The organism is Amycolatopsis endophytica (genome assembly GCF_013410405.1).
GTDB lineage: Bacteria > Actinomycetota > Actinomycetes > Mycobacteriales > Pseudonocardiaceae > Amycolatopsis_E > Amycolatopsis_E endophytica.
On record NZ_JACCFK010000001.1, the window covers coordinates 1,527,286 to 1,754,769 of the forward strand.

A 227,484-nucleotide genomic window follows, 5' to 3' on the forward strand; every position below is an offset into this window, starting at 1 on the left:
CGCGTCGGCCAGGTTCTTCTCCACGCTGTCCGCCGGGGACACCGTCCAGGTGGTCCGCTAGGCCGACACCTGCACGATCTCCCGCAGCTCGGCCAGCAGCTCACCACGACTGCCCGACCCGAGCCGCTGCCGCATCCGCGCCATGTGGTGTTCGACCGTCTTCGCGGAGATGAACAACCGGTCGCCGATCTGCTTGTACGTCAACCCGGCGACCACCAGCTCCGCGACCTGCCGCTCCCGCTCGCTCAACCGCACGCCACCCGCGTGCTCCACCGCTTCCCGGCCCGGCCTGCCCTGGAGCACCCGCGCGCAGTCCAGCAACACGACCATCGCCTTGCGGTCCGACGTCCGGATCGCCGCCTGGCCGGCCAACCGCGCACCGTCCCAGCACAGGCCGACCCCGTGCAGCTCACGCGCCGCCGACTCGACCGCCGCCGCGTCGACCTCCCCGCCCAGCACCTCCAGCCAGCACTCGGCCGCGCGCGCGATCGTCGCGAAGTACGGTCCCGACGAGGATGCCTCAGTCAGCGCCGCGGCGTGTGCGGCGGCCTCCTCGGGCTGCTCGGCGATCACTGCCGCGTGCAAACCGCTCCAGTGCAGCGCGCTCGCCCACAACGGCGGATCCCCCAGGCCGGCCAGCAACTCCCGCGCCTGCCGCAGGTGCGGTGCCAGCCGGTCACGTTCCCCGAGCCGCGCCGCGGCCACCTCGAACTCGCCGAACGGCAGGAACGTGAACAGGTCTACCGGATGCCGGATCACCGCCTCACGCGCCTGGATCCAGATCCGCCGCAACCCCGCCAGATCGCTCGCGCGGCGCGCCAGCCCGACCCGCAACCCGACCGCGAACAGCCAGTCCCGCGGCGACAACTGGTCACCCGCCGACCGCAGCTGCGCTGTCGCGCCCTCCTCGTCGCCTCGCAGCATCGCGATCCACGCCAGCAGCAGCCGGTGCCGCGGCACCAGCACCCCCGACGAAATCGCGCGCTCCAGCAACGGTTCCGCGATCGCGGCTTCACCGGAGTGCAGCGCCACCAGCGCGCCGAGCGCCGCCGGACTGTCCGGCAGCAGGACACGGTCTGACACCGGCTCCAGCATCTCGGCCGAACGGATCAAAGTGGACAGCGCGACCGCTGGCTGACCGGTCACCGACTCCAGAACACCCTGCGCCGCGGAGGAAACAGCGCCGGACAGCAGTGTCGGCGGACCGTCCACGGCGGACTTCGCAAGCAGCTTCTCGGCCTCGGCGAGCCGCCCGGATCCGGCCAGCCCGACCACCGCGAAGCAGCGTGCCGCGGACGTGTCGGACCACTGGAACAGTTCCGCGCTGCGTGCCAGCTGACCACGGTGCGCCAGCGCCGCGCCCGCGACCTGCGCCCCTTCCGCCCGGTCCGCGGCCTCGTCGGAGGCGATCACCTCATCCGCCAGCTGGAGCGCGGTGTCGAAGTCGCCGGTGCGCGCGACCGCCTCCGCCCAGCGGGAACCGACCGCCGCCGTCGGGCGCCCGGCCCGCACCGCGGCCTCGTACAACCGCGCGGCCAGCGCGGGCTCCCCGGTGGCCTCCGTCGCGGCGACCTCGAACGCGGCCGCGGCGTCGGCGCCGGTCACGCCGGTCCCGACCAGCGGGCGGACCAGGCCCAGCACCGGTCCGCCGCGGTCCAGCTGACGCCGGATGAGCCGCAGCCGCAACGCGATCCGCCGGTCCGCGGGCACCAGTTCACGCAACGCCCGCGCCGCGACCGGCAGCAACCGGCCGTCCGGGCCGAGGAAGCCGGTGGCGCGCACGGCCTCCGTGGTCGCCGGGGACAGGCCCAGCGCCGTGAGCAGGTCCGGATCGGCACCGGCTTCGGCCGCCAGCAGGTGACACAACGAGTCCTCGCCCGCCTGGTCCAGCTCGTGCCGGAACGCCGCGAGCAGCTCGCCGTCACCCGCGGCCAGCAACCGCACGAATCCCGGCACCCCCGCGGTCTGCGCCTGCACGGCCTCGGCCTGCATCGCGCGACCGGCCCTGGCCAGGAAGGTCTCCGTACGGAGCCGGTCGAACGGCCGCAGCACCAGCTGCCCGTGCAGCCTGCCGAGCACCTGGTTCAGCCCGGACGGCCGCGGGTGCGGTCGCGCGGCGACGACCAGCCCGGCCGCGTCGTCGTCGAGGTGCCGGGCCACCTCGGACAGTTCGGCCTCGGACAGCAGATGGGCGTCGTCGACCAGCCGGACACCGGGCGAACCGGCCAGGTGGCCGAGCACGGCGGTCTTGCCGTAGCCGCCGGGGGCCACGATCGCCAGGCGGACCGGCGCGAGCCTGCCGGACTTGATCGCCGCGCAGACCCGCTCGGTGGGTTCGTCCAGCAGGATCACTCGTCGTCCTCGCTTCGGGAGCCGCCGCGGCGGGAGGGCACGAACCGGCGGCGGGGCGGTTCGAGCGGGGTCAGCACGACCGGCGGCCGCGGCGGAACGGGTGGTTCGTCGTCCGGTTCGTCGGGTTCGAGGTCGGCGAAGCCGGTCACCTTGGGCACGAGCGCGGTCGACTCGACCGCGGCGCCTTCGTGGAGCCGCGCGACCAGCGCCGCCCCGCGGGCTACCGCGCTCGCCGGTTCCGGCTCGGTCACCACGCGACAGCCGGTCAGTTCGGCCACCACCTCGGCCAGCACAGGGATCGCGGCCGTGCCACCGACGAGCAGGACGGCGTTCAGCCGCTCGTAGCGGCGCAGCGGTTCGAGCGTCGCGAGCAGGGCAGGCCGCACGAGGCGCTCGAACTCGGCTCGTGTCACCCGCGCCGGTCCGGCCTCGATCTCCGGCGCCGTGGACAGCCGCGCCTTCGCCTCGGTGCACAGCGCGCGCGGCACGTCCCCCCATTGCTCCCGGAGGTGCTCGAAGAGCAGGTCGTCGAGCATCCTCCCGGCCGAGGGCTCGCTCGGCTCGGCGCTGGTGACCAGGTCGAACGTCGTGGCACCGCGCCGCAACACGGCCAGGTCCACGTGCTCGCCGCCGATCCGGCACACGCCGACCAGGGTCCCCGGGTCGATTCGCTCGCGCGCGAGGTGGCCCTCGGCCGCGGCGACCGGTGACGGCAGCAGGATCGCGGGCGGCAGCCCGGCCGCGCGCAGCGCGTCCAGGAGCAGCTTCCGGCGGAACACCCCCCACGACGGCGGGTGGCTGACCGCGATGCGCTCGGCGGGCTCGCCCTCGTCGGCGGCGGCCTGGTCGACGACCCACCCGATGACGGCGGCGGTGAGCGCTTCCGCCGTGTACAACTCGTCACCGAGAAGGAACGGAACCTCATCGCCGACGCGGCGCGCGAATCCCCGCGCCACCCGATCGGGTTCCGCCGCGGACTGCCGCTGCGCCTCCGAGCCGACCGAAACCGTCGCATCCGCGGCGACGTGCACGACCGACTCGACCGGGGCGCGCACGACCGGCTCCGACCAGCGTTCGCCCACGTCACGGCACACGGCAGCGGCGATGCCGGTACTGCCGATGTCGATGCCGAGGACGTGACGCATAGGGGTTGAATCCTCACTCACGGGGTCGCCCCTTCGTACCAAAGTCGCCCATTGGGGTCACATCCCCTAATCCCCTAACCGTCACCCCCGGCGGGGTGGCGGAAGGTTGCGGCCCGATCCCCGATGCCGGAATAACGGAACGGTCACTAGCTTCTGCCGAGGCGTCCTGCGGTGAACCCTGGACGCCTTGTCCGTTCCGCCCCCCCGAGACCCGCGGAGATCTTCTTGTCTCTCCCCGCCCAGAACCTGCACGAGTTCGTGCTGAACCTGCTGAACGACGAGGCTGCCCGGTCCGCGTTCGCCGCCGACCCGACCAGCGCGCTCGCCGTCGCCGGCTTGAGCGACGTGACGCCGCAGGACGTTCAGGAGGTGGCCCCGCTGGTCGCCGACTACGCGCCCGCTCCCGTGGCCGACGCCCTGTCCGCGCTGCCGCTGGACACCGACGTGACCGACCTGCAGGGCGCCATCGCCCAGCTGCAGGCCGTGGCCGGCGTCGCCGACAGCCTGCCCGTCGCCACCGACGCGCTGCCGCTGGACGCACTGCCCCTGGATGCACTGCCCACGGACGTCCCGGCCCGCGCCGACCTGCCGATCGGCGACCTGCCGGTCGACACCTCGGCCCTGCCGCTCGCCTCCGAGCTGCTGGGCGGCCCGACCGCGCACGTCCTGCCCGACCTGGGCGAGCTGCCCGTCGCGCTGCCCGAGCTGGGCGACCTGCCGCTGGAGGTCCCCGCCACCGACGCGCTGCCGCTGGACGCGCTCCCCACCGACGTCCCGGCCCGCGCCGACCTGCCGATCGGCGACCTGCCGGTCGACGCGCTGCCGGTCGACGTCCCGGTGGACGAGCTGCCGGTCGAGCTGCCCCTCGACGCGCCCGAGCCCGGTGAGGTCCCCGAGCTGCCGCTCTCCATGCCCGAGGTGGACGGCCTCGACGGCGCGCTGCCCGGTCTCCCGGTGCAGCTGCCCGCCCTCGGCGAGCTGCCGTCGCTGCCGACCGTCGGCACCGAGCGCGCCGACGTGCCGAGCGAGCTGACCGCCCTGCCCGTCGACACGAGCGCCCTGCCGCTGGACACCAGCGCGCTGCCGCTCGACACCAGCGCTCTGCCCGGCACCGACGGCCTGACCGGTGTCGTCGGCTCCCTCGGCCTGAACGACGTGCCGGACACCGGAATCCTGCCCGTGGACTTCGACGGTCTGGGCGAGCTGCCGGTCGAGGCGCCGAACCTCGGCGACGAGCCGTTCACCGCGCCCGACCTGGACGTTCCGGCCGTGGGCCGCATCGACACCGAGAGCGAAGGCTCCGCGGACGGCTACGCCGGCACCCTCACCTACGAGGGCGAGATGGCCGAGGGTGCCGCCGCGGTCGCCGCCGCGCGGGACGGCGCGGCTGCTGCCGGCACCGCCGCCACCCCGGCCGGTTCCGTCCTGGGCAGCGCCGCCGGCAGCACCGAGGGCGTCACCGGTGGTCTCGCGGCCGCCAACGACCACGTCGCGTTCCAGTCGGGCATCACCGCCGAGGACGACGCCGTTCTCGCGGGCGCCCGCACCGACTCGGCGCTGGGCACCTACACCGTCGGCTTCGACGGGCTGCCCGCCGACGTCCCGAGCTTCGACGAGGCCGGTGACCTGGCCGGTTCGCTCGACTCGGACGTCCTCGGCCGCTCCGAGCCCGCCGCCGCCGGCCCGATCGCGGACTACGTCTCGATCGGCGGTGACCTGGTGGGCAGCAAGATCGCCCAGACCTCGGCCACCCTCGGCGAGTACCTGACCCAGGGCAACACCGAGCTGGGCTCGGCCGTGTCCGACGCCGGCGTGCAGACGGGCACCACGGTGTCCGACGGCGGTCACCTGGCCGCGGAGCTGGGTGCGGACCTGCCCGCCGCTCCCGGTGTGCCCTCGGTCCTGCCCGCCGACGTCCCGGCCGAGATCCCGGCCGAGGTGCCCGCGGACCTGCCGGTGCACGGCCACGCGGACCTGCCGCAGTCGCTGCCGCACCTGCCGGTCGCGAACCCGCTGCCCGAGGTCACCGAGCACGTCGAGCACGCGCTGGGCACCGACCCGGTCAAGGAGGTCGTGTCCGTGACCGACAGCCCGCTGACCGACGCGATCGGCCCGCTCAACCACGCGCCGCTGCCCGAGGCCGCCGACCTCGGCAACCTTCCCGGGGACCTTCCCCTCGGTCACTGACCGGTAGCCGCAACGGCGCGGCTACCACTCACCGATGAAGCGGCGGGGTTCGTCTCAGAACGGACCCCGCCGCTTCACGTTTTGGTCACGACACGGCACACTCCACCGCGTGATGGCACCGCCCTGGCTCGACGTACTGGACGAAACCGCCCAGGTTTGCGCCACCCAACGGCGTCCGGACCTCGTGGACCGGATCCGCAGGCGCAGAGCGCAGCTGCTCGACGAGAAGCTGCGGGTCGTCGTCATCGGCGAGAGCGGGCAGGGCAAGAGCCAGCTGGTGAACGCGCTGGTCAACGCGCCGGTGTGCGCGGTGGGCGAGGACGCGACGACCACTGTTCCCGCCGTCGTGGCGCACGCCGAGAGTCCCACCGCCACCGTCGTGACGGCCGGTGCGCGGGCGATCGAAGGTCCGGCGCCCCGGCAGGTCGCGGTCGAGTCGGTCACCAGTGCGGCCAACCGGGCCGCGGTCGCGGTGAGCGGTCAGCCGGTCGTGCGCGCGGAGGTCGGCCTGCCGCGCGCCCTGCTGTCGGACGGGCTCGCGCTGGTCGACACACCCGCCACGGCGGCGATCGAGACCGTCGACTCGGCCGACGCCGTGCTGATGACCACCGACGCGACCAGTGAGATGTCGACGTCGGAGATCCAGCTGCTCGAACAGGTCGTCCGGCTGTGCCCGACGGTGCTGGTGGTGCTCACCAAGATCGACCTGGTGCCGGGCTGGCGTGCGGTGGCTCGGCGCAACCGCATGCGGCTCGACCAGCGCGGTCTGATGGCGTCGCTCATCCCCGTGTCCGCGGCGCTGAGGCTGGCCGCGGCCCGCAGCGGCGACCAGGCGCTGAACGCCGAGTCCGGGTTCGGCGAGCTGGTCCGGTGCCTGCACCGCGATCTGCCCGGCCAGGCGGATCTGCTCGCCCGCCGGTCGGTCGCGGCGCTGAGCACGACCATGGTCGAGGCGCTGCAGCACTCGCTGCACGAGGAGTTCGCGGCGACGCAACAGGCGGACAACGGCGACACCGTCGCGCGCTGGCACGCCGCCGGGCGCCGCCTGGAGAAGCTGCAGCGTGACGCGAACCGCTGGCAGACCCTGCTGTCCGACGAGGTGTCCGACCTGATCTCGGACGTCGAGTTCGACCTGCGCGATCGCACCCGCAAGATTCTCACCGAGGTCGACGAGTACTTCGAGGCAGCCGATCCGGCGAAGACGTGGGGCGAGTTCGAGGAGTGGTTGCGGGAGAACCTGACCACGGTCGCCGAGACGAACTCCGAATGGCTGCTCGACCGGTTCGAGTGGATCGCCCGCAAGATCGCGCGGCAGGTCGCCCCGCATCGCGAGGACGCGTTCCCGGATGCACTGGCGCGCGAGGTGCCCGGTGACGCGGTCGGCGACCTGCGGATGCCGCGCGTGGAACGGTTCGGCGTCGGACAGAAGCTGTTCGTCGGCATGCGCGGGTCCTACAGCGGTCTGCTGATGTTCGGTCTCGCGACGACGATCGCCGGCCTGCCGCTGATCAACCCGATCTCGCTCGGCGCCGGTGCCGCCTTCGGCGCGAAGAGCGTGTTCGAGGAGCGCGGCAACCGTCTCAAGCGGCGCCAGCACACCGCCAAGACCGCGGCACATCGCTACGTCGACGACTTCTTCCTGCGCTACGGCAAGCACAGCAAGGACACCGCGCGGCAGATCCACCGCGCGCTGCGCGACCGTCTCAACGGGATCGCCGACGAACTACGCGGTGAGATCACCGCGACGGCGAAGACGTACAAGCAGGCCATCGACGACGACACGACGCGGCGGACGGTGCGGGCCAACGAGATCCGGCGGATGATGGACGAACTGAACGTCCTGCGGCGCCGCGCGCAGGCACTGGCCGCGCAGCTGCCCGCCCAGCGGGGGATCACCGCGTGAGCCTGGCCCCGAGGACGCGGGCGCTGCTGGCGGAGGCCGTCGACGTCTACCAGGACAGCCCGCGCGCGACGAGCTGGCTGCAGCGCCAGCTGACCCGGTTCGACGATCCGCTGCGGCTCGCGGTGGTGGGCCCGCGCGGATCGGGGCGGTCGACGCTGGTCACCGCGCTCGCCGGAGAGCCGGGGCAGGGCGAGATGACGTGGTTGCGGACCTCGCCCGGGCGGTCACAGGACGAGCTGATGGTGATGGACACGCCCGCGATCGACGGCGGCGCGGCGCCCAGCACCATCGAGGGGATCTGCATGGACGCCGACGCCGTGCTGCACCTCGTGCGACGTCCGTCCGAGGCGAACCTCGAATTCCTGCACACGCTGCAGGACCATCCCGTTGCCCGCGCGACGGCCGTGAACGCGCTCGTCGTGCTGTCGCGGGCGGACGAACTGGGCGGCGGCCGGGTCGACGCGGTCATCTCGGCCCGCCAGGTCGCGCGCCGGTACCGGGTGGCGCCGGACGTGCGTGGCCTGTGCCAGGACGTCGTCCCGGTGGCCGGGCTGCTCGCCGCGGCGGGACGCACCCTGACGGAACCGGAGTTCGAGACGTTGCGGACGCTGGCCGCGGTGTCGCGAACCGAACTGGAGCCCCGGATGCTCTCCACGGACCGGTTCGTGGCCGAGGAGTTTCCCGCCCCGGTCACCGCCGCCGACCGCGCGGCTCTGCTCGGCCGCTTCGGCCTGTTCGGCGTGCGGCTGGCACTGACACTCATCCGACGCGACGCGGACACGCTGCCCGCGCTGGCCGGGCAGCTGGTGCCCCGCAGCGGATTGGCGGACCTCCGCGACGCGATCGACGGCTGCTTCGTGGCGCGACGGGACGTGTTGAAGGCCCGCTCCGCGTTGATCGGGCTGGAAGTGGTGCTGCGCATGGAACCGCGCCCGGCCGCGGCACCTCTGGCGGCGGAGCTGGAACGGTTGCTGGCCGGCGCCCACGATTTCCGGGAGCTGCGGCTGGTGGCCGCGCTGCGAACCGGGCGGACGCATTTTCCGGCGGAACTGAAGACTGACGCGCTGCGGTTGGTCGGCGCTTCGGGAACCTCACGGGCCGAGCGGCTGGGCACCGAACCGGTCCTGCTCGCCGTGCGGCGATGGCGCGACCAGGCGGAGAACCCGGAGTTGAGCGCTGGGGAGCGTCAAGCCGCGGCAGTCGTGGTGCGCAGCTGCGAAGCGATGGCGAACGGCACGATCTGACGAGGCTGTGGGCTCGCCTGGATTGACGAGCCCGGCCGTTTCAGGCGTCGGTGGAGTCGGCGGGCTTGAGGTAGGCGGTGCCACCGGTCGGCATGCGGCGGAAGAAATCCACCCGGGTGATCGGCTGACCATGAGGTTGACGGGCGAGGCCCGGATTCGGGGAGAGATTCCCGTTCTCCGGGCGGGGCACCATCGTTTCACCGGGCCGGCTGTCCTGGCTCCGGCGAGGGTCCCACTGGACTGACATCAGTTTCCTTCCGAGGTGAATGATCCGTCCGAAGAGGACAGTACTCCGCCTGCCGGTGCGGCACGAACCAAGGTCGCGTCCACCAGCCCACCGAGCACTGCCGACAGTTCGGCTCCGATCTCCGACAGGGATAACCCGAAAGGGGCCTCCCTAAGCCGGATCGTGAGTTCGGCGGCCTTCCCGTCCAGCCAGTGCAGTTCCGGGGTGTCGCCGGGACGGCCGACGAGCACCCGGCCGGTGGCCTCCATCCGGGTCATCCGCACCAGCGGATCCAGCACGTAGCGGCCCGCCTGCACCGGACGGGTGACGGGAGTGGGTTCTTCGGGTCCATTCCCATCACACAACAAGGTGTGCAGAAGCCACTGGGCGTCGATTTCCAGCGTGTCTTCTTCACCGGCGAGCCAGGTGCCGATTTCGGTGGCGCGCTCGCGTGCGTGGGAAAGCAGCGAATCCGGGCCCAGTTCCGCGGTTTCGCCGCGTCGCGCGACGTCTCCGGCGAACTGGGCCAGGCAGGAATAGGCGTGGAACGCGGCCAGGACCTGCTCCACCGGCCAGACCCCGGACGACCAGGACGGGCGGAAGACCCGGCCCTCCGCGATGTCGGCGCCGAGGAACGGCCGCGTGATCGCGAAGTCGAACAGTTTCTGGTGGGCGCCCTCGTGGATGATCGCCTCGGCGACGTCGTAGGGCGAGGCCGGACGGTCGATCAGGACGAGGCCGGGGAACAGCCGCGACGAGGCCGAAACCAGCCCGCCGGAGGTCGCCGGATCGAGGACCACGAGCAGGCTGACGTGGGCGAGCAGGTCGTCGGCCAGCGCGGGGCTGACCTCGCGCACCTTGTCCACCCCCGCCGCGACCGTGGCCAGTGCTTCGTCGTCACCGGTCAGCAACCGCGGCGGCGCACCGGCGGACCGGCTCTGCGCGTGGATGATCCGCAGAGCTTCGGCCAGCAGATCGTGCGCACCGGCGCCGGTGGCGACCGCGAGCGTCGACGATCCGGCTGGCACCGCGGTCGTGACACCACCGAGGTCGTCGTCAGCCGCGACGAAGGGAAGACGGCCGGCCAGCGCCTCGCCGATCCGGAACCGGAACAGGGGGTTGTCGAGCTGTTCCGCCGGAATCCGCTCGTGGCCGGGCTGGAGCAGGTCGAGAGCCATCCGGTACAGCGCGCGACGTTCTTCCACGACCGCATGGGCAGGGGCCAATGCGGCATGCACGGCGGTGGCATCCGGCCAGGCAGGTCTGGAATGCATCCGAACGCGGCTTCTTCCGCTGAGGAGGGAACAGCCTTGGACCGCGCGAGAGTACAACTCGGCCGCAAGCCCCCCACATCGGGGGCGGCTGTCAGACAACAGACGCTCGCCGCCCCCGCGATCTCGCTCTTAAGCGCCGGTGCCGAGGAACGAGACGATCTGAACGAAACCCAGAACCGCCAGAACGAAGCCGGCCGTCACCGTCATGACGATGACGGTCCGCCACCCGATGATGGTCACTCCGAGCGCGACCAAGAAAATCACAGCGAACACAGTCTCCGAGGTCATTGCGACACCTCCTCACTGGCCGAGGCGGCCGTCGGGCCAGGTGGGCCCGCCCGCTCACCCGAATTCGGCGACTTCAGGATCTCCTGGCTGTCGGTTGTCTGTCAAGGAACTCCATATGACAGACAACTTGCGTCTGGCATCAGCTTGCCTTACTCTTCTCGGAAGCTCGGGGATCCCAAGAGCTTGAGAGGTCGACGATGGATGACGAGAGCTGGGCTCTCTCACCGAACACCCGCAAACCGCTGCCCGAACTGATCGAGGACAAGATCAGGTCGCTCATCAGGGGCGGCAGGTTCAAGGCCGGCGACCGGCTGCCGACGGAACCGGAACTGGCCCAGCGCATGGCGGTGGCACGCAGTTCGCTGCGCACCGCGCTGCAGCGGCTTCAGCTGCAGGGTGTCGTCGAGGTGATGCGGGGCCGCGGCTGGTACGTCCGGTCGACGGACCTGTCCGAACAGGACGAGCCGCTGGTGTTCGACCGGCGCGTAGGTGACGCCGACCTGATGGAGGTCCGGATCGCCCTGGAAACGACCGCGGCCAGCCTGGCCGCGACGCGTGCGACCCAGGGCGAACTCGACGACATCGCGAAACTGGCGAAGCTGCACCAGTCCGCGTCGATCGCCGACAAGGACGAGCTGCTGCAGTCCGACGAGGACTTCCACGCCGCGGTCGTGCGCGCGAGCCACAACGAACTGCTGGACCAGCTCTACCGGTCGCTCGTACCCCAGCTGCGCGGGCACCGGCGCAACAGCTACGGCAGCTCGGAGGTGCACGTCCGGTCCGCGAACGACCACAACCAGGTCACATGGTTCCTCAAGCGCCGCGACGAGGGCGGCGCCCGCGCGGCCATGGCCACCCACCTGCTCGGCCTGTACAACGACCTCGCCGCGCAGACCGGGACGCCTCCCGGCGAACGCGCGACGCTCACCACCTACGCGCTGGAGGACGAGCCGCACTGGCACCGGGAGTGAATTAAGCCTATCGGCCGCTTTCGCCGCCGCAGCCCCTCCGACGATCATGGGTTCTCGCGAACCGGGCGGAGAGGCTGTGACAGCTGCGGAAAAACAGCGGCCTGGGGCCGGTGCGCGTCCCAAGCCCCGTCCGGGCGTCGTCCGCGTCGCCGTCGCGTTCGTGGTCGCCGGAGTGGCCGCCCTGCTCACGGTCGTGTCGTGGCAGGCCGCGCCCGGATGGCCCACCGCGGTCCACGACGTGCTGGAGGCGGCGTTCCCCCTGGTCATCGTGGTGGGTTGCGGGATCGGCGGCTACGAGTTGTTCGTGCACCCGTGGCTGGTGACCGAGCTGGCGCGGATCTCCGGGCCGCGGATCGTCGAGGCGCTGCTCCCCCAGCAGGTCATGGAAACCTTCCTGCACTCGATCTACGGCGACAACGACGCGAACCGCGAGGTGGTGACCGGTGTCCTGGGCGGGGAGGGACTGCGCCCGCTCGGCGGTGACCTGACGATCAGCACGCACACCGGGGTGACGTTCGAGCTGAGCGCGGTGGACCACGACATCTACCACCTGACGACCGCGGCCACGTACAGCTTCAAGAAGAACGTGCCGGTCGACCGGTTCATCATCTTCGCCACCTGCAACGCGCTGTTGCGGGACTCGATCAGCGCGGGCTGTCAGCTGCCGCTGTTCGAGACGTGGTTCGTGCCGGACAGCTCGCTGTTCGAAAGTTCGGTCGAAGACATGCTCCCGTCCGTGCGCATCAGCATCGACTACCTCGACCACCTGGGACGGCACCAGGTCGCGGCGTCCGGGAAGGTGGAGCTGCGGGAGGTCAAGTACCAGCAGTGGGCCGACTACCTGACCTTCTTCCGCACCAACCTGGGCCACCTGCCCCGCCAGAACACCCTCGACTACCTGTCCGACCTGCGCATCTTCGAATGCGACCTGTCCGACATCGCGGGCGACGACCATTCCGTCAGCGCGATCGAACGCCTCTCCCTGCGAGCGACGGCGCTGCAACGCATCGACGACGGATACTGCTACTGGCAGGCGTCCTACCCCTGCTACGTGGAACGCATTTCGATGTCCACGAAGGGCCTGGACATCGACGGCGGCGGCGCCTACGAATTCCGGGTGGTGCCGTTCACGTTCCGCTCGAACACGGCTTCCGCGCGGTGGCTGAGACCGGAGGAGTTGAGCGAACTGGACGTGCGGTCCTGGCTGCTGCCGGGCCACGGGGTGGCGCTGCTCTGGCGACCGGCGAAATGAATCCGTGCCGCGTGGAGCACCGGGTGGTTGAACCACGATCAATTTCGTGCCGTTCACCCCAATCCCCAGGAGCGACACCCATGCGCCCTCACCCTCGACCAGGTGATAGAAGGACTTCCCGCATCGGACGCCCGTGAGCTCGCGCGCGCTTACCGCCACGGAGAGCGCGGTGGCGGACCCGCTGCGCAACACTCGGAACGGAGGAAACGACGGCTCTCCGGTTCGTCGCGGCTTGTTGCGCGGCGGGATTGCTCGAACCCCTCGACGCGACTGAACACATGCGGGGATGGGTGACAACAGTTGCGGGGAACGCGTTGGCCAACGCATCCCTCACCAAACCGATCACGAGGAGCACCGCCGAGCGTCTACTGCGCGGCGTGATCGACCGCGCCGCGAGCTACAACGCCGATCCAGACAGAATTCTCGCGGTTACTCGACTCGACGTCTTCGGCAGCTACCTGGATCCCGAGAAGGACCGGCTCGGCGATCTCGATCTGGGCATCGAGATCGTGCGCCGCTTCGACAGCGATTCTTGGACAGAGATGTCACTGGCATACACAGCAAAATCGGGCAGAACCTTCAACCGGTACACAGATAGACTCTTCTGGCCACTGCACGAGTTGCTCCGATACCTGAAGAACCGCAGCTCAGCAATCGGCTTCACCGACGAAGACCTGGCACTCCTCACCACGTGTCACGAGCGCATCTACGACATCCGAAAAGACCCCACGACGATCCAACCTCCGCCGGAGGCGACAGTCCAGCGGTTGTGACGCGCGACTACGCCCCAGAGCCCCGGCGCGTAGTCGCCCGTCATGTTCTGCACCTTGATGTCGAAATGTCACCAAGCGAGCGCGCTGGAAGCGCTGTGCTCGCCCGGTGACGTACTCGGGCGAGTACGTGAGGGGCCGGATCCGCGCTGGCCAGGCCCCTTCGGCGGAAGCGGAGGGATTTGAACCCCCGGTCGGTTGCCCGACGCTCGCTTTCAAGGCGAGTGCATTCGGCCGCTCTGCCACGCTTCCCTGGGGCTCAGGGTAGCGGCTCAGCCCGGCAGGCCGTCGAGGTGTTCGAGCACCCGGGAGAACGCCTTCGCGAGCACCGCCTGCTCGTCGGGGGTCATCAGGTCGATCAGGTGGGTTCGCACACCGTCGACGTGCGTGGGGGCGGCTTCCTTCAGCAGGGCTTCGCCGCCGGGGGTCAGCTCGGCCACCACACCGCGCTTGTCGTCCGGGTCGGGGGCGCGCCGGGCCAGGCCCGCCGCCTCCATGCGCCCGATCTGGTGCGACAGGCGACTCTTCGTGGAACCCATGGTGGTCGCCAGTTCCGACATCCGCATCCGGTTCTCCGGCGCCATTTCGAGGCACACCAGCACCTCGTAGTCGGTGAGCGAAATGTCGTGCGCGGCGGCCAGTTCGCGGTGCAGCCGCTGGCGGAGCCGCAGCGTGGCGACGACGTAGGACCGCCAAGCCGACATCTCCGTGTCCGTCAGCCAGCGCACTTCACTCATGTACCGAACAGTAGCCCCGGGACACGATTACCAACCAATGAGGGACGGCGCCTCGGTTGAGGATTCGCGGCGTCGGGCGCACACTGAGGGCAACGGCGGATCGGTCACCGGTCCGGGGACGCGCTACCCGGGCGTGGCCCGTCGAGCCGTCCGCCGGGAGAGGGCCAGGTGGTTCAATGACGAGAAGTTCCTCGCGGTTGACTACCGGATACAGCTGTGGACCCACAGCCGGGATGCGGTGAACCCAGTCCGGCTGTGACTGTGAGCAGCACGGGTTTCCATCTCGATGCGCCTCGACCATCGCTTGCGCACGACGGCGACTTCGAGCCTGCTTCGATGCGGTCCTCCGTGTCCGCACGGCAGAGCCACTCGCCGGCCCGCGAGGTGGCCAACCGCTGACTACAATTGACAACCTCGGTAACCCTGGGTGCGGACTTCCGGTCCGCACCCAGGCTTGTGTGAGGGAGTTCGGGTTGAGGTTTGACGAAGGCGCCGGCCTGGACACGTCCGAGGTCGACGACCTCCGCGGCAGCGGTGGCGGCGTCGGCGGGCGGGTCGCCCTCGGCGGTGGCGGGCTGGGGGTCGTCGGCGTGATCATCTACTTCGTGCTCTCCCAGATCGGCGGGGTCGACCCGAGCAACGCGGGCGGCCTGGGACAACTCGGCTCCGGCGAGCAGGTCAGCAACGGCTCGCTCGCGCAGGAGTGCCGCACCGGCGCGGACGCCAACTCCAACCACGACTGCGCGATCGTCGCGATCGTGAACTCGATCCAGGACTACTGGAGCGACCAGTTCGCCCGCTCCGGCCGCACCTACCGGACCGCGCAGACGAACTTCTTCAGCGGCGGGGTGCGCACCGGCTGCGGCGGCGCGACCTCCGACGTCGGCCCGTTCTACTGCCCGGCCGACTCCGAGGTCTACATCGATTTGTCGTTCTACGACGAGTTGCGGACGCGGTTCGGCGCGGAGGGCGGAACTTTCGCCGAGGCGTACGTGCTCGCGCACGAGTACGGGCACCACGTGCAGAACCAGCTGGGGACCTCGCGCCGCGTGGGCAACGAGACGGGGCCTGCTTCCGGCTCCGTCAGGCTCGAACTGCAGGCCGACTGCTATGCCGGTGTGTGGGCCAACCACGCGACGACCACGCCGTCCTCGACCGGACGGCCGCTCATCACCGAAGTGACACAGGACGACATCGACCGGGCTCTGGATACCGCGTCCCGCATCGGAGACGACTACATCCAGTCCAACCTCGGCGGCGGTCAGGTCGACGAATCCCAGTTCACGCACGGGACTTCGGCTCAGCGGGAGCGGTGGTTCACGACCGGCTTCTCGACCGGGGATCCCGCTCGATGCGACACGTTCGGTACCAACAACTTGGGTTGATCCCGAGTGCGGTGGCCACCGCACGAGCGGGTTCTTCGCGCGGTGGTCGGTGGTGCCCGCGCGAGTGGGAACTTGGTGTGGGTGCCGGTGGCGGCTGCGCGAGTGGGAACCTCGTGTGGGAGCCCGTTGCGCCTGCACGAGCGGGAACCTCGTGTGGATGCCAGTCACAGGGCTCCATGGATGGGAATCTCATGCGGGAGCCAGTGGTACCCGCACGAGCGGCAACCTGCCGTGGGCGCCAGCCGCGGCTGCACGACTGGGAATCTCGCGCGGCAGCCAGCCACACCCGCACGAGCGGGAACCTCGCGCGGCAGCCAGCCACACCCGCACGAGCGGGAACCTCACGCGGCAGCCAGCCACACCCGCACGAGCGGCAACCTGCCGTGGGCGCCAGTGGTAACTGTGCGAGTGGGAATCTTGTGGGGCAGACAGCGGTGCTGATACGCACCGAAATCTACGGGGCAGTCAATGGCACCCATGCGAAAGGGAACCTCGTCGAACTGACGCCAACCGGCAGCCGCTGGGTGGCAGCCTTCTGCCCGAATGAACAGGAACCGCGCCGCACCACCGCGATCTTGCCCGCCACATCGGCGAAGTCCGACGCCACACCACCCAGCGCCGGCACCACCGCCAGCGGGGCCGTGGCCCCGCCCTTCGATGTCGAATACACCATGACGGTGATCGGCACCCCGGCCGCGCCGACCGTCAGCTTCTCCTCGATCGTCTCCGTGAACACGAGCGGGAACTCCCGCCGCGTCACGGCATAACCCGCGGCGTTCAGCTTCCCGGCGATGTCGTCCGCCGGGGCGGCCTGGCCCTCGGTGCCCGCGGCGCGGCCGGAGTGGCATGAGCAGTCAGCTGTCCCGGATCGCCCCCGAGGTCAAGCGTGCGTTCGCATCACCCCGGCAATAGGGTCGGGACCATGCATGCGATCAAGCTCCGTGAACCCGGCGGCCCGGACAACCTGGAATGGGCGGAGGTCCCCGACCCGCGGCCCGGCCCCGGGGAAGTCCTCCTCGACGTCGCCGCGAGCGCGGTCAACCGGGCGGATCTGCTGCAGCGCCAGGGCAACTACCCGCCACCACCCGGAGCGAGCGACATCCTCGGCCTCGAATGCTCGGGCACGGTCGCCGAACTCGGCGAGGGCGTCGAGGGCTGGCAGGTCGGCGACGAAGTCTGCGCGCTCCTGGCCGGCGGTGGCTACGCCGAGCGCGTCGTCGTGCCCGCGGGCCAGCTGCTTCCCGTCCCCGGCGAGATCGACCTGATCACCTCCGCCGGACTGCCCGAGGTCGCCTGCACCGTCTGGTCGAACATCGTCATGCACGCGAACCTGGCCGAAGGTGAAGTGCTGCTCGTGCACGGCGGCGCCGGCGGCATCGGCACCCACGCGATCCAGGTCGGCAAGGCTCTGGGCGCGACGGTCGCGGTGACCGCCGGATCCGCCGAACGGCTCGACCGCTGCCGCCAGCTCGGCGCGGACATCACGATCAACTACAAGGAGCAGGACTTCGTCGAGGTCCTTCGGGACGAAACCGGCGGCGCCGACGTCATCCTCGACAACATGGGCGCGAAATACCTGGACCGCAACGTCACCGCGTTGAAGACCGGCGGCCGGGTGACGATCATCGGCATGCAGGGCGGCGTCAAGGGTGAGCTGAACATCGGCAAGCTGATGGGCAAGCGCGCCAGCGTCGCGGGCACCACCCTGCGCGCCCGCCCGGTGGACGACAAGGCCCGCATCGTCGCCGATGTACGCGCGCGTCTGTGGCCGCTCGTCGCGGAGGGCACCGTCCGGCCGATCATCGGGCAGGTCGTGCCGATGGCGGAGGCCGCCGACGCGCACCGCGCGCTCGAAGAGGGCGGCGTGTTCGGCAAGGTGCTGCTCGCCGCCCGCGGCTAACGCAGCTCTTCCAGCACCCGCACCAGCTGGTTGACCTCGAAGACGTTGGAGTAGTGGGCGAGCGCGATCCGCACCGCGCCGCCCACCTCTCCGACGCCGAGCGCGGCGAACACGCCGAACGTGCCCAGATCGGCGAACGCACACAGCCCCTGCGAGGCCAGGTACTCCGCGATCTCGGGTGCCTTCTTGCCCATGACGGTGAACGCGAGCGCCGGGACGCGGCGCATCGCGTCGCCGATGACCATGACGTGCGGCAGCGCACGCAACTCCGTGCTGAGCTGCGCCAGCAGGCCCGCGTGGTAGGACTTCGCCGACCCCAGCGACGTCACCAGCCGCTCGCGGCGGGACCCGGTGGCGGCGTCATCGAGCCCCGCGAGGAAGTCGATCGACGCGACGAGCCCGGCGAGCAGCGGGTACGCGTGCGGCCCCAGCTCCAGGCGCGCCGGGCCACGCGCGTTCGGGTCGAGCGAGGTGGACGGCAGCCGTTCCAGCAGGTCGGGGTCGCGGAACACCAGCGCGCCCACCGCCGGGCCGCCCCACGCCTGCGCGGACACCACGAGCACGTCGGCGCCGAGCGCGTTCAGGTCGAGCGAGAGGAACGGGGCCGCGGCGGTGGCGTCGACCACGACGAGCGCCCCGACACGCTTGGCGAACTCGGCGACCGTCGGCACGTCCGGGCGGGTCCCGACGGACCCGGACGCCGCGGTCACGGCGACCGCCTTCGTGCGGGCGTTGACGAGGTTCTCGTACTGCCAGGCGGGCAGCTCGCAGGTCTCGATATCGATCTCGGCCCAGCGCGTGACCGCGCCGACACGCTTCGCGGCGTGCTGCCACGGCGCGATGTTGGGTTGTTCGTCGAGGCGCGAAACCACCACTTCGTCGCCCAGCGTCCAGCGCTCCGACATCGAGTCGACAAGTCGACGCAGCAGGACGGCCGCGCTCGGGCCGAGCACGACACCGGCCGGATCGGCACCGACCAGATCGGCCACCGCACGCCGGGCCGCGGTGACGATGCTCTCCGCGCGCTGGGACGCCGGGAACGCGCCACCCGGGCCGGAAACCGGGGCACGCATCGCCGTCGACACGGCCGAGGCCACCTGTTCGGGTACCAGCATGCCGGTCGGGCCGTCGAAGTGGATCCAGCCGTCACCCAGCGCGGGGAACAACCCACGAATTCGAGCGACGTCGAACGCCATGGACAACACCGTACGGAGGGGTAGTTTCGCGGTGCGTCCGGGGTTGGGCTGTCGCCGACCACGAGCGTCCCCGACCGCTAGGCTGGGACCGGTCACCGAGCCAGCCAGGATGGAGCAATGACGGAGCCGAAGTTTTCCGAGTCGCCCTCGCCCGACGAGCAGCCGCACCGCGTGGTCGTGGTGGGCCCCGACGGCTCCCCCGTGGGCACGGCCCGGATCCCGAGTGAGGACGACGAACACCAGGAGTCGGTCGGTGACCTCGTCGAAGAGCCGGCGAAGGTCATGCGGATCGGCACGATGATCAAGCAGCTGCTGGAGGAGGTGCGGGCCGCACCGCTCGACGACGCCAGCCGCGACCGGGTCCGTGAGATCCACCAGACCTCGATCAAGGAGCTGGAGCAGGCGCTGGCGCCGGAGCTGCAGGACGAGCTCGAACGCCTGGTGCGGCCCTTCACCGACGGCACCACCCCGTCCGACGCCGAGCTGCGGATCGCGCAGGCCCAGCTGGTCGGCTGGCTGGAGGGGCTGTTCCACGGCATCCAGACGGCGCTGTTCGCGCAGCAGATGGCGGCGCGGGTGCAGCTGGAGCAGATGCGCCGCGGGCTGCCCGCCGGGCGTGGTGGCCAGGAAGGCCCGCAGCCGGGAATCAGCGGGACCGGCCAGTACCTGTAGGCGGCTGAGCGGCGCCGGTGCGCGCCGGAACGTAGGACTCGCGCGCCGGAAGGTGGGACTCGCGCTGGTCAGGGGCGGGTGGGGCAGGCCAGGATGTCGTCCGTGGTGATCGCCCGGGTGCAGTCGAAGCGAGCGGTGACCGTCGGGGGCAGGGCGGCGTCGAACCAGGATGGTTGCAGCACCAGGTACCGCACGGACGGATCGGACAGACAGGCCAGGTTCTCCCGGTAACCGGCCGTGTCGCGCAGGTCGCTCCGCAGGTACGCCGGTGACGGGTAGGCGCACGGCGTCGGGTTGCCGAGGAAGTACGCGATGTCGCCGAAGGCCAGGTAGACGACCGGGGTGTCCGCGCCGATCCGGTCCCGCACCATGGCCAGTTCGTCGGTGAACTTGTGCTCGATCGCGACGCGGCCGGCGTTCGTGTACTCGGCGTCGACCCCGTCGAACGAGTACGGCGAGGTCGGCAGGATCGGCACCGCCAGCGCGAGCAGCCCGACCAGCACCGGCACCGACAGCAGCTGCCGCCCGTCGCGGCCCGGCTCGACGGCGCAGGCGAGGCCCGCCAACACGATCAGACCGCCCAGCGTCCCGTACGCGAGCGTGCCGTGCTGTGACCGCCAGTCGAACGACGCCCCGAGGAACACCCGCGCGGCGAAGAGGATCACGACGGTCGCGGTGACCAGCGCCCACGGCGGACGCCCGTGGGTCAGCGTCCAGCGCGCCACCGCCAGCGCCCACAGGCCCGCGGCCAGCGGGACCAGCGCGGCCGCGTGGTACTGGAACCACTCGCCCTGGACGAACGCCGCGCCCAGCACCACCGCGACGGCCAGCACCACCAGCACGAGCCACGCCACCCGCCGTCGCGACACCCGCAGCAGCACGACCAGACTCGCCGGCAGCAGCGCGACCATCGGCACGAGCATCGCCTCGTTCGCCGCGAACTCGACCAGCTGACCGAGGTCCCGCGTGACACCGTCGTTCAGCGCGGACCCGTCGAGCAGCCACCGCCACTCGCGCGGCGCGAGCAGGCTCAGCCCGAACAGCGCTCCCCCGGACACCACCGCCGTGGCGGCCGCGACCAGCGCGCGGCGCCGGTCGAGCACCGCGACGACGCCCACCGCGATCAACGCCGTCGGCAGCGTCGTGTACCCGACCAGCACGGACACCGCCAGCAGGAGCCCGCCGAGCAGCACCGTGGACGGCGTCAGCGCGGCTCCGATCGCCGCCACCGCGAGGACCGCCGCGACCCACTCGGGCTGCAGGAAGTCCCCGTTCGGCGCCAGCGCGAACGCCAGCCCCACGGCCGCGGCGACCGCCGAAGCCTCACCGGACGGCAACGAGCGCCGCAACCCGGCCCGCAGCCACCAGGCCGCGCCCGCCACGAACGCCAGCGCGACCAGCCGGACCAGGCCCTCCCCGACGCCGACCGAACCGACGTCGACCACGCCGAGACCGTCCAGCAGCCAGCGGTAGGCCAGCGGCCGGTGCACGAACACGTCGGTCGAACCGCCGGCCGCCCACATCCCGCCGAGGACGTACCGGATGTCGTGGCCGAGCCCGATCCACGCCGCGGTCAGGGCCACCGGGAGTGCCGCGACCCCGGCCCACACCCAGCCACGGATGGGCCTGCGGCGAAGCTCGGTGGCAGCGGGTGCGACGGTCGTCATCTACTCCCCCGTTCGGCCGGCGCGGACGGACAGCGCCTCTTCCAGCCGCGCGAGACGTTCCTCGTACCGGGCCACCGCGGACAACCGCGCCCGGACGCGCGCGTGCTCGGCGCGGACCTCCTCGACGGCCGACTTCGGCTCACCGTCGTCGACGTCCGGGCGCTCCAGCCCGGCCAGGCGGCTGTCCAGCCCGGCCACGTGCGCGGCCAGGCGGCGCAGTTCGTCGTCGTGCCACTGGTGGTGTCCGTGCAGCTCGTCGCACCGGCCTGCCAGCGCGCGCAGTTCGCCGCGCACGCCCTCCAGCTCGGCGTGCAGGTGGTCGAACCGCGGTCCGAACCGCTCGTCGGTGACCTGCTCGACCCGCCACCGCAGCCGCTTCCACACCGGGAACCCGGCGGCCTTGGCCAGTTTCTTCGCGGCGTTCACGCCACCACCTCGATTCGGCCGGCGTCCCGCCAGGAACGCAGCAACGCGGACTCGGCGCGCAACCGGTGGTCACCGGTCACCTGCACGTCTTCACCCCAGGCGTGCCGGAACGAGGTCTGCTCCGGCTCGTCGACGATGGAAAACCCGGTCACCCGCACCGCGGCCTCCGGGAAGAGCGTCCGGCACAGGTGGACGGTCAGCGTCCCGGTGGTCGCCCAGGTCGCCGACCCTTCGTCGAGGCCGAGCGCCCGGCTCAGCGGCACGACGAACGGCCGGTTCGGGATCGGCACGAACCCCAGGTCGGCGGGCCACCAGTCGGGGATGTTCGCCGGTTCCCAGTGCATCCGCCCCGGCTCGGCGAGCAGGTACAGGCGCGAGGTGTGGTCGGCGAAGGTGTGCGGGCTGGCGACCACGCCCCGGTGCAGCACCACGACGTCGGTCTTGCGGCCGTAGGCCGGTTCGGTCCCGTCGAGCGCGAAGGTCGTCATCCGCACGACCAGATCGCTGTCGTCGATGAGGGCGGCCCGCTCGGCCGAGGACGGCATCGGCGCGTTCCCGACCACGGTCAGGGTCTCCACGCGCCCGCCACGGCCGTAGGCGGCGAGCAGATCACGCAACGTGTCCTGCTCCTCCAGCGCCCCGGCCGCCTCGGGGACGGTCTCGGCGAGGTACACCGCAATCACCCTTCGTCGTCGAGGCGACGACTGTAGCTAGGTCCGCCGCAGGCGGCGACGGGGGGCCTGCTCACCTGGAAAAACGCGCTTCACACCGTCACCGAGCGCGGTCTCCACGGTGCGGATGTCGCGCACCAGCCTGCGCAGCCCATCCGGCTCCAGCGAGGCGGCCTGGTCCGAGCCCCACATGGTGCGGTCCAGCGTCACGTGCCGCTCCACCATGCACGCGCCCAGCGCGACGGCGGCGACGGAGACCTGCAGACCACGCTCGTGCCCGGAGTAGCCGACCGGCACGCCGAACCGCTCGGCCAGCGTGTGGATCGTGCGCAGGTTCGCCTCCTCCGGCGGGCACGGGTACGTCGAGGTGGCGTGCAGCAGCACCAGCCGCTCGGTGCCCAGGACCTCGACCGCGGCGTCGATCTCGTCCATCGTCGACATGCCGGTGGACAGGATCACCGGGCGCCCGGTGTCGCGCAGCGCGGCCAGCAGCTCGCGGTCGGTGACCGAGGCGGAGGCGACCTTGTGGCACACGACGTCGAACTTCTCCAGGAAGTCCACGCTCGGCACGTCCCACGGCGAGGCGAACCAGGCGAGGCCCAGCTCCGTGCAGTACCGGTCGATCTCCTGGTACTCGTCGAGGCCGAACTCGACGCGGTACCGGTAGTCCAGGTAGGTCATCTCGCCCCACGGCGTCTCGCGCCGCGTGTCGCGCATCTCCGGTGGCGTCGCGATCTCCGGGGTCCGCTTCTGGAACTTCACCGCGTCCGCACCGACCTGTGCCGCGATGTCGATCAGCCGCTTGGCGATGCCGACGTCGCCGTTGTGGTTGATCCCGATCTCGGCGACGGTGTAGACGGGCAGGCCGGGGCCGACCTCGCGGGTACCGATCCGCACGGCACTCACCGGGTGTTCCTCCGTTCGACGGCGTCCAGGACGAGGTCGGTCAGCTCGCGGACCGCCCCCGCGCCACCCTGCCGGTCCAGCACGAGGCGCGCAGCGCGGCGGACCTCCGGCAGCGCGTCGGCCACCGCGACCGGCCAGCCCACCAGTGCCATGCACTCCAGGTCGCGCAGGTCGTTGCCGACGTAGGCGACCCGCGCCGCGTCGAGGCCCTGCTCGGCCAGCCAGTTCTTGAGCACGGCCGCCTTGTCGCCGACGCCGTGCAGCACCTCGGCACCGAGTTTGCGGGCACGCGCGGCGACCACCGGGTTCTGCTCGACGGACAGGATCATCAGCGGGATCCCGGCCGCCTTGAGCCGGGCCGCGCCGGCCCCGTCGGACCGGCTGACCACGACGCCCTCGGTGCCGTCCTGCAGGACGATCGCGGTGTCGTCGGTGTGCACGCCGTCGAAGTCGGTGACGACCGCGTCCACGTCGATACCGGTGTGCGGCGGCGGGTCGATGACCGCGGCCAGCGCGCGGGCGATCGCCAGGTCCTCGGGGGTGTCGATCTCCACGGCGTGCTCGGCGGGGGTCTCCACCAGGCCGATCCGGCCGAAGAACCGGTGGTTCGCCCTGCGGAAACCGGGCACGCGCATGCCGTAGACGGCGCCGGTCTCGCGGAACTCCGGCTCCCGCTCCTGCCGCAGCGGCCGGAACGACGCGTCGTGGTTGACGGCCAGCGCGCCGCCCGCGGTGTCCCGGCGCCACAGGAACTCGTGCACCCGGACCGCGGTGAACGCGCAGTCCCAGCCGCCGTCCACGATCAGCGAGACCACGTTGTCCACGGTCTCGGGGGCGATGAACGGCGAGGTGCACTGCACCATCAGCACCACGTCGGGCTCACCCTCCGGGGTGCCGCGCATCTCGTCGAGGATGTGGCGGAGGACGGCCTCCGAACTCACCGAGTCACCCGACAGCTCGCCCGGGCGGGGCAGCACCGCGGCGCCGCTCGCCTTCGCGACCGCACCGATGTCGTCACTGTCCGTGCTGACGACCACCTGGTCGACGCGCGCCGCGGCCAGTAGCGAACGGATCGCACGGGCGATCAGCGGAGCGTCGCCGACCTTGGCGAGGTTCTTGCCCGGTACGCCCTTGGAGCCGCCCCGTGCCGGGACAACCGCCAGTACGCGGGTCTTCGGGTTCTCGGACATCCCCGTGAGGGTACGGGACCGGGAACCACACCCCCCCGTTCCCCGGCGGGGATGACTCACCGTGCCACACCGTGATTTCACAGTGTCATCAGGGAAATCGGACGTCCCCGCCCTGCCAGGAGTGCGTGTGTCCCGCTCGCTACGCTAGGTCCCGTGCAAGCCACCAGCACGGTCGACCAGACCAGCGACGATCTCGCCCGCGCGGCGGAGCTGCCGCCGTTGTCGGACAGCCGCACCTTCGGGCGCGCCGTCGGCGACATCAGGGAAGCCCTCGGGCAGCGCGAACTGTGGAGCCACCTCGGCTGGCAGGACATCAAACAGCGCTACCGCCGGTCGGTGATCGGGCCGTTCTGGATCACCATCAGCCAGGGCGTCATCGCGCTCGGCCTCGGCCTGCTCTACTCCCAGTTGTTCAACATGAACATCGGGACCTTCCTGCCCTACATCAGCGCCGGTTTCATCGTCTGGGCCTTCATCCAGGGCTGCCTTGCCGAGGGCATGGAGACGTTCATCTCCAACGAGGGCCTGATCAAGCAGATCCAGGCACCCCTGACCGTCTACGCGCTGCGCACGGTGTGGCGGCAGACGCTGATGTTCGCGCACAACCTGATCGTCATCGTGGTCGTGGTCGGAATCTTCTTCGGCAACCTGGACCACACCTACTCGCTGACCGCCGAGGGCGGCGTCTGCCCGCCGCCGCCGACGGACATGATCTGCCACCCCGGTCTCGGCTGGTACACGCTCAGCGCGATCCCCGCGTTCGTCCTGCTGGCGATCAACGGTGTCTGGGTGACGCTGCTGCTGGGCATCATCTCGACCCGCTACCGCGACATCCCGCAGGTGATCAACTCGCTGATCCAGCTGCTGTTCTACCTGACGCCGATCGTGTGGCCGATCGACCAGCTCAAGGGCGGCGGAGCACGGGACGGCGTCAGCTGGGCGGAACCGATCATCCACCTCAACCCCATCTACCACTTCGTCCAGATCCTGCGTGCGCCGCTGATCGGGCAGGCCGTCAGCATCTGGAGCTGGGTCGCCGTGGGTGGCATCACGATCGTGGGCTGGCTGCTCGCGCTCGTGGCCATGCGCAACTACCGGTCCCGAGTCTCCTACTGGGTGTGAGAACAGACCATGGTCAGCATTGACGTCAAGAACGCCTACGTCGACTTCCCGATCTTCGACGCCAAGACGCGTTCGCTGAAGAAGAAGGTCCTCGGCAAGGTCGGGGGCAAGATCGGCACCGAATCGAAGGTGCCGATCATCGAAGCGCTGCAGGACATCAGCCTGTCGCTGCGCGAGGGTGACCGCGTCGGGCTGGTCGGCCACAACGGCGCGGGCAAGTCGACGCTGCTGCGCCTGTTGTCCGGCATCTACGAGCCGACGCGCGGCCTCGCCAGGGTCGAGGGCAAGGTCGCGCCGGTGTTCGACCTCGGCGTCGGCATGGACCCGGAGATCTCCGGCTTCGAGAACATCATGATCCGCGGCCTGTTCCTCGGCATGACGCGCAAGCAGATGGAGAAGCGGGTCGACGACATCGCGGAGTTCACCGAGCTCGGCGACTACCTGGCGATGCCGCTGCGCACGTACTCGACCGGTATGCGCGTGCGGCTCGCGCTGGGTGTCGTGACGACGATCGACCCGGAGATCCTGATCCTGGACGAGGGCATCGGCGCGGTCGACGCGGCGTTCCTCAACAAGGCCCGTGACCGGCTGGTGGATCTGGTGAACCGCTCCGGCATGTTGGTCTTCGCCTCGCACGCCGACGACCTACTCTTGGAGCTCTGCACCACGGCCATCTGGATGGACGAGGGGCGGATGAAGATGCGGGGCGGCCTGCGCGAGGTGCTCACCGCCTACAAGGGCAGGGACCCGTTCGAGAACATCAGCACGGAGATCGCGGAGCGGCTGGAAACCGCGCCGGCGGTACAGGGCGGGGAGTGACATGAGCGGTCCGGAGCAGCCTCCGATGCGACCGGGCGGCGTGGCGGCGGTGGTCGTCACGCGGCACCGCCGTGAGCTGCTCGCGGACTCGGTGAAGATCATCGCTGCGCAGACCAGGCCGGTCGACCACCTGGTGGTCGTCGACAACGGCCCGGACCAGTCCGCGCGGGACGTCGTGGAGTCCTTCCCCGGCCAGTACACCTACCTGCCCTCGCACCACAACCTCGGCGGTGCGGGCGGGTTCGCGCTGGGGATCCTGCACGCGCTGGCGCTGGGCGCCGACTGGGTGTGGCTGGCCGACGACGACGGCCGTCCCGCGGACGAGTCGGTGCTGTCGGTGCTCCTGGAGGAGGCCGAAAAGCGCGGTCTGGCCGAGGTCTCCCCGATGGTCACGAACATCAACGCGCCCGAGAAGCTGGCGTTCCCGCTGCGCCGCGGGCTCACCTGGAAGCGGTCGTCGGCCGAACTCGGTGCCGACTTCCTGCCGGGAATCGCGTCACTGTTCAACGGTGCGCTGTTCCGCGCGTCCACTTTGGATGTCGTCGGCGTGCCCGATCTGCGCCTGTTCGTGCGCGGCGACGAGGTCGAGGTGCACCGGCGGCTGGTCCGGTCCGGGCTGCCGTTCGGCACCTCGCTGCGGGTGTCCTACCTGCACCCCGACGGGTCCGACGAGTTCAAGCCCATGCTCGGCGGGCGGTTCCACGCGCAGGACCCGGAGAACGAGGTCAAGCGCTACTACACCTACCGCAACCGCGGCTACCTGCTCTCCCAGCCGGGCATGCGGAAGATCGGCGCGCTGGAGATCCTGCGGTTCGGGCTGTACTTCGTGGGCGTCAAACGCGACCCGGCGGCGTTCGCGCAGTGGCTCAAGCTGGTGCGGCAGGGGCGGCGGGAGCGCTTCTTCCGGTACTGATGGGGTTGTGCTGAGCGCGAACTCGGTTGCCGCGCAAGATCGGCGGCTGGTGTGCTGGGTCCATGGCTGATGAGAAACCCGCGCTCGTGCTCCACCTCGCCACCGGCGGCGAACCGCTGCTGTTCGCACTGCCACCCGAGGACGTCGACGAGCTGACGAAGGACCTGCACCTGCACCTCGAACGCGGCTCCGTGCGGACCGTGCAGACCAAGGACGGCGCGCGGGTCACCGTGAACTTCGCGCACGTGGCCGTCGCCTACGTCGACGACCTGCAACGCAAGAACAAGGTCTTCGGCCTGCACTGAGCCGTCATGGAAAAAAAATCGGCCCTGCCGCGCAGGGCGGCAGGGCCGGTCGACGAGAGCCGGTCAGAGCCGGTAGAGGCGCTTCCAGTTCTCGCGGCTGGTGAGCTGCGGCATGGCGCGCTTGTACTGCGCCTGGACGGCGTGGCCCTCCTTGCGGAGGCGGTTCAGGGTCTTCACCGCGCGCTTGCCCAGCTCGAACATGCGCTCGCGGTCGTACTTGCGCACCCGCACGCCCTCCTGGGACGCGTCGGTGACCACGGCGGTGTCGAACAACGCCACGTGCCACCAGTGGGCCTCGTCGTTGGGCACGGCGCCCAGCGCGAAGCGGGAGCGGCCACGGAGCCGGTCGACGACACGCTTGACCAGGATCAGCCGCTGCAGGGCGGGGCGCGGCGCGGAGTTGATGATGCCGATGTCGTTCGACGCGATGCCGGGGACCTCGGTGGCGTCGTGCCGCTTCGTCTCCGGGTACTGGGCCCGGATCGCGCGGATCTCCTGCATCGCGGCGACCCCGCCGTCGGTGAGGATCTCCGGACCCTCCAGGAAGTCCTCGACCGCCTTGATCAGCGTGTGCGTCAGCCCGTACTGCATGCCGAGCAGGTAACGCACGACCTGCGCCATCAGCGTCCGGCACACCACGGTCAGGTTGAAGTCACTGTGCAGCGCCGCGGTGATGATCGAGTTGCGCAGGTTGAAGTAGCGGTGCCACTCGTCCCAGTCCTTCCAGTGGAAGTCCGCGTGCCACACGCCCGCGCCGGGCAGCGTGACCGTCGGGAAGCCGTGCGCCCGCGCCCGGTAGCTGTACTCGGCGTCATCCCACTGGAAGAAGTACGGCATCGGGTAGCCGACCGCCTTGACCACCTCGTACGGGATCAGGCACGACCACCAGCCGTTGTACCCGGCGTCGAGCCGCTTCTCCTGCCGGTTCGGCTTGCCGGTCTCCTCGTCGACGCCGAGCAGGTCCGCCGTGTTCAGGCTGTGCTCGACCGGCACACCCGGCTCCAGGGTGTTGAGCCGCGCGTACTCGGCGCCCACGTGCAGCTGGTGCGGGTGCAGCAGGTTGAGCATCTGGCCGCCGACGATCACCGGGTTGGCGGCGAGGTTCGAGAACGCCGTCATGCGGACCACGAGGTCCGGTTCGAGCAGCACGTCGTCGTCCATGAACAGGACGTTCGCGTGCTCGGTCTCGGTGTGCCCGGCCACCTCGTACAGGCCGCGGGTGAAACCGCCCGCACCGCCGAGGTTGGGCTGGGTGATGTAGTGCAGCTTGTCGCCGAGGTCGGCCGAGACCCGCGCGAACCCGTCCCGCGAGTCGACCCGGTCGGTGCCCTGGTCGGCGACGTAGATGGCGTCCAGGGTGTCCAGCGACGGGAGGTCACCGGCCAGCGCCTGCAGGTTCTTCAGGCAGTCGTCGGCGCGGTTCATCGTGCAGATGGTGACCGCGGTCGGACGGATCTTCGCCGGGGGCTCGACGGTCCAGCGCACCCGCTCGACGGTCAGCCGCTGCCCGGCCTGGGTCTCCAGGTCCAGCCACAGCGCGCCGCCGTCGTAGAACTTGTCGATCTTCACGTCGAACGCCACGGCCACGCCGTCAGTGCCTTCGACCTCGCGCGCCTCGATCGTGCGCGGCTCGCCCTCGATGTCGGACGCGCGGACCGCGAGCTGACCGGCGCCGCTCACGACCGCCTCGACGCGGACCTGGCGCACCTTGGTCCAGCGCTGCCAGTAGCTGGCCGGGAACCGTCCGAAGTAGGTGTTGCCGGAGACGCGGGCCGAGGGCTCCAGCGTGACGCCGTCCCGGCCGCGGTTGACCACGCCTTCGAGCACCTCGGAGTAGAGGTCCTTGGAGACGACCGGCGACGGGCCGGCGTAGAGCCCGCGCTGGGCGGTCAGGCGGCCCTCGGGAACGTGTTCGGCGAACGTGGTCTGGTCCTGCATCGCCTGGGCTCCGTTGGTCTTCGCCTTCGCGGGTGCAGGCCGTCCCGCGGCAGTCTTGCCGGCCATCAGTTCTCAGTCCTCCAGGGGAATCCGACTCGCGTCCGCCAAGTTACACGGGTCACCCGTGAAGGAATCACGAGGCGGACTCGGGCGAAACACCGGTCACATCGTCTTCCTTGAAGACGACCCACTTGAGCATCACGAAGTTGATGGCCGTGGCGGTGCCCTGCGAGATCACCCACGCGACGGTCGGCTTGAACCGGAACTCGCCGAGTACGTGCAGCATCAGGGCATTCACGCCGATGGCGACGAGGAACGTGACGCCGTAAAGCAGCACGAAGCCGCCGATCTGCCCGGCGCCCTGCTTGCGGCCACCGGAGAACGTGAACTTCCGGTTAAGGAAAAAGGCGGTGGTGGTGCCGACGATGAAACTGATCGCACGGGCGACCGTGTCCCACGGAGCGTAATCGAGACCGATCGCCCGTAACACCGTGTAGGTACCGAGATCGAGTAGTGCGCAAAACCCTCCGATGACCGCGAATCGCACCAACTGGCCCAGCAGGCCAGGGCTTTTCGCGGTCACTGCCTGCTCATGCGGTTCCGTGGACACCACTGCACTACCTCACCAGCGTGCGATTTTCCCAGGACCGGAAAAGTGTAGAAGCGCCTCCGCGAAAGCCACTCCCCGGGGATGGCTACCCTGGTCCGGGTGAACACGACACCGCAAACCGAGCGGCGGACACTCACCGGGTGGGCCCGCACCGCCCCGACCGTCGCTGACGTGCTGACCACGCCCGACGTCGAGACGATCGCGCGTGCGGTGACGCGGGCCGGAGAGCGCGGCGTGATCGCCCGCGGGCTCGGCCGCTCCTACGGTGACCCGGCGCAGAACGCGGGTGGCCTCGTCATCGACATGACCGCCCTGAACACGATCCACTCGATCAACCCGGACACCGGCGAGATCGACCTGGACGCCGGGGTGAGCCTCGACCAGCTGATGAGGGCGGCGCTGCCGCACGGCCTGTGGGTTCCGGTGCTGCCCGGAACGCGCCAGGTGACCATCGGTGGCGCGATCGCCAACGACATCCACGGCAAGAACCACCACAGCGCGGGCAGCTTCGGCAACCACGTGCTGTCGATGGACCTGGTCACCGCCGACGGCAAGGTCCGCACGCTGACCCCGGACGGTCCCGAATCAGAGCTGTTCTGGGCCACGGTCGCGGGCGTCGGTCTCACCGGCATCATCGTGCGCGCCACGATCCGGATGAAGAAGACCGAAAGCGCCTACTTCTACGTGGACGCGGACCGGACGTCGAACCTGGACGAGACGCTGGAGCTGTTCACCAACGGCTCCGACCTCAACTACGACTACTCGATGTCGGTTCCGGACCTGATCAACTCCGACAGCCGCCTCGGCCGCGCCACGTTCTCCCGCGGCTCGCTGGCCAAGCTGGACCAGCTGCCGCCGAAGCTGCGGGCGGATCCGTTGAAGTTCGACGCGCCGCAGCTGCTGACGCTGCCCGACGTCTTCCCCAACGGGCTGGGCAACAAGCTGACGTTCGGGATGGTGAACAACCTCTGGCAGCGCACGGTGCCGAAGAAGGGCGCGCGCGGCAAGATCCAGAACCTGACGCAGTTCTACCACCCGCTGGACATGCTCAGCGAGTGGAACCGCGCCTACGGCTCCAAGGGTTTCCTGCAGTACCAGTTCTCCATCCCCTTCGGACGGGAGGACGCGCTCAAGGACCTGTGCCGCAAGATCGCGAACTCGGGGCACTACTCGTTCCTGAACGTGTTCAAGCGGATGGGTGAGAGCAACCCGGCCCCGCTGTCCTGGCCGACGCCGGGCTGGATGCTGAGCGTGGACTTCCCCATCAAGGACGGCCTGGGCCGCTTCTGCACCGAGATGGACGACGACGTGCTGGCCGCCGGCGGGCGGCTCTACACGGCGAAGGACTCGCGCACCACGCCGGAAACGTTCGCCAAGATGTACCCGCGGCTGGAGGAGTGGCGCAAGATCCGCCAGTCGGTCGACCCCGAGGGCGTGTTCGCGTCCGACATGAGCCGGAGGCTTGAACTGTGATCGACGCTGTTGGCAACCCCCAGTCGCTGCTGCTGCTCGGCGGCACGTCGGACATCGCGCTGGCGATCGCCCGGAAGTACCTGACCGACGCGCCCGAACTGCGCGTCGTGCTGGCCGCGCGGGCCTCGGAGCGCCGCAAGCTGGCCGCGGAGCAGCTGCGCTCCGCGGGCGCGATGGTGTCCGAAGTGGACTTCGACGCGAAGGACATGGAATCGCACCCCGCGATGCTGGACCAGGCGTTCGCCGGTGGCGACATCGACGTGGCCGTGGTGGCGTTCGGCCTGCTCGGCGATGCCGAGGAGGCGTGGCAGAACCACGGGATCGCGGTCGAGCTGGCGACGGTGAACTACACCGCGGCGGTGTCGGTCGGCGTGGCGCTGGCGGACAAGTTGAAGGTGCAGGGCCACGGTTCCGTGATCGCACTGTCCTCTGTGGCTGGTGAGCGGGTGCGCCGGTCGAACTTCATGTACGGCTCGACGAAGGCCGGCTTCGACGGGTTCTACCTCGGTCTTGGCGAGGCGCTGGCGCCGTCCGGCATCAAGGTGACGGTCGTGCGACCGGGCCAGGTCAAGACGAAGATGACCGAGGGCATGGGCAAGGCCCCGCTGGAGCAGACGGCCGAGCAGGTCGCCGAGATCGCCGTGGACGCGGCCCGCAAGGGCAAGGAACTGGTGTGGGCGCCCGCGCCGTTCCGCGCGGTGATGTCGGTGCTGCGCCACGTGCCGCGGCCGATCTTCCGCAAGCTGCCGATCTGATCCCCGGATCGACGCAACGCCCCCGGACTTCGCGTCCGGGGGCGTTTTCGCGTCACTGGCTCAGCCAGTAGCCGTACGAGGTGTAGTCCGGGTAGGGGTTCAACAGCGGGCGCGGCTGCTGGATCTCCAGCTGCACCGAGGAGTCCGTGATCAGCTCGCCGGGGATCGTGTAGCTGTAGGTCGACCACACGCCGTCGCGTTCGTCGCGGGTCCAGGAGCCAGCGTCGACGCCGTTGACCAGCACCCGCATGTCGAACACGGTGCCGTGCATCGCCGTGCGGGAGGTGATCGTCAGGGGTTTGCCGGGCTCCAGGTTGTGCGCCGTGAAACGCTCGCCACCCACGATCGGGCGTGAGCTGTCCACCACGTCACCCACCCGGGCCAGCGAGGTCCATGGCTGCGTGCCCACCTGTGACAGCACCGGCACGTACCCGTGCTCGCCCTCGCTGGCCAGGTCACCGACGTTCACGTAGTCCCGCAGCACCCCCGGCACCGCCTGCTCGTCGCCGCTCCCGGCCAGTGACCAGTCGGCCTCGTAGACGTTCAGCTCACGGAACGGCACGATCAACCGCCCTCCGAGATCGGGCTGGGCGTGCACGTCGAAGGTCAGCTCCGACGGCGTCCGGAGCACCCCGGCGTCCTTGAGCGGCTCCATCGACGGCCCCGGCCACGGGTCGTACACGGCGAAGTAGTCCGGCCGCTGCTCCGCGGGCAGGTGCTTGAGCGCCTCGTACAGCGAGCCCGTCCCGTTGTTCGCCGGCGCGGCGAACCCGTTCGTGGCCAGTCCGATCAGGTCCAGCACCCGGTGCTCGCCGAAGTAGGCGACCGCGCCGACGTCCTTCACCGCCACCGTCGCGTCCGGCGGCAGGTTGCCGCGCACCCACTGCGCCACCGACACGTCCGTGTCCCGGATCGCCGCCGTCGCCCGTCCGTACCGGACCGACCAGCCCGGCAGCTCCGCCAGCGTCACCACCAGCACCACCGCGAGCGCGCCGTGCAGTGAGACGCGCCGGGCCCGCGACTGGCGGGCGATCCGGCTCAGCCCGTACACGCCGATCACCACGAACAGTACGAACACCGGCATGAACGGCTGCACGTACCGCAGCTCGTGCACCAGCGCGGTGTTCAAAGTGGACACCGACAGCAGGATCAGCAGCAGCCCGGCGGCCAGTGCGAACAGCATCGGCCGCCAGGTGCGCCGCGTCAGGAACACGTAGGCCATCCCGGCCGCGAACACCAGCAGCGCACCGGGGAACGCGTAGTCCTGGATGCCGAAGCCGAAGAAGATGCCCAGGAACGACCGCGCGTTGGCCATCGTCCGGTCGACGAACTCGCTGAACCAGAACACCGGCCGGTCGTGCAGGAACGACTTCGACTGGATGCCGTTCGCCGACGCGGTCCCGGTGGCGATCTTGTAGAACACCAGCTGCGCGGCGCCGACCGCGACCGGCAGGAGCGTCCACAGTGCCCGCAGCACCGTGCTCCGCGCACCGGCTTCGCGCCGGTTCGCCCCCAACGTCCACAGTGCCGCGACCGCCAGCATCACGGCCAGGATCAGGCCCTCGGTCCGCACCAGCGCCAGCAGCGCGCCCAGGACGGGCATCCAGGTGAACCGCGGCTGCTCGTGCACGAACGCCAGCAGCGTCGCGACCACCAGCAGCATGACCAGGCCGACTTCCATGCCGCTGGCCGAACCCCACGCCAGCGGGCCGCTCACCGCGACCAGCACACCGGCCCACACCCCGACCGCCCTGGACACCAGTTTCGTGCCCAGCACCGTCACCAGCGCGGCCGTGACCGCGAAGCACAGGACGCCGAACCCCACGGCGAACGCCAGGAAGAACGTGCCGTGGAACCCGACCGCGTAGGCGGCACCGAGCACCAGCGCGTACAGCAGACTGCTCGCGCCCGCGCTGATGTCGTCGCCCGTGTTGAACTGGAAGAAGTGCCCCAGCCCGAGCTGGCGGCCGTACTGCAGGTGGATGTAGACGTCGTCGAGCGGCGCGATCAGCTTGCCGTCGTTCCAGCCCAGACCACTCAGGACGAACACCGCGCCGACGGCCGCCGCGAGGAGACCGGTGAGCCAGAACGCGGGATCACGGGGCAGGGCGGGACGGGACCGCCGCGGGGCGCGGTCGACCTCGTCCGGAGCGTGCAGAACCTCGGTCACTTCACGCACACGCCCCGGCCCGGTCTCCTCGTTGCCTCATCTGGCCAGGCTATCGCGCGACTCGCGCCATTGGTCGAACAGCAGGTCCCGGTGCATCTCGTGGTAGCGCGCCAGGTCGAAGACGTGCACGGTTTTCGCCCAGCGCAGTGCGTCGTCCACGCGGAACCCGTCGGCCTCCGCGCGCTCGAAATCCGTGCCCAGGTAGTAGATCCCGACCGAACCGTCGAGGGTGATCCCGGCCACCTCACAGGACGATCCGAGGTATTCGGCACGCGTGCTCACCTCGGCGACCCGTCCGCCCTCGGTTTCCAGCACACCGGACCGCGGCCGCCCGGTGACCACCGCCGCCTGCCCGTTCGGCCAGCCGCCGTGCAGCGGGAAACCCTCCACCGGGCGCGCGAACCGCGCCGCGCGCCACCGCGTGAAGAGCAGGTCGTTCTGCCGCTCGGCATACTCGCGGAGGTCACGCAGATCGACGTTCTTGTAGTACTCGTACGAGTTCTCCTGCACGAAACCGTTGACCGTGGCCCATTCGTGGTCCCACTCGGCTTCCAGGACACGGGCGGTGCCGTTGTCGAAAGCGGTGTCGACCATCACGCGGTGGTCCCGGTAGGACGCGTAGACCTGCACGGAGAAAACGCGTTCACACATCTCCACCGGAACCGCACCGGCGAGTTCGCCGCGGGGGTGCGGTGTCGGTCGCTGCCCGTCGGCCTGCGGGAAGTGCACGTAATTGTCGCCAGCCGCATAGGAAACCGCGTGCGAAACACCGTCGACGACGGCGATCGTGCCGGTGCGGTACAGGGGGTAGGTCACGCCGGTTCCCCCTCTGCGTTTACCCGGTTACGGACTGGTGTGTGCGCAGCAGTTTACGAGAAACTCACACATTCAGCTAATCGGTGCGGCGGTGGTGTCCACGATCACGACGAACGGTCCCACTTGGCGCTGGACGAACTCGGGCGCGGAGAACAGTTCCGGCGCGAAGGACACGTCGTCCACACGCAACGGAACGCCCCGCGGGAACGTGTCGGTCGCGATCGGCATCACCAGCGTGCCGTCGTCGGCGCGGCGCAGCACGAACACGTTGGGCGCCTGGTGCGGGTTCGACCGCAACCGCGCGAGCAGGTCGGCCGAATCCGTCGCGCTCGCCCAAGCCTTGATCTCGTCGTTGCGCTGCGCGTACCCGGCCAGCGGGTTGGCGTAGTGCGGCGTGGTCTGCTGGAAACCCCAGTACGGCTCGAACGACAACAGCCTGTCGTGCGCCGAGAGCACGATGTTGCCGGTCGCCGGTCGCCCGGTCAGCTCGCCGATCGCCGAGATCAGCTCGCCCGTCCAGTACCCGTCCTGCTCGGGGTCGTGCCCGTAGTTCGCGTTCCAGCCGTCCGGGTAGTAGTCGGATTCGGCGGTGTCCACCGTGTCCTTCATCGTGGTGCCGACGATCGTCTGGGACACCGACACCGCGCCCAGCACGGCGAGCACGAACGCGACCGTCCGCATCGGCCGGACGTGCTTGCCCAGCCAGCGCACGAGCTCGACCAGCGCGAACACGCCCGCCACGGCCAGTGCCACGTCGATGGTCACGATGAACCGGAACGACAGCAGCGTGGTGCGGACCAGGATCGCCAGACTGGACAACGCGAACCACAGGTAGACCAGCGCGGTCAGCACGAGCAGCACGAACGCGACCGGGTCGCGGCGTGCCCGCACCACCAGCCAGACCAGACCGGCCAGGCACAGCACGCCGAAGAAGCTCGCCGTCTGGAACGGCATCGGGAAGTAGGTGCTGATCTCGGGCAGGAAGTGCGCGGCGACGTTGGGCTTGCCCAGGCCGCCGGCCAGGATGAACGGTCCCCAGGTGATCAGCGAGATCAGCCCGGTGACCACGCCGATGCCGATCAGCCGCAGCAGTAGCCGCTTGATCACCGGGCCCGCGGGCTCACCGTCGCGGACGTCCAGCGCCAGCGCGACCAGTGCCAGCACCACGACAGCGAACACGCCGAACACCAGGTGCAGCGTGTAGGTGACGCCGGAGAACCCGAGGTAGACGCCGATCAGCACGAGCGGCCACGCCGGCACGCGGCCGCGACGGCGCAGCACGGACCAGGTCAGCACGAGGACCGGCGGCAGCCAGGCGGTGGTCGGCCACGCGTAGGGCTCCTCGGGCGCGAGCGCGACGAAACCGGCCAGCACGGTGGCCACCGACGCCAGCAGCGCCATCCGGCGCCGCACGACGAGGCTCCACAACACGAACGCGACCACACCGGACACCGCGGCCCAGGTGATCGAGTACGGCTTGTACGCCTCCCAGCCCTCCATGCCCAGCAGGTTCGCGAACCGGCCGCCGAGCCAGAACCAGCCGCCGGGGTAGTAGGCGGCCAGGCCGTGGTAGTTCACGTCGGCCAGGCCCGCGGTCCCGGTCAGCCGCTCCAGGTACTGCAGGCGGAACGTGTTGTCCACGCTGGAGCCGCCGAGGAAGAACCGGGTGCCCTGCAGCGGGATCGCCAGCAGCAGGGTGGACAGCGCGGTGAGCGCGGCCCAGCTGCCGCCCAGGCGCACCCACAGCGGCCAGCGGGCGGCGCCGCTGTACAGCAGCGAACCGAACAGCACGATCACGATCACCGCGACGGCCAGGTTGACCAGCGCGTCCGGCACGTACGTGCCCGTGTCGACGCCCAGCTTGTTCGCGCCGAACTGCAGCACGAGGCTGAACACCACCGCCGCGACGATGCCCAGCACCAGCTCGGCCACGGTGCGGCCGGGTCCGAGCCGGGTCAGCGGGTGGTGCGGTGCGGGTTCGGTGTCCGTGTCGCCGCCGGGCCGGGCCAAGGTGGTCGTCACAGGTAGAAGGTGACCCCGAGGGTGACCACCCACAGCACGCCCAGGACCTGCAGGATGCGGTCCTTGAGCACGATCTCGTCCGGCGCGCCCGCGGTGCCGCCGTCGACGTCGACCGCGTACCGCAGCACCGCGACGACGAACGGGACCATCGAGATGACCGGCCAGATCGACTGGTCGGAGCCCTCACGCAGCTCGAACGCCCACAGCGAGTACGACATGATCAGGATCGCCGCCGCCGTCGCCCACACGAAGCGCAGGTAGCTGGCCGAGTACTTCTTCAGCGACGACCGGATCTTCGCTCCGGTGCGCTCGAAGAGCATGATCTCGGCGTAGCGCTTGCCCGCGACCATGAACAGCGAACCGAACGCGGTGACCAGCAGGAACCACTGCGACAGGGCGATACCGGCGGCGACACCACCGGCGATCGAGCGCATCAGGAAGCCCGATCCGACGATCGCCAGGTCGATCACCGGCTGGTGCTTGAGGCCGAAGCAGTAGCCCAGCTGCACCGCCTCGTAGACGCCCAGCACGATCGCCAGTTGCGGGCTCGCCATGAACGACAGGGCCAGGCCGACGCCGAAGAACAGCACCGCGGCCGCGTAGGCGGCGGGCACCGGCACGATCCCGGCCGCGATCGGCCGGTTCCGCTTCGTCGGGTGCGCCTTGTCCGCCTCGACGTCGACGGCGTCGTTGATCAGGTACACCGACGACGCGACCAGGCTGAACGCCACGAACGCGATGACCGCGTCCAGGAGCACCGAACCGTTGGTGATCTGGGCCGCGGTGAACGGCGCCACGAAGACCAGGACGTTCTTCGCCCACTGCTTCGGGCGCGCCGTCTTCGCGACGCCGAGGACCATGCCCACCGGGCCGCGCTTGGCGGCGGGGGCCGGTTCGGCCGCCGGGGACTCGGTGGCCTCCGGCGCCGTCGTCTTCGCTTCGGCCGCCTCGCTGGTTTCGTCCACGATCTCGGCTTCCGCGGCGTTGTCAACTGATTTGGTCACGGGTGGTTCCCTACCCCTTTTTGCGGATTTTCCTGCGCAGCAGACCTCCGACCACACCGCCGAGCGCGGCGCCGGCGAGCACATCGGTCGGGTAATGGACCCCCAACACGAGCCGGGACGCCAACATCGGCGGGACGAGCGCGGGAACCAGGTTACGCCCGGTCAATCCCGAGTAGAGCACCGCCGCCGCCGTGGTGGACGTGGCGTGCGAGGACGGGAAGCTCAGCCTGCTCGGCGTGCCGACCAGAACCTCGACGCTCGGGTCCTCCGGCCGGGGCCGCCTGACCACGCGTTTCACCGCGATCGACGCGCCGTGCGCGCCCACCACACCGGCGGCCGCGACCAGCCAGTCCTTCCGGCGCTTGCGGTCCACCGCGGCGCCGACGAGACCGGCGGCGAACCACCCGATCGCGTGCTCGCCGAAGTGGGACATCCCGCGCGCGGCCTTCACGGTCGCCGGGCGCTTGAGGACGCCCTGGACCTTGGAGAGCACCTGGATCTCGGCGGCGCGCTCCGGCTTCTTCTCAAGCATCGATGCTCCCGTCGAGGGGGGCGCCATCGGTGAGGTGCGGGGCGATCTTGTTGTCGAAGACCGACAGCGCCGAACCGATGGCCATGTGCATGTCAAGGTACTTGTACGTGCCCAGGCGGCCGCCGAAGAGCACGTTGCGCTCGCGTGCCTCGGCCTTGGCCAGCTCGCGGTAGCGCTCCAGCTTCTCGCGGTCGTCCGGGGTGTTGATCGGGTAGTACGGCTCGTCGTCCTCGTTCGCGGCGCGGGAGAATTCGCGGACGATGACCGTCTTGTCCTTCGGGTAGTCCCGCTCCGGGTGGAAGTGTCGGAACTCGTGGATCCGGGTGTACGGGACGTCCTCGTCGTTGTAGTTCATGACGGACGTGCCTTGGAAATCACCGGTGCCGACGACTTCCTGTTCGAAGTCGAGCGTGCGCCAGCCCAGGCGGCCCTCGGAGTAGCCGAAGTACAGGTCGAGCGGGCCGGTGTAGACGGTCGGCGTGCCCGCCGGGATGTGCTCACGGACGTCGAAGTAGTCGACGTTCAGGCGGACCTCGATGTTCTCGTGGTCGGCCATCTTCTCCAGCCACGCGGTGTAGCCGTCGACCGGCAGGCCCTCGTAGGTGTCGTTGAAGTACCGGTGTTCGAAGGTGTAGCGCACCGGCAGCCGCGTGATGTTGCCCGCGGGCAGTTCCTTCGGGTCGGTCTGCCACTGCTTCGCGGTGTAGCCGCGGAAGAACGCCTCGTACAGGGGGCGGCCGATGAGCGAAATGGCCTTCTCTTCGAAGTTCTGCGCGTCGGCGGTCTCGATCTCGCTGGCCTGCTTGGCGATCAGCTCGCGGGCCTCGTCCGGGGTGTGCGACCGGCCGAAGAACTGGTTGATCAGGCCCAGGTTCAGCGGCAGCGGGTAGACCTGGCCCCGGTACTTGCCGAACACCCGGTGCTGGTAGTTCGTGAACGCGGTGAACTGGTTGACGTACTCCCAGACCCGCTTGTTCGAGGTGTGGAACAGGTGCGCGCCGTAGCGGTGCACCTCGATCCCGGTCTCCGGCTCGGCCTCGGAGTAGGCGTTGCCCCCCAGGTGGGAACGCCGCTCCAGCACGAGCACCCGCTTGCCGAGCTGGCTGGCCGCACGCTCGGCGACCGTGAGCCCGAAGAAGCCGGAGCCGACGACGACGAGGTCGTAGCCGTCGAGATCGGCGGCGGTGAAGTCAGTGTTGCTCGTGTGCTCGCTCACGGGAAGCGAGGGTACCGACGCTACAGAGGGCAATCGCACCCACATTCACTATTGCGCGTCACGCAGGCCGGGCAGCACGTCGGAGACCACTTCTTCGAGCACCGACTCGCGCCCCGCGTACGGGCCCGACGAGCGCGGCCAGTGCACCACGACGTCGGTGAAGCCGAGTTCGCCCGCGCGGCCCGCCGCGTCGACGAACGCCTCCTTGCTGACCAGGGAGAACACCGGTGCGGCGTCCAGGCTGAGGTACCGGTGGACCTCGTCGCGTTCGCGGCCGTTCTCGGCCAGCACCTGGTCGAACCGCTGGGACAACGCGGCGATGTCCGTCCACCACTCGTCGAGCGTTTCGGCCCCGCGGCCCGTGGTCACCCAGCCGCCACCATAAGTTGCGGCAACCTTCATCGCGCGCGGCCCATTCGCCGCGACGAGAAACGGAATTCGCGGCCGCTGGACACATCCGGGCAGATTCCGCGCGCCGCGCGCGGTGTAATACGTGCCCTCGTAGTCGAAACCGTCGGTGATGAGCAGGCCGTCGAGCGCCTCGACGAACTCGGCGAACCGGTCGGAGCGCTGCCGCGGGGTCAGCTCCGGCTCGCCGAGGACCTGCGTGTCGTAGCCGAGACCGCCCGCGCCGATCCCGAGGATGACGCGGCCGTCGGCCACGTCGTCGAGGGTGATCAGCTCACGCGTGAACGGGACCGGGTGCCGGAAGTTCGGCGAGGCCACGAACGTGCCGAGCCGGATGGTCGAGGTGACCGTGGCGGCGGCGGTCAGCGTCGGCACCGCGCCGAACCACGGACCGTCGACCAGCGTCCGCCAGCCCAGGTGGTCGTAGGTCCAGGCGTGGTCGAAGCCGTACTCCTCGGCGGCCCGCCACTTCGGCTCGGCCGCCCACCACCGGTCCTCGGGAAGAATCACGATGCCTGCGCGCACCGGCCCACGCTATCGGTCGGCACCGGCGACCGGCCCACCGCGCACCCCGGGGACAATGGGGGTGTGGAGAAACCCCTGCTGATCGCGTCGGATGTGGACGGCACCCTGCTCGACCCGCTGGAACGGATGTCGCCCCGCACCGCCGCCGTGCTGAGCCGCGCCATGGAGGCGGGGGTCCCGGTCGTACTCGCCACCGGGCGCCCGCCGCGCTGGATCCCGGCCGTCGCCGACGCCGGCGGCCTGACCGGTTACGCGGTGTGCGCGAACGGTGCCGTGCTGTACGACATCGGCCACGACGAGGTCGTCAGCGTGCACGGCGCGCTGGAGCCGATGCTGCTGGGCGACGCCGTCGACGAGCTGACCAAGGCGCTGCCGGGTTGCGGCTTCGCCGCCGAGCGCGTCGGCAGGCGCGCGGTGGACCCGGACGTGCGGCACCTGGTGATCGAGCACGGCTACCGCAACCCGTGGGGCGACGGCGAGGGCGTGCCGGTGTCGCGCGCGGAGATCGTGGGGCGGCCCGCGGTGAAACTGCTGGTCAGCCACCCGGACATGACGTCGGACGAGATGGCGCGGGCGGCCAGGGCGGTGCTCGACGAATCGTTCGACATCACGTTCTCGGCCGGTGGCGGCCTGATCGAACTGGCCGCGCACGGCATCACGAAGGCCACCGGACTGGCCGAGGTGGCCGAGCGGTTCGGCGTGCCGGTGGAGCGGATCATCGCGTTCGGCGACATGCCCAACGACCTGGACATGCTGCGCTGGGCCGGTCACGGCGTGGCGATGGCGAACGCGCACCCGGCCGTGCTGGAGATCGCCGACGAGGTGACCGGCCCGAACGGCGAAGACGGCGTCGCCCAGGTTCTGGAGCGCTGGTTCTAGCCGCAGGGCACGTATGTCAGGCGGGCGTCGCCAGTGAGCTGGGCAAGGAGGCGGGCCTCGGCGTCGGCGCGGAGGTAGAGCGTGAGCCAGCTCGCCCCGCCACGACGGAACGTCGCCACGTCGTAACGCTCCGCGTATTCGGTGGCGATCTCGCACCGCTGGGCGGAGTCGTACCAGGCCAGCGGGGCGGCGAGCACGGGCAGGCCGAAGTTGGCGACGGGCGCGTACTCGTCCTCCAGGTCGGGGCCGGTGATGCCGGTGATCGTCATGCGTGCCCCGGCGCGGTAGGCCAGCGCGGCGTTGCCGAACGTGTCGATGCTCGATCCCGCCGGGAGCCGGTCCCGCAGCCAGTGCCCGATCTCCGTGGCCTGGGACAGCCGGTCCCGGTCGGTGCGCACGACCTGCTGGGCCGCGACCGCGACGGGCACGCTGACCGCGCACACCACGAGCGCGACGGCACCTGCCGCGCGCCGCTCCAGCAGGCCGCGCCGCGGACGCGGTGACGGGCGAGCGCGGCGGGCGCCCAGCTTGCCGCACAGCGCGGCCACGCCGACCGCGAGCAGCGCGCACACCAGGAAGCCGTACGGCAGGTGCGCCGACGCGGACCACCCGGCACGGCCGTAGTAGGTGGTCTCCCACGCCCACCACGGCACCAGGAACACCAGCGCGCCCAGCAGGTACCCCACGGGCGCCCACCAGCTGGAGCGGCGCCGCACCGCGGTCGACACCAGCCACACCTCGCCGAGCAGGGCGAACACGAGCCCGTCCGACCGGGTCATCACGGCCAGCGCGGCGAGCACCCCGCCGACCAGCGGGTGCCCGGTGACCAGTGCCAGGCACCCGGCCAGCACGAGCAGGACGAACAGCGGCGTCCCGGTGCCCGCGAGGCCCTGGGCGGCCAGGATGCTCGCCCCCGCCGTCAGCACCGCCGCGACGGGACCGGCCCCCGGGGCGAACCGGTCGGCCAGCAGGCAGGCCAGTACGACGCAGCCGAGCGCGCACGCCACCCCCAGCACGACCGCGCCGGTGACGATGTCCGCGCCGAAGGCCGCCCGCGGGAGCGTGACCAGCACCAGCCACAGGAAGTCCGGCACGCCCTCGACCCGCTCGCCGATCGTGTAGACCGCGCCGTAGCCCTCGGCCATGTTGCGGGCGTAGCGGAACGTGACGAACGCGTCGTCCGGCACTGTCGCCACCGCGAGCTGCAGGACCAGGGCGAACACGAGCGCGAGGAGCAGGATCCAGGCCCGGCGGGCACGGTCGGTCCCGGCGCGCGGCCACACCGCGATCGCGACCACCGCCAGCGCCACCCATACGGCGGCCAGGGCCCCAGTCACATTCCCCTCCGTGACGCCGCTCCACCCTTGGAGTGGATATCGGTCCGGCGCCGGAATCGTTTCGATCCGGCTCAGATCTGGTCGGTGAGCGCCTGGTAGTCGATCTTCCCGCTGGCCAGCAGCGGGATCGTGTCGATCGAGCGCACGTCGAACCCGGAGGCGTGCAGGTGCAGCCGGTCGGAGAGCGCCCGCGACGCGGCGCGGCAGGTCTCCGCGGGCACCCCCTCGGCGAACAACACGACCTTGTCGTCGCCCGCGACCGCCGCCACGATGTCGATACCGAGACCGGTCGCGCGGGTGGCGTGCTCCAGGTCGTCGAGGCTGATCCGGTTGCCGAACACCTTGCCGATGCGCTTGAACCGGCCGGTGACGAACAGGAACCCCTCCTCGTCGAGGTAACCGAGGTCGCCGGTGGGCAGCACGCCGCCGCATTCGTCGCCGAGCGCGAGCTGGGCGGCGTTCTCGGCGTAGCCCATCATCACGTTCGGCCCGCGGTAGACGATCTCACCGCTGATCTTGGGGTGGGTGGTGTCCGTACCGTCCGGGCGCCGCACCGCGAACCGGCCGCCGGGCAGCGCGGGCCCGACCGAGCCGAGCTTCTCGGCGAGCCGCTCCGCGGGCATCACCGCCATCCGCGGCGCGGCCTCGGTCTGGCCGTACATCACGAACAGCCGCCCGCCCGCCGTGCGCATCTTGGTGTCGAACTCGGCGATCAGCTCCGGCCGCATCCGGCCGCCCGCCTGGGTCAGCGTGTGCACCCCGGGGTTGGCGGACGGGTCGAAGTCGAGCTTCGACAGCATTTCGTAGTGGTAGGGCACGCCGGCGACCGTCGTGCACTCGTGCGCGGCGACGGCGTCCCAGAAGCCGCGGCCCAGGATGCCCTCCCGCTCGACCACCACGGTCGCGCCGCTGACCAGGTGCGAGTTGAGCACGGACAGGCCGTAGGCGTAGTGCAGCGGCAACGTCGTGGGCGCGACCTCGCGCTCGTCGATGCCGAGCACGTCGGAGATCGCGTGCGCGTTGGTCAGTATCGCCTTGCGCGACAACCGCACCAGCTTCGGATTTCCGGTGGAACCGCTGGTCGGCAGCACCACGGCGAGGTCGGGGTGCGGGCGGATGCCGTCCTCGTCGAGCCGCAGCCAGTGCCCGTCCTCGGCTCGGTACCCGGCGGGCGGCCCGGTCACGGGCGCGTCGAGCACCGCGGCCGGGCGGTAGCGCTCGATCAGCATCTCCAGCACCGGCACGTCGAGCCCCGGATCGATGAGCGCGACCGCGCGGAACGCGTGCACCGCCGCGAGGTAGCGCAGCACACTCGTCACGTCGACACCGGTGCGGGCGAACAGGACACCGTCCGGGAGCACCGCGAGCCGGTCGGCCCGGCGCTCGACCTCGGTGATCAGCGCGGAACCGTCGAGGACGGTACCCGTCTCCGCGTCGACGAGCCGGGCTCCGGGAGCCAGCAGGGTCACAGGACCTTCCCTCCGTCGCGCGAGACCGTCCGTACAGTTTCCCGGACACCCGAACGACCCACAGTAAAGGAACCCCGCACCCATGATTCCCCTCACCGCGGTCGACGTCCGCGACGCCGAATCCCTCGTGGTGGAGGTGCTGCGGTCCGGGTCGCTCGCGCGGGGGCCGATGGTCGCCCGGTTCGAGGAGGGCTTCGCCCGCGCGGCGGGGGCCGTGCACGCCGTCGCGGTGAACAGCGGTACCGCGGCTCTGGTCACGGCGCTGCGCGCGCACGGCCTCGCGGCGGGCGATGAGGTGATCACGTCACCGCTGGCCGACGCCGCGACACTCGCCGCGGTGCGGGAAGCGGGTGCCGACGTCCGGTTCGCCGACATCACCCCGGACTACGCGCTCGATCCGGAGGCCGTCGCGGCGGCGATCACGGCGGGTACCAGGGCGGTCCTGCCGGTGCGCCCGTTCGGCCGCCCCACGGACCTGGGCCAGCTGGCGGCGCTGGCCGCGGAACACGGGCTGCCCGTGGTGGAGGACGCGGGCCCGGCCTTCGGCGCGGCCGGTGACGGGACGAACTGCTTCTCGTTGTCCCCCGGTGCGATCGTGACGACCGGACAGGGCGGCGTGCTCACCACGAACGACGGCGAGCTTGCCGCGCGACTGCGGGCCGCGCGTGACCGGGGCGTGGCGATGTCGGAGCTGCACGCCGCCGTCGGCATCCCGCAACTGTCCCGTGTGGACGAGGCGATCGCGGCCCGCCGCACCAACGCGCGAGCGCTGGCCCTCGGCCTGACCGGGACGCCCGGTCTCGCCGTGCCTGACGGGCACGAGTGGCACACCTTCCCGGTGCTGGTCGGACCGCACGCGATGCTCGCCAGGGAGGAGCTGGTCGCGGAACTGGCCGGGCGCGGCGTGGAAACCGGCGTGCCCGACCGCGCGCCGGAAGAGTTCCGGGTCGCTGCCCTGGTTTCCGGGCAGGCCCTGTCCCTGCCGTCGCACCAGGCACTGTCCGAGTCCGATGTGGACAGGGTCGTACGTGAGGTCAGAGACGCGCTGGGGGCGTGAGCACCGGCTCCTCCACAGTGGACAGGAGGGCCAAGCCGATCGCGGGCAGCGCGATCAACGGCATCAGCGCGGTCCGCAGGGAGGTGGCGTCGGCGAGCGCGCCCAGCAGCGGGCTCGCGAGACCGCCGATGCTCACCGTGAGGCCGAGCGTGACCCCGCTCGCGGTGCCCATGCGCCGCGGCAGGTAGTCCTGGCCGAGCGTGATGTGCAGCGAGAACGGGACGTACAGCCCGGCCGAGGTGCACGCGACGAACAGATACAGCAGCGGCCCCGGCACGAACACGGTGCCCGCCACGGACAGGACCGTCAGCGCGTAGGACCACCGCACGACCGGCAGGCGGCCGAACCGCGCGGCGAGCACGCCACCGGCCAGCGTGCCGACCGCGCCGCCGAGGTAGAGCACGAACAACGCGGCCGTGCCGGCGACCGCTCCCCCGCCCGCCCGCTGGGTCGCGTACAGGGAGATGAACGTGCTCAGCCCGACGAAGACGATCGAGCGGCACACGATGGCTCCGGACAGCTTCGCGAACGAGGACCAGTCGTCCCGGCCCGCCGTCTCGCGCGCGTCCGGCGCCGTGGTCGACGGCCGCGGGATCTTCCGCAACGCGGCCCCGCACAGCGCGGCCCCGGCGAGCGCGGGGACGATCAGGAACGGCGACGCGCCGAGGCCGCCGGTCGCGATCACCGACGCGACCATCAGCGGCGCCACGGCGAACCCGATGTTGCCGCCGAGGGAGAACCAGCTCATCGCGGTGTGACTGCCCCGTGCGGCGAGCCGGGCCACGCGCGCGGCCTCCGGGTGGTAGGCCGCGACCCCGATCCCGGACACCGCGACGACGACCAGCGTCAGCGCGTAGGAGCCGCTGACCCCGGCCAGCGCCACCCCGAGCCCGCTCGTCAGCGCGCTGACCGGCAGCAGCCACGGCATCGACCACCGGTCGGCGAGCGCGCCGAACACCGGCTGCACGACCGAGGACAGCAGGGACGCGGCCAGGACGATGCCGGACGCGGCGGCGTAGGTGTAGGCCCGCTCGGCGACGAAGAACGGCACCAACGACGCGACCGCGCCCTGGTAGATGTCGACGCACGCGTGCCCGAGCGAGAGCCGGGTGATCAGCGAAGTGAACACCGGTCCAGTTTTCGCCGGTCCAGAGTGGCGCACTTCCGCTAATCTGCCAAGTGATGTCTGGAATCCGCCACACCCCGCGGGCGCCCACCACGATGCGCGCGCTCGCGCCCGGGGAGCGCATCGACGCGCACCACCACGACGAGCACCAGATCATCTACGCGGGCTCCGGCGTCGTGACCGTCACGACCGACGCGGGCACCTGGTTCGCCCCCGGCACGCGTGCGATCTGGGTGCCGGCCGGATGCGTGCACGCGCACTTCGCCCACGGCAGGCTCGACCTGCACATGCTCGGCGTGCCCCCGGACACCAACCCGCTCGGCCTGGACGTGCCGACGGTGCTGTCCGTCAGCCCCCTGCTGCGCGAACTGATCCTGGCCTGCACCCGCGACCCCGACGACGGTTCCGCCGAGCGACGGCGGCTGCGCGCGGTCCTGCTCGACCAGCTGCGCGCGTCACCGCAGCAGCCCGTCCAGCTGCCCACCCCTGCCGACCGGCGGCTCGCCGACGTCTGCGACCTGCTGCACCACGACTGCGCCGACCCGCGCACGCTCGCGCAGCTCGGGGCGGTCGTCGGGGCGAGCGAGCGCACCCTGAGCCGCCTCTTCCACCGCGACCTGGGCATGTCGTTCCCGCAGTGGCGCACGCAGCTGCGGCTCTACCACGCGCTGCGCCTGCTGGCCGAGGACGTGCCGGTGACCGCGGTCGCGCACCGGTGCGGCTGGTCGTCGGCCAGCGCGTTCATCGACGTGTTCCGGCGCGCCTTCGGGTACACCCCGGGCACGCACAACCGTCGTCCGTGAACGGCCGGCGCGGCTACGCTGGTCCCGTGGTGAACCGGGTGGTGGTCGTCGGCGGCGGGATCATCGGGCTCGCGGTCGCGTGGGAGCTGACCCGGCGCGGTTCCGCGGTGACCGTGCTGGAGAAGGAGGACCGCTGGGCCGCGCACCAGACCGGTCACAACTCCAACGTGGTGCACGCCGGGTTGTACTACAAACCGGGCTCGGCCAAGGCACGCCTGTCCGTGGCGGGCAACCGGTCTATTGTGGACTTCGCGCGCGAGCACGGGGTGCCGGTCGAGGTGTGCGGCAAGCTCGTCGTGGCGACCAGCGAGGCCGAGCTGCCCGCGCTCGGCGTGCTCGCCGAACGGGCCGAGGCCAACGGCGTGCCCGCGAAGCTGATCAGCGCGGCCGAGGCCCGCGAGTACGAGCCGGAGGTCGCCTGCGTGCGGGCCCTGCGGGTCGAGTCCACCGGGATCATCGACTTCCCGCGCGTCTGCACCGCGCTCGTCCGGCTGCTCACCGAACACGGCGCCGACCTGCGGCTGGACACCACGGTCCGCGGCATCCGGACCGGGTCGACCGCGCGCGTCGAGGTCGCCACCGGCGACGAGGTGCTCCGCGCCGACGCGCTGGTCAACTGCGCGGGCCTGCAGTCCGACCGGGTCGCCGAGCTGGCCGGGCTGCGGCCGGGAGCCCGGATCGTCCCGTTCCGCGGTGAGTACTACGAGCTGCGGCCGGAGCGGCGGCACCTGGTGCGCGGCCTGATCTACCCGGTGCCCGACCCGGCGCTGCCGTTCCTGGGCGTGCACCTGACGCGGATGCTCGACGGCAGCGTCCACGCCGGACCGAACGCGGTACTGGCCTTGCGCCGCGAGGGATACCGCTGGCGCGACGTCTCACCAGCCGACCTGGCCGACGTCGCCCGCTTCCCCGGCGCGTGGCGGCTCGCGCGGAAGTGGGCCTACCCGACGGGACTGGAGGAGGTGCTGCGGTCGCTGTCGAAGCGCCGGTTCGCGGCGAGCCTCGCGCGGCTGGTCCCGGCGGTCGGCCCGGACGACATCGTGCGGCACGGCTCCGGCGTGCGGGCACAGGCGCTGCGCCCGGACGGCTCACTGGTCGACGACTTCCTCATCGAGACCGCGCCACACCAGGTGCACGTGCTCAACGCGCCCTCACCCGCCGCGACGAGCGCACTGGAGATCGCGAAGCACGTCGCCGACCAGGTGTCCTGAACCGGCCAACACGCTGACCGGAACGGCCAACACGCTGACCGGAGCGGCCAACACGGCGACCGGAGGGGCAAACACGGCCGTGGGTCAGTGGGGCGGGAGGTGCGTGGCCACTGTCGGGGCGACGCGCTCGGCGACCACGCAGGACTTCTCCGGCTCCATCAGGTTCTGGCCGCTGATCACCACGAACTCGGTCTCGCCGAGTTCGGTGCCCAGGTTGCACAGCCAGTCGCCCATGATGGACGAGTAGACCTGCCACGTGACGCCGCCGAGCTCCTTCTCCCCGACCGGCTGTGCGGCGAAGTACTCCGCCATGGTCTGGTCGGTGCCGTAGAAGAGCTGCACGGAGTCGTCGAGATCCGCCTCCGGATCGGTCGGGCGGAAGTCGCAGCCCGGCGGCACCCGCTGTTTCGGCTGGGCGGGCATCGGGGTGCCGGGGCCGAGGCCGAGGTCGGCGGCCTCGTCGGTGGTGAGCAGCGTGCACGGGTCGGTCGAACTCACCGGCGCCACGGTCACCCGTCCCGGCGCCGGTTGCGGTGTCCCGGTGACCGTGGCCGTACAGGCGCTGACCAGTCCTGCCGCGGCCACCACCGCGGCGATCCGCCACCTCACTGAAGCCTCCCGGGCCAGGTTTAACCGCTCGGTAACTCGCGGCGTCATCGGTTGTCCCCGGCCGAACCTAGCCTGGCGAGCGCCCCGACGAGAGGGAGACGCCGCGATGAGTACCGATCCGTTCGAGATCACGTTGCCCGTCCAGACCGGCATCGGTGTGATCGCGCCGTTCGACTTCGCCCTCGACCGCGAGCTGTGGCGCTGGGTCCCCGAACACGCCTGCCTGCACACCACGCGCCTGCCCTACCTCCCGGAACCGGTCACCGTGCAGCTGGCCGAGGCGCTGGCCAACCCGCACGGCGTGCGCCGCGCCACCAGGGACCTGCTCGTGCCGGAACCCGAGGTCGTCACGTTCGCGTGCACCTCGGGCAGCTTCGTCGACGGCGCCGCCGGTGAGGCCGCGCTGGTCGCCGCGATGCTCGACGCCGGCGCCCCGCGTGCGCTGACCACGTCAGGCGCCGTGGTCAGCACGCTGGCGGAGCTGGGTGCGCGGCGGGTCGCGGTCGTCACGCCCTACGTCGACGAGGTGACCGGCCGACTGCTGTCGTTCCTCGCCGAGTACGGGATCACCACGACCGCCAGTGTCGGGCTGAACCTGCTCGGCGACATCTGGAAGATGAACTACGCGCACGTGCTCGCCGCGGTCGCCGAACTGGACACGACCGGCGCCGACGCGTTGTTCGTGAGCTGCACCAACGTGCCCACCTACGACGTGATCGAACCGCTCCAGCAGCGGCTGGGGATCCCGGTGCTGACCGCGAACCAGGTCACCGTCCGGTCGGCCCTGCGCGCCGCGGGCGTCGCCGTCGACCGGGGCCTCGGGCTGCCCGCGCGCCCGGAGATCCGGCTGGCGACCGGGTAGCGGGAAACTCGCTGGTCGGCCTCGTTACGCTGGAGCGCATCCGTACCGGCTCGTACCTGGAGTACCGATGCACGACGCCCGCCTGCTGCTCGACCCCGACGCGAACGCGGCCGCCAAGCTGCGCCGTCGTGGGTACGTGCTCGACACCGACCACCTGGGCAAGCTGGTGAGCAGGCGATCCTCCGTGATCAGCGAGGGCGACCAGGCACGTGCCGAATCGAAGAAAGCCGCGGCCGAGGTCGGCGCCGCGGCCAAGCGCGGTGAGGACGTCACCGAGCTGCGCGAGCGGGCCCGTGAGCTGAAGAACCGGATCGGCAGGCTCGAAGAGGAGCAGCGCGAGGTCGAGGCGGAGCTCACCGAGTTCCTGCTCGGCGTCCCGAACATCCCGCTGGACGAAATCCCGGACGGCGCCACCGAGGAGTTCGCCGAAGAGGTGCGCCGCGTCGGCGAACCGCCGGAGTTCGGGTTCGAGCCGCAGGACCACGTCGACCTCGGCGAGCGTGCCGGCTTCCTCGACCTGACGCGCGCGACCAAGCTGTCCGGGCCACGGTTCGCGGTGTTCAAGAACGCCGGTTCGCGCCTGCAGCGCGCGCTGGCGCAGTTCTTCCTCGACATCCACACCGGCGAACACGGGTACACCGAGTTCAGCCTGCCCTCGCTCGTCACCCGCCCGACCATGACCGGCACCGGTCAGCTGCCGAAGTTCGAAGAGGACCTGTTCCGCACCGGCGTGGCCGACCGGGAGCTGTTCCTCATCCCGACCGCCGAGGTGCCGCTGGTCAACCTGCATGCGGGCGAGATCCTGCCGCTGGAGGACCTGCCGCTGCGCTACACCGCGCACACGCCGTGCTTCCGCTCGGAGGCGGGTTCGTACGGCAAGGACACCCGCGGCCTCATCCGGCAGCACGAGTTCTCCAAGGTCGAGCTCGTGCAGTTCGTCGAGGAGGAGCGCTCGCGCGAAGCGCTGGAGGAGATCCTGGCGCACGCCGAGACCCCGTTGCGGCGGCTGGGCCTGCCCTACCGCGTCATCAAGCTCGCGGCGGGCGACACCGGCTTCACGGCGCAGATCACCTTCGACATCGAAGTGTGGCTGCCCAGCCAGGGCACCTACCGGGAGATTTCGAGCGCCTCGGACACGGGCGCCTTCCAGGCGCGCCGCGCGAACATTCGCGGCAAGGGCAAGGACGGCAAGCGCGCCCAGATCGCGACGCTGAACGCCTCCGGCCTGCCGATCGGGCGCACCCTGGTGGCGCTGCTGGAGAACAACCAGCAGGCCGACGGGTCGATCCGGATCCCCGAGGCGCTGGTGCCCTACACCCGGTTCGAGGTCATCAACCCGGACGGCTCCACGTCCTGACGCGTTTTCCGGGGGACGCTCACGTGAGTGATCCCTGATGGTGTCAGTTTCACACCCCCGCTGAGCTGTGAACACCTGTCGTGGCTCAACAACGGGGAAGGAGCAAGCCATGACTGGCACCATGCGTCCGGAAGAGCTCATGGAGAACGCCGTGGTGGACAACCACGGGAACAAGATCGGCAAGGTCGGCACGGTCTACGTCGCCGACGACACGCAGCAGCCGGAGTGGGTCACCGTCCGAACCGGACTGTTCGGCCACAAGGAGAGCTTCGTGCCGCTGCAGGGCGCCACGATGGACCGCGACGGGGTGCACGTGCGGGTGTCCAAGGAAAAGGTCTCCGAGGCGCCCCAGACCGACGGCGACCGGCATCTGTCCGAACAGGAAAGTGCCGAGCTGTACCGGTTCTACGACATGCCCGCCCCGCGCGCCAGCCGCGAGAACCGCGGCACGATGGGCGACCGCACCACCGAGCGCGCCACCACGCCGAAACCGCAGCCGGGTGCGCGCGGCAGGGCCGGTGAGTCGATGACCCGCTCCGAGGAGCGGCTCAACGTCGGCACCGAGCGCGTCGAAACCGGCAAGGTGCGGCTGCGCAAGTACACCGTCACCGAGGAGCAGCAGGTCAAGGTGCCGGTGACGCACGAAGAGGTGCGGCTGGAACGCGAGCCGATCACCGACGGCGACCGCACCGGCGCCCGGATCGCCGACGAGGAGCAGGAGGTCACCCTCCACGAGGAGCGGCCGAAGGTCGACAAGGAGACCGTGCCGGTGGAGAAGGTGCGCCTGGACAAGGAGACCGTCCGCGACGAGGAGACGGTGTCCGGGCAGGTCCGCAAGGAGCGCGTCGAGATCGACGAGGACACCAAGGGCCGCCACAAGAACCGCTGACGACGACCTTCCCCCACTGTGGCATCGGTGGCGTTCCACGCTACGAATGCCGCAGTGGGGAAGCGCGCTCAGCCCATCACGAAGCGGGCGATGAGGAGGGCCAGCTCCTCGCCCTTGTCCTCCTGCAGGAAGTGGCCCGCGTCGGCCAGCGTCTGATGGTCCTGTCCCGCGGCGCCCTTCATGGCGCGCCGCAGGACGGGCGCGGCGGGGCCGGTGATGGGGTCGCTGTCGCCGAAGGCGCACAGGAACGGGATGTCCAGTTCGGACAGTGTGGACCACGCGCGGCGATTGGCCGCGCTCGCCGGGTCGTCCGGAGTGGTCGGCACCAGTCCGGGCATCGCGCGCGGGCCCGCCTTGTACATCTCGTTCGGGAACGGCGCGTCGTAGGCGGCGCGCACCTCGTCGCTCAGCTTCGTGCGGCATCCGGACTGCACGAAGCGGGCGATGTCGAGCACCGGCGCCTTCTGGACGGCGTCCCGGAACGCGAGCCACTCGCGCGGCATCTCCTGGTCTCCGGTGGGCAGGACGGTGTTCGCGGCGACCACGCGGGAGAAGCGGTCCGGGTTCTCCGCGACCAGGCGCAACCCGATCAGCCCGCCCCAGTCCTGGCCGACCAGCGTGACGTCACGCAGGTCGAGCGCGTCGAACGCGAACGAGCGGATCCACTCCACGTGCCGGGCGTAGGTGTGGTCGGTGATGTCGACCGGCTTGTCCGAGCGGCCGAACCCGATCAGGTCGGGCGCGATCGCCCGGATACCCGCTCCGGCCAGCACCGGCAGCATCGAGCGGTACAGGAACGACCAGCTCGGCTCACCGTGCAGGAGCAGCACGACGGGACCGTCGAACGGGCCGGCCTCGACATAGGAGATCCGGACGATGCCGTCGTGCTCGCTCTCCAGATCGGCGTAGAGCGGCGGGTGGTCGAAGTCGGGGAGGTCGGTGAACCGGTCTTCGGGAGTCCTCAGCAGGCGCACACACCCACCCTAGGGGCTCGGCCTCAGCTGATCGAGACCGCGACGACGAGACCCAGCGCCAGGTGCGCGGCCGCGACCACGACGCTCGCCGGGGCGAACTGGTCGCTTTGCATGGTCGCCTTCACGTCGATCCGGGTCGACCACTCCAGCAGCCGCACCGCCAGCACCTGCACGATGATGCCGAGCAGGCCGTAGACCAGCGAGGTGATCAGGCCCTCGGTGAGGTCACTGGCCGAGTTGAAGATCGCGATGACCACGATGAACGCCATCGACAGCATCCCGGACGCGGTCACGATCACCGCGTTCGGCAGACCACGGCGCACCAGGTCGGACAGCTTGCCCGGGGTGGTCCAGTCGATCGCGTAGAACCCGACCAGCATCAGCAGCAGCCCGATGACGCCGTACAGCAGGATCGCGCCGATCCCGCGCACGAGATCGGAACCGAACGTCTCGGACAGCGCGAGGGTGTGGGTCACGGGGTCTCCCAGTTCGATGGTGTGAGTGAACGCGGGTGGTTTATCACGATTGCGGGATCCGGTGGGGGACGAACGCGGCCCCGTCGTCGGTGACCAGTCCCGCGGTCTCGCGGATGCCCAGTCCGGCCGAGGTGTCGCCGACGATCCACGCGCCCAGCGCCGGGCGGAACCCGTCGAACTCGGGCAGCGGGTCGAACGCCTGGTAGACGTAGCCCTCGGCGCCGTAGACGCCGCCCGTCTCGGTCTCGTACCCGGGCGCCACGATCTGCACGTTCGCGCCCTCGCGCCCCAGTTTGGGCTTGCGCACGTACTCGGTGAGGATGCCGGGCTGGTCGACGAACGCGGGCAGCAGGTTCGGGTGGCCGGGGTAGTTCTCCCACAGGATCGCCAGCAGTGTCTTGTTGGACAGCAGCATCTTCCACAGCGGCTCGACCCACAGGGTCTGCGGCAGCGACTGGGCGGCGAAGCGGCCGAACTCCTCCTCGACCACCCACTCCCACGGGTAGAGCTTGACCACGGTGTTCATCGGGGCCTCTTCGAGGTCGACGAACCGCTTGAGCACCGGATCCCAGCCGATCTCCTCGATGGCGAGCCCGACGGTGTCCAGCCCCGCCTCGGCCGCGGTCTCCTGCAGGTAGGAGGTGGTGATGTGGTCCTCGCCCGTGGGGTCGGCGCTGGACCAGGTGAAGTACAGCTCGTTGGTGGGCAGCTGCCCGCGGATCTCCTGCCAGCGCTCGACGAGGCGCTCGTGCACGGAGTTCCACTGGTCGTCGTCCGGGAAGACCTCGGTCTTCCAGTGCCACTGCAGCACCGCGGCCTCCAGCAGGGAGGTCGGGGTGTCGGCGTTGTACTCCAGCAGCTTCGCCGGGCCGCGGCCGTCGTAGCGCAGGTCGAAGCGGCCGTAGACGTGCGGATCGCGACGCTTCCAGGATTCGGCGATGTGCGGCCACACCCATTCCGGGATGCCGAACTCGCGGTAGCGCTCGGTCAGGACGACGTTGTCGACGGCCTCCAGGCACATCGAGTGCAGCAGTTCGACGTCGGCTTCGAGGCTGAGCACCTCGTCCATCTCCAGGACGTAGTGCACCGACTCGTCCCAGTACGGACGGTCCTGTCCGGAGCCGTAGCGGGCGGGCGTGCCGAACACGAGGCCCTGCTCTTCGACGATGCGCTGCCAGTCCCGCCGCGGCTGGGCGGTCCCCCTTCGCACCCTAGGATCCCCCGCTCTTCCCGCCGGTGTCGCTGCTGCTCCCGCCGCTGCTCTTGCCGCTGATGCCGAAGCCTCCGCGCTGCACGGTCTTGCCGGAGTTGGTCTTGACCGTCGTGTTGCCGGAGGGCTTGGTGTAGCTGCCGCCGGACACGGGCTGGCCGACCGTGCCGGTGCCGCCGTAGTTGTAGCGGTACTGCGTCATCCCGCCACCGGGCAGCGGGATGAACCAGAACCCGCCGACGGCGTTGTACTGGCCGCCGTGGGTCCGGATGTAGTCGTCGTCGCAGTACTCGTCGGGCTGCACGACGTTGTTGCCGTCGGTGCAGACGGCGCTCACCTCGTTGCCGGTGCCCGCGATGTACCAGGTCGCGACCACGGCCACCAGGCCGACCGTCACGCCGCCGCCGATCAGCACCTTGCGCCGCGTGGCGGACTTGCGCTCCGCCTCGGCGCGGGCCTCCTGCTCGGCGATCTCCTGCCGCTCCTGCTCCGCCAGCGCCTGACGCCGGGCCCGTTGCTCGGCCAGCGTCGGTTCCCGCGGCTGGGACGTGGACGGGTCCTGGAACCGCATCGACCCGCGCGGGGGCTCTTCTTCCGGGGGTCGCTGGCCGCCCGGCGCACCGTCGTCTGTCATCGCGCTCACCCTAACCACCCGAGGGGTGTCCCGTCCTCCGGACGCAGGCATTATGGGGGCGATGCTCGGAGATGGAGTGGAAAAAGGCACGCTGCGCACCCGGCTGGTGATGGCGGGTGTCTTTTTGGGCGCCATCCTGGCGTTGTCGCTGAGTGTCGCGTTCTCGTGGGGCGGGGCGGTCAGCGGCGGGGGCGAGGTCGAGGAGTCGCCCGAGGCGAAGGCCGCGTTCGCCGCGCCGCCGGGCAGTTGCGTCACCTGGACGATGCCGGACGTGTCGGACATCCACATCGTGCCGTGCGCGCAGCCGCACCTGTACGAGGTGACCGGTGTGGTCGACATCGGCGACAAGTACCCACCGGAGGCGCCGGCGCCGACGGTCGACCAGTGGCGGGACATCGCGCTGGAGCGGTGCAGTGAGGGCGTTTCGGCCTACCTGGGCGCGGCGCTGGACCCGTTCGGCAAGTTCACGGTCAGCGCCCTGCGCCCCGGCAACGACGAGTGGGCCGACGGTGAACGCGAGATGCGGTGCGTGCTGCAGTGGGCCGCGCCCGGCGGGCAGCTGGAGCCGATCACCGGCAACGCGGCGGGCCAGTCGCAGGCGGCCGTATGGGAGCCGGGGACCTGTCTGGCGCTGGCGGGCAAGACGGTCGGCAACCCGATCGACTGCGCGCGGCCGCACTCCTACGAGATCGTCGCCACACTGGACCTCAAGACGAAGTTCGACGACGGCTACCCGTCGCAGAACGACCAGAAGGCGTGGCTGGACACCGAGTGCAACAAAGCCGTGCAGGACTACGCGGGCGAGATCGATCTGGCGGCGCAGAAGCTGATCCTCGGGTGGGACGTGCGTGAGCAGGAGAGCTGGGACGTCGGTTCGACGCTGGTGAACTGCAAGGTCGGCGCGAAGCTGGAGGACAACAGCGGTCTGGCGCCGGTGACGGGCAGCATCCGCAAGGGCGGCACACCGCCGCCGTCCCCGAGCCCGGGCGGGTAGACGGTGCCGGTGGAGATGACGGCGGCCCGGTTCGAGGAACTGGTGGCCGACGCGCTGGACGAGGTCCCCGGGGAACTCGCCGGCGCCATGGACAACGTGGTCGTGCTGGTGGAGGACCACAACGAGGAAGCGCCCGACATCCTTGGCCTCTACCACGGCGTCGCACTGACCGAGCGGACCAGCGACTACGGCGGCGTGCTGCCCGACCGGATCTCCATCTACCGGACGCCGATCCTGCGGATGTGCGAGTCCGAGGACCAGGTGGTGGAGGAAGTGCTGATCACGGTCGTGCACGAAATCGCGCACCACTTCGGCATCGACGACAGCCGCCTGCACGAACTCGGCTGGGGCTAGCAGCAGCGAGGCGAGCCCGCCGGCCGGGCACCCCGCTTGCCTCGGAACTCCCCCACCCCTGCACGAAAGTCCTGATCAACTCGCTTCCCGCACCGCCCCCGTGGCAGCATACGAACACAGGGACACGGGGGATACACTGAGGGTGATCATGAAGGACCGATGCCGGTTCGGCGGCTGACCTGGCTGCTGTCGGCCAACGCGGTGGGCAACCTGGCCGACGGGATCGGCAAGGTGGCCTTCCCGCTGCTGGCCGCGACCCTGACCCGCGACCCGCTCCAGATCGGGGCCCTCTCGGCCACCCAGTTCCTGCCCTGGCTGCTGTTCGGCGTGCTCGCCGGGACGCTCGCGGACCGCGTCGACCGCAGGCGGGCCGTCATCCTCGCCAACGTCGGGCGCGCGGTGGTCGTCGGCGCCACGGCGCTGCTCGTGTACACCGGGGCGCTCACGATCTGGCTCGTTTACGTCGCCGCGCTGCTGCTGGGCGCGGCGGAGACCGTCGCGGAGAGCGCGGGCAACGCGATGATCCCGGCCCTGGCCCGCCCGGACCAGCTGGAGAGCGCGAACAGCAAGTTCCAGGCCGCGGAGATCCTGGGCCAGACGTTCCTGGGCGGGCCGGTCGGCAGCCTCACGTTCGCGGTGTTCGCCGCGTTCCCGTTCCTGCTGAACTCGGCGGGCTTCGCGATCGCCGCCGCGCTGCTGCTCGGCCTCGCGGGCGGTTTCCGCCCGAAGGCACCCGCCGAACCGACCCGGTTGCGCACCGACCTCGTCGACGGCCTCCGCTGGCTGCTGCACCACCCGCTGCTGCTCCGCCTGGTGATCGTCGCCGGGCTGATCAGTTTCACCAGTGAGCTGGCCCAGGCCCAGCTGGTGCTGTACGCGCTCGAAGACCTCGGCTTGAGCGAGGCCGCGTTCGGGCTGTTCACGTTCGTCGGCGGTATCGGCGGGCTGATCGGCGCCGCCGTGGCGCCCCGTCTGGTGCGGCGCGCCGGACGGCGGCCGGTGCTGGTCAGCGGCATCGTCGCGGGTGGTCTCGGCTTCGGCGCGATGGGCCTGGTGCATCAGCCGGTCGCGTCGGCGGCGCTGTTCGGCCTGTTCGCGGCCGCCGTCGTGGCGGTGAACGTCGTGCTGGCGACCGCCCGCCACACGCTGGTGCCGGGCGAACTGCTCGGCCGTGTGCTGGGGGTGTGGCGGACGGTCGTGTGGGGTGCGATCCCGCTCGGCGCCCTGCTCGGGGGCGCGTTGACGCAGGTGCTGGGCAGTGCGAGCGCGACGTTCGCGGTGTCCGGCGCGGCGCAGATCGCGCTGGCCGCGCTCGCCGCGCTCCTGCTGTGGCGCTTTTCCCTCGAACGCGAGGCGGTCAGCTCTTCCTGAGCAGGAACCGCTGCACCTTGCCGCTCGGCGTCTTCGGCAGCTCCGGCACGAAGTGCACCTGACGCGGATAGGCGTGCGCGGCGAAGCGCGTCTTCACCAGCTGCTGCAGCTCCGCGACCAGCTCCTCGCCGGGCTCGGCACCCGCGCGGAGCACGACGAACGCGGCCAGCACCTCGCCCCGCAGCTCGTCCGGCAGCCCGACGACGGCCGCCTCGGCGACGGACTCGTGCTGCAGCAGCACGCTCTCCACCTCGAACGGCCCGATCCGGTACCCGGCCATCAGGATCACGTCGTCGTCCCGCGACGCGAACGTGAAGTAGCCGTCCGGGGACTTCGTCGCCACGTCGCCGGTCAGGTACCAGCGGCCGTCCGCGGAGAACCGTTCCGCGGTGCGGTCGGGCGCGTCGCGGTAGCCGGTGAACCACATCAGCGGGCTCTCGTGCAGGTCGACGGCCACGCGGCCCTGTTCCCCGTCCGGCGCGACCTCGTCGGAGTCCGGCCGCAGCACCTGGGCCGCCCAGCCCGGCAGCACGCGCCCCATCGAGCCCGGCCGCAGCTCGCCCCGCACGTCCGGGTGCCAGCCGTTGCCGATCACCATGCCCAGCTCGGTCTGGCCGTAGTGGTCCAGGATCGGCACGCCGAAGCTCTTCCGCGCCCACTCGATGACGTCGGGGTTCAGCGGCTCGCCCGCGGACGAGCAGTGCCGCAGCGCGAGCCCGTCCGGCACCGGCACGTCGGCGTTGCGCAGCGCCCGGTACACCGTCGGCCCGGCGGTGAAGTTGGTGACGCCGAAACGTTCCAGCACCGCGTAGGTCAGCTCCGGCGAGAACCCGGCGTGCAGCAGGAGGCTGCGCTGCCCGAGGGCCAATGGGCCGATCAGGGCGTAGTACAGCCCGTACGCCCAGCCCGGGTCGGCGGCGTTCCAGAACACGTCGCCGGGCCGCTGGTCCAGGCCGGTCTCCTGGTACATCCGGAACGTGGCGAGCGCACGGGCCGGGATCGGCACACCCTTCGGCGTTCCCGTCGTGCCGGAGGTGTACAGCTCGATGATCGTGCCGTCGCCGCCCACCGTCTCCGGTTCCGGCTGCGGTTCGGCGCGCAACAGGTCGGCGAACGCGAGGTCGTCGCCGCTCGCCTCCCCGGTGACGATCACCCGCCGCTCACCAGGGACTTCGTCGAGCTTCGCGCGCTGCGACGCGTCCGCGACGACCACCCGCACGCCACCGGTCCTGGTCTCGATCGCGGGCGGCGCGAACGCGGTGAACAGCGGCACCTGCACCGCGCCCAGCCGCCAGATCCCCAGCACCGCGACGACGAGGTCCGCGGACTTCGCCATCAGCGTCGCGACGCGGTCACCACGGCCGACGCCCAGACCGGCGAGCGACGTCGCGAAGCGCGCGGACGCGTCCCGCAACTCGCCGAACGTGACGTCCCGGCTGGTCAGGTCCGGTTCGACCACCGTGAGCGCCACGGCGTCGGCCGGGTGGTCGTCGCACAGCAGCCGCGCCACGCAGGCGCCGGGCCGGTCGTAGCGGGACAGCAGGTCGGCGATGCTCGTCATGAGCGCATGCTGCTCGGCCGCGCCGCCGTCCGCCACCCCCGGATGGGGGCCGATCAGCGTCTGGTGCCGCCCGCCCGGCTGGTGCTGGAATGTCCTATGCGGATCAGCGATCCCGGTGAGCCGGTCGCGGCGCGGCGACGGCTCGTCCTCGCCAGCGTCGCCGGCTTCGCGCTGGGCGCCGGGCTGATCGGCGTGCTGTGGGCGTCCAGCACCGCGGTGAGCGGCCCGACCGCGGACGCCAGAGCCGCCTGCGACGCGCTGTCCAGGGCCGGGCCGCTGCCCGAGGGCCGGATCGGCCGGGGCACGCTCGAACCCGGCGTGCTGCAGCACATCATGGCGGCCGACCAGCTCGCCTCGGCGGCCGCCGAGGTCAGCTCGGCCTACGACGACCTCGCCGACCGCATCGACGGTGTCCGCCGGATGGCGCTGAGCCTCAACTTCGCCGACCCCAACGGTCGCCGCGACCTCGCCGACGCCCGCGAACTGTGCGACACCATATGACGTTGGGGAGCCGGGGGCGGTGGCGTTACCGGCCGCCGCCGTTGCCCTTTTCGATGGTCTTGACCGTGAGCTGCTCGCCAGGGATCTTGTCGCTCGCGCAGCCAGTGGTGGGCAGCTCGACGAACATCGAGGCCGTCTCCTGCGGCGGGTAGATCCGCAGGCCGCGCACCTGCTGCGGCTGGCAGGTCACCGTGTCGTAGTTCTGCACGTTGACGAACCCGATCTCGGCGTAGGCGGTGTCGCCGTTGTTCAGCGTGAAGGCCCCGCCCTTCTCGCCCTTCCGGACCGCTGGGGCGCCCACCTGGTGCCCGTCCTCGCCCGCGACGTAGGAGACGCCGGGGAAGCCCTGGATGACACACGGGTGGTCACTCACGTTCGTGAAGATCAGCGGCCGGTACACGGTGCCGGCACCGGCGTCGCCCTGGCCCATCGTGAGCTTGAGGTCGCCGGACTTGCACAGCGTGTCGGCGGTCTTCGTGCCGGTGGCCTCGTCCGGTGCGCTGGTCGTGGCGCTTTCGGTCGTCGGCGCCGCGGCCGAGGTGCTCTGCGGGGTGGTGGCCGGAGCGCTCGACTCCGCGGCGTTCTCGGTTCCTGCCGTCCCGCACCCGGTCACCACGGCCGCCAGGGCGGCGGCCGACACACCCAGTCCGATGCGCACTGCGTTCACTCGAAGCACGATCTTTCCCCTCCCTGTGCTGATCGAAGCACTACCCGGAGGACGTGCGGTCCACACGCAGGGTTGCGCGGGCTACGCGATTCTCCGACCATCCGCGGCGACATGCGGTGAAAGTACAACAGGGCGGGATCCGGTACCGGCCGGAATGTCGCCTACATGGGCATTCCGACCCAGTTCAGGCATCGCCAGCCGCCGTCGGTCCGCCGCTCCAGCTCGATGACGCCGGTGTTCGGGACGAGACCCTGATCCGCCAGCTCGGGCCGCACGTTCGGGGCCAGCCATTCGGCGCCGAGCCGCATCAGGCCACCGTGGCTCACCAGCACCACGACATCCTCCGATCGGGTGGCAGCGTGACGCTGGGCAAGACCCTCGACCGCGGTGGTGAACCGCTTCCTGGCCTGCTCACCGGTCTCGCCGCCGGGCATCGCCACGTCCAGTTCACCGCGGGTCCACTGCGCGACGACGGACACGTACGTCTCGACCGCGGCCTGATCGTTGCGGCCTTCCAGGTCGCCGACGACGATCTCGTGCACACCCTCGACCCGCTCGACCGGCAGGCCCAGCGCCTGCGCCAGCGGAGCGGCGGTCTGTTGCGCGCGAGTCGCGTAGGAGGCGTGGACGGCCCGCACCGGCTCGGCCGCGAGCTTCCCGGCGAGCTGCCGCGCCTGCTCCCGGCCCAGCTCGGTCAGTTCGGGACCGGGCAGGGCGGTGTCGAGGATCTTCGCCACGTTGGCCGGGGTCTGCCCGTGCCTGACCAGGTACAGCTTCACGCCTGCTCCCCTCTCTGCACGGCCGCGACCCAGCCGTCGGCATCGGCGAAATCCTCGTTGCGGGCCGCGGGTTCGATGGTGGCGCGGACCCCGTCGGCGCGGGCGAACGAGCCGAGGAACCGGACATCGCGGCAGCGACGGCGCAGCGCGGACACCGCGTCGGCGATGCGTGGTTCCGCCACGTGCCCCTCGAAGTCGATGAAGAACCGGTACTCGCCGAAGTTCTGCTTGTTCGGACGGGCATCGAGGCGCGTCAGGTTGATGCCGCGGGTCGCGAGTTCGGTGAGCAGCGCGGCGAGTGTGCCGGTGCGGTTGGCGGCCGCCGCGACGAGCGACGTGCGGTCGGCACCCGTCGGATCGGGCAGCGTCACCGGGGGTTTGCGCATCAGCAGGAACCGCGTGCGGGCGTCGCGGACATCGGCGACCTCGGTGGCCAGCACCTTCAGCGGGTAGTGCTCGACCGCCACCGGCGCCGTCACCGCCGCGTCGAACTCCCCGGCCTGCACCGCGACCGCGGCGGCGGCGGTCGATCCCGCGGCCACCGCGCGCGCGCCGGGCAGGTTCTCCTCCAGCCACTGGCGAACCTGGGCCAGCGCGTGCGGATGGCTCGCCACCGTACGGATTTCGCCGGCGTCCTCGCGTGTGAGGACGCTGAAATGCACCGGCAGCAAGGCTTCCGCGACACCGATCAGCGGCTCGCGCTCGGCGAGGCTGTCCAGCGTCGCGGGAACGGCGCCCTCGACGGAGTTCTCGACCGGCACGCACGCCGCGTCGGCCTCGCCCTTGCGGACGGCGTCGAGCGCCTGCGGGATCGTTTCGGCGGCGACGAGTTCGTCTCCCGGCGTGGTGAAAGTGCGGGCCGCCTGCTCGGTGAACGTCCCGATCGGCCCGAAATATGCGATCCGTGACACGCCGACAGGCTACGCACCGCGGCCGGTGCTGCTCTGTTCAGGCGTTCGAGTGGGTCTCGTGGTTACGTGCAGTCGCGTTTTTTGGCATGGTGTAGGGGTGACTGCCGAATCGGGCACCCAACCCACCGGCAAGCGAACGGAGGACCAGGTCGCACCCGCAACTCCCGCCCTGGTGCTGTGTGCCGTCGACGAACCACTCGCCAGCGCGTGGCGATCCGTTGTGGACACCATGACCGGATCGGTGCGCGTGCACCGGGGTTCGGTGCTGGACGTGGTCGCCGACGCCGTGGTGAGCCCGGCGAACTCGTCCGGCTGGATGCGCGGCGGGATCGACGCCGTCTACGCGCGGGCGTTCCCGTCGGTCGAACAGAACGTGCGCAGCGCGGTCCTCGCCTACCACGGCGGCGAACTCCCCGTCGGCGACGCGGTCGTGGTGCCCACCGGTGAGCCCGCGCCGGCGTGGCTGATCAGCGCGCCGACGATGCGTGAGCCCGGCGAACGCCTGCCCGCCGACACGGTGCACCCGTACCTGGCGGCGCGAGCGGTGTTCCTGCGCTGGCGCGACGGCACGCTCGAACAGGGCGTCCCGGTGCGCGCGGTCGTCGAAACGATCGCGATGCCCGGTCTGGGCACCGGGGTCGGCGGGGTCGGTCCGGAGACCTGCGCCCGTCAGGTCGCGGCGGCCTGGGACGAGGTCTTCCGGCGGAAATAACGCTCCCGCGCTGGTCACCAGGCGGATCCGGGCCGCGTGTAGAAGGTCACAGCGCATTCACGCGCGGTAAGCCCTACCGTTGAAGCTGCGTTACCGGAGATGTCGACGCCAGCCCAGCCCACCGACGGGCAAGGAGTGTGGGAATGCCACGGGTACGTGAGCTCAGCCCGTACGTCGAGCTCCACCGGGAGCAGTGGCGGGAACTGCGCCGCAGCACCCCGCTGCCGCTGACGGCCGAGGAGCTGCGCCGCCTGCGGGGCCTCGGGGAGCAGATCGACCTGACCGAGGTCGCCGAGATCTACCTGCCGCTGTCGCGGATGATCAACCTGCAGGTCGCGGCCCGTCAGCGTCTGTACGAGGCGACCACGAGCTTCCTCGGCGAGGACTGCCGCGGCACGAAGGTGCCGTTCGTGATCGGCATCGCGGGCAGCGTCGCGGTCGGCAAGTCGACCACCGCGCGCATCCTGCGCACCCTGCTCGCCCGCTGGCCCGACCACCCGCGCGTCGACCTGGTCACCACCGACGGGTTCCTGTACCCGAAGGCCGAGCTGGTGCGGCGCGGCATCATGCACCGCAAGGGCTTCCCGGAGAGCTACGACCGCCGCGCGCTGCTGCGGTTCGTGTCCGACGTCAAGTCCGGCGCCGAATCGGTCAGCGCGCCGGTGTACTCCCACCTGGCCTACGACATCCTGCCCGGCGAGGAGCAGGTCGTGAACCGGCCGGACATCCTCATCATCGAGGGCCTCAACGTGCTGCAGCCGGGCCCGAGCCTGACCGTGTCGGACCTGTTCGACTTCTCCATCTACGTCGACGCGCACATCGAGGACATCGAACACTGGTACGTGGAGCGGTTCCTCAAACTGCGCGGCACGGCCTTCGCCGACCCCGCCTCGCACTTCCACCACTTCGCGACGCTGGACGACGTCGAGGCCCGCGCCGAGGCGCGGCACCTGTGGCGCACCATCAACGAACCGAACCTGGTGGACAACATCCTGCCGACCCGCCCGCGCGCGACGCTGGTGCTCCGAAAGGACGCCGACCACAGCATCAACCGCGTCCGCCTGCGCAAACTGTAGGCGCCTCCTCGGCCGAACGGCTGATTCCGCCGTCGGAGTGGTAACCGGTTGGCCGATACCGCCGGTAGGCCGCGAACCGCACCCTGTAGTACAGGAAACACGCTCTGACCAGGGAGGAGGCCCGCCGATGTTCGCGATCATCGCCACCTGGGTCGGCGCCGTGCTCGGGATCACGGTGCTGCTGGTGATGGCCTTCGGTGCGTTCGTCCTCGACTTCGAAGACGCGCTCGCCGACCGCCGCCGTACCTAAGCCGGTCCGTCGTCGGTGGTGACCTGCAGGTCGTCGAGGGCGGTCAGGTAGTCGTCGAGGTCGAACTCCAGTTCGTCGTCCTCGTCGTAGGTGAGCCGCTCCTCGAGGACCGCGGTCAGCTCCGCCAGGACCTCGTCGCGTTCCAGGCCGGACTCGGTCAGGCGCTGCGCGGCCGCCCACGTCTCGGCGGGCTCGCCGTCCCACAGCTGGTCGACGACCGTGGTCAGCGCGACCGCACGCAGCTCCGACTCGTCGTCTTCGAACTCCGCCGCGAACTCGGCCAGCACGAGCATGCGCCGCTGCTCCGGATCGGACGGGTCGAGCTCGACCTCGTCGTCCTCGGTCTCGACGGTCAGCGACGGGAGGGCGAACTGGCGGCGTTCGAGCAGCTCCTGCACGGCGTCCGGGGTGAGGTCGTCGGAACCGGCCAGGTAGGCGTCCAAAGAGGACTCACCTTCGGGCTCGCGGTCGTCCAGCCTGTCCTCGACGGCCTCGACCAGCGCGGTGAGGGCGTCCTCGGCCAGGCCGTCGCGCTCGCCGAACACGCGCGCCCACACCGGCAGCAGCGCGGCCATCGCCGCGTCCTGCTCGTCGGTCAGCTCGATCTGCCCGTCGTCCACGAAATCCACAAAGGACGTCAGCTTGGCCGGGCCGACCCGCAGCGGGCGCCGCGAGTCGTGCTCCAGCCCGAACTCGATGACGCGCAGCGCGACCACGCGGGCGTCCTCGCTGTCGCCGACCTCGTCGCCGGCCGCGGCGAAGAAGGAGTCGATGATCTCGGCCTGCTCCTCGACGGTGAGCGGCTCCGGCTCCTCGACCTCGTCCGGCTCCGGCAGGGTGCGCAGCCGGGCCAGCGCGAGCGCGCGGAACCGGACGAAGTCCTCGCCCACCTCGGGCTCGGCCTGCCATTCGGTGCCCGCGAAGGCGTCCGCGACCACCTCGTGCGCGACCTCGGGGCCGATCCGCTCGCTGGTCGACTCGCCGACGGCCCGCAGCTCGGCCAGCACGTCCTGGGGCGACTCGACGATCGCGGCGTCGGTGACCCATCCGCCGAAGCTGCCGTAGTTGATCGAGACGACCAGCCCGTGGGTGCCGAACGAGACCAGCACGGAACTCTCGTCGCCGTAGACGTCCGTGGTGCGCCAGCACTCGCCCGCGGTGACCTGGTTCAGCCGCGGCGCCCACGCCGGTTCGGGCAGGCCGAACTTCTCCAGCGCCAGTCCCGCGGCCTCGCGGTGGTCCTCGTCGGTGGCCAGCACCCGCAGCGCGGCCAGCGCCGGGACCAGGCGCTCCGGCTCGGCGGTCCGCGCGGCGAGGTCGATCAGCCCGGCCGCGAGATCGTCGTCGGCCTCCCACCACTCGCCGAGGATCTCCGAGGTGACCAGCTCGACGCGGGTCGGATCGGCGTCGTTCCCCAGCTCGGCGAAGGCGTTCAGAACCTCGTCGAAGGGAGTCTCCAGCTGCGGCACCTCGGTCATGGAGCCATGTTCGCACCAGCGGCGCCCGCCCCCACGAGCGGGACCGCCGTTTCACTCCTTGGGCAGAGCGATCCGGGCGTTCCGGATTTCGGCGATCAACCGGGCCTTGCGGCGGTGGGTCGCGACCAGCTCCGCGAGGTAGGGCGCGAACTCCGCCTGCCTGCCGACGGTGCGGTACAGCGTGCGCAGCCGGCGCAGCGCCCGCGCGGCCTCGCGGTAGTGCTCGACGCTCTTGCGGCCGATCAGCTCGTCGACGTGGCGCCGGTGCACGTCCAGCAGCTCGGCGGCCTCGTCGCACCGGCCCGCGGCGACCAGACCGCCGATCAGCTCGTCGGCGTGCTCCGGGGTCGGCTCCCGCTCGAACTGGGCGCGCTGCAGGCTGAGCACGTCGTCGGCCAGCTCGGTCGCGGCCGGGTCCTGCTTGAGGGCGCGGGCGGCGTAGGTGATCGCCTCACCGGTGCGCCCGGCGGCCCGCAGCACGCGGACGATGCGCAGGCTCGCCTCCAGCCGCGGGAGCTGCCGGGACAGGATCGCGACCAGGCCGTCGACGTCGCCGGAGATCTCCACGAGCTGCTCGTGCAGCCGCTCGGCCACCGCCTCCCGCACCGGGTCGCGGCGGGCCCTGTCGACGTGCGAGCGCAGCTGGGCCAGCCCGGTTTCGCCGAGCGCGGCGGCGAACTCGGCCAGGTCCACCTCCGGCCGGGGGCCGTCGAACGCGATCCCCGCCAGCCAGTCCGCCAGCTCGACGGGGTCCGGCGGCCGCGCCACGCACGCCCGCGCGTAGAGGCCGAGCGCCCGGCGCAGCTCGGCGCCGTCGCCCTCGTCACGGCTGATGCGCTCGACGGTGCGGCGCGCGAGCGGGGCCACGTCGGCGCGGGTGCCGGAGTCGAGCAGGCGCTGCACGGTGTCCAGCACCGGGCCGATCGTGCTGGGCTCGGGTTCGCGCTCGGATGTCCCGGCCCGGTCTTCGAGCGACCGCCGCAGCTCCGGATCGCGCCCGGCCTGCTCCAGCAGCAACCCGGCCAGCGTCTCGGCGTCGAGGGATTTCAGGTAGGCGCGGAGATCGCTCACCCCGCACATCCTGGCCTACGGGCGGCGCAGGGCGATCGGGACGGCACTCTCCGTTTCGTGATCGAAATCGTCCCGGTACTCGGCGAGCCGCGCGCGGAACTCCTCGACGATCTCCTCCAGCTCCTCCAGCAGCCGGTCGATCGCCGACGGCGCCAGGCCCGAGCGCGCTCCGGCCCACCTGGCCCACGACGGCAGGACGATGAGCAGACCCTCCAGCACGTCGTCCGAGGTTTCGCCGGCCCAGAGGACATGGTCGAGCAGCACCTCGAACTTGCCGGGGCCGACGCGCAGCGGCTGCCCGAGGTCGTCGTCGCAGCCGAAGTCGACGATGATCCGGACGCTGCGCGCGAGGTCGCCGGTGACCTCGCCGGATTCGGCCAGGAACGCGCCGACCAGCTCGTCTCGCTCGTCGTCGCCGAACGTCTCGGGCTCGACCACCGGGTCGGCGGGCGGCATGGCCCGCAGCCGCGCCGCGACCAGGGCACGCATCGGGGCGAACGGGTCCTCTTCCGCCACCGCCGGGGGCAACAGGGCGATGACGCTCTCGTTGACCGCGATGGCGTCTTCGAGGATCCGGCGCGCGCGGGCGGGCGGAACCGGCTCGGTCACCATGACCTCGCTGGCCTCCTGGCCCGCGCGCATCTCGTCGACGACCTCGTCGACGTTGTCGATGAGGTAGAGGTCGCCCAGCCCGCCACCGCTGAAATCGACCTCGGCGACCAACCCGTGCGGTTTCCCGCCCAGCCTGCAGCGCAGCACCAGCGCGGCGCCGTCGCCGAACACGTCGGCCTGCTGCCAGCACTCGTCGACGACGACCGCACCCAGGGCCTCGCCCCACGGCGGCTCCGGCATGGCGGTGAACGCGTCGGCCGCCGCGGCGGCGCGGGTGCGCTGCGCCTCGGTGAGGCCGAGGTGCTCGATCATGCGCAGCAGCGCGCGGGCGGCCGGGCTCGGCCTGCGGGCGGCGTCGTCGATCAGCGGCAGCAGCACGTCGTGCTCGGCGCCCGCGGGCTGCCACAGGTCACCGAGGATGGTCGAGGCGATCAGCTCGACCTCGACCGGATCACGCTCGGCGAGCGCGTCGTCGGCGTCGGCGAGAACGGTTTTGAGCAGCTGGCGGCGTTCCGTCGCGAGACTGGACTTCGTGGTCTTCTTGGTGGGCTTGCGGCCCCGGCTGACCGGGCTCATCCGCTCATAGTGGCACGCCCCGGCACCGCCTTGGGCACGGCGATGCGGGCGTTGCGGACCTCGACCAGCAGGCGTGTCTTGCGCTTGTGCGTCTCGACCAGTCCGGCCAGGTACTCGCCGAACTCGGGCACGAGATCCGCGCGCCGGTGCAGGGTGCGCAGGTCACGCAGCCGCCGGGCCGCCTCGCGGTAGCCGCCGGGGGCCCTGAGCTGGATCAGTTCCTCGACGTGCACGCGGTAGACGGGGATCGCCCCGGCCGGATCGCGATCGGCGAGACGGCCGAGGGCGTCGTCCCGCTCGGCGGGCCAGCGGTCGAGCTCCTCGGCGGCGGCACGCAACGCGCGGTAGGTGCCGGGCGAGGGGTGACGGCGGAACTCGGCGCGGCGCAGGGCGAGCACGCCTTCGTGTGGGTGCACGACGGTGCGCGCGGCGTGGGCGATGGCTTCGCCGTGGCGGCCCGCCGAACGCAGCAGGCGGACGATGCGCAGTGTGGTGGCCGGGGTGGGTGGCTGGGCGGAGAGGATTTCCAGCAGCGTGTCGACGTCGCCGGTGACCTCGGCGAGCTGCTCGGTGAGACGGGGGTCGGGCGGACCTTGCGCGAGCGCCGCCCGGATGTGCGCCAGTCCCTCGTCGCCGAGAGCGGGCGCGAAATCGGCGAGGGTGATTTCCGGCTGTCCGGGACGGTCCTTCGCCGCCAGCAGCCAGTCGGCCAGTTCGCGCGGATCGGGCGGGTGGACGGCGCAGGCGCGGGCGTACAAGCCGATCGCGCGGCGCAGCTCGGCTCCGGTGGCGTCGCTGTCGGCCATGCGGCGGGCCAGCGGGGTCAGATCGGCCTGGGTCCCGGCGTCGAGAAGTCGTTGCAGAGTGTCGAGAACCGGGCCGGCCTTCCCTTGCGCGACGGCGCGCAGTTCCAGCTCATGCCGTAACCGAGGGTCACGGACGGCCTGATCGAGCAGGAGTTCGGCCAGCGTCTCCGCATCGAGGGTGCGCAGGTACGCACGCAGATCCGGAGCCGGGGTCACGCGAACAATCCTGCCGCACCCGAAGGTGGGAGACTGTCACCCGGCAGCGTGGACTTGCTTGACGGAGAGTGAGCATCAACAGGGGCTGAGCCACTGGAAGAAGTACCCGGTGGACGCGCCACGATCGAGGTCGTCCAACAGGGGGACGGGCGAGATCTCCGGAACGCTGCGCGGATACGGGCGCCACCGGCCCGCGTCGGCGAGGTAGTAGAGCGACCACATCTCGTCGGCGCCGTAGCGGAGCTGGGCGAAGGGGCGTTCGGCCGCTCCCCCGCTCGACCGGTCGGCGCGCCGCTCGACGAGGGTCACGATGCGCCCGCGCCAGCGGGACCCGATCGTGTACTCACCGCGCTGACCAGCCGGAACCCGCCGCTCACACCAGCGATCGATCTGGCGTTGCTGGAGCTCGGGAATCGGCGACATACCCACAGTGATACCGCAACCCGATCGGGTAGTGCGGAACCGGCTGCTGCCGCCTGTGACACTCGACGATCCGCGACCGGCGTTCCGGAGACTCAGGCGCTGCCCGAAGAGACGGCCGGGTAGCGGTTCTTCGGTTCGCTCACCGACCAGCCGCCGAGGAGCAGGCCGACCCCGATCGCGCCGAGGACGATCCCCGCGACCACACCGGCACCGGCGAAGAGCGCGATCACCGTCAGGAGCATCAGGACGAGACCGACGCCCATCATCGCCCACGCGCCCCACAGACGCTCACGCGCAACGGGCGGCGGAGCGGCGGCGGCGCGCGGCACCGGTGCCGCCATGACGGGAACGGCCCGCGGCACCGGCGGCGGCGGGATGGGTTGCGGGGCAACGGGTTGTGGCGCCAAGTCCAGGGTTCGCCACGCGGTCGGCAGGTCGAGCACGCCGGCCCCGAGCTCGCGGGCGCGCGCGAGCCGGGGTTCGGTGGCGGGGACGTCTTCGGCGACGGCGAGGTGCGTGACCGACGCCGTGAGGTTCTTCGCCAGCGGGATCCGCGCCGCGAGCACGGCCGCCCGTAACGCGTCGGCGGCGGCGGTGCCGCCCAGGACGAGAACCCGCGTCCTGGCCGGGGTCGTGGTCCGGCGCAGGTCCGCCAGCGCCTCCGGAACGCCGAGCGCTTCGGCGACGTGCCTCAGGTCCCGCTCCTCCCGGGCCGTCACGATGCCGTCGGATTCGGCCACGGACCGCATCGCGGCGACGAAGTCCAGGTGCGCGCCGCGCACGTCCGCCGGGGACATACCGGCGTCGGCCGCCAGCGCGGCCAGCTCCGCCGCTTCCGCCGCGGACAGGTAGTGGTCGGCGAGGACGTCCGCGAGCAGATCCTGATAGGGGGTGGCCACCGTTTCGATGCGGTCGACCAGACCCGAGACCCAGGTGCCCGCGGCGGCCGGGGCGGGCACCGGACGGCTCACCGGGCGCCCGGTGACGGCCAGGCGCGGCAGCTGCGGGAGTTCGAAGGAACGCTCGAAGGCCAGCCGGTGCGTGCCGACCAGCGCCGTGACGATCCGCGCGCAGGCGAGAGCGTCGGGAGCGGCCATGTGCGCCGCGAACCCGCCGAGGCCGAGTGCCTCCGCCACGGTGGCCAGGCGGTAGTTCGGCAGCCGCAGGGCCGACCGCGCCGCGTCCAGCGTGCAGACGCCGGGCAGTGTCGGCAGCCGCAGTCCGATCCGGTCCAGTTCCGCCGCCAGGAATCCCTGCTCGAAGCTCAGGTTGTGCCCGACGAGCACGCTGCCCCGGCACAGGTCGAGCAGGTGCCCGATCACCTGCCCGAGCGACGGCGCCGAATCCAGCTCCGCGCGCGTGATGCCGTGCACCCTGGCCGGGCCGGGGTGCACGCCCGGCCCGGGATCGACCAGTGTCGAGAACTCGCCGAGCACCGTCCCGTCGGCGCGCACGCGGACCGCGGCGAGTTCGACGATCCGGCCGGGCCGCAACCCGGTCGTCTCGAAGTCGATCGCGGTGAACTCGGTCCCGGTGGCGGCAAAACGCCCCGAACCGGACATGGGAACGATATCGATGAGCATCCGGTCTTCCCTGGTCGAGGATTGACGAGTACTTCATCGCGCCGGATCCGAAAACGTTCCGTCCGCGACCTGATCGTGATCTCCGGAAATTCTGTAACGGATTCCGGCCCGCTCGCGAGGAAAGAGCTGTGCCTGATGCTTCCGCCGCGCCGCAACGACGCGTGCCCACCTGGATCAAGGTCGCCCTCGCGGTGTTCGCGGTGCTTTTCGTCCTCGGCGCGCTGTTCGGGCGGTCCAGTGAAAAACCGGTCGCGCAGCCGCAACCCGCGCCCCCGGCGACCACTGCTGCCGCCACCACTACGCCCGCGGATCCGGTCTACCGCGTCGCGCGGGTGGACGGGGATGTCGTCGTCTTGAGCGATACCGCGGGAATCTCGAAAACCGTTTACGTCCCCGGCATTCAGCTCGCCACGGATTGTTACGGAACGGAAACCGCGACCTGGGCCGCGAATTTCCTCACCGGCCACGAAGTCACGCTGCAGTCGGTCGCCGAACAAACGGGCAGGACGCTGGCGCACGTCGTTCTCACTGACGGCACGGACTACGCGGTCGCCGCGCTACAGGGCGGTTACGCGCGGTTCGCGGCGGGCACGGTCACCGACGCCTACGCCGCCTCACTGCGGACCGCCGAAGGCGCGGCCAGTGCCGCGAAGGCCGGCCTGTGGGGTCCGCCCTGCAACGGCAGCCCCACCACACCGCCGGTCGCGCCGCCGCCGGTCACCGTCGCGCCGCCGCCCGCGAGCACGCCGAAGCCGGTGACGACGAAACCGGCCACCACACAACCCACCGAGGACGAGGACACCGGCACGACGAGCGCCTACTACCCCAACTGCGCGGCGGCGAAGGCCGCGGGCGCCGCACCACTGCACCGCGGCGATCCGGGCTACCGGTCGGGCCTGGACCGGGACAACGACGGCGTCGCTTGCGAATGACCCGCTCAGCCTTCCTGTGATATCCACGAACCGTGGATCCCATCGTGCAAACCGGTTCCGGGGCCGTCCGGGGGCTGGGTGGCGACGTCAGTTCCTTCAAGGGCATCCCGTTCGCCGGACCGCTGACCGGGGCCGCCCGCTTCCAGGCGCCCGCCGCGCCGGAGCGGTGGGACGGCACGCGGGACGCGCTGCGCTTCTCGGCCGCGCCGCCGCAGGGGAGCCTGTTCCCCGGGTTGCCCGCGGCGTGGCAGCCCGGTGACGAGGACGCCAGCCTGAGCGTCAACGTGTGGACCCCGGACCCGGGTGGCGCCGGGCTTCCGGTCATGGTCTGGATCTACGGCGGCGCCTACCTGATGGGCACGTCGAGCCAGGCCGAATACGACGGCACGAACCTGGCCCGTGACGGGGTGGTCGTCGTGTCGTTCAACTACCGCGTCGGGATCGAGGGGTTCGGCTGGCTGCCGGGGGCGCCGGCCAACCGGGCGTTTCTCGACCAGCTCGCGGCACTGCGATGGGTGCAGGAGAACATCGCGAACTTCGGCGGCGACCCGGGCAACGTGACCCTGTTCGGTGAGTCCGCGGGCGGCACGTCGGTCGCGGCGCTGACCGCGTCCGACGCCGGGCGCGGGTTGTTCCGCAGGGCGATCGGGCAGAGCATCGCGCACGGGTTCCTGTCGGAGAACCGCGTGCGGCGCACCACCGAGCGCATCGCGGGCGCGCTCGGCGTCCCGGCCACGCTGGAGGGTTTCAGCCAGGTCCCGTCCGAGGCGATCCACGCCGTCCAGATGGTGCCCGGTGAGATCACGCCGTTCGGCCCGGTCGTCGACGGTGACCTGCTCACCGACCTGCCGTGGCACAGCCCGCGCGGCGACGTGGACCTCGTCGCCGGCTTCAACCACGACGAGTTCACCCTGTTCGTCGCGGGCCAGGACCTCTCCGGCGCCGATCCGGCCGCGACCGCGGGCGCGGTGGGCCTGCCACCCGGCGCCGTCACCGAGTACCGCGCCGCGCACCCCGGCATCTCCGACACCGACCTGCACGTCCTGATCATGTCCGACCGCACGTTCCGCATGCCGTCGCTGTGGTCGGCGCGCAACCACCCCGGCCGCAGCTGGTGTTACGAGCTGACCTGGCCGACGCCGGCGCTCGGCGGCGTGCTGCGCGCGTGCCACGGCCTCGACCTACCGCTCACGTTCGGCAACTTCTCCGGCCCGTTCGCCCGGATGCTGCTGGGCAGCCCGGTCCCGCCCGAGGCGGAGACACTGTCGCGGGAGATCCGCAGGTCATGGGTGTCGTTCGCGACCACCGGCGACCCCGGCTGGCCCGAGTACGAAAAGGACACCGCGCTCACCCGCATCTGGGACGTGCCGGTCTCGGTGGCCGGCGACCCGATCGCGAGCTCGCGCCGCATCTGGGAGGCGGCGTGAAGACCGTCGTGGACCTGCCGGGCTGACTAGGCTCGGGGTATGGCCATCGAGGTGCTGCTCGTCGACGACCACGAGGTCGTGCGGCGCGGCCTGCGGGAGATGTTGAGCGACGAACCGGACATCGAGGTCGTCGCCGAGGCGGGCAGTGCCGACGAGGCGCTCGCGGTGGCCATGCACGTCGAGCCGGATGTCGCGGTCGTCGACGTGCGGCTCGGGGACACCGACGGCGTCGCGCTGTGCCGGGAGCTGCGGGCCCGGCCGAACCCGCCGTACTGCCTGGTGCTGACCGCGTTCGACGACGAGGAGGCGATGGTCGGCGCGATCATGGCCGGCGCGTCCGGCTACCTGCTCAAACAGGTGCGGGGGCAGGACGTGGTCAACGCCGTGCGCGAGGTCGCCGCGGGCCGGTCCCTGCTCGACCCGGTCACCACCGCCCGCGTGCTGGACAAGCTGCGGCACCCGGCCGAGGACGAGCTGGCGCGGCTCACCGACCGGGAACGCACCGTTCTGGAGCTGATCGGCGAGGGCCTGTCGAACCGGGAGATCGCCGAGCGCCTGTTCCTCGCCGAGAAGACGGTGAAGAACCACGTCACGTCGGTGCTGTCGAAGCTGGGCATGCAGCGCCGCACGCAGGCGGTCGCCTGGGTCGCCCGCCGGGGGAAGTAGGAGGTGACTCCCGCCGCCACGTCGTTCTTCACGAAAGTCCCGGTGGACGAGCGCTACGACGACTGGCTGACCTATCCGGTGCGGCGGCGCGTCCTGGTGGTGGTGCGCACGGTGACGACCCTGACCAGGCTGCTCGACGTGCTGTCGCTGCTGCGGACCGATCACCGGGTCCAGGTGGTGTTCACCCACGATCCGCACCGCACGGCGATCTTCGGCGCCGGTGTGCCGGAGGCGCTCCACCGCCTCGGCGCCCCGGTCGTCCCGTGGGATCAGGCGGTCGCCACGCCGTTCGACCTCGCACTGGCGGCCAGCGAGAACGACGAGCTGCACCGGCTGGACGCGCCGGTCCTGCTGTTCGCGCACGGCATCGGCTTCCAGAAGTACTACCCGGGCGGGACCGTGGTCGCCGGCATGAACCCCCGCCGCCTGGTGCGGAACGGCCGCGTGGTGCCTGCCGCGGTCGTGCTCTCCCACGCCGACCAGCTCGAACAGCTGCGCCGGGCCTGCCCGCCCGCGGCCGAGCGCGGCGTCGTCGTCGGCGATCCGACCCACGACCGCCTCCTGGCCAGCACCCATCGCGCCCCGCGCTACCGGCGTGAGCTGGGCAGCGGCGACCGGATGCCGGTCCTGCTCGCGTCCACCTGGGGCCCCGGCTCGCTGATCGGCGCCGATCCGGATCTGCCCGCCCGGCTGACCTCGGAACTGGACGTGGACCTGTTCCAGGTGACCGTCGTGCTCCACCCCGGGATCTGGGCACACGGGACGTGGCAGGTCAGGGCGTGGCTCGACCGGCCGGGGCTCACCGTCCTCCCGCCCGAGCGGGGCTGGCAGGCCGCGCTCGTCGGTGCCCGCTGCGTGATCACGGACGAGGGGTCGCTGGCGCTGTACGCCGCGTCGGTTCGCGCTCCGCTGCTGCTCGGGGGCACGCGGGCGGCCACCACCGTTCCCGGTTCTCCCTTGGCCGAACTCGCCGCGGCCGCGCCGCGACTCCCCGCCGGCTCGCCCCGGCACGCGATCGAAACGGTCGCCAACGATTTCAGCGGTATCGCCCAGCGTGCCGTCGACCTGCCGGGGAAGTGCGCGGAAACCCTGCGCCGCCTGCTGTACGACCACCTACGGCTGCCGGAACCGGACACGGCCGCCGCGTTCCCCGCGGCCGACACCCCGGAACCGAGCACGAGACCGGTGACCGCCTTCGTCGCGGGAGGCCGTCCGGGCGAGGTGATGCGCTTTCCCGCGTCCGTGCCGCGCCACCCCCTGCCGGGGCAGCACGTCGTCGCACACGAGACGGACGCGGAACTGGCCGAACTGGACGGGGCGGCGATCGTCTACAACGACCTCGCCGGGACCGGCGAGTTCGGCCACTGGGCCGGGACCGTGCTCCGGCGGTGGCCCGCGGCGCGTCTCGCCGCGGCCCGAGACGGCGACCGGTGCCTCGTCCGCACCCACGATGGTGACGACTTCACCTTGCGCGCCACCGGATGCGGCGATCCGGTGCTCCTCGCTTCGGTGGCCTACCTCCGGCTGCTGCACGGGCTCCCCGTCGCCGGGCACTACCGGGTCAGGCAGGGCGATCGCGAGATCACGGTCGTGGCAGGGTCCTGAGCTTCGCCAGCAGATCGGCCTGCCGTGGATGTCCGTCGTGCGCCAGGCGCTCCCAGACCCCGCCCCAGTGCCGACGGGCGGTCTCCACGTCCTTGCGTGCTGCCGCCGCGTCGCCGAGTGCTTCGGTGATTTCGAGGTCGTACTGCCTGGCACCGGCACCGGTCGCCAGCTGCCATGCCTCGAACAGCACCCGCTCCGCCTCCTCCGGCGCACGACGGGTAAGCGCTTTCCCCGACACAGTGAGAAGCCGGGAAAGGTTGCGCGGCTCGGTCGTGTACCGCAGCGCCTCGTCCACCCACCGCAAAGCCTCGTCGGTCCGGCCGAGTTTGACGAGGACGTTGGCCGCCATGCGGGCGTGGATGCCGCAGGCCCGGTAGCCCCGCTCGCCCAGCTCGCGGTCGATCTCGTACGCGGCCTGGAAACACCGGGCCGCCTGTTCGAGGTTGCCGGACTCCTCGTGGAACCGTCCCAGGCTCTCGTAGACGGAGGACTCCAGCTCGCGGTCCGCGCCGCCGACCAGCTCGCGAGCCCGTTCCAGCACGGGCCAGGCGTGCGCGAACTGGTGCAGGATCGTGTAGGTGCGGCCCTGCTGGGCGAGGTTGCGGACCAGCGACGCCGTGTCGCCGGACCGCTCGCCCGCGACCACACCACAGCCGTAGAGGCGGGCGAAGAGCCAGTGGTGCCCCCGGTTCAGCTGGACCACTTCGAGCGCCCCGCACATCCGGATGACGTCGGCGAACCGCCCGCGTTCGAGCGCCAGTGGAACCAGCCGGTCGTAGACCTGAAGCTCCGCCTCCAGCCAGTCGAGCGGCGCACGACCGTCGAAGTCCGCGTCTCCGTCGACCGCCTGGTAGCGGCGCAGGCGATCCGGGCTGGTCAGCTCGTCACCACGCACGGCCTGGCGGGTGTGGAACTCGATCAGCGCGTCGGTGGCCGAATCGTCCGGGCGGACGACGAGCCTGGCCGAGTTGTACAGCCGCCAGCGGGACCCGCCCGCGGGCGCGAGGAAGTTCGACGTGCGCAGCTCCGCGATGGACTCCAGGGAGGCGCCGAGGACCGTCGCGGTCTGCGCGGTGACCGTCGGCCCTGGATGCGACGCGAGCGCCGACAGCAACGACCGCGCCTGCGGCGAGAGGGTCGCGAGTGCCGCCGTGAAACCCGCGGTGATGCGGTCGTGGCCACCGCCGCGGATCTGCGCGAGGACCCCGCGCACGGTGCCGGTGTGGCGCACGAGCACCCCGGCCGACCTGATGGCCCCGGGATTGTGGTCGCAGACCTCGACCAGTTCCCGCGCGGCCACCGGATCCGCGTGCACCAGCTGCGGATTCGCCAGCCGCGCAAGGAGTTCGAGCCCGGCTCCGTCGTCGAGCCCCGTCAGCGGCACTTCGTCCGGGTAGTCCACGAGGAGTTCGGCACCGGCCTCGCGGCTCAGCAGCAGCACCAGGCTCATCGGGGCGGGCGGCACGACGGTCCGGATGTCCTCGGCGCTGTCGATCCCGTCCAGGACGAGGAGGAAACGCCGGGCCGCGGTGATCGCGCGGTACTGGTCGAGCGTGCCTGCGACGTCGAGTTCGTCGAGCACGAACCCGAGCTTCGCCGCGATGTCGCGGATGACCGCGGTTCGCGGCACCGAGCCACCGGTGCGGTGGTCCGACAGGTCGACGTAGACCTGCCCGTCGGGGAACCGGTCGTGGCGGTCCTGCGCGATCTGCCAGGCCAGCGCGGTCTTGCCCACGCTCCGCGGTCCGGTCAGCACGAACACGCCCTGATCCGGCAGGGCGTGCCGGATGCGCTCGTAGTTGACGAACGGCCCGTGGTTGACCGGTACCGCGCCGGGTCGCGGAGTCCCGCTGTCGTGGAGCAACCTCGCCAGTTGTCCGAGCGCGGCGGGATCCCGGTCGATCAGGTCGCCGAGGGCGGCGCGCACCGCTGTCTCGTCGGTGAGCAGGGTCGCGAGTTCACGGCCGGCGTGACGCTCCGCGAGGCGGCCGCGGACGTAGTCGTAGAGCTGCCCGCCACCGGTGAAGGCAGCGCCGACGACGCGGTTGATCACCGTCTCCAGGACCGTTTCCCACATGCAGGCTCCCCTCGCCGCCGACGCCAAGCTAGCAGGGTGGAACGATCACGTCACCCAACGTCAGGCCAGCTGGTAGCCGCGTCCGGGCCGGATCAGCGCGACCGCGACGCCGATGACCGCGCCGAGCACCGTGGCCACGAGCCGGTCGGCGGTGACGGCGACCGTGTCGACGGGCGCGGACAGCGAGCCGAGCAGCAGCACCAGCGGCGTCACGAACACCATGGCGATCGCGTAGTTGCGGATGACCGTCAGCTCCGCGCCGAGCAGCGCGACGACGATCAGCGCCAGTTTCGCGGGTTGCGGCAGGTCGAGCGCCAGCAGCACCGCCGCGACGAGAACGCCGACGACGGTGCCCGAGACGCGCTGGATGAAGCGGTGCATCGTGTGCTGCAGGTGCGTGGCCTGCAGGACCGCGGCGGCCGCGACCGTCGCCCAGTACGGGTGCCCGAGGCCGACCGCGTGCGCGATCAGTCCGGCCGCCAGTACCGCCGCGAACACCTTCACCGCACGCGGCCACTCGTGTGCGGTCCGGTGCACGGCGGCCCGCAGCCCGGCCCGCCACGAGGTCGTGCGGGTCCGGTCGTGGTCGAAGAACGGCCAGCCGGACAGCGCCACGGTCCAGGCCACGACCGCGCTAGCCGCGGCGACGGCGACCTGGGCGCCGACGCCCGGCCAGCTGACCGGGAAGGCGGACGTGGTGCCGACGGCGAAGACGAACATGAGCCCGCCGGGCGGCCCGGACCGGATACCGTCCGTGAGCAGTTTCGCGACGGCCGCGACCACGGCGACCAGGATGGCGACCGGCAGCGGCCCCCACCCGGCCGCCGAAACCGCGCCACCGAGTCCGACGGCGAGCGTCAGACCTGCACCGATCACGGCGAGCACACGGGCCCTCACCGGGTACGGCTCGAAGCGCGCATGCACCGCCGTCATGCCGCCGAACGCCGCCGCGGGCGCCAGTTCGGTGTGCCCCGCGATCACAACCGCGATCAGGACTATGTTCGCCCCGGTCATGGCCCGAAACGCGGACGCCAGCGCCCGGTCCACCGGCCGCAGCTGCCACCAGCCGCGCGGCGAGAGCGCGCGGAGCAGGTCGTGGCGAGCGAAATTATTCACGAGTAAAATACTACCGAAAGATTCGTGTACGAAGGGGCTCAGCGGTGAGTGATCTCGTCGACAGGGTGCGGCGCCAGTGGCTGGACGTGCATCCCGATCTCGACACGACGGGGATGGCCGTGGTCGGCCGGGTGCTGCGGCTCGCCTCCCTGATCCGCCGCGCGACCGACGATCTTCTGGTGGCCCACGACCTCAACCGCGCGGAGTTCGACGTACTGTGTGCGTTGCGGCGCAACGAGGTGCTCAACCCGGGCCAGATCAGCCGGGAGATGCTGTCCTCCGGCGCGGCCATCACCAAGCGCCTCGACCGCCTCGAACGGCTCGGCCTGGTGTCCCGGACGGCGAGCGAACGCGACCGGCGCGTGGTGCAGGTACGGCTGACCGAGCGGGGCACGCTGCTGATCGACCAGCTCCTGCCGGAACACCTCGAAGGCGAGAAGGCCGCACTGGCCAAACTGGACCCCGGCCAGCGCGACGAGCTGGCCGGCCTGCTCAAGGTGATGCTGGAAACGGTCGAGGGCATCACGTAGGCCCGTACCCGCACCGTAGCGTGCCGGTCCGGGCGGGTTCGGCGTGACAGCCGCCGGTCGTGTGGTTTCGTTACGTTCGCGACATGAAGTTCCGCAAGACGACGATCGTCCTCATCGGACTCGCCGCGCTCGGGGCGGTGTTCCCCGGCACCGCCTCCGCCGCGACGCCGAAGCTGAGCTGCGTCAAGGTGAAGGTCGACAACGGCTGGACGAGCGACGAAGCCACCGCGACCAACAAGTGCGCGGCCAATGTGCAGGTCAAGTTCCAGATCGACAACGACTTCGACTCCGGCTGGCGAACCCTGAAACCGGGCCAGGACACGACCTACGGCTACGCCGCCTGGGGCGGCTTCGACGGTCTGCAGATCAAGTACAAGGGCAAGACCTACTTCAACCCCGGCTGAGCGGCAACCCCCACAACAAAACCGCCACCCGGCAACGAAAGCCCCACCGCCCGAACCAGCCCCCTCCCGCAACCCGATCCCCGGAAACGCCGGGCGCGCCAGCGCCCAGGCGCCCGGGGCGTGGCGAAGCGAAGCCGGCGCCTGCAGCCGCGCGCAGCGCAAACCCCGCGTAGCGCCCGCGACCGCAGAACTCGCGCACCGGAACGTGGAACTCGACCGCGGAAACGTGGGACTCGCGCGGCTAAGCGAGGATCGCGTTGTATTCCGGCGCCTTCTTCACCAATCCGCTGTCCAGGTGGAACTTCCGCGCCACGTCGTAGGACGCCTGCTGAACCTCGGGCCCCGGCGGCACCTCGTCGCGCAAAATCGGCAGCAGCGCGTCCAGCGCGGCGGCATCCGTCGATTTCAAGTACTGCCCCAGCAGTTCCCGTGCCCCGGCCGGATCGCCGTGGATGTCGGTCATCGCCCGGCCCACCGCCCGCTGGAAGGCCGCGAACTCGGTCTTCTTGCGGTCCAGCAGCTTCCGCGTGCTGAACACGACCCCGTGCAGCGCGCCTTTCAGGCTCGGCACGTCGCCGCGTGCCGGGGACAGGTAGATCCGGCCGGCACCGGCCGCCTCGGCCTGCTGCCCGATCGGCTGGAAGAAGGCCAGCGCGTCCACCCGCTCCGATTTCAGCGCGCCGATCGCGGAGGTGGCGGCGCTGCCGAGGTTCACCAGTGTCGCGTCCACGGCGGCGTCGCGCCCGATGGTCTGGAACAGGTAGTTGACCAGCGCCTCGGTGCCGCTGCCCGGTCCGGTGATGCCGATGTTGCGGCCCACCAGCGCCTGGACCTTCTCCTCCGGCGTGGCCGCTTCCGGGAACGACGGTGGCACGACGACGTCCACGTAGTACTCGGTGACCAGGCTCGTCACGATCCGGGTGCCGTCGTCGATCTTGGCGAGGTTGAACGCGTCCGTGATCACCCCGGCGCCGAGGTCGATGCTGCCGGACTTGAGCGCCGCCGCGACCTTCGCGCCGGTGCCCAGCCGGGGGCGTTCGCCCAGCGTCACGCCTTCGGCGGCGAAATAGCCCCGCTTCTCCGCGATGAACAACGGGAAGAACGCCGCGGAGTCGCTGATCTGGCCGACGTTGAGCACACCGGCAGGTGTCGTCGATTCGCGTGTCGCACACGCTCCAGCCAGCAGCAACGGTGTCGCGGTAAGCGCTTTCAGGATCGTCCGGCGGTCAGTCATCGAGCGGCTTCCACCGGTTGACGCGACGCCCGATCAGTCCGACCAGGACGTTCAGCAGCCCCGCCACGACGCTCAGCACGACCAGCGTCGCGAACACGCCCGCGGTGTCGAACTGGGCGGCCGCGTCGTTGATCAGGTACCCGAGGCCGCGGTTGGACGCGACCAGCTCGCCGATCACCGCACCGATGAGGGCGTACGGGATCGCCACCTTCAGCCCGGTCAGCAGCCCGGTCATCGACGCCGGCAGCACCACCTTGCGAGCGATGTCGCGGCGGTTGCCGCCCATCAGGCGCACGGCGTCGACCAGCCCGCGGTCGACCTCCCGGACACCGGCCGCGGTGTTGAGGAACACCAGGAAGAACACCGTCGCGGCGGCGAGCAGCACCTTCATGTGCATGCCGATGCCGAACCACACGATGAACAGCGGCGCGAGCGCGACCTTCGGAATCGAGTACAGGGCCATCATGAACGGGTCGAGAACGCGGTAGAGCAGGTTCAGCGACGCCAGCACGAAACCGGCGATCGCGCCCGTGACCGCGCCGAGCAGGAAGCCGTAGACGATCTCCTGCACGGTGATCCAGGTGTTCGTCCACAGTGTCCCGTCGCCTGCCCATTCGCCGAGGCGCCGGACGATGTCGGTGGGTTTGCTGGTGAACGTGCTGTCGATCCATCGGTCGGCGGCGATCTGCCACAGCACCAGGAACACCACGAGCAGCGCGATCCGCAGCGCCCAGACGGTGGTCGTGGTGCCGTGCCGCTGCCACCAGGTGCGGTCGACGCTGACGCGGACGGGACCGGTCGCCGCGATGGTCATGAGACGGCCTCCTTGAGTGCCCCGGCCAGTTCCCGGTGCAGGGACACGAATTCCGGGTCGACGCGCAGGTCGTCGGCGGAGCGGGGACGGGTGAGGGTGATCTCGCGGTCGAGCAGGATCGCGCCGAGCGAGCCGAGCACGACGACGCGGTCGCCGAGCATCAGTGCCTCCTCGATGTCGTGGGTCACGAACACGACGGTCTGGCCGCTGCCCTGCCACAGCCGCAACAGCTCCTCCTGCAGTTCGGTGCGCAGTTGCGCGTCGAGCGCGCCGAACGGTTCGTCCATGAGCAGGGTTTCCGGTGCGCCGGCGAGCATCCGCGCGAGGCTGGCGCGGCGCCGCATGCCGCCGGACAGCTCACGCGGGTAGTGCTTCTCGAATCCGCTCAGTCCCACGCGTTTGATCAGTTCCAGCGCGATCTCGCGGCGCTGGCGGGCGTCGGTCCCGCGGATCTCCAGCGGCATTTCGACGTTGCGCAGCACGTCCCGCCACGGCATCAGCGTGTCGTGCTGAGTGAGGTATCCGATGCTGGTTTCCGGGCCGTCGAGCCTGCGCGCGTGGTACCGGATCTCGCCACTGCTCGGTTCGGTGAGCCCGGCGAGCATGTTGAGCAGCGTCGATTTGCCGCACCCGCTGCGGCCGAGCAGGGTCACGAAGCTGCCCTGCTCGATGTCCAGGCTGAACTCGCGGAGCGCGACGACGGCCGAGTCGTCCTTGACGAACTGCTTGGTGATCGCGTCCGCGGTGAGGCTCATGCGCCGGCCCCCACGAGTGCGCGGCTGTTGGTGACGATCATGGTGTGCACCTCGTCCTCGGTGAAGCCGTACTCCAGCAGCCGGTCGGCCGCCAGCGCGAGGCCGTCCTCGACCGGCGGGTTGAACGGCTGGCCCAGGTCGCTGGAGATCACGGAATGCTCCGGGCCGACCGCGCGGATGTTGCCGAGCCAGACATCCCAGGCGACCTTGCCGGTGTAGGGCGTGCTGAAACACCGTTCCAGGAGCGCCCCCTGCTCGGCGAGCGCACGCTGGCGCTCGATGCCGATGCGCTGGGACGTGAATTCGGGGTGCGTGACGACGATCCGCCGCACACCCTCCGCGACGGCCGCTTCGATGACCGCGGCGGACTCGTCCTGGTGCAGGTGGCCGGTCGCCAGTGTCATGTCGTGCTGGGCGATCAGGCTCAGCACCTGCCGGGTCACGTCGAGTACCTTGCCGTCGTCGTCCAGCACGGCGACCGGGTCCGCGGCCATCCCGGCGGCGGCGAGGTCGGCCTGGAGCCGCGCCCACATCGGCGGTTGCGCGCCCTCGGGTGCCTCGGCCTGGCACTGACGCTGGTTCGCGCTGTCCACGGTGGGCAGCCAGGCGAACGTGGCCCCGCCGCGTCCGGCGATCTCGACGGCGATCGGGTTCATGCCGCCGACGGAGGCGTTGAGCGTGATGGCCCCTCGCACATCGACCCCGGTGACCCGCCGTACGACCGCGGCCCGTTCGGCGGTGGCCAGGTAGTGGGATTTGAGGACGAACCCGGCGAGCCCACCTTCGGCGAAGCGCTCCGCGAGGGTGACATCGTCGATGCGCCGCTCCATCACGTCCGGCGCGACGTGGATGTGCACGTCATAGGCGCCGCGGACCAGTGCTCGGGCACGTGAGGTGGGTACCGGGTGATCTGCCATGCCGCTCCTTTGCGCCACTATGCTCGCCACGATTGTTAACAATCTTGGCGACAGGCGTCAAGGGGATGGCGGTTTTCTCAGGTGGACCGGCAGCGCGGAGCGGCGCCTCAGGCCTGGTCGGCCTCGCGCAGCGCCGAGATCACGCTGCTCAGGTGCTTCCGCACCGCCGCGGCAGCAGCCTCACCATCATGGGCGCAGATGGCGTCGATGATGGCCAGGTGCTCGGGCAGCGAGACCGACGGGCGGCCCGGACGCATCGCCAGGCGGAACTGGTGACGCACGCTCTGCGCGCGCAGCCGCTCCAGGACGTGGCCCGCCGTGTGCTGGCCGCTGATTTCCCGCACCCGGCGGTGCAGCTGCTGGTTCAGCCCCGAGTACCCCATGACGTCCCCGGACGCGACCGCCTTGCGCATCGCCTTGCCGAGGGCCGCCAACTCGCGGATCTCGTCCTCGCCGATGCGCTCGGCGGCCTTCTCCGCGCACAGGCCCTCGACGACCATGCGCACCTCGGAGATTTCGATGGCCTCTTCGAGCGACACCGCGCGCACCCGTGCACCGCGGTTCTGCACCCGCTCCACCAGGCCCTCGTTGGCGAGTTCGAGCAGCGCGATGCGGATGTTCGCCCGGCTCGCGGCGAACTGCGCCGACAGATCGGCCTCGACCAGGCGCTGGTTCGGCACGAACTCACCGTGGATGATCGCCTCCCGGATGGCGTCCACCACCGGCTTCTCGACTTCGGCCTGCTCGCCCACACCCGCTCCCGCTCGCATTGTTGACAATTTTGTCGTGAACATCGTCTACTCGGATCGTAGTCGGTCGTCGAGGAGGAACCCCTTATGTCCGGAAAATCGCCCGTCGTCGCCGTTCTCGGCCTCGGGGAAGCGGGCACCGAGTTCGCCCGCGACCTGCGTGCGGCCGGGGCCGTCGTGCGCGGGTACGACCCGGCGTTCACCACGGACTTCACCAGTGAGGCCGAGGCCGCCGAAGGGGCTGACCTCGTGCTCAGCGTCAACAGCTCGGCCGCCGCGGTCGGCGCGCTGCGGGCCGGGCTGCCGAAGGTCAGCGGCGTCTGGGCCGACCTCAACACCGCCTCCCCCGGCAAGAAACGCGAACTGGCCGCCATCGCGCGCGAGGCCGCCGTCGACTTCGCCGATGTCGCGATCATGGCGCCGGTCCCCGGCAAAGGTCTGACCGTGCCGATGCTCGCCACCGGACCCGCCGCCGACGGGGTCGCCAAGATCCTGGGCCCGCTCGGCGCGAAAGTCGAGGTGATGGACGGCGAGGCCGGTCTCGCGGCGGAACGGAAACTGCTGCGCAGCGTCTTCTTCAAGGGCATGTCCGCGGCGGTCGTCGAAGCGCTGGAAGCGGCTCGCGCGGCGGGCTGCGAGGACTGGCTACGTGGCGTCATCGTCACCGAACTCACCGGCGCGAGCGAATCCACTGTGGACCGTCTGGTGACCGGCAGCCACAAGCACGCCAAGCGCCGCACCGCGGAGATGGCCGCCGCCGCGGAGATGCTGGGCGACCTTGGCGTGGCCGCGGACGTCGCGGCGGCGTCGCGGGATCAGCTGGCCCGCCTCTCCAACGGCAGCTCGAACGCCACGAGCGTGCCCAGGCTGGGCGAGGAGTTGAGGTAGAACTTCCCGCCCGCGCGCGTCGCGCGTTCCTCCAGGTGCCGCAGGCCGCGGGTCTGCACGTCCTGCGGCACCCCGGCGCCGTTGTCGCGGACCCGCAGCCGCACCCCATCGGCGTCACGGACCAGCGTCACCCTCGTCTCGCTCGCCCCCGAGTGCCGGACCACATTGGACAGTGCCTCGCGCAGCGCGGCGCGGATGTGGTCCGCGCGCTCGGCCGGGATGTCGGCCAGCTCACCGGACAGCTCCAGCGTGGGCGGGAACCCGAGCAGCTCGCCCGCGATCCGCACCTCGGCACGCGCGGACTCGGCCAGATCCGTGGCCGACGGCTGCTCCGACGCCTCCGGCTCCGGCGACCGCAGCTCGCGTACGGTGTGCCGGATCTCCTCGATGGTCTCGTCGAGCTGGTCGATCGCCTCGCCGAGCCGGGTCGCGTCGGTCGAGGCGAACCGCTTGCGCATCCGCCGCCGCACCCGGTCCAGCTGCATGCCCGCCGCGTACAACCGCTGCACGATCACGTCGTGCAGCTCGCGGGCGATGCGCTCGCGCTCCTGGTAGAGCGTGATGCGGTGGCGGTCGTTGGCGGCCTCGGCCAGCGCCAGCACGACACCGACCTGCGCGGCGAACGCCGTCAGCACCTCGACCATAGCGGGCTCGAACGGGCTACCGGTCCGCTCCCGGTACACCGCGAGCGCGCCCAGCACCCGGCCACCGGATCCGAACGGCGCCGCCGCGAACGGCCCGAACCGGCGCAGCTCGGACGGCACGTACGGGGCCGTGCGCGGATCGGTCGTCATGTCCTCGGCCACGACCGTCACCCCGCCGTGCGCCACCTGACCCGCCGCTGACTCGGCGGGCAGCACCAGTCCGCGTGGATCCTCGTTGTGCGTGCCGTACGCGGCTTCGACCGACACCTTGCCGTCGCCCGCGCGGACCATCACCAGGCACAGGTCGGCGCCCGCGATCTCGGCGGCCTTGTGCACCACCGAGTCCAGGACCGCGTCGGGGTCACCGCCGGACAGGGCGGCGGTGGTGATCTCCGTGGCCGCGGACAGCGCGCGGGCGGCGAGGGTCGGTTCCATGAGCAGGGTCAAGCGTAGCCGCCTTCCAGGACCGGCATCCGCGCCCTGACCTGCCCGTCACCCACGTCGAGCACGAGGTCGGCCGCCACCGGGTGGTGCGTGACGTGCACGACCGTCTTGCCCGACAGCGCCGTGCGCAGGTTCGCGAGCAGCTCGCGGGCGGTCGGTTCGTCGAGGTGCGCGGTGGGCTCGTCGAGCAGGACGAGGTCCGCGCCCGGGGCGGCGACCAGGGCGCGGGCGACCGCGAGCCGCTGCGCCTGACCACCGGAAAGTCCGCTGCCCGCACCACCGAGGACGGTGTCGAGCGGGATGTCGAGGCAGGCCAGCCGCAGGGCCTCCCGGAGACGGTCGTCGTCGGCGTGCGGATCGGCCAGGCGCAGGTTCTCCGCGACCGTCGTCGAGACGAGCTGCGGCTCCTGCGGCGCCCACGCGACCGAAGCGGCCGTCGTGACCCGACCGCTCCGCGCGGGCAGGAACCCCAGCAACGCGGCGAGCAGCGTCGACTTGCCCGCGCCCGACGGACCGACCACCGCGACGTGCGCGCCCTCCGGAATCCGCAGGTCGACGTCGCGCAGGACCGGGGTGGTCCAGCCGAGGTCGGCGTGCTCGAAGGCGATCGGGCCGTGGCTCGCGACCGGCAGCGGTTCGGACTTTTCGACGTCCGCGATTCGCGCCATCGACGTCCGCAGCGGGTCCCAGTGCTGCGCGACCGGCGGCAGTGTCGCGAGCACCTCGGCCAGCGCCAGCGGCACCAGCGCGAGGACGGGCGCGAGCACCGGCTCGATCCCCGACCGGGCGGCCAGCCCGATCCCGGCCACCGCCGCGAAGCCGGTGACCAGCGTGATCAGCGCGTCGGCCGCGCCCGCGCCGTAGGCCTGGCGGCGGGCCTGGTGCGCCAGCCGCTCGTCGGCACGGGCCAGCTCCGCGCGACGACGCCGGGGGCCGAAGACGATCAGCTCGGCGGCGGATTCGACCAGGCCGAGCACCTGGGCGCTCACCGTCCGGCGCCCCTCCGCCAGCGCGGTCGTGGCGTGGCGTTCCAAGCGCAACGCGAGCGCGGGCGCGGCGAACGCCCCGATCAACACGGCGACCGCGAGCACGAGCCCGGCGGCGGGCAGCAGCACCGTCTGCACCGCGACCGCCCCGGCCAGCACGAGCACCGCGATCAGCGGCGGGGTGACCACCCGCGGCAGCAGGTCGCGAACGGTGTCGACGTCGGCGACCAGCCGCCGCTGGCCCTCGCCGAACCGCAGCCCGAGCGTGCGGGCGGGACCGAGCCGCACCAGCCCGCGCCACAGCCGGACCCGCAACTGCCCGGCGATCCGGAACGCGGCGTCGTGCGTGAGCAGGCGTTCGAGGTAGCGCAGCGCCGCGCGGCCGAGCCCGAAGGCCCGCACCCCGACGACCGCGACGGTCAGCGTCAGGATCGGCGGCTGCTGCGACGCCTTCGCGATGAGCCAGCCCGAGGTCGCGGTCAGCGCCACCCCGGCCAGCAGCGCCAGCGCGCCCACGCCCGCACCGCCGAACAGCCGTCCGCTCACCACGCCCCGGAGCGACTGCCGCCGCGAATCCGTCGTGGCCGGGGTGTGCGGCTGGGCAGGTTCAGCGGGCACGCCCGGCAGGTGGGCCTCCCGGTCGTGCGCCGCCAGCAGGACGGCCGTGCCCAGCGGCAGCGTCGAGTGGATCGCCGCCTCGACCAGTGCGGCGTTCGTGGCGTCCTGGTGCGCGCTGGGCTCGTCGAGCAGCAGGAGCCAGGCGCCGTGCCGCACCCGCAGCAGCGCTCGGGCCACGGCGACCCGCTGACGCTGCCCCGTGGACAGCTCGTGCACCGGCACGTCGGCGAGCCCGGCGAGGTTCAGTTCGTGCAGCAGCGCGTCGACCTCGACCGGATCGGGCTCGCCGTCGAGGGACAGCTCGCCGCGGACCGTGCCGCCGGTGAAAACCGGGTTCTGCGGCACCCACGCGATGTCCCGCCGGAACGCCGTCACGTCGACTTCGCTCAGCGGCAGGCCGTCGACCAGCACTTCGCCCTGCGACGGCCGCACGAAACCCAGCAGCACGGCCAGCGTCGTCGACTTGCCGGCACCGCTGCGCGAGCGCAGCCGGGTCACCGCACCGGGCCGCAGCGTGAACGTCTCGCCGTCCGGCGCGAACCCGCCGCGCCGCGCGACACGCAGGCCCTCGACCCGCACCTCGCCGCGACTCGGGATCGCGGTCCCGTCCGGCGTCACCGGCTCGGCCAGGACGTCGGCGACCCGGCGGACCGCCTCGACCCCGTCCTCGCTGGCGTGGAAGGCGGCGCCGACCGCCCGCAGCGGCTGGTAGCACTCCGGGGCCAGGATCAGCACGCCGAGCCCGATCGCCAGCGGCAGGTCACCGCCGACCAGCCGCATCCCGATGGCCACCGCGACCAGCGCGACCGACAGCGTCGCGGCCAGCTCCAGCACGAACGCCGAGGAGAACGCGACCCGTAGCGTCCTGAGCGTGGTGCGCCGGTGCTGCTCCGACACCCGTCGCACCGCCTCGGCCTGCGTATCCGCCCGCCGGAACGCGGCCAGCACCGGCAGCGCGCGCACGAGTTCGAGCAGGTGACCGGACATCCGGTGCAGCGCGTCGGCCGCGGCGGCGGACCGGTCGGCCGTGTACTTGCCGACGAGGATCGCGAACAGCGGCAGCAGCGGCACGGTGAGCGCGATGATCACCGCGGACGGCCAGTCCGCGAACAGGACGGCGGCGCCCGCACCGAGCGGCACCACCGCGGCGGTGACGAGCGCGGGCAGGTAGTCGGTGAAGTACGCGTCGAGCGCGTCCAAACCCCTGGTGGTCAAGGCGGTCAGCTCGCCCGGCCCGCGCCGCGCGATCCACTCCGGCCCGAGCCGCATCGCGTGGTCGACGACCTTCGCGCGCAGCTCCTCCTTCGCCCCGGCCGCCGCCCGCGCCGCGACCACGCGCAGCGCCCACGCGATCAGCGCACGGGCGACCACCACCCCGGCCAGCGCGATCAGCGCACCCGTCGGGACAGCGCTTTCAGAGACCACCGCGGCACACACCGAGGCCAGCAGGAACGCCTGCGCCACCAGCGCCGCGGCGTTGCCGAGCGCGAGCAGGCCGGACAGGGCGAGCGCCCGGCGCGCCGCCGCGGACAACAGTGGCAGCGCGCCGAGCGGGCCCTTCCCCGGACGCATGGTGTCCATTGCGGACACCGATGCGGGAAGGACGGAGCGTCCGGGGAAGCTCATGGGGTGTGCACCGGCGGGATGTGGGCGGCGCTGATCCGCTTGCGGAACACCCAGTACGTCCAGCCCTGGTAGACCAGCACGGCGGGCGCGCCGAACGCGGCTACCCAGGTGATGACCTGCAGCGTGTACGGGCTGGACGCGGTGCCCGCCACGGTCAGCGAGTTGGCCGGGTCGAGGGTCGAGGGCAGCACGTCCGGGTAGAGCGCGCCGAACAGCGTGACCATCGACGCCGCGATCGTCACGCCGAGCGCGGCGAACGCCTGCCCGTCCCGGTCGGCCACCAGCCGGGTCCACGCGATCGCCGCGGCGAACACCGCGACGACGAACGCGACCAGTGTCCACAGTGCACCTTCCCGCCACTGCACGACCACCAGCAGCACGGCGAGCGGCAGCAGCGCCACCGGCAGCGCCCGGATCGCGAACGTCCGCGCCCGCTCCCGCAGCTCGCCCGCCGTCTTGAGCGCCAGGAACGCCGCGCCGTGCACCAGCGCGAACCCGGCCACGGCCAGCGCGCCGAGCAGCGTGTCCCACCGCACCGCCTCGAACGCGCCGCCGATCCGGTTGCCCTGCGCGTCGAGCGGCAGGCCGAGCACGGTGGTGGTCAGGATCAGGCCGACACCCAGCGGTGCGACCCACGAGCCGATCATGATCACGCGGTCCCAGTTGCGGCGCCAGCGCTCCGAGTCGACCTTGCCGCGGTACTCGAACGCGACGCCGCGGCCGATCAGCGCCAGCAGCACGACCAGCAACGGCAGGTAGGTGGCCGAGAACAGCGACGCGTACCAGCCGGGGAAGGCGGCGAACATCGCGCCCGCGGCGACGATCACCCAGACCTCGTTGCCGTCCCACACCGGCCCGATCGTGTTGATCATGACGCGGCGCTCGGTGTTGTCGCGGCCCAGGATCGGCAGCAGCATGCCGACGCCGAAGTCGAAGCCCTCCAGGAACAGGTACCCCAGCCAGAAGGCGACGATGATGCCGAACCAGATCGTTTCCAGGCTCATGATCGTTCCCTAGTAGGCGAAGGCAAGTTCGTCCTTGCCTTCCGAGTCGTCGGTCTGCTTCGGTGGGATGACTCCCTCGATCCCGCCGCGCACGTACTTGCGCATCAGGAACACCTCCACCACCCCGAGCACGGCGTACAGGCTGGTCAGCGCGATCAGCGACGTCCACACCTCACCGGCGGTGAGGCGCGAGACGGCCCGCGCGGTGAACATCCACACACCGTCCACACCGGAGGGATTCGGCACCACGACGAACGGCTGGCGGCCCATCTCGGTGAAGATCCAGCCCGCGCTGTTGCCGATGAACGGGGTCGCGATGCTCAGCAATGCCAGGCGCGGGAACCACTTCGTGTCCGGGATCCGGTTCTTCCGGGTCAGCCACAGCGCCAGCAGTCCGGTTCCGGCCGAGATCGCACCGAAACCGATCATGATGCGGAAACCCCAGTAGGTCACCGGCAGGTTCGGCACGTAGTCGACCGGCTGCCCGGCCAGTTCGCCGAGCTGCGGGTCGTCCGGGTAGTTCGTGCCGTAGCGCGCCTGGTACTCGGTCACCAGGTCCTCGACGCCCTTGACCTCGGTGGTGAAGTCACTGTGCGCGAGGAACGACAGCAGCGCGGGCACGTTGAACGTCTTGACGTCCTCACAGTTGGACGACGCGACGTCGCCGACCGCGATGATCGAGAAGCTGGCCGGCTGCTCGGTGTGGCACAGCGCCTCGGCCGAGGCCATCTTCATCGGCTGCTGCTCGAACATCAGCTTGCCCTGGAAATCGCCCGTGATCGCGAGCACCGCGAACGCGACGATGCCGGTCCAGCCGCCCAGCCGGATCGACGACCGCCACACCGCGCGGTGCTCGTCGTCCGACTTCCGCTTGCGCCACAGGTGCCACGCGCCGATGCCGACGAGGAACGCGGCGGCGACCGAGAAGGCACCGGCGATGGTGTGCGGGATCGCGGCCAGCGCGGTGTTGTTGGTCAGCACGGCCCAGATCGAGTTCAGCGTCGGCTTGCCGTCGGTGAACGTGACGCCGACCGGGTGCTGCATCCACGAGTTCGCCGCCAGGATGAAGTAGGCGGAGGCGATCGTCGCGAGCGAGAACGCCCACGCGCAGGCCAGGTGCACCTTCTTCGGCAGCCGGTCCCAGCCGAAGATCCACAGTCCGAGGAACGTCGACTCGACGAAGAAGGCGACCAGGCCCTCCATCGCCAGTGGCGCCCCGAACACGTCACCGACGAAGCGGGAGTAGGCGTTCCAGTTCATCCCGAACTGGAACTCCTGGACGATGCCGGTCACCACGCCCATCGCGAAGTTGACCAGCAGGAGCTTTCCCCAGAACTTGGTCATCTTGTAGTAGCGCTGCTCACCGGTGCGGACCCAGGCGGTCTGCATCCCGGCGACGAGGACCGACAGTCCGATCGTGAGCGGGACCATGAGGAAGTGGTAGACGGTGGTGATCCCGAACTGCCACCGAGCCAACTCAAGCACGTCCACGTCATTCAGCCTGCTCGCGCGCGGGCCCCGGCATCAGGTCCCGGAGTCCTGATCTTGCCGGGACCTAGGTCCCGGTGCCTCGCAGTCCGTTGACAAGCGGGGCGAGCGTTCCGTATCTTCCCGACGAACCGGGGTGCTGGCCCCGCTTCTGGGAAGATGAGCATGGACGAACTCGTACTGGTCACCGGCGCCGGAAAGCTCGTGGTCGACGCGGCTTCGGCGGCGGGCGTGCGGCAGCAGCTGATCGCGTTGGTGGCCACGGCGATCAGCGCGGCCACCGGCGTCGCAGTGCCCTGCGAACAACTCGGCATCGAGGAGTTGCGCCGTATCGATCCGCGTTTCGCCGAGGGTTGCGAATATCTCAACAACAACCCCGAGCCACCGGTCGACATCGCGGCGCTACGGGAACTGCACCCGCACCTGACGACCTTCCCACAGTGGCTCCAACACGGTGGTTCCGAGCAGCTCAAGGCTGTTTTCGGCGCGACGAAAAACAATGTGAGCCGCACGTCGGGGTAATTCTTCCGCAGCGAAAACCATCGATTCGCACAACCGATCTGCTGGCCTTTTGCCGCACACCCCTTTTATCGTGTCAGTGAAAGGGGTGGAAATCTTCGTGAGTACCGCACTGCTGGCGCTGCTGAGCGCGTACGTGCTCGTCCTGGCCGTGGAACTGCCGGACAAGACGATGATCGCCACTCTCGTGCTGACCACCCGGTTCCGCGCCTGGCCGGTGCTGGCCGGGGTGTCCGCCGCGTTCGCCGTCCAGGCGACCATCGCGGTGCTGTTCGGACGCGCGCTGACGTTGCTGCCGGACAGCCTGGTCGCGGCGGTCGTCGCGGCGCTGTTCGGGCTCGGGGCGTTCCTGTTGCTGCGCGAGGGGTTCTCGCGGGCCGACGAAAGCGGTGAGGACGCCGCGCGCAACGGCCTGAAGCCGGTGTCGTTCCTCCGCGCCGCGGCGACGTCGTTCGGTGTCCTGTTCGCCGCCGAATGGGGCGACGCGTCCCAGCTGGCCACCGCCGGGCTGAGCGCCCGCTACGGCCACCCGCTGATGGTCGGCGCCGGCTCACTGCTCGCGCTGGTCACGGTCGCGGCGGTCGCGGTGTTCATCGGGCACAAGGTGCGCGGCCGCCTCAAGCCGAAGCTGCTGCAGCGCATCGCCGGGTTCGCCTTCGCCGGGTTCGCGCTCCTCGCGGTCTGGCAGGCGTTCGCCTGAGCCTCACGCGCGCAATCCGACTTCGGGATACCGCGCCGATGGCCGCTGTGGGGGCGGCGCGGTTCCGGGGCGCGGGTCAGGCCGTCAACGCGAGCGTGGCGCGGCGAGCCGCGGCCAGGATGTCCTCCAGGCTCGCGTCCGTGCGCTGCGCGGACAGCAGGGCGGCGCCGACGGTGTCGAAGGCCATCCGGACGTAGAGCCGGTCAGCGGGCGTCGCGTCGGCGGCGACCAGGGCGTCGACGATCCGCTCGAAGTGCGATCGCACGTCGTTGCCGTCGTCGAGCAGGTTCCGCAGCACCGGGCCGTTGGCGTGCATCAGGCGCATGCCGTCCAGCCGCTCGGACGTCGCGCCGTCGATCCACCGCAGCGCCGCCCGTTGCACCAGATCGGGTGATGCGGGCTGCGTGCGAATCCACTCGACGAGGTCGTCCAGCTCGCGCCTGCGCTCGGTGAGGAGGCTCGTGACGATCGACTCCTTGCTCGGGAAGTGGTAGTACAGCGCCGACTTCGTGATGCCGAGCGCGGTGCTGATGTCCCTGGTCGACGTGCCCTCGTAGCCCCGCTCGGTGAACAACCGCAGCGCGACGCGCAGGATCTCGGCACGCGTTTCGGCGCCCGTGCGCCGGTCCTCCCTCGTGGCCATGCCGCCAGTGTACTTGCTGACCGACCGCCCGTTCAGCTACCGTGAAACTGAACGACCGCCCGTTCAGTAGGCAGGGAAACCAACCATGACGATCACGATCATCGGAGCCGGGCCCGGCGGCCTGCTGTGCGCCCGCGTCCTGCAGCACCACGGCATCGAAGTCACGGTGCACGACGCCGACGCCGCGCTGGAGGCCCGCGACGCCGGCGGCTCACTCGACCTGCACGCCGACATGGGCCAGATCGCCATGGCGGACGCGGGCCTGCTGGAGGAGTTCCTGGCGCTGTCACGGCCCGAATCGCAGACCAAGACCAGGCGCGACCACCACGGCACCGTCCGGAAGTCGTTCGTCCCCACCGGTGACGACACGGCCGCGCCGGAAATCGACCGCGGTCAGCTGCGAGCACTGCTGGCCGCGCACGTCGAACCCGGCACCGTCCACTGGGGACACAAGCTGACCCGGGCCGAACCGCTCGGCGGGGGCGGGCACCGGTTGGAGTTCGCCGACGGCTCGTCCACCGAGACCGACCTCGTCATCGGCGCCGACGGGACCTGGTCCCGTGTCCGGCCGCTGCTCACCGGCGCCACCGCCCAGTACAGCGGCGTCAGCTTCATCGACGTCCGCTTCGACGACGCCGACACGCGCCATCCCGCGGTCGCCGAGCTGACCGGGCCGGGACACATGTTCGCGAACGATGGCGCCCGACACGGCATCGTGCTGCAGCGCAACAGCAACGGCCACATCCGCGGCTACCTCATCGTCCGCACCCACCACATCGAGGCGCGGGACGCGGACGCGGTGAAGCGCTTTCTGCTGAAGGAGTTCGCGGGCTGGGCCGACGTTTTCCGCCCCGCGCTCACGGACTGGGACGGCGCCGTCGAGCGGCCGATCCACGTCCTGCCCGCACCCCTGACCTGGCCGCACACCCCGGGCGCGACGCTGCTCGGCGACGCGGCGCACGTGATGGCGCCCTTCGGCGGGTTCGGCGCGAACCTCGCCCTGCTCGAAGGAGCCGAGCTGGCGCACGCCATCGCCGGTGAGCCGACACTCGACGCCGCGATCACCCGCTACGAACAGGTGATGCTGCCGCGGGCGGGCGAGCTGGCGGAGGGCGCCAACCAGGCGCTCCAGGAGTTCGTGACCTCCAACGATCCGGACGACGCCCCGGACCACGAGGCCGAGCACCGCCGCTACGAAGCCGCGGCGGCCGAATACCGGGTCGCCCGTCAGGACCCGCGCAGCGCCTCGGCGACCGCCGCGGCGGCCTCGACCACCCGAGGGCCGACGGTCTCGGAGTCCAGCGACCCCAGCGCGATCACCCCGACGCTCGCCCGCAGGCCGGGCACGCCGCGCACCGGGGCGGCGATCCCGGACGTGCCGCGTTGCGGTTCGCCGGTGACCGTTGCCCAGCCACGGCTTCCGCGACGCAGCGTCAGGGCCTTGCCCGCCGCACCGACACCGATCGGGTGGCGGGCGCCCACCCGGTAGGAGACGTGGAAGTCGGTCCACGACGGCTCGACCGTCACGACCGGCTCCACCAGATCACCCTCGGCGATCGACAGGTGCGCGGTCGCGCCGCACTTTTCCGCCAGCTCCCGCAGCACCGGCCGGGCCGCTTCACGCAGCTGCGGCACGACCTGACCGGCGAGCCGCAGCACGCCGATTCCCAGCCGGACCTTGCTGCCGTCGCGCCACACCAGTCCCCGCGCGGCCAGCGGTACGAGCAGCCGGTAGACGGCGGCGCGGCTCGCGCCGATCGCCGCGGCCAGCTCGGAAATCGTGGCCGTGTCACCGTCGGCGTCCGCCACCGCCTGCAGCAGCGCCAGGCCGCGGTCGAGGGTCAGCGAGCCTTCGGCGCTCACTACAGCAGCTCGAGCGCCTCGAGGTCGGCGACCGGCTCGTCGAAGCTGGCCGAGGCGTAGGACGCGAACAGGGCGCGCACCGCCTTCGCCGCCGGCTCGGACAGGGACCGGGCTTCCGCGGCGAGCGCGTCGGCGTCGGTCGCGGCCAGCGCGCCGCGGACATCCCCGCCGGACAGGCTCCGGCCCACGGCGACCAGCAGGTTGAGGAAACCGTGGTGCGCGATGCCGTTCTCCGGGTCCTCGTGCCGGACCGCGCGGTGCAGGCTGTTGGTCGCCTTGAACGAGGCGCCGGGCGCGCCGCTGACGACCGCGAGGAAATCGGCGACCTCATCGACGCTGGGGAAGTTCTCACTGGACTGGCCGCCGCAGCGGATCTTGGGCCAGCTGCCGTGCTCGATCACGCGCCGCACGCCGTCCAGCCACCCGACCCCGCGCCGCGGCTCGACCACGCGGATCACGTCCTCGGGCACGAACTCGGAAACGCGCTCCAGCCACACCTCGTCGACGTCCGAGGGCGCCGGCATCTCCACCATGCGCAGCGACAGCAGCTCGCTGCGGGACTCGACGATCGAGATCGCCTTCGGCACCCCGCCCAGGCCGGTGTCGATGATCAGCGACAGCGGCAGCGGCTGCTTCGGCTTGATCTTGATCAGCTCGGTGATCAGCTCCGGCAGGCGCGACGCCTGGCACAGGAACACCCCGAGCAGGCCCGCGTGGTCTCCCTCGCGGCCGGCCAGGTAGTTCCGCAGCGCGTCGGGCATCGTGGCCGTCCCGGGCGGGAAGAGCGCCGAGTCGTCGACGAGCCGTGCGAAGAGGGGCGGAATTCCGCGCGGGCCGGGGGGCGTGAGTTCCACAGCGCTTGACACAGGGGACACGCTAGTAGCGTACGGGGGCCGGACAAACACGTTCGCCCCCCGGACAGTTCACCCGAGCTTCACCATCGCGAAGATCGGGTGGCCGGGCAGTCCGACGACCACCTTCTTCCCCCGCCGCGGCTCGCCGAGCACCCACAGGCGCCCGGTCGCGCGCACGTTGACCAGCAGGTCGATCGGCTGGCGGCGGAACCGCACCACGGCTTCCCCGTCGCTCAGCATTGCGCGGCCCTCCGCCCCGCCCAGGGCCCCGAACCCGACGGCCTCGATCGCGGTGTCGAGCGTCGCGGGCAGTTCGTGCCATGCCTGGGAACGGACGGCGGAGGCCAGGGTCGCCGCGCGGGACAGCACCAGCAGCCCGAAGAGCACGTAGAATACGGCGATGACGGTCGCCAGGCCGCCGGTGACCGGCGCGTCGAGGTAAGCGTTTCCCGCCAGGAACAGGGCGGCGACCAGGATCAGCACGATTGCTGTGCCCGCGGTGCGCCACCAGACCTCGCGCACGAAGGCGACCAGGACCGGGTCCTGCGCCGCCGGGACCGGCTGGTGCGGCTGCGAGCCGGGTTCCACCGAGCCGGACACCGCGGCCGTCCGCAGCCGCCCGAACCGCGCGGTGATCCCGCCGGGCAGCGCGACCAGTACGCGACCACGCGCGTCCGGCCCCACGAGGAACAGACGCCGGACGCCCGCGAGCTGGATCCGCTTCGAGCGCGGCAGCCGCACCACGACCCACTGCGCCCCGGGCAGCGCGACGCTCACCGTCGAGCTCGACACCAGCAGCTGACCGGGGCCGGGCGTGACCAGGACCGTCGGCAGGTTCATCAGCCGGCGGCCGGGCAGCACCCGGAGGAACAGCACCCAGAGGGAGACGGCGGCGATCGCGGCGAGGATTCCCACGAGGACGAGCGTGGCCGGGTCGCGGCTCAGCACCAGGAGCAGCGCGGCCAGCAAGCCGTAGAGGACCAGCGCGTTGATCAGGCGGTTGCGCTGTTTGCCCGCGATCTCGACCTCGAGCGGGTCGGACGCGGGCGGCTCGCCGACGTGGGGTTCGTACGCGGTGACGCGCGATCGGATGAAGTCCACTTCCGCGAGTCGGCGTGGCAACCGGGAACGTTACCGATCCGCTTCCCTTCGTCGATCACTCAGGTTAGGCTCACCTAAGTAGGAGGTGGCCAGTGACAGAGATCCGACGCCCGCCCGCACCGAGCCCGGCCGAGCGCGCGAAGACCATCGCTGTGCGCAACGGCCCGGGAGCGCTGCTGCCGACCACGGGCGACCCCGCGGGCAGCGACCGCGTCGTGCCCGAACTGCACCACGTGCACCCCAGCGGCAGCGTCAGCGTTCTGCTCCCGGACGACCACCCGGTGCTACGGCGCACCCGCGAGGCGGACAGGGGCGAGCTGGCCGTCGTGTTCGAACTGGCCGACCACGCCCCCGTCGACCTGCGCGAACCGATCCGCGGCCTGCTGTGGATCACCGGCTGGCTGCGGCACCTCAGCCCGGAGTCGGCGCGCGCACGGGCCCTGTCGATCGCCGAGAACCGGCCCGATCCGCGGCTGCTGGACCTGGGGCACGGGCTCAGCCTGCTGCGCCTGACCCCGGCGTCACTGGTGCTCGCCGACGCCGAAGGCACCCACTCGCTGCGACCGCACCTGTTCAACGCCGCCGCGCCGGACCCGTTCCACGGGTACGAGTCCGGCTGGCTGCGGCACCTGGAAAGCGAGCATTCGGACGTCGTCGACCAGCTCGCCCGGCACATCCCCGACGAACTGCGCGGCGGCCGGATCCGCCCACTGGGACTGGACCGGTTCGGGCTGCGCCTGCGCATCGAGTCCACCGACGGCGACCACGACGTGCGGCTGGCCTTCGGGCAACCGGTCCACGATCCGGCACAGCTGGGCATGGAGTTGCGGCGGCTGGTCGGCTGCCCCTTCCTGGCGAAGAACCAGATGCGCGTGCAGCCCTGAACGCGGAACTCGCGCGCGGGAACGTGGGACTCGCGGAAGGTCAGGCGAGCTCGGGTGGGAAGCCGCCGGTGGCGATCGGGCCCCAGCGTTCGATCGTGACGCGGATGAGCGACTTGTTCTGCTTCACCATCGCCTCGCGGTACTCGTCCCAGTCCGGGTGCTCGCCGGAGATGCAGCGGAAGTAGTCGACCAGCGGTTCGACGGCGTCGGGCACGTCGAGCACCTCGGCGCGGCCGTCGAACTGCACCCACGGTCCGTTCCACTCGTCGGAGATCACGCACGCCGACACGAGCGGATTGCGGCGGGCGTTGCGGGTCTTGGCGCGCTGCGGGTAGGTCGCCACGACGAACCGGCCCTCGGGATCGATACCGGCGGTGACCGGGGACATCTGGGGCGTCCCGTCCTCGCGGAAGGTCGTCAGGATCGCGCGGTGCCGTGGGCGGAGGAATTCGAGCAGTTCGTCCCGGTACACGCGGTCAGCGGTCGCAATCTTGGCCATGTCATCAGACGGTAGCGTGCGGACGTGCTCCGCTCCTGGCTCCGCCCCGAACGTCCCCACCTGCCCGAACCGGTGGACGCCGGCGCAGCGCGCCGCATCAGGATCGAGCTGCTCGTCGTCTTCTCGATCACCCTGGGCCTGTCCGGCGCGCGCAGCCTGCTGTCCCTGATCGATTCGCTGTTGCAGCCGGAGCCACTGTCCGACCAGCAGGTCGCGCTCAACGTCCCGCAGCGCGCCGCCGACCTGCTGGACCTGCTGGCGCAGCTGCTGTCCACCGTGCAGCTCATCGGATGGGGCGCGCTCGGCGCGTACCTGCTGGTGCGCGGTGGCCGGAAACTCGCCGACATCGGGCTGGACCGCACGCGCCCCCACCGCGACACCTGGTGGGGCGTCGGGCTGGCCGCGTTGATCGGCATCCCCGGGCTGGCGCTGTACTTCCTCGGGTGGAAGCTCGGCTTCAACCTGGCCGTCGTGCCGTCGAAGCTGGACGACACGTGGTGGCGCCCGATCGCGCTCGTCCTGTCCGCGTTCGGCAACGCCTTCGCCGAAGAAGTACTGGTCATCGGTTTCCTGCTGACGCGCCTGCGCCAGCTGGCCTGGCGCGAGAACACCGCGCTGGTCGCCGCCGCCGTGCTGCGCGGGTCCTACCACCTCTACCAGGGCTTCGGTGGGTTCGTCGGCAACTTCGTCATGGGACTGGTGTTCGGGCGCGTCTGGCAGAAGACCAACCGCCTGGTGCCGCTGGTCATCGCGCACACCCTGCTCGATGTGGTCTCGTTCGTGGGATACGCACTGCTCCGCGGACACCTCTCCTGGCTTCCCTGAGCATTACGCTCAGCCGGTGACCAACGAAACCCCCAGGGTGGACAGCGAGGTCGGGCCCCTGCGCGCCGTCCTGCTGCACCGGCCGGGCAACGAGCTCACGAGGCTCACCCCGCGCAACAACGACAAGCTGCTCTTCGACTCGATCCCGTGGGTCGGCAAGGCCCAGGAGGAACACGACGCGTTCGCCGGCGTGCTGCGCTCCCGCGGCGTCGAGGTGCTCCTGCTGGCCGACGTGCTGCGGGAGGCACTGGCCGATCCGCGCGCGCACGCCGCCGGGGTGCGCGCCGCTGTCGACGACCTGCGGCTGGGCGAGGACCTCGGGGACGCCCTGCGCTCGCACCTGTCCGGCGTCGGCGCGACCACGCTGGCCGAGGTCCTGATGGCCGGCCTGACGTTCGAGGAGCTGCCCGCCGCCGAGGGTGCGTCGCTGGTCCGCAAGATCCACCACCGGCACGACTTCGCCGTCGACCCGCTGCCGAACCTGCTGTTCACACGCGATTCGTCGGTGTGGGTCGGTGACCGGGTGGCGATCTCGTCGCTGGCGATGCCCGCCCGCCGCCGCGAGACCGCGCTGCTCGACCTCGTCTACGCCTACCACCCGCGCTTCTCCCACGCCGCCCGCGCGTACGGCGCGCACTCGGCGCCGGTCGAGGGCGGGGACGTCCTGCTGCTGGCGCCCGGCGTGCTGGCCGTCGGCATCGGTGAGCGCACCACGGCGGCCGGTGCCGAATCGCTGGCCCGTTCGCTGTTCGCCGACGACATCGCCCACACCGTGCTGGCCGTCCCGATCGCCCAGGCCCGCGCGACCATGCACCTGGACACCGTCTGCACGATGGTCGCCCCGGACGCCGTGGTGATGTACCCGCTGGCGCGCGACGAGCTGGTGGCCTTCACGCTCCGCCCGGACGGTGACGGTTCGCTGCGCGTGGACGGGCCCCAGCCATTCCTGCACGCGGCCGCCGAGGCGATGGACATCGAAAAACTGCGCGTGATCGACACCGGCCTCGATCCGGTGACCGCGGAGCGTGAGCAGTGGGACGACGGCAACAACACATTGGCCCTCGCGCCCGGTGTGGTGGTGGGTTACGAGCGCAACGTGGAGACCAACGCGCGGCTGGCGGAGGCCGGGATCGAGGTGCTGGCCATCGCCGGATCCGAGCTGGGCTCCGGCCGCGGCGGGCCGCGCTGCATGTCCTGTCCCGTGGTGCGCGATCCGATCGGCAATAAGGAAAGCCTTACTTAAATAAGCGCTCGAATAAGCACTGCCTCATCTCGGTAAGGCTATCCAAACGAAACGCGAATCACCAGGCCCGAATGGTTATCGATCAGTGAATTGGCCTATTCTGGTGTCATGGCGATGCTGAAGAAGGAACCGCGCTCCAAGTTCTACGAGCTGCTGCAGCAGCAGATCCACAACGAGTTCAACGCGTCACAGCAGTACGTGGCGCTGGCGGTCTGGTTCGACAACGAGGACCTGCCCCAGCTGGCGAAGCACTTCTACCGCCAGGCGGTGGAGGAGCGCAACCACGCGCTCGCGCTCGTGCAGTACATGATGGACACCGACCACCACGTCGAGGTCCCCTCGACCGGCGACGTGCGCAACGACTTCGCCGAGCCGGTCGAACTGGTCGAGCTCGCGCTGGAGCAGGAGAAGGAGGTCGCCGCCGACTTCAAGACCCTGCTCAAGGCGGCGCGCGCCGAGGAGGACTATCAGGCCGAGCAGTTCCTGCACTGGTTCCTCAAGGAGCAGGTCGAGGAGGTGTCGCAGATGAGCACGCTGCTGAACGTGGTCAAGCGCGCCAACGGCAACCTCTTCGACGTGGAGACCTGGCTGGCCCGCGAGTCCGTCGGCGACGGTGGCGACCCGGACATGCCGCCGGTCGCCGGGGGCGCCCTGTAGGACGGACGCGGCAGGACCGCCATACCGCGGAGCGCAGGAGGCCCGGGCCGGTGCGGCCCGGGCCCTTCTCTGTCAGCAGCACGGCCCGTCAGCACCCCGGCGCGGCGACCAGTTCCCAGTGCACGACGGTCTCGGCGGAATTGACGTAGAACGTGTAATGCGCACCCGATCCGGTGGCCGCGCTGTAATTACCCGCACCGGCCGTCAAATCAGGATAGGCATTCCTCAGTTCGGTCACCGTGGATCCGGTCCCCACGTTTTCCGGGCTGCGCGCGCCGGTCGCGGTGAAGACCACCACTCCCCCGGTCGGGGAAATCGTCACGCTCGCCACGGATCCGGTGCCCTCGGTGAGGCGGTAGACGGTGCACTCGGCCGGGGCCGCTCCGGCGCCCGCGAGCATGCCGGTGGCTTTGGCGTCGTCGAAGCTCATCCCCAGCCGCAACGCCGCGTAACCGGTCGGGCCCAGGACGGCCGCCACGGCCGCGGGCGCCGGACGGGCCGAGGAGCGGCCGCTGGTCGACTTCGGCGGCTGTGTGGCGGGCGCGCTGGTGGGCGGCACCGGGACCCCGCTCGGCGGCAGCCCGGTACTGGTCGGCGGCGGGACCGGTTCCGACGGGAACGTCGGGGGCACCACGACCGGGCCCGGCGCGGAGGTCGTCGGTGCCCGCGGGGCGGTCGTGGACGGGGCCGCCTCGTGCACGGCCGGGTCCGGGCTGGCGACCAGAAGCCCGGCGGAGACCAGCACGGCAGCGGTGAGGACGCCACCGGAGACGGCCAGTGCGTTGCGCCGCCGACGCCGTCGGCGGATACCGGACAGGATCGCGTCCCCGGCGTCCGGCGCGGCGTGGACGGCGAGCCGTTCGTCGTCGAACAGCCGCCGCAGCTCGGCACCGAGCTCGTCGTCGGGGTTCACCGCTGGTCCCTCCCTCCGGACACCGAGCCGATCTTGGTGCGCAGCGACGCGATGGCCTTGCTGGCCTGGCTCTTCACCGTGCCCGCGCTGATCCCGAGCGAGCTGGCGATCTCCGCCTCGGACAGGCCCTCGTAGTAGCGGAGCACGATCACCGCGCGCTGACGCGGCGGCAGTTCGCGGAGCGCCTGCCACAACGGCTCGTGCTCGAACGGGTCGACCGGTTCGTCCGTGCGCTGCTCGGGCAGTTCGGCGACCAGGTTCTCCCGGCGCAGGCGTCGCCAGCGGCTGATGTGCGCGTTGGCCATGGCGCGGCGGATGTAGGCGAGCGGGTCGGCGGCCTTGCGCTGCACGTGGGTCCAGCGGGAACCGATCTTCTCCAGCACCGTCTGCACCAGGTCGGCGGCGTCGTGCGGGTTGCCGGTGAGCGCGTGGCCGTAGCGGAGCAGGCCGGGCAGGTTCGCCTGCACGAACTCTCCGAAGTCCGCGAGCTCGTCGCTCACCGATGACCCCCTCCCCGCCGCGCGGCCGCCTCCCCAGGCGAGGGCCGGCGCGGTCGAGGTCACCGTATCCCCTCCTCCGACCGTGCGTCTTGTTCCTTCACCGAGACCACGCATGGACGCCCCCTCAGGTTGTCCGACCTCAGGTGGACGCCTCAGCGGGGGTCCCGTTGCGCCAAACTCGCGGGTAGCCGGAAGGTGCCGTCGGGGCCTGGCGGGAACGGGTGCACGGCCACCACGGCTTCGACCGGAATGCGGCCGTAGACATGCGGAAACACGACTCCTTCTGGGTGAGGAGGTTCGCCGGTCTCCCAGCGCAGCGGCACGTCCAGGCGGGCCGGGTCGATTTCCAGCAGCACCAGGTCCGTGCGGCCGCGATAGAGCGCGTTCGCCGGGATCGCCACCGTGCCCGGGTCGGAGCAGTGGATGAACCCGACGGTGTCGAGGGACGGGGCGCGGTAGTCCTCGCCCCTCCACTCGTCCGCGCCGCAGAGGTGCAGGATCACTAGCGCAGTGTCAGCTGGCGGCCGACGAGACCGTCGCGGGCACGTCGTTCCGTGGCGGTCAGCGGTTCGGCGTCCACGGATTTCAGCGCCTCCTCCAGCCGGGCGCCGAGCTGCTCGGCCGGCTCGGCCCACTCGCGGGCGTGCGCCTCCGGGTCGAGGTCCCACACCGGCACCAGCAGGCCGTGCGCGCGGAACGACCCGGCGTAGCGGGAGCCCTCACCGAGCGACAGCTCGCCCGCCGCGGACAGTCGCGCAAGCGCTTGCATCAGGCGGCCTTCGGGCTCGCGCCGCACCCACCGCAGGTGCGCCTTCTCCCCGGCCAGCACCCAGTACGAGCCGGTGCCGAGGCGCTCCGTCGGCATGATCGCCTCGTTGGCCCGCTCCAGCGACACCTTGACCTCGCCGCTGGGGTCGGTGTCCTCGGGCAGCCACCAGTCGAAGTTCGGGTGCAGGGTGACGTCCGGTTCGGCGTCGGCCACCAGCAGGTCCTGCAGGCGCTCACCCTCGGCGGGGGCGCTCGTGGTGTCCGGCACCGGCAGCACGTCGCCCGGCTCGGCGTCCAGCGCCCAGCGGATCGCGCGGCCGAGGTCGCGGCTCACGTCGCTGGACCGGGTCTGCACCTGCAGCCCGACGAAGACCTCACCGTCGGAGCGCACGAACGCGGCGGCGGCCATCGGCAGCACGGTCGCGAGGGTGACCGGACGCTCCGGCTCGTCCACGAGGGACAGCGGCGCGGTGGCCGACGGCACGAACTCACGCAGCGCGATCAGCTCCGGCTCCGCGGCCAGCCCCTCGAACGGCTGCCCCACGAACACGTCGCGGATCTTCGGTGCCTTGTCCTTCTTCGGACCGCGCTTGCGTGCGCCCTTGCCCATTTCGCCTCCTCGTAACGCCTGGCCGCAGACGCTACCGAACAGCGCACGGCGCGACGGACCGGGGATTAGGCTCGTGGTCGTGTTCGATCCCCGTGACCCGGCCTTCCTCGCCGACCCGTATCCCGAATTCGCCCGCCTGCGCGCGCAAGCGCCGGTGCACCGGCACGACGGGCTCGGCCTGGCGATCGCGGTGTCGCACAGTGCCGCTTCGGCCGTGCTGCGGCACCGCGGGCTCGGCCGGATCTGGACCGACGCGAGCCCAGCCGAGCAGTTCGTCTCGTTCAACCTGCTGCACCGGAACTCGTTGCTGGAGAACGAACCCCCGGTGCACACGCGGCTGCGCCGGTCGATTTCGTCGGCTTTCGGGCGCGGGCACGTGGAGCGGTTGCGGCCCACGGTCATGAAGCTGGCGGACGGGCTGGTGGAGAAGCTGGCCGTGGCGGGGTCGGGTGACCTGCTGGAGGTGCTCGCGCAGCCACTGCCGGTCGCGGTGATCTCCGAGCTGCTGGACGTGCCGGAGGCCGACCGGCCGCGGCTGGTCCCCTGGTCGAACGCGATCGTGAAGATGTACGAGTACGGGTTGTCCGCGGAGGGCAGGGCGGCCGCCGAGCGCGCGGCGACCGAGTTCGTGCAGTTCCTGCGTGAGCTGGCCGCGCGGCGCCGCCGCGAGCCGGGCGAGGACCTGATCACGGATCTGCTGGCTGCCGAGCTCAGCGAGGACGAGGTGGTCGCCACCGCCGTCCTGCTGCTGATGGCGGGGCACGAGGCCACGGTCAACGTGATCGGCAACGGCGTGCGGGCCCTGCTCCGGAACCCGGACCAGTGGCAGCGCCTCGTCGAAGACCCGGACCTGGTGGACACCGCCGTCGAGGAGCTGATCCGCTTCGACGCGCCGCTGCAGTTGTTCGAGCGGACCGCGACCGAGGACGTCGAAATCGCCGGTTTCCGCGTGGCGCAGGGCGAAAAGATCGCGGCGCTGCTCGGCGCCGCCGCCCGCGATCCGCAAGCGTTCACCGATCCGGATGCACTCGACGTGGGCCGGACCGAGGGCACGCATCTCGGTTTCGGCGCCGGGATCCACTACTGCATCGGCGCGCCGCTGGCGCGGATCGAGATCGCGGCTGCGCTGTCCGCCCTGATCCGGCGGCTGCCCGGGCTGCGGCTCACGGCCGAACCGGAGCGGCGGCCGGAGTTCGTCATCCGCGGCTTGCGGAACCTGCCGGTGACGGCGTGACCGTCATGCGCTCGTCGTAGCCGGTCTCGGGATCGACCATCCGGCCTGCCGCCCACCAGTTCTCACTGTTCGTCTCCACCACGCACAGCAGGACGTCCTCGGCCGGGACGTCGGCGTAGAGCCGCAGGTTGGCGACGATCGCGGCGAACAGCCGCGCCTTCTCGTCCGGTGTGCGGTTGTTGAAGAACAGCTGGATGGCCAGGACGCGCTCGCCCCGCCGCAGACCGAACGCGACCGGCTGCATCTGCACGTTGTCGTGGTCGAACTCGTGGAAGAAGTGGAACTGGTCGTCGTGCGGGATCTTCAGGATGTCGACCATCGACCGGTGGATGCCGAGCGAGACGTTCCGCCGGAACTCCGGGGTGGTTCCCTTGCGCAGATGGATGTTGACCCAAGGCATGCCAGTCACGCTAGGAGCGGAATCGGCATTCCTCCAGCGAATGATCCGCATGACCAATATGCTTGCGATTCATGTTCCGCGACGTGACGCTGACCGGTCTCCGCGTGCTGCGCGAGGTGGCGGAGCGCGGCACCTTCACCGCGGCCGCCGAAGCCCTGGGCTACACGCAGTCGGCGGTGTCGCGTCAGGTGGCGGCACTGGAGCAGGCGGCCGGTGCCCGGTTGTTCGATCGGCATCGCGAACGGACGCGGCTGACCACGGCGGGCCGGATGCTGCTGCGTCACGCCGTTGTCGCTCTCGACGCGCTCGACGCCGCGGACCGGGAGTTGCGCGGCGTCGAGGGCGGCCGGGTGCGGCTGGGTTTCTTCGCGACCGCCGGTGCCGTACTCGCGCCGCGCGCGCTGGCGGCGGTCGGCGGCCTGCGGATCGTGACGCGTGAGGGACCCACGCCGTCGCTGGTGCGGGCGCTGCGCGGCGGCACTCTGGACGTCGTCCTGCTGTCCTCGCGCCCGCCGCACCGCTCACCCGACACCGACGCGCCGCCGCTGCACGTCGAACCGTTGCTGGAGACGCGGCTCGCCGTCGCCGTACCCGCCGACGCCCGCTTCGGTGAGCACGTAACGGCCGGAGAAATCGCGGCCGAGCCGTGGATCGCGAGCCCGGCGGCGGCGGACGAGCCGCTGCTCGGGGTGTGGCCGGGGCTGCCCGGACGCCCGCCGGTGGCGCACACGGTCCGCGACTGGCTGACGAAACTGCAGTTGGTGGCGTCGGGCGCGGGTGTCACCACGGTCCCGCCCGACCTGCTGCCGGTTCTTCCCGCCGGGGTGCGGCTGGTGACGATCGACGACGTGGCCGAGGAGGTGCGGCGCGTCAACCTGGTCCGCCTGCCGGGCGCGCCCACGCCCGCGGTCGACGCGCTGACACACGCCCTGCGAGACGCCGCGGCCGAGCTGATGGCCTAGCGGGCCGCGCCGGCCGGGCGCGCCGTGTGCGGCTCGGGCTCGGGCGCGCCCTTCACCGAGCGCACCTGCAGCGGCCGCAACCGATCGGTGCGGACCGGGGCCAGCAGCGTCGTCAGGCGGTACACCAGCACCGCCGTCAACCCGGCCAGCACGGCGGCCGAGGTGTTCAGCAGACCGGTGAGCAGGACCGCGTCGGCCATCGCCTGGACGCCGTCCTTGAAGCGCCAGCCGATGACCAGCAGCATCAGCACCTGGTTGACGGCCCACGCCGCCCACCACGCGAGCACCAGCCGCGACGGGCGGGGACGCCGGGCCGGGGCGCGGCCCAGCACGAGGTGTTCCAGCTCGGCCAGGATCGAACCGGCCATCACCAGGTTGACGCCCGGCACCAGTACCCCGGCGACGATCTCACCGGTCGAGCGCGCCGGTTCCTGACCGGCGGCGTCGGCGGCCGCGCCACGGGCGACCACCAGCCACCACAGCGCCGACCCGATGCCGATCAGTCCGAACACGACGGTCAGCAGCGACGCGATGATCTCCAGCGCATCCGAGAAACCCACGGTCGCCGCGTTCAGGGCCGTGGTGCGGCTCATCGCCAGCAACGCGTAGCGCCAGAACTCCGCCCCGGCGGCGACAGCGGCGAGACCGGCCAGGAACCACAGGACCGTGACCGCGTTGCGGTGCAGCACCCGCACCCGCTCCACCGGACTCGGGTAACCCGACGGCGTACCGGGCACAGCGGTCGGCACGCGCCAGGTCAGGTGCGGGAAACCCCACCGCGGCGGCACCGGGTAGGACGGCGGGCCGCCGTAGTGCTCGACCGGCCTCGACGGCCGTGGACGGAACGCACCCGGCGGCGGAGACGCCACCCAGCGGACCCGCGGCCGCGCGCGGTAGGGCCTCGGAGTCGGGTGCATGGGACCTACAGGACCTCGGGTGGGCCGTCGTGCTCGCCGACGACCGTGCGGCCCTCGGTCTCCCAGGACTTCATGCCGCCCGCCACGTTGACCGCGTCCCAGCCGCTCGCGTTGAGCCACGCCGCCGCCCGCGCCGAACGGCCACCGGTGCGGCACACCACGTAGAGCGGCTTGTCATCGGGCAGCTGGGCCAGTTCCGCGGTGCGGGCCGGCAGCTCGCCGAGCGGGATGTGGACCGCGCCCGGCGCGTGCCCGGCGTCCCACTCGTCCTGCTCACGAACGTCCAGCAACACCAGCCCGTCCGCGGGCAGCTCGGAGACGGACGCGGTCGGGATGTCACCTGGTTGCACGTTCACATACTGACACGCACCCCCATCAACTGCACGTGAACCCCGGAACGAGGAGAAGGCCACCCCCGGCGTCCGGAGGTGGCCTTCCCTGGCACGTGGATCAGTGCGTCGTCGCCTTCTCGGCGTGGGCGCCGGTCAGCGAACGGACCTCCATCTCCGCGTACTTCTGCGCGTTGTGCTCCTTCGACAGGATGGTGCCGAGCCAGCCCAGCAGGAACGACGCCGGGATGGACACCAGGCCGGGGTTCTCCAGCGGGAACCAGTGGAAGTCGACGCCCTTGATCATCGGCTTCGACCCGCCGGACACCGCGGGCGAGAACACGATCAGCACGATGGTGATGACCAGGCCGCCGTACATGCTCCACAGCGCGCCCTGGGTGTTGAACCGCTTCCAGAACAGCGAGTACAGCAGGGTCGGCAGGTTCGCCGAGGCCGCCACCGCGAAGGCCAGCGCGACCAGGAAGGCCACGTTCTGGTTCTTCGCCAGGATGCCGCCGACGATCGCCAGCGCACCGATCACCAGCGCGGTGATGCGGGCGACGCGGACCTCGGCCTGCTTGCTGTCCACCTGGCCCTTCTTGATCACGTTGGCGTAGACGTCGTGCGCGAAGGACGCGGACGCGGTGATCGTCAGACCGGCCACCACCGCGAGGATCGTCGCGAAGGCGACCGCGGAGATGAACCCGAGCAGGACCGGTCCGCCCAGTTCGAGCGCCAGCAGCGGCGCCGCCGAGTTCGTCCCGCCCGGCGCCGAGTTGATCGTCTGCGGCCCCACCAGCGCACCGGCGCCGTAGCCCAGCACCAGGGTGAACAAGTAGAACACGCCGATCAGCACGATCGCCCAGACGACCGATCGCCGCGCTTCCTTGGCCGTGGGCACGGTGTAGAAGCGCATCAGGACGTGCGGCAGACCGGCGGTGCCCAGGACGAGCGCGATGCCCAGCGACAGGAAGTCGAGCTTGCTGGTCCCGGACTTGCCGTACTGCTTGCCCGGATCGAGCAGGGCCGCGCCGGTCTGGCCACCGCGGTCGACCGCGCCCTGCAGCAGGCCGGAGAAGTTGAACCCGAACTTCACCAGCACCCAGATCGTCATCGCCAGCGCGCCCAGGATGAGCAGCACGGCCTTGATGATCTGCACCCAGGTGGTGCCCTTCATGCCGCCGATGAGGACGTAGAGGATCATCAGCACGCCGACGACCGCGATGACCGCGTTCTGTCCCCACTCGCCGGTGATCCCGAGCAGCAGGTTGACCAGGCCGCCGGCCCCGGCCATCTGTGCGAGCAGGTAGAAGAACGACACCGCGAGGGTCGACACCGCCGCCGCGGCCCGGATCGGGCGCTGCCGCATCCGGAACGCGACCACGTCGCCGAGGGTGAACTTGCCGGTGTTGCGCAGGAGTTCGGCGACCAGCAGCAACGCGACCAGCCACGCGACGAGGAACCCGATGGAGTAGAGGAACCCGTCGTAACCGTTGAGCGCGATGGCGCCGGCGATACCGAGGAACGACGCCGCGGACAGGTAGTCGCCCGAGATCGCGATGCCGTTCTGCGGGCCGGTGAACGAGCGGCCCGCCGCGTAGTAGTCGGACGCGGTCTTCGAGTTGCGGCTGGCCCGGAACACGATCACGAGCGTGATCGCCACGAAGACGGCGAAGATGATGATGTTCAGCGTCGGGTTGCTGCCCTCGACGCCCTGGGCCAGGTTCATCACTGGGCGTCTCCTTCGATCTCGCCGCGGATCTTGTCGGCGACCGGGTCCAGCTTCCGGTTGGCGTACCGCACGTACAGGCCCGTGATGAGGAACGTCGACACGAACTGCAGCAGGCCGATGAGCAGGCCGACGTTGAAGTTACCGGCGATCTTGGTCGACATGAAGCCGTGCGCGTAGTCGGCGAGCAGCACGTAGACGAGGTACCAGACGAGGAAGAGGACGGTCATCGGGAAGACGAAGGTCCGCAACCTCTTGCGGAGCTCGGCGAACTCGGGGCTCGCCTGCACCTTCTGCCAGTTGTCGCCCGGACCCGTCTCGTCGACGAGGTCCTGGTCGCTGGTGCTCACGGGACAACCTCCCTGTCCATGGTCTCTACCTCTTCCGGTCGTGTGATGCGGGTAGATCTTGCCGTGAAACGTGAGACTTGTTGTTAATCCTTTTGAGTGAATGATCTTACGGAGAGTTGACGATCTTACGCCGGTTTGACGTCGATATGTCCAGATCGAGAAACACCAATCGAGAAAAATTCGCCGATAGGTCAACCGAAGGTAAAGAGAACCGCCAATCGAGTGAAAACCGGATGGGTCAGAAACCCCCGGCCCCGCCGCTCGATCGTGGCGTAGGCCTGAACGTCCTGCCGCCGGAGATCGCGGAGCCGACGCCTACTTGCGGTGCCTGCCCCGGCCCATGCGCGCCCGCTCCTCGGCCTGCCCGAAGCGCGCCACGGCCCGGTCACGCATGAAACCGAGCCGGTCGGGGGCGTGCAGTCGCAGCATGACCGCGTTGACGTCGGCCGGTCTGCCGTTCGGGGTCGCGAGGCTGACCAGCACCGTCACCGCGAACGCGACCGGCACCGTCACCAGCGCGGGCTGGTCGGTGAACCACGGCGCCCAGTCGCCGGTGAAGCGGCTCAGCAGCCCGGCCACCAGTGCGGCCAGCACCAGCACGCCACCGATGATCATCCCCGCCATCGCGCCCGGCCAGGTCAGCCCGCGCCACCACACTCCGAGCAGCAGCAGCGGCGAGAACGTCGAGGCGGCCAGCGCGAACGACATCCCGACGCTCAGCGACAGATCGCCGGGCCGCAGCAAGAGCGCCAGCGCCAGCGGTACGAGCCCCACCACCAGCGCGGCGATCCGGAAGTCGAGGACGCGCCCCTTGGACAGGTCCGTCGACACCACACCGGCGAGGCTGACCAGCAGTCCCGACGACGTCGACAGGAACGCCGCGAACGCGCCCGCCAGCACGATCGCGCCGAGGACCTGCCCGCCCACGCCCGGCAGCATCGCCGACGGCAACCGCAGCACCGCCGCGTCCGTCTGGCCGGTCAGCAGCAGCTCCGGCACGTACATCCGGGACAACGCGCCGAGGATCGTCGGGAACAGGTAGAACAACCCGAGCAGCAGCAGCACGTGCACCGTGGTCCGGCGCGCCGCCCGGCCGTCCGGGTTGGTGTAGAAGCGGACCAGCACGTGCGGCAGCCCCATGGTGCCCAGGAACGTCGCGAAGATCAGCGAATACGTTTGCAGCAGATCCTCGAGCCCGTCCGAACCGGGTCGCAGCCACTCGGAGTTGGTGACCTTCGCGTCGCTCACCGTCGGCACCGGGGTCCCGGCCGGGAACGCCACCTGCGTGCCCTCGGCCAGTTCCTGTGTCGAGCCCTGCACCCACACCTGCTCGTGCGGCGCCGCTTCGCCGGGATGCCGGATCATCACCTGCGTCAGGGTGTGCACGTCGAACGCCACATCGGTGCGGATGTCCACTGTGGTCCCGGACGCGAACACCGGCGGCACCGGCGAGCCGAGCGATCCGGCGGGCCCCGGCTTGCCCCCCGCCAGGAACACCGCGCACAGCACGAAAGCAGGCACCGCGATCGCGAACAGCTTGAGCCAGTACTGGAACGCCTGCACCACCGTGATCGCGCGCATCCCGCCCGCCATCACGTTCACCCCGACCAGCACGCTCACCGTCACCGCGCCGGCCCAGGCAGGCACGTTCAGCACCGTGGTCAGCGCCAGCCCGGCGCCCTGCAGCTGCGGCACCATGTACAGGATCCCTACGAACACCACGAAGAACGTGCCGCACCGGCGCAACGCGACCGAACCGAGCCGTGCCTCCAGGAAATCCGGCAACGTGTAGGCGCCCGAACGGCGCAGCGGCGCGGCCACGAACAACATCAGCGCGAGGTAACCGGCGGTGAACCCGATCGGGAACCACAGCCCGTCGGCCCCGTCCTTGAGGATGATGCCGGTGATGCCGAGGAACGACGCCGCGGACAGGTACTCGCCGGAGATGGCGGCGGCGTTGCGGCGGGAACGGACGGTGCGGCGCGCGACGAGGAAGTCGTGGGTGGTGTTGGCGAACCGGGACGAGCGGTGACCCAGGTAGAAGGTCAGCACGGCGACTGTCGCGATGCCGCTCAGCGCCCACGGATTCAGCTGCACGTTCGGGATTGTCCCCTGCCCCGGTTCCCGGTCACCCGGCCGGTCACGACTCGATCATGTCCACGAAGTCCCGCTCGTGCCGCTCGGCCAGCCGGTTGTAGGCCAGGCCCGTGAGCAGCAGCAACGGGAACGGCAGCAACCCGAGCAGCAGCCACGCCAGCGGAACGCCGACCACGCGCAGCGCCGCGAAACCCGGCCACAGGTAGAAGGCCAGCGGCAGAGCGCCGAGCAGCACCAGCACCAGCGCGCTCAGCCCGATCGCGGTGCGCAGCTGGTGCTTGACCAGATCGCGGATCAGCAGCTCGCCCCAGCTGGTCTGCTGTTCCAGCCCCAGACGGGCCCGCAGCGTCGGGGGGGTCCTGCGCGAGCGCGGATCGGCCAGCACGACCCGCTGCCGCTTCGGCGGTTTCGCCGGTTCGGCCGGTTGTTCCGGTGGCGGCGCCGGGGACACCGGTTCGACCGACGCGGGCTGGTAGTTCCTGCCGAGCGTCGGGTCCGGCTCCCGGACCCCGTCGGCGCGACGCGTGAAATCCTCGGTCATCGACCACCCGTGAGGCGGTCCTTGAGCTCACGGGTGTGCCGCCGGGAGACCGGGAGCAGCTTCTCGTCGTTGCCGATCACGACCTGGTAGCCACCCTGCCCCATGCGCAGCTCGGTGATCAGGTTCAGCGCCACCAGGAACGACCGGTGGATGCGCACGAACCCGGCCTTCTCCCAGCGTTCCTCCAGCTGGGTCAGCGGGATGCGCACGAGATGGCTGTTGCCGTCCTTGGTGAACAGGCGCGCGTAGTCGCCCTGCGCCTCCACCCAGCAAACCGACGAGCGCGGCACGAGCTTGGTGGTCCCGGCGAGCTCGACCGGGATCACCTCGTCGTCGTCCGGTTCGGCGGGCGCGGCCGCACCGGTGGTGGGCGGGGCCACCGTCTTGAGCTTCTCCAGCACCCGGTCCACGGCCCGGTCCAGCCGGTTCTGGCTGCACGGTTTCAGCAGGTAGTCGACCGCGCCGAGGTCGAACGCGTTGACGGCCTCGTGCGCGTGCCCGGTGACGAACACCAGCACCGGGGCGGGACTCATCGCGTTGAACACGCGCGCCATCTCCATCCCGGACAGACCGGGCATCTGCAGGTCGGCGAACACCGCGTCGATCGCGGGCAGGCCCTGGTCCTTGCGCTCACGGATCTCCGGATCGTCGGAGGCCAGCACGCGCAGCGCCTCGGACGCGTCGACCGCGGTGAAGACACGACCGATGTGCGGATTGCCCCGCAGCGTGTCGACCAGCAGGTTCAACCCGTGTGGCTCGTCGTCCACGGCCAGGACGAGCAGTCTTCTGGTGTCTAGTTGCGCACTCACAGTGACTCGCATCCTGCCTAGGACCGGGTGCGATGTCCATACCGCTTGCGGGCGAGGACCCTAAATTCCGTAGCGTGACCAAGCCGCTCGCTGTGATACCGCTTCCAGGAGCGCCTGGGCGGCTGCGGGGGCGCCGAAGCCAAGGCGGGCCAGCAGCGGCTTCTTCGGCTCCGCGATCACGATCTCCGCGTCCGGGAAACGCTGTTCGACGACCTGCCGCAGGTTGCCGATGCCGTCGACCAGCCCCAGCGCGGCGGCTTTCGCGCCGAGCCACACATCACCGGTGAACAGCTCCTCGTCGAGGTCGAGCCGGTCGCCGCGGCGCTCCTTCACCCAGTCCACGAACATCTCGTGCAACTGGGAGTGCATTTTCTTCAACCACTCGACGTCCTCCGGCTTCTCCGGGATGAACGGGTCGAGCCGCTTCTTGTTCTCACCGGCGGTGTGCACGCGCCGTTCGATGCCGAAGCGTTCCAGCAGACCGGTGAACCCGAACCCGCCGCTGATCACCCCGATGGAGCCGACCATCGACGTGCGGTGCGCGTAGATCTCGTCGGCGGCGCAGGCCAGCCAGTAGCCGCCGGAAGCGGCGACGTCCTCGCAGAACGCCAGCACCGGCACACCCGGCTTCTTCGCCGCGAGCTGGCGGATGCGCTCCGCGACCAGACCGGACTGGGTCGGTGCGCCACCCGGCGAGTTGATCAGCAGCGCGACCGCCTTGAGCCGGTCGTGGTCGAACGCGCGGGTCAGCGCGGACTCGACGGCGGCGAGGTTGATGGTGCCGCGCGCCAGCGGCGAGGGCGTCGGCGTGATCACCCCGTGCAGCTTGACGACGGCGACCACGTCCCTGCGGTCGCCCCGGTCGCCGATCTTCGAAATCCTGCTGCTCAGCCTGTCCGTCACGCTGGTCATGGCGACAGGTTACGGACTCCTTCGGATTTGTGCAGACGCCCGTTGCGGGCCGGCTCCGGCGGCGCGTCGCCGTAGTCCGGCAGGTCCGTGCGCACCCCCGGCGCGAACTTCGGCACCCGCAACGTCACCTTCATCCCGGCGCCCGGCGCGGTCTCGACCATCAGCGCGTACTCGTCGCCGAAGAGCTGCCGCATGCGGGCGTTGATGTTGCCCAGCCCGACGTGCGCGCCGGTGCGGTGCGAGTTGCGCAGATCGGCCAGCCGCGCCGGATCCATGCCGATGCCGTCGTCCTCGACGCTGATCAGCGCCTCGGTGCCGTAGTCGGACGCGGTCACGGTGACCATGCCGCCGGTCGGCTTGTTCGCCAGACCGTGCTGGACGGCGTTTTCCACGAGCGGCTGGATGATCAGGAACGGCACCACCACCGACAGCACCTCGGGTGCGATCTTCAACCGCACCTCGAGGCGCCCGCCGAAGCGGGCCCGCTCGATCGTCAGGTAGCGGTCGATGTTGCGCAGCTCGTCGGCGAGCGTGGTGAACATGCCCGAGGTGCGGAACGAGTACCGCGTGAAGTCGGCGAACTCCTGCAGCAGCTCGCGGGCCTCCTCCGGATCGGTGCGGATCAGCGCGGAGATCGTGTTCAGCGCGTTGTAGATGAAGTGCGGCGAGATCTGCGCGCGCAGCGCCTTGATCTCGGCCTGCTGCAGCTGGTGCTTGGACTCCTCGAACCGGGCCAGCTCGAACTGGGTGGTGACGAACTGGGCGACCGCGTCGGCCATCTGGACGAGCCGCTTGCCGGTGGAGCGGCCGACCACGATCAGCGCGGCCTCGACCTCGTCCTCGACCAGCAGCGGCACGATGACCGCGGTTTTCATCTTGCAGGTGCCGCGGTGGTCGCAGGGCACGTCGTCGTGCGAGACGACCTCACGGCGCGCCTTGCGGATCGACGTCATGACCGTGCCGCTCAGGTCCAGGTAGTGGTCGTTGGCCTCGCCGTCCCACGACACGAGCGTGCCCTCGTTGTCGGTGATCCCGATGGCGACACACTTGAGCAGTTCGAGCAGCTGCGAGGTGATGCGGTCGGCGCTGGCCTGGTCGAACCCCTCGCGGAGATCCGGCGTGGCCCGCGACATGTGGTCGACGGCCTCCAGCACGGCGTCCTCGATCGAGCTGCCCGGTTTGCGGGACCGCACCAGCAGGACGATCACCACGATCAGCAGAACACCCGCCACGCTCCACGGGATGATGTGCGAGATCGGCATACCGGACACGGCGTCAATGCTCTGCGCTCACCGGGCCGGGTGCAAGCTCTTCAGCACACTTTCTGTGCAGGATTCGCCACCCTTCGGGGTGACGGCCTACTTGAGCAGCCGCGACAGCCTGCGGTCGGCGAGCGGCTTGCCACCCGTCTGGCACGTGGCGCAGTACTGGAAGGACTTGTCGGCGAAGGAAACCTCACGCACCGTGTCCCCGCACACCGGGCACGGCAGGCCGGTGCGGGCATGCACCCGCAGGCCCGAGCGCTTCTCGCCCTTGAGACGGGCGGCGTCCTGACCGACGGAGCGCTCTACGGCGCTCGTCAGGATCTCGCGCATCGCTTCGGCCAGGCGGACCAGCGCCTCGTCGGACAGCTTGCCCGCCGTCGCGAACGGCGACAGCTTCGCGGCGTGCAGGATCTCGTCGGAGTAGGCGTTGCCGATCCCGGCGATCACAGTCTGGTTCGTCAGCACCCATTTCAGCCGCTCGGACCGGCCGGACAGCAGCCCCGCAAGCGCTTCCCGGTCCAGGGACAACGCGTCCGGGCCCAGCCGCTCGATGCCCGGCACCTCATGCGGGTCCCGCACGACCCACACCGCCAGGCCCTTCTTCGTGCCCGCCTCGGTCAGGTCGAACCCCCGGTCGCCCTCCCGTCGCCCACCACCACCCTCAACGGAGGCGCTCCGCGCCGCCGGCCCGTCAATGTGAACCCGAAGAGCGATCGGCCCCTTGCCCGGCTTCGGCGGCGCGGGCGAGAGGTTGTCGGCCCAGCGCAGCCAGCCCGCGCGGGCCAGATGCACCACCAGGTGCAGGCCGCCGCAGTCGAGGTCGAGGTGCTTGCCGAACCGGCCCGCGCCGGTGACCTCGCGGCCGTGCAGGTCGGTGTAGGGCGGGTCGAACGTCTTGAGCACCGCCAGCGACGCCACGTCGACCCGGCTGACCAGCCGCCCCACCGCGTGTTCACGCAGGTGGTGCGCCAGCGCTTCGACCTCGGGCAACTCCGGCATCGCTACTCCATCGGCCGCAACGGGCCCTCGAAGTCCGGGCCCGCCTCGCGCTGGATCGTCTTCGACAGCTTCGTCATCTCACCGCGGACCCGGAACATGCCGGAGATGATCCCGACCCAGCGCTCCGGCACCGCCTCGCCGTTCATGCCGCCATCGGTCTCCGCGACGACCGTCCACGGCCGGTTCAGCACCCACCGCAACGGGAAGAACACCGCGATCAACAGCAGGCCGTAGATCACCCACGGCGGCACCACGACCGAATCGGGCAGCCACGCCACGAGGATCACGGCCAGCAGCACGCACACCGCCAGCATCGCGATACCCGGGCCGTAGCTGCCGGAGATGTCACGCTCGAAGTCCTCGGCGGTTGCCGGGCGGCGCCATTCCATCTGCGCGCGGACGACCCACTCGCGGCCGTCGCCACCCCGCACCACGCGGTTCATTTTCGCTGCCTCCCGCTACGGTCGAACGCTCCGACAACCGTAGCGTGGCCGCGGGCGTGCGCGCGAGACGCGGACGAAGATCAGCTACCCGGACGAGCCCTGGCCGGAGCGGTCGTGATCGTGGTCGTTGTCGACGCCGATGCGCAGCAGCCACCACCAGTAGGGCGACCGATCGTGCTCCGACTGCGTCGGCCTGTCCTTGTCCCGGCCCCAGCCCCGGCCCGGCTTGTCCCGGTCCGAGCGGTCCTTCGTCGAGTACGTGGTCCCGTCCGTGGTCGGCAGGTCATCACGCGCGGTGCCGGTGCTCGGGGACGACTTCGTCGGCTCGACCGGATCGGACCGGCCGCTGCCCGTGCTCGTCCCCGCCGAGGCGGGCGGCGACTGCTCCTGGACCGGCGGGTCGGTCCGCGACTTCGTGGCGGGCGGGTCCGGCGACACCGGCGCCTTCGCCACGGGCGCACCCGGATACGGCAACGTCACCTCATCGGGGGCGATCAGCACCTGCGGCGGCGAACTCAGCTTCGACTCCGGCGTGCTGATCCGCAGCTCCACCCCGCCCTGCGCGGGCAGGCCCATCGGCTGCGACTCGTCGACGATCGCGGGCCCGACCGCGAACCCGACCACACCCGCGGCCGTCGTCGACGCCAGCGCGACCCCGATCTTGAGCTTCGACAGCAACATCGTCTTCACCGTCGTCAGCACGCCGGACGCGGCACCACCACCGGACGCGGCGCCCGCCGCGGCCACCGACGCCGGCACCAGCAGCGCGACCACACCGGCGTGCGCCCGCAGCGACGAGCACACATCCCGCAGCTCGGCGTGCATCGCCCGGCACGACGGGCACCCCAGCAAATGACCGCGGATCCGCCGCGCCTCCGCACCCGTGACACTGCCCGCCGTGTAACCACCCAGCTTCTCGATCACGCCACGGCAACTGACATCGGAAATCCGGTTCATCGCCAGATGCGCCTGCAGATACGCCGCGCGCAAACCCTGCCGGGCCCGCCGCGCCAGCGCCGCCGTCGCGTTCGCGGACAACCCGAAATGCGGCGCCACCACCGCGGGCTGCTCACCCTCGACCTCGGTCTGCCACAACACGGTGCGCCACCGCTCCGGCAAACTCGTGAACGCGGTGGTGATCAGACTGTGCTCCGCCGTGCGTGCATGCGCGTCCGCACCCGCACCCGCGCGGTGCGTCAACTCGTCATCGGTGACCGGCACATCCCGGCGCGCACCATGCCACTCCCACGACACCCGGCGCGCGACCGTCAGCAGATACGCGCGAATATGCTCCTTCGGGCCGTTCCCCCGGCGCAACGCCTGCAACACGCGGAAAAACGTTTCGGCGGTGATGTCCTCCGCCTCGGAAGCATCAGCGGCCAGACCACGAGCCAGTCTCCGGACGGCGGACGCATGCAGCTCGAACAGCTCCCGGAACGCGGCGTCCTCACCGGCACGAAGCCGGCTCAGCAGAGCAGCCTCGTCCTCCGATGCCGCACGCTGCTCCGGCACCGCCGCGTCTTCCGTCATGCGGCCAGCCACCTCCTCCCCCGCGGGACTAACCCGTTCGGTTGAATGGAGACACCATACGGAGCGAAACGCTCGGCGTCACCTCTTGTACTCCCCGAGTGACCGGACTTCCCTCCGACAGGCGACACACCCTCCCGACCACCCAAGATCACCCCACAACAGCCACCCCGTCAACCCGTCGAATCGCACCGGTATAGACTCAAGGCGCACCGGACAACGGCGCAATGCGGACGTAGCGCAGCTGGTAGCGCATCACCTTGCCAAGGTGAGGGTCGCGGGTTCGAATCCCGTCGTCCGCTCTCGGTCACCTGGGCATCCCTGCTCGCGCTGCGCGCTCGCCGGGGTGCCCTCGTCATTGCATTGGGGGTCGGACCCCCACACCCCCGCCAGGGCGGGCTTCGCCCCCCTGGACCCCCCGGCCCGGTGCCGGTTGCGTGGTGATGTTCACCTGATCGGGTGTTCCGTCGCTGGCCCTCGGCGTGGCCGCCGGGGTGGTTATTCGGTGTTTGCCCTTCCGGGTGCCGTGTTTGCCCTTCCGGGCAGCGTGTTGGCCGCTCCCGACGCGGGGGGCGCCGGGAGGGCGGCAACGGAAGTTGCCAGCACGCGCACTGCCCGGACCTCCTCCGCCCCTCATCCCAAGCCCGCTTTAGTCGCTGATCAGCGGAGTCAAGGCACGCTTTCCCGCCTTGACGCCGCTGCTCAGCGACTAAAACACTCCAACCGGAGGGGCGGGGGAGGTCGCACCCAACGCAACCACCTACCGGCCGCCAACGCGCCCAGCGGTCACCCAGCATCAGCTCAGGACTCGCGGCGGATCATGCGGCCCGCGCCCGCGGCGACGGTTGTCGCCAGGATCCAGCCCATCGCGGTGAACCCGTTGCTCACCCACTTGTCCAGATCGTGCATGTACCAGCGGCCCTTGTTGCCGAAATCGACGATCGGCACCAGCAGGTCCGCCGTGTACAGCACCGGATTCCACTCCAGCCCGGTCTCCTGCTGATCGACCGCGCACCGCGGACCACTCACCATGTAGCGGACGGGATCGCTGGTGCACGAGTCGGTGGCGGTGCCGAAGTAGATGCTGCCCGCCGCGAGCAACATGATCAACCACGCCAGCGCACGCACCGGGCGGTAGCCGTAGCCCACCATCCACCGCTGCAACCAGCTCCACAGCCGCACACCCGGACCCAGCACCCGGTAACCGGCGGCAAGCGCTTCGTACCGGTACTCCTGCTTCTTGAACAGCACGGTCGAGGCGTGCTCCTCGTTGCCGCTGTTGCGCAGCATCGCGGCGAGCTGGTCGTAGGGCCCCGGCCGGTAACCGGCCATCGCGGTGCGCAGCCGACGGATCCGGTCGGCGACGGCCGCGTCGTCCTTCATGTCGATCGGACGTTTGAGCACGTCGTAGCGGAAATCCTCCAGCTCGATACCGCCGTCGGCGTCCCAGAACTCGGTGTTGTCCTCCAGCGTCTGGCAGTGCGCGTGCCGCAGCACGATGCGGCCGGTGGCGGCCTTGCCGAAGTTGAGCAGGAACTCGTCGGCGCTCACGTCGCTGGCGTCCAGCGCGATCGCGTGCTTGTTGGACGCGCCCAGCACCGCGCCGGTGAAGTCAATGCGGCGCCCCGAACTCGCGCCGTCCATGTTCACGCCGCCCTCGGCGTGGAACGGCTGCTGCTTACCGGCGCCGGTGAGACTGATGTCGCGGCCCACCCGCACCGTGCGCAGATCCACCGAGAAGCTCGTCTTGTTGCGCACCGCGGGTTTCGTGACGTCGGTGCCGTAGAGGTAGACGCTGCCGCCGACCTCGATGCCCTGCAACCGCAACGTGCCCTCGATCGTCGCGCCGTGCAGGTGGAAGTTCCCCCCGACCTTCATGCGGCGCGCGGACACCACGTCCCGTTTCGCGTGGCTCAGCTCCGTCCGCCCGGCGAGCATGTTCCCGCGGACCGTCACGTCCGCCATGCGCAGCTGGCCGGACGGGATGGACAGGCCGGTCGCCTCCAGATCACCGTTGATCTGGGAACCGTCGAGGTGCAGCGCGCGGTCGTAGAACGGCTCGACAGTCCCGCGCGGCACGGTGATACGTGCCCGCGCGAGCCGCAACGTGCCGCCGATCCGCCCGTTGATCATCCGCAGCGTGCCGGTCGCGGCCAACCCGTCGGACAGCTCGACGTTGCCGTCGACCTGCCACCGGTCGCCGACGAGCGCGGGCCACGGGTCGACGTAGGGATCGCTGGACTTCCACGCCTCGACGACGATCCGGCCCCGCTGCTCGCTCTGCAGTTCGGCGGCACGCAGCACGATGTCGCCGTTGACGCGGATGCTCGGCAGATGCAGCACGCCGCGCGCGGAGAACGGCCGCCTGCTGCTGGTGGCGCCGTAGTTGTCGACCTCGCACAGCAGGCTGCCGCCGATGTGGGCGCCGTTGCCGTCGAGGGCGAAACCGTCCCGGTTGTTCAGGCGGGCGCCGGAAAAGTTGACGTTACCGCCGGTGCGCATACCGGGGAGGCGGACCTCGCCCTCGGCCCGCATGCGGTAGGCCAGCAGCGCGCCCGCGATGATCAGCCGGTCGGCCTGGATCGCGCGGCCCTGCGGGTAGTCGACCTCGGTGCGGGTCAGCACCACGGACCCTTCGACCACGGCGTCGGTCAGGTTGATCGCCGCGTCCGGCACGCCGCGCTCGCGCGTGTCACCGCGCTGGACGGCCGTCTCGTCCTCGCCGCTGTCCGGCAGGACCTGCACGACGCAGCGGATCAGGCGGACGTCGTTGCGGCTGCGCAGGTTGCGGGCCTTGAGACCGGGCAGCCAGCAACGGCGGAACACCAGACCGAGGATCTTGGCCTCACGCACGTCCGGCGGGTACTCGAACCGGCAGTTCTCGAACCGGAACAGGCAGTCCAGGTCCGCGCCGCGCAGATCGAGCCGCCCGGTGATGTAAGCGTTTTCCACGGCGACGATCGGCGCGTTGCTCGCCTGGCGGCGCCACCGCAGCAGACCACCGCTGCCGGGTTCCAGCAGGGGTTTGAGCAGCTCGTCGGCGGTGAGGTGGTAACGCCGGTCCGGCACGCCCTTGAAGGGATCCAACGTCGGCAACTCCGGCTGCCCACCCTGTCCCGGCTGCCCACCCGGCATTCGTGACCCCCTCGCCGCACCGATCGCCACTCTGGTCCGACGATCGTCGCGGACGAGGGGTTCCCTTGGCTACCTACTCCTCGACATGGGCCGGGTTCAGCACGCGCGACAGGAACGTCTGGGTGCGCTCGTGCCGCGGGTCGCCGATCACCTGGGACGGCGGGCCCTGCTCGACGACGATGCCGCCGTCCATGAACAGCACCACGTCGGCCACCTCGCGGGCGAACTGCATCTCGTGGGTGACCACGAGCATCGTCATGCCGTCGCGGGCGAGCTGGCGCATCACGGCGAGCACGTCACCGACGAGTTCCGGGTCCAGCGCGGACGTCGGCTCGTCGAACAGCATCACGTCGGGGTCCATCGACAGCGCCCGCGCGATCGCGACGCGCTGCTGCTGGCCACCGGACAACTGCGTGGGCAGGGAGCGTTCCTTGCCGGTCAGCCCGACCTTGCGCAGGTTCTCCAGCGCGACCTTCTCGGCCTCGGCCTTGTCGCGCCTGAGGACCTTGCGCTGCGCGATCGTCAGGTTGTCCAGCACCGACAGGTGGCTGAACAGGTTGAACGACTGGAACACCATGCCGATGCCCCGCCGCGCGCGGTCGATGTCGATGTCCGGGTCGGTCACCTCGAACCCGTTCACCGTGATCGAGCCCTGGTTGGGCTCCTCCAGCAGGTTCACGCAACGCAGCAGCGTCGACTTGCCGGAGCCGGACGGCCCGATGATGCACACGACCTGGCCGCGGCGCACCTCCAGGTCGATGCCCTTGAGCACCTCCAGCTTGCCGAAGGCCTTGTGCAGTCCGGAAACGCTGACGATCGTGTCGCTCACGCCTCCACCACCTCCAGTCCCCGCGCGCCCTTGCGCCCGGTGCGGCGCTCCAGGTACCGGGACAGGTAGCCCAGCGGGATCGTGATGATCAGGTAGCACAGCCCGGCGAGCAGGATCGGCGTCAGCGACCCGGTCGCGTTCAGGCCCTCGCGGCCGAACTTCGTCAGCTCGTACTCGTCGCGGGCCAGACCCAGCAGGTAGATCAGCGACGAGTCCTTGGTGAGCAGGATCAGCTCGTTCGTCAGCGGCGGCAGGATGATCCGGAACGCCTGCGGAATGACGATCGAGATCATCGCGCGGCCCTGCGACATCCCCAGCGACCGAGCCGCTTCCCGCTGCCCGGGTGGCACCGCCTGGATGCCCGCGCGGATCGTCTCCGCGATGTAGGCGGATCCGACCAGTCCCAGCGACAGCATGACGGTCGAGTAGATGTCGAACTTCAACCCGAAGGCGAGCGGCGCACCGAATCCGAGCGTGATGAACACCAGCAGCGCGGGCACACCGCGGAAGAACTCGATGTAGACGGTCGCGATCCAGCGGTACGGCCCGACCGACGACAGCTTCATCAGGGCCAGCACGAGCCCGACGGCCAACCCGAACGCGAACCCCAGCGCCGTGTAGACGATGGTGTTGACCAGCGCCGTCGAGATGATGCCGGGGAACTGCTTGCTCGCTGCGTCCGCGTTGAAGAACGCGCGCTGGATCTCACCCCAGTCGGCCACGAAGGCCAGCACCAGGATGACGATCACCAGCAGCGCGTACTGCGCGCCCCGGAACGCCCGGGCGCGCTTACGGCGAGACATCGCCACGGTGGAACTCCTCGCAGAAGTGGCGCGCTTACTTGCTTTCCGGCAGCTTGTTGAACCACTTCTGGTAGATCGAGTCGTAGCGGCCGTCGGCCTTGGCCGCGGTGATCACCTCGTTGACCTTGGCCAGCAGCGCGCCGTTGCCCTTGCGCACCGCGACACCGTACTGCTCACCGGTCTTGAACTCGGTGGTCACCTCGACGTCCGGGTTGGTCTTGACGAAGTCGTAGTGCACGGAATTGTCGTTGATGCCCGCGTCGATCTGACCGGTCTTGACCGCGCTCTGCTCCAGGGCGAGATCTTCGAACTGGACGATCTCGTAGCCGTACTTGTCCTTGTTCTCGGTGGCGTAGGTCTCACCGGTGGTGCCCTGCTGGACACCGAGCTTCTTGCCGCGCAGCTTCTCCAGGCTGTCGATGCCGGAGCCCTTCTTGACCAGCAGCGCCTGGTTGGCATCGAAGTAGCCGACCGAGAAGTCCATCACGGCCTGCCGCGTCGGGTTGATCGTCATCGCCGCGGCAGCCACGTCGCACTGCCCGGTGTTGAGCGACTCCCCGGACTGGATGCCCTCGAACGGGGTGTCGAAGATCTTCTGCTTCACGCCGAGGTTCTCCGCGACGAGATTGACGAGGTCGACGTCGAAGCCGACGGTCTGGTCACCCTCGGTGAACTGGAACGGCGAGTAGGGCAGGTGCGTGCAGGTGGTGAGGAAGCCCTCTTCCTTCAGGGTGATCTCCCCGCCGGCCTGGGTGTCGCCGCCGGTGTTGACCTCCTCCGCGCAGCCCGCCGCGGTCGCGGCGACGGCCAGAGCGGCCGAAAGGACAAGCGCACTGCGTAACGATCGACGCGACACGGTGTACTCCTAGTAGGTCATACTTATCGAGTGCACGCATCCTGCCACTTGTTGGTCGTCACGCACAGCATCGAGTGGCCGTGGACGCATTTCGCGTCTGCCTGGTAACCAGCCGGTAACACACGGGTGACCACCGGGGTCGTGCAGCAGACGACGTTGCAGCGCCCTGACGCGGTGGACTGTCGGACCCACCAGCGAGAATCACGCCATGTCCGTGACCGCGTTCGCCGACGAAACCAAGGCGAGCGGCTACCTGCTCACCGTCGCCGCGCTCCTGCCGGCGGACCTGGCCGCCGCTCGCCAAGTCATGCGCGGCCTCGTGATGCCCGGCCAACGGCGCATCCACTTCTTCAAGGAGAGCGACCGGCGCCGGAAGCAGATTCTGGACGTCATCGCGGAGGTACGTCCGCGGATCGCCCTGTATGACAGCTCAGGACACCACCGGCGGCAGCAGCGAGCGGTCTGCCTCACGGCCCTGCTTGCGGACCTGGCCGCCCGGCAGGCGCGAACACTGGTTCTGGAGCGGGACGATGCGGTACTCGCCGAGGACCGCAAGGTTCTCTACCGGCTGGTGCGCGACCTGCGGTGCTCGGAAACCCTGCAGTACCGGCACCACCGCGCCCACGAAGAGCCTCTGCTCGCGATCCCCGACGCCCTTGCGTGGTGCTGGCAACGCGGGGGCCACTGGCGGACGCGGGTGAAGGAGATGGACGCGGCGCTGAGGGTGCTCTGATCCGGGCCGGAATGCGCGAAACCCGGCCCGCCCACCGTCCGGAAGGCTGCCGGGTTCACTTCGACAGGTCTAGTGACCTGCGCGACCTTCACGATACTCGCGGGCGGCGCGCATCTCAAGCCGCGCGGCTCAGCCCCGCGCGTGGGCGTCCAGCATGTGCGCCACCGCTTCCGTGAGCCGCCGCGCCTGGGCCAGGTGCAGCCATTCGTCGGGGACGTGGGCGTTCGAGTCGGGGCCCAGTGCACCGGTGACCAGGAACTGGGCCTCCGGGTACTTCTCGCCCAGCAGGCCCATGAACGGGATCGATCCGCCGAGCCCGACGCTGCGCCACGGGGCTCCGAAGACCTCCTCGCTGACCTGCTCCAACGCGGCCGACAGCCACGGGGCAGCGTCCGGGGCGTTCCAGCCGTCGGCGGCTTCCACGCCGGACAGTTCCACCGCCGCGCCGTAGGGCACGTCCGTGGTCAGCGCCTTCTCGACAGCGGCGAGCGCGGCCGCCGAATCGGCCGTCGGGGGCAGGCGGAAGCTCAGCGCGAGCGTGGTCGAGGAGCGCAGGACGTTGCCGGCGTTCGCCGGTTCCGGGAAGCCCGCGCCACCGATCACGGACAGCGTCGGGCGCCACGACTGGTTCAGCAGCAGCTCCAGCTCGTCGTCCGACACCGGGGTCATACCGGGCATCAGCGGGAACGAACCGCTGATCGCGCCGGGGGCCACCGACACCGTCGCGGCAGCCTCGGAGCGGCGGTTGCCCGGGATGTCGACGTTCAGCTCGGCCAGCTTGATCGCACCCGTCGCCGCGTCCTCGATGCGGTCCAGCAGCTGCCGCAGCACGCGGAACGAGCTGGGCACGACACCGCTGGCCAGGCCGGAGTGCGCCGCGGCCGCCAGCACCCGCACCGTGACGTGCACCTGCGCCAGCCCGCGCAGGCTCGTCGTCAGCCACAGCCGCTCGTAGTCGTTGCCGCCCGAGTCCAGGCAGACCACGAACGTCACCCGGCCCAGCCGGTCGGCCAGGTGCTCCAGGTACCGCGGCAGGTCCGGGCTGCCCGACTCCTCACCGGTTTCCAGCAGGATCACCGATCGCGCATGGGCGCCGCCCGCCGCGTGCACGGCTTCCAGTGCCGCCGTCGCGGCGTAGCCGGCGTACCCGTCGTCGGCCGAGCCGCGGCCGTACAACCTGCCGTCGCGGACCACCGGGGTCCACGGGCCGAGCCCGTCGCCCCAGCCGCCGACCGGGGGCTGCTTGTCGAGGTGGCCGTAGAGCAGGACGGTGCCGCGGTCCTCCGCGCCGGGCGTCGCCGGGACATCGACCAGCAGCACCGGACTGCGGCCGTCCACCTCGACGACGTCGATCTTCGCGCCGGGCAGGTCGCGAGCGGTGATCCACTCGCGCACGTGCCGCACGGCGGCGGCGAGATGCCCGTTGGCCGCCCAGTCGGCGTCGAACGCCTGTGACAGGGCGGGGATCTCCACCAGGCCGGACAGGCTCGGAAGCACCTCGTCCGCCCAGAGGCGCTGAACGGTTTCACGCACGGTCGTCTGCTCCACCCGCGTCATTCTGCCAGCCCTGCGCAGGTCACAGTTCGGCTCCGCATTGGCGTCCACCCGTGACCCGTCACCACCTTCCGTATTCAATGTGATCTCAGTCACCTACTTTAGGTGCCTTTTGCCCGGTTCGATGAGGAACGGAGGGCACGCCGTGTCACCACCCGTGTTGTCGGTGAACAACCTCGAAGTGGTGTACGACGACGTGGTGCTCGTCCTGCGCGGGCTCAGCCTGGAGGTCCCCGACGGCGCGATCGTCACCCTCCTGGGTGCCAACGGGGCGGGCAAGACCACCCTGCTGCGGGCGATCACCGGCCTGCTCATGCCGCACCGGGGCAAGATCACCAAGGGCACGATCCGGCTCGGCGAGGACGACATCACCGGCGCCGACCCCGCCGTCGTGGTGCGCCACGGCATCGCCCAGGTGATGGAGGGCAGGCGGATCTTCGCCGAGATCACCGTCGACGAGAACCTGCGCACCGGCGCCTACACCCGCCGCGGCCGTGCCGAGGTCCGCGAGTCCTACGCACGGGTGATGGACCTGTTCCCGGTGTTGCGGAACCGCCGCCGGTCGATCGCCGGTTACCTCTCCGGCGGCGAACAGCAGATGCTCGCGATCGGCCGCGCGCTGATGGCGTCCCCGGAACTCCTGCTGCTCGACGAACCCTCGCTGGGCCTCGCGCCGAAGCTCGTCGAGCAGGTGCGCGACATCATCGTCGAGATCAACGGCCAGGGCACGAGTGTCCTGCTGGTCGAGCAGAACGCCGTGATGGCGCTGTCGATCGCCGGGTTCGGCTACGTCGTGGAGACCGGGAAGGTCGTGCAGGACGGTCCCGCCGCCGACCTGCTCGCCGACGAGGACATCCGCGAGTTCTACCTCGGCGCCGCCCAGCACGGACAGCGGCGCAGCCTGGCCGACGTCAAGAGCTACCGGAGGAAGAAGCGATGGAGCGCGTGACCACCAGCGACCCCGCACCCGCCCCGGAGGCCGAGTCCGAGACCGCTCCCCCGATCCTCGACGTCCGCGATCTGACGCTGCGCTTCGGCGGCGTCACGGCGCTGGACGGCGTCAGCTTCGCGGTCGGACGGGGCGAGCTGTTCGCCGTGATCGGCCCGAACGGCGCGGGCAAGACGTCCATCTTCAACTGTCTCAACGGGGTCTACCGCCCGCAGCAGGGCACGATCACGCTGGACGGAGGGAGCCTGGTCGGCCGCGCCCCGGCCGCGATCGCCGCGATGGGCGTGGCCCGCACCTTCCAGAACCTCGGCCTGTTCGAGCACCTGACTCTCGTCGAGAACCTGATGCTGGGCCGCCACCACCTGATGCGGACCGGGTTCGGCACCGGGATGCTGTGGTGGGGCCGGGCCAAGCGCGAGGAAGTCCGGCACCGCGCGGCGGTCGAGGAGATCGTCGAACTGCTCGAACTGGAGCCCTACCGCCGGATGCCCGCCGGGCTGCTCCCCTACGGCGTCGCGAAACGCGCCGAACTGGGCCGCGCGCTGGCGATGGAACCGTCGCTGCTGCTGCTCGACGAACCGGTCGCGGGCATGAACCTCGAAGAAACCGAGGACACCGCGCGCTACCTGGTCGAGGTCCGCCGCGAGCTGGGCCTGGCGATGATCCTGGTCGAGCACGACATGCGCCTGGTGATGGACCTGGCGGACCGGGTGCTGGCGCTGGACTTCGGCGTCGCGATCGCCACCGGGAAGCCGTCGGAGATCCAGAACCACCCGGCGGTCATCGAGGCATACCTGGGCGGTGCGCGATGAGCACGGCGCTGGCCGCACCGGCGGAAACCACGACACTGGCCGCGCGCCTGCTGGACAACGCGCGCAGCCTGGGCGACCGCACCGCGATCCGGGAGAAGCACCGTGGCCGCTGGCGCGAATGGACGTGGGCCGAGTACGCCGAGCGGGTCGCGAACGTCGCCGCGGGCCTGCGCGAGCTGGGCGTCCAGCCGGGCGACCGGGTCGCGATCCACGCGGAGAACCGGCCGGAGTGGGTCGTGGCCGATCTGGCCGTGCAGGGCATCGGCGCGATCAGCATGGGTGTCTACCCGACCTCCCCCGAGCCGGAGGTCGAGTACCTGCTGGGCCACTCCGGCGCGACGGTGCTGATCGCGGAGGACGAGGAGCAGCTGGACAAGGCGCTGGCCGTCCGCGGCAGGCTGCCGGACCTGCGGCACCTCGTCGTGATGGACCCACGCGGGGTGCGCGTCGAGGCCCGCGTGGACCTGATGACGTTCGAGCAGCTGGAAAGCCCGCGGGAAAACGCTTTCGGCGACTACGAGCGCGCGGTGGCCGCCCTCGATCCGGACGCCACGGCCATCCTCGTCTACACCTCGGGCACGACGGGGCCGCCCAAGGGCGCGATGATCTCGCACGCCAACCTGGTCGCGGCGGGCAGCACGTTCGTCGGCGCGCTCGGCGGCGGCCCGGACGACGAGGTCCTGTCCTACCTTCCGCTGTGCCACATCGCGGAACGGCTGACGTCGGTGATCGACTCGGTGTGGGCCGGCGGCGTGGTCAACTTCGGCGAGGGCGGCCCGTCCTTCCCGGGCGACCTGCGCGACGTTCAGCCGACCGTGTTCCTCGGCGTGCCGCGGGTGTGGGAGAAGATGCTGGCCGGCACCGAGATCCGGATGTCCGACGCCTCGCGTCTCAAACGCGGGCTCTACCGGTTCTGGCTGAACCGGACCCGCCGCATCGCGCCGCGCCGCATGACCGGGCGCCTGTCCGCGGGCGACAAGATCCAGCTCGCGCTGGCCGAGGTCCTCGTTTTCCGTGCCCTGCGGGAGAAACTCGGCCTCGTCCGGGTGCACACCGCGTTGTCCGGCGCCGCGCCGATCGCGCCGCAGGTGCTGGAGTGGCTGTGGGCCATCGGGGTCGGTGTGCGCGAAGGCTACGGGCAGACCGAGAACACCGCGCTGGCCACGATGACGCCGGCGGGCGACGTGCGGCTCGGCGCGGTCGGCCAACCCCTGCCGGGCGTCGAGGTGCGCATCGACGGCGACGGCGAGATCCTGACCCGCTCGGCGGGGGTGTTCCAGGGCTACTTCCGCAATCCGGCGGCCACCGCGGAGACGATCGACGCCGAGGGCTGGCTGCACACCGGTGACGTCGGCGAGATCGACGACGACGGTTTCCTGCGGATCACCGACCGCAGGAAGGACATCATCATCACCGCGGGCGGCAAGAACGTGTCGCCGTCGGAGATCGAGAACCGGCTCAAGGTGTCGCCGTTCGTGCGGGAGGCCGTCGTGATCGGCGACCGGCGGCGCTACCTCACCGCGCTGGTCGGCATCGAGGCCGAGACGGTCGGCAACTGGGCGACCCGGCGCGGGCTCGCGTACACGACCTACGCCGACCTCTCCGCCAAACCCGAGGTGCACGCGCTCGTGCAGCAGGTGGTCGACGAGACCAACCGGGAGTTCTCGCAGGTCGAGCAGATCAAGCGGGTCACCTTGATCGGCAAGGAACTCGACCACGAAGACGGCGAGCTGACCGCGACGCAGAAGGTCAAACGGCGCGCGATCGAGCTGCGGTTCGAGCACGAGATCGAGGTGATGTACCGATGACGACGTTCCTGCAGAACTGCTTCGCCGGGCTCGCGCTCGGCTCGACGTACGCGTTGGTGGCGCTGGGTTTCGTGGTCATCTACAAATCGACCGGCGTGATCAACTTCGCGCAGGGCGGGCTGTTGGCGCTGGGCGCCTACCTCGGGTACACCTTCTCCACCAACCTCGCGATCGCGTTCGGGGTGGCGATCCTGCTGGCGTGCGCGTCGGCGGCGCTGGTCGGCGCCGGGTTCGAGCGGATCGTGCTGCGGCGCATGGTCGGGCAGCCGCCGTTCGCGGTCATCATGATCACCATCGGCCTGCTGTTCGTCCTGGAACCGCTGATCACCGCGATCTGGGGTTTCGACAACCTGCAGGTCACCAACCCGTGGAACATCCGGACGGTCGAGGCGGGCGGGATCGTCTTCGGGGTGCGGGACCTGTGGACGATCGGGCTCACGGCCGCGGTGGTGGTCGCGTTCTTCCTGTTCTTCCGCTACACCTCGCTCGGCCTGGCGATGCGGGCCACCGCGTTCGACCCGGAAGCGGCGCTGGCGCAGGGGATCAGCGCACGCCGGGTGTACGCGGTGTCGTGGGCGATCGCGTCGGCGCTGGCCGCGCTGGCCGGGATCACCATGGCGGCCGGGCCGGGCGGGCTCACCCCGTCGATCGGGTTCATCGCGCTCGCGGCGTTCCCGGCGATGATCCTCGGCGGGCTCGACTCGCCCGCGGGCGCGGTGCTCGGCGGCATCGTGATCGGGCTGGCCGAGGCGCTCACCCGCGGCTACCAGGACCAGCTGTTCTCCTGGGCAGGCGACAACGTGTCGATCATCGTGCCCTACCTGCTGATGATCGTGATCCTGCTGATCCGGCCCTACGGCCTGCTGGGAACCAAGGACGTCCGGAGGATCTGATGCCCAAGCCGCACCGCAACCTCGTCCGCGACTACGCCCAGGACCTGCGACTGTTCGGCTCGCCGATGTCGAAGCTCGGTCTGGTGCTGATGATCGCGGCGTTCCTGGTGCTGCCGACGGTGGTGCAGGACGATTTCTGGCTGTCCGTGCTGATCTACGCCGGCATCACGGCGGTCGGCGCGATCGGTCTCAACCTGCTCACCGGGTACTGCGGTCAGATCTCGCTGGGGCACGCGTTCTTCATCGGCGCCGGTGCCTACGTCACGGCCAAGGCCGGTGGCGACTTCGGGCTGCCGTTCCCGTTGTGGCTGCTCGCGGCCGCCGCGGGCGGCGCCGTGCTGGGCGGGCTGATCGGCCCGTTCACGCTGCGGCTGCGCGGGCACTACCTGGCGATCGTCACACTCGGGCTGGTGTTCCTCGGCGAGCACCTGTGGCGCAACCTCGACGACTTCACCGGCGGCAACTCCGGCACCTCGGTCGACGCCGACGTCGCGATCGGGCCGGTGAACTTCGCCGACCTGTCGATCTTCGGCGAGAGCTACTCCCGCAATCAGGGCTGGTTCTGGCTGGTGTGGACGCTGGTCGGGCTGGTCGCGCTGCTGGTGAAGAACCTGGCGCGCACCCGTCCCGGCCGTGCGCTGCAGGCGGTGCGCGACCGCGACCAGGCCGCCGAGGTGATCGGCGTGCGGGCGGGCCGGTACAAGATCGGCGCGTTCATGACCTCCAGCGCGATCGCGTCCACGGCGGGCGCGCTGTTCGGGTCCTACCAGCAGTTCGTCAGCCCCGACGAGTGGAACCTGCTGCTGTCCATCCAGTACATCGCGGTGATCATCGTGGGCGGTCTGGGCACGGTCTTCGGATCGGTGCTCGGGGCGCTGTTCGTCGGCGCGCTGCCCGCGTTGATCGACCGCTACAGCGACGTCATACCCGGCGTCCGGACCAGCGTGGGCGATTCCGGGTTCATCAGTGTCTTCGCCCTCAACCAGGCCATCTTCGGGTTGCTGATCGTGTTGTTCCTGGTGCTCGAACCACGCGGGCTCGCGGGCATCTGGCTCCGCATCAAAACCTATTTCAAGACCTGGCCCTTCTCCTACTAAGTCCAGGAGGCGTCATGAAAAGAACGCGGATCGCGGCGGCGCTGGCCGCGGCGACGCTCGTGCTGGCCGCGTGCGGTGGCGCGGGCGACGACGAAGGCGGTGGCGGCGGCCAGGCGGGCAACCCGGGCACCACCACCGGATTCGACGGCACCACCATCAAGCTCGGCGTGCTGTCCCCGCTGTCCGGGCCGGTCGCGGTGATCGGGCAGCCGCTGACCTCGGGCAACCAGGTCTGGTTCGACGCACTCAACGCACGCGGCGGCGTCGCGGGCAAGTACAAGGTCGAACTGGTCCAGGAGGACACCCAGTACCGGCCGGAAGTCGCCGTGCAGCAGTACAACAAGGTGAAGGGCGACGTCGTCGCGTTCACCCAGCTGCTGGGCACGCCCTCGACGCTGGCCGTGCTGCCGCAGCTGCGCGCCGACAAGATGCTCGCCGCGCCCGCGTCGCTGGACGCGCTGTGGGTGCGCGAGGAGAACCTGCTGCCGGTCGGCGCGCCCTACCAGGTGCAGGCGATCAACGCCATGGACCACTACCTCACCGAGGGCGGCGGCACCAAGGACGCGAAGATCTGCACGATGGTCCAGGACGACGTGTACGGCGAGGCGGGCCAGGCCGGTATCGAGTTCGCCGCGAAGAGCTACGGCTTCACCGTCGCGAACACGCAGCGTTTCAAGTCGGGCACGGAGAACTACGCCGGGCAGATCGGCGCGCTCGCCGGGGCGGGCTGCCAGCTGGTGTTCCTGACCGCGACCCCGACGGACGCGGCGAAGATCTGGGGCACCGCCGCGCAGGCCCGGTTCGCGCCCCGGTGGTACGGGCAGTCGCCGAGCTACACGTCGGCGTTCGCGAAGTCCGCGATCGCGCCGTACCTGCAGGCCTACGTCACGATCGTCGCCGAGGGCACCGAATGGGGCGACGACTCCGTGCCGGGCATGACCGAGATGGTCGACCGCAAGAACCGGTTCGCGCCGCAGCAGGAGCCGGACTACTACTTCGCGTTCGGGTACAACCAGGCCCGCGCGATGACCGCGGTGCTGGAGAAGGCCGTCGAGCTGGGCGACCTGTCCCGCGACGGGATCCTCAAGGCCTCGCGCGAGATCGGCACCGTGAGCTTCGACGGCCTGATGGGCGACTACGAGTACGGCTCGGCCGACACCCGCAACCCGCCGCGGTCGAGCACGCTGTTCAAGGTCGACCCGGCGAAGCCGTTCGGGCTCGCCACCCTCAAGTACAACTTCAGTTCACAGGCGGCACAGCAATACCAGTTCACCAAGGCCAACCTGTAGTCACCCCACGTGACGCAGCTCACTCGCGGGTCACCTTCCGAGCGCGGAACGCGACGAAGGTGGCCCGCCTGTCACTTCCGGGCAGGTGGGCGCGCGCCAGCACGGCCGAACATCGGAGGGCCGTTCGTCGGGCTTCCTAGCGTTTGCGCAGCTCAGAGCGTGCTTTCAGAGCAACAAATCAGGCTCGGCCCTGCACTCCCGTGCCCTCTTCGTGACAGGATGACCCGGTAAGCCGTCACGGCCGACGGCTGCCGAGCGCTCCGGACCCGGAACGCCGGTGGCCGCTGGTCAGCCATCAGCGGCCGCCACAAGCGGCCTCGTGGCAGGACACCGAGGAGAACACGCATGCCGTCCCCCGAACAGTGGACGCACCCGGAGCCCGGCGAAGGACCGGCCGCACAGGCCGCCCAACCATCGCGGGAGCAGGTGATCGCCGGTTTGCGAAACACGGACGCGGGTGGCGCTGAGGTGACTCAGCTGCTCACCCCCGAAGGCGAACGAATCGCCTCGCCCCAGTTCGACCGCTACATCCCCGACATCGACCCGGAAGCGCTGCGCGGGCTCTACCGCGACATGGTGCTGGTGCGCCGGGCCGACCGGGAAGCCAACGCGATGCAGCGCCAGGGCCAGCTGGGCATCTGGGTCCCGCTGCTGGGCCAGGAGGCCGCGCAGGTCGGCTCCGGCCGGGCGCTGCGGCCGCAGGACATGGCCTTTCCGAGCTACCGGGAACACGGCGTGGCCTACACCCGCGGCGTCGACTTCAAGGAGCTGCTGGGCATCTTCCGGTGCACCGACCACGGTGGCTGGGACTTCAAGGCCCACGGTTTCCACCCGTACACCATCGTCATCGGCAACCAGGTCCTCAACGCCGCCGGTTACGCGATGGGGCAGAAGTTCGAGGGCAAGGTGGGTGACGACGAGGGCGAAGCCACGATCGTCTACTTCGGTGACGGCGCCACCTCGCAAGGCGACGTGCACGAGGGCTTCGTCTGGGCCTCGGTCTACGACGCGCCGCTGGTGTTCTTCTGCCAGAACAACCAGTGGGCCATCTCCGAGCCGACCGAGCGCCAGTCCCGCCTGCCGCTGTACCAGCGCGCCCGCGGCTACGGCTTCCCCGGCATCCGCGTCGACGGCAACGACGTGCTCGCCTGCCTCGCGGTCACCCGCTGGGCGCTGGAGGAATGCCGCCACGGCAACGGGCCGGTGCTGATCGAGGCGTTCACCTACCGGATGGACGCGCACACCACCACCGACGACCCGACCCGCTACCGGCTCTCCGACGAGCTGGAGGTGTGGAAGCACAAGGACCCGATCGAGCGCGTGCGGGTGCATCTGGCCCGCGGCGGTCACGCCGACCAGGCGTGGTTCGACCAGGTCCAGGCCGAGGCCGACGCGTTCGCCGCGGATCTGCGGGAGTTCTGCTTCAACATGCCGGAGCCGCCGCCGGACCGCGTGTTCGCGAACGTCTACGCCGACCCGTCGCCGGTGCTCGACTCGCAGCGCGACGAGTACCTGTCCTACCTGGCCGGTTTCGTGGAAGCGGGTGAGCGCTGATGGCCGCCCCGGTCAAGTCCCGTGTGGACGAAACGGCGTCCGCCGTGCAGAAGCTGACCATCGGCAAGGCCCTGAACCTGGGTCTGCGCGCGGCGATGGAGGCCGACGACAAGGTCATCGTCCTCGGTGAGGACGTCGGCAAGCTCGGTGGCGTCTTCCGCATCACCGACGGGCTGCAGAAGGACTTCGGCGAGCAGCGCGTACTGGACACGCCGCTGGCCGAATCCGGCATCATCGGCACCGCGGTCGGCCTCGCCGTGCGCGGGTTCCGGCCGGTGTGTGAGATCCAGTTCGAGGGGTTCATCTTCCCCGGCTTCGACCAGATCTCCTCGCAGCTGGCCAAGTTGCACTACCGGACGCAGGGCAGGGTCAAGGTGCCGGTGGTCGTGCGGGTGCCCTTCGGCGGCGGGATCGGGGCCGTGGAGCACCACTCCGAATCGCCGGAGTCGCTGTTCTCGCACATCCCCGGCCTGCGGGTGGTGTCGTGCGCGAACCCCGCCGACGCGTACTGGATGATCCAGCAGGCCATCGCCTGCGACGATCCGGTGCTGTTCTTCGAGCCGAAGCGGCTCTACCACAACGGCCAGCTCAAGTCCGAAGTGGACACCGCGACACCGGGCGGTCCGCTGTTCGCCTCGCGCGTGGTGCGCCAGGGCACCGACTGCACAGTGGTCGCCTACGGCCCTTCGGTGAAGGTGTGTTTGGACGCGGCTGCTGCAGCGTCTGAGGAAGGCCGGTCGCTGGAGGTCATCGACCTGCGCACGATCTCGCCGCTCGACCTCGGACCGGTGTTCGAGTCGGTGCGCCGCACCGGACGGCTGGTCGCGGTCAGCGAGGCCTCGTCGGAGTCGTCGATCACCTCCGAGATCGCGGCACGCGTGCAGCAGGAGTGCTTCTACTCGCTGGAAGCGCCGGTACTGCGCGCCACCGGGTTCGACACGCCGTACCCGCCGTCCAAACTGGAGGAGCACTTCCTGCCGGACCTGGACCGCGTGCTGCACACCGTCGACCGCGCGATGGGCTGGTGAGGCGGGGTGCCCGAGTACAAGCAGTTCCTGCTCGCCGACACCGCCGAAGGACTCACCGAAGCCGAAATCCTCAACATCCGGGTGCGGCCCGGTGACGAGGTCACGGTCAACCAGATCGTGGTCGAGGTGGAGACCGCGAAGGCGGCCGTCGAGCTGCCGATCCCGTGGGCGGGCGTGATCACCGAGGTGCTGGCGGAGGCCGGGGCCACCGTCGAGGTCGGGGCACCGCTGATGACCGTCGACGTGGACCCGGCCGGTTCCGCGTCCGCTCCGGCGCCCGCGGCGGCGGTCAACGGTGCGGCAGCGCCCGCCGAAGAAGAGATGAAGCCGCTGGTCGGGTACGGGTCGAAGGCGACGGAGGCCCGGCGGCGAGCACGCAAGACCGCGCCGGAACCGGCTCCTGCTGCCGCGGTGGCGCGGGGTGGGTACGTGCCGCTGGCGAAGCCGCCGGTGCGCAAGCTCGCCAAGGACCTCGGTGTCGACCTGTCGACCCTGGCGGGTTCGGCGGACGGCGGAATCATCACGCGCGAGGACGTGCAGCGTGCCGCCCAGCCCTCCCAGGTCACGGCCCGTGCCGCCGGGGCCGGGGAGCGCGAGCGCCGGGTACCGATCAAGGGCGTCCGGAAGGCGACCGCGGAGGCGATGGTCACCAGCGCCTTCACCGCGCCGCACGTCACGGAGTTCCTGACCGTCGACGTCACGCCGATGATGGAACTGCGGGAACGGCTCAAGAAGCACCCGGCCTTCGCCGGTGTGAAGCTGACGCCGCTGGCGTTCGCGGCCAAGGCGGTGTGCCTGGCCGCGAAGCGGACGCCCGACGTCAACGCGGCGTGGGACGAAGCGGCCGGCGAGATCGTCTACAAGGACTACGTGCACCTGGGCATCGCCGCGGCGACGCCCCGCGGTCTCGTGGTCCCGAAGATCCGTGATGCCGACGCGATGTCGCTGCCCGAACTGGCGAAGGCCCTCGACGAGCTGACCGCCACCGCGCGGGAGGGCAAGACGCCGCCGTCGGACATGGTCAACGGGACGATCACGATCACCAACGTGGGCGTGTTCGGCGTCGACACCGGGACACCGATCATCAACCCGGGTGAGGCCGCGATCCTCGCCTTCGGCGCGATCAAGGACGCGCCGTGGGTGGTGGACGGGCAGCTCGCGGTGCGGAAGGTGCTGCAGCTGGCGCTGAGCTTCGACCACCGCCTGGTCGACGGACAGCAGGGTTCGCAGTTCCTCGCCGATGTCGGCGCGCTGCTGGCCGATCCGGCCATGGCGATCACGTACTGAGTTCCGACGGGGCCGCGTTCCGGCGCGGCCCCGTTCTTGTAGTCACTTGACGGAGTGAGTGCTCACTCCGCACACTGGACGGCATGACCGAAACCCCATCGCGGCGTCGCGCGCCCGGCATGAGCGCGGAGGACCGGCGTCGCATGATCGTGCAGGCCGTGCTGCCGCTGGTGATCGAGCACGGCGCCGCGGTGACGACGGCGCAGATCGCGCGGGCCGCCGGCATCGGCGAGGGCACGATCTTCCGTGCCTTCACGGACAAGGACGAACTGATCGACGCCTGCATCGCCGAGGCGCTGAAACCGGACACCGCGCTGGCGGCAATCGCCGAGATCCCGCTGGACCAGCCGCTGCGGGACCGGCTGACCGAGGCGGCCGAGGCGATGTCGGCGCACCTGGAACGGATGGGCGCGCTGATGGCGGCGCTGCACTCGTCCGGCCGCTTGAAGCGCGGCGAGCACAAGAAGGGCGCGCGGATGGACTCGTTCACCGCGGTGCGCGAGGCCATCGCCGACCTGTTCACCCCCGGGGACGGCCTGCGGCTGCCCGCGGACAAGCTGGCCGGGATCTTCCAGTCGCTGCTGCTCGCGCGGCGCCGGGACGGCCAGGGGTCGCTGACCCCGGACGAGCTGATCGACGTGTTCCTGCACGGGGCGGTGACCGCGTGATGCACGGTGGCGGGGGCCCGTCATTCAGCATGAGACGGCAGTTGCGCCGGCACGCCGCCTCGGTCGCGCAGAGCGGGCTGACCGGCCCGGTCGACATCCCGGACCCGGTACGGGAGGACGAGCCGAAGGACCTGCGGTCGCGGTGGCGGCGGCTGCGGCAGTCGGCGGGCGGGACGGTGCGCGGGCTGCCACGGGTGGTCAAGCTCGCGTGGCAGGCCAGCCCGGTGATCACCGTGCTGATCGCACTGTCCACACTGGTCAGCGGCCTCGTGCCGACGGTGACCGCGTACGTGGCGAAACTGTTGCTGGACGCGGTGGTCGCGGCGGTGCAGCACCACGGCGGAACGGGGCGGATCGTCGAGCTGGCCGCGCTGGAGTTCGGCGTCTTCACCGCGACCGCGATCAGCACGGCGCTGACGAACGCGGCGCAGCAGTTGTTGCAGGAGCGGATGACCCTCACCATCCGGCACCGGGTCATGGACCACGCGAGCAAGCTGGACCTGCAGTTCTTCGAGGATTCCCAATCTTATGACCAGTTGCGGCAGGCGTCGCAGGAGGCACCGCAGCGGCCGATGACGATGCTGACCTCGGCGCTCGGCCTGGGGCGGACTTCGATCACCTTCGCGAGCATGATCGTGTTGCTGGTGTCGGTGAGCCCGCTGCTGGCGGTGGTGGCTTTGCTCGCGCCGGTGCCGGCGTTCATCTCGCAGGCGAAGTACGGCTCGCGGGGGTTCATGCTGACGCTGTTGATGTCCCCCGTCCGGCGGCGCATGGATTACCTCAACTCACTGGTCACCACGGACACGTACGCCAAGGAGACCAAGCTGTTCGGGCTCGGCCCGTACCTGGTGGACCGGTTCCTGCGGCTGGGGCAGAACTACTACGCACGCGAGCGGCGGCTGACGACGCGGCGGAACTTCGTCGGGACGGCGTGGAGCCTGCTGTCCACATTGGCCGGTTCGGGGATCGCGTTGTACATCGCGCTGGAGGCTGTCGCGGGCCGTCTGACGATCGGCGACCTGGCGTTGTACACGGCGGCGGCCACGGCGGTGCAGACGTCGGTGCAGGGTTTGTTCAGCGGGTTCTCGGGGATGTACGAAAACAACCTGTACCTGGACACGCTGTACCAGTTCCTGGAGACCGCGCCGCGGATCACGAGGCCCGCGGTGGTGAAGCCGTTGCCGGAGCCGGTGCGCGGTCACATCGAGTTCCAGGACGTGTCGTTCAGCTACCCGGGATCGGAGGAGAAGGCGCTGGACGGGGTTTCGTTCGAGATCCGGCCCGGTGAGACGGTCGCCGTGGTGGGGCGGAACGGGGCCGGGAAGTCGACGCTGTTCAAGCTGCTGTGCCGCCTGTACGACCCGACGGAGGGGCGGATCCTGCTGGACGGGGTGGATCTGCGCGAATTCGACCCGGACGAGCTGCGGACGCGGATCTCGGCGATGTTCCAGGACTACGTGACCTACCAGGGGACGGCGGCGGAGAACATCGGACTGGGCCAGCTGAGCGCCGTGGACGACCGCGAACGGATCTCGGACTCGGCGGCCCGCGCAGGTGTCGCTTCGCGGATATCCCGCCTCCCGCGGGGTTACGACAGCCCACTGGGCCGGTGGTTCGACCAGGGCGTGTCGTTGAGTGGCGGGGAGTGGCAGAAGATCGCCCTGGCACGCGCCTTCATGCGCGACGCCCCGATCCTGATCCTCGACGAGCCGACGTCGGCACTGGACGCCGCGGCCGAGCACGACCTGTTCGCCCGGTTGCGAGCCCTGGCCGAGGGCCGGACGACGCTGTACATCTCACACCGCTTCTCCACGGTGCGGCAGGCGGAGAAAATCCTGTTGCTGGACCAGGGCAGGCTCGCGGAGGAAGGAACGCACGAGGAACTGATGTCAACGGGCGGCGACTACGCGGCACTGTTCACCCTGCAGGCGGCGGCGTACCTGGAGGAGGCGGCGTAGCTCTCCGCAGCGAAGCTGTGACAGCGGGGTGGGCGGGCCGTTATCGTGCTGGCAGCGAGGGAGGGACGATGACCGAGAACGTGACCGGCGCTGGTGCGCAGATCGCCGACGTGTTCGGCGGCGAGCAACAGCTGAACACGATGAACACGGATGCGAAGCACATGCTCGCGGAGGCACAGGCGGGCAACTGGGCGGTGGACGAGGAGACCGGTTCGCATCTGCGACGGGCGGTCGAGCAGATGCAGACCGAACTGGGGAGGATCAGCCCGAAGATCTACCGGCTCCAACAAGCCCCGAAATTGGGCAACGACGCCTACGCCAAGCAGGTCGCCGCTCATTTCCTTACCGCAATGGATTCGGACGATCAGTCTCTCGTACGGGTCTTCCACGCGGCTCAGGAGATGTTGGAGACTCTTCGCCAAGCCATCGACATCGCAATCAGCAAATACGACGCCTCCGACCAGGCCGCCACCGACGCGTTGGCACCCCTCAAGAACCAGGAAACGAGTTGAGCACTCAGTTACGCCTCGGCTGGGCATTCACCGGGCTGGTCTGCCTCGGCTTCGCCGCTGCCGCATGCACCAGCACGGTGAGTGGCACAGCGTCACCGGCTGTGAGCTCGAACCCCGGCTCCGGGGCTGACGTTTTCGCCGGACTGAACGCGTGTCAGGTGGTGGAGCAACTCACGACGGGCCAGGGATTCGGCCCTGGGGAGAATATCAGCCGCCGCAACGAGTGCGATGCGACGAAGGACGATTTCGCCACCTACGGCCTTGCGCTGGATCCCGTGCAGGGACTCACCGAGTTCGCCGCGGCGAACGACGGTGAAGTGAGCCTTTCAGTCAACGAGCGGAACGCTTTGCAGGCGAACATCCCCACCGGCGGATGCGCCATCGCCATGGAGGTCGGGGACCACGCTCGCGCCATGGTGACGGTGTCGATGGCACGCTACAGCCAGGACTCGGAAGCCTGCCCGAACGCGAGGGCCTTCGCCGAGAAGGTGGAACCCCTGCTGCCCCAGAGCCGGTGACGGGCGCGAAGCATGTCCTTGACAACCTCCGAAACCAGGAAACCCGGTGATCACCAACCTCCGCCTCGCCCGGATCCTCGTGGGTGGCGCCTGCTTGCTGACGGTCGGAACCGCGTGCACCAGCGCGGTGTCCGGCACGCCTTCCGCGGCACCCACCACGCAGAACAGCACACCTACGGGATCCGATGTCTTCGCCGGTCTTGATGCCTGTCAGCTTTTGGACCAGCTCAATGCCGGACAGGGGTTCGCGCCGGGAGAGAACAAGAGCCGGCGAAACCAGTGCACCGCTTCGAAGCCGGGGTTCGCGACTTACGGCCTCGCGCTCGATTCCGTTCAAGGTCTCTCCGAGTTCGACGCGGCGAACGCGGGCGCCACGAGCATTTCGGTCAACGGACGTGACGGGATGCAGGCGGACATCCCGGTCGGCGGATGTGCAGTCGCGGTCGGTGTCGGTGTCGGTGTCGGTGAGCATGCTCGAGCGCTGGTGCTGGTAACCATGGAGCGTGCGAGCGAGGACGCACACGGTTGCCCGAACGCGAGGGCCTTCGCCGAAAAGGTGGAACCCCTGCTGCCCCAAGCCCGGTGACGGGAAACTCTCAGCGCCTTCAAGAACCAGGACTCCCCATGAGCATCGACCGCCGGATCACTCAGGCACTCGCGGCCGTTGCCGGTGTTGTTCTGGCTCTGAGCGCATGTACCAGCACGGTGGCCGGCACAGCCTCTCCTGCCCCCGGCGCGAGTTCCGACCCGACGACCTCGGACGTGTTCGCTGGTCTCGATGCGTGTCGAATCCTGGACCAGCTCAACGCCGGACAAGGGTTCAACCCCGGGGAGAACAAGAGCGCGCGAAATCAGTGCGTCGCGCTCAAGTCCGGTTTTGCGTCCTACGCGCTAGCACTGGACCCCGTCCAAGGACTCAGCGAATTCGCGGCCACCAACACGGACCCCCTCGCGATCTCGATCAACGGACGTGACGCCATGCAGGCGAACACACCCAGCGGCGGATGCGCGATCGCCATCGGGGTCGGAGAGCACGCTCGCGCACTGGTGGTGGCAACGATGGTCAGGTTCGAGGAGAACGCACAAGCGTGCCCCAACGCGAAAGCGTTCGCCGAGAGAGTCGAGCCCTTGCTTCCGCGGCTCCCGTGAGGGCCCGGTGACGGGCCGATCGGACACATCCACACCCATCCGGGGCTTGATCGCGCTATCTTTTCGGTGACGTCCCTACGCGCGCAAGTTTTCGAGGAGCCCCTGGATGAGCTGGCAGGATGAGCTGCGCCGTTTGGACGCCGATCTCGCGGGCGGCGCCATCACGCAGCACCAGCACCGCAAGATGCGGGACGAGCTGCTCGCGGCGGCGTCCGGTGGGGGCGCGGCTGCGCCGGTTTCCGTGCCGTTGTCTCGGGTCGAGGGGGCGCCGCAGCCGCAGGCCGGGGCCCAGCCGCAGTGGCAGAGCGCCAACCCCGCGAACCCGCCGAACCATCCGCAGTATCCGGCTCCGGGGGCGCCGGACGGGTCGGCCGGTGTCGTGGGCGGCCAGCAGGTTCCGTACCCGCAGGGGGCCTATCCGCAGCCCGGCATGCCCTACCCGCAGCAGCCCTATGGTGCTCCGCCGCAGTACGTGGCGGGGGCGCAGCCGCACGGCTTCGCCCCGCAGCAGTACGAGGCATCGCCGCCGCAACAGCACATCGCCGGAGCGCAACCGCAAGCCCACGAGACCAACCCGCAACCACACGAGGCCGGTCCGCAACAGCCGCAGGGCCAGGGATTCGTTCCGCAGGGGGACACCGCTGGGACGTCGCCGCAGGTCACCGCGCCTCCAGCGGAGCAGGCCGCCCCCGCGCAGGAGCAGACCACCGCGGCACAGGGACAGGCCACCTTCGCGCAGGAGCAGGCCGCCCCCACACAGGGACCGGCCACCACCGTGCAGGGGAGCGAGCCGCAAGTCGCCGCCACACCGCATGCCGGTGAAGCGCAGTCCGCGACCCCCCACGATCCACCGAGTCCGTTCGACACCGAGGGGCCCACGCAAAGCGTCTCCGCCACGCTGCTCGCCACCAGCAAACCGACCAGCGCCCCCAGCCCGGCCGACGAGCGCGCCACCGACTCGATGCGCTTCCCCTCGATCGAGGATGCCCCCACGGTCATCACCAACCCCGTGCCGCCGCCGTCCCGGCCACTGCCCGGCGTGAACCCGACGCACACCGGCCCCCTGCCCCAGCAGCAACCGCTTCCGTTCGACCCGGCGCCCCGCCTGCAGGCGCCGCCCAAGAACAAGAAGACCTGGCTCTTCGTCACGCTCGGGGTGGTCGTCGTGGTCGCCATGGTCGCCGCGGGCGTGTGGTTCCTGCGGGACACCGGCACCAGCGCCGCGGAAGACACCCCCACCACCTCGGCGCCCAGCTCCCCCGAGGCCGTCGAGGCGCGGCTGCCGACGCTGCCGGGCACGCCGAGCCCCAACAACGCCACCATGCCCGTCGATCAGGGCGTCGACCTCAAGCTGTACTCCCGCGAGGAAGGCCAGCTGATGAAGGACAACGGCGCCACCCAGGTCATCTTCCGCGGCTCGTCCCGGGGACCCGAGGGCTACCTCGTCCTCGTCGTCCCCGCAGGCTCCGCCGAGGACGCCGCCACCATCACCAAGGGCCTCTACGACCACTCGCTGACCGCGGGCCTCCAGACCATCCCGTCCGGCTCCACCGACGCCAAGACCGTCACCGGCAGCAATTCGGCAGGCCAGATGAGCGGCACCTGGTACACCTCGGGCAACTACGCGATCGCGATCTGGGTGTCCCAGGGCCTCGACGGCAACCCGGGCGCCATGACCGAACGCCTGAACCAGACCAAAACCACCCTCACCACCGCGCTGCCCCCGAACTAGGGAACCTGGCCCGGCCGCAACACCGGGCCACACTCCCCGGTCACCTCGTTCGCGCGCTCGACCTCGATCGCGGGCACGGTCTTGCGCGCGTAGGCCCGCACCCGCTCCAGATCGGAGCCGTCCAGCGCGTCCAGGCGCACCCAGTCGCCGTTGTGGCCGGTCCGGTCGAGCACGACCGCCGCGTACTCCAGCGCCAGGCGCGGGTCCGCGGTGATCCCGGTCAGCTCGCTCCACGGCACGTGCGTGTGGATGAACGTGGGCCTGACCTCGTCGAACACGTGATCCCGCAGCCCCCGGAAATCCCCCGCGGACACCAGATCGGCGATGCGGGCGTCCACCAGCCCGACCGAGTCGACCACCCGCAGCCTGCTCGTCAACGCGGTGCCGCCGACGTCGGGCAGCAGCACCGAACCGTCCCGCACGCCGATCACGTCGGCGTAGCCGTTGAACAACCGCCCGTACCGCTCGGTGATCTGACACAACGGCACGACCGGTCCGCTGGCGAAGCCGCGACCGGACTCCGCCAGCGCCGGCGCGCTCGGCACCGCCGCCGCCACCAGCACCACCGCGAGCACCGCCCGCCATCGCGCCGAAAGCGCCCGCATCACCTCGACCGCGCACAACGCCGCGACCAGCGCCACCATCGTCCACAACGGCGTCGCGAACCGGAATTCGCCGCCCGGCTCCGGGTTGAGCACGCAGTACGCCGCCAGCGCCAGCACCAGCGGCACCAGCCACCCGAGCAACGGCCGCCGCAACGCCGGGACCAGCACGAACGCGAGCACGACCGTCGCCAGCCCGGCCAGCACGACCGGCCACCCCAGGTACTCGACCGGTTCCGCGACCCGCGCCAGGTTCTCCAGCGACGGCGCCTGCTGGTTTTTCGCCACCGCCGTGTTCGGCACCCAGCGCCCGAACTCCGCGTACCGCCACAGCAGGTAGCCGCCGTAGGGCACCGCGAACGCCAGCACCGACAACCCTGCCGGCACCAGGCCACGCACGCGCCGCAGGAACATCAGCGCGACCAGTGGGTACGCGAGGACGAAGACCGCCCCGTCCGGCCTGGTCAGCGCCGCCACCGCGGCCAGCAGCCCGGCCACCAGCGCGACGCGGACGCCGTGCACCCGCCCGTCGGCGGCCGCGCGGAACAGCAGCGCCGCCAGCCACGCCACGACCAGCGCGTACAGCGGGTTCTCCAGCCCGGACAGGCACCAGATCACGAACGACGGGATCGCGGCGAGCAGCGCGCCCGCGAACGCCGTCACCAGCCACGCCCACCGTGTGACACGGCTCGCGGCGAACTGGCACGCCGCGAGGATCCCCGCGCAGCACAGCAACCCGAGCGCCTTGGGGAACAGGACGTAATCGGGCATTCCGAACACCGCGCCCGTGTCGAACAGGCCCAGCACCTTGCCCAGAACCAGCAGGACGAGCCACGCCGGGTTCGAAAAGCCCTCGACCGGTTCCGCACCGGGCTGGAGCACCGGGCCGAAACCGTCCACCAGGTCACGCGCGTAGGCGAAGGTGATCGCCGCGTCGTCGTTGATCCAGTTCCCGTAGGACCAGCCGTGCAGCCCGATCAGCGCCGTACCCCCGGCGATCGCGGCCACGGCAGGCCAGCGCACCGCCATCTGCCCCCCTCGTGATCACACCCACCCAGAGCAAGGTCACGAAATGACCCTGCACCGGCGATCAGCAGGGTAGGCGTGCACAATGTGCCTCGTCACCGTAGCGGTATCCGGCGGACGCGTTCCGCCTCTTCCAGAGCAGATTAGGGGGCTACCGGGTGTCCTGGCAGGAGGAGTTGCGCAAGCTGGACGAAGAGCTTGCTTCGGGACGTCTCTCCGCGGACGACTACCGCGTCCGCCGGGACCAGGTGCTCTCGTCCGCGGTGTCCTACAGCGGAGACGCACCCCAGCCGCAGCAGCCGCCGCAACCCCAGCAGCAGGCGCCCCAGCAGCAGGCGGAGCAGAACAACTCCGCCGACTCGACGCAGGTGATCGCGCCGGTCAGCCCGCCGCAGGGCACGCCGCAGCCGTCCCAGCAACAGCAGCAGAACTTCTCGGCCGAGCCCACGCAGGCGGTCAGCCCGAACTGGCAGGCCCGCCCGCCCGCGGACCCGGAGCGCACCCAGTACGTCGCCAACCCGTCTCCGCCGCAGGGTTTCCCGCAGGCGCCCGCCTCGCCGCCGCAGGGGTTCCCACAGTCCGGGCCGCAACCCCAGCAGCCGTGGAACGCGCCCGAGCCGGACGTGAGCCCGCCGTGGGGTGGCACCGAGTTCCCGCCGATCAGCCCGGCGTCGGGCAACGAGTGGGTCGCGCAGGGCCCGGAGGCGTTCGACGACCAGCCGTCCAAGGGCGGCAAGGGCAAGATCGCGTGGATCTCCGTCGCGGTCGTGGTGGTGCTCGTCGCCGCCGGGCTGGCGATCTTCCTGACCGCCGGTGGTGACGACGAGAACTCGGCGGGCCCCAGCACCAGCGAGAATCCCGCGCCGACCAGTGTCAACAGCAACGACCCGTACCAGCCGCTGCTGGACAAGATCCCGCCGACCGAGGGCACCCCGGACGGCCAGAGCGGTCTGCTGCCGACGAACCGGCTGGTCGACCTCGGGATCATGGACGCCGACGAGGCCACGCTGCTGACCACCCGCTCCGTGCAGGAGGTCGCGTGGCGTGGTTCGCAGCGCCAGCCGGACGCCAGCGGCCCCGGCAACGAGAAGATCTCGGTGACGGTCATCCCGCTGGACAGCTCCGCGACCGCGACCGCGCTGGCCGGTCAGCTGCGTCAGTACTACGTGCGCAACGGCCTGGTCCTGATCAGCGATCAGCTGCCGAACATCCCGTCGCAGGTGGTGTTCCACAAGCTGGTCGCCTCACCGGTCGTGTACCGGGGCACCTGGGTGTCGGGCAACAACCTGGTCCGCGTCAACGTGACGCAGGGCGACCTGGCCGACGAGGCCGCCCTTTCGGGTGCCTACCAGCGGACCATCCGCTCGTTGCTGCTGCCCTACCCCGCGGGCTGATCGTGGCATGACCGACCTGGCCGCCGGGATCATCCACCACGCCGCCGACCACACCGCGCTCTCCGACGAGCTGCACTTCGCGGCGCTGGGCCCGGCTGAGCGGGACCAGCTCGACCACGGCCGCGCCAACGTGCTGCGGGCGCTGCGGATCCCGGCGGACGCGCACGTGCTGGAGGTCGGGGCTGGTCACGGCGCGCTGACGCGGTACCTGGGCGAACAGACCGGACGGGTCGACGCGGTCGAACCGGTGCACACCGAGGTCGTGCGGGCGCGGACCGCGGACCTGCCCGGCGTGCGGGTGCTGGCCAGCGTGCCGGACCGGACCTACGACCTGGTCGTCGCCGATGACGCGGCGCACGCGGACCGCCTCAAGCCGGGCGGGGTCCTGATCCTCGCGGTGCCGAACCGGCTCGGCGTGAGCAGGCCGGGCGGTTCATCGCGGCGCCGGTGGGAGCGCGAGCTGACCGCCGCCGGGCTGACCGTCCACCAGGTGCTCGGCTGCCTGCCCGGCCACCGGGTCACGCGTGTCGTGTTCACCGGCGAGCTGCTGGAGCGGCATCCGCGGCTGGCGGTCGAGCTGTCCGGTCGCGACGAGCGCTGGACCGAACTGGTCGACGGCGGGCTCGGCCTGGACACCGCCGACGGGCTGTTGTTCCTCGCCTCGAACGGAAAACCGTCCACCGAGCTGTGGCCGGACGACGTGCTCGCCACCTACTTCAACACCGACCGCGCCGCCCGCTGGTGCACGCGCGCGGACGTGATCGGCGACGAGATCCGCCGCGCTCCCCTGCTGCCGCAGGCCACCGACACGGTCGTCGTGCGCGAGTGGACGGACGCCGTCGTCGACGCGCCGACGCTGCCCGAAGTGCTCATCGAGCAACCGTGGCGGGCCGCGGAGCTGCTGACCGCGTGGGCGGACCTCGTGCACGCGAACGTCTCGTGGGACCTCGTCCCGGCCAACGTGCTGGTGGCGGACCGGCTCACGGCGATCGACCTGGAGTGGGAGCGCGCCGGAACCACCGCGGACGAGGTGATCGACCGCGGTCTGCTGCTGCTCGCCGACCACCTGGCCCGGCACGGCTGGACCGGCGCCGCGCCCGGCACCAGCGTGCGGGACCTGGCCGCCTGGCTCGGTGTCCTGCTCGACCGGCCGACGAGCTTCGTCGACGCGGCCGCCGAGCGCGAGGCGGAGTTCCAGGCGATCCGCCGGTGCGGGATCACCACGGGTGCCGGTCTGGACCACGAGCGGGACGCGATGCGCCTGGCGTGGCGCCGCCGCCTCGCCGAGGACACCGGCGGCACGCGGGCCGGGCCGACCGAACTGGACGCCCAGGTCGCCCGCACGATGGCCCGCGTCGACCGGATCATCGCGCCGGGCGACTCGATGTTCCGCGGCAACACCGAGCATTACTTCGCCGTGGCCGGACAGGCGTTGCGGGCCTGCCTGCACGGGTTGCAGGCCGCGGGCCGTCCCGCGCCGCGCCGGGTGCTCGACTTCGGCTGCGGTTACGGCCGGGTGCTGCGCACCTTCCGCGCCGCGTTTCCCGCGGCCGAGTTGATCGCCTCCGACATCGAACTGGACGGCGTCGAACACTGCACGCGGTTCTTCGGCGCGATCGGGTTGCCCGCGTCGGTCCACATCGAGGAGATCCCGCAGGTCAGCGACATCGACCTGATCTGGTCCGGCTCCGTGCTGACCCACCTGGACGTCGACGCGTGGGACGCGCTGCTCGGCTACTTCGAGCGCGCGCTCGCGCCGGGCGGGGTCGCGGTCGTGACCACGCACGGGCGCCGCGTCGCGTGGCGGATGGGCAACGGCGGCGAGTACGGCCTGACCGAAGCCGACCACGAGCGCGTGCTGAGCGACTACCGTGCCCACGGGTTCGGCTACGCCGACTACCCCGGTCAGCCGGGGTACGGCATCTCGCTGAGCACGCCGGCGTGGGTGACCGGGCACGTCCTCACCCCGCGCTTACGCCTGGCCGGGTACATCGAGGCGGGGTGGGACGGCCACCAGGACGTGCTGATCCTGGTCAAGGACGCCGAAGAGACGTTGAAGGCGGGACGATGAACACAGCGGCCGGGTTGGTGCGGCCGGGACGACCGGTGGGGCACCTGTTCGAGCTGCGCGGCTGGGTCACCGCGGGCGAGACCGTGTCCGTCCACATCGGAGCGCAACAGGCCGAGGTGCGCCCCGCGCCGACCGGCACCGAGCCGCCGGGCACGACCGGTCTGCTGATCCGCACACCCGATCCGGTACCCACGGGGCGGCACGAGATCGTCGTCCGCGCCGCCAACGATGATGTGCTCACCAGCGCGACGGTCGAGGTCGGCCGCTACGGCGACGAAGAACCGCTGCGCCTGTACGAGATCGACACGCCGAAGCACGGCGACCACCCGCAGGGCGACCTCGTGTTCGCCCGCGGCTGGGTGCTGCTCGACTCGCGGGCGCCGTCGGTGGTCGAGATCCTGGTCGACGGCGCCGAGCCGGTCCGTGCCCGCACCCGGCTGCCGCGGCCGGACGTCGCCGACCACCTGCCGGACTTCCCGGACGCCGGGGTCAGCGGGTTCGAGGCGCGCGTGCCGGTCGACCTGCCCGCCGGTGCGGACCGTTCCCTGAGCGTGCGGGTGCGCGTGCGCGGGGAATCCTCCGGCGAGTGGATCTCCGAAGCGCGTGACGTCGTCCTGTCCAACCCGGCGGCCGAAGAGTCCGATGTGGAGCTGGCCGCGCACCTCGCCGAACACACGCGCAAGGCGCTCGCCCGGCCTCGCCCCGGCACCGATCCGCGACACGTGCTGGTGTTCACGCACAGCCTCGCGGTCGGCGGCGGGCAGCTGTGGCTGCAGGAGCTGCTGGACCGGCTCGCGACCCGGCACGGCTGGCGGATCACGGTCGTGACCCAGCTCGACGGCGAACTGCGCGAGGACTGCGAACGCCACGGCATCGAGGTGCACCTGACCTCGCCGTACCGTGTGCACGACGTCGCCTCCTACGAGGGCCACATCGCCGAGCTGGCCCAGTTCGCGCGCGGCACGGACGCCTCCGTGGCGCTGGTCAACACCCTCGGCGCGTTCCCGGCCGCGGACGCCGCGATCCGCGCCGGACTGCCGACCGCGTGGGTGCTGCACGAGAGCTTCGACCTCGCCGACTTCTCGTACCAGAACTGGGGTCCGGCCGGTTTGCTGCCGCCGGTGCGGGAACGCTGGGTGGGCACGCTGCGCGAGGCGGACCGGTTGCTGTTCGTCGCCGACGCGACCCGCGAGATGTTCCTGCCGTTCTCCACACCCGCCCGCTGCCGCACGATCCGGTACGGCACGCCGATGGTCGCGCACGGCGGTCAGGTGTCCGAACGCGACCGTCGCGCCGCGCGCCGGAAACTGGGGATCCCGGCGGACACCACGCTGTTGCTCAACGTCGGTGTGCTGGAGCCACGCAAGGGCCAGGGCCTGCTGATCAGCGCCATGGACCGGGTGCGGCGGCGGCATCCGGGGATCCGGCTGAGCATCGTCGGCCACCACCCGTCGCCGTACGGGCTGGCGCTGGGCGAGTTCACCGAGCGGACCGGGCTGGAGGACTGGGTCGATCTGGTGCCGATCCAGCGCGATCCGACGCCCTGGTTCGAGGCCGCCGACCTGTTCGTGAACAGCTCCGATGTGGAGTCGCTGCCGCGGTCGATCCTGGAAGCGGTGTGCTGCGGTCTGCCGGTCGTGGCCAGCGACGTGTTCGGCGCACGCGAAATGATCACCGACGGGCACAGCGGCTGGCTGTTCGAACCCAACGACGCCGACGCCCTGACCGTCGCGCTGCTGCGGGCGCTGGAAACCCCGGCGGACCGGCGGCGCGCGGTCGCCGCGAACGCCTACGAGAAGCTGCACGACTGGCTGGACCCGGCGACCTACGCCGCCGAGTACGCCGACGTGCTCACCGAGCTGGTGAAGGAGCGGGGATGACCGACGAGCTGCCGGGTGCGGTGCGAGCCGAGCTGACCCGGCTGCGGGCCGAGCGGGTCGCGTTCACCGAGGAGCGCGAACGCCTGCGCACCGAGCTGCGCGAGTCCGAACTGCAGGTCCGCGAGCTGACCGGGCACCGCGACCGCCTGGTCAAGGACCTCGACAAGCTCTCCGGTGTCATCGAGCGCGCCGAGCAGGCCGAAGCGCTGGCCGGTGACGTGCTGGTCGCCCGCGCCGAGCGCGATGCGCTGCGCACCGAGCTGGCCGAGACCCGCACCGAACGGGACCGGCTGCGGTTGCGGCTGCTGGACGCCGAGCTGCAGTTGTCGAGCGCGACCCCGGAGGCGCCGGTCGCCGAAACCGGCACGGTCGCCGCCGAGCAGCGCGCCGCCGAGCTGGCGCGGGAGCTGGAAGCGACGCGCGCGACGGTGAGCTGGCGGGTCACCGCTCCGCTGCGCGCCGTGCGGAAGCGGACTTCATGACCGTCCAGCTGTGCTTCGTGTCCGCGACCGGCGGGTCCGGCTTCATGGCCGAGCTGCTGGAAGTGGTCGCCGACGCGGTCCGGCGCGCCGGGTTCCGTGCCACCACGGCGACCGGCCGCTACCCGGACGCGGATTCCGGCACCGTCTACGTCGTCGTGCCGCACGAGTACTTCGTGGTAACACCGGAGGCCGACCAGCCCACCGAGGAGCAGCGCCGCCGCACCATCGCGTTCTGCGTCGAGCACCCGGGCACGGCGACGTTCGAGCGCAGCGCGTCCCTGCTGCCCGGACTGGCCGGTGCGGTCGACATCAACCACGATTCGACCGCCGAGCTGCGCCGCCGCGGTATCCCGGTCGAGCACTTCCAGCTCGGCTACAGCCCGCTGTGGGACGGCTGGGGCGGTGACCCGGACAGCGCACGCGAGATCGACGTGACCTACCTCGGCACGGCCGAGCGGCGCCGGTCGATGCTGCTCGCGTCCTACGCCCCGGACCTCGCCGACCTGCGGGTCCGGCTGCTCACCCCGCCGCACGAGCCGATGGGGCCGCGGCGCGTCGACTTCCTGCCGGGCCAGGCGAAGTTCGCGCACCTGGCGAACTCGCGGTTCCTGCTCAACCTGCACCGCGAGCGGTCGCGCGCGCTGGAGTGGGTGCGGGTGCTGGAGGCGCTGTGCAACGGCTGCGTCGTGCTGACCGAGTCATCGACCGACCTCGCGCCGCTGGTGTCCGGCACGCACCTGGTGGTGACGCGGCCGGAGTCGCTCGGCGCGGCCGCCGCCGCGCTGGCCGCGGACCCGCAGCGGGAACGCGAGCTGCGGATGGCCGGGTACGAGTTCGTCCGCACCGCGCTGGATCCCCTCGGGTCGGCGAAAACGCTGGTGGAGCTGGCCGAGCGGGTGCTGACGGCGGCGCCGGGCGTGCCGGAGAGCGCGCCACGCGCCGAGACGTCGACAGCGCCCGGACCGCAACCGATGGCGGTCGACACCCCGTCCTGGGACGTCCGGTTCGCCGGAACCCGGTCGCTCGGTGCCCCCTCGGAAAACCCGCCGCAGGCCACCCGGATGGGGCAGCAGACGGCGGACGCGCGTCGCACGTCCGGTGTCGAATGGCTGCCCTCGCCAGTACCGACGGTGTTCCCCGACGCCGAACGGGCGGAGGTGGACGTGCTGCTGGTCCGCCGTCCGGGCGAAGGCGATCCGGACCCGCTGGTACGGGACCTGCTCGCCGGAACCGTGCTGCCGCGCCGGATCCTCCTCGGCGAGGACGGCGTCGCGCCGCGCCCCGCTCCGCGACCGGCCGACCTGCTGCGCCACGAACTCCCGCTCGGCCGCGGCTACACGCGCAACCGGTTGCTGGCGCGGTCGTCGGCGCCGTGGCTGCTGGTGCTCGACGGCGGGATGCGGGCTTCGCGACGGCTGCTGGAACGGCTCGTCGCCGCGTCCGATGAGGCCGACGTCGTGCACTGCCCGGTCGCCGATCCGATCGAAGGGCTGGTCGCCGCGCTGCCCCCGGAGGAGCGCCGCCTGGCCGGGCTGCCCTACCTCGGCAGCGGGTACCTGGTGCGGCGTGAGGTGCTCGACTCGTTCGGCGGCTGGACCGAAGACCCGCTGGCCGACGACCTGGAGGACCACGTCTTCTGGCGGCGGCTCGCCTCCCGCCGCGGCCGCGCCGCGCTGGTCCAGCAGGTGCTGCTGAGCAGGCTGCGGCCCGACCCGGCGCCGCGTCCGGTGGACCTCGACCCGCACCGCGTCTGGTCGCTGACGCGCATCCTCGCCGGGGAGCCCACCAACGGGTGAGTTCGGCGTGTCACGCAACCTCCTCCCACCCTCGCGCGCCTACTGAGCACAGCATCGGGGGCGGGAAGGAGGCCCGGATGTGGGTGCAGATCGGCCTCGTCGGCCTGCTCGGCGTGGTGTTCCTGGTGCGGCTCGTGGTGGTCCTGCGTCACGATCGTGAACCGCGCGGCGTGACCAAGCCGGACTCGTAGGCCAATACCACGAGCTGGGCGCGGTCGCGGGCCCCGAGCTTCGTCATGATGCGGCTGACGTGCGTGCGCGCGGTGGCCGTGGAGATCACCAGCTGCGCGGCGATCTCGTCGTTGGACAACCCGCCCGCGACCAGGGCCAGCACCTCGCGTTCGCGGTCGGTGATCTGGCGGACGGCGGCGGCGTCGATCCGCCGGTTCTCCGGACGGCCGACGAACTCGCTGATCAGGCGCCTTGTCACGGTCGGCGCCAGCAGGGCCTCCCCGGCGGCGACCACCCGCAGCGCGCGGAGCAGCTCGACCGGCTCGGTGTCCTTGAGCAGGAATCCGCTGGCACCCGAACGCAGTGCCTGGAACACGTACTCGTCGACGTCGAAGGTGGTCAGCACCAGGACCTTCACATCCGCCAGCTCCGGATCGCCGGTGATCTCGCGGGTCGCGGTCAGGCCGTCGGTTCCCGGCATGCGGATGTCCATCACGACCACGTCCGGCCGGTGCTCGCGGGCCAGCGCAACCGCTTGCGCACCGTCGGATGCCTCCCCGCACACCTCGAAACCGTCCTCGGTCTCCAGCAGCACGCGGAACCCGGCGCGCACCAGCGCCTGGTCGTCGGCGAGCACGACCCGGATCATGACCCGTCCTCCAGGGGTAGTTCGGCGCGGACCTCGAACCCGCCGTCGACGGCGCGGGCTTCCGTCCGGCCACCGAGGGTGGTGGCGCGTTCCTGCATGCCACGCAGGCCGTTGCCGATGGTCGGATGGTCGGCGCCGCGGCCGTCGTCACGCACCACGAGCTGGAAGTGCCCGTCCCGCCGGGCGAAGCGGATGTCGACGGTGCGGGGCTGGTTGGCGTGGCGGACCACGTTGGTCAGCGACTCCTGCAGGATGCGGTAGGCCGCGCCGTCGACCGGCGCGGGCAGGTCGCCGGGCGTGCCGTGCACGCGGACGGTGAGGCCGGTGGCCCGGGTGTGGTCGAGCAGCTCGTCGAGTTGCCGCAGGCTCGGCGCGGGCCCGAGCCCTTGGCCGGAACGCAGGACGGTGACGGTGGCGCGGAGGTCGGCGAGCGCGGCGGCGCTGGCCTCCTTGATCGCCTGCAGCGCGGCGACGGCCTGGTCCGGCCGCCGGTCCGCGACGTGCACCGCGACGCCCGCCTGGACGTTGATCATGGCCAGGCTGTGGGCGACGACGTCGTGCACCTCGCGGGCGATGCGCAGGCGTTCCTGTTCGGCCAGCCGCGACTGCCGCTCCGCCGCTTCCTGCCGCACGGCCTGCCTCGCCGCGGCCCGGTTGCGGACGGCGGTCCCGGTACCGACGACGGCGACGAGCCACACCGTCAGCAGCCCCGCGCGCGCGTCGAGGACAAATGTGCCGCCGGTCGCCAGGTGCACGACCAGGGCCAGCAGCACCATGACCGCACCGGTGACCCCCGCGACGAGCGGTCCCCGGCGGCGGGTGAGCACGAACAACGCGACGGTCGGCAGGACCATCGCCGGACCGCTCGGCTGGCCCGACGTGTAGTAGGCCCAGGTCACGCCCGCCGTGACGACGAAGACCGGCAGCGGCACCCGCCGGGCGGCGGACAACGGCAGCGCCGCACCCGCGAGCCACAGGTAGCCGGGCAGATCGAGCGGATTCCCCTGGCCACGGCCCGCCGCCGTGGTCACCCCGAGCACGAACACCATCGGGACGAGGGTGAGCACCACGTCCGCGAGGGAGGGCCACCTGCCGGGAGCACGCACGACCACGAAGCTACGTCAGACGGCGGGCCACCGCGTCCGTCGAAAAGCGGCTCTTGGGTTACGACTCGTGCGGTAGGCGGACCGGTCAGGGCAGGCGCGGCAGGACTTCGCGCCACGCTTCGAGTTCGCGGCGCAGCTCCTCGCGCCCGACGAAACCGGCGATGGCGACCGCGGGCTGGACGACGTTGCGCACCCGCCGCAGCGTGCGCATCTTGTCGACGTCCTCGGCCCGGTAGGCCCACTCCACGGCATCCGCCTCCGCCGGGGTCAGGCCGGCCAGGGCCAGGCACGCGGCCACCACCTCGTCCGCGTCCAGCCCCGCACCGGCCGGATCGTCCAGGGTGCGGAAGAGGTTCGCCTCCCGTGGACGGACCTCGCGGTCCTCCAGCGCGCCCTCCTCGCGGGCGGTTTCGAGGGCCGACACCGCGAGCCGGGCCCATTCGGCGCGGGCCTCGTCCGCCGTCCTCGCCCGGAGCGTCGCCGTCTGGATGAGGCCCAGCCAGTTGCCGCCGCCGCGCGTCTCCCGCAACCGGGCACGCTGCTCCTCGCGCGGAAGCCGCCGGAGCTCGTCAGCCAGATCCACGGATCGGGTTCCTTTCGAAGCCGTCCATCACACCGTGCTGCCCGAACGCGTTCACACCCTCCTCGATGATGGCGTCCGGGTCCTGCTGCACATTGTGGAGGTAGTGCCCGCTGTGGTTGTCGATCTCCAGGCCGAAGTACCCCGCGTCGGACGATCCGGCGACGTTGGCCTGGCCCGCGGCGCGCACCGGCCCGCCGCCCGCGATCGCGGCGTGGCTGATCTCGTCGCCGTTGACGTTGTGCGGCGCGACCCGCAGATCGCCGTCGGCGGTGACCACCCACTTCAGCTGGCCATCGCCCTGGGCGATCATGGCGTCGAACTCCGGGGTGCCGGGCGTGGTCGGCTCGACCCCGTTGCGCCGCATCACTTCGAGCTCGTCGTTGAGCTGGTCCGGCTGCTGGTTCTGGAAGGTGCACCCCTCCAGGCCCAGCGGGTCGATCCAGCCCGTGGGGTTGCGGACATAGCCCTGGGTGTTCGGTGACGGCGCGAGCCCGAGCGGGTCGTGTGAGACGTAGCGGCCGGTCGCCGGGTCGTAGTAGCGCTGGTAGTTGTAGTGCAGCCCGGTCTCGGCGTCGAAGTACTGACCGGGGAAGCGCAATGGCGTGCCGGCCCGCCCGGACAACCTCCCCAGCGCCTCGCCCCACAATGTCGTCTGGTGCTGCCAGGCCAGGCCGCCGTGCTCGTCGACCAGTTCGGTCGGAGCACCCACGAGGTCGGTGACGATCGAGTAGAACTCGCGGTCGATCCAGCCCTGCGACGCGTCGCGGGCCCGCCGCGTCTGCACCAGCGGCCGATGCTTGCCCGGTTCCCAGTCCCAGGTCGTGGCGTCCACGCCGTTGTGCACCTGTTCGGCGAGCGTGGTCCCGTCCCAGATGAAGTCGACCTGCTCCACGACGGCGCCGCCGTGGCCGAGGCGCTGCTTGGCGATGCGGCGGCCGAGCGGGTCGTAGGCGTAGCGCCAGCGTGAACCGTCGGGGGTCACGACGGCCACGAGCCGGTCCTCGGCGTCCCAGGTGTAGCGCCAGGTGTCCGGTTTGGCGGACAGCCGCTTCTTCTGGCGGAGCACGACGCGGCCCTGCGCGTCGTGCTCGTACCGGACGCGGCCGGTCGCGCGCAGCAGCGTTCCGGCGAACTGCCGCGGCGACGGTGGATCTCCGGGAACGGCGTCCATCGTGAGGTTGCCCGCCCGGTCGTAGGCGTAGCGCTCGGCACCGGCGGGACTGTCCACACCGGTCACCCGGCCCGCCGCGTCGAGGTGCAGGCGGCGAGTGCCGAGCAGCAGGTCCTCGATTTCGGCGAGCTGCCCGTCCGGCCGGTACCGGTACTCCCGCCGCTGGACGACCCGCATGCCCGCGGAAGCCGCGCTGGACACCGTCTGCGACGTGAGCCGGTGGTCGGCGTCCCAGCTCTGCGCCAGGACGGTGCCCGTGTCGAGCAACCGCTCCACTTCGTGACCTGCCGTGTCGTAGCCGAAGGACATCCGGTGACCGCCCGCGTGCAGCGCCACCGGCCGCGACGCCGCGTCGAACTCCCACGTGCTTTCGGCCCCGGTCGGCGTGATCCGCCGGACCCGCCGTCCGGCCGCGTCATAAGCCGACCGCACCGCCCGGCCGTTGACCGCTTCCGCGACCACCCGGCCAGCCTGGTCGCGCTCGTAGACGACTTCGGCGTCGGAGTTGGCCGCCCGCAGCAATCGGCCCATCGGGTCGTAGGCGAAGGTGGCGACGTTGCCGGGCGACCGGCGCTCGACGACGTTGCCCACCGCGTCGCGCTCGAACGTCGTGGTCTGTCCGGCACCGTTCGTCTTCGACAGGATCCGGCCGGCCGGGTCGCGGATGTAGCTGACGCGCCTGCCGTCGAAGTCGGTCTCGCGCAGCAGGTGCCCGGCCGCGTCGTACTCGTAGTGCCAGGTCAGCCGGGCCGCGTTCCGCACCGCGGTGATTCGCAGCTCGGTGTCGTAGAAGTACTCCAGCCGCGAGCCGTCGGCCTCCGTCCGCACCTTGGGCAGGCCGAAGTGGGTCGTCTCCACCCGCGTCGCCGCGCCCAGCGCGTCCACACGCTCGACGTGGTTGCCCTCGGCGTCGTAGCGCCACCGCTCCACCGCGCCACTGGGCAGGGTCCGGGTACGCAGGCGTCCCTCGACCGTCCACGTCAGGCGCGTCGTCGCGCCCGCCGCGTCGGTGACGCTGGCGATGCGGCCGAACTGGTCACGGGTGCAGGAGGTACCCACACCGTCGCCGGTGTGGACGCGGACGGGCAGTCCGGCGGCATCGGTCTCGATGACGCGAACCGTGCCCGACGGATCGGTGACCGAGGTGAGCAGACCGTGTTCGTCGTAGGTGTAGGACCGCACGGCGCCGGCGGGATCGGTGGTGCGCAGGAGGTTTCCCGCCGGGTCGTACTCGCGCCGCCACACCCCGCCGTCCGGCTGCACCACCACGAGCGGCAGGCCGAAGTCGTTGTACTCGGCGAGTGTCTGCGTGCCGTCGGGGCGCGTGACCGTGGCCAGGTTGCCGTCCTCGTCGTAGGCGTAACGCGTGGTGCGGCCGGTGGGGTCGGTTTTGGCGGTCAGGCGTCCGTGGCCGGCCCACTCGTAGCGGGTCTGGTGGCCGAGCTGGTCGATCTCCCGGACGAGCTGGTGCAGCTCGTCGAAGTGGTAGGTCCTGATATGGCCGAGTGAGTCGGTTTCGACGGTGGTCCGGTTCTCCGGGTCGTAGGCGAACGTGCCGCTGAGCATGCCGCCGGAGCCATCGGTGCGGACGCACCGTCCATTGTGGTCGTATTCGTAGCCGTACCACTCGCCGCCCCGGTCGTCCCACCGGACGATCCGGCCTGCCTGATCGTAGGTGAAGCGCATCGGCCGGCCGGACGAGTTGAGCACCTCGACCAGGCGCGATCCGGCGTAGCCGAAACGCACGAGAGTGATGTCCGCGCCCTCGGCCGGACGCAACCGCAGTTCGGTGACGAGGCCGTTCTCGCTGTCGACCACCACGTGGTAACCGCCGGAGTGGCGCACCGCGGTGACGACACCGTCCTGGTCGTGCTCGAAGTCGAGGCGGTGACCGTTGCGGTCGGTGACGGTTTCCAGTGGGGACGTCCGCCCGGCGGGGGCGCCGAAACGCAGTGTGCGGCCCGTGTCCGGCTGCCGGATCACGAAGCCGTCGCCGTCCCGGGACAGCGGCCAGCGGGCGCCGGCCGCGGGCAGCACCGGCGCGCCGTCCGCGGGCGGGTCCGGGTAGACCAGGATCACCCCGGACGGGCCGGCGTAGCAGACGCCCTGCGCGTCGAGCTCCAGCCGCTGGTCCAATGTGGATGCCCAACTGGGGCCGAAGAGCCGCCCGGACCGGTAGGACGAGACGTGCGTCCGCTCCAGCACGAGCGGGAGCAGGCCCGCCAGCTCGACGTCGGTCTGGACCAGGAACATCTCGCCGGTCGCCGCATCGATCGGTTCCTTGCGGCCGCAGCGGCCGACCGGTTCGGTCGCCGTGTCACGCGGATCCGCGGAACCGTCGCGAAGGGAGCCGTCGCCGGGGTGGCTGCCGCCCGGGGTGCCGTCCACGCCGTCGGGGCTGTTCGGTGCGTCGGGGCTGGCAGGGCCGTCCAGGTCCGGGGTGTCGACCTTCCCGCCACCAGGGGCCGCCGACGGGGAAGTACCGTCACCGCCACCCAGTTTGCGGCCCAGCCTGCGCAGGGCCCGCATGATCTCATCCAGCTTCTCGATGATCCGGCCGATCCGCGGCGACACGTTCCCGATCGTCTTGACCAGCTTCCGGATGAAATCCGAAATCCGCGTCACCGCACCCGAAATCGCCGTCGTCGCCTGCGCCGCGATCAACGGCGTCGCAAACCCCAACGTGCACGCCGCCTCCAACGCCCACGTGATCAGCTTCCCCACCAACTCGGCCACGATGTCGCGCACCATCTCGCGCACGAACCCCACCACCGTGCCCATGATCATCACACCGGCCGAAATCCCCTCCGCCAACGACGCCGCCCCCGCGATCGCCTCCGCCTGCTCCGCACCCACACCGCGATAGGCGTCCGCACCCGCACCCGACCAACCCGCCGTACCGTTGCTCACCTCATTGCCCAGATCCCCCGCGACCGTGCCCACCTCGGCCGCCACATTCGCCCACGTATCCGAAAACGACTGGATCACCGGCGGATCACCCGCCAACCAGTCCAACGCCTCCTTCAACGGCCGCACATGCTCGATCAACCACGCCACCCCGTACTGGGCCAACGTCCCCAACGGATCGATCACCATCGACAACACTTCGAGACCCACACCCAGCGCCCCGAGACCACCCTCGACCCACGACCCGTCCTTCACCCCATTGGACAAATCCTGCGCCGACTCCACAATCCCGATCCCGGTAACCCCGGTCGTCGTCGACTGAGCCTGAGCAACCAGCGGATTGGCCTCGGTCATGCGTCCCCCTCGCGGAAAAAGCTGCCGAGAGTATGACGTATCTCACCCCGGAAGCGGTTCCGCCAGGTCAGCGAGCAGCGAGCTTCGACGCCGTTTCGCTGTCGGCGGGCACGTAGGTGGTCAGCCGGATCTCCGAGCGGCGCCCGAACCACAGGTGCGTGTACTCGAAGGCGAGCAGCCCGGCGTCCGGGTGCAGAAAGCGCTTCGTGAGGTTGCGCATCGGCTGGACCTCGTGCTGGTTCCCCAGCTCCGCGAACTCCGGCGACTCCTGCCGCAGCCGCTTGACCAGCCCCTTCCAGCTCGGCTCGCCGATGTGCTCGGCCACCGCGGCGCGGAACTGCGCGACCGTGCGCGGCGTCCCTTCCTCCCAGTCGCTGAACCGCGCCGCGGCCGCGCTGATGGTGCTGCAGGTGCTGTCGATCATCCGGGCCACCACGAGCGGTGAGCGGCGTTCCCGCACGCTCGGCTACTACGGCGCAACCGGCGGCATCGCCATGGTCGTCAGCCAGTTCCTCGGCGGTGTCCTGGTGTCCGCGGACCTGGCCGGCAGCGGATGGCGCCCGATCTTCCTGGTCAACGTCCCGATCGGGCTGCTCGGACTGGTACTGGCGCGCCGCCTGCTGCCGGAGGGCCGCGCGCTGGGCTGGCCGGTGTGGTGCTGGGTACTGCTCGCCGCCTTCCCGGTCGCGGCGCCGTCGTTCGTCGTCGTCGAACGGCGGCTGGAGGCGCGGGGCGTGACGCCGCTGCTGCCGCCGTCGGTGGTCCGGATACCGAGCATGCGCCGCGGGCTGGGCGTCGCGGTGCCGTTCTTCCTCGGCTTCGGCGGGTTCCTGCTCGTCTCCGCGCTCACCCTGCAGGACGGCCTGCACCTCGGCCCGCTCGACTCGGGGCTCGCGCTGACCCCGATGGCGCTCGCGTTCCTGGTGATGTCCCTGGTCAGCAGCTCGCTGGTGACGCGAATCGGCCGCAACACCATCGTCGTCGGCGCCGGGCAGGGCCTGACCGGTCCGACGCTGTTCCGCGTCATCCTGTCGCGGGTGCCCGCCGGGAGCGCGGGCGCGGGCAGCGGGATGCTGACCACCACGCAGCAGGAATCGCGCTCGCCGCGCGGCGGCTGCCGGACCCGCGCGGCTGAAAAATTCCGCGGAGGGCGTCGGAGAACCGCGCTCCCGGACGACGATGGGGATGTGAGCGAACCGCGGGTACGACCGGACCCGGCGTTCGCGCTGCTCGAACTGTACGAGTCGGCGCTGCCGGAGGTGTACGGCTACCTGCTCGCGCGCTGCGGCGATCGGAGCGTCGCCGAGGAACTGACCTCGGAGACGTTCCTGGGTGCCGTCAGCGCGTGCCGCCGTCCGGGCGCCACACCGGTGAGCACGCCGTGGCTCATCGGGGTCGCCCGGCACAAACTGGTCGACCACTGGCGGCGCCGGGAACGCGAGGAGCGTGGACTGCGCGTGGTGCACGAAGCGGAACCGGACACGGTCGACCCGTGGGACGCCGAACTGGACGCGCTGGTGACCCGCGAGGTGCTCGCGGAGCTGGGCGCCCACCACCGGGCCGCGCTGACGCTGCGGTACCTGGACGGGTTGCGCGTCCCGGAGGTCGCCGGCGTGCTGGGCCGGACCGTCCACGCCACCGAGGCACTGCTGGTCCGGGCGCGGTCCGCGTTCCGGGCCGTCTACCGGGAGAAGGAGGTGCGTGATGACTGACCGCTTCGACGCACTCCGCGCCCCGGCCGAGCCGGTCGACCCGGATCCGCGGTTCGCCGTCGACCTGCGCGAGCGACTGCGCCGCGCGGTACTGAACGGAGGAGAAATGACCAGCACGGACGCGCCCGCACGGGCGGAACTGCACTCACTGACCCCGTACCTCGCCGTGTCTGACGCGCGGCGGGCGCTGGACTTCTACGTCGACGTCTTCGATGCCCAGCGCCGGGCCGACCCGATCACCATGCCCGACGGCCGGATCGGGCACGCCGAACTCGCGATCGGCGACAGCGTCCTGATGCTGGCCGAGGAGTTCCCGGAAGCCGGGCACGTGAGCGCCACCGGCGGTGCGAGCGTCCTCGTCGAGATGCCCGACGTTCAGGGCACGGTCGACCGGGCGGTCGAGCGGGGCGCCGAGCTGCTCACCCCGGTCGAAGACCGCGGGAACGGGCTGTCCGGCAGCATCCGCGATCCGTTCGGCCAGCGCTGGCAGATCACGCAGGCCCCGGTCCGGGCCAGCGGACCGGACACCGCGCGTCACGGGCAGGCCATCTACTTCACGTTCCAGGTCCCGGACGACGAACTCGCCAAGTCGTTCTACGGGTCGGTGCTGGGCTGGCAGTTCTCCCGCGGCAGCGTCGAGGGTGCCTGGCGGTTCGAGGGGCCGGGCCTGGAAGGTGGCCTGTGGGGCGGGCCGCACCAGGTGGGCTGGAAACTGATGTACGCCGTGGACGACGTCGACGCCGCGGTGGAGCGGGTGCGCGCCGCGGGCGGTCAGGTCAGCGAAGTCGACCGCAAGCCCTACGGGCTCACGGCCGACTGCACCGACAACCAGGGCATCGAATTCTGGCTCTGGCAGCCGTGACTCAGCTCCGCAGGGCGACGCGGGCCGGGCGGGAACGGCCGAGGCCCACATAGGACAGTCCGGCGTCCATGATGGTCCGTGGCTCCAGCAGGTTCCGCGTGTCCACGACCCCGTCGCCCTGCATCAGGTCCGCCGTGTAGCCCCAGTCCAGCTTGGTGAACTCGGCCCACTCGGTCAGCACCACGATCGCGTCGGCGTCCTTGGCCACCTGGTACGGGTCGTCGACCACCGTCATGCCGGGCAGCGCCTCGCGGACCGCCGGGTCGTAGGCCGTGACCTCCGCACCGTGCGCGGCGAGCATCGCGGTGACGGACAGGGCGGGCGAGTCGCGCAGGTCGTTGGTGCCTGCCTTGAACGCCAGCCCGAGCACGCCGATCCGCGCCCCGGCGAGGCTGCCGCCGACGGCACCGGCGATCTTCGCGACGATCCGGTCGCGTTGCGCGATGTTCTCCACGATCGCGGCGGTCAGCAGCGAGAAGTCGAACCCGACCGATTCGGCGACCTGCACCAGCGCATGCGTGTCCTTGGGCAGGCACGACCCGCCCCAGCCGGGGCCGGGCTTGAGGAACGAGCGCCCGATGCGCCGGTCGTAGCCCATCCCCTCGGTCACCGACACGATGTCCGCGCCGAGCCGGTCGCACAGTTCGGCGATCGCGTTGACGTAGGACAGCTTCATCGCGAGGAAGCAGTTGGCCGCGTACTTGACCAGCTCGGCGCTCGCGGCGTCGGTGACGACGCTCGGCGCGGACAGGTCGCGGTAGAGGTCGGCGATGCGGCGCGCGGCGGACTCGTCGTCGGAGCCGACGACGATCCGGTCCGGGTGCATGAAGTCCTCGACGGCGGTGCCCTCGCGCAGGAACTCGGGGTTCGCGACCACCGGCACGTCGTCGCGGCCGAGCAGGGCGCGGATGCGCTGGGCGGTGCCGACCGGGACGGTCGACTTGGTGACCACCGCGCAGCCTGCGGGCAGGATGTCGGCGATCTCGGCGATCACCGCTTCGACGGCACGCAGGTCGGCGGCCCCGCCCGCGCCCATCGGCGTCGGCACGCACAGGTAGACCGCGCCGGCACCGGCGACGGCGTCGCGGGATCCGACGACGAACCGCAGCCTTCTCGCGGCGAGCCCGCGGGTGACCAGTTCCTCCAAGCCGGGTTCGAGGATGTCCACCCGCCCCGCGGCGAGCCTGGCGACCTTGACGTCGTCCACGTCCACGCAGGTCACCTGGTGTCCGAGGGCGGCGAGGCAGGCGCCGGTGGTCAGTCCGACGTATCCCGTGCCGATCACGACGATGCGAGCTCCGCTCATGGAGCCGACGGTGACAGCCCGAGTTGACCGCAGTCCTAACGGAAGTCGTCCTCGCCGAATACGTCGCGCTACGGGTGAGGAGGGCCACGGCGGGCGCGGGCGAACGAGCGTTAACCTCGGTGGCAGAGCAGACCGGCCGGCCACGGAAGGACCCATCCATGCAGATCAAGGACACGGCGGCGATCGTCACCGGCGGCGCGTCGGGCCTCGGCGGCGCGACGGCGAAGGCGCTGGCCGAGCGGGGCGCGCACGTGTTCGCCATCGACCTGGCAGCCGGGATCGAGAAGGCGGAGAAGGTCGAGGGCGTCACCTACGTCGAGGCGGACGTGACCGACGGTGAGCAGGTCGCGGCGGCCGTCGAGCAGGCCGCGGGTGCGCCGGTGCCGCTGCGGGTGGTCGTGAACTGCGCCGGCATCGGGCCGTCCGCCCGGATCCTGTCCAAGAAGGGCACGCACGATCTGAACCTGTTCCGGAAGGTCGTGGAGATCAACCTGATCGGCACGTTCACCGTGACGACGCTGGCGGCCGAGGCGATCGCGAAGACCGAGCCGCTGGAGGACGGCGCGCGCGGCGTGGTCGTGAACACCGCTTCGGTCGCCGCCTTCGACGGGCAGATCGGGCAGGCCGCGTACGCGGCGTCGAAGGGCGGCGTCGCCGGGCTGACGCTGCCGGCCGCGCGGGACCTGGCGTCGCAGGGCATCCGCGTCATGACGATCGCGCCGGGAATCATCGACACCCCGATGCTGGCCACGGTTTCCGAGGAGTTCCGCGCCGGTCTGGCCGCGGGAGTGCCGTTCCCGAAGCGACTCGGCCGTCCCGACGAGTACGCGCGGCTCGCGGTGAACATCGTCGAGCACGACTACCTCAACGGCGAGGTCATCCGCATGGACGGCTCCCTGCGGATGGCGCCGCGCTGATCGCGGGCCGGGGCCGCCGGTCGGCGGCCCCGGTCGCGGCTCAGGCGGCGCTGACGTGCAGGATCGCGTCGGCGCCGTCGACGGTTTCCTGGTCCAGCGGGAAGTAGCCCTGCATCGGGGTGGGGTCGGCCCGCACTTCGGCGGGCGGGATCGTCGCCGGTGCGGCCAGACCCCAGGTGCCGATCCGGCGCTGCAGCAGGCCCTCGTAGGTCTCCGGGCGCGGTTCACGCAGCTCGATGGTCTCGCTGCGGCCCAGGCTGCCCGCGACGAACGTGTAGCGGTGCGCGGCCACCGCCGCGACGATAGCGCCCGCGCTGTACCACTCCATGTCCATCGGCCCCATGCGCATGCGGCTTCTGTTCCGCTGCAGGTGCCGGTTGTGGGCGAACACCAGGGTCACGCCCCGGTCCGCCTCGATGTCGCGGATGTCGAAGAGGTTCTGGGCCATGACCGCGTCCCGGATCGCGCACAGGCGGTTCCAGCGGGTGGTGCCGTCGATGTCCTCGGCCGCCTGTGCGTGGTAACGCAGCAGGGCGAGCCCGGCGGTGAGGTGTGTCCTGGCCTCGAACCACCCGGCGCGGGACGTCGCCGCGATCAGCTCGGGGGCGCGGGCGCCGAGCTGGATGAGCAGGTCGTCGGCGAGCGCCCGCAGGCGGTCCGCCTCGGCGGTGCGGCCTGCCGACCGTGCCGGGTCCATGATCGCTTCCGTGCGGCTCCACCGGCCGTCCTCTCCGGCGAGCCCCGCGATGTCGAGGTCGACGCCCAGGTAGTCACGTCCGTGTTCGAGGTAGGTGCGGGGGCTGGGTGCGCTCATCGTCTCGGTGGGGATGTCGAAACCGTGGAACGCCAGCCGTTCCTCCGGCGGACGGTTCTCGTTGTACTCGCGCATCCACGCGACCAGCCGCCGGTTGGTGTCGAGTTGCCCGAAGGTGTGTGAGAAGCCCTCGCGCATCACCTTTTCGTGGGTTCCCACGCCGTTCTGGACGAAGTCGTTCACGACGAGCGCGGCGACCCGGTCGGTTTCCAGGGCGATCGAGGCGAACCCGTGCCCGGCGAGCCGCGCGAACAGGTCGTTGCGAAGGTCGGCGAAGGCCGGTTCCAGGTGGGTCGGTTCACCGAAGGCCAGCAGCTCCGTGGAGGGGGTGACGAGTTGCCGAATGTCCTGACTCATGTGTCTCAATCGTATATTTGAAACACCAGTGGAAACTTCTCCCGGCTTCGGGGCAGGATCGCCGGGTAAAGTCTCAACCGGTGAAACCCTCGGACCTCGCGCGTGAACACGGCATCTCGACGCAGGCGGTGCGCAACTACGAGCGGGACGGCTTCCTCCCACCCGCCGACCGCACCCCGAGTGGTTACCGGGTCTACACGAAGGCCCATGCCGCCGCACTGCGCACGTTCCTCGCACTCATCCCGGCCTACGGGCACGCCGGGAGCGGTCAAATCATGAGCGCGCTCAACGACGGCCGGGTGGATCACGCGCTGATGCTCATCGATCGCGGCCACAGCCGACTGCTGCAGGACCGCGAAACCCTCGACTCCGTGCGCGACGCGATCGATCACCTGACCGCGGCGCCCGTCCCGTCCCGCTCGCCCCGGGATTCGCTGACCATCGGCGAGCTGGCCCGCCGTCTGCGAGTCACTCCGGCAACGCTGCGCAACTGGGAACAGGCGGGCATCCTGACCCCCACCCGCGATCCGACGACCGCTTACCGCACCTACCAGGCGCCCGACATCCGCGACGCCGAACTGACCCACCTGCTCCGACGCGGGGGCTACCTGCTGGACCACATCGCCGGCGTCATCCGGCAGATTCACACGGCGGGCGGCAGCGAACCACTCGCGCGGGCTCTCGGCGACTGGCACCGGAAACTCACCGCACAAGCCCTGGCCATGCTCCACGCGGCGACTTACGTCAGCGAGTACGTGAAGCTGACCAAAGAGGGTTGAGGAGATTCAGAACCGTCGCCCGCCAACGCAAGCCAACCAAGACGTGCCCGGACCTCAGGTGACCGACTCGCCGGACGGGCAGACCCCGGGATGACCAGCCAGCTCGGGTGTTGCTGCTGCCTACAGGTCGCCCATGAACGGAATGCTGTTGGCCGTGTCGGTCATCCAGTGGCGCAGCGCATGGGTGGCTCGCACGTCGTCCTCGTTGTAGCGCAGCAGGCGGGTCCGCTGCGACTCGTCGGGAAGCGAGCCGTCCAGGCCGACCGCCTGGCGGTACCAGCGCATGGAGGCTTCGCCGCCCGCTTCCGGGTCGCGCCAGCTGAAACCGGCCACCGGGGCCACCACCTTGAGGCCCTTGCCGCGTGAGCACAGGAACTGGTCGGACACGCTGCGGAACAGATCGACCCACTCTTCCGAATCCACAAAGGACTGGATCTCGCTCTTCGGGGGCATGCCGGGGAAATCGCCGAAACGCTCGACCGAACCGAAGAGCCACCTGTTTTCGGCCATCGCGTTGTAGCAGTAGGCACGGAAGGTCAGGCCCGCCGCCAGTGTCCGCGATCGCACGTCACGCAGCCAGGTCCAGAACTCCGTGAACGACCGGGCCTCATCACCCGTGGGCAGCGGATCCCACGTCACGAACGCGCGATAACCCTGCGCCTCCCCGATGTCCGCGCCGCTGAGCAGGCATCCCCACAGGTAGGCACCCGACTCGCCGAAGGACTCCATGTCGATGTCGACCTCGACGTCCGCGCGGGGCACCTCCACCCGCTGCACGCGGCGCACCACCGTCAGGTCCGCCAGCCAGGCACGGGCCAGCGCGACCGCGTCCCCGAACGGGCCCGACGTCCAGATGATCGGTGGCTCGTCGTGCGGGTCCAGCGCGGCCAGCTTATCTACTGTGGACACCCCGGCCCTGCGCAGCTCCATCGCGTCCTCGCCGCGCACGACCAGGCTCACGTCGCGGGCGGCGGTCAGCTCGACCTCGCACGTCGGCCACCACGGGCACGAGCGGCATTCCAGCACCCGGGACGGCTCGGCCAGCGCGGGACCACCGGTGCGGGCGGATTCGGCGATCGCGAGCCGGTCGGCGAACCGCAGGTCGTACTCGGTGAGCGCGGTGCGGCCGTCCGGCCAGGTGGCCGCGGTCAGGTCGTGCCACAGCACCACGTCGGCGTCCAGGCCGATGACGCCGCCCACCAGCCGCTCGGCCGCCAGGCCGTGCGCCTCCAGCATCCGGCGCAGATGCGCCAGCCGCATCTGGTCACGCGGGTGTGAGCGCACCTTGCGGGACGGATCCGGGATCGCGTGGCGCGGGTCCAGGTCGTGCGGCGGCGTGGTGACCGCGCCCGCGCCCGGATCCGTGATGCGGTGGCGGACCACCAGCACCGGCAGGTAACCGGCGCCGTCCCGCACCAGCAGCTCGGACCCGCCCCGGCGGTGCCCGGCCCGGTCGGCGGGCAGCAGCGCGCCCCAGATGTAGTCGACGGACTGCACGATCGCCTGCTGCGTGGCGGCCACGCGCTCGGCGGCGGGCAGCTCGCGGTCGACGACCACCCAGCTCGCGCCCGGGTTGGCCGCGACCAGCCGCTGCCGGATCTCCGCCCGGTGGGCCGCCGCGTCGGCGATGCGCTGCTCGGCGGCCGGATCCGGCGGGGCCAGCTCCACGCCACGCATCGCGGGGTCGTGTTCGAGGTGCACACGACGACGGCAGCGGCTGACCGCGCCGGCTTCGAGCAGCACCTCAGGTTCCATACCACCCACTGTAGAAGGCCCCTCCGACAGTTTTGCGCCCAGTGTGACCGCCGCATTACGTGTCGGACATGCCCCTGCTTGTGCGTGCCGCTACATTCAGCCCATGGCTCGCAAGAAGACCCAGACGCCGGCCGAGACGGGCATCACGCCGAAGAAGGCCAAGAACGCGGTCGCGGTGGCGAAGATCGTGGTCCCCGCTGTCGCTCCCGCGCTGGCCCCGCTCGCGGTCAAGGCGGCGAGCGCGGTCCGCGACGCCTACGACCACTACCAGGCGAAACGTCTCGGTGTGCCGATCGACCAGCTGACCGAGTTCACCGGCCGCGGCGCGCACCTGCTCGCGCGTGTCGCGGGCACCTCCGAGGCGCTGGCCGAGGTCCGCAAGTCCGAGCGCGCGAGCGAGGACGACGTGCGCTTCGCGAAGGACTCGCAGGCGACGCTCGAACAGCTGACCGCCGCGGTCCGTGCGGCGGAACGCATGCCCGCGTCCCGCCGCAAGGCCGCCCACCAGGCGGTGGCGAAGGAGCTGGAGCAGATCGAGAGCGGTCTGCTCCAGCGCCTGGGTGTCTAGCTACTTGATGAAGCCCTTGGAGATCATCCAGTCGCGGGCGACCTCGCCCGCGTCCTTGCCGTCGACGTCGACCTGTTTGCACAGTTCGATCATCTGCTGGTTGTCCAGCGACTTGGCGATCGGTTCGAGCACCCCGCGCACGGCCGGGTGGGCGTCCAGGAACTCCTTCTTCATCGTCGCCGCCGCGTTGTACTGCGGGAAGAACCGCTTGTCGTCGGCGAGGACGCGCAGGTTCAGGCCCGCGATGCGGCCGTCGGTCGTGAAGATCTCACCGAAGTTGCAGGTGCCGCTGGCCACCGCGGCGTAGATGGCGCCGGTGCCGAACGTCTTGACGTCCGTGGCCGGGAACCCGTACGTCCGCTGCACGCCGGGCATCCCGTCCTGACGGCTCGCGAACTCCGTCTCCACGCAGAAGACCGCCTGTTCCGGGTGCTGCTTCAGGAACTCCGTCATGTCCGAATTGGACCGCAGGTTGTGCTGCTGCGCGTACGCCTCGGTAGTGGCGAAGGCATAGGTGTTGTTCACCGGCGAGTAGTCGAGCCAGGTGATCCCGAACTGCTTCTCGTCGGCCGCCTTCGTCGCGTCGAACTGGGCCTTCTCGTCCGGGATGGGCTCGGTGTTGCCCTGGTAGGAGATCCACGCGGTGCCGGTGTACTCCCACGAGATGTCGATCTGCCCGTTCATCAGGGCCTGCCGCGCGGAGTTCGAGCCGCTGATGTTGGTCAGGTCGGTGATGTCCGCGCCCGCGGCGGACAACGCCAGCTCGGCCATGTAGCCCAGGATGATGTTCTCGGTGAAGTCCTTCGACCCGACCGCGACGTCCAGGCCCTCCAGGCTCGGCACCGGTTTGATCGTCCCTGGCTCCACGTCATAGGGCAGCGACGCGTTGACGTCCAGGCCGCAGGCGGTCAGCGACGTCGTCAGCAGCGCGGCCCCGAAAACCGCCTTGAGCCGGTGCTTCACGACAGCCCCCTCGGTCCGAAAATGCGTTCCATGATCGCGCCGAGCCAGTCGATCAGCAGCGCGAGGCCGACCGCCAGGATCGCGCCGGTCACCAGCACGGGCATGCGGTTGAGCTTGTACCCGGTGTCGATCAGCTCGCCGAGCCCGCCGCCGTTGACGAAGAACGCCAGCGTCGCCGTGCCGACCGCGAGCACCAGCGACGTTCGCAGCCCGGCGAGGATCAGCGGCACCGCGAGCGGCATCTCGATGCGCAGCAGCACCGCGCTACCGGACATGCCGATCCCGCGGCCCGCGTCGGTGAGCGCCGGGTCGACCTGGTTGATGCCGACGATCGTGTTCCGCAGCACCGGCAGCAGCGAGTAGAACGCGATCGGCAGGACCGCGACCCAGAACCCGTCCCATTCGGTCCACAGGAAGAACAGCACGATGACGCCGAGCGCGGGCGCGGCCTGGCCGATGTTGGCGATCGTCAGGAACACCGGTGCGACCGGGCGGGCCCATTTGCGGGTCAGCATCGCGCCCAGCGGCACGGCGACGACGACCACGATGGCCGCGACGGCGACCGTGAGCAGCAGGTGCTGCCAGGTGGCGTCCAGCAACCGGGCGGCGTTGAGGTTCTCCGCCTCGATCGCATCGTTGTCCCTGGTCAGCGCCCAGATCAGGACCGCGGCGACGACCACCACGACCACCGCGGGCTGCACCAGCAGCCGGACCCGTTCCGCCCGCCGCGACCCGGATTCGGTGGTGAACCCCCTGTCGACGGTCGTGGTCACGACTGACCCCCGTCGTCGGAGTGTTCCTCGCGCAGGCGCTGGATCGTCGCCATCACGGTGTCCAGCTCGATCATCCCGGCGAACTCGCCGCGGGCACCGGTGACCGGCACGCCGCCGCCCTCGACCAGCATCGCCTCCAGCGCGTCCTGCAGCGTCGACTGCAGGCTGACGAAGTCGCCGATCGGCTTGCCCGCGCGCTCCAGCGAGGTCGCGGCGGCGAGGTCGCGCACGTGCACCCAGCGCGACGGGCGACGGCGGCGGTCGAGCACCAGCGCGTAGGTGCGGCGCTGCTCGGTCATCTGCTGCCGCACCGCTGCGACGTCGTCGCCGAACGAGGCGGTCACGGTGTCCTGCCGCAGCTCGACGTCACGCACGCGCAGCAGGGTGAGCTGCTTGAGCGAGGCCCCCGCCCCGACGAACCCGGCGACCGTGTCGTCGGCCGGGTTGGCCAGGATCGCGTCCGGGGTGTCGTACTGCAGGATCTTCGACTGGTTGCCCAGCACCGCGATCTTGTCGCCGAGCTTCACGGCCTCGTCGAAGTCGTGCGTCACGAACACGATCGTCTTGCCCAGCTCGGACTGCAGCCGCAGCAGCTCGTCCTGCAGGTTGCCGCGGGTGATGGGGTCGACCGCGCCGAACGGCTCGTCCATCAGCAGCACCGGCGGGTCGGCGGCGAGCGCGCGGGCCACGCCGACACGCTGCTGCTGCCCGCCGGAGAGCTGGCGCGGGTAGCGGCCGTGGAACTGCGCGGGGTCGAGCCCGACCAGGTCGAGCATCTCGTCGACGCGGTCGCTGATCTTCTTCTTGTCCCACCCGAGCAGGCCCGGCACGACCGCGATGTTCTGCGCCACCGTGAAGTGCGGGAACAGACCTGCCTGCTGGATCGCGTAGCCGACCTTGCGGCGCAGGCGGTCCGGGTTGAGGCTGAGCGCGTCCTCGCCGCCGATCGTGATGCGGCCCGCGGTGGGCTCGATCAGCCGGTTGATCATGCGCATCGTGGTGGTCTTGCCGCAGCCGGACGGGCCGACCAGGATCACGATCTTCCCGGCGGGGATGGTCATCGTGACGCCGTCCACCGCCGGTTCCTTCGAGCCGGGATAGCGCTTGGTGACGTTCTCCAGCTGGATCTCGACGCCGGACAGCGCGTCGGAGGCCGCCTTGGCGGAAGATTCGATGGTTTCAGACACGGACACCCCTGGAAACGGTGAAGCGGGCGATCAGGACGTAGATGCCGTCGAGGATCAGGGCGAGGACGACGACGCCGAGCGTGCCGGCGAGGGCCTGGTTCATGGAGTTGGTGCTGCCCGCGTTGGTCAGCCCGGCGAACACCTCGGATCCGAGGCCAGGCCCCTTGGCGTAGGCGGCGATGACCGCGATGCCCATCAGCATCTGGGTCGCCACCCGCATGCCCGCGAGGATCGCGGGCCAGGCCAGGCGCAGCTCGACGCGGGTGAGCACGCCGAACCGGTTCATGCCGATGCCCTTGGCCGCGTCGGTGACGGCGGGATCGACCCCGGACAGCCCGACGATGGTGTTGCGCACGATCGGCAGCAGCGCGTAGAGCACGAGCGGGATCACGCTGGGCGCGACCCCGAGGCCGACGACCGGGATCAGCAACCCGATCAGCGCGAACGACGGGATGGTCAGGACGGTGCTGGCCAGCGCGGTGGCCAGTGCCGATCCGATGGGGCTGCGGTAGACCGCGATTCCGATCAGCACGCCGATGACGGCGGCGATGATGGTGCACTGCACCACGGCACTCACGTGGAGCCAGGCCTGCAGCCCGAGCCTGCTCCAGCGATCGGCCACGTACTCGAACAGGTTCATGCCCTGCGGCCGCCTCCTCCCGATCTCTGTTCACTCGTTCGGCCTAGCGAAAAGGGCCCAGGGGTACCGCAGGTGACGACTTCGGCGCGGACCCCTAGGCCGAGAGCGTTGCCACGATGGCCCGACCACCGTTCCCGAAAAACATGAAAGTCTCAACTACCGACACTGGCGAACACGCCTGATCTGACCCGTTTGGATACCCGGTGACCAGCGCAGATAACCATTCGTCAGCTTTTTCGGGCATGTCGCCGTCCCGTTGCGTTCACCACACGGGACGCCGTCGCCCTGATCACCCGCTGTCTCCTACCCTGGGTCGGTGAAGAAGCGACAGGGTCAGCACGCTGCGTTACGCCGCGTGCGCGGAATCCTGCTCGCCTTCACCTCCGGCGGCCTCGCCGTCAGCGCGCACGCGCTCGCCCACGGCGGCCTGCCGGACACCGCGCTCACGCTGCTGCTCGTCGCGCTGGTCGGCTGGACCGGGACCGCGCTCGCCGACCGCACCCGCGGACCGCTCGGCGTGCTCACCGTCCTCGGCGCCGCCCAGCTGCTGATGCACGTCGTGCTCGACGAGCTGATGCCGCACGCGGACTCGATGCCCGTCGCGATGACCACCGCGCACGTCAGCGCGACCGTGGTGACCGCGCTGGTCCTGGCCCACGCCGAAGCGCTGCTGCAGGTGGCGGCCACCCGGCTGGCCCTGCTGCTGCCTGCCGTCTTCGGAGGCGCCCGGACACCATCGCCACCACGCGCCGCGCCCGCTCCGGCGCCCGGCGCGCTCCAGGTGTCGGTGCTGCTGACCCGCATGCACGCGAGGCGCGGCCCGCCCGCGCGCCCGGCGCACCTCACCCTTCACCCCAGCGGAATCCGCTGACCTCATCTTTTTCAGGAGCATTCCCACCATGAACACTGCCGTCATCCGCCGTGGCCTCGTGCTGGCCGGCACCGTCGGGATCGCCGGGCTGCTCGGCACCGGCGTCGCGTCCGCGCACGTCACGGCCAACGTCCTCGGCTCGGAACCGCAGCAGGGCGGCTACGGGGCGATCACCTTCCGCGTGCCGAACGAGGAGGAGACCGCCGCCACCGTCAAGCTGGAGATCGACTTCAAGCCGGAGTACGCGATCAGCTCGGTGCGCTACCAGCCCATCCCCGGCTGGACGGCGGAGGTCACCAAGACCCCGCTGCCCTCGCCGGTGAAGAACGGCAAGGACCTGGACGTCACCGAGGCGGTCACGAAGATCGTCTTCACCGCCCAGCCGGGCACGAAGATCGGACCGGGCGAGACCCAGTACCAGGACTTCGACATCACCGCGGGATCGCTGCCCAAGGCCGACGAGCTGGTGCTGCCCGCGATCCAGACCTACGACGACGGCAAGGTCGTCGCGTGGGACCAGGTCCAGGCCGCCGGCGCGGAGGAGCCGGAGCACCCGGCGCCGACCGTGTCCCTGACCGCGGCGTCGGCCTCCGGTGACTCGCACGGCGCGATGACCACCTCGGCCACGGCCACCGCGCCGGCGGACTCCACCGACGACACCGCACGCTGGCTCGGCGGCGCCGGACTGGTCGTCGGCGCGCTCGGCCTCGGTGTCGGGGCCGGTGCGGTGCTGCGCGGACGGAAGGCGTCGAAGTAATGCGCCGCCTGCTCGTCACGCTCGTCGCCGCGCTGGTGGCGATGGTCGTCACCGCCACCCCCGCCCTCGCGCACAACGTGCTGACCTCCTCCGATCCGGCCAAGGACGCCGCGCTCGAAACCGGCCCGTCGAAGGTCACCCTGACCTTCGACGCGCCGGTGCAGGGCGGCGACGTCAACCAGATCTCGGTGATCGGACCCGGCGGCACGCAGTGGGCCGAGGGCGAGGTGCAGATCACCAGCAACGTCGTCTCCGTCGCCGTGCGGCCGCTCGGCCCGGCCGGGCAGTACCAGATCGGCTACCGGATCCTGTCCGCGGACGGGCACCCGGTGACCGGCGAGATCCCGTTCACCCTCACCAAGGCGGGCACCGGCACCCCGGCTTCGGCCAGTGCCGCGTCCGCGGCCGACACGGCGCGGCCCGCCGCCGAGTCCGGTGGCGGGGTCCCGGTGTGGGTGTGGATCCTCGGCGCGGTGGTTCTTCTCGCGATCGGGCTGACGCTCGCTTTGAGAATGGGCAGGGACAAGGCGTGACGACCACCGGGACCACCTCGCAGGTCCGTTACCAGGCGATCGTCGCTCTCGTCACCGCCGCTCTGGCCGGTGCGCTGATCGGTGTCGCCCTGACCGCCACCGCCCCGGTGCCGGGTGTGGCGGAGGTCAGCGAGGTGGTCTCGGTGGCCATCCCGGTCGTCCGCGTGCTGCTCGATCTGTCGGCGGTGACGACGATCGGGCTGGCACTGCTGTCGGTGCTGGCCGGGTACGACCGGCCGAAGCTCACCGAGCCGATCATGCGGCGGGCACGGCCGATCGCGCTCGCCGCGTCACTGGTCTGGACGATGTCCGCGCTGGTCACGCTCGTCCTGCAGACCGCCGAGTACCGGCCGCGGGCGGCCACGGTGAGCGCGGCCGACATCTGGGCCTACGTCGTGGAGGTCGGCGCGGGCAAGGCGCTGCTCGTCGTCGCCGTGCTCGCCCTGGTCCAGGTCGGGCTGGGCGTGCTGACGCTGCGGCACGGCGAGAAGGTGCCCGCCGAGGTACGCGTCGGGCTCGGCCTGTTCGCCCTGCTGCCCCTGCCGGTCACCGGGCACGCGGCGAACTGGGACTACCACGACTACACGATGATCTCGATGGAGCTGCACGTCATGGGCGCGGTCGCGTGGACCGGCGGCCTCGGTGCGATGGTCGTGCTGCTCGCGGGCAACCGGACGCTGCTCGCGCACGCCCTGCCGCGGTTCTCCAAGCTGGCCACGTTGTGCCTGGTGCTGGTGGTGGCGACCGGGCTGTTCAACGCGGTCGTGGAGCTGCTGCTCAACCCCACGATCGACCTCGCCACCGCGTTGTTCACCACGCCCTACGGTCAGCTCGTCGTGCTCAAGGTCGTCTGCGCCGGCGGCGTCGCGGTGCTCGGCGCGATGGTGCGGTGGAAGCTGATGCCGCGGATCGTGCGGCACGAGTGGACCGCGCTCGCGACCTGGGCGACGCTCGAGCTGACCGTGATGGGGCTGGCGTTCGGTTTCGCCGTCGTCCTCACCCGCGCCCCGGTCAGTTGACCGTCCGTAGCTGCAAGTTGCACGCCGGGATGAACGATTAATCCAAGCGGGGTGACTAGCTGGGCCGAATTTCCTACGGTCCGCACAGGACTTGGCGCATACGACGAGCGGTCACCAACAGTCGGTAAATGTCCGCCCCGATCCCACTATGTGGACTAGCGGTACCGGGCCCAGCCGGTGTCCGCGCGGCCCGAGCGGAGGTCGCCGAGGCGGCGGCGCAGCTCGCCGCGGACGTGCGGGTGGCTGCGCAGGATCGGCAGGACGCTGGTCACGAGCTTGAGCTCACGGGCGGCCCGCAGCACGGCGAACCCGTCCCAGCGGGTCACGTCGAAGCCGTAGGTGTCGGCGAGCATGCGGTAGCGGCCCGCCGGGTCCCCGAACCGTTCGCGGCCCACGGCCAGCGGCGTGAGGTCCCATTCCGGTGGGCCGACGCAGGCCGAGTCGAAGTCGCACAGCACCGGCCCGTCCGGGCCGACGATCACGTTGCCCGGGTGCGCGTCGCCGTGAACCAGGCACTTCTCCAGCGGGAAGTCCAGTTCGCCGAGCGCCGCCTCGACCTCCGCGCTGCGCCGCAGCAGGAACCGGCGGTCGTCCGGGTCCAGCTCCTCGGCGTCGGCCACCCGCGCCCGGACGTCCGCGAGCGGCGCCCACTCGCCGAGCCCGTCCGGCGCGGGCAGGCTGTGCACCTTGCGCAGGAGCCTGCCCAGGTCGGCGGCCGTCGCGCGGCGCTCACCGGCCGGGACGCGGACCCACGCGGTGACGACGTGCTCGCCGACGTGGATCGGCTGGTCCACGCCCGGCAGGAGGCGGATCGCCGGCACGTCGTGCGCCTCGAAGTAGCGCGCCACCCCGACCACCTTGGACACCCGGTGCCGCAGCGTCCGCGACCCGACGATCCGCATCACCACCGGCGCGCCTGCCAGCTCGTAGACGGCGTTGTTGGTGAAGCGCAGCAGCTGGGCGCCACGGTGGTCCAGACCGAGCAGTGCACACGCCTCGGCGAGCGCGGCGGCCAGTTTCGCCTTGGTGAACCGGCCGTCCAGCTCGTCCGCGACGGTGCGCATACTCCTATCCTGCGTTTCGGAGCGGCGGAGCCGCTTGCTGTGGGCCGTCAACCGGCGCCGCCGCGGGTTTGATCAGCGCGGAGCGCGTCCGTTGAGGGTGGTGGTGGGTGACGGGTGGGAGGGACCGCCACCCGCACCGCCACGCACGCCGCCTTGACATGATCTTCAAGCGGCGAAGAACGAGCTGATGCGCTCGTTGAGGTCGCGGGCATCCGGGTTGTTGCGCCGCTTCGCCGCCTCTTCCTGCATCGGCACCATCCGGTCCTTCACCCGGGCCGACTTGATGCCGTCCGCGGACTCCAGCGCCAAGCGCCCGATGCGCGCGCCGTGGTCGATGTCGCCGTCGATGAGGTGGTTGGTGGCCAGCGCGGCCTGGTTGAACACCTTGCTGCGCTGCATGTCCTCGCCGTAGGCGTCGATCGCCCTGGTCAGCGCCGGGATCGCGAACTGGGTGTGCTTCGTGTCGACGCCACGCGCCAGTACCGTGTGGACGGTGCCGATCATCGCGTAGACGTCGGTCTCGTTGAAGAACTTGACCCAGTCCTCGGCCTCGGCGACGTTGGCGCGGGCGAACTCGTCCTTGGCCAGGCCGAGCAGCTTGAGCGACTGGTCCTCGTTGCCCATCATCGCGTAGGCCCACGCCTGGTTGGCCGCGAGCACGGAGATCGCCAGCTCGGAGCCGGATTCCTGCGCCGCGATCTGTCCCAGCTGGAACAGTTTGAGCGCGTCGTTGGGCGCTTCCTGGTGCAGGTAGACCCGTCCCATCCGGTACAGGATGTTGGCGACCAGGTGGTCGTTGTCACCCTGTTTGGCCAGCTCCAGCGCGTTGGCGAAGTGCCCGCGCGCGGAATCCATCAGTCCACTGTCGAACGACGTCCAACCCGCCAGGCTGTGCAGGTCCGCCAGCGCCACGAACAGGCGCGACCGGACCGGGCTGGCGGCGGAGGAGTCGAGCATCTGCTGTCCCCAGGACAGCTGCGCCACCACGGCGTCGCGGCAGAACCCGCCGCCGTACTGGTAGTCGAGCGCTCGCAGCGCTCTGGTCGCAGCCTCGACCTGGCGCACGTCGGTCATCCCGATGTGGCCGGGTGCCGGCGTCCTCGCGGGGCTCGCCGCCCAGGCCCTGGGCGAGGAACCCAGGATGGCCGCCCCCATCGTGACCTGGGCGGCGTGCGCGAGGAAGTTCCGCCGCTTCACGGACTCGTCCTCCTCAGCCTGCTGCTCGTCGGCGGCGCCGACGACCTGAATCTCGGTGGCCTCGTCGTAGGCGAGGCCCATGTATCCACGGGGGACCCCCAGGCCGTCGGCGATCCGGGCGAGCACGTCGTAGGCCATGACCTGACGACCCTTGAGGATCTCCGAGACCTCCGACTGGGACTGACCGGTGAGAGCGGCGATCTGACGCTGGGAGATGCCCTCCTTGCGCAGGTTCCGGTACACCGCACTGATGTCGCGGCCGGCCAGCGCCTCCCGCATCTCCCGCTTCTCCCAGGCATCCGAGCTGATCGGATGTCCCTGGCGGGCCTCAGTGTCGTCACCGGCGTCCATTGCGCCCCCTCACCGTTTCCGTCGGGCGTCGATTCGCAGCGTAGGCACACCCATTGAACCCTGCGAAACGTCGCCTGGGGAGCCCTGATAGGTCGGGGTGAACTCCGACGACCGTTCACCGGCTCCCCCGGCCCGGTCGCCGCTGTGGCCGCGGTTCGCCTTCTCTTCGGCTCCGGTTCATCGCAATCTGGTTCTCGGGTTCGGCGTGACCGAGCGGATACGCCCCGCGATCACGCAGAGCTACGACGAACACGGACAGCGAGTTCGACCGACAGAGCGGAGAAGACGCGGTGGAGTTCATGAACTCGATCTCGGCACCACGCGCCCAGGTCCACCGGCGTTCCTTCGCCCCCGCCGGTGCCCCGATCGCGAGCCGGTCGGCGATGCCGGCCCCGGACCCTCGTGCCGCGCAGTTGCGTCGCTACGAGGGCGGGCAGCTGGTGTGGCGGGTGCAGTGCGGCGACATGATCAACCGCGACCGCTGCGTCACCGTGCTCGTCCAGGACGACCAGGTGGTCCTCGTCGGACCGCCCGGAGAAACCGCCCGCCTCACCGCGGGCCAGCTCGGCCAGTTGCAGGCGGCGTTGAACGAGGCCGCCAAACTGGCGGAAAGGTGACGGTGAGTTTTCCGTGGATCAGATCCTTGGGCAGGTCCTCCGCAACGCGGTGTGGGAACGCCTCGACATGCTCGCCGACCTCGCCACCAGGGCGGACGCACAGTCCCTCGTCTCGGTGGCCCGGTCGGAACTGCCGCGGCTGACCGAGGGGTGGCGCGCGATGCTGACCGCCCACGAGCCCGACGAGCGTGGTGACTGCCCCACCTGCTCCACCCGGTGGCACCGCTGCAAGGCGCCGTGCTCGGTGTGGCAGGTCGCGCACGAGCACCTCGTCGCCGGCGGGCTGGCACCGCAGCAGGACCTGCGTCGCCCGTCGCGCCGCCGCGCCGGTGTCCCCGCCCAGTCGCGCGGTACAACGCCGGGCGAGTCGACGGGTCGCCACGCGCTGATACCGCAGGTCGCGAACGGCTGACCGTTGGGCGATTAATCTGAAAAACCCGGTCGCAAGACCTAGCGGAACTCCGGTCCCACCGCTATCTTGTTGATCATGGTCTTGACCGCGAAGTTGCAGATCGCACCTTGACCACCCCGAGACTCCGCGGACCGGTGCCGTTGCACTCCCCTCCCCCGACCGGCACCGGCCCGCGGGCCCAAAGCTGAGGGCTTCTCCCACCGGGAGGAGCCCTCAGTCATGTTCAGCGGACGGAGCGGACGCCGAAGATGAGCGCCCCGGCCGCGAGCGTCGCGATCGCGGACGCGGTGAACAGCCCCGGGTAGCCGCCCAGCTCCGCGAGGATCACGGTCGCGGCGAGCGGCGCGATCACCTGCGGCAGCGCGTTGGCGATGTTGATGACGCCCAGGTCCTTCGCCCGGTCCTGCGCGGCGGGCAGCACCTCGGTCAGGATGGCCAGCGCGACCGCCCAGTAGGCGCCGAACCCGATGCCGAGCAGCGGGGACGCCGCGAGCGCCGCGGGCCAGGTCTGCCACAGCACCAGCACGACCGCCGCCGCGGCCATCACCACCACCGCGCCGAGTACGAACGGCTTGCGGCGGCCGGTCCGGTCGGACAGCGGCCCGACCACGAGCCCGCCGATCACCAGCGCGACCCCGTAGAGCCCCATCATGATCAGCAGCCCGGTGTCCGGATCCGGGTAGTGCACCGAATCCTTGAGGAAGAACAGCAGGAAGAACGTGCCGAGCGAGTTGCCGAGGTTGATCAGGAAGTGGCAGCCCCACGCCCACGCGAAATCCGGGTGCCGCCGCGGTGACACCCACAACTCGGCCAGCGCGGTCCGCCACTTCACCGCTGGGCTCCCGGCGCCACCGGCCGTGACATCCCTGGTGCGCAGGACGAACGCGAGCGCACCGGCGATCACGACCACCGCGCAGGCCAGGTACCCGCCGGGCAGGCTGGTCACCAGCACCGTCACCACCACGGCGCCGAGCACCGTGCCCAGCATCTGGCTGATGCCGACCAGCCCGCCGATCCGCGCCCGCTGGTCGACCGGAACCCGGTCCGGCACGGCGGAGGTGAGCGTCGCGAGCATGCCGCCGAGCCCGGCCTGCACCAGGCACCAGCCGGCGACCATCACCACCACGTTCGGCGCCAGCGCCAGTACCACCAGCCCGAGCGCGCCGCACAGCGCACCGGCCAGCGTCCACGGGTGCCTGCGGCCGAACCGGGACCGCGTCCGGTCCGACGCCAGCCCGACCAGCGGATTGGTGAGCAGGGCGACCACCGCGCCGACGCCGGTGACGATGCCGAACACCAGCTCCTTGTTCGCGGAGTCCAGGTGCTCGGCCTGTTCGGGCAGCAGCACCTGGATCGGGGCGTAGATCCCCAGCCACAGCCCGATGTTCGCGCCGAAGAGCAGGCTGATCCAGCCCGCCCGCACGGGGACGGTCGGCTCGGTGAGCGATCCGCCGGTCCGCGTCTCCGTCATGAGCGCACCAGCTTCCGGTACCAGGCGAAGGAGTCCTTCGGTGTGCGGCGCAGTGTTTCGTAGTCCACGTGCACGAGACCGAACCGGGGCGCGTATCCCTTCGACCATTCGAAATTGTCCAGCAACGACCAAACGAAATACCCGCGGACTTCAACTCCCGCCGTTATCGCGGAGTGCGCGGACCGGACGTGCGCTTCCAGGAAGTCGATGCGTTCGGTGTCGTGGATGCCGTCGAAGCTCGCGCCGTTCTCGGTGATGTGGACCGGCGGCAGCTTCTCGCCGTACCGGTCGCGCAGGCCGACGAGCAGGTCGTACAGTGCGCCGGGCACGATCGCCGAGTCGTTGGTGGTGCGCGGGAAACCCTCGATCGGGCGAAGTTCGAAGGGCAGCGGATTCCCGTCGCCGGGCGCCGCCGCGCCCTGCGGCTCGTAATAGTTCACGCCGTAGAAATCCAGCGGTTGCGCGATGATCTCCAGGTCACCGGCATGTCCGGCGGGAAGGTGGGGCGTGATTTCCGGCGGATAACTCCCGAGTAGCACCGGGTCGGAAAACGTCCGGTTCAACAATGCGTCCAGGTGGCGGGCGGCGTCGAGATCGGCTTGATCGTTTGATCTGGGCCAAACTGGACAATGATGGTTGGCGGTGCCGATGTTCGACGCACCCGCGGCTCGCAGCGCCTGGGTCGCGAGGCCGTGTGCGAGGTGTTGGTGGTGTGCGGTGGGGAGCGCGTCCAGCAGGAGTGTCCTGCCCGGCGCGTATTCGCCGATCGCGTATCCGTAGACCGTCGTGACCATTGGTTCGTTGAGGGGGATCCACATCCGCACGCGATCAGCGAAGTGCTCGCCGAGAACCGAGGCGTACTCGGCGAAGCGGTACGCGATGTCCCGGTCCAGCCAGCCGCCCGCGTCCTCCAGCGGCTGCGGGGTGTCCCAGTGGTAGAGCGTCGCGACCGGCGCGATGCCCGCTTCGCACAGCGCGTCCAGCAACCGGTCGTAGAACGCCAGTCCACGCGGGTTGGGCGCACCGGACCCCGTCGGCTGGATCCGCGGCCAGGCGAAGGAGAAGCGGTAGGCGCCGACGCCGAGTCCGGTCAGCAGCGCGACGTCCTCCGGCCAGCGGTGGTAGTGGTCGCAGGCGACGTCGGCCTGCCCGGGCGCGAAGGTGTCCCAGGTGGACGGTCCGCGTCCGTCTTCGCCGGTGGCGCCCTCGATCTGGAAGGCCGAGGTCGACACGCCCCACAGGAAGCCGGGCGGGAAGGTGAGGTCATCCACGGGCGCCGTCCTTTCGTCCGGGCCAATGTGAAAATTTCTCAAATGCTAGCCCTTCCCCTCGACGGAGGGAAGCGGTCCGGCGCGCTAAAGTCCCTGTTCAGAGCACCAGAAGGAGCACGACGTGTCGGAGACCCAGGCGAGCACCCCGCTTCGCCGGCAGCCCGTACAGCAGCGCAGCGCGAAGCGGGTCGAGCAGATGCTCGACGCCAGCGCCGAGCTGATCGACGAGGTCGGCTACGACGCGTTGACCACCACGCTGATCGCGAAACGCGCCGGGGTCGCCGTCGGGTCGCTCTACCAGTTCTTCCCCGACAAACGGGCCGTCGTGCGTGCGCTGACGCAGCGCAACCTCGACCGGTTCGTGCACGCGGTGAGCGAACGGCTCAGCCGCGAGGACCCCGGCCACTGGTGGGCCGTTGTCGACTCGGTGCTGGACATCTACCTGGAGATGCACCGGACCGTGCCGGGCTTTTCCAAGGTGCACTTCGGGGACGTGGTGGACCGCCAGCTGCTCGACAACGGCCGGGACAACAACCGGGTCATCGCCGATTCGCTGGCCGATCTGGTGGGCCGCTACATCGACCTGAACACGCCGCGCCTGACGCTGGCGATGACGGTCGCGATCGAGGCCGCCGACGGGTTGCTCAAGCTGGCCTTCCACCGCGACCCGCAGGGCGACGCCGAAATCGTCGGCGAGACCAAGCACCTCATCAAGGGGTACCTGGCCTCGCGCCTCGGGGAATGACTCAGGCCGTCTCGAAGTAGTGCCCATCGTCCAGGTCCGCGAGCAGGCCGGGCCGCTCCGGCTTCCAGTCCAGCAGCTGCTGGGTGCGGACACCGGACGCCGGGTTGTCCATTCCGGCGAATCGCACCAGGAAGCCGAAGTGTGCCGCGGCCTGCTCCTGTGGGACGGACTGCACCGGAACATCCAGGTGGCGCCCGATGACCTCGGCGATCTCCCGCAACGGCACGCCCTCATCGCCCACGGCGTGCAGCCGTGATCCGGCCGGGGCCTTCTCCAGGGCCAGACGGTAGAGGCGCGCGGCGTCCACGGTGTGGACGGCGGGCCAGCGGTTGGCGCCGTCACCGAGGTAGCCGGACCGGCCCGCCTTGCGCGCGGACGCGATCAGGGTCGGGACGAACCCGTGCTTGTCCGCCGGGCCGTGCACGCTCGGCGGGAGCCGCACGACCGACGACCGGATCCCGCGGTCGGCGAACCCGATGACCTCGTTTTCCGAGTCGATCCGGTAGCCGCCGGGGACCACATCCTCCTCGGTGGCGGTGCGGTCCAATCCGAGCGCGACGAGGATCCCCGTCCCGGACGTCACAACGAGCGGTTTGCCCGTGCCGTCGAGCGCGTCGCCGAACGCGCGCACGACGGCCAGGTCCGTGTCACCGGCGGACGCCAGGTCACCGGCGACCATGGCCTCGTGGTCGAAGGCGAGGTGGACGACGCCGTCCGACTCGGCCGCGGCCTCCCGGAGAACGTCGAGGTCCCGCAGGTCGCCCCGGCGTACCCCGGCGCCGGCGGTGGTCAGTTTGGCGGCCGAGGCGTCGGACCTGGCCAGGCCGACGACCTCGTGACCGGCCGCCAGCAGCTCGGGAACGAGCGCCGAACCCACGTGTCCGGACGCTCCGGTGACGAAAACTCTCATGGAATCCTCCCGGGTCAGTGATGTCACCTAGTGCCATCAACGTAGCACCTCACGACACCTGGTGTCATCAACTAGACTGAGTGGATGGGCCGTTGGGAGCCGAACGCGCGCGAGCGGCTGTCGCGCGCCGCTCTGGAGCTGTTCACCGAGCACGGGTACGACAGCACCACGGTCGCGGAGATCGCGGAACGGGCCGGGCTGACGAAGCGCACCTTCTTCCGGTACTTCGCCGACAAGCGCGAAGTCCTGTTCGCCGGCCAGGACGGACTGAGCCGGATCATCGCCGAAAAGATCATCGGCGCGGACGGATCAGCATCACCGCTCGAAGCGATCGGCGCGGGACTGGAGGGCCTCGACGTGATCTTTGCCGACGAACGGCGGCAATGGGCGCGACAGCGTCACGACGTCATCACCGGCAACGACGAGCTACGCGAACGTGAACTGCTCAAGAGCGCGGCCATCGCCACTGCCCTGGCCGCGGCACTCCGCGAACGCGGTGTCCCTGACCTCACCGCGGAACTGGCCGCCGAGGCCGGGAACCTCGCGTTCCGGACCAGCTTCACACGGTGGATCGAGCCGTCCCACGAGCAGGGATTCGCCGAAGTCGTCCGGCAGACGATCAAGGAGCTGCAGGCGGCGGTCACGCACATCTGAGTTGTCCACAGGCTTGTGGACATGTGGACGGCTCAGCCGAAGTTCTGCCCTTCGCCCCGGTAGGTGGGGACGGTGCGCTCCACCCTGCCGTCGATCACGACGTGGTAGTCGGTGAACCGCTCGGCGAGTTCGCCCGCCTTGGCGTGACGCATCCACACCCGGTCACCGATCCGCAGGTCACGGGCTGCTTTCCCGGTCACCGGCGTCTGCACCTCACCCGCTCCTTCGAAGGGCAGCAGACGCAGGCCCGCTGGCAGGTGCGGGGACGGCAGGCGGGAACCGGAAGCGGGCCCGGAGGCGATGTACCCGCCCGAGTAGAGCGTCGCGATGGCGCGCGCCGGCTTGTGGACAACCGGCAACGCGAACAGCACCGCGGGCCGGGGACGGAAGCGTGAGTACCCGTCGAACAACGTCGAGCCGATGAGGCCGGATCCGGCAGCGACCTCGGTGACCACCTGTTCGGCGCCGGTCAGTTCGATGCTGCCGCTGCCGCCGCCGTTGACGAACTCCAGGTCGGCGACCTCCCGCACGGCGGCGACGGCTTCCGCGCGCCGCCGCGACAGCTCGGCCGACGAGCGGCGCTGCATCCAGCTCACGACGACGTCGTTGAGACGGCTCCCGGTGGCGTCGCCCATACCGGCGACCTGTCCCTCGTAGGCCATCATCCCGGCCAGGCGGAAACCCGGGCGCGCGACGATCTGCCGCGCCAGCGCCGCGGCCTGCTTCGCGGTGAAGACCGGTGATCGGCGGGTGCCGACGTGCAGGAACGGGAGCGGCCGCCACGACGCGTCGAGTTCGAGGCACACCCGGATCTCCGGATGGTCGTGGCCGAGCGCGGCGTCGACGAGGTCGAGGTGCTCGGCCGAGTCGACCATGATCGTGACCGTGGAGCGCGCCCTGGCGTCGGCCGCGAGGGCACGCAGTGCGCCGAAGTCGGCCGTCGGGTAGGCGACCAGGATGTCGTCGCTGGTGCCGAGTCCGGAATGCCACAGCGCCTCGGCCAGCGAGTAGCACATCAGCCCGGCGAACCCGGGCGCCGCGAGCGCGCGCTCGATCAGGAAACGGCAGCGCACGGACTTGCTGACCAGCCGGATCGGCGTCCCGTCCGCGCGGCGGGCGAGGTCGGCGGCGTTGGCGTCGAACGCGGCCAGGTCGACCACGGCGAGGGGCGGATCGAGATCCTTCGTCGCCGAGTCGTACGTGGTCGCGGTCGTCGTCATGCTAGGACGGTACGTCAGACCGACTTGAAACGCGAATACCTTTCACTTAACGTTTCGTCACTCGAACCGAACGGGTGAGCACGACATGAGCCGGTGGCAGAACTGGGCGAGGACCGCGAGCGCGGACCCGCAGCGCATCCACACCCCGCGCAGCACAGCCGAAATCTCGGAAGTCGTCACGGACGTGGCGGTCAACGGGCGCCGCGTCCGCGCGTGGGGCAGCGGGCACTCGTTCACGCCCATCGCGGTCGCCGACTCCGACGCGATCGACCTGACCGGGTGGACCGGGATCGCCGCCGTCGACGCCGCGAACCACCGCGTCACCGTGCGGTCCGGCACGACGATCCGTCAGCTCAACGCCGAACTCGACGGGCTCGGGCTGGCGATGACGAACCTCGGGGACATCGACGCCCAGACCGTCGCGGGCGCCATCTCGACCGGCACGCACGGGACCGGCGCCCGGCTCGGCGGGCTGGCCACGCAGATCGTCCAGCTGGAACTGGTACTGGCGGACGGCTCGGTCGTGACGTGCTCGGCCGACCGGCAGCCGGACCTGTTCGCGGCCGCGCGCGTCGGCCTCGGCGCGCTCGGCGTGATCACGCACGTGACCCTGCAGTGCGAACCGGCGTTCGCGCTCGCCGCGCAGGAACGGCCCGAGCCGCTGGAACAGGTGCTGGAGGGCTTCGACACCTTCGCCGCCGAGAACGACCACTTCGAGTTCTACTGGTTCCCGTACGGGAAGAACGCGCTGGTCAAGCGCAACAACCGGATGCCAGCGGGCGAGGCGAAGCGGCCGTTGAGCCGGGCCCGCGAGTTCCTCGACTACGAAATCATGGAGAACGTCGCGTTCGGCACGCTGTGCCGCATCGGCCGCGCCGTGCCGCGATTCGCGCAGCCGCTCGGCCGGTTCGCGTCGTCGGTGTTGTCCGCGCGCGAATACTCGGACACCTCGCACCGGGTGTTCGTGACGCACCGCGGGGTGCGGTTCGTGGAGTCGGAGTACGCGGTCCCCCGTGACTCACTGCACGACGTCCTGCGCGAGCTGCGGGCGCTGGTGCCCCGGCTGGAGAACCCGGTGACCTTCCCGGTGGAGGTCCGGGTCGCCGCCGCGGACGATATCTGGCTGTCCACAGCGAATGGCCGAGACTCCGCGTACGTGGCGATCCACCAGTTCACCGGCATGCCCTACCGCGAGTACTTCGCGGGTTTCGAATCGATCACCTCGGCCGTCGGCGGACGCCCGCACTGGGGCAAGATGCACACGCTGGACGCCTCGGCGCTGCGCGAGCGCTACCCGCACTTCGACGACTTCGTGGAACAGGCGCGGCGCTGCGATCCCACCGGGGTGTTCCGCAACTCCTACCTCGACCGCGTGCTGGGCCCGCTCGGTTAGGCCCGGAGGCGCAGCTGGCGGACCATCGCCGGACCATCGATGGCGCCGCGGGCGATCCGGGCGGCCAGCTCTTCGAGCCGTTCCAGGGTCGTGCGGTCGTCCGGCTGGTACACGACGACACGGGTGCGCGGGTTTTCCTGCAGCAGCATCGTGGTGAGCCGCAGGAACAGGGTGCCGACGTGCAGCGACCGGATGCGCTTCACCCGAGGTTCGGTGGACACCTCTGCCCGGTCCCACAGGCGCACGAACAGCGGTGACTCCTCGCGGAGCCGGCCCAGCAGCGGCTCCCACGCCGGATCTGTGATCGATTCGCCGTAGTACGCGCGCAATTTGGCCACCACGGCAGCGCACTCCTGCTCGTGGTCGGCGTGTCCGGCGATCCAGTCCGGGTGCGTGAAGTGCAGGTAGGCGCAATTGCGGTCGGCTATCGGCAGCGCCTCCAGGTCGTCGATCAGGAACCGGAACGACGCGTTGTACGCCACGGGCTCGAACCAGGGGTTCATCACCACCGCCGGGTGCGGGGAAAGACTGTCCAGCAACGCTCGCACTTCGCCGCTGACCCGTTCGCAACTCGCAGCTTGTTCCGCGCCCGGATGTCCGCCGAGGAGGAACAGGTGCCGGCGTTCGCCGGTCGAGAGCCGCAACGCGTCCGCGATCGCCGCGAGCACCTCGACACTCGGCCGCACGTCGCGTCCTTGTTCGAGCCACGCATACCAGGTCGACCCGACGTTGGCGAGAACCGCGACTTCCTCGCGGCGCAGGCCCGTGACCCGGCGCCGGCCACCACCACGGGGCAGTCCCACGTCCTCGGGGGAGAGCCGGTCGCGCCGCGCGCGCAGGTAGGCGCCCAGCTCGCGAGAACGTGGATTGGACATGGTACCGATCGTCCCACGGTGAGCCGGGGTGAACGTGGTGGTGCGGCCACCAGCGTCACGGCGCTCTGGGTCGTGGCGCGCAGGCCCTCCAGTGTGGATGCTTCCGGGAACCCGATGCGTTCCCCGCCATTCACCGGGAAGGATCATCCTTGATCAAAATGGTCATCACGCTGAAGCGACGCCAGGGCATGACCCACGAGGAGTTCAAGCACTACCAGCAGACCATCCACCGGCCACTGCTCATGTCGATCCCCGAATCGGATCGATACCTCCGCCGGTTCGTGGTCTCCTACCCCGTTCCAGCGCCCCGATACCCCGAACCCGACTACGATTCGGTGGTCGAGGCCTGGTTCGACACCATGGCCGACCTCGAATCCCTGTATTTCAGTGACAACTTCCGACAGATCGTCGACCCGGACCACGCGAACTTCATCGACCTGTCGGCGTTCGGGCGGATCATCTGCGAAGAGGTCGTGGGCGCAGGCTGAACTGGGGGGAATCGCGGGAGGAGGCAGGCGGCCGCCGTGGGGACCGGTGTCCGGCAGGTTCGTGTCGGGCGTGCCAGGTTCTGGACGGGTGACCGATTCCACCTGCATACCGCCGGACCCGCCGTGCGCGACGTCCTTCATGGACAGTTCGTCGAGATCACCGGTGATCGCGGCCGAACCGATCGTGCCGGCCACACTGACCACGAGCTTTCGTCGGTCTACAAGCGAGTGACCGACTCCTCGACCGGGGTGTTGCCCGCCACCAGTTCGAGCGTGCGGCGGAACGCGCGCGGCTCTTCGAAGAGCGCGACCAGCACGGCGGCGACGTCCTCACGCGGGATCTCGCCGTAGTCGACGCTCTCGGCCAGGTGGACTTCGCCGGTGGCGGGCTCGTCGGTCAGGCGACCGGGGCGCAGGATGGTCCAGTCCAGGTCGCGGGCGCGCAGGTCGTCCTCGGCGGCCTTCTTCGCCCGCAGGTACGTCGCGAACACCTCGTCGGTGCCGGGGCGGTCGGCGCGGTCGACACCCATCGAGCCGATCTGGACGTGCCTGCGGACACCGGCCCGCTCGGCGGCGTCGGCGAAGAGGCGGGCCGCGCCGAGGTCGACGGTCTCCTTGCGGGCCGCGCCGCTGCCGGGGCCTGCTCCCGCCGCGAACACCGCGACATCCGCGCCACGCAGCACCTCGGTGACCTCGTCGACCGGCGCGGACTCCAGGTCGAGCACGACCGGCTCGGCGCTGAGGTCGCGCAGGGCGGCGGCCTGGTCGGCGTTGCGGATGATGCCGACGGCCTCGTCACCGGTGCTCGCCAGCAGGCGCTCCAGGTGACGGGCGATCTTGCCGTGTCCTCCCGCGATCACAACTCGCATGGGACCCACCCTAGGCGCGCCTCAGGCCACCGGCAGATCGTAGGAGGCGAGGAGCTGTTCGTAGACCTGCTCGTTGACCCAGCGGGAGACGGCGTCCTCGGGCAGGAGGATGCGCTCGCGGCGGACGTCGACGTCCAGGTCGACCCGGGCGTCCTCGTCGGCGGTGACCACGGCGACGCCGTAGGAGCGGGCGCGCGGCAGGCAGTTGTCGAGGTAGTCGCGGCTGAGCACGGCCGAGGTCGGCAGCACCACGGCCGCGTCGCCGTAGCGGCTGAACGGGACGGCGGAGGCCATCGCGGTGCGCCAGTGGCGGGCGACGGACAGGACGCCGACGATCTCGGCGGCCGGGGCGGGGGCCGTCGGGGCGAACTCGGGCCACGTCCAGGTGGCGACGGTCGCCCGGTCGGTCACCGGGCCGACGCCCATCGCGATGCGCTCGGCATGGGTGTCGGTGCGCAGCCGCGCCACGACGCACACACGGCGGCCGAGCATCCGCACCTCGGGCAGGACGACGCCGTGCCAGCCCAGCTGGGCGGCGGCGTCGCGGGCCAGCTGGCTGACGCTGGCGGGAAGTTCGATGGGCGGCACCACACGGGTGGGGAACGATCGTCCGCCGGTCACCACCGAGTTTCCGGTGTGCCCTGGTGTAACCGCCACGATCCGCCTCCTCTTACCGCTGGTTCCCTACCCGCACCTCGTGAAAGGAGGCACATGAAAGAGGTACCAGGGGCCGGGCGGTTGATCGGTGGACAATGGGAGCGCCTGCGATCGGCGGCGCTCAACGGTCGGTGACCGGTCGATGAGCGGCATCGGGACTTCAGCCCGACACTGCTTCCGAATGGGTGACGAACCGTTGAGCGGTGTCGCTCCGCGCCCCAGAGTACCGCCGAACGGAGCAATTTTTTCACATTCCACTGTGGACAACGTGGCGATCACGGTAGAAGTTCCCGCCCCGCCACGGACATCAGATCGTCGATCTCGTCGTAGGGAACCACGACCTCCCGGTAGCCGCACGCCATCGGGTAGTTCCGCGCATCGGTCGCAAGGCCGAAGACGACGCCGTCGGCCCGGAAACCCAGCTGCAGCGCGGGCACGTCGAGGATTCCCCAGGGTTGCAGGTCCGACGGCGCGAGCGGGGTGCGCTCGCCGCCGAACGGTTCGCCGCCGTCGCAGTAGCCGCCGGGCGACCGTGCCAGGATCCGCGATTCGAGCACACTCATCGCGTTCTGGTCGTCGGCGACGCCCTCGAAGACGTCGGCCGCGGTGACCATGTCACCGGTCGTCAAATCGACGGTGAGCAGCATCGTGGTGTAGCCGCCGTGGTTGCCGAACTGGCTCGACTCGACCATGAGGTCGTAGCGGACCGAGACCAGCCGCTCGTCCTGGCGGTTGATCGTGGCGTCGTTGGTGACGACCGGGTCCTCCGTCGAGTTGAGCAGCCCGGCGCGCACATAGTCGGTGAAGTCGTCGAGTGGCTTCGCGAGGGCGGCGTTGACCTTTTCCTGCAGGGCCGGATCGCTCAAGCCGCTCGCGTGCGCGTAGCGGGCGTCGACGTGGAAGCCGTCCGCGGCTTCGGTGCGGGTCAGCAGGCTCACCTGCACCGCTTCTTGTTCGGCAGTCGGTGCGGCGCCCACCGGGGGCGTCGCACCGCCGTCGCCGATCACCGCGATGGTGCCGACCACCGCGCCGACGCCGACGGCGACGGCGACCAGTGCGGCGCCGATCTTCGCGCCCACGCTCAGGCCGGTACCGGCCGCCGCGAGTCCGCCCGCGGCTCCCGGCGCGGCCGCCGTTCCCGCGCCGAACAGCGCCAACGGGGACAACGCCAGCAGTGCTCCGGCGCGCTGGGCGAGCCGGCCCCGGCCGCGCTCCTCCCAGTCCGGCCCGTACCCGGCGACCGCCGCGGTCTCCAGCTCGGCGACGAACTCGGCGGCGGCCGACGGGCGCGCGGCGGCGTCCTTCGCCATGCCCCGTGCGACGAGACGGCGGACCGGTTCGGGCAGCATGTCGACCGGGACCGGCGCGTTCTCGTGCAGGTCCCGCAGGTCGTCCGCGGTCGCGCCCTCGAAGGGGCGACGCCCGGTGACGCTCTGGAAGAACACGCAGGTCGCCGCGTACACGTCGGTCGCCGAGGTCGCCGGCGCGCCGTGCCACTGCTCGGGCGCCATGTACGCCGGGGTCCCGACCGGCAGCCCGGCGGTCCCGGCCAGCACGGCAATGCCGAAGTCGACGAGCTTGCTCTCCCTGCCGGGACCGACCAGCACGTTCTCCGGTTTGTAGTCACGGTGCACGACACCGGCCCGGTGCGCGTGGGCGAGCCCCAGCAGCGATCCCTTGAGCACGGCCAGCGCCGCTTCGGGCGGCAGCACGCCGTCGCGGCGGAGCACCTCACGAAGTGGGACGCCGGGAATGGCCTCCATCACAATCGCCACCCCACGCGGGCCCTCGTGAAACTCGTACAGCCGGGTGACGTGCGGGCTGTCCACGCGGCTCAGAAACTCGGCCTCGCGCCGGAACGCGGCCAGCCGCGCCGGGTCGCCCAGGTAGCGCGTGAACAGGTACTTGATCGCCACGAGCGTCCCGGACGGCTCGTGCCGGGCCAGCACGACCGCACCGAACCCGCCCTCACCCAGCAGGTGCAGTTCGGTGTAGCCCGGTACCTCCCAGTCACGCGTTCCCACGCCACTCCGAGGTGAGTTTCGCCGCAGCGGTTCCCTCGATTCGTGGTTAGGGTTACTCGCTGGTCACACCGGACGTGCCAAGGAGGACCGATGCGCTCGCCGAAGGACTTCTTCGCGCCCCTCGCCGTGGGGGCGCCGGATCCCGTCCGGGAAATCCCGCCGCTGCCCTCGCGGATGATCCACTTCTTCGATCCGTCCAACGAGAAGATGGCCGCGAAGGTCCCCGACCTGGCGAAGAAGGTCGACGTCCTGCTCGGCAACCTCGAGGATGCGGTGCGCGCGGACCGCAAGGAGGCCGCGCGCCGGGGTCTGGTGGAGATCGCGAGGTCCACCGATTTCGGTTCGACGCAGCTGTGGACGCGGATCAACAGCCTCGACTCGCCGTGGGTGCTGGACGATCTGCTCACGCTGGTCACGGAGATCGGCGACAAGCTCGACGTGATCATGGTGCCGAAGGTCGAGGGCGCGCAGGACATCCACTACGTCGACCGGCTGCTCGCGCAGCTGGAGGCGCGGGCCGGCCTGACGCGGCCGCTGCTGGTGCACGCGATCCTGGAGACCGCCAGCGGTGTCGCGAACGTCGAGGAGATCGCCGGGGCCAGCCCGCGGATGCAGGGCATCTCGCTCGGCCCGGCGGACCTCGCCGCGAGCCGCCGCATGAAGACGACGCGCGTCGGCGGCGGGCACCCCGGTTACCTGGTGCGCACCGATCCGGTCGGCGATGACCTGAACGAGGGGCGCACGACCTACCAGCAGGACCTGTGGCACTACACGGTCGCGCGGATGGTCGACGCGTGCGCGATGCACGGCATCCTGCCCTACTACGGGCCGTTCGGGGACATCCGCGACGTGGTGGCCTGCGAGGACCAGTTCCGCAACGCGTTCCTGCTCGGCTGCGTCGGGACGTGGACGCTGCACCCGGTCCAGGTCGACATCGCGCGGCGGGTGTTCTCGCCGGAGCCTTCGGACGTGGCGTGGGCGCGGAAGGTGATCGCCGCGATGGGCGACGGCACCGGCGCGGTCATGATCGACGGGAAGATGCAGGACGACGCCTCGGTCAAGCAGTGCCGGGTGGTGGCGGAGCTGGCGGACCGGCTGGCGGAGCGCGACCCGGAGCTGAAACAGGCGTACGACGAGGCGACGGAGGAAGCGCTGGCATGAGTGAGGTCAAGCCACGACGATCGGTGCTGTACATGCCCGGCGCGAACGAGCGGGCGCTGGAGAAGGCGAAGACGTTGCCCGCGGACGCGCTGATCCTGGACCTGGAGGACGCGGTCGCTCCCGACGCGAAGGAGGCGGCGCGGGAGCGGGTGTGCGCGGCGGCCGCTTCGGGTGCCTATGGCGACCGCGAAGTCACCATCCGGGTCAACGGACTGGACACCGAGTGGCACGACGCGGACCTGCGGGCGGCGGCCCAGGCCGGCCCGGCCGCGGTGGTGGTGCCGAAGGTCGACTCGGCGACCGACGTGCACAACATCGAACGCGCACTGGAACTCGGCGGCGCGCCCGAGAAGACAAAGATCTGGGCGATGGTCGAGACCCCCGTCGCGATGCTGCACGCGGAGGAGATCGCGGCGGCGAGCGAGCGCCTGACGGTGCTCGTGATGGGCACGAACGACCTGGCGAAGGAGTTGCACGCCGAGTTCGTCCCCGGCCGCGCCCCGCTGCTCGGCGGACTGTCGTTGTGCCTGCTCGCCGCGCGGGCCACGGGCAAGGTCATCCTGGACGGCGTCTACAACGACGTGCAGGATCTGGCCGGCTTCGAGGCGGAATGCCGTCAGGGACGGGAATTCGGGTTCGACGGCAAGACGTTGATCCACCCCGGACAGATCGAACCGTGCAACCGCGCGTTCGCCCCGTCCGAGGGCGAGGTGGCGCAGGCTCGGAAGATCATCGGTGCGTTCGAGGAAGCCAAGGCCGCGGGACGCGGTGTGGTGACGGTGGACGGGCGGATGATCGAGAACCTGCACGTGGACAACGCGCGGCGGATCCTGGCCCTGGCGGACGCGATCGCGGGACGACGCTAGTCCTCTTTGGACTCGAACAGACCGGCGGCCCGGCACGAAACGGGACCCACCTCTCGGTCATCCAGCTGGTTTCAGGGCAGTTCGCTGGCGCACGCCGCTAAAACCCCGGCTCCTCGTGGAGCCAGTCCAAAGCTTTGCGCGCCGCGTTCGACACCGCTCTGTCCGGGTGCGCCACGACGACGCATTCGAGCACTTCGCGGGTGCTGGGATGGCCGCAGATCGTGGCGCCTGCCAGGAACAGCAGCTGGTCCGGGCGCGGTTGGGAGGCGAAGTCGGCCAGGGCCTTTTCCCGGCCCTCCGCCCGGATGCCGGCCGCGAGGACATCGACCTTGCTGTAGGTGCGGTCGCGGCCGGTGACCTCGGTGCGGTCGATCAGGCCCGCGTCGAACAACCAGGCCATGGCCGCCGGGCCCGCCGCCGAGTGGTCACGCAACGCCGCGATCGCCGCGACGCCGTCGCCGCCCAGGCGGGCCAGCAGACGGAACGTGAGCATCCGGTGCTCGAAATCGTCCGTGCGGCGGGCCAGCGTGGACAGTTCCGCGATCGCCCGTTCCGGCTCCCGCGACCGCAACCACGTCCGTGCGCCGTCGTCGAGGACCTGCGGGTCCAGCGGGGCCAGGCGCGCGAACAGGACCTCCGCCGTCTCACCCGACAGGTCCGTCACCGTCAGCACCGCCTCGCCCTCGGCGACGCGCACCTCGTACGCGGCCTGCACACCCAGGGGCAGCAGTTGGACGACCTGGCGTTCCTCCTCGGGCACGTCGTCGAGGTAGTCCACGCCCGCGAAGTCGAGCAGGTCCTCCACGTGTTCCTCGCCCGCAGGGAAGATCTCCACCAAGCCGTACTCCGCCAGCCGGTGCACGACGCGCAGGATCGTGCCGCCGTCACCGCCCAGCATCTCCACCAGCATCGGGATCGTCGCCGGCTCCGTCGCCAGCTCGGTGACCATCTCCGCGGCCAGCGGATTCCCCAGCACCGACACGACCGCGGCCCGCCACAGCTCCACCGGGTCGGCCAGCAGCCGCGCCGCCTTCTTCACCCGCACCAGCCGTCCGCGGTACACCCGCACCACCCCGGCGCGCTTCGCCATCGACACGAACTCCGCGGGCGCGCTCACCTCCGCCAGGTCACGCCCGTCGCCGACCCACTCCACGAACCGGCGCAGCTGCGGCACCACCGCCGTGACCTCGGCCTCCGCCGTCAACCGCTCCGGCGACGCGAGCGGGAACACCGGTGACGGCGCGGCCACCTCGGCGTCCGGGTCGCCCTGGTAGTGGCGGTAGGCCAGATCGTGCAGCAGGTCCTGGTCCACCTCGACCTCGCCGCGGCGGACCCGGTCGATGAACGCCTGCGCGGCGACCTCGTTGAGCGGATCGATGCCGTGCTCGGCCATCGCGACCGCCCAGAACTTGGCCAGCCCGAAGTTCGACGGCTCGTTCATCGCCGCGTCGAACCGGTCCGCGATCGCCGTCAGGTACGACCGCAGCACCACCGGTTCCTCGCTGCGCTCGTCCAGCAGGTCGGCGTCGTCGAAGAAGTCCATCAGCGCCTCGACGGTGGACAGCACCGCCGACGAATGCGGGTCGAGCAGCACGACCTTGCGGGGGAACCACACGAGCAGCGCGTTGCGGAGGACATCGCGGCTCCAGCGGCCGAGCAGCCCGTCCCGTTCGAAGCGGAAGTCGAGCATGGCACCGGCGACAACCGGGTCCACGACCCGTTGCCGCATCTGCGACCAGGCGTCCAGCTCCACGAGCAGCCGCTGCCGGGCGTCGATGAACTCTTCCTCGTCCGCTCCGGTGTACACCATCCGCATGACCCGATGGTCCCGCAGATGACGCGTCTTCACACCCCCGGAGACCGCTGCGGACCGCGAATTCCTTCGAATGCTGCAGCCATCCGGAGCACTCCGAGGTCGTCGAAGCGCCGTCCGGCGATCTGCAGCCCGACCGGCTGTCCCTCACTCGTATAACCGCAGTTCAACGACACCGCGGGCTGCCCCGACATGTTGTAGGGCACGGTGAAGGCGATGTGCTCGAACGGCCGCGCCGGATCGTTCGTGGGCGAGGCCCACCCGGCGGGCGGCGCCGACACCGGACAAGTCGGGGACAGCACGAAGTCGTACGGCTCGATGGCCTGCATCGCAGCAATGCTGATCGCATCCATCTGGGCGAATCCGCGGTAGGTCGCGACGCCGGAGACCTCCGCGCCACCCTGTGCCCAGGCGGCGATGTAGGGCAGCACGAGGGCCTGCCGTTCCGGCGGCAGCGCGCTGATGTCGCACCACGCCCGCACGCGCCAGAAATCGTCGAGACCGTCCAGCATTTCCCTGGTCAGGAAGGGTTCGACCGGTGCCACGACGGCCCCGGCTGCCTCGAACCGGCTCGCCGCGTCGAGCACCGCGGCCCGGATGTCCTCCTCCACCGGCAGGCCCGCCCCGGCGTCCAGCTGGACGCCCAGGCGCAGGCCGGAGACGTCGAAATCCAACTGTGACCAGGCGATTTCCGCCGGCGGGAGGCTCAGGTGGTCCCGGCTGTCCGGTGCGGACAGGACGCCCACCAGCGCCGCGGCGTCCGCGACTGTCCGCGTCATCGGCCCGGCGACCCGGCCGGGGAACGGCGGGTGCACCGGAACGCGCCCGAAGCTCGGCTTGAGCCCGACCAGGCCGCACCACCCGGCCGGCAGCCGGATGGACCCGCCGATGTCGGTGCCGACGTGCAGCGGCCCGTACCCGGCGGCGGCCGCCGCGGCCGCGCCCGCGCTCGACCCGCCGGGGGTCCGCGAGAGGTCCCACGGATTGCGGCTCGCGGTGTGGAAACTCGACAACCCCGAGGTCAGCATCCCGTAGTCGGGCATCGTGGTCTTGCCGAGCAGCACCGCACCGGCCTCCCGCACCCGCGCGGCGGCGGGCGCGTCGGCCGCCGCCGGGACCAGTTCGGTGGCCGCGGTGCCCAGCGGCACCGGTGTGCCCCTGGTCGCGATGTTCTCCTTGAGCGTGATCGGCACCCCGTCGAGCGGGCCCGCCTCCCCCGCGCTCCACCGCTGCTCGGACGCCTTGGCCGCATCGCGTGCCTGCTCCGGGTCGGGGGCGTAGAGCGCGTGCAGCGACGGCTCCAGCGCGTCGATCCGGTCCAGCACCGCCTCGGTGACCTCGACCGGGGACAGCGTCCCGGCGCGGTAGGCGGTGAGCAGGTCGGTCGCGGACAGACCGGTCAACTCCACGTGCGGTCCCCTCTCATTCCGGCGGTGTGTAGCGGCCGTCGACCGCGGTCCAGCCACCGTCGACGGCCAGTACCGCCCCGGTGACGAAGCTCGCGGCTTCGGAGGCCAGGTAGACGACGGCTCCGGCCAGTTCGGGCGCCTTCGCCCAGCGGCCCAGCGCGCTCTTGCCCGCGTAGGCGGCGTACCAGTCGGGGCTGGCCTTGATCTGCTCGGTCAGCGGCGTCTCGACCACGCCGGGCGCGATCGCGTTGACTCGCACGCCGGAGGGCCCGAACTCCGCGGCCGCGGTGCGGAACAGCTGCACCAGACCGGCCTTCGTCGCGGCGTAGGGCCCCTGACCCGGTTCGACGGTGGTGCCGCGGATCGAGGAGAACCCGATGATGCTGCCGCGCCCGCGCTCGACCATGCCCGCGCCGAAGGCACGGACCACGTCGAAGGTGGCCCCCAGGTTCAGGGCGACAACCCGGTCGAACTCGTCGCGCCGGTAGTCGAGCAGGCGTTTGCGCACGTTGGTGGCCGCGGTCAGCACGACCACGTCGACTTCGCCCAGCTCGGCCGCGGCCCGTTCCACCGCACCGGCTTCGAGCACGTCGATCTCGTAGGACTCGCCGATCCCCCGCGCCGTCTCCGCCGCCGCTTCGCCGTCGCGGTCCGCGCAGACCACCTCGGCGCCGTGCGCGGCCAGCGCGAGCGCCGACTCGCGGCCGATCCCGCTGCCCGCGCCGAGCACCACCGCCCGCTTCCCGTCCAGCCGGAACAACTTCTCGTAGTTCACGCGCGGATCACCGCCATCCTGGTCACGGTCAGCTCGTCGATCGCGAACCGCGGGCCCTCGCGGCCGATGCCGGAGTCCTTCACACCGCCGTAGGGCATGGTGTCCGACCGGAACCCGGGCACCTCGTTCACCACCACGCCACCGACCTCCAGCTCGTCGATCGCCCGCATCGCCGTCCGCAGCGAGGTGGTGAACACGCTCGCGTGCAACCCGTACCGGGACGCGTTGACCTGATCGAACGCTTCGTCCACATCGGACACGCGGCGCAGGCACACGACCGGGCCGAAGATCTCCTCCTCCCAGCAGTCCGCGCCGTCGGGCACATCGGTGAGCACGGTCGGCCGGATGATGCCGTCGACGAGCTCGCCACCCGCGGCCACCGTCGCACCCGACGCCGAGATCCAGTCGAGGACCCGGCGGGTGGATCGTTCGTCGATCAACGCGGACACCCTGGTCCTTTCGTCACGCGGATCACCGGTGACCACCTCGGGCAGCCGCGCCAACAGCCGTCGCGTGAACTCCACCGCCACCGAATCGACGACCAGCAGCCGCTGCACCGAGATGCACGCCTGGCCGGACGCGTAGAACCCGCCACGCAGCACCGCGTCCGCCGCCGCGTCGAGATCGGCGTCCTCCGCGACCACCAGCGCGGCGTTCGACCCCAGCTCCAGCAACGTCTTGCGCGGCGCGGCATCGCGCGCGATCCGGTGCCCGACCGCCGCCGAGCCGGTGAACGACACCGCGCCGACCCGCTTGTCCGTCACCAGGGCGGACCCGACCCCGGCGTCCCCGGTGACCAGCTGGACCATCGACAGCGGCGCCCCCGCGGCCGCCGCGGCCTCGCGCACGAGGTGCACCAGCCACAGCGTCGCGAGCGGAGTCTGCGGTGCCGGTTTGACGATCACCGGGCAGCCCGCCGCGATCGCCGGCGCGATCTTGTGCGAGGCGAGCAGCAGCGGGTAGTTGAACCCGGCGATACCGACCACCACGCCGATCGGCTTGCGCACCCAGAACCCGGTCAGACCCTCACCGGAGGGCAACAGGTCCAGCGGCACCGTCTCGCCGTGCAGGCGGGCGACCTCCTCGGCCGCGGCCTGCCAGGTCACGAGTGTGCGGGCGACCTCGACGCGGCAGTCGACGAGCGGTTTGCCGGTCTCCACGACCAGCAGTCCCTCCAGCTCGTCGCGCCATTCGACCAGCGACCGGTGCACGCCCGTCAGCACGTCGCGGCGCACGTGCGACGGCAGTTTCGCCACCTCGCGGGCCACCGCGGCCGCCTCGTCGACCGCCCGGCGCGCCAGCTCCGGGGTGCCGACCGGGGCCTGCGCGACCACGCAGCCGTCGAACGGGAACCGGATCTCCACCGTGTCCGAAGTGGACACCCACTCCGGGCCGACCGGGAGCCCGTCGGGATAGGGGTCGAACATCATCGTCCTCCCTGCAGCCTGGCCAGTTCCGCACGCAGGTTCGGCGCCGCGGCGATGAGTTCCCGCGTGTAGGGGTGCCGAGGATCGTCGTAGACCTGGTCCACCGCGCCCAGCTCGACCAGCTCTCCGTGACGCATCACCGCGACCGTGTCACAGACCCGTCGTACCACGGCGAGGTCGTGTGAGACGAACACCAGCGTCAGCTCGAACCGGCCGGTCAGCTCGGCGAGGAGGTCGAGGACCTGCTTGCGCACCGACACGTCCAGCGCGCTGACCGGCTCGTCCGCGACCAGTACCCGCGGACGCGGCGCGAGCGCGCGGGCGATCGAGATGCGCTGCCGCTGCCCGCCGGAGAACTGGTGCGGATACCGGCCTGCCGCGTCCTCCGGAAGGCCGACCGCGGTCAGCAGCTCCGCGACGCGGCCGGGATCGCGGCGGCCGAGCGGTTCGCAGATGATGTCCCGCACGCGCATCCGCGGGTCGAGCGAGCCCATCGGGTCCTGGAACACCACCTGCAGCGCCGAGCGCAGGAACCCCAGCTTGCGGTCGGGCAGGCCGTCGACGCGCCTGCCCTCGAAGTGGATCTCGCCGGAGGTGGGCCGGTCCAGCCCGGCCAGCAGCCGCACGAGCGTGGACTTGCCCGAACCGGACTCGCCGACGATCCCGAACCGCTGCCCGGCCTCGATGTTCAGCGACACCCCGCGCAGGGCGTGCACCTCACGCGGCCGCCGGTAGGTGCGGTGGACGTCCCGCAACTCGATCACGCCGCCTCCAGGTCCGAAGCGGCCAGCAGCTTCTTCGTGTAGTCGTGCGAGGGCCGGGTGAGTACGTCCGAAGTGGACCCGTGTTCGACGATCCGTCCCTCGTGCATCACGAGCACCCGTTCGCACACCTTCGCCACCACCGCGAGGTCGTGGGTGATGAACAGCAGCGCCGTCTCCCGCTCGGCGACCCCGGCGAGGATCAGGTCGAGCACCTGCGCCTGCACCGTCACGTCCAGCGCGGTGGTCGGCTCGTCGCAGATCAGCAGCGCCGGGTCGTTGGCCAGCGCGATCGCCAGCACCACCCGTTGCCGCTGACCACCGGAGAGCTGGTGCGGGTAGGCACGGGCGAGCTGGTCCGGATCGGGCAGCTTCACCGCGTCCAGCAAGGCGACCGCGTCCTGCCGCGCTGTCCGGCGGGATGTGTCGCTGTGCAGCCGGATCGACTCGGCGACCTGGCGGCCCACGCGCATCAACGGGTTCAGCGCGGTCATCGGCTCCTGGAACACCATCGCCAGATCCCGCCCGCGCCGCCGCGACAGCTCGCGCTCGGACGCGCCCAGCAGCTCGGTGCCGGTCAGCTTCACCGAACCACTCGCACGCAGACCGTCGGGCAGCAGGCCCATCACCGCGGACGCGGTCAGCGACTTGCCGGATCCGGACTCGCCGATGAGCCCGACCCGCTCGCCGCGGCCGACCGCGAACGACACGTCCCGCACCAGCGGCCGCGAGCCCGCGTGGACGGCCAGTTCCGACACTTCGAGGGTCATCGCCGCTCCAGTCGCGGGTCGAGCCGGTCGCGCAGACCGTCGCCGAGCAGGTTGAACCCGAGCACCGCGATCGCGATCGCCAGGCCCGGTACCAGCGCCAGCCGCGGCTGCACGGTCAGCAGTTCCTGGGACTCCTGCAGCATCCGGCCCCACGACGGCGTCGGCGGGCGCGTACCGAACCCGAGGAACGACAGCGCCGCCTCGGCCAGCACCGCGATGCCGAAGGACACCGAGCACTGCACGATCACCAGACCGCCGATGTTCGGCAGCACGTGGCGCCGCGCGCTGAACAACCGCGACCGCCCGGCCGACCGCGCCGCCAGCACGTACTCGGTGCTCATCACCTGCAACGTCCCGGAGCGCGCGACCCGCGCGAACGACGGGATGGTCGCGACACCGATCGCGATCATCGCGGTGACCGTGCTCGCGCCGTAGACCGCGCCGAGCATGATCGCCAGCAGCAGCGCGGGAAACGCGAGCACGAGATCGTTGACCCGCATGACGAACTCGCCGAGCCACCGCTTCGACATCCCGGCCAGTATCCCCAGCGGCGTCCCGGCCAGTGCCGCCACGCCGACCGCGATCACGCCCACGTACAGCGTGGTGCGGGAGCCGACCAGGATCTGGCTGAACACGTCACGGCCGAACTTGTCGGTGCCGAACCAGAACTCGCCCGACGGCCCGAGCAGCCGGGCGCTCGATTCGACCTTCAGCGGATCGTGCGGCGTCCACACGAACGACACCAGCGCCGCCAGCACCACGAGCCCGACCAGCACCGCGCCGATGACCAGCGTGGCCGACGTCCGCCCCTTCACCGCGCCGTCCTCAGCCGGGGGTCGATCGCCACGTACAGCAGGTCGACCACGAAGTTGACCACCAGCACCGCGACCACCAGCACGAGCACGATGCCCTGCACCGACAGCAGATCGCGCGCGGACACCGAATCGAGCAGCATGCTGCCCAGCCCCGGCAGCACGAACACACGCTCCACCACGACCGCGCCGATGAGCAACGTGGTCAGCTGCAGACCGAGCACGGTCACCACCGGCACCGCCGCGTTGCGCATGCCGTGCCGCATCAGCGCCGGATACGGGCGCAGGCCCTTCGACCGCGCGGTACGCAGGTAGTCCTGGCCCAGGGTGTCCAGCACGGCCGAGCGCACGTAACGGGTGAGCACCGCGCCCTGCACCAGGCCGAGCGAAAGCGCGGGCAGGATGAGGCCGCGCAGGAACTCACCCGTGTCCTGGTCCGGCGGCGTCCACCCGCCCGAGGGGAGCCACCGCAGCTGCACCGCGAAGATCTGCACCAGCAGGATCCCGGCCAGGAACGCCGGAACCGCGACACCCAGCTGGGACACCCCGGAAATCGCCGCGCCACCGAAGCGCCGGTGCCACACCGCGGCGAGCGCGCCGAACGGCACCGCGAGCACCACCGCGACCAGCATTCCGGCGCCCACCAACCACAACGTCACGCCCAGCCGGTCGATGAGCTGCGGCCCGATCGCCTCACCGGTGACGTAGGAGCGGCCGAAGTCGCCGTGCAGCACCCCGCCCATCCAGCTCAGGTACTGCTCGACCAGGGGCCGGTCGAGGCCGAAGTCCTGCCGGGTCCTGGCGAGCAGTTCGGGGGTGGCGTTGACGCCGAGCGCGACCTGCGCGGGGTCGCCCGGCAGCACGGCCATGAACGCGAACACCACGATCGAGGCGGCCAGCACGCTGACCACCAGGATCGCCACGCGGCGCACGAGCGCGAGTGCCATCAACCCAGCCCCGTCAGGTCGAAGGACTCGCTGACCTGGTTCGCGGCCAGTCCGGTGACCTTCTTCTTCGCCACCACGACGTTCGGGTACAGGAACAGCCAGTCGGCCGCCGCGTCCGCGGTGATCGTCCGCGCCGCCTCACGCATGTCCGTGACCTGCTGCTCGGGCGTCCCGGCGTCGGCGTCCGCGATCAGCTGCTTGACCCGCGGGTTGTCGTAGCCCCAGTAGTACTCGGGGTTGCCGAAGGTGGTGATGTCACGGGCCTCGACGTGCTGGACGATCGAGGCGTCGAAGTCGTGGTCGGTGAAGACCTGGTTGAGCCACACCGCGGGGAAGTCGAGCGGTTCGATCGTGACGCGCACGCCGATATCGGCCAGATCCGAGGCCACGACCTGCGCGGCGGCGGTGGCATACGGCAGGTTCGCGACGCTGAGCGTGAACGACAGGTCGCTCTGGCCCGCCTCCGCCAGGAGTTGCTTCGCCTGCGCCGGATCGTGCGGGTAGTAGCCGGAAAGGTCCTCGTACCACGGGTCGGTCGGCGGCACCATGCTGCCGAGCACCGTGCCGCGGCCCGCCCACGCCGTGTCCAGCAACGCTTTCCGGTCGACGGCGAGGGTGAGTGCGCGCCGGACCCGGACGTCGTCGAAAGGTGCCCTGGCGCCGTTGAAGGACAGCACCACCTCACCGTTCGTGGTGCCCTGCAGGGCGGTGAAGCGGGTGTCGTTCTCGAACTGCGGGATCGAGTCCGGGGCGGTGATCTGCGCGATGACGTCGATGCCGTTGCTGAGCAGTGCGTTGTTCAGCGCGGTCGGATCCTTGATGTATTTGAGGATCACGGTCCGGTAGGTGGGCTGCCGTCCCCAGTAGCCGGGGTTGGCTTCCAGCACGATCGAATCGCCGCGTCGGCGGGAGGCCACCTGGTACGGGCCGGTGCCGACGGGGGTGTTCGCCAGATCGGCGACGCCGGTCGGGCTGAACATCGCGCCGACGCGGCCGGTCATGTCGAAGAGCCAGCCGTTGCTGGGTTTCTTCAGCACGACGCGGGCGTGCAGCGGATCGACCACCTCGACGTGGTCCACCACGTCCATTTTGGACTTGATGGAGATCGACCAGTCCGTCCGCACGCGCTCGATCGAGAACTTGACGTCCTCGGCGGTGAACGGCGCGCCGTTGCTGAACTTCGCGTCCGGCTGGAGCTCGAAGTCGTAGGTGCGGCGGTCTTCGCTGACGGTCCAGGACTTCGCGAGCAGCGGCACGATCCTGCCGCTGGAATCGAGCTTCACCAGGCCCTCGTAGACGTTGTAGAGGAGGGCCTGCGGGATGGCGGTGCCGTCGGTGCGCGTGAAGTCGAAGTTCGCGGGCTCGGCCGTGAAGCCGACGGCGAGGGTGTCCGGACCGGAGCTGACCGAGGCCGTGGAACCGGCGGAGCAGGCCGAAACCACCAGCAGAAGCGCCAGTGCCGCGGAAATTCGGACTTTCATCCTCACCCCGAGTCAGTATGCTGGTCCGACCAGTAGCCTAGGTTCGCACCAGACGGGGTGAAGGTCAAGACGACGATGGAGTTCGAGCCGGTCAGCCCGGTCCGCGCCTACGAGCGGATCGTGGAACAGATCGAGCAGGCCGTGCTCACCGGCCGGCTCCGGCCCGGCGAGCGGCTGCCCGGGGAACGTGACCTGATGGCCCGCTTCGGCGTCAGCCGGTCGACGATCCGGGAGGCGCTGCGTGTCCTGCAGGCGGGCGGGGTGATCCGGTCCCGGCCCGGCGATCCGCGCGGCCCGGAAGTGCTGGCCGCCTCACCGGCGAGCCTGGAGAAGTCACTGGACCGGCTGGCACGCGCGGAAACGCTCGGGCTGGCGGAGCTGGTGCAGTTCCGGATGGTCCTGGAGGGTTCGGCGTACCGGCTGGCCGCGGAACTGCGCGCCGAGGACGACCTGTCGGAGATGCGGGCCGCGCTGGAGGCGATGGCGTCGAGCCTGGACGACTACGAGTCGTTCAGCCGCGCGGACGTGGAGTTCCACGACGTGGTCGCGCGGGCGGGACGGAACAGCCTGATCGTGGTGTGCGGCAAGGTCGTGCGCGGCGTGGTTCTGGACCTGATCTCCGGGAAGCTGGAGCACGCCGCGGACCGGCTGGCACTGATGCAGGCTTCCGTGGCGCACCACAGGGAAGTCCTGCGCGCGGTGGAAGACGGCGACGGCCCGCTCGCGGCACGCCTCGCCCGCCGCGCGCTGTACGACTACTACGCCGAGTACGTGCGCGCGGGCGAGCGAGTGGTGCTGGAACACCTGCTGGACTGAGCTACTCGTCCTCGGCCAGGATCGCGTCGATCTGACCTTCGGCGAGGGTCATGCCCTCCTCCATGCCCATCTCGATCACCTTCTCCAGCTCGGCGAGCGTGTCGAAGGAGCTGACGGTGGTCATCCGGGTGCCGTCGCCGTCGGCCTCCAGCGTGACCGCGCAGTGGATCACCGGCATGTCCGCGCTGGGCTCGCCGTGTTCGTCGGCGAAGCCGTCCTCGAACTCCAGGCGGTGCGGGGCGTCGATCGCGGTGAACCGCCACCAGCCGTGTGCCTTCGTGCCGTCCGGGCCGGTCATGAAGTAGGCGGCGCGGCCGCCCGCCTTGAAGTCGTGCTGCTGGAACGTCGCGGGCCAGGTCGGCGGGCCCCACCAGCGTTCGAGCCGGCGCGGGTCCTCCCACACCCGCCAGACCCGGTCGACCGGCGCGGCGTACCGCGCGACGATCGTGAGGGTCAGCGCCCCGGTGTCCTTGTGCGAGCTGATCACTGTCATGTGTCCTCCTCGGACAGGATTTCCCCGATGGCCTGGTCGCGGTGGCGCGAGATCCGTTCGTACTCGCCGAGCAGCCGGGCCGCCTGGTGCAGGACTTCGGGATTGCCGTGCACGAGCTGCTCCCTCCCGCTCCGCTGCTTGACGACGAGCGACGCCCGCGCGAGCACCGACACGTGTTTCTGCACCGCGGCGAAACTCATGTCGTAGGAGCGGGCGAGCTGCGAGATCGACTCCTCCTGCCGCAGCACCCGGGTGACGATGTCGCGCCGGGTGGCGTCGGCGAGCGCGTGGAAGATGCGGTCGATCTCCTCGTTGCCAAGTTCACTTACAACCACATGGTTGTACGTTAGTGGTCACGCGACCGGCTGGCAAGAGCTTGACCTCCAGCCAGGTCGAGGTTCTAACGTCGGCACCATGATCTTCACCGAGCGTGAACGCGCTTACCTCGAAAGCCAGTCACTGGGGCGGATGGGCACCGTCGACGCGAAGGGACGGCCCCAGGTGCGGCCGCTGGGTTTCCAGCTCAACGACGACGGCACGATCGACATCGGCGGGCCGGAGCTCAGCAGGAGCCAGAAGTGGCGAAACCTCGAAAAGAACCCGGAAGTCTCGTTCGTCGTCGACGATCTGACCCCCGACGAGCCGGGTGCCGTCAAACCGGGCTGGGGGCGTGGCGTCGAGATTCGCGGCACCGCCGAGCTGATCACCGGCCATGCGCCGCCCGCCTACGGCGGCGCGTGGTTCAGCGACGAGGTGATCCGGATCCACCCGCGCGTCGTGCACGCGTGGCACCTCGACCCGGACCAGCTCACGCGCCGCGCTCAGGTCAGTGCCTGAGACAGGTCCCGCCAGAGGTCTTCGGGGTCTTCCAGGCCCACGCTGAACCGCACGAGGCCCGCGGGCACATGCGCGTCGCCCGGCCACATCGCGCGCCGTTCGACGATGCTTTCCACGCCGCCGAGGCTGGTCGCGTGCCGGATCAGCCGCAGCGACGCGCACAGCTTGTCCGCCGCGCCCGCGTCGGCCAGGTCGAAGGCGATCATGGTGCCCTGCCCCGGGTAGCGCACCTTCGTCACCGCCGGGTGCTCGCCGAGCCGGGGCGCCAGCAGGGCCGCGGTGCGTGACTGCTCCGCCAGCCGCACCGGCAGCGTGCGCAACCCGCGCAGCGCGAGCCACGCTTCCAGCGCTCCGGGAGTCGCACCGCCACGCGTGCGGGCGTCGCGCAGCTCCTGCGCGACACCCTCGTCGGCCGCGATCGTCAGCCCCAGCAGCAGATCGCTGTGACCGCCGATCAGCTTCGTCGCGCTGTGCACCACGATGTCCGCGCCCAGCGCGAGCGGCTGCTGACCGAGCGGCGTCGCGAAGGTGTTGTCCACCACCACGCGTGCCCGGTGACCGGTCAGCCCGGCGATGTCGATCAAGTCCAGCGTCGGGTTCGTCGGCGACTCCACCCACACCACGTCCGCCTCGCGGGCGGCCGCCAGCCAGCCCGCCTGGTCGGACGGTTCGACGCGGCGCACCTTCAACCGCCCCTTGGCCGCCGCGTGGTCGAGCAGCCCGCGCGTGCCCGCGTAGCTGTAGACCGGCACCGCGACCTCGGCACCCACGTCCAGCAGGTCGAGCACCGCCGCCGCGGTCGCGATGCCCGACGCGAACGCGATCGCGTGCCCGCCCTCGATCGCCCCGACGGTCTCCTCCAGCGCCAGCCACGTCGGCGTGCCGTCCTCACGGGCGTACTTGAAGCCCGCCCCGGCGAGGAAGGTGCTCGCCGGTACCAGCGGGGTGTTCAGCGGCTGCCCGGGTTCGTCCGGCCGCCCGGCGGCCACCGCGCGGGTGCGCGGCGCCAGGTCGTCGAAGTTCACGCGTTCTCCCTGATCAGTGCGCGGCGATCCCAACGTAACAGTCGAAAATGCGGCTACCGGCACCGGTCGGTACCGTGCAGCGACCGACGACAGGGAGGAACAGCATGGCATTGGAACGGCCGGAGGTCGACAAGCCGACCGGACCGCCTCCGGCGGACCTGGAGGTCACGGACCTCAGCGTCGGCGACGGCGCGGAAGCCGCCGCGGGCAACGTCGTGTCCGTGCACTACGTGGGCGTCTCGCACTCGACCGGTGCTGAGTTCGACGCGTCGTGGAACCGGGGCGAACCGCTGCGCTTCCCGCTCGGCGCGGGGCACGTCATTCCCGGCTGGGACCAGGGCGTGCAGGGCATGAAGGTGGGCGGACGGCGACGTCTGGTCATCCCGCCGCACCTGGGTTACGGCGACCGCGGCGCCGGAGACGTGATCAAGCCGGGCGAGACCCTGATCTTCGTGGTGGACCTGGTCGGCGTCAGCTGAGCCGGGACGCCACCCGCGTCAGCAGGCCCACCAGGGCCGAAACGTGGGCGGCCGGCCGGGGGCGGTGCACCGCGTGGATCTCGCGGTCCAGCGTGCTCCCGGCCAGGTCGCGCACCACGATCCCGTCGGCGTCGCGCACCACCGTCGCCGGCACCAGCGCCGCGCCGAGGCCGGCGCGGACCAGCGCGAGGATCGCCGCGTAGTCCTTCGTCTCGTAGGCGATCCGCGGTTCGATCCCGTCCCGCGCGGCCAGCAGGTCCAGGCACGCGCGGTCCGCCGAGATCCAGTCGTCGGCGGCCAGGTCGACCAGTTTCACCTCGTCCTTGCCCGCCGCCGGGTGCCGCGGCGGCAGCACCAGCCGCAGCCGGTCGGCCAGGAGCGGCACCCTCGTCAGCCCGCGTGCCGGGGGCAGGTGCCGCCCCGGGTAGCGGTGGGTGATCAGCAGGTCCAGCTCACCGGACACCACCAGGTCGTAGCCCTCCGGCGGTTCCAGGTCGGCCAGGCGCAGCCGCGTCTCCGGATGGGTCCGCCGGAACTCGCCGATGACCTGCGGCAACAGCACCTGGCCCGCGGTGGCGAAGGTGCCGACGGTCAGCGTCGCCGGTGGCCGGTCACGCAGGGCCGCAAGCGCTTGCTCCGCCTCACGCAGCTCGCCGACGATCGCCTCGCCGTGCCGCACCAGGACGCGACCCGCCTCGGTCAGCGACGTGCCGGTGGCCCGGCGCTCCAGCAGCGCGCACCCGGCCTCGCGTTCGAGCCGGGCCAGTTGCTGGGACAGCGCGGACGCGGTGAAACCCATGGTGCGCGCCGCCGTCGCGATGGATCCGGCGTGGGCGACCTCGACGAGGACGCGGAGTCGTTCGGCGACGAGCATGCCGTAAGTATCGCTAATGCCCGGCCACCGTAAAGCGCTGGCGGCTTACGGCCGGGGTGCGCACAGTGGAGACATGACCACCACCGTCGTCCCCGACGTGACCGCCGCCGCGGACCGCATCCGCCCGCACGTCCGCCACACCCCGCTGCTGCGCGCGGAGGTCGACGGCCGTCCGCTCGTGCTGAAACTCGAACACCTCCAGCGCACCGGCTCGTTCAAGCTGCGGGGCGCGCTGAACGCGCTGCTCGCCGGTGAGCGGCCAGGGCAGGTCGTCACGGCGTCGGGTGGCAACCACGGCATCGGGGTCGCGACGGCCGCGGCGATCCTCGGCCTGCCCGCGACGATCGTGGTGCCCGAAACCGTGCCGGAGGGCAAGGCCCGCCGGATCGAAGCCGCCGGCGCGCGGCTGGTGCGGGCCGGGACGCGGTACGCGGAAGCGGCGGCGGCCGCGCACGAACTGGCCGAGGCTCCGGGCGCCCGCTACGTCGAGGCCTACAACGACCCCGTCGTGGTCGCCGGCCAGGGCACGGTGGCGGCGGAGATCGTCGCGGACGCCCCGGACGTCGACTCGATCGCGGTCGCCGTGGGCGGCGGCGGGCTGGCCGCGGGTGTGGCGCTCGGGTCCGGCGGGCGGCTCACCGTCGCGGTCGAACCGGAGGGCTGTTCGTGCCTGCACCAGGCGCTGGCCGCCGGTCGCCCGGTGGACGCGCGGGTCGACTCGGTCGCCGCGTCGGCGCTGGGCGCGACCCGCGTGGGCGAGGTCCCCTTCGCGGTGCTGTCCGGGCCCTCGGTGGTGTCGCGGGTGGTGGGCGAGGACGAGATCGTGGCCGCCCGAGACCGGCTGTGGGACGAGTTCCGGCTGGCGGTCGAGCCCGCCGCGGCGGTGCCCTTCGCCGCCTGGCTCGCCGGGCAGGTGCCGGGCGAGGTGCCGTGCGTCCTGCTGTGTGGCGCCAACGCGGACTGGACTCCGTGACTAGGCTGGGGATCATGCCGGAACCGATCCTGGTGTCCATCGCCGCCGCGGCCGCCACGAAGGCCGTGCAGGGGCTCTACGAGCTGATCAAGAACAAGTTCGCCGGCGATCCGGAGGCGACAGCGGTGCTGGAGACCGCGACACCCGAGGCACCGGAGACGGTCGAGGTCCTGGCCGAACGACTGGACCGGGCCGGCCGGGAGGACCCCGGGTTCGCCGGATCGCTGCGCGAGGCGTGGAGCCAGCACGGCGACGGCGCGAACAACCAGATCTCCGGCACGGTCCACGGCAACGTCGTGCAGGCACGGGACGTGCACGGCGACATCAGCTTCTAAGATCACCACCGTGGTCGACTGGCATACGGTGCGCACCGAGCGCACGGTGCTCGTGATCGTCCACAACACCACCGCGGCGACGCGGCTGTTCGACATCCTGCCGCTGTTCGCGACCGACCCGCGCATCCAGACCGTCTTCACCTGCCCCGGTTCGAGCGCGTTCACCGCGGGCACGCACGAGTACCTGGCGAAGGCGGGGATCGAGGTCCTGCCCTGGGAAACTGCCCTGCGGATGCCCGCGGACCTGGCGATCTCCGCCAGCTACGGCGGCGGCCTGCACGACGTCGCCGCGCCGCTGATGGTCGTGCCGCACGGCATGGGCTACAACAAGTACCTCGAATCGGAGGGCCGCGGTGGCGTGTTCGGCCTGTCCGGGGAATGGCTGACCCACGACGGCCGCGTGGTCCCGTCGGTCATCGTGCTCTCCCACGAAGAACAACTGGACCGGCTGATCAGGGCGTGCCCGGAAGCCGCGGCGAACGCGATCGTCGCGGGCGATCCGTGCTTCGACCGCATGCTGGCGAGCCTCCCGCTGCGCGAGTCCTACCGGCAGGCGTTCGGCCTCGAACCCGGGCAACGGCTGATCGTGGTGTCCTCCACCTGGGGCGACGCGTCGCTCTTCGGCTCCGACCCCGAACTCGTCCGGCGGCTCGCCGCGACGCTGGACCTGGACGGCTACCGCCTCGCGGTGGCGCTGCACCCCAACATCACGGCGCACCACTCGCCGTGGCAGGTGCGGATATGGCTGGAGGACTGCCGCCGCGCCGGTGTCCTGGTCCTGCCCGACGAGCAGTGGTGGGGCGCGGCGCTCGTGGCGGCCGATCTGACCGTCGGTGACCACGGCTCCGTCAGCTTCTACTCGGCCGCGCTCGGTCTGCCACTGCTGCTCGCCGCCGCGCCGGAGAACGCCGTGGCCCCGGACTCCCCCATCGCCGGCCTGCTCGCGGCGGCTCCCCGGCTCGGCGCGGACCCGCGGCGGCAGATCGACGAGGCGATCAAGGACCACGATCCGGCCACGCTGGCCGCGATCACGGGCCTGACCACGTCGTTGCCCGGCGGCTCCAACCGCACCCTGTCCGACGCGATCTACCGCCGTCTCCGGCTGCGATCGCCGGGCGAGCCGGAGACGCGGGCACTGCCGATCCCCGAGGCCGACATCCCGGAACCACGCGCGCACCTGGTACGGATCCGCTCGTGGGGCGATCACGCGGAGGCCACCCGGTTCCCCGCGGTGGCGCTACGGGAACCGGGCCGGGCTCCGCGGTACACCCACCTCGTCGTGGACACCAGGGAACCCAGTGCGCGACTGCTCGACCTGGCCGACATCGTCGTCCACGACCACCCGCGCGACGCGCGCCGGTGGGTCGGCGAGACCCTGCGGTCACTGACGGGGTGCTCGCTCGCGGTGGCCCGCGACGGGGACACCTGGCTGGCAGGCGACGGCGACGGTTTCCTCGTCCGGCTGAGCGATCTGACCGGTCCCGCGCCGGTGTTCGCCGCGGCACTGCAGGGTCATCCGGGCGGCGCGGAGATCCGGGTGGAACTCGGTGGGACGCTCCGGACGGCGACGGTCACCGTTCTGCGGTGAGCGAACGAATCCGCTCCTCGGCGTCCGCACGTTCCCGGGTGAATCCGTGGTGCGCGAAGATCTCCGCCGCGCGCCGGAGATCCGGCAGCGGGTCCGGGGCCAGGACGGCGAGCGCGACCATGATCTCGCCGCGTTCGCGGTGAGCGCGTCCGGCCTCGGACACGGCCAGCGCCGCCCGCAGCACCTCACGCGCCTCGTCGACCCGGCCGGCTTCGGTCAGCTTCCGGCCGCGCCAGAGGTCGATCTTCGTGACGTTGTAGGGCTCGGACCGCAACCCGTCGGCGGCCTGGTCGAGCAGGGGCAGCGCCGCATCGGGCAGGAGCGCCTTGGCCAGGTGGAAGCGGGCCAGCGCGATCCGCCGCGGCACCCCGAGCCCGAGCGCCCGGCCGAGGTTCTCGCGCCACAGCTTAGCCGCGTCCTCGCGGTGCCCCCGGTCCCATTCGACCAGGCCCAGCGTCTCCAGCGCGCTCGCCTCGGCGGTCTCGCTCCCCGACCGCCGGGCCCGCTCCAGAGCGTCCTCCAGCGCCTCGGCCGCCTTGTCGAACTCGGCGCGCTGCCGGTGACCGAGCCCGAGCTGGAAGCCGAGCACGGCGGCGGCCAGATCGTTGCCCAGCGCGGTCGCCGCCTCGACCCCGCACCGGTTGACGTCGATCATGTCCTGGGTGTGGCCGCCGCGTTCGTACAGCGGCCACAACGCGATCGCGAGCTGGCACACCCGGTGCAGCTCGCCCGCGGCGAAGGCCGCCTCGACGACCGCGCGCAGGTTCGCCCGCTCGGCGTCGAGCCAGCTCCGGGCCGCGGCACCGTCGTCGTCACCGTCCGGCACGGTCAGATCCGGCCAGATCTCCTGGCGCCAGCCGCGGCCCGGCGTGAGCACCGCCTCCGCGCGCAGCGCACGCGCCCAGTAGTAGCCGGTCAACCGCTCGACCAGGTGCGCCGCTCGTTCGGCCCGGTGCCGCGCGTGCGACCTGACCAGGCCCGACATCAGGTACCGGTCCTCGTCGGCCTCCGTGGCGAGCCGGGCCCGCACCAGCTCCTCCAGTGCGTCCGAGGTGTCCTCTTCGTCCTCTTGCAGCGCCACCGCCACGGCCGCGACGTGCACGCCGCCGGTGCCGGGATGCACGCCGAGCACCTGGTAGACGCGTTGCGCCTCCGGTGACAACCGCTGGTACGCGGCGTCGAAGACCGAGCGCACCGGAGCGCTCGGGTCGCGCGTGAGCTTCCGCACCAGACGGGCGGCGGGCTGGGACGACCCGGCGAGCAGGGCCGCGACGACGCACAACGCGGTGGTCGAGCCGTCGCACACCTCGATCAGCCGCCGGATGGCGTCCGGATCCTCGTCGGCCCGGTCCTTCCCGGCAAGCCGCACGAGCAGTTCACGTGCCGCGTCGTCGGTCATCGGCGCGATCTCCACGACGATGGTCCGGATCGCGTTGGAGAGCAGCTCGAGCCCGCCCACGTCGGTGACCAGCACCACGGACCGGCCGTGGCCGGGGAGCAGGTGCTCGATCTGCCGGACGGTCAGCCCGTTGTCGACGACCACGGCGACGGTCTTGCCGGTGGTCCACGACCGCCACCACGCCGCCCTGCCCTCGACACTGCCGGGGATCTCGTCCGGATCGTGTCCGGTGGCGAGCAGCAGATCGCGCAGCGCCTCCCGCTCCTGCTCGGCCTCGTCGGCCCCGGCCGCGAGCGGGACGAAGAACTGCCCGTCCGGGAACTCCCCGAGGTGCTTGTGCACCCACTGCACGGCGAGCGCCGTGCGCCCGGAGCCGGGCTCGCCCAGGATGCGCGCCGCCCTCGGCCAGTCACCGTCGCCGTCGAGCAGGCTGTCCAGGTCACGGAGCTGGCGGTCGTTGTTGACGTAGTTCGGCAGCCGGAGCGGCAGCTGGCTCAGGGCGCTCCGCCTCCGCTGACCGTGGAAGTGAACCCCGCCGGACACGTCCCGGCCCTGGAAGACGGACTGTGCGTCTCCGTCGAACTGGTTCACTGGACGGCTCCCCACCGATCGTCGCGCCATGCCGAGCCGAAGTACCGCACCCCGACGCGCCATATCGCGGTGCGGAGCGCCTGTTACACGGTGTGCAACCATCCTCAGGGCAGGCGGTGCGGGGAGGTGGAGCCGGGGTGCGCCGGGGCGCGACATGGATCACCGGAGACGAAAAAACCCGGGCCCTGAATTCCAGAGCCCGGGTGATTCGGGTGGGCGAGGAGGGAGTTGAACCCTCACGTCCTTTCGGACACACGGACCTGAACCGTGCGCGTCTGCCATTCCGCCACTCGCCCGAGTTGCTGCGACAGCGAAAGGAACTTTAGCAGGCCCGTTCGGGGGCCTTCGCCGGGGGTCGTGTCGAAGGGGGCGGATCCCGATAGGATCGGTGCGAAAGCACATGCTCGCGAAGGAGGGCTCGGGTTCCGTGGGTCGGGTTGAGCGTTTCGATCGACGCCTGGAATCCCTGGTGGGCAATACCTTCGCGCGCATGTTCGGCGGCAACGTCGTCACGCAAGAGGTGGCGCAGGCCCTGGAACGCGAAGGTGAGGACAACGTTCGTGAGCTGGCCGGTGGCAGGCTGCTCGCCCCCAACCACTACACCGTGTCGCTGGGGTCGACGGACTACGACCGGATGGCCGGCGATGAGTTGCGAGTCACCAGGGTGCTCACCGAAGCCGTTTCGGCGCACCTCGCCGAACACGGCTGGGACACCTATGGTGACGTCGTAGTTTCGCTCGAGCGCAACGACGCGCTGCATACTGGACAATTCAAGACCCGTTCATCCGTCGACCCCGACGTCAGCGCGCGTAACGTCGCGGGTGCAGGACGGTCAGCACGACGCAGCAACGCAGGAGACCCAGCAATGAGCCAGCCCCCCGGCTACGGCCAAGGCCAATACGACCAGGGTGACCCGTACGGCCAGCAGGGCCAGTACGGCTACGGACAGCAGGGACAGCCCGGGTACGACCAGGGTGGCTATGGCCAGCCGGGCTACGACCAGGGCTACGGCCAGCAGCCCGGTGGCTACGACCAGGGCGGCTACGGCGGTGGCCAGCCCGGCTACGACCAGGGCTACGGCGGCCAGCCGGGGTACGACCAGGGCTACGGCCAGCCGCAGGGTGGCTACGACCAGGGCTACGGCCAGCCGCAGGGCGGGTACGACCAGGGCTACGGCGGCCAGCCGGGCTACGACCAGGGCTACGGCCAGCAGCCCGGCTACGACCAGGGCTACGGCCAGCAGCCCGGCTACGGCACCCCGCCGGGCGGCTACGGGCCCCCGCAGGGCGGTCCGGACCCATACGGGCAGCAGGGCGGCTACGCCCCGCCCGCGGCGCCGGGCGCCGGACGCCAGGTCCAGGCGGTCCTGCAGCTCGACGACGGCTCGAACCGGAACTACACGCTCAAGCAGGGCGGCAACGTCATCGGCCGCGGCCAGGACGCGGACTTCCGCCTGCCGGACACCGGGGTCTCCCGCCGCCACCTGGAGATCACCTGGGACGGCCAGAGCGCGACGCTGGCCGACATCGGCTCCACCAACGGCACCACGGTCAACGGCACCCCGGTGCAGACGTGGCAGCTCGCGGACGGTGACGTGATCAGGGTCGGCCACTCCTCACTGGTGTTCCGCACGCAGGGCTGACACACGCGCCGGTAACCTGCGCCTGCCCGGGTTCGCACCCGAAATCCCGTGTCCCGCAGAATGACTCCTGCGGGACGCCGTGGCGCACGCGTGCCACGGTCGGGAGAACAGAAGGCGGAGACACGTGCCGGAGCTGGTCGTTCAACTCACCAGAGTGGGCTTTCTCGTGCTGCTCTGGCTGTTCGTGCTGGCTGCCCTGCGGGTGGTGCGCTCGGACCTGTACGCCGCGTCGGGCCTGAAGGTGGCCATGCCCGGCCTGCGCCGGTCCAAGGAGCAGAAGAAGCCGCGAGGCGGCGCCAAGACGCCCCGCCAGCTGCTCGTCACGCACGGTGCGCTGTCCGGCACGCGGATCACGCTCGACGGCAGGCCGATCACGATCGGCCGCGCCGACGACTCCACACTGGTGCTGGACGACGACTACGCCTCGACCCGGCACGCCCGGCTGGTCCTGCGCGGAACGGACTGGTACGTGGAAGATCTGGGATCGACCAACGGCACCTACCTGGACCGGGCTAAGGTCACTGCACCCCTCCGAGTTCCACTCGGTGTCCCCATCCGGATCGGCAAGACGGTGATCGAGCTTCGCCCATGACACTCGTTCTTCGCTACGCGGCCCGCAGCGACCGCGGCCTGGTGCGGTCGAGCAACCAGGACTCGGTGTACGCGGGCCCCCGCCTGCTCGCACTCGCCGACGGCATGGGTGGCCATGCCGCGGGTGAGGTGGCCAGCAAGGTCGTGATCGCCTCGCTCGCCCCGCTCGACGACGACGAACCCGGCGACGACCTGCTGACCATGCTCAGAGACGCGGTGGCGGGCGGCAACGCGGCCATCAGCGAGCTGGTGGCGAACGACCCCGACCTCGACGGTATGGGCACCACGCTCACCGCGATGCTCTTCTCGGGCTCGCGCCTGGGCATGGTGCACGTCGGCGACTCGCGGGCCTACATGTTCCGCAACGGCGCGCTCGCGCAGATCACACGCGACGACAGCTTCGTCAACGAGCTGCTCGAACAGGGCCGCATCACGGCGGACCAGGCCGCGACCCACCCGCAGCGTTCACTGCTGCTCAAGGCCCTCACCGGGCACGAGGTGGAGCCGAGCCTGACCGTGCGCGAGGCCCGCGCGGGCGACCGGTACCTGCTGTGCTCGGACGGCCTGTCCGGCATGGTCAGCGACGAGACGCTGGCCGAGGCGATCCGCATCCCGGATCCGCAGGACTGCGCCGACCGCATGATCGAGCTGGCCCTCAAGGGCGGCGGCACCGACAACGTGACGGTCATCGTCGCGGACGTGGTGGACGTCGACTACGGCGAGGACGCGCCGATCGTGGGTGGCGCCGCCGGTGACGGCAGCGACCAGTACGACAGCCAGGGCGACTCCCCCGCCGCGCGGGCCAGGGCGCTGACCCAGCCGCCCCCTCCGCCGCCGCAGATGATCGCGCCGCCGGAGGAGCCGCGCAAGCGCCGCAAGTGGCGCTGGATCGTCGGTATCCTGCTGGTCCTCGTCGTGCTGGGCGCCGGCGCGATCGCGACGCGCTACTTCGTGCTCAGCCAGTACTACGTGGGCGAGGGCACCAATCAGGAGGTCGCGATCTTCCGCGGCGTGCCGGGCAGCATCCTCGGTGTCCCGTTGCACCAGGAGGCCGAGGGTTCGTGCCCGTCCGGTGACCAGCTGTGCGACGAGCTGACCGTGCCGCAGCTGCAGCAGGACGCGCAGGCCGCGGTGCGCAACGGCGTGAAGAAGGACAGCCTGTCCGACGCCCGCGACTACATCGACAACTTCCTGCGCTACAAGACGCTGCGGGACTGCACCCAGACCACCATTCCCGGCGTCCCGACCGTGCCGAACGAATCGACGAGCCAGCAGGCGGGGAGGGACTGCGCGGCGACGACGGTGCCAGGTGGCGGGGGCTGATGAGCCAGCCACCGCTGTCGGAAGCAGCCGCCATCTACGCCAGCAACCCCCAGCGGGAGCTGCCCACCCGGCGTGGCACCGAGCTGGCCATGCTGGGTTTCGCCGCGTTCATCGTGACGTGCGCGTTCGTGCTCGTGCAGGCCAACCAGGAGCAGGAGCTGTCCTGGGCGGTCGTCTGGTACGGACTGGCGTACCTGGGACTGTTCGCGATCGCCCACGCCGCCGTGCGCCGCTGGGCCGCCTACGCGGATCCGCTGATCCTGCCGTGCGTGGCACTGCTCAACGGTCTCGGCCTGGTGATGATCTACCGCATCGACCTGGCCAACGCCGAGGAGGCGACCAGGGCGGGCGAGGACTTCGCGGCGGACGCGCCCAAGCAGGTGCTGTTCACCGCGCTGGCCCTGGCGCTGTTCCTCGCCGTGCTGGTGCTGGTCAAGGACCACCGGACGCTGACCCGTTACGGCTACACCGCTGGTCTGGTCGGCATGGTCGCGCTGGCGCTGCCCGCGCTGCTGCCCAGTTCGCTGTCCGAGGTCAACGGCGCGAAGGTGTGGCTGAAACTGCCCGGCTTCTCGATCCAGCCCGCCGAGTTCGCGAAGATCCTGCTGATGATCTTCTTCGCGTCCTTCCTGGTCGCGAAACGGGACCTGTTCATGATCGCGGGCCGGAAGGTGTTCGGCGTCGAGCTGCCGCGGGCCCGTGACCTCGGCCCGCTGCTCATCGCCGCCGCGGTCTGCCTGCTGGTGCTGGTGTTCGAGAAGGACCTGGGCACCTCGCTGCTGCTCTTCGGCATCGTGCTGGTGATGCTCTACGTCGCCACCGAGCGCGCGATCTGGGTGGTCACCGGGCTGAGCTTCTTCGTCGTCGGCTGCCTGATCGCCTACCAGCTGTTCACGCACGTCGAGCAGCGCGTGGCGAACTGGATCGACCCGCTGGCCACCTACTCCGATCCCGGTGGCGGGTACCAGATCGCGCAGGGCCTGTTCGGTCTCGGCACCGGCGGGATCGGCGGCACCGGACTCGGCGCGGGGCGGCCGGAGATCGTGCCGGAGTCCAACACCGACTTCATCACCGCGGGGCTCGGCGAGGAGCTCGGTTTCGTCGGGCTGGCCGCGATCCTGGTGGTCTACCTGCTGCTGGCCACGCGCGGTATGCGCAGCGCGCTGGCGGTGCGGGACACGTTCGGCAAGCTGCTCGGCTGCGGCCTGTCGTTCACGATCGTCATGCAGGTGTTCGTGATCGTCGGCGGGGTGACGAAGCTGATCCCGATGACCGGCATCACGACGCCGTTCCTGTCCTACGGCGGCTCGTCGCTGCTGGCCAACTACATCCTGGTCGCCCTGCTGCTCCGCATCTCGGACGCGGCGCGGCGGCCCTCCCAGAAACCCCGGCCCAAGCAGCCGCAGCAACAGGCTCCGCTGGCCGAGGCGCACACGGTGATGGTGCAGCGGCCGCCTGCCGGGGGGAACGCGACAGGGGAACCGACGGCATGAACAAGCCCATGCGCCGCGTCGGCATCGCCATGATCACCATGGTGGTGCTGCTCCTGGCCAACATCACCTACATCCAGGTCGTCAAGGCCGACGACTACCGCACCGACTCGCGCAACCGGCGGGTGCTGCTGGAGGAGTACTCCCGGCAGCGCGGCAGCATCGTGTCGCAGTTCAACGGCCAGGTGCTGGCCGACGTGACGGACACCGACGACAAGCTGAAGTTCGAGCGTCACTACATCAACGGACCGATGTACGCGCCCGTCACCGGCTACTACTCGGTGCGCTACGGCTCCGGCGGGATCGAGCGGGCCGAGGACGACATCCTCAACGGCTCGGACCCGCGGCTGTTCGTGCGCCGCCTCTCGGACATGGTGACCGGACGGGACCCGCGTGGCGGCAGCGTGCAGCTCACCATCAACCCGGCGGTGCAGCAGGCCGTCTACAACCTCATGTCATCCAAGGGCTACACCGGCGCGGCCGTCGCGATGAACCCGAAGACGGGCGAGATCCTGGCGATGGTCTCCACGCCCTCCTACGATCCGAACGAGCTGGCGTCGCACGACAGCACGGCGCAGCAGGAGGCGTGGACCAAGTTCACCGACGACCCGAGCAACCCGATGATCAACCGGGCGATCTCGGAGACCTACCCGCCGGGTTCGACGTTCAAGCTGCTGGTCGCCGCCGCGGAGCTGGAAAACGGCGCCACCGCGAGCACGCCGGTCAGCAACGCGCCCAACGTGAAGCTGCCGGGCACCAACACGACGCTGGAGAACTACGGCGGGCAGACCTGCCCCGGCACCACGTTCAAGGACGCGCTGGCCCACTCGTGCAACGTGCCGTTCGCGACCTTCGCCGGTGAGCTGGGCGCGGACAAGCTGCGGGAGACCGCGGCGAACTTCGGCATCGGCACCCCGCTGTCGATCCCGCTCAGCGTCGCGCCGTCGGACCTGGGCGAGATGGACTCGCAGGGTGCGCTGTACCAGTCCGGCATCGGGCAGCGGGACGTGCGGCTCACCCCGCTGCAGGACCTGATGCTGTCGGCGACGATCGCCAACGGCGGCATGGCGATGAAACCGCAGCTGATCAAGAGCCTGCTCGGCGCGGACCTGTCCGAGACGCTGGAGACGTTCTCGCCGGAGGAGCTGACCGGCACCCCGGCGCTGTCCAAGGAGAACGCGGCCGTCCTGACCGACATGATGCTGGCCTCGGAGGCCAACACCAAGGGCGGCGGCAAGCGCGGCGACATCCAGATCGCGTCCAAGACGGGCACCGCCGAGCACGGCACCGACCCGAAGGCGACGCCGCCGCACGCTTGGTACACCGCGTTCGCACCGGCCGCGGACCCGCAGATCGCCGTCGCGGTCATCGTCGAGTCGGGTGGTAACCGCGGTCTGGCCGCGACCGGTGGCACCGTGGCGGCCGAGATCGGGCGCGCCGCCATCAACGCCCAGCTCGGGGGTGGGTAGCGCATGCTGTCCACCGGTCAGCTGCTGGCCGATCGTTACCGGCTCGTCCACCGCATCGCCGTCGGCGGGATGGGCGAGGTCTGGCAGGCCAGTGACACCCGGTTGGACCGCATCGTGGCGGTGAAGGTCCTCAAGGCCGAGCTGTCGCAGGACGCCGAGTTCCTGCACCGCTTCCGCACCGAGGCCCGCACGACGGCGTCGCTCAACCACCCGGGCATCGCGGCGGTGCACGACTACGGCGAGACCGTCGCGGGTGAGCACGCGATCGCGTACCTGGTGATGGAGCACGTCGAGGGCGAACCGCTCGCCGGGATGCTGATGCGGGAGAAGCGGCTCGCGCCCGACCGGACGCTGGACATCCTCGAACAGGCCGGTCACGCGCTGCAGGCCGCGCACGAACGCGGGCTGGTGCACCGCGACATCAAGCCGGGCAACATCCTGGTCACGCCGACCGGCACGGTGAAGATCACCGACTTCGGCATCGCGAAGGCCGCCGACGCCGCGCCGGTCACCAGGTCCGGCATGGTGATGGGCACCGCCCACTACATCGCCCCCGAGCAGGCGCTCGGCCACGACGCGGAACCGGCGAGCGACGTGTACTCGCTGGCCGTGTGCGGGTACGAGTGCCTGGCCGGGCACCGCCCGTTCCTGTCCGAGAACGCGGTGACGGTCGCGATGATGCACATCCGCGACCTGCCGCCCCCGCTGCCGCCGGACGTGCCACCGCACGCCCGCGCGGTCATCGAGGCGACCCTGGTCAAGGACCCGCGGCAGCGCTACAACAGCGGCGGCGAGTTCGCCGCCGCCATCGCCGCGGTCCGCAGCGGGCACGCGCTACCGACGCCACGCGGCCTGGTGCAGACTTATGCCCCGGTCGCCGGTCCGGTGGCACCCGTCGGCCCGGTCTCGCAGCCGGCGATGCAGCCGGTCAGCCCACCCGGCATGGCGCACCCCAGCGGGGTGCTGCCGATGCCGGTGCCACCGCGGCGGCGCGTCCCGGTCGCCGTGTGGGTGCTGCTGGCCGTGCTGGTCGCCGGGATCGTGGTGGCCCTGCTGGTGTTCCTGCCCGACTGGGGCGGCAGCGGGAACGACGACGGCACGGGCGGCCAGGTCGGCACCAGCGACATGGTCCCCGGTACACGGCAACTCCCTCCCCCCGAAGAGACGACCTACGAGGCATGATGAGCACACCTTGGACGGAACGGAACGGCTTTCTCCGATGACTGCACCCAGGATGCTGTCCAACCGCTACGAACTGGGCGACACGCTCGGTTACGGCGGCATGTCCGAGGTCCACCACGGCACCGACGTCCGGCTGGGCCGCGAAGTCGCCGTGAAGATCCTGCGTGCCGACCTCGCCCGCGACCCCCAGTTCCAGGAGCGGTTCCGCCGCGAGGCGCAGAACGCCGCGGCGCTGAACCACCCCGCGATCGTCGCGGTGTACGACACCGGTGAGGCGCAGACCGAGTACGGTCCGCTGCCCTACATCGTGATGGAGTACGTCCGCGGCCGGACGCTGCGTGACATCGTCAAGACCGAGGGACCGCTGTCGCAGAAGCGTGCCATGGAGGTCATGGCCGACGTCTGCGCCGCGCTGGACTTCTCGCACCGGCACGGCATCGTGCACCGGGACGTGAAGCCGGCCAACGTGATGATCACCGACCAGGGCGCGGTCAAGGTGATGGACTTCGGCATCGCCCGCGCGATGCACGACGGCCAGGCCGCGATGACGCAGACGGCGGCGGTGATCGGGACCGCGCAGTACCTGTCGCCGGAGCAGGCCCGCGGCGAGGGCGTGGACGCGCGCAGCGACGTCTACGCCGCCGGATGTGTGTTGTTCGAGCTGGTCACCGGCGAGCCGCCGTTCACCGGTGACTCCCCGGTCGCGGTGGCCTACCAGCACGTTCGGGAGGACCCGAAGGCGCCGTCGGCGGTCAACCCGGCGGTGTCGCCGGAGCTGGACGCGATCGTGTTGAAGGCGCTGGCGAAGGGCCCGGCCAACCGGTACCAGTCGGCCGCGGAGATGCGCGCCGACCTGGTCCGCGCGCTGTCCGGTCAGCGGCCGTCCGCGCCGATGGTGATGACCCCGGACGAGCGCACTCAGGTGATCGCCGGGACGCCGGGGCACGCCGCCGACTACGACCCGGACGAGTACGAGGAGGACGAACGGCGCCGCAAGCGCCGCCGCATCATCGCGGCGGTCGTCTTCTCGCTCATCGGCGTCGGGCTCGTCGCGTTCGTCATGTGGCTGCTGGGCGCGTTCGACACGAAGGCCGAGACGGCGCTGATCCCGGACGTCCGCGGGCAGCAGGCCGCCCAGGCCGAGGCATCCATCCGGGCCAAGCAGTTCACCAACGTGGTGCTGCAGGACAAGCCGTGCCTGCGTCAGACGGACGGCACCGAGACGTGCGGCGCCGACGACGTCGGCAAGGCGATCAGCACCGATCCGGCCGCGGGTGTGAGCGTCACGCTCGACCAGCGCATCACGATCTACGTCGGCGCGAAGCCGGGCAATGTCGCGGTGCCCTCGCTGATGGGCAAGACGGACGACGAGGCCAGGACCCTGTTGAACCAGGCCGGGCTGCTCCTGGACACCAACATCCAGGAAATCGACGTCGACGACCCCGACCAGTACGGCAAGGTCCAGAAGCAGACCCCGGAGGCGAACTCGCAGGTTCCCCAGGGCAGCACGGTGTCGATCACGATCGGCAGGACGCCGAACATGGTCGACATCACCGACTACACGGGGCAGCAGTACGACGTCGCGAAGGCGGGCCTGGAAGCGCTCGGCTTCACGGTGAAGAAGAACGAGACCGACTCCGACCAGCCCGAGGGCCAGGTCCTCAACCAGAAGCCGAACGCGGGCCAGCAGCCCGAGGGCTCGACGGTGACGCTGACGGTGTCCAACGGATCGCAGCAGAAGATCCAGATGCCCAACCTGCGGGGCAAGACCCAGAACGAGGCGCTGCAGGCCCTGCAACAGGCCGGGTGGGACGGCACGGTGAAGTACGAGACCGAGCAGGTCGACGAAGACGACGACAACGTGGGCAAGGTGACCAACACCAACCCCGCGCCGGGCACGCAGATCACCAAGAACCAGACGGTCACGCTGTTCATCGGCGAGTCCGAAAGCGGCGGTGGCGGCGGTGGCAACACCTCGACGCCGACCATCAGCACACCGAAGTTCCCCGGTATCCCGTAATCACGAGCAAGACGGGCCCGCCTTCCTCCGGGGAGGCGGGCCCGTTCTTTTTGGCACACAACCACCGAACGGCTGTCACACTCCTGCGACAAACGGTCGATAACTTGGCGCCCATGGTCACGGCTCCCGCGATGCCCCCTGCCCGCACGACGGAACGCCCGCTGCCGGTCCGGGAGACGTCCGCGCGCTGGCAGGCGGCGGCCGCGGTGGCGGGCGGCATGGCGCTGATCGCGTTGCAGGGCGCCCGGCTCGGCAACTGGATCGTGGACGACGCGGCCATCACCTTCGGCTACGCGCGCAATCTGTCCGAGGGTCTCGGTCCCGTCGTGCAGCCCGGCGCGGACGCCGTCGAGGGCTACTCGAACCCCACGTGGACGGCGCTGCTGGCCCTCGGCCGCCTGATCGGGTTGTTCGACCACGGCACGATCTTCGGCATCCCGGACTACGTGTTGTTCCCGAAGGCGCTGGGTCTGCTGTGCTGCGGCGGGATCCTGGTCGCGTTCCACTCGGCGGCGGCGATGGTGACGCGGCGGCCGTGGGTGGTGACGCTCGTGGCAGGCGCGGTGCTCGCGGCGATCCCGTCGTTCGTGATCTGGACGTTCTCCGGTCTGGAGAACCCGTTGTACGCGCTGGCCGTCGTCACGCTCGCCGTGGTGACCTTCCGCGCTGTCCTTTCCGGACGATTGCGGACCTGGCAGGTCGCCACGCTGACCGGGGTGCTCGCGGCGGTCGCGGCGCTGACCCGTCCGGAGGGCGCCATCTACGCGGCGGTGTACCCGGTGGTGGTGCTCATCCACCTGCGCCGCGCCACCCTGCGGTCGAGCATCGGCCAGGTACTGGTCTCGGTGGCCGCGTTCGCGGTGCCGTTCGGCGGGTACGTGCTGTGGCGCTGGCTGGAGTTCGGGCGGCTGGTGGCCAACACCGCGGTCGCCAAACGGCAGGGCCTGCCGGAGATCGGGCAGCTGACCCGCGCCGGTGACCTGGTGCAGTACGCGGGCGCGCTGGCCGTGCTCGTGCTGGTGGTCCTGGTCGGGCTGGCGCTCGCGCGGTCTTCGTGGTGGCGCGACGGGCTGATCACGCTGCTCGTGCCGCTGGGTCTGGCGCTGGCCGCGTACGCCGTGCTGGAGCCCGACTGGATGGCGCAGTTCCGGTTCGCCACGCCGGTGTGGGCGCTGTCCGCGTTGATCGGCGCGCTCGCGGCCACCGAGGTGTTCCGCAACACGCGCGCTCGCGGGCGGGTGTTGTTGTGCGCCGCGCTGGTCGTGACGCTCGTGCCGTCCGTAGCGACGCTGGAGCGCGCGACGCAGAAGTTCCAGGCGCAGCCGACGTTGCCGATGTGCTTCATCGCCGACCGGTTCGGCAAGATGTTCAACCAGTACGCCGACATCCTCGGCGTGCGGGAGGGTTCGGTGCTGGAGCCGGACCTGGGCGGCACCTCGCTGACCAGCCGCCTGCACGTGGTCGACCTCGCGGGCCTCGTCGACGACGAGATCGCGGACTTCTACCACGACCGGGACATGGGCGCGCTGCGCGAGCACGTGTTCGAAGAGGTCAAGCCGACCTTCATCCACTTCCGGATGTACTGGGGCGGGGTCACCGGGATCGCCGGCGATCCGCGGCTGGAGCGGGACTACGTGCCGCTCTACGTCTACCCGGCCCCCGCCGATTTCGGTGGCGACTTCGTCCGCCGGGACGCGGTGACCGATCCGACCCTGCTCGCGGCGGCGCGCGACTACGCGAACGAGAACGTGGCTTCGACCGAGAGCAAGATCAACGTGTGGGGCCTGCGCAAGTGCGGCGACCGGCTCACGCCCGGTCAGACGGATCTCGGGGTTCGCTGACCGCGCGCGGCAACCGGAGGGTGAACACCGCACCGTCCTGAGTGGACACCTCGATCCGTCCACCGTGGGCGCGGGCGTTCTCCTGCGCGATCGCCAGGCCGAGTCCGCTGCCCGCGGTCGCGGTGCGGGCGCGGTCACCGCGGACGAACCGGTCGAACACGAGCGGCCCCAGATCATCGGGGACACCGGGACCGGAGTCGGCCACCTCCGCGGTGACCACGTCGCGGCCCGTTCCGTCCACCGTGACCGTCACCGGGGGCGCGCCGTGGGTGAGCGCGTTGGTCAGCAGGTTGCGGGCGATCGTGTGCAGCCGTCGCGGGTCGCCGTGCACGGTGACGTCGCCGGTCGTGCGGAGCGTGATCCCCTCGCCGCCGACCAGGTCGATCGCCTCCGCCCACAGGTCGGCGAGATCGACCGGCTCGGCGCGGAAATCGGCGACCCCGGCGTCGAACCGGGAGATCTCCAGCAGGTCCTCGACGAGGGTCGCGAGGCGCCGGGACTGCACCGCGAGGAGCTGCCCGGCACGTCCGCGCGCGTCCGGGTTCGGGCTGTCCACGCCGTCGGCCGCGGCGACCATGGTGGCCACCGGGGTGCGCAGGTCGTGTGCGACGTCGGCGACGAACCGGCGCTGCTGCTCCTCCTTGGCACGCAGTTCCACGATCGACGTCTCCACCCGCTCGGCCATCGCGTTGAACGATCCGGCCAGGTCCGCCAGTTCGTCGCGGCCGCGCACGGCGAGCCGGGTGCCGAGGTCACCTTCGCCAAGGCGCAGTGCGGCGTTGGCGGCCGCGCGCACCGGGCGCTGGATTCGTTTCGCCGCGACCAGCGCGCCCGCGACACCGAGCACCGCGACCAGCAGGGCCATCCCGGCCAGGTTCGCACGCAGCTTGGTGAGGTCGGCCCGCAGCGAGTCCAGCGTGTAGTACTCGACCAGCACCACCCCGTCGACCGGGGAAGCGGCCAGCACCAGGTACGGCGTACCGGCCGGCTGCATGCTCATCGGTTCCTCGTTGCTCCTGGCCGCGGTCAGCAGCCAGCCCGGCAGCTCGACCGGCGGCGTCTCACC

Annotated in this window: 214 protein-coding genes, 3 tRNA genes and 2 pseudogenes (2 of these 219 cut by a window edge); 101 read left to right on the plus strand and 118 right to left on the minus strand. The window is 70.8% G+C overall.

The annotated features are described in order from the left end of the window. Positions 1–61, plus strand: partial view of a L,D-transpeptidase gene (locus HNR02_RS07630; protein ID WP_312860934.1) — the 3' portion only. Its footprint begins 551 nt before the window's first position; 61 of the gene's 612 nt are visible here — the last part of the coding sequence; its start codon lies beyond the left edge, outside the window; it ends in the stop codon at positions 59–61. Here HNR02_RS07630 and HNR02_RS07635 read toward each other — a convergent pair. Beyond that, positions 58–2,352 carry a helix-turn-helix domain-containing protein gene (locus HNR02_RS07635; protein WP_179772476.1) on the minus strand — a complete coding sequence of 765 codons (2,295 nt, stop codon included), beginning with the start codon at positions 2,350–2,352 and terminating at the stop codon, positions 58–60. The two genes, HNR02_RS07630 and HNR02_RS07635, sit on opposite strands and share 4 nt — an antisense overlap. Beyond that, positions 2,349–3,518: an Hsp70 family protein gene (locus HNR02_RS07640; RefSeq protein WP_312860935.1), complete on the minus strand. Its 1,170-nt coding sequence runs from the start codon at positions 3,516–3,518 to the stop codon at positions 2,349–2,351. The genes HNR02_RS07635 and HNR02_RS07640 overlap by 4 nt, the downstream gene beginning before the upstream one ends. A gap of 204 nt (positions 3,519–3,722) precedes the next feature. On the opposite strand from HNR02_RS07640, the gene HNR02_RS07645 reads away from it, so the two are divergent. The 3 genes from HNR02_RS07645 (at position 3,723) to HNR02_RS07655 (ending at position 8,831) form a co-directional block, all read left to right on the plus strand. Further along, positions 3,723–5,684, plus strand: a complete 1,962-nt coding sequence (locus tag HNR02_RS07645) for an IniB N-terminal domain-containing protein (protein WP_179772477.1) — start codon at positions 3,723–3,725, stop codon at positions 5,682–5,684. 109 nt (positions 5,685–5,793) lie between these two features. Further along, a complete protein-coding gene (locus HNR02_RS07650) occupies positions 5,794–7,587 on the plus strand; it encodes a dynamin family protein (protein WP_179772478.1) in 1,794 nt (597 codons plus the stop codon). Next, positions 7,584–8,831 carry a P-loop NTPase family protein gene (locus HNR02_RS07655; RefSeq protein WP_179772479.1) on the plus strand — a complete coding sequence of 416 codons (1,248 nt, stop codon included), beginning with the start codon at positions 7,584–7,586 and terminating at the stop codon, positions 8,829–8,831. Before HNR02_RS07650 ends, HNR02_RS07655 begins: the two co-directional genes overlap by 4 nt. A 40-nt stretch (positions 8,832–8,871) precedes the next feature. Here the strand turns inward: HNR02_RS07655 and HNR02_RS07660 are convergent, their stop codons facing one another. From HNR02_RS07660 to HNR02_RS07670, 3 genes are all read right to left on the minus strand, one after another. Next, a complete protein-coding gene (locus HNR02_RS07660; RefSeq protein WP_179772480.1) occupies positions 8,872–9,078 on the minus strand; it encodes a hypothetical protein in 207 nt (68 codons plus the stop codon). After that, on the minus strand, positions 9,078–10,262 hold the full coding sequence (locus HNR02_RS07665) for an aKG-HExxH-type peptide beta-hydroxylase (RefSeq protein WP_312860936.1): 1,185 nt from the start codon (positions 10,260–10,262) through the stop codon (positions 9,078–9,080). The genes HNR02_RS07660 and HNR02_RS07665 overlap by 1 nt, the downstream gene beginning before the upstream one ends. Before the next feature lie 198 nt (positions 10,263–10,460). Then, positions 10,461–10,619: a hypothetical protein gene (locus tag HNR02_RS07670; protein WP_179772481.1), complete on the minus strand. Its 159-nt coding sequence runs from the start codon at positions 10,617–10,619 to the stop codon at positions 10,461–10,463. A 197-nt stretch (positions 10,620–10,816) separates the two neighbouring features. Here HNR02_RS07670 and HNR02_RS07675 point away from each other — a divergent pair, with 197 nt between their 5' ends. The 3 genes from HNR02_RS07675 to HNR02_RS07685 all read left to right on the plus strand — a co-directional run bounded on the left by HNR02_RS07675 (position 10,817) and on the right by HNR02_RS07685 (position 13,615). Continuing rightward, positions 10,817–11,590, plus strand: a complete 774-nt coding sequence (locus tag HNR02_RS07675) for a FadR/GntR family transcriptional regulator (RefSeq protein ID WP_179772482.1) — start codon at positions 10,817–10,819, stop codon at positions 11,588–11,590. A 76-nt stretch (positions 11,591–11,666) separates the two neighbouring features. Then, positions 11,667–12,842, plus strand: a complete 1,176-nt coding sequence (locus HNR02_RS07680; protein ID WP_312860937.1) for a hypothetical protein — start codon at positions 11,667–11,669, stop codon at positions 12,840–12,842. A 377-nt stretch (positions 12,843–13,219) separates the two neighbouring features. Next, positions 13,220–13,615 carry a hypothetical protein gene (locus HNR02_RS07685; RefSeq protein ID WP_179772483.1) on the plus strand — a complete coding sequence of 132 codons (396 nt, stop codon included), beginning with the start codon at positions 13,220–13,222 and terminating at the stop codon, positions 13,613–13,615. Between the two features lie 164 nt (positions 13,616–13,779). Here the strand turns inward: HNR02_RS07685 and HNR02_RS07690 are convergent. Together HNR02_RS07690 and HNR02_RS07695 are read right to left on the minus strand one after the other, a co-directional pair. Then, positions 13,780–13,864, minus strand: a tRNA-Ser gene (locus tag HNR02_RS07690). Positions 13,865–13,884: 20 nt separating this feature from the next. After that, positions 13,885–14,349 carry a MarR family winged helix-turn-helix transcriptional regulator gene (locus tag HNR02_RS07695; RefSeq protein WP_179772484.1) on the minus strand — a complete coding sequence of 155 codons (465 nt, stop codon included), beginning with the start codon at positions 14,347–14,349 and terminating at the stop codon, positions 13,885–13,887. A gap of 473 nt (positions 14,350–14,822) precedes the next feature. Between HNR02_RS07695 and ypfJ the strand changes: the two genes are divergently transcribed. Beyond that, positions 14,823–15,734 (plus strand): KPN_02809 family neutral zinc metallopeptidase, encoded by a 912-nt coding sequence (ypfJ, locus tag HNR02_RS07700; RefSeq protein WP_179772485.1) that lies wholly within the window; start codon positions 14,823–14,825, stop codon positions 15,732–15,734. Positions 15,735–16,188: 454 nt separating this feature from the next. Here ypfJ and HNR02_RS07705 read toward each other — a convergent pair whose 3' ends face one another. After that, positions 16,189–16,494 carry a PA domain-containing protein gene (locus HNR02_RS07705; protein WP_179772486.1) on the minus strand — a complete coding sequence of 102 codons (306 nt, stop codon included), beginning with the start codon at positions 16,492–16,494 and terminating at the stop codon, positions 16,189–16,191. 162 nt (positions 16,495–16,656) lie between these two features. Between HNR02_RS07705 and HNR02_RS07710 the strand changes: the two genes are divergently transcribed. Beyond that, entirely contained in the window at positions 16,657–17,634 is a 978-nt protein-coding gene (locus tag HNR02_RS07710; protein WP_179772487.1) for an NAD(P)H-quinone oxidoreductase, read from the plus strand. Here HNR02_RS07710 and HNR02_RS07715 read toward each other — a convergent pair. Continuing rightward, positions 17,631–18,830, minus strand: a complete 1,200-nt coding sequence (locus tag HNR02_RS07715) for a cysteine desulfurase-like protein (RefSeq protein ID WP_179772488.1) — start codon at positions 18,828–18,830, stop codon at positions 17,631–17,633. The two genes, HNR02_RS07710 and HNR02_RS07715, sit on opposite strands and share 4 nt — an antisense overlap. Positions 18,831–18,947: 117 nt before the next feature. Here HNR02_RS07715 and HNR02_RS07720 point away from each other — a divergent pair, with 117 nt between their 5' ends. Continuing rightward, positions 18,948–19,502, plus strand: coding sequence for a bacterial proteasome activator family protein (locus HNR02_RS07720; RefSeq protein WP_179772489.1), 555 nt, complete (start codon positions 18,948–18,950; stop codon positions 19,500–19,502). Between the two features lie 68 nt (positions 19,503–19,570). Here the strand turns inward: HNR02_RS07720 and HNR02_RS07725 are convergent, their stop codons facing one another. The 5 genes from HNR02_RS07725 to HNR02_RS07745 are packed head-to-tail and all read right to left on the minus strand — an operon-like array spanning position 19,571 to position 24,362. Beyond that, a complete protein-coding gene (locus tag HNR02_RS07725) occupies positions 19,571–21,169 on the minus strand; it encodes a hypothetical protein (RefSeq protein WP_179772490.1) in 1,599 nt (532 codons plus the stop codon). Next, positions 21,170–21,595, minus strand: a complete 426-nt coding sequence (locus HNR02_RS07730; protein ID WP_179772491.1) for a hypothetical protein — start codon at positions 21,593–21,595, stop codon at positions 21,170–21,172. Beyond that, the gene (locus tag HNR02_RS07735; protein WP_312860938.1) at positions 21,592–22,269 is read right to left on the minus strand and encodes a hypothetical protein; all 678 of its coding nucleotides are present in this window, start codon (positions 22,267–22,269) and stop codon (positions 21,592–21,594) included. Before HNR02_RS07735 ends, HNR02_RS07730 begins: the two co-directional genes overlap by 4 nt. Positions 22,270–22,305: 36 nt before the next feature. Continuing rightward, complete coding sequence (locus tag HNR02_RS07740; protein WP_312860939.1) at positions 22,306–23,172, minus strand: N-acetylneuraminate synthase family protein; 867 nt, start codon at positions 23,170–23,172, stop codon at positions 22,306–22,308. Then, the gene (locus tag HNR02_RS07745; RefSeq protein WP_179772492.1) at positions 23,169–24,362 is read right to left on the minus strand and encodes an acylneuraminate cytidylyltransferase; all 1,194 of its coding nucleotides are present in this window, start codon (positions 24,360–24,362) and stop codon (positions 23,169–23,171) included. Before HNR02_RS07745 ends, HNR02_RS07740 begins: the two co-directional genes overlap by 4 nt. Positions 24,363–24,515: 153 nt before the next feature. Between HNR02_RS07745 and wzm the strand changes: the two genes are divergently transcribed. The 4 genes from wzm (at position 24,516) to HNR02_RS07765 (ending at position 27,521) form a co-directional block, all read left to right on the plus strand. Continuing rightward, entirely contained in the window at positions 24,516–25,484 is a 969-nt protein-coding gene (gene wzm / locus HNR02_RS07750) for a galactan export ABC transporter permease subunit Wzm/RfbD (protein ID WP_179772493.1), read from the plus strand. A gap of 9 nt (positions 25,485–25,493) precedes the next feature. Continuing rightward, a complete protein-coding gene (wzt, locus tag HNR02_RS07755) occupies positions 25,494–26,303 on the plus strand; it encodes a galactan export ABC transporter ATP-binding subunit Wzt/RfbE (RefSeq protein ID WP_179772494.1) in 810 nt (269 codons plus the stop codon). Between the two features lies 1 nt (position 26,304). Further along, on the plus strand, positions 26,305–27,216 hold the full coding sequence (glfT1, locus tag HNR02_RS07760; RefSeq protein WP_246338519.1) for a galactofuranosyltransferase GlfT1: 912 nt from the start codon (positions 26,305–26,307) through the stop codon (positions 27,214–27,216). 62 nt (positions 27,217–27,278) lie between these two features. Next, complete coding sequence (locus HNR02_RS07765) at positions 27,279–27,521, plus strand: hypothetical protein (protein WP_179772495.1); 243 nt, start codon at positions 27,279–27,281, stop codon at positions 27,519–27,521. Between the two features lie 63 nt (positions 27,522–27,584). Here the strand turns inward: HNR02_RS07765 and HNR02_RS07770 are convergent, their stop codons facing one another. Together HNR02_RS07770 and HNR02_RS07775 are read right to left on the minus strand one after the other, a co-directional pair. Next, a complete protein-coding gene (locus HNR02_RS07770; RefSeq protein ID WP_179772496.1) occupies positions 27,585–29,525 on the minus strand; it encodes a glycosyltransferase in 1,941 nt (646 codons plus the stop codon). A 67-nt stretch (positions 29,526–29,592) separates the two neighbouring features. Next, on the minus strand, positions 29,593–30,072 hold the full coding sequence (locus tag HNR02_RS07775) for a GtrA family protein (protein ID WP_179772497.1): 480 nt from the start codon (positions 30,070–30,072) through the stop codon (positions 29,593–29,595). Positions 30,073–30,150: 78 nt separating this feature from the next. On the opposite strand from HNR02_RS07775, the gene dprE1 reads away from it, so the two are divergent. Both dprE1 and dprE2 read left to right on the plus strand, forming a co-directional pair. Beyond that, positions 30,151–31,542: a decaprenylphosphoryl-beta-D-ribose oxidase gene (gene dprE1 / locus HNR02_RS07780; protein ID WP_179772498.1), complete on the plus strand. Its 1,392-nt coding sequence runs from the start codon at positions 30,151–30,153 to the stop codon at positions 31,540–31,542. Beyond that, entirely contained in the window at positions 31,539–32,297 is a 759-nt protein-coding gene (gene dprE2 / locus HNR02_RS07785; protein WP_179772499.1) for a decaprenylphospho-beta-D-erythro-pentofuranosid-2-ulose 2-reductase, read from the plus strand. Before dprE1 ends, dprE2 begins: the two co-directional genes overlap by 4 nt. Before the next feature lie 52 nt (positions 32,298–32,349). Here the strand turns inward: dprE2 and HNR02_RS07790 are convergent, their stop codons facing one another. The 7 genes from HNR02_RS07790 to HNR02_RS07820 form a co-directional block, all read right to left on the minus strand. Next, the gene (locus HNR02_RS07790) at positions 32,350–34,467 is read right to left on the minus strand and encodes a DUF8728 domain-containing protein (protein ID WP_179772500.1); all 2,118 of its coding nucleotides are present in this window, start codon (positions 34,465–34,467) and stop codon (positions 32,350–32,352) included. Positions 34,468–34,503: 36 nt separating this feature from the next. Continuing rightward, on the minus strand, positions 34,504–35,283 hold the full coding sequence (locus HNR02_RS07795) for a hypothetical protein (protein ID WP_179772501.1): 780 nt from the start codon (positions 35,281–35,283) through the stop codon (positions 34,504–34,506). 72 nt (positions 35,284–35,355) lie between these two features. Further along, positions 35,356–37,305, minus strand: a complete 1,950-nt coding sequence (locus HNR02_RS07800) for an arabinofuranosyltransferase (RefSeq protein ID WP_179772502.1) — start codon at positions 37,303–37,305, stop codon at positions 35,356–35,358. Continuing rightward, positions 37,302–38,309 (minus strand): decaprenyl-phosphate phosphoribosyltransferase, encoded by a 1,008-nt coding sequence (locus HNR02_RS07805; RefSeq protein WP_179772503.1) that lies wholly within the window; start codon positions 38,307–38,309, stop codon positions 37,302–37,304. Before HNR02_RS07805 ends, HNR02_RS07800 begins: the two co-directional genes overlap by 4 nt. A gap of 10 nt (positions 38,310–38,319) precedes the next feature. After that, positions 38,320–38,841 (minus strand): phosphatase PAP2 family protein, encoded by a 522-nt coding sequence (locus HNR02_RS07810; RefSeq protein ID WP_179772504.1) that lies wholly within the window; start codon positions 38,839–38,841, stop codon positions 38,320–38,322. After that, a complete protein-coding gene (gene glf / locus HNR02_RS07815; RefSeq protein WP_179772505.1) occupies positions 38,834–40,057 on the minus strand; it encodes a UDP-galactopyranose mutase in 1,224 nt (407 codons plus the stop codon). Before glf ends, HNR02_RS07810 begins: the two co-directional genes overlap by 8 nt. A gap of 48 nt (positions 40,058–40,105) precedes the next feature. Then, positions 40,106–40,990: an LLM class flavin-dependent oxidoreductase gene (locus HNR02_RS07820; protein ID WP_179772506.1), complete on the minus strand. Its 885-nt coding sequence runs from the start codon at positions 40,988–40,990 to the stop codon at positions 40,106–40,108. Positions 40,991–41,053: 63 nt separating this feature from the next. On the opposite strand from HNR02_RS07820, the gene HNR02_RS07825 reads away from it, so the two are divergent. Further along, entirely contained in the window at positions 41,054–41,869 is an 816-nt protein-coding gene (locus tag HNR02_RS07825; RefSeq protein WP_179772507.1) for an HAD family hydrolase, read from the plus strand. On the opposite strand, the gene HNR02_RS07830 is transcribed toward HNR02_RS07825, so the two are convergent. Together HNR02_RS07830 and HNR02_RS07835 are read right to left on the minus strand one after the other, a co-directional pair. Continuing rightward, the gene (locus tag HNR02_RS07830; protein WP_179772508.1) at positions 41,866–43,206 is read right to left on the minus strand and encodes a glycosyltransferase family protein; all 1,341 of its coding nucleotides are present in this window, start codon (positions 43,204–43,206) and stop codon (positions 41,866–41,868) included. The two genes, HNR02_RS07825 and HNR02_RS07830, sit on opposite strands and share 4 nt — an antisense overlap. 71 nt (positions 43,207–43,277) lie before the next feature. Next, positions 43,278–44,675 (minus strand): AMP-binding protein, encoded by a 1,398-nt coding sequence (locus HNR02_RS07835; RefSeq protein ID WP_179772509.1) that lies wholly within the window; start codon positions 44,673–44,675, stop codon positions 43,278–43,280. An 82-nt stretch (positions 44,676–44,757) separates the two neighbouring features. Between HNR02_RS07835 and HNR02_RS07840 the strand changes: the two genes are divergently transcribed. Then, entirely contained in the window at positions 44,758–45,732 is a 975-nt protein-coding gene (locus tag HNR02_RS07840) for a DegT/DnrJ/EryC1/StrS family aminotransferase (protein ID WP_179772510.1), read from the plus strand. On the opposite strand, the gene HNR02_RS07845 is transcribed toward HNR02_RS07840, so the two are convergent. After that, positions 45,710–46,861, minus strand: a complete 1,152-nt coding sequence (locus HNR02_RS07845; RefSeq protein ID WP_312860940.1) for an MFS transporter — start codon at positions 46,859–46,861, stop codon at positions 45,710–45,712. The two genes, HNR02_RS07840 and HNR02_RS07845, sit on opposite strands and share 23 nt — an antisense overlap. A gap of 53 nt (positions 46,862–46,914) precedes the next feature. Between HNR02_RS07845 and HNR02_RS07850 the strand changes: the two genes are divergently transcribed. Together HNR02_RS07850 and lhgD are read left to right on the plus strand one after the other, a co-directional pair. Beyond that, the gene (locus tag HNR02_RS07850; RefSeq protein ID WP_179772511.1) at positions 46,915–47,661 is read left to right on the plus strand and encodes an AraC family transcriptional regulator; all 747 of its coding nucleotides are present in this window, start codon (positions 46,915–46,917) and stop codon (positions 47,659–47,661) included. A 29-nt stretch (positions 47,662–47,690) separates the two neighbouring features. Beyond that, a complete protein-coding gene (gene lhgD / locus HNR02_RS07855; protein WP_179775768.1) occupies positions 47,691–48,872 on the plus strand; it encodes an L-2-hydroxyglutarate dehydrogenase in 1,182 nt (393 codons plus the stop codon). An 84-nt stretch (positions 48,873–48,956) separates the two neighbouring features. Here lhgD and HNR02_RS07860 read toward each other — a convergent pair whose 3' ends face one another. Then, the gene (locus tag HNR02_RS07860; protein WP_179772512.1) at positions 48,957–49,481 is read right to left on the minus strand and encodes a DUF3558 family protein; all 525 of its coding nucleotides are present in this window, start codon (positions 49,479–49,481) and stop codon (positions 48,957–48,959) included. A gap of 106 nt (positions 49,482–49,587) precedes the next feature. Here HNR02_RS07860 and HNR02_RS07865 point away from each other — a divergent pair, with 106 nt between their 5' ends. The 3 genes from HNR02_RS07865 to HNR02_RS07875 all read left to right on the plus strand — a co-directional run bounded on the left by HNR02_RS07865 (position 49,588) and on the right by HNR02_RS07875 (position 52,589). Beyond that, positions 49,588–50,343 (plus strand): maleate cis-trans isomerase family protein, encoded by a 756-nt coding sequence (locus HNR02_RS07865; protein ID WP_179772513.1) that lies wholly within the window; start codon positions 49,588–49,590, stop codon positions 50,341–50,343. Positions 50,344–50,410: 67 nt separating this feature from the next. Then, a complete protein-coding gene (gene serS, locus HNR02_RS07870) occupies positions 50,411–51,700 on the plus strand; it encodes a serine--tRNA ligase (RefSeq protein WP_179772514.1) in 1,290 nt (429 codons plus the stop codon). A gap of 109 nt (positions 51,701–51,809) precedes the next feature. After that, complete coding sequence (locus tag HNR02_RS07875; RefSeq protein ID WP_179772515.1) at positions 51,810–52,589, plus strand: DUF2382 domain-containing protein; 780 nt, start codon at positions 51,810–51,812, stop codon at positions 52,587–52,589. A gap of 68 nt (positions 52,590–52,657) precedes the next feature. Here HNR02_RS07875 and HNR02_RS07880 read toward each other — a convergent pair whose 3' ends face one another. Genes HNR02_RS07880 through HNR02_RS07895 form a run of 4 tightly spaced genes read right to left on the minus strand, consistent with a single transcriptional unit; the run spans position 52,658 to position 55,883 of the window. Then, positions 52,658–53,563 (minus strand): haloalkane dehalogenase, encoded by a 906-nt coding sequence (locus tag HNR02_RS07880; protein ID WP_179772516.1) that lies wholly within the window; start codon positions 53,561–53,563, stop codon positions 52,658–52,660. A 23-nt stretch (positions 53,564–53,586) separates the two neighbouring features. Then, entirely contained in the window at positions 53,587–54,039 is a 453-nt protein-coding gene (locus HNR02_RS07885) for a DUF350 domain-containing protein (protein WP_179772517.1), read from the minus strand. 43 nt (positions 54,040–54,082) lie between these two features. After that, positions 54,083–55,249 carry a glutathionylspermidine synthase family protein gene (locus HNR02_RS07890; protein ID WP_179772518.1) on the minus strand — a complete coding sequence of 389 codons (1,167 nt, stop codon included), beginning with the start codon at positions 55,247–55,249 and terminating at the stop codon, positions 54,083–54,085. A 1-nt stretch (position 55,250) separates the two neighbouring features. Then, positions 55,251–55,883, minus strand: coding sequence for a hypothetical protein (locus HNR02_RS07895; RefSeq protein WP_246338521.1), 633 nt, complete (start codon positions 55,881–55,883; stop codon positions 55,251–55,253). Between the two features lie 61 nt (positions 55,884–55,944). Here HNR02_RS07895 and HNR02_RS07900 point away from each other — a divergent pair, with 61 nt between their 5' ends. From HNR02_RS07900 to HNR02_RS07910, 3 genes are all read left to right on the plus strand, one after another. Then, the gene (locus HNR02_RS07900; protein ID WP_179772519.1) at positions 55,945–56,877 is read left to right on the plus strand and encodes a septum formation family protein; all 933 of its coding nucleotides are present in this window, start codon (positions 55,945–55,947) and stop codon (positions 56,875–56,877) included. 3 nt (positions 56,878–56,880) lie between these two features. After that, positions 56,881–57,231, plus strand: a complete 351-nt coding sequence (locus HNR02_RS07905; RefSeq protein WP_179772520.1) for a metallopeptidase family protein — start codon at positions 56,881–56,883, stop codon at positions 57,229–57,231. Between the two features lie 159 nt (positions 57,232–57,390). After that, positions 57,391–58,602, plus strand: coding sequence for an MFS transporter (locus HNR02_RS07910; protein ID WP_179772521.1), 1,212 nt, complete (start codon positions 57,391–57,393; stop codon positions 58,600–58,602). On the opposite strand, the gene HNR02_RS07915 is transcribed toward HNR02_RS07910, so the two are convergent. Further along, complete coding sequence (locus HNR02_RS07915) at positions 58,589–60,163, minus strand: AMP-binding protein (protein WP_179772522.1); 1,575 nt, start codon at positions 60,161–60,163, stop codon at positions 58,589–58,591. The genes HNR02_RS07910 and HNR02_RS07915 overlap by 14 nt on opposite strands. A 6-nt stretch (positions 60,164–60,169) precedes the next feature. Here HNR02_RS07915 and HNR02_RS07920 point away from each other — a divergent pair, with 6 nt between their 5' ends. Further along, positions 60,170–60,664 (plus strand): hypothetical protein, encoded by a 495-nt coding sequence (locus HNR02_RS07920; RefSeq protein WP_246338522.1) that lies wholly within the window; start codon positions 60,170–60,172, stop codon positions 60,662–60,664. A 25-nt stretch (positions 60,665–60,689) separates the two neighbouring features. Here the strand turns inward: HNR02_RS07920 and HNR02_RS07925 are convergent, their stop codons facing one another. From HNR02_RS07925 to pheA, 3 genes are all read right to left on the minus strand, one after another. Continuing rightward, positions 60,690–61,331, minus strand: a complete 642-nt coding sequence (locus HNR02_RS07925; protein WP_312860941.1) for a DUF4232 domain-containing protein — start codon at positions 61,329–61,331, stop codon at positions 60,690–60,692. 161 nt (positions 61,332–61,492) lie between these two features. Beyond that, complete coding sequence (locus HNR02_RS07930; RefSeq protein WP_179772523.1) at positions 61,493–62,110, minus strand: histidine phosphatase family protein; 618 nt, start codon at positions 62,108–62,110, stop codon at positions 61,493–61,495. Beyond that, a complete protein-coding gene (gene pheA / locus HNR02_RS07935) occupies positions 62,107–63,021 on the minus strand; it encodes a prephenate dehydratase (RefSeq protein WP_179772524.1) in 915 nt (304 codons plus the stop codon). Before pheA ends, HNR02_RS07930 begins: the two co-directional genes overlap by 4 nt. Before the next feature lie 97 nt (positions 63,022–63,118). Here pheA and HNR02_RS07940 point away from each other — a divergent pair, with 97 nt between their 5' ends. The 3 genes from HNR02_RS07940 (at position 63,119) to HNR02_RS36055 (ending at position 65,059) form a co-directional block, all read left to right on the plus strand. Further along, positions 63,119–63,733, plus strand: coding sequence for a macro domain-containing protein (locus HNR02_RS07940; protein ID WP_179772525.1), 615 nt, complete (start codon positions 63,119–63,121; stop codon positions 63,731–63,733). Between the two features lie 143 nt (positions 63,734–63,876). Next, entirely contained in the window at positions 63,877–64,809 is a 933-nt protein-coding gene (coaA, locus tag HNR02_RS07945; protein ID WP_179772526.1) for a type I pantothenate kinase, read from the plus strand. Positions 64,810–64,936: 127 nt separating this feature from the next. Then, positions 64,937–65,059: a hypothetical protein gene (locus HNR02_RS36055; RefSeq protein ID WP_281377191.1), complete on the plus strand. Its 123-nt coding sequence runs from the start codon at positions 64,937–64,939 to the stop codon at positions 65,057–65,059. Here the strand turns inward: HNR02_RS36055 and HNR02_RS07950 are convergent. The 6 genes from HNR02_RS07950 to HNR02_RS07975 form a co-directional block, all read right to left on the minus strand. Further along, complete coding sequence (locus tag HNR02_RS07950) at positions 65,056–66,537, minus strand: hypothetical protein (RefSeq protein ID WP_179772527.1); 1,482 nt, start codon at positions 66,535–66,537, stop codon at positions 65,056–65,058. The genes HNR02_RS36055 and HNR02_RS07950 overlap by 4 nt on opposite strands. A gap of 51 nt (positions 66,538–66,588) precedes the next feature. Continuing rightward, positions 66,589–67,617: a hypothetical protein gene (locus HNR02_RS07955; RefSeq protein ID WP_179772528.1), complete on the minus strand. Its 1,029-nt coding sequence runs from the start codon at positions 67,615–67,617 to the stop codon at positions 66,589–66,591. A gap of 6 nt (positions 67,618–67,623) precedes the next feature. Continuing rightward, complete coding sequence (locus tag HNR02_RS07960) at positions 67,624–68,796, minus strand: hypothetical protein (protein WP_179772529.1); 1,173 nt, start codon at positions 68,794–68,796, stop codon at positions 67,624–67,626. Beyond that, positions 68,793–69,818 carry a hypothetical protein gene (locus HNR02_RS07965; protein ID WP_179772530.1) on the minus strand — a complete coding sequence of 342 codons (1,026 nt, stop codon included), beginning with the start codon at positions 69,816–69,818 and terminating at the stop codon, positions 68,793–68,795. Before HNR02_RS07965 ends, HNR02_RS07960 begins: the two co-directional genes overlap by 4 nt. A 75-nt stretch (positions 69,819–69,893) precedes the next feature. Beyond that, positions 69,894–70,241 (minus strand): DUF3024 domain-containing protein, encoded by a 348-nt coding sequence (locus HNR02_RS07970; protein ID WP_179772531.1) that lies wholly within the window; start codon positions 70,239–70,241, stop codon positions 69,894–69,896. A gap of 92 nt (positions 70,242–70,333) precedes the next feature. Further along, a complete protein-coding gene (locus HNR02_RS07975) occupies positions 70,334–71,824 on the minus strand; it encodes a 3'-5' exonuclease (RefSeq protein ID WP_179772532.1) in 1,491 nt (496 codons plus the stop codon). 128 nt (positions 71,825–71,952) lie between these two features. Here HNR02_RS07975 and HNR02_RS07980 point away from each other — a divergent pair, with 128 nt between their 5' ends. The 4 genes from HNR02_RS07980 to HNR02_RS07995 are packed head-to-tail and all read left to right on the plus strand — an operon-like array spanning position 71,953 to position 76,454. Continuing rightward, the gene (locus HNR02_RS07980) at positions 71,953–72,756 is read left to right on the plus strand and encodes a thermonuclease family protein (protein WP_179772533.1); all 804 of its coding nucleotides are present in this window, start codon (positions 71,953–71,955) and stop codon (positions 72,754–72,756) included. Positions 72,757–72,788: 32 nt separating this feature from the next. After that, a complete protein-coding gene (locus HNR02_RS07985) occupies positions 72,789–74,183 on the plus strand; it encodes a carboxylesterase/lipase family protein (protein ID WP_179772534.1) in 1,395 nt (464 codons plus the stop codon). 39 nt (positions 74,184–74,222) lie between these two features. Then, the gene (locus tag HNR02_RS07990; protein WP_179772535.1) at positions 74,223–74,849 is read left to right on the plus strand and encodes a response regulator; all 627 of its coding nucleotides are present in this window, start codon (positions 74,223–74,225) and stop codon (positions 74,847–74,849) included. 3 nt (positions 74,850–74,852) lie between these two features. After that, positions 74,853–76,454 (plus strand): hypothetical protein, encoded by a 1,602-nt coding sequence (locus HNR02_RS07995; RefSeq protein WP_179772536.1) that lies wholly within the window; start codon positions 74,853–74,855, stop codon positions 76,452–76,454. Here the strand turns inward: HNR02_RS07995 and HNR02_RS08000 are convergent. Both HNR02_RS08000 and HNR02_RS08005 read right to left on the minus strand, forming a co-directional pair. Then, positions 76,432–78,531: a tetratricopeptide repeat protein gene (locus HNR02_RS08000; protein WP_179772537.1), complete on the minus strand. Its 2,100-nt coding sequence runs from the start codon at positions 78,529–78,531 to the stop codon at positions 76,432–76,434. The two genes, HNR02_RS07995 and HNR02_RS08000, sit on opposite strands and share 23 nt — an antisense overlap. A 60-nt stretch (positions 78,532–78,591) precedes the next feature. Continuing rightward, positions 78,592–79,647, minus strand: coding sequence for an FUSC family protein (locus HNR02_RS08005; RefSeq protein ID WP_179772538.1), 1,056 nt, complete (start codon positions 79,645–79,647; stop codon positions 78,592–78,594). A 44-nt stretch (positions 79,648–79,691) separates the two neighbouring features. Between HNR02_RS08005 and HNR02_RS08010 the strand changes: the two genes are divergently transcribed. Together HNR02_RS08010 and HNR02_RS08015 are read left to right on the plus strand one after the other, a co-directional pair. Then, the gene (locus HNR02_RS08010) at positions 79,692–80,177 is read left to right on the plus strand and encodes a MarR family winged helix-turn-helix transcriptional regulator (RefSeq protein ID WP_312860942.1); all 486 of its coding nucleotides are present in this window, start codon (positions 79,692–79,694) and stop codon (positions 80,175–80,177) included. Positions 80,178–80,260: 83 nt separating this feature from the next. Continuing rightward, positions 80,261–80,581, plus strand: a complete 321-nt coding sequence (locus HNR02_RS08015; protein ID WP_179772539.1) for an alpha-amylase inhibitor — start codon at positions 80,261–80,263, stop codon at positions 80,579–80,581. A gap of 241 nt (positions 80,582–80,822) precedes the next feature. Here HNR02_RS08015 and HNR02_RS08020 read toward each other — a convergent pair whose 3' ends face one another. The 5 genes from HNR02_RS08020 to HNR02_RS08040 form a co-directional block, all read right to left on the minus strand. Then, entirely contained in the window at positions 80,823–81,815 is a 993-nt protein-coding gene (locus tag HNR02_RS08020) for an ABC transporter substrate-binding protein (protein WP_179772540.1), read from the minus strand. After that, positions 81,808–82,629 (minus strand): ABC transporter permease, encoded by an 822-nt coding sequence (locus tag HNR02_RS08025; RefSeq protein ID WP_179772541.1) that lies wholly within the window; start codon positions 82,627–82,629, stop codon positions 81,808–81,810. The genes HNR02_RS08020 and HNR02_RS08025 overlap by 8 nt, the downstream gene beginning before the upstream one ends. Next, positions 82,626–83,384, minus strand: a complete 759-nt coding sequence (locus HNR02_RS08030; RefSeq protein ID WP_179772542.1) for an ABC transporter ATP-binding protein — start codon at positions 83,382–83,384, stop codon at positions 82,626–82,628. The genes HNR02_RS08025 and HNR02_RS08030 overlap by 4 nt, the downstream gene beginning before the upstream one ends. After that, the gene (locus HNR02_RS08035; protein WP_179772543.1) at positions 83,381–84,301 is read right to left on the minus strand and encodes a DUF6282 family protein; all 921 of its coding nucleotides are present in this window, start codon (positions 84,299–84,301) and stop codon (positions 83,381–83,383) included. Before HNR02_RS08035 ends, HNR02_RS08030 begins: the two co-directional genes overlap by 4 nt. Before the next feature lie 107 nt (positions 84,302–84,408). Continuing rightward, positions 84,409–85,071 (minus strand): GntR family transcriptional regulator, encoded by a 663-nt coding sequence (locus tag HNR02_RS08040; RefSeq protein WP_179772544.1) that lies wholly within the window; start codon positions 85,069–85,071, stop codon positions 84,409–84,411. A gap of 66 nt (positions 85,072–85,137) precedes the next feature. Here HNR02_RS08040 and HNR02_RS08045 point away from each other — a divergent pair, with 66 nt between their 5' ends. Then, positions 85,138–85,938: an NAD(P)-dependent oxidoreductase gene (locus HNR02_RS08045; RefSeq protein WP_179772545.1), complete on the plus strand. Its 801-nt coding sequence runs from the start codon at positions 85,138–85,140 to the stop codon at positions 85,936–85,938. On the opposite strand, the gene HNR02_RS08050 is transcribed toward HNR02_RS08045, so the two are convergent. From HNR02_RS08050 to HNR02_RS08065, 4 genes are read right to left on the minus strand one after another with little or no spacing between them, the layout of a single operon-like run. Beyond that, positions 85,866–87,017 carry a GAF domain-containing sensor histidine kinase gene (locus HNR02_RS08050; RefSeq protein ID WP_179772546.1) on the minus strand — a complete coding sequence of 384 codons (1,152 nt, stop codon included), beginning with the start codon at positions 87,015–87,017 and terminating at the stop codon, positions 85,866–85,868. The two genes, HNR02_RS08045 and HNR02_RS08050, sit on opposite strands and share 73 nt — an antisense overlap. 8 nt (positions 87,018–87,025) lie before the next feature. Continuing rightward, positions 87,026–90,211 carry a thiol reductant ABC exporter subunit CydD gene (gene cydD / locus HNR02_RS08055; RefSeq protein ID WP_179772547.1) on the minus strand — a complete coding sequence of 1,062 codons (3,186 nt, stop codon included), beginning with the start codon at positions 90,209–90,211 and terminating at the stop codon, positions 87,026–87,028. A 41-nt stretch (positions 90,212–90,252) separates the two neighbouring features. Further along, positions 90,253–91,260 carry a cytochrome d ubiquinol oxidase subunit II gene (gene cydB / locus HNR02_RS08060; RefSeq protein ID WP_179772548.1) on the minus strand — a complete coding sequence of 336 codons (1,008 nt, stop codon included), beginning with the start codon at positions 91,258–91,260 and terminating at the stop codon, positions 90,253–90,255. Between the two features lie 9 nt (positions 91,261–91,269). Next, positions 91,270–92,751 carry a cytochrome ubiquinol oxidase subunit I gene (locus tag HNR02_RS08065; protein WP_179772549.1) on the minus strand — a complete coding sequence of 494 codons (1,482 nt, stop codon included), beginning with the start codon at positions 92,749–92,751 and terminating at the stop codon, positions 91,270–91,272. 162 nt (positions 92,752–92,913) lie between these two features. On the opposite strand from HNR02_RS08065, the gene HNR02_RS08070 reads away from it, so the two are divergent. After that, positions 92,914–93,270, plus strand: coding sequence for a hypothetical protein (locus HNR02_RS08070; protein ID WP_179772550.1), 357 nt, complete (start codon positions 92,914–92,916; stop codon positions 93,268–93,270). Between the two features lie 109 nt (positions 93,271–93,379). Further along, a complete protein-coding gene (locus HNR02_RS08075; protein WP_179775773.1) occupies positions 93,380–93,967 on the plus strand; it encodes a TMEM165/GDT1 family protein in 588 nt (195 codons plus the stop codon). Between the two features lie 76 nt (positions 93,968–94,043). On the opposite strand, the gene HNR02_RS08080 is transcribed toward HNR02_RS08075, so the two are convergent. Then, on the minus strand, positions 94,044–94,610 hold the full coding sequence (locus tag HNR02_RS08080; protein WP_179772551.1) for a TetR/AcrR family transcriptional regulator: 567 nt from the start codon (positions 94,608–94,610) through the stop codon (positions 94,044–94,046). Positions 94,611–94,695: 85 nt separating this feature from the next. On the opposite strand from HNR02_RS08080, the pseudogene HNR02_RS08085 reads away from it, so the two are divergent. Further along, positions 94,696–95,592 (plus strand): annotated as a pseudogene (locus HNR02_RS08085) (FAD-dependent oxidoreductase); the annotation flags it as partial. Positions 95,593–95,837: 245 nt separating this feature from the next. Here HNR02_RS08085 and HNR02_RS08090 read toward each other — a convergent pair. The 3 genes from HNR02_RS08090 to HNR02_RS08100 form a co-directional block, all read right to left on the minus strand. After that, entirely contained in the window at positions 95,838–96,473 is a 636-nt protein-coding gene (locus tag HNR02_RS08090) for a helix-turn-helix domain-containing protein (protein ID WP_179772552.1), read from the minus strand. After that, positions 96,473–97,327, minus strand: a complete 855-nt coding sequence (locus HNR02_RS08095; RefSeq protein WP_312861140.1) for a hypothetical protein — start codon at positions 97,325–97,327, stop codon at positions 96,473–96,475. Before HNR02_RS08095 ends, HNR02_RS08090 begins: the two co-directional genes overlap by 1 nt. Positions 97,328–97,396: 69 nt before the next feature. Beyond that, complete coding sequence (locus tag HNR02_RS08100; RefSeq protein ID WP_218902713.1) at positions 97,397–98,449, minus strand: hypothetical protein; 1,053 nt, start codon at positions 98,447–98,449, stop codon at positions 97,397–97,399. A 71-nt stretch (positions 98,450–98,520) separates the two neighbouring features. Here HNR02_RS08100 and HNR02_RS08105 point away from each other — a divergent pair, with 71 nt between their 5' ends. After that, the gene (locus tag HNR02_RS08105; RefSeq protein ID WP_179772553.1) at positions 98,521–99,312 is read left to right on the plus strand and encodes a DUF2470 domain-containing protein; all 792 of its coding nucleotides are present in this window, start codon (positions 98,521–98,523) and stop codon (positions 99,310–99,312) included. A 40-nt stretch (positions 99,313–99,352) separates the two neighbouring features. On the opposite strand, the gene HNR02_RS08110 is transcribed toward HNR02_RS08105, so the two are convergent. Further along, positions 99,353–99,811 carry a PPOX class F420-dependent oxidoreductase gene (locus HNR02_RS08110; protein WP_179772554.1) on the minus strand — a complete coding sequence of 153 codons (459 nt, stop codon included), beginning with the start codon at positions 99,809–99,811 and terminating at the stop codon, positions 99,353–99,355. 60 nt (positions 99,812–99,871) lie between these two features. Here HNR02_RS08110 and HNR02_RS08115 point away from each other — a divergent pair, with 60 nt between their 5' ends. The 3 genes from HNR02_RS08115 to HNR02_RS08125 all read left to right on the plus strand — a co-directional run bounded on the left by HNR02_RS08115 (position 99,872) and on the right by HNR02_RS08125 (position 102,536). Then, positions 99,872–100,636, plus strand: coding sequence for a CPBP family intramembrane glutamic endopeptidase (locus HNR02_RS08115; RefSeq protein ID WP_179775776.1), 765 nt, complete (start codon positions 99,872–99,874; stop codon positions 100,634–100,636). Positions 100,637–100,673: 37 nt separating this feature from the next. Next, entirely contained in the window at positions 100,674–101,879 is a 1,206-nt protein-coding gene (locus tag HNR02_RS08120) for an arginine deiminase (protein ID WP_179775777.1), read from the plus strand. Between the two features lie 108 nt (positions 101,880–101,987). Next, on the plus strand, positions 101,988–102,536 hold the full coding sequence (locus HNR02_RS08125; RefSeq protein ID WP_281377198.1) for a ferritin: 549 nt from the start codon (positions 101,988–101,990) through the stop codon (positions 102,534–102,536). 88 nt (positions 102,537–102,624) lie between these two features. Here HNR02_RS08125 and HNR02_RS08130 read toward each other — a convergent pair whose 3' ends face one another. The 4 genes from HNR02_RS08130 to HNR02_RS08145 form a co-directional block, all read right to left on the minus strand. Further along, positions 102,625–103,449, minus strand: a complete 825-nt coding sequence (locus HNR02_RS08130; RefSeq protein ID WP_179772555.1) for a hypothetical protein — start codon at positions 103,447–103,449, stop codon at positions 102,625–102,627. Beyond that, on the minus strand, positions 103,446–103,949 hold the full coding sequence (locus HNR02_RS08135; RefSeq protein ID WP_179772556.1) for a SigE family RNA polymerase sigma factor: 504 nt from the start codon (positions 103,947–103,949) through the stop codon (positions 103,446–103,448). Before HNR02_RS08135 ends, HNR02_RS08130 begins: the two co-directional genes overlap by 4 nt. 152 nt (positions 103,950–104,101) lie before the next feature. Further along, positions 104,102–104,452 carry a DUF952 domain-containing protein gene (locus tag HNR02_RS08140; RefSeq protein WP_179772557.1) on the minus strand — a complete coding sequence of 117 codons (351 nt, stop codon included), beginning with the start codon at positions 104,450–104,452 and terminating at the stop codon, positions 104,102–104,104. Beyond that, the gene (locus tag HNR02_RS08145; protein WP_179772558.1) at positions 104,452–105,327 is read right to left on the minus strand and encodes a DUF5926 family protein; all 876 of its coding nucleotides are present in this window, start codon (positions 105,325–105,327) and stop codon (positions 104,452–104,454) included. The genes HNR02_RS08140 and HNR02_RS08145 overlap by 1 nt, the downstream gene beginning before the upstream one ends. 79 nt (positions 105,328–105,406) lie before the next feature. On the opposite strand from HNR02_RS08145, the gene HNR02_RS08150 reads away from it, so the two are divergent. Beyond that, entirely contained in the window at positions 105,407–106,561 is a 1,155-nt protein-coding gene (locus tag HNR02_RS08150; protein ID WP_179772559.1) for a cytochrome P450, read from the plus strand. Here the strand turns inward: HNR02_RS08150 and HNR02_RS08155 are convergent. Further along, a complete protein-coding gene (locus HNR02_RS08155) occupies positions 106,524–106,961 on the minus strand; it encodes a tautomerase family protein (RefSeq protein ID WP_179772560.1) in 438 nt (145 codons plus the stop codon). The genes HNR02_RS08150 and HNR02_RS08155 overlap by 38 nt on opposite strands. A gap of 71 nt (positions 106,962–107,032) precedes the next feature. On the opposite strand from HNR02_RS08155, the gene HNR02_RS08160 reads away from it, so the two are divergent. Beyond that, on the plus strand, positions 107,033–107,923 hold the full coding sequence (locus tag HNR02_RS08160) for a LysR family transcriptional regulator (protein ID WP_179772561.1): 891 nt from the start codon (positions 107,033–107,035) through the stop codon (positions 107,921–107,923). Here the strand turns inward: HNR02_RS08160 and HNR02_RS08165 are convergent. The 12 genes from HNR02_RS08165 to HNR02_RS08220 form a co-directional block, all read right to left on the minus strand. Beyond that, positions 107,920–108,840: a DUF4328 domain-containing protein gene (locus HNR02_RS08165; protein WP_218902715.1), complete on the minus strand. Its 921-nt coding sequence runs from the start codon at positions 108,838–108,840 to the stop codon at positions 107,920–107,922. The genes HNR02_RS08160 and HNR02_RS08165 overlap by 4 nt on opposite strands. A 5-nt stretch (positions 108,841–108,845) precedes the next feature. Next, on the minus strand, positions 108,846–109,196 hold the full coding sequence (locus HNR02_RS08170; protein ID WP_179772562.1) for a rhodanese-like domain-containing protein: 351 nt from the start codon (positions 109,194–109,196) through the stop codon (positions 108,846–108,848). Positions 109,197–109,290: 94 nt separating this feature from the next. Next, positions 109,291–110,901 (minus strand): monocarboxylic acid transporter, encoded by a 1,611-nt coding sequence (locus HNR02_RS08175; RefSeq protein ID WP_179772563.1) that lies wholly within the window; start codon positions 110,899–110,901, stop codon positions 109,291–109,293. Then, positions 110,898–111,248, minus strand: coding sequence for a DUF485 domain-containing protein (locus tag HNR02_RS08180; RefSeq protein ID WP_179772564.1), 351 nt, complete (start codon positions 111,246–111,248; stop codon positions 110,898–110,900). Before HNR02_RS08180 ends, HNR02_RS08175 begins: the two co-directional genes overlap by 4 nt. 315 nt (positions 111,249–111,563) lie before the next feature. Next, positions 111,564–113,345 (minus strand): sodium/solute symporter, encoded by a 1,782-nt coding sequence (locus HNR02_RS08185; RefSeq protein WP_179772565.1) that lies wholly within the window; start codon positions 113,343–113,345, stop codon positions 111,564–111,566. Positions 113,346–113,388: 43 nt separating this feature from the next. Then, positions 113,389–113,886, minus strand: a complete 498-nt coding sequence (locus HNR02_RS08190) for a hypothetical protein (protein WP_179772566.1) — start codon at positions 113,884–113,886, stop codon at positions 113,389–113,391. Beyond that, positions 113,883–114,707, minus strand: a complete 825-nt coding sequence (locus tag HNR02_RS08195) for a LytR/AlgR family response regulator transcription factor (RefSeq protein WP_179772567.1) — start codon at positions 114,705–114,707, stop codon at positions 113,883–113,885. The genes HNR02_RS08190 and HNR02_RS08195 overlap by 4 nt, the downstream gene beginning before the upstream one ends. A gap of 48 nt (positions 114,708–114,755) precedes the next feature. After that, positions 114,756–115,607, minus strand: a complete 852-nt coding sequence (locus HNR02_RS08200) for a S49 family peptidase (RefSeq protein ID WP_179772568.1) — start codon at positions 115,605–115,607, stop codon at positions 114,756–114,758. After that, entirely contained in the window at positions 115,604–116,887 is a 1,284-nt protein-coding gene (locus HNR02_RS08205) for a sensor histidine kinase (RefSeq protein WP_179775780.1), read from the minus strand. The genes HNR02_RS08200 and HNR02_RS08205 overlap by 4 nt, the downstream gene beginning before the upstream one ends. Positions 116,888–116,965: 78 nt before the next feature. Beyond that, a complete protein-coding gene (locus HNR02_RS08210; protein WP_179772569.1) occupies positions 116,966–117,871 on the minus strand; it encodes a DNA-formamidopyrimidine glycosylase family protein in 906 nt (301 codons plus the stop codon). 2 nt (positions 117,872–117,873) lie between these two features. Beyond that, complete coding sequence (locus HNR02_RS08215) at positions 117,874–118,314, minus strand: DUF983 domain-containing protein (RefSeq protein WP_179772570.1); 441 nt, start codon at positions 118,312–118,314, stop codon at positions 117,874–117,876. Between the two features lie 84 nt (positions 118,315–118,398). Continuing rightward, on the minus strand, positions 118,399–119,844 hold the full coding sequence (locus tag HNR02_RS08220; protein WP_179772571.1) for a sigma-70 family RNA polymerase sigma factor: 1,446 nt from the start codon (positions 119,842–119,844) through the stop codon (positions 118,399–118,401). 226 nt (positions 119,845–120,070) lie between these two features. Here HNR02_RS08220 and HNR02_RS08225 point away from each other — a divergent pair. Then, a tRNA-Gly gene (locus HNR02_RS08225) sits at positions 120,071–120,143 on the plus strand. A gap of 499 nt (positions 120,144–120,642) precedes the next feature. On the opposite strand, the gene HNR02_RS08230 is transcribed toward HNR02_RS08225, so the two are convergent. From HNR02_RS08230 to HNR02_RS08245, 4 genes are all read right to left on the minus strand, one after another. After that, the gene (locus tag HNR02_RS08230) at positions 120,643–122,976 is read right to left on the minus strand and encodes a translocation/assembly module TamB domain-containing protein (protein WP_246338523.1); all 2,334 of its coding nucleotides are present in this window, start codon (positions 122,974–122,976) and stop codon (positions 120,643–120,645) included. A gap of 73 nt (positions 122,977–123,049) precedes the next feature. Then, positions 123,050–123,805 (minus strand): amino acid ABC transporter ATP-binding protein, encoded by a 756-nt coding sequence (locus tag HNR02_RS08235; protein ID WP_312860944.1) that lies wholly within the window; start codon positions 123,803–123,805, stop codon positions 123,050–123,052. Next, the gene (locus HNR02_RS08240) at positions 123,802–124,614 is read right to left on the minus strand and encodes an amino acid ABC transporter permease (protein WP_179772572.1); all 813 of its coding nucleotides are present in this window, start codon (positions 124,612–124,614) and stop codon (positions 123,802–123,804) included. The genes HNR02_RS08235 and HNR02_RS08240 overlap by 4 nt, the downstream gene beginning before the upstream one ends. Before the next feature lie 28 nt (positions 124,615–124,642). Continuing rightward, positions 124,643–125,464, minus strand: a complete 822-nt coding sequence (locus HNR02_RS08245) for an ABC transporter substrate-binding protein (protein WP_179772573.1) — start codon at positions 125,462–125,464, stop codon at positions 124,643–124,645. Between the two features lie 208 nt (positions 125,465–125,672). On the opposite strand from HNR02_RS08245, the gene HNR02_RS08250 reads away from it, so the two are divergent. Continuing rightward, positions 125,673–126,197: a hypothetical protein gene (locus tag HNR02_RS08250; RefSeq protein WP_179772574.1), complete on the plus strand. Its 525-nt coding sequence runs from the start codon at positions 125,673–125,675 to the stop codon at positions 126,195–126,197. A gap of 129 nt (positions 126,198–126,326) precedes the next feature. Here the strand turns inward: HNR02_RS08250 and HNR02_RS08255 are convergent, their stop codons facing one another. Further along, positions 126,327–127,754 (minus strand): M20/M25/M40 family metallo-hydrolase, encoded by a 1,428-nt coding sequence (locus tag HNR02_RS08255; protein ID WP_179772575.1) that lies wholly within the window; start codon positions 127,752–127,754, stop codon positions 126,327–126,329. Positions 127,755–127,908: 154 nt separating this feature from the next. Between HNR02_RS08255 and HNR02_RS08260 the strand changes: the two genes are divergently transcribed. The 16 genes from HNR02_RS08260 to HNR02_RS08335 all read left to right on the plus strand — a co-directional run bounded on the left by HNR02_RS08260 (position 127,909) and on the right by HNR02_RS08335 (position 145,005). Further along, the gene (locus HNR02_RS08260; RefSeq protein WP_179775783.1) at positions 127,909–128,700 is read left to right on the plus strand and encodes an ABC transporter ATP-binding protein; all 792 of its coding nucleotides are present in this window, start codon (positions 127,909–127,911) and stop codon (positions 128,698–128,700) included. Then, positions 128,688–129,512, plus strand: a complete 825-nt coding sequence (locus HNR02_RS08265; RefSeq protein WP_179772576.1) for an ABC transporter ATP-binding protein — start codon at positions 128,688–128,690, stop codon at positions 129,510–129,512. Before HNR02_RS08260 ends, HNR02_RS08265 begins: the two co-directional genes overlap by 13 nt. After that, positions 129,509–131,320, plus strand: coding sequence for an AMP-dependent synthetase/ligase (locus HNR02_RS08270; RefSeq protein ID WP_179772577.1), 1,812 nt, complete (start codon positions 129,509–129,511; stop codon positions 131,318–131,320). Before HNR02_RS08265 ends, HNR02_RS08270 begins: the two co-directional genes overlap by 4 nt. Further along, positions 131,317–132,213: a branched-chain amino acid ABC transporter permease gene (locus tag HNR02_RS08275; protein WP_179772578.1), complete on the plus strand. Its 897-nt coding sequence runs from the start codon at positions 131,317–131,319 to the stop codon at positions 132,211–132,213. The genes HNR02_RS08270 and HNR02_RS08275 overlap by 4 nt, the downstream gene beginning before the upstream one ends. Further along, positions 132,213–133,310, plus strand: a complete 1,098-nt coding sequence (locus HNR02_RS08280; protein WP_179772579.1) for a branched-chain amino acid ABC transporter permease — start codon at positions 132,213–132,215, stop codon at positions 133,308–133,310. Before HNR02_RS08275 ends, HNR02_RS08280 begins: the two co-directional genes overlap by 1 nt. 14 nt (positions 133,311–133,324) lie before the next feature. After that, the gene (locus HNR02_RS08285; protein WP_179772580.1) at positions 133,325–134,599 is read left to right on the plus strand and encodes an ABC transporter substrate-binding protein; all 1,275 of its coding nucleotides are present in this window, start codon (positions 133,325–133,327) and stop codon (positions 134,597–134,599) included. A 345-nt stretch (positions 134,600–134,944) separates the two neighbouring features. Continuing rightward, on the plus strand, positions 134,945–136,153 hold the full coding sequence (gene pdhA, locus HNR02_RS08290; protein WP_179772581.1) for a pyruvate dehydrogenase (acetyl-transferring) E1 component subunit alpha: 1,209 nt from the start codon (positions 134,945–134,947) through the stop codon (positions 136,151–136,153). Continuing rightward, complete coding sequence (locus tag HNR02_RS08295) at positions 136,153–137,181, plus strand: alpha-ketoacid dehydrogenase subunit beta (RefSeq protein WP_179772582.1); 1,029 nt, start codon at positions 136,153–136,155, stop codon at positions 137,179–137,181. Before pdhA ends, HNR02_RS08295 begins: the two co-directional genes overlap by 1 nt. Positions 137,182–137,187: 6 nt before the next feature. Further along, positions 137,188–138,468 (plus strand): dihydrolipoamide acetyltransferase family protein, encoded by a 1,281-nt coding sequence (locus HNR02_RS08300; protein ID WP_179772583.1) that lies wholly within the window; start codon positions 137,188–137,190, stop codon positions 138,466–138,468. Between the two features lie 119 nt (positions 138,469–138,587). After that, positions 138,588–139,136, plus strand: coding sequence for a TetR/AcrR family transcriptional regulator (locus HNR02_RS08305; RefSeq protein WP_179775784.1), 549 nt, complete (start codon positions 138,588–138,590; stop codon positions 139,134–139,136). 29 nt (positions 139,137–139,165) lie between these two features. Further along, positions 139,166–141,094, plus strand: a complete 1,929-nt coding sequence (locus tag HNR02_RS08310) for an ABC transporter ATP-binding protein (RefSeq protein WP_246338524.1) — start codon at positions 139,166–139,168, stop codon at positions 141,092–141,094. Positions 141,095–141,162: 68 nt separating this feature from the next. Further along, positions 141,163–141,606 carry a hypothetical protein gene (locus HNR02_RS08315; protein ID WP_179772584.1) on the plus strand — a complete coding sequence of 148 codons (444 nt, stop codon included), beginning with the start codon at positions 141,163–141,165 and terminating at the stop codon, positions 141,604–141,606. A gap of 101 nt (positions 141,607–141,707) precedes the next feature. Beyond that, the gene (locus tag HNR02_RS08320) at positions 141,708–142,124 is read left to right on the plus strand and encodes a DUF3558 domain-containing protein (RefSeq protein ID WP_312860946.1); all 417 of its coding nucleotides are present in this window, start codon (positions 141,708–141,710) and stop codon (positions 142,122–142,124) included. Between the two features lie 46 nt (positions 142,125–142,170). Beyond that, positions 142,171–142,710, plus strand: coding sequence for a DUF3558 domain-containing protein (locus HNR02_RS08325; protein ID WP_312860947.1), 540 nt, complete (start codon positions 142,171–142,173; stop codon positions 142,708–142,710). 38 nt (positions 142,711–142,748) lie between these two features. Beyond that, the gene (locus HNR02_RS08330) at positions 142,749–143,273 is read left to right on the plus strand and encodes a DUF3558 domain-containing protein (RefSeq protein ID WP_218902721.1); all 525 of its coding nucleotides are present in this window, start codon (positions 142,749–142,751) and stop codon (positions 143,271–143,273) included. A gap of 106 nt (positions 143,274–143,379) precedes the next feature. Beyond that, positions 143,380–145,005: a hypothetical protein gene (locus tag HNR02_RS08335; RefSeq protein ID WP_179772586.1), complete on the plus strand. Its 1,626-nt coding sequence runs from the start codon at positions 143,380–143,382 to the stop codon at positions 145,003–145,005. Here HNR02_RS08335 and HNR02_RS08340 read toward each other — a convergent pair. After that, positions 145,002–146,636 carry a hypothetical protein gene (locus tag HNR02_RS08340; protein WP_179772587.1) on the minus strand — a complete coding sequence of 545 codons (1,635 nt, stop codon included), beginning with the start codon at positions 146,634–146,636 and terminating at the stop codon, positions 145,002–145,004. The two genes, HNR02_RS08335 and HNR02_RS08340, sit on opposite strands and share 4 nt — an antisense overlap. A gap of 155 nt (positions 146,637–146,791) precedes the next feature. Here HNR02_RS08340 and HNR02_RS08345 point away from each other — a divergent pair, with 155 nt between their 5' ends. Genes HNR02_RS08345 through HNR02_RS08365 form a run of 5 tightly spaced genes read left to right on the plus strand, consistent with a single transcriptional unit; the run spans position 146,792 to position 154,256 of the window. Next, complete coding sequence (locus tag HNR02_RS08345; RefSeq protein WP_312860948.1) at positions 146,792–148,027, plus strand: hypothetical protein; 1,236 nt, start codon at positions 146,792–146,794, stop codon at positions 148,025–148,027. Between the two features lie 7 nt (positions 148,028–148,034). Further along, positions 148,035–150,098, plus strand: coding sequence for a class I SAM-dependent methyltransferase (locus tag HNR02_RS08350; protein WP_179772588.1), 2,064 nt, complete (start codon positions 148,035–148,037; stop codon positions 150,096–150,098). Then, a complete protein-coding gene (locus HNR02_RS08355) occupies positions 150,095–151,978 on the plus strand; it encodes a glycosyltransferase family 4 protein (protein WP_179772589.1) in 1,884 nt (627 codons plus the stop codon). The genes HNR02_RS08350 and HNR02_RS08355 overlap by 4 nt, the downstream gene beginning before the upstream one ends. Beyond that, positions 151,975–152,460 carry a hypothetical protein gene (locus HNR02_RS08360; protein WP_179772590.1) on the plus strand — a complete coding sequence of 162 codons (486 nt, stop codon included), beginning with the start codon at positions 151,975–151,977 and terminating at the stop codon, positions 152,458–152,460. Before HNR02_RS08355 ends, HNR02_RS08360 begins: the two co-directional genes overlap by 4 nt. Further along, entirely contained in the window at positions 152,457–154,256 is a 1,800-nt protein-coding gene (locus HNR02_RS08365; RefSeq protein ID WP_179772591.1) for a glycosyltransferase family protein, read from the plus strand. The genes HNR02_RS08360 and HNR02_RS08365 overlap by 4 nt, the downstream gene beginning before the upstream one ends. Before the next feature lie 148 nt (positions 154,257–154,404). Here HNR02_RS08365 and HNR02_RS08370 read toward each other — a convergent pair whose 3' ends face one another. From HNR02_RS08370 to HNR02_RS08390, 5 genes are all read right to left on the minus strand, one after another. Further along, on the minus strand, positions 154,405–155,076 hold the full coding sequence (locus tag HNR02_RS08370) for a response regulator (protein ID WP_179772592.1): 672 nt from the start codon (positions 155,074–155,076) through the stop codon (positions 154,405–154,407). After that, positions 155,073–156,125 carry a sensor histidine kinase gene (locus HNR02_RS08375; RefSeq protein WP_179775789.1) on the minus strand — a complete coding sequence of 351 codons (1,053 nt, stop codon included), beginning with the start codon at positions 156,123–156,125 and terminating at the stop codon, positions 155,073–155,075. Before HNR02_RS08375 ends, HNR02_RS08370 begins: the two co-directional genes overlap by 4 nt. A 142-nt stretch (positions 156,126–156,267) precedes the next feature. Continuing rightward, positions 156,268–156,765, minus strand: a complete 498-nt coding sequence (locus HNR02_RS08380; protein WP_179772593.1) for a hypothetical protein — start codon at positions 156,763–156,765, stop codon at positions 156,268–156,270. Continuing rightward, positions 156,752–161,197: an RHS repeat-associated core domain-containing protein gene (locus tag HNR02_RS08385; protein ID WP_179772594.1), complete on the minus strand. Its 4,446-nt coding sequence runs from the start codon at positions 161,195–161,197 to the stop codon at positions 156,752–156,754. Before HNR02_RS08385 ends, HNR02_RS08380 begins: the two co-directional genes overlap by 14 nt. 67 nt (positions 161,198–161,264) lie before the next feature. Next, a complete protein-coding gene (locus HNR02_RS08390) occupies positions 161,265–161,621 on the minus strand; it encodes an MmyB family transcriptional regulator (protein WP_179772595.1) in 357 nt (118 codons plus the stop codon). Between HNR02_RS08390 and HNR02_RS08395 the strand changes: the two are divergent. The 3 genes and pseudogenes from HNR02_RS08395 to HNR02_RS08405 all read left to right on the plus strand — a co-directional run. Further along, positions 161,581–162,294: pseudogene (locus HNR02_RS08395) on the plus strand (MFS transporter); the annotation flags it as partial. The gene HNR02_RS08390 and the pseudogene HNR02_RS08395 overlap by 41 nt on opposite strands. Before the next feature lie 90 nt (positions 162,295–162,384). Then, positions 162,385–162,909, plus strand: a complete 525-nt coding sequence (locus HNR02_RS08400; RefSeq protein WP_179775790.1) for an RNA polymerase sigma factor — start codon at positions 162,385–162,387, stop codon at positions 162,907–162,909. Next, the gene (locus HNR02_RS08405; RefSeq protein WP_179772596.1) at positions 162,902–163,771 is read left to right on the plus strand and encodes a VOC family protein; all 870 of its coding nucleotides are present in this window, start codon (positions 162,902–162,904) and stop codon (positions 163,769–163,771) included. Before HNR02_RS08400 ends, HNR02_RS08405 begins: the two co-directional genes overlap by 8 nt. A 1-nt stretch (position 163,772) precedes the next feature. Here the strand turns inward: HNR02_RS08405 and HNR02_RS08410 are convergent, their stop codons facing one another. Further along, complete coding sequence (locus HNR02_RS08410; RefSeq protein ID WP_179772597.1) at positions 163,773–165,077, minus strand: UDP-glucose dehydrogenase family protein; 1,305 nt, start codon at positions 165,075–165,077, stop codon at positions 163,773–163,775. Between the two features lie 158 nt (positions 165,078–165,235). Here HNR02_RS08410 and HNR02_RS08415 point away from each other — a divergent pair, with 158 nt between their 5' ends. After that, positions 165,236–165,994 (plus strand): SDR family NAD(P)-dependent oxidoreductase, encoded by a 759-nt coding sequence (locus tag HNR02_RS08415; protein ID WP_179772598.1) that lies wholly within the window; start codon positions 165,236–165,238, stop codon positions 165,992–165,994. A gap of 40 nt (positions 165,995–166,034) precedes the next feature. On the opposite strand, the gene HNR02_RS08420 is transcribed toward HNR02_RS08415, so the two are convergent. Further along, complete coding sequence (locus HNR02_RS08420) at positions 166,035–167,165, minus strand: erythromycin esterase family protein (RefSeq protein WP_179772599.1); 1,131 nt, start codon at positions 167,163–167,165, stop codon at positions 166,035–166,037. 80 nt (positions 167,166–167,245) lie between these two features. Here HNR02_RS08420 and HNR02_RS08425 point away from each other — a divergent pair, with 80 nt between their 5' ends. Then, positions 167,246–167,944, plus strand: coding sequence for a TioE family transcriptional regulator (locus HNR02_RS08425; RefSeq protein ID WP_179772600.1), 699 nt, complete (start codon positions 167,246–167,248; stop codon positions 167,942–167,944). A gap of 120 nt (positions 167,945–168,064) precedes the next feature. Here HNR02_RS08425 and HNR02_RS08430 read toward each other — a convergent pair whose 3' ends face one another. Beyond that, positions 168,065–169,699 carry a TM0106 family RecB-like putative nuclease gene (locus HNR02_RS08430; protein ID WP_179772601.1) on the minus strand — a complete coding sequence of 545 codons (1,635 nt, stop codon included), beginning with the start codon at positions 169,697–169,699 and terminating at the stop codon, positions 168,065–168,067. A gap of 103 nt (positions 169,700–169,802) precedes the next feature. On the opposite strand from HNR02_RS08430, the gene HNR02_RS08435 reads away from it, so the two are divergent. Continuing rightward, on the plus strand, positions 169,803–170,267 hold the full coding sequence (locus HNR02_RS08435; protein ID WP_179772602.1) for a DUF6474 family protein: 465 nt from the start codon (positions 169,803–169,805) through the stop codon (positions 170,265–170,267). On the opposite strand, the gene HNR02_RS08440 is transcribed toward HNR02_RS08435, so the two are convergent. Genes HNR02_RS08440 through HNR02_RS08455 form a run of 4 tightly spaced genes read right to left on the minus strand, consistent with a single transcriptional unit; the run spans position 170,268 to position 173,830 of the window. Then, positions 170,268–171,230: a glycine betaine ABC transporter substrate-binding protein gene (locus tag HNR02_RS08440; RefSeq protein WP_179772603.1), complete on the minus strand. Its 963-nt coding sequence runs from the start codon at positions 171,228–171,230 to the stop codon at positions 170,268–170,270. Beyond that, positions 171,227–172,003 (minus strand): ABC transporter permease, encoded by a 777-nt coding sequence (locus HNR02_RS08445; RefSeq protein ID WP_179772604.1) that lies wholly within the window; start codon positions 172,001–172,003, stop codon positions 171,227–171,229. The genes HNR02_RS08440 and HNR02_RS08445 overlap by 4 nt, the downstream gene beginning before the upstream one ends. After that, positions 172,000–173,145, minus strand: a complete 1,146-nt coding sequence (locus HNR02_RS08450) for a betaine/proline/choline family ABC transporter ATP-binding protein (RefSeq protein ID WP_179775791.1) — start codon at positions 173,143–173,145, stop codon at positions 172,000–172,002. Before HNR02_RS08450 ends, HNR02_RS08445 begins: the two co-directional genes overlap by 4 nt. A gap of 37 nt (positions 173,146–173,182) precedes the next feature. Next, positions 173,183–173,830, minus strand: a complete 648-nt coding sequence (locus tag HNR02_RS08455) for an ABC transporter permease (RefSeq protein WP_179772605.1) — start codon at positions 173,828–173,830, stop codon at positions 173,183–173,185. A 316-nt stretch (positions 173,831–174,146) separates the two neighbouring features. On the opposite strand from HNR02_RS08455, the gene HNR02_RS08460 reads away from it, so the two are divergent. Genes HNR02_RS08460 through HNR02_RS08475 form a run of 4 tightly spaced genes read left to right on the plus strand, consistent with a single transcriptional unit; the run spans position 174,147 to position 177,010 of the window. Continuing rightward, a complete protein-coding gene (locus HNR02_RS08460) occupies positions 174,147–174,701 on the plus strand; it encodes a hypothetical protein (RefSeq protein WP_376772837.1) in 555 nt (184 codons plus the stop codon). Between the two features lie 28 nt (positions 174,702–174,729). Then, positions 174,730–175,458, plus strand: a complete 729-nt coding sequence (locus HNR02_RS08465) for a YcnI family copper-binding membrane protein (protein WP_179772606.1) — start codon at positions 174,730–174,732, stop codon at positions 175,456–175,458. Continuing rightward, positions 175,458–175,991: a copper resistance CopC family protein gene (locus HNR02_RS08470; protein ID WP_179772607.1), complete on the plus strand. Its 534-nt coding sequence runs from the start codon at positions 175,458–175,460 to the stop codon at positions 175,989–175,991. The genes HNR02_RS08465 and HNR02_RS08470 overlap by 1 nt, the downstream gene beginning before the upstream one ends. Then, positions 175,988–177,010: a CopD family protein gene (locus tag HNR02_RS08475; protein WP_179772608.1), complete on the plus strand. Its 1,023-nt coding sequence runs from the start codon at positions 175,988–175,990 to the stop codon at positions 177,008–177,010. Before HNR02_RS08470 ends, HNR02_RS08475 begins: the two co-directional genes overlap by 4 nt. A gap of 155 nt (positions 177,011–177,165) precedes the next feature. Here HNR02_RS08475 and HNR02_RS08480 read toward each other — a convergent pair whose 3' ends face one another. Together HNR02_RS08480 and HNR02_RS08485 are read right to left on the minus strand one after the other, a co-directional pair. Then, the gene (locus HNR02_RS08480) at positions 177,166–178,074 is read right to left on the minus strand and encodes a phosphotransferase family protein (protein ID WP_246338525.1); all 909 of its coding nucleotides are present in this window, start codon (positions 178,072–178,074) and stop codon (positions 177,166–177,168) included. A gap of 165 nt (positions 178,075–178,239) precedes the next feature. Then, positions 178,240–179,622, minus strand: coding sequence for a helix-turn-helix domain-containing protein (locus HNR02_RS08485; RefSeq protein ID WP_179772609.1), 1,383 nt, complete (start codon positions 179,620–179,622; stop codon positions 178,240–178,242). Between the two features lie 290 nt (positions 179,623–179,912). Here HNR02_RS08485 and HNR02_RS08490 point away from each other — a divergent pair, with 290 nt between their 5' ends. Together HNR02_RS08490 and HNR02_RS08495 are read left to right on the plus strand one after the other, a co-directional pair. Beyond that, entirely contained in the window at positions 179,913–180,239 is a 327-nt protein-coding gene (locus tag HNR02_RS08490) for a hypothetical protein (protein WP_179772610.1), read from the plus strand. 13 nt (positions 180,240–180,252) lie between these two features. Beyond that, a complete protein-coding gene (locus HNR02_RS08495) occupies positions 180,253–180,651 on the plus strand; it encodes a hypothetical protein (protein WP_179772611.1) in 399 nt (132 codons plus the stop codon). 223 nt (positions 180,652–180,874) lie between these two features. Here HNR02_RS08495 and HNR02_RS08500 read toward each other — a convergent pair whose 3' ends face one another. Further along, a complete protein-coding gene (locus HNR02_RS08500; protein WP_179772612.1) occupies positions 180,875–182,122 on the minus strand; it encodes an MFS transporter in 1,248 nt (415 codons plus the stop codon). Further along, complete coding sequence (locus tag HNR02_RS08505; RefSeq protein WP_179772613.1) at positions 182,119–183,393, minus strand: GH1 family beta-glucosidase; 1,275 nt, start codon at positions 183,391–183,393, stop codon at positions 182,119–182,121. The genes HNR02_RS08500 and HNR02_RS08505 overlap by 4 nt, the downstream gene beginning before the upstream one ends. Positions 183,394–183,514: 121 nt before the next feature. On the opposite strand from HNR02_RS08505, the gene HNR02_RS08510 reads away from it, so the two are divergent. Then, entirely contained in the window at positions 183,515–184,138 is a 624-nt protein-coding gene (locus HNR02_RS08510) for a TetR/AcrR family transcriptional regulator (protein ID WP_179772614.1), read from the plus strand. 1 nt (position 184,139) lies between these two features. Here HNR02_RS08510 and HNR02_RS08515 read toward each other — a convergent pair whose 3' ends face one another. Further along, entirely contained in the window at positions 184,140–185,048 is a 909-nt protein-coding gene (locus HNR02_RS08515; RefSeq protein ID WP_179772615.1) for an SDR family oxidoreductase, read from the minus strand. Between the two features lie 84 nt (positions 185,049–185,132). Between HNR02_RS08515 and HNR02_RS08520 the strand changes: the two genes are divergently transcribed. Continuing rightward, a complete protein-coding gene (locus HNR02_RS08520; RefSeq protein ID WP_179772616.1) occupies positions 185,133–185,702 on the plus strand; it encodes a TetR/AcrR family transcriptional regulator in 570 nt (189 codons plus the stop codon). Between the two features lie 32 nt (positions 185,703–185,734). Here the strand turns inward: HNR02_RS08520 and HNR02_RS08525 are convergent, their stop codons facing one another. After that, positions 185,735–186,922 (minus strand): amino acid deaminase/aldolase, encoded by a 1,188-nt coding sequence (locus tag HNR02_RS08525; protein WP_179772617.1) that lies wholly within the window; start codon positions 186,920–186,922, stop codon positions 185,735–185,737. A gap of 85 nt (positions 186,923–187,007) precedes the next feature. Here HNR02_RS08525 and HNR02_RS08530 point away from each other — a divergent pair, with 85 nt between their 5' ends. Beyond that, positions 187,008–188,315, plus strand: coding sequence for a D-arabinono-1,4-lactone oxidase (locus tag HNR02_RS08530; RefSeq protein ID WP_179772618.1), 1,308 nt, complete (start codon positions 187,008–187,010; stop codon positions 188,313–188,315). On the opposite strand, the gene HNR02_RS08535 is transcribed toward HNR02_RS08530, so the two are convergent. Next, entirely contained in the window at positions 188,312–189,190 is an 879-nt protein-coding gene (locus tag HNR02_RS08535) for a helix-turn-helix transcriptional regulator (RefSeq protein ID WP_179772619.1), read from the minus strand. The genes HNR02_RS08530 and HNR02_RS08535 overlap by 4 nt on opposite strands. A gap of 158 nt (positions 189,191–189,348) precedes the next feature. Here HNR02_RS08535 and HNR02_RS08540 point away from each other — a divergent pair, with 158 nt between their 5' ends. Next, positions 189,349–189,678, plus strand: coding sequence for an EthD domain-containing protein (locus HNR02_RS08540; RefSeq protein WP_218902728.1), 330 nt, complete (start codon positions 189,349–189,351; stop codon positions 189,676–189,678). A 218-nt stretch (positions 189,679–189,896) separates the two neighbouring features. On the opposite strand, the gene HNR02_RS08545 is transcribed toward HNR02_RS08540, so the two are convergent. The 3 genes from HNR02_RS08545 to HNR02_RS08555 all read right to left on the minus strand — a co-directional run bounded on the left by HNR02_RS08545 (position 189,897) and on the right by HNR02_RS08555 (position 193,228). Continuing rightward, a complete protein-coding gene (locus tag HNR02_RS08545) occupies positions 189,897–190,547 on the minus strand; it encodes an SDR family oxidoreductase (protein ID WP_179772621.1) in 651 nt (216 codons plus the stop codon). 21 nt (positions 190,548–190,568) lie between these two features. Next, positions 190,569–191,204: a hypothetical protein gene (locus HNR02_RS08550; RefSeq protein WP_179772622.1), complete on the minus strand. Its 636-nt coding sequence runs from the start codon at positions 191,202–191,204 to the stop codon at positions 190,569–190,571. Positions 191,205–191,479: 275 nt separating this feature from the next. Beyond that, positions 191,480–193,228 (minus strand): serine/threonine-protein kinase, encoded by a 1,749-nt coding sequence (locus HNR02_RS08555; protein WP_179772623.1) that lies wholly within the window; start codon positions 193,226–193,228, stop codon positions 191,480–191,482. 90 nt (positions 193,229–193,318) lie between these two features. On the opposite strand from HNR02_RS08555, the gene HNR02_RS08560 reads away from it, so the two are divergent. After that, positions 193,319–194,389, plus strand: coding sequence for an HpcH/HpaI aldolase/citrate lyase family protein (locus HNR02_RS08560; protein ID WP_179772624.1), 1,071 nt, complete (start codon positions 193,319–193,321; stop codon positions 194,387–194,389). After that, positions 194,386–195,255 (plus strand): HpcH/HpaI aldolase/citrate lyase family protein, encoded by an 870-nt coding sequence (locus HNR02_RS08565; protein WP_179772625.1) that lies wholly within the window; start codon positions 194,386–194,388, stop codon positions 195,253–195,255. Before HNR02_RS08560 ends, HNR02_RS08565 begins: the two co-directional genes overlap by 4 nt. 97 nt (positions 195,256–195,352) lie before the next feature. Here HNR02_RS08565 and HNR02_RS08570 read toward each other — a convergent pair whose 3' ends face one another. The 9 genes from HNR02_RS08570 to HNR02_RS08610 are packed head-to-tail and all read right to left on the minus strand — an operon-like array spanning position 195,353 to position 205,450. Next, on the minus strand, positions 195,353–197,071 hold the full coding sequence (locus HNR02_RS08570; protein WP_179772626.1) for a hypothetical protein: 1,719 nt from the start codon (positions 197,069–197,071) through the stop codon (positions 195,353–195,355). 29 nt (positions 197,072–197,100) lie between these two features. Beyond that, positions 197,101–198,477 (minus strand): amidase, encoded by a 1,377-nt coding sequence (locus HNR02_RS08575; RefSeq protein ID WP_179772627.1) that lies wholly within the window; start codon positions 198,475–198,477, stop codon positions 197,101–197,103. 13 nt (positions 198,478–198,490) lie between these two features. After that, entirely contained in the window at positions 198,491–199,252 is a 762-nt protein-coding gene (locus tag HNR02_RS08580) for an SDR family NAD(P)-dependent oxidoreductase (RefSeq protein ID WP_179772628.1), read from the minus strand. Beyond that, positions 199,249–200,679: an aldehyde dehydrogenase family protein gene (locus HNR02_RS08585; RefSeq protein WP_179775794.1), complete on the minus strand. Its 1,431-nt coding sequence runs from the start codon at positions 200,677–200,679 to the stop codon at positions 199,249–199,251. Before HNR02_RS08585 ends, HNR02_RS08580 begins: the two co-directional genes overlap by 4 nt. After that, positions 200,679–201,443 (minus strand): ABC transporter ATP-binding protein, encoded by a 765-nt coding sequence (locus tag HNR02_RS08590; RefSeq protein ID WP_179772629.1) that lies wholly within the window; start codon positions 201,441–201,443, stop codon positions 200,679–200,681. Before HNR02_RS08590 ends, HNR02_RS08585 begins: the two co-directional genes overlap by 1 nt. Then, positions 201,440–202,210: an ATP-binding cassette domain-containing protein gene (locus HNR02_RS08595; RefSeq protein WP_179772630.1), complete on the minus strand. Its 771-nt coding sequence runs from the start codon at positions 202,208–202,210 to the stop codon at positions 201,440–201,442. The genes HNR02_RS08590 and HNR02_RS08595 overlap by 4 nt, the downstream gene beginning before the upstream one ends. After that, positions 202,207–203,025 carry an ABC transporter permease gene (locus HNR02_RS08600; RefSeq protein ID WP_179772631.1) on the minus strand — a complete coding sequence of 273 codons (819 nt, stop codon included), beginning with the start codon at positions 203,023–203,025 and terminating at the stop codon, positions 202,207–202,209. The genes HNR02_RS08595 and HNR02_RS08600 overlap by 4 nt, the downstream gene beginning before the upstream one ends. Further along, a complete protein-coding gene (locus HNR02_RS08605) occupies positions 203,022–203,969 on the minus strand; it encodes an ABC transporter permease (RefSeq protein ID WP_179772632.1) in 948 nt (315 codons plus the stop codon). Before HNR02_RS08605 ends, HNR02_RS08600 begins: the two co-directional genes overlap by 4 nt. After that, entirely contained in the window at positions 203,969–205,450 is a 1,482-nt protein-coding gene (locus tag HNR02_RS08610) for an ABC transporter substrate-binding protein (protein WP_179775795.1), read from the minus strand. The genes HNR02_RS08605 and HNR02_RS08610 overlap by 1 nt, the downstream gene beginning before the upstream one ends. 75 nt (positions 205,451–205,525) lie before the next feature. On the opposite strand from HNR02_RS08610, the gene HNR02_RS08615 reads away from it, so the two are divergent. Then, on the plus strand, positions 205,526–206,266 hold the full coding sequence (locus HNR02_RS08615; RefSeq protein ID WP_179775796.1) for a FadR/GntR family transcriptional regulator: 741 nt from the start codon (positions 205,526–205,528) through the stop codon (positions 206,264–206,266). A 1-nt stretch (position 206,267) separates the two neighbouring features. Here the strand turns inward: HNR02_RS08615 and HNR02_RS08620 are convergent, their stop codons facing one another. Further along, on the minus strand, positions 206,268–206,759 hold the full coding sequence (locus HNR02_RS08620; RefSeq protein WP_179772633.1) for an SRPBCC family protein: 492 nt from the start codon (positions 206,757–206,759) through the stop codon (positions 206,268–206,270). Next, positions 206,756–207,094 (minus strand): ArsR/SmtB family transcription factor, encoded by a 339-nt coding sequence (locus HNR02_RS08625; protein WP_179772634.1) that lies wholly within the window; start codon positions 207,092–207,094, stop codon positions 206,756–206,758. The genes HNR02_RS08620 and HNR02_RS08625 overlap by 4 nt, the downstream gene beginning before the upstream one ends. A 79-nt stretch (positions 207,095–207,173) precedes the next feature. Here HNR02_RS08625 and HNR02_RS08630 point away from each other — a divergent pair, with 79 nt between their 5' ends. Further along, complete coding sequence (locus tag HNR02_RS08630; RefSeq protein WP_179772635.1) at positions 207,174–207,596, plus strand: PPOX class F420-dependent oxidoreductase; 423 nt, start codon at positions 207,174–207,176, stop codon at positions 207,594–207,596. On the opposite strand, the gene HNR02_RS08635 is transcribed toward HNR02_RS08630, so the two are convergent. Next, positions 207,581–208,621 (minus strand): trans-sulfuration enzyme family protein, encoded by a 1,041-nt coding sequence (locus HNR02_RS08635; protein ID WP_179772636.1) that lies wholly within the window; start codon positions 208,619–208,621, stop codon positions 207,581–207,583. The genes HNR02_RS08630 and HNR02_RS08635 overlap by 16 nt on opposite strands. Positions 208,622–208,725: 104 nt before the next feature. Here HNR02_RS08635 and HNR02_RS08640 point away from each other — a divergent pair, with 104 nt between their 5' ends. Beyond that, on the plus strand, positions 208,726–209,100 hold the full coding sequence (locus HNR02_RS08640; RefSeq protein WP_179772637.1) for an FKBP-type peptidyl-prolyl cis-trans isomerase: 375 nt from the start codon (positions 208,726–208,728) through the stop codon (positions 209,098–209,100). Here the strand turns inward: HNR02_RS08640 and HNR02_RS08645 are convergent. Continuing rightward, positions 209,093–209,974, minus strand: coding sequence for a LysR substrate-binding domain-containing protein (locus tag HNR02_RS08645; RefSeq protein WP_179772638.1), 882 nt, complete (start codon positions 209,972–209,974; stop codon positions 209,093–209,095). The genes HNR02_RS08640 and HNR02_RS08645 overlap by 8 nt on opposite strands. 73 nt (positions 209,975–210,047) lie before the next feature. Here HNR02_RS08645 and HNR02_RS08650 point away from each other — a divergent pair, with 73 nt between their 5' ends. Genes HNR02_RS08650 through HNR02_RS08660 form a run of 3 tightly spaced genes read left to right on the plus strand, consistent with a single transcriptional unit; the run spans position 210,048 to position 212,870 of the window. Next, positions 210,048–210,947 carry a serine/threonine dehydratase gene (locus tag HNR02_RS08650; protein ID WP_179772639.1) on the plus strand — a complete coding sequence of 300 codons (900 nt, stop codon included), beginning with the start codon at positions 210,048–210,050 and terminating at the stop codon, positions 210,945–210,947. A gap of 14 nt (positions 210,948–210,961) precedes the next feature. Then, positions 210,962–211,282, plus strand: a complete 321-nt coding sequence (locus HNR02_RS08655) for a hypothetical protein (RefSeq protein WP_179772640.1) — start codon at positions 210,962–210,964, stop codon at positions 211,280–211,282. A gap of 10 nt (positions 211,283–211,292) precedes the next feature. Next, a complete protein-coding gene (locus tag HNR02_RS08660) occupies positions 211,293–212,870 on the plus strand; it encodes a hypothetical protein (protein ID WP_179772641.1) in 1,578 nt (525 codons plus the stop codon). On the opposite strand, the gene HNR02_RS08665 is transcribed toward HNR02_RS08660, so the two are convergent. Then, entirely contained in the window at positions 212,854–214,860 is a 2,007-nt protein-coding gene (locus HNR02_RS08665; protein ID WP_179772642.1) for an ATP-binding protein, read from the minus strand. The genes HNR02_RS08660 and HNR02_RS08665 overlap by 17 nt on opposite strands. A 213-nt stretch (positions 214,861–215,073) precedes the next feature. Further along, a tRNA-Leu gene (locus HNR02_RS08670) sits at positions 215,074–215,156 on the minus strand. A 131-nt stretch (positions 215,157–215,287) separates the two neighbouring features. On the opposite strand from HNR02_RS08670, the gene HNR02_RS08675 reads away from it, so the two are divergent. From HNR02_RS08675 to HNR02_RS08710, 8 genes are all read left to right on the plus strand, one after another. After that, positions 215,288–216,502, plus strand: coding sequence for an FHA domain-containing protein (locus tag HNR02_RS08675; protein ID WP_312860950.1), 1,215 nt, complete (start codon positions 215,288–215,290; stop codon positions 216,500–216,502). Between the two features lie 124 nt (positions 216,503–216,626). Then, complete coding sequence (locus HNR02_RS08680; RefSeq protein WP_179772643.1) at positions 216,627–217,094, plus strand: FHA domain-containing protein FhaB/FipA; 468 nt, start codon at positions 216,627–216,629, stop codon at positions 217,092–217,094. Further along, positions 217,091–218,416, plus strand: coding sequence for a PP2C family protein-serine/threonine phosphatase (locus HNR02_RS08685; protein ID WP_179772644.1), 1,326 nt, complete (start codon positions 217,091–217,093; stop codon positions 218,414–218,416). Before HNR02_RS08680 ends, HNR02_RS08685 begins: the two co-directional genes overlap by 4 nt. Next, positions 218,416–219,909 carry an FtsW/RodA/SpoVE family cell cycle protein gene (locus HNR02_RS08690; protein ID WP_179772645.1) on the plus strand — a complete coding sequence of 498 codons (1,494 nt, stop codon included), beginning with the start codon at positions 218,416–218,418 and terminating at the stop codon, positions 219,907–219,909. The genes HNR02_RS08685 and HNR02_RS08690 overlap by 1 nt, the downstream gene beginning before the upstream one ends. Then, a complete protein-coding gene (locus tag HNR02_RS08695; RefSeq protein WP_179772646.1) occupies positions 219,906–221,375 on the plus strand; it encodes a peptidoglycan D,D-transpeptidase FtsI family protein in 1,470 nt (489 codons plus the stop codon). The genes HNR02_RS08690 and HNR02_RS08695 overlap by 4 nt, the downstream gene beginning before the upstream one ends. Positions 221,376–221,378: 3 nt before the next feature. After that, positions 221,379–222,557, plus strand: coding sequence for a serine/threonine-protein kinase (locus HNR02_RS08700; RefSeq protein ID WP_179772647.1), 1,179 nt, complete (start codon positions 221,379–221,381; stop codon positions 222,555–222,557). A gap of 37 nt (positions 222,558–222,594) precedes the next feature. Beyond that, positions 222,595–224,577: a Stk1 family PASTA domain-containing Ser/Thr kinase gene (gene pknB, locus HNR02_RS08705; RefSeq protein WP_179772648.1), complete on the plus strand. Its 1,983-nt coding sequence runs from the start codon at positions 222,595–222,597 to the stop codon at positions 224,575–224,577. 113 nt (positions 224,578–224,690) lie between these two features. Continuing rightward, entirely contained in the window at positions 224,691–226,418 is a 1,728-nt protein-coding gene (locus HNR02_RS08710) for a glycosyltransferase family protein (RefSeq protein WP_246338526.1), read from the plus strand. Here HNR02_RS08710 and HNR02_RS08715 read toward each other — a convergent pair. Next, on the minus strand, positions 226,384–227,484 hold the 3' portion of the coding sequence (locus HNR02_RS08715) for a sensor histidine kinase (RefSeq protein ID WP_179772649.1). The gene runs 282 nt beyond the window's last position; only the last 1,101 of its 1,383 coding nucleotides appear in the window; its start codon lies beyond the right edge, outside the window; its stop codon occupies positions 226,384–226,386. The two genes, HNR02_RS08710 and HNR02_RS08715, sit on opposite strands and share 35 nt — an antisense overlap.

Coding starts and splice junctions, on each gene's coding strand:
- HNR02_RS07660 (WP_179772480.1), bottom strand. CDS start 9,078: ATGTCAGTCCAGTGGGACCCTCGCCGGAGCCAGGACAGCCGGCCCGGT.
- HNR02_RS07670 (WP_179772481.1), bottom strand. CDS start 10,619: ATGACCTCGGAGACTGTGTTCGCTGTGATTTTCTTGGTCGCGCTCGGA.
- HNR02_RS07675 (WP_179772482.1), top strand. CDS start 10,817: ATGGATGACGAGAGCTGGGCTCTCTCACCGAACACCCGCAAACCGCTG.
- HNR02_RS07695 (WP_179772484.1), bottom strand. CDS start 14,349: ATGAGTGAAGTGCGCTGGCTGACGGACACGGAGATGTCGGCTTGGCGG.
- HNR02_RS07710 (WP_179772487.1), top strand. CDS start 16,657: ATGCATGCGATCAAGCTCCGTGAACCCGGCGGCCCGGACAACCTGGAA.
- HNR02_RS07715 (WP_179772488.1), bottom strand. CDS start 18,830: ATGGCGTTCGACGTCGCTCGAATTCGTGGGTTGTTCCCCGCGCTGGGT.
- HNR02_RS07720 (WP_179772489.1), top strand. CDS start 18,948: ATGACGGAGCCGAAGTTTTCCGAGTCGCCCTCGCCCGACGAGCAGCCG.
- HNR02_RS07725 (WP_179772490.1), bottom strand. CDS start 21,169: ATGACGACCGTCGCACCCGCTGCCACCGAGCTTCGCCGCAGGCCCATC.
- HNR02_RS07745 (WP_179772492.1), bottom strand. CDS start 24,362: ATGTCCGAGAACCCGAAGACCCGCGTACTGGCGGTTGTCCCGGCACGG.
- wzt (WP_179772494.1), top strand. CDS start 25,494: ATGGTCAGCATTGACGTCAAGAACGCCTACGTCGACTTCCCGATCTTC.
- glfT1 (WP_246338519.1), top strand. CDS start 26,305: ATGAGCGGTCCGGAGCAGCCTCCGATGCGACCGGGCGGCGTGGCGGCG.
- HNR02_RS07765 (WP_179772495.1), top strand. CDS start 27,279: ATGGCTGATGAGAAACCCGCGCTCGTGCTCCACCTCGCCACCGGCGGC.
- HNR02_RS07770 (WP_179772496.1), bottom strand. CDS start 29,525: ATGGCCGGCAAGACTGCCGCGGGACGGCCTGCACCCGCGAAGGCGAAG.
- dprE1 (WP_179772498.1), top strand. CDS start 30,151: ATGGCTACCCTGGTCCGGGTGAACACGACACCGCAAACCGAGCGGCGG.
- HNR02_RS07810 (WP_179772504.1), bottom strand. CDS start 38,841: ATGCTTGAGAAGAAGCCGGAGCGCGCCGCCGAGATCCAGGTGCTCTCC.
- HNR02_RS07840 (WP_179772510.1), top strand. CDS start 44,758: ATGATTCCCCTCACCGCGGTCGACGTCCGCGACGCCGAATCCCTCGTG.
- HNR02_RS07850 (WP_179772511.1), top strand. CDS start 46,915: ATGTCTGGAATCCGCCACACCCCGCGGGCGCCCACCACGATGCGCGCG.
- HNR02_RS07865 (WP_179772513.1), top strand. CDS start 49,588: ATGAGTACCGATCCGTTCGAGATCACGTTGCCCGTCCAGACCGGCATC.
- serS (WP_179772514.1), top strand. CDS start 50,411: ATGCACGACGCCCGCCTGCTGCTCGACCCCGACGCGAACGCGGCCGCC.
- HNR02_RS07875 (WP_179772515.1), top strand. CDS start 51,810: ATGACTGGCACCATGCGTCCGGAAGAGCTCATGGAGAACGCCGTGGTG.
- HNR02_RS07895 (WP_246338521.1), bottom strand. CDS start 55,883: ATGACAGACGACGGTGCGCCGGGCGGCCAGCGACCCCCGGAAGAAGAG.
- HNR02_RS07900 (WP_179772519.1), top strand. CDS start 55,945: ATGCTCGGAGATGGAGTGGAAAAAGGCACGCTGCGCACCCGGCTGGTG.
- HNR02_RS07910 (WP_179772521.1), top strand. CDS start 57,391: ATGCCGGTTCGGCGGCTGACCTGGCTGCTGTCGGCCAACGCGGTGGGC.
- HNR02_RS07915 (WP_179772522.1), bottom strand. CDS start 60,163: ATGACGAGCATCGCCGACCTGCTGTCCCGCTACGACCGGCCCGGCGCC.
- HNR02_RS07920 (WP_246338522.1), top strand. CDS start 60,170: ATGCTGCTCGGCCGCGCCGCCGTCCGCCACCCCCGGATGGGGGCCGAT.
- coaA (WP_179772526.1), top strand. CDS start 63,877: ATGCCACGGGTACGTGAGCTCAGCCCGTACGTCGAGCTCCACCGGGAG.
- HNR02_RS36055 (WP_281377191.1), top strand. CDS start 64,937: ATGTTCGCGATCATCGCCACCTGGGTCGGCGCCGTGCTCGGGATCACG.
- HNR02_RS07950 (WP_179772527.1), bottom strand. CDS start 66,537: ATGACCGAGGTGCCGCAGCTGGAGACTCCCTTCGACGAGGTTCTGAAC.
- HNR02_RS07955 (WP_179772528.1), bottom strand. CDS start 67,617: ATGTGCGGGGTGAGCGATCTCCGCGCCTACCTGAAATCCCTCGACGCC.
- HNR02_RS07960 (WP_179772529.1), bottom strand. CDS start 68,796: ATGAGCCCGGTCAGCCGGGGCCGCAAGCCCACCAAGAAGACCACGAAG.
- HNR02_RS07970 (WP_179772531.1), bottom strand. CDS start 70,241: ATGTCGCCGATTCCCGAGCTCCAGCAACGCCAGATCGATCGCTGGTGT.
- HNR02_RS07975 (WP_179772532.1), bottom strand. CDS start 71,824: ATGCTCATCGATATCGTTCCCATGTCCGGTTCGGGGCGTTTTGCCGCC.
- HNR02_RS07990 (WP_179772535.1), top strand. CDS start 74,223: ATGGCCATCGAGGTGCTGCTCGTCGACGACCACGAGGTCGTGCGGCGC.
- HNR02_RS08000 (WP_179772537.1), bottom strand. CDS start 78,531: ATGTGGGAAACGGTCCTGGAGACGGTGATCAACCGCGTCGTCGGCGCT.
- HNR02_RS08015 (WP_179772539.1), top strand. CDS start 80,261: ATGAAGTTCCGCAAGACGACGATCGTCCTCATCGGACTCGCCGCGCTC.
- HNR02_RS08020 (WP_179772540.1), bottom strand. CDS start 81,815: ATGACTGACCGCCGGACGATCCTGAAAGCGCTTACCGCGACACCGTTG.
- HNR02_RS08025 (WP_179772541.1), bottom strand. CDS start 82,629: ATGACCATCGCGGCGACCGGTCCCGTCCGCGTCAGCGTCGACCGCACC.
- HNR02_RS08030 (WP_179772542.1), bottom strand. CDS start 83,384: ATGAGCCTCACCGCGGACGCGATCACCAAGCAGTTCGTCAAGGACGAC.
- HNR02_RS08035 (WP_179772543.1), bottom strand. CDS start 84,301: ATGGCAGATCACCCGGTACCCACCTCACGTGCCCGAGCACTGGTCCGC.
- HNR02_RS08040 (WP_179772544.1), bottom strand. CDS start 85,071: ATGCGAGCGGGAGCGGGTGTGGGCGAGCAGGCCGAAGTCGAGAAGCCG.
- HNR02_RS08045 (WP_179772545.1), top strand. CDS start 85,138: ATGTCCGGAAAATCGCCCGTCGTCGCCGTTCTCGGCCTCGGGGAAGCG.
- HNR02_RS08050 (WP_179772546.1), bottom strand. CDS start 87,017: ATGGAACCGACCCTCGCCGCCCGCGCGCTGTCCGCGGCCACGGAGATC.
- cydD (WP_179772547.1), bottom strand. CDS start 90,211: ATGGACACCATGCGTCCGGGGAAGGGCCCGCTCGGCGCGCTGCCACTG.
- cydB (WP_179772548.1), bottom strand. CDS start 91,260: ATGAGCCTGGAAACGATCTGGTTCGGCATCATCGTCGCCTTCTGGCTG.
- HNR02_RS08070 (WP_179772550.1), top strand. CDS start 92,914: ATGGACGAACTCGTACTGGTCACCGGCGCCGGAAAGCTCGTGGTCGAC.
- HNR02_RS08080 (WP_179772551.1), bottom strand. CDS start 94,610: ATGGCCACGAGGGAGGACCGGCGCACGGGCGCCGAAACGCGTGCCGAG.
- HNR02_RS08110 (WP_179772554.1), bottom strand. CDS start 99,811: ATGGCCAAGATTGCGACCGCTGACCGCGTGTACCGGGACGAACTGCTC.
- HNR02_RS08125 (WP_281377198.1), top strand. CDS start 101,988: ATGGCGATGCTGAAGAAGGAACCGCGCTCCAAGTTCTACGAGCTGCTG.
- HNR02_RS08145 (WP_179772558.1), bottom strand. CDS start 105,327: ATGGGCAAGGGCGCACGCAAGCGCGGTCCGAAGAAGGACAAGGCACCG.
- HNR02_RS08155 (WP_179772560.1), bottom strand. CDS start 106,961: ATGCCTTGGGTCAACATCCATCTGCGCAAGGGAACCACCCCGGAGTTC.
- HNR02_RS08160 (WP_179772561.1), top strand. CDS start 107,033: ATGTTCCGCGACGTGACGCTGACCGGTCTCCGCGTGCTGCGCGAGGTG.
- HNR02_RS08165 (WP_218902715.1), bottom strand. CDS start 108,840: ATGCACCCGACTCCGAGGCCCTACCGCGCGCGGCCGCGGGTCCGCTGG.
- HNR02_RS08190 (WP_179772566.1), bottom strand. CDS start 113,886: ATGACCGAGGATTTCACGCGTCGCGCCGACGGGGTCCGGGAGCCGGAC.
- HNR02_RS08195 (WP_179772567.1), bottom strand. CDS start 114,707: ATGCGAGTCACTGTGAGTGCGCAACTAGACACCAGAAGACTGCTCGTC.
- HNR02_RS08200 (WP_179772568.1), bottom strand. CDS start 115,607: ATGACCAGCGTGACGGACAGGCTGAGCAGCAGGATTTCGAAGATCGGC.
- HNR02_RS08210 (WP_179772569.1), bottom strand. CDS start 117,871: ATGCCGGAGTTGCCCGAGGTCGAAGCGCTGGCGCACCACCTGCGTGAA.
- HNR02_RS08215 (WP_179772570.1), bottom strand. CDS start 118,314: ATGAACCGCGTGGTGCGGGGTGGCGACGGCCGCGAGTGGGTCGTCCGC.
- HNR02_RS08220 (WP_179772571.1), bottom strand. CDS start 119,844: ATGACGGAAGACGCGGCGGTGCCGGAGCAGCGTGCGGCATCGGAGGAC.
- HNR02_RS08230 (WP_246338523.1), bottom strand. CDS start 122,976: ATGCCGGGTGGGCAGCCGGGACAGGGTGGGCAGCCGGAGTTGCCGACG.
- HNR02_RS08250 (WP_179772574.1), top strand. CDS start 125,673: ATGTCCGTGACCGCGTTCGCCGACGAAACCAAGGCGAGCGGCTACCTG.
- HNR02_RS08255 (WP_179772575.1), bottom strand. CDS start 127,754: ATGACGCGGGTGGAGCAGACGACCGTGCGTGAAACCGTTCAGCGCCTC.
- HNR02_RS08265 (WP_179772576.1), top strand. CDS start 128,688: ATGGAGCGCGTGACCACCAGCGACCCCGCACCCGCCCCGGAGGCCGAG.
- HNR02_RS08270 (WP_179772577.1), top strand. CDS start 129,509: ATGAGCACGGCGCTGGCCGCACCGGCGGAAACCACGACACTGGCCGCG.
- HNR02_RS08275 (WP_179772578.1), top strand. CDS start 131,317: ATGACGACGTTCCTGCAGAACTGCTTCGCCGGGCTCGCGCTCGGCTCG.
- HNR02_RS08280 (WP_179772579.1), top strand. CDS start 132,213: ATGCCCAAGCCGCACCGCAACCTCGTCCGCGACTACGCCCAGGACCTG.
- HNR02_RS08285 (WP_179772580.1), top strand. CDS start 133,325: ATGAAAAGAACGCGGATCGCGGCGGCGCTGGCCGCGGCGACGCTCGTG.
- pdhA (WP_179772581.1), top strand. CDS start 134,945: ATGCCGTCCCCCGAACAGTGGACGCACCCGGAGCCCGGCGAAGGACCG.
- HNR02_RS08295 (WP_179772582.1), top strand. CDS start 136,153: ATGGCCGCCCCGGTCAAGTCCCGTGTGGACGAAACGGCGTCCGCCGTG.
- HNR02_RS08305 (WP_179775784.1), top strand. CDS start 138,588: ATGAGCGCGGAGGACCGGCGTCGCATGATCGTGCAGGCCGTGCTGCCG.
- HNR02_RS08310 (WP_246338524.1), top strand. CDS start 139,166: ATGAGACGGCAGTTGCGCCGGCACGCCGCCTCGGTCGCGCAGAGCGGG.
- HNR02_RS08315 (WP_179772584.1), top strand. CDS start 141,163: ATGACCGAGAACGTGACCGGCGCTGGTGCGCAGATCGCCGACGTGTTC.
- HNR02_RS08330 (WP_218902721.1), top strand. CDS start 142,749: ATGAGCATCGACCGCCGGATCACTCAGGCACTCGCGGCCGTTGCCGGT.
- HNR02_RS08335 (WP_179772586.1), top strand. CDS start 143,380: ATGAGCTGGCAGGATGAGCTGCGCCGTTTGGACGCCGATCTCGCGGGC.
- HNR02_RS08340 (WP_179772587.1), bottom strand. CDS start 146,636: ATGGCGGTGCGCTGGCCTGCCGTGGCCGCGATCGCCGGGGGTACGGCG.
- HNR02_RS08350 (WP_179772588.1), top strand. CDS start 148,035: ATGACCGACCTGGCCGCCGGGATCATCCACCACGCCGCCGACCACACC.
- HNR02_RS08355 (WP_179772589.1), top strand. CDS start 150,095: ATGAACACAGCGGCCGGGTTGGTGCGGCCGGGACGACCGGTGGGGCAC.
- HNR02_RS08360 (WP_179772590.1), top strand. CDS start 151,975: ATGACCGACGAGCTGCCGGGTGCGGTGCGAGCCGAGCTGACCCGGCTG.
- HNR02_RS08365 (WP_179772591.1), top strand. CDS start 152,457: ATGACCGTCCAGCTGTGCTTCGTGTCCGCGACCGGCGGGTCCGGCTTC.
- HNR02_RS08370 (WP_179772592.1), bottom strand. CDS start 155,076: ATGATCCGGGTCGTGCTCGCCGACGACCAGGCGCTGGTGCGCGCCGGG.
- HNR02_RS08375 (WP_179775789.1), bottom strand. CDS start 156,125: ATGGTGTTCGTGCTCGGGGTGACCACGGCGGCGGGCCGTGGCCAGGGG.
- HNR02_RS08385 (WP_179772594.1), bottom strand. CDS start 161,197: ATGACCGAGGCCAATCCGCTGGTTGCTCAGGCTCAGTCGACGACGACC.
- HNR02_RS08390 (WP_179772595.1), bottom strand. CDS start 161,621: ATGATCGACAGCACCTGCAGCACCATCAGCGCGGCCGCGGCGCGGTTC.
- HNR02_RS08405 (WP_179772596.1), top strand. CDS start 162,902: ATGACTGACCGCTTCGACGCACTCCGCGCCCCGGCCGAGCCGGTCGAC.
- HNR02_RS08410 (WP_179772597.1), bottom strand. CDS start 165,077: ATGAGCGGAGCTCGCATCGTCGTGATCGGCACGGGATACGTCGGACTG.
- HNR02_RS08415 (WP_179772598.1), top strand. CDS start 165,236: ATGCAGATCAAGGACACGGCGGCGATCGTCACCGGCGGCGCGTCGGGC.
- HNR02_RS08420 (WP_179772599.1), bottom strand. CDS start 167,165: ATGAGTCAGGACATTCGGCAACTCGTCACCCCCTCCACGGAGCTGCTG.
- HNR02_RS08430 (WP_179772601.1), bottom strand. CDS start 169,699: ATGGAACCTGAGGTGCTGCTCGAAGCCGGCGCGGTCAGCCGCTGCCGT.
- HNR02_RS08435 (WP_179772602.1), top strand. CDS start 169,803: ATGGCTCGCAAGAAGACCCAGACGCCGGCCGAGACGGGCATCACGCCG.
- HNR02_RS08455 (WP_179772605.1), bottom strand. CDS start 173,830: ATGAACCTGTTCGAGTACGTGGCCGATCGCTGGAGCAGGCTCGGGCTG.
- HNR02_RS08465 (WP_179772606.1), top strand. CDS start 174,730: ATGAACACTGCCGTCATCCGCCGTGGCCTCGTGCTGGCCGGCACCGTC.
- HNR02_RS08470 (WP_179772607.1), top strand. CDS start 175,458: ATGCGCCGCCTGCTCGTCACGCTCGTCGCCGCGCTGGTGGCGATGGTC.
- HNR02_RS08480 (WP_246338525.1), bottom strand. CDS start 178,074: ATGCGCACCGTCGCGGACGAGCTGGACGGCCGGTTCACCAAGGCGAAA.
- HNR02_RS08485 (WP_179772609.1), bottom strand. CDS start 179,622: ATGGACGCCGGTGACGACACTGAGGCCCGCCAGGGACATCCGATCAGC.
- HNR02_RS08500 (WP_179772612.1), bottom strand. CDS start 182,122: ATGACGGAGACGCGGACCGGCGGATCGCTCACCGAGCCGACCGTCCCC.
- HNR02_RS08515 (WP_179772615.1), bottom strand. CDS start 185,048: ATGAGAGTTTTCGTCACCGGAGCGTCCGGACACGTGGGTTCGGCGCTC.
- HNR02_RS08520 (WP_179772616.1), top strand. CDS start 185,133: ATGGGCCGTTGGGAGCCGAACGCGCGCGAGCGGCTGTCGCGCGCCGCT.
- HNR02_RS08525 (WP_179772617.1), bottom strand. CDS start 186,922: ATGACGACGACCGCGACCACGTACGACTCGGCGACGAAGGATCTCGAT.
- HNR02_RS08530 (WP_179772618.1), top strand. CDS start 187,008: ATGAGCCGGTGGCAGAACTGGGCGAGGACCGCGAGCGCGGACCCGCAG.
- HNR02_RS08535 (WP_179772619.1), bottom strand. CDS start 189,190: ATGTCCAATCCACGTTCTCGCGAGCTGGGCGCCTACCTGCGCGCGCGG.
- HNR02_RS08540 (WP_218902728.1), top strand. CDS start 189,349: ATGGTCATCACGCTGAAGCGACGCCAGGGCATGACCCACGAGGAGTTC.
- HNR02_RS08545 (WP_179772621.1), bottom strand. CDS start 190,547: ATGCGAGTTGTGATCGCGGGAGGACACGGCAAGATCGCCCGTCACCTG.
- HNR02_RS08560 (WP_179772624.1), top strand. CDS start 193,319: ATGCGCTCGCCGAAGGACTTCTTCGCGCCCCTCGCCGTGGGGGCGCCG.
- HNR02_RS08565 (WP_179772625.1), top strand. CDS start 194,386: ATGAGTGAGGTCAAGCCACGACGATCGGTGCTGTACATGCCCGGCGCG.
- HNR02_RS08570 (WP_179772626.1), bottom strand. CDS start 197,071: ATGCGGATGGTGTACACCGGAGCGGACGAGGAAGAGTTCATCGACGCC.
- HNR02_RS08585 (WP_179775794.1), bottom strand. CDS start 200,679: ATGTTCGACCCCTATCCCGACGGGCTCCCGGTCGGCCCGGAGTGGGTG.
- HNR02_RS08595 (WP_179772630.1), bottom strand. CDS start 202,210: ATGACCCTCGAAGTGTCGGAACTGGCCGTCCACGCGGGCTCGCGGCCG.
- HNR02_RS08605 (WP_179772632.1), bottom strand. CDS start 203,969: ATGGCACTCGCGCTCGTGCGCCGCGTGGCGATCCTGGTGGTCAGCGTG.
- HNR02_RS08610 (WP_179775795.1), bottom strand. CDS start 205,450: ATGAAAGTCCGAATTTCCGCGGCACTGGCGCTTCTGCTGGTGGTTTCG.
- HNR02_RS08615 (WP_179775796.1), top strand. CDS start 205,526: ATGGAGTTCGAGCCGGTCAGCCCGGTCCGCGCCTACGAGCGGATCGTG.
- HNR02_RS08620 (WP_179772633.1), bottom strand. CDS start 206,759: ATGACAGTGATCAGCTCGCACAAGGACACCGGGGCGCTGACCCTCACG.
- HNR02_RS08630 (WP_179772635.1), top strand. CDS start 207,174: ATGATCTTCACCGAGCGTGAACGCGCTTACCTCGAAAGCCAGTCACTG.
- HNR02_RS08640 (WP_179772637.1), top strand. CDS start 208,726: ATGGCATTGGAACGGCCGGAGGTCGACAAGCCGACCGGACCGCCTCCG.
- HNR02_RS08645 (WP_179772638.1), bottom strand. CDS start 209,974: ATGCTCGTCGCCGAACGACTCCGCGTCCTCGTCGAGGTCGCCCACGCC.
- HNR02_RS08650 (WP_179772639.1), top strand. CDS start 210,048: ATGACCACCACCGTCGTCCCCGACGTGACCGCCGCCGCGGACCGCATC.
- HNR02_RS08655 (WP_179772640.1), top strand. CDS start 210,962: ATGCCGGAACCGATCCTGGTGTCCATCGCCGCCGCGGCCGCCACGAAG.
- HNR02_RS08685 (WP_179772644.1), top strand. CDS start 217,091: ATGACACTCGTTCTTCGCTACGCGGCCCGCAGCGACCGCGGCCTGGTG.
- HNR02_RS08690 (WP_179772645.1), top strand. CDS start 218,416: ATGAGCCAGCCACCGCTGTCGGAAGCAGCCGCCATCTACGCCAGCAAC.
- HNR02_RS08695 (WP_179772646.1), top strand. CDS start 219,906: ATGAACAAGCCCATGCGCCGCGTCGGCATCGCCATGATCACCATGGTG.
- HNR02_RS08700 (WP_179772647.1), top strand. CDS start 221,379: ATGCTGTCCACCGGTCAGCTGCTGGCCGATCGTTACCGGCTCGTCCAC.
- pknB (WP_179772648.1), top strand. CDS start 222,595: ATGACTGCACCCAGGATGCTGTCCAACCGCTACGAACTGGGCGACACG.
- HNR02_RS08710 (WP_246338526.1), top strand. CDS start 224,691: ATGGTCACGGCTCCCGCGATGCCCCCTGCCCGCACGACGGAACGCCCG.